This is a genomic window from Ohtaekwangia koreensis, assembly GCF_900167975.1.
Lineage (GTDB): Bacteria > Bacteroidota > Bacteroidia > Cytophagales > Cyclobacteriaceae > Ohtaekwangia > Ohtaekwangia koreensis.
In genome coordinates, this window is the sequence record NZ_FUZU01000003.1 from 57,672 (window position 1) to 288,357 (window position 230,686).

Here is a 230,686-nt window from a genome sequence, read left to right on the forward strand (position 1 = left end):
TTTCAATCCGTAGCAATGAAATGGTCAGAAGTACAAAATGAAGAAGTGAGAAATAACAACACCGATAATGTTCATCATTTCATTGATTATCAGCAAAAGAAACAAGAGGAGTATGCTGCAAAATTCGCCTCTGAACAAGGAGGCAATGTTGCTGATGATGTAGAATTCTAAACGCGCTATACTCCTATAGTTATATCGGGGCTTCCGGGCTATAAACATGTTAACCCTCACAATTTTGAGGACGATGAAAATCGTCCTCTTTTTTTTACTTTACAAAAAGATTCCGTTCGAATCACCTTCTAACTGCCCAGGAAGTAAAAGGACTTGAATACGTTGATATATACTATATAGCCATTATGTCTACAATAGAAGTACCCGTGCAATCAGTCAAAGTCAAAGCCAAATCGAAATTGATTCATTCGTTACAGGCAATCACGCATTCGCTTCCGACCAACCATGACTCAATATCGGACAGCCAATATTTGCTCATCATCAAAATCACGTCAAATAGCCTGCTTTTTTCTGGCAAGCAATTGGAATGTATACCAGCACTAAACAATCCGGAACCTATATATGCTCAGGTCATATTTTCTTGTAGCCTGGAGAAATCTCCTGCGCAACAAAGTATTTTCAGTTATCAATATCACGGGGCTCACCACCGGCATGGCCGCGGTGTCGTTGATTTATTTATATGTATATACCGAACATAGCTTTGATTCTTTTCATTCCAATAGTGAACGTATCTATCGTCTTCCTATCAGCTATGAACAGAACGGCGTGGCCTATAGAGCCGGTGCGGGAAATCATCCAGCACTGGCACCTGCCCTGAAGGCGAACTTTCCGGAAATTGAAACGATCGCACGCCTTTCTTCCTCGACTATATCTGTTCCGGCCACTACGGTTTCATATGAACCTGCCGGAGGATCCGCTATCAACTTTGACGAAACAAAACTCTTCTACGGTGATCCTGAAGTCCTGGATATATTTGACTTTCCATTAGTGGAAGGTGACAAAACCAATTGCCTGAAAGAACCATTCTCTTTGGTGATGACCCGGAAAACGGCTACTAAGTATTTTGGTGCTGCATCAGGCGTTGGAAAGACTGTGCGCTTAAATGGAGTTGCCTATACCGTTACAGGTGTGCTAAAAGATTTGCCTCCCAATACTCATGTAAACTTCGACCTGCTGGCTTCGTATCCGGTGAGAAATTTCGGAGCTGAATTCTGGGCATGGCCGGAGTTTCTTACTTATGTGCGACTTGCTCCCGGCGTTGACCCCCGTACACTGGAGAAGAAATTTAATGCGTTCCTAAAGCCTTACTTCGCGCGGCAAAAGTCCGAATATGGTTATGGAACCGTGATCGATCTTCAGCCCATCACCGAAATTCATTTGAAGTCGAATCTGGAAGATGAAATGGTTGGAAACGGAAGTGAGCGCACGGTATACTTTGTGGGCCTGCTCGGTATTTTTATTCTTGCTATAGCTTGGATTAACTATATAAATCTCTCCACTGCTAAATCTATAGATCGGGCCAAGGAAGTTGGGATGAGAAAAGTTTCAGGCGCTACACGCGGTCAGCTAATACTTCAATTCTTGCTCGATGCAGTCCTGATAAATATAGTTGCTGCGTTGCTCGCTATAGCACTCGTGATGATGTTGCTTCCTGCCTTCGAACAGTTGACCGGCTCTCCTACCGGCAGCATTCTTATTGCTACAAATGAACTGCTCAATCCATCCTTCTGGATTTTGCCTGTGGCTGTCTTGTTGACGGGTGTCATGGTCGTGGGACTTTATCCATCACTGTTACTTTCATCCTTCAGGCCGGTGAGTGTCCTGAAAGGTAAATTCACCAAATCAGCAACAGGGATAATTCTCAGACGAGGTCTAGTAGGATTTCAGTATGCTCTTTCCATTGTACTCATTGCCGGCACGCTAACCATCTCACGGCAGATCGACTTTATGCAACAGCAGGATTTAGGATATCACTCTGAAAAGATGCTCATCGTCAAAGGTCCTTCAAATGTTGACTCTACGCTTGCCGGAAGGTTTATGCATTTCAAAGATCTTCAAAGTAAGTTACCCGCCGTGGTGAAGATGGCGCGCTCCACCAATGTACCCGGTCGCACCTTGCCGTATGTAAACGCCGTTAGGTTGTTTGGACACGGCATGCTTGACAGGGTTTCGGCCTATACCCAGACGGTGGACGACCAGTTTTTTTCAACCTATGAAATTCCGCTTCTGGCCGGTAGGAATTTCACGGAAGACGATAGGTTCTCTTTCCCTAATCTTCCCAATGCCTCGTCTTTAATACCACCTCTCGACCGCACCTTTAGGCCGGAGAAAAATAAAATCATCATCAACGAGTTGCTTGCTAAAAACCTGGGTTTCGAAAATCCAGAGGATGCTATACATCAGCGTGTTCGTTTTTCGCTATGGGATGAATTTACAGGTGAGATCATCGGTGTGGTTAAGAATTACCATCAGACTTCATTAAAGGAGAGCTATGACCCGATCTTGTTCTTCTTTGGGTCCTATGAACAATGGCCCAGCATCTCCTTGCGCATCAGCTCCAATAATCTTCCTGCGACATTAGATAAAATAAAATCCAATTACGCAACAGCCTTCCCCGGCAATCCATTTGACTATTTCTTTCTCGATGATTATTTCAATCAACAGTATGCACCTGAACATCAATTCCAGCAGGTATTCTCAGTCTTAACAACCTTAGCCATCATCATCTCCTGCCTGGGTCTCGTTGGTCTGGGTATCTTTTCAGTTTCACAGCGCATAAAAGAAATCGGCATTCGCAAAGTATTGGGTGCATCGCTATACTCTATACTCTCGCTTTTTACGCGCGACTCCATGAAGCTGGTGGGGATAGCATACGGCCTGGCGCTTCCTTTAGTATGGCTGGGTGTACGATGGTGGCTTGAGACGTTTGCGTTTCACATTGATATGGAGTGGATAATCTTTCTTGCTCCCCCAGTATTACTACTGCTTATTTCTCTTGCTGTAATCACGGCAATAACTTTAAAAACTGCATTAGCCAATCCCGTTGGCTCTCTGCGAAGTGAGTAAAGAAGTATAAACAAATAAATGATTCGAAGTAGTAATACCACCACAGATAGCATGCCTATGACAACTTCATTTATCATTTTAGTGTGATAATTGCCGGCCATTTTGCAGATTTGTGTGCTAAAAAATAACGAAATGAAGAAATTTGAAGAATTGAAAACGCTGGTATCGTCTTTGGAAGAGGATATGGACAAGTTTTACAATAAGCAAAATGGCGCAGCGGGAACACGCTTAAGAAAGGCCATGCAGGACATGAAAAACCTGGCGCAAGAAATTAGAACAGAAGTGCAGGAAACAAAAAACAAAGAAGCTTAGTCGTCACTTCATTTCTGACTTAAAAAATAGAGAGATAAAGATTGATTTATCTCTCTATTTTTTTGTCCTTTTTCACCGGGTATAATCATGTTTTATTGTTTGGGCTTCTTCTTGTTGCAGTGTTTATTTTATAATCCATTCGTAAGCGAAGAAAGTATAGCACAAACTGAGATCTTATCGGCTCCAGGCAACGATACCCTATATATAGTCGGTACCTCCATTTAAGAGTAGCAAAAAAGCCGCCTCAATACTTGAGGCGGCTTCCTTCACGCTTGTTATTTATAGTGACATAGTCAATTTAGATTTTAACATTCAACGCCATGCTAAACATAGTACCGAGTTGACTAAAATGATATCCATCGTATGTCATCCGTGAATATCGCTGATTAAAGGTAATGAGATTTGATTGAACCTTGACGGCAGCAGGATCATTCAAAATTGCATCACCTTCTGCGTTAAGTGAAGCAAATTTCCATTCAGGCAAAACATTGAAAATGTTATTTGCATTGAAGGTTGCAGAAATCACCGGATTGAACTGATAGCTTATACCCAGATCGGTGATCGCTTTAGTTAAAAACTCTATTTGCAGGTTCTTATTCATGCCTGCATTTCTAAACTTAGTTGGCCCAAATACAGTATTTGTCAAGGTGAAATTAAACTTACCAAGGGTATAGTCTGCTCCAAGTATTACCTTGTATTTTGGACGCGATGAAAACATCAATGCTTCCTGTGTAGCATTCAACACGGTTTGCCCTGCCTCAGCAATTATAGCTGGGTTCTTAACACGGCCTTCCCTTTTGTTTTCCAAAGTATAATTACCTGCAAGATTGAACCTCAAGGTGCCGCTTCCAATAACAATGTTCTTATAGCTTGCAACCAGATCAATACCAGACGTGCGTGTATCCACCGAGTTGGCGAAGAAACTAAGCCCTACAATATTATTACTAGTTAGTACCTTATCTAAACTGGCATCCGGATTACCACTAGGCCCTATATCATTGCCCAGTACAATTCTATCCTTTACTTTAATATTATAATAGTCAACAGTAAAATTAAAATTCTCACCGGGCTTTGCTCCTATACCGATTGAAATGTTAGCAGACTTTTCTGCATCAAGCTTAGGAACGCCAATGAGTTTTGCTTGAGGAGATACGTTATTAACAAGACCGGAAACCTGAATTCCCTCTCCAGGCACAAAACCATACTGAGCTTTTTGAACATTTATCTGATGTAAAGATGGAGCCCTGAAGCCCGTTGAGACAGAACCACGAATCGTAATCTTGTCACCCCAAAATTTATAGCGCGTGCTAAGCTTATATACAAAGGCATCGCCGAAATCACTATAATTTTCGTAACGTCCTGTAGCATTGACTAAGAAATTTTCTGTTAAGTCAATACCAAAATCCAGGTAGCCTCCAAAATTGTAGCGATTCGACTTGAAAGAATTCTCTGCGCTGTTACCCGCGAACGAGTCCGCCCCTCCAGCATCATAGGATGCAAGATCACCCTCTATGATTTCAAAATTTTCGGATCTGAATTCCGATCCAAAGGCTACACTTACTTTTTCAGAGATCGATCTTGATATATCAATATTGCCTACATTATGAGAAAAACTGTAACCACCTGCTCTGAAAATGATCGGGCTCTTTTCCCGATATAGTAAATTTCCCTCCGAGTCGGTGAGCCCGGTTGTATTTCTGTTAAGAGAATTAGATATAGTATATAATTGTCTGTTCCCACCGGTCGTGAAACTAACATCAGTCTTCCATCCGTTCTTGTTTGTTTTAAAACCTATAGTGCCATGATAGTCATTCAAGTCACCATCAAATGTAGGAAGGTAGCCCAAGTACTGTTGCCCCGCCGGAGTTAGTAAACCGTAATCAGTAGGCCGCCAGTATGGAGTTCTATAATTGGCGAAGCTGTTTACTTTTTTATAAATATAGGCTGCATTATAGTATAGCTCTGTATGCTCATCAAGATCAATTCCACCATTAACCAGAAATTTGGAAGCCGTAGTTTCAGGTGATCCGTTGATGTTACCGGCATCTGGCTTAATAGCGAGGAAAGCTTTTACTTGATTAATGTCGGCTCCAAAGTCAGACGCTTCACCTTCGGCATCTACTATACCAGGGCGATTTGCAAGACCGGTTTTTGACAGGTCAATTGTATAGTTGATATACCCTTTGTTAGAAAGGGTTGCTCCATTATTCAGACTTACTCCGATCATTTTGCCATCACCTTCTGATGTTATTCCTGTTCTCAATGTAACAGAACCGCCCTCTGTATCATCCTTGAGAATTACATTCATTACACCTGCAATTGCATCCGATCCATATTGAGCAGAGGCGCCATCGCGCAGCACCTCAATTCGCTTAATAGCATCCACGGGTATAGCCGAAATATCGACACCACTTTCTCCACGTCCCGGGGAAGTTTGAGTATATATCAAGGCACTTGAGTTTTTTCGTTTGCCGTTAATGAGAATCAGCGTGCGACTCGGGCCCATATTCCTGATCTCATAGGGATCTAATAGCGAGGTCGCATCATTTACGGGAGTTTGCACCGTATTGAAAGAGGGTACTCTATACTGTAACGCTTTGTCAAATGTCAACTGCCCTGTACTTTCAAGATCTTTAACCGATATATTATCAATGGGGAGAGACGTATCGGTTATTGTGCGTTGGGAAGCACGGCTTCCCACTGAGATAACTACTTCTTCAAGCTGGCTAGTCGCTTCCTCCATTGCAATTGTCATATCACCGGATTCGGGTATAGCAACATCAACGGTCGCAAAACCGATGAATGAAAAAGATAAATGCTTGGCACTTTTGCGCACAGGTATAGAGAATTTGCCATCCGAGTCAGTATATGTTCCGACTGGACTATTTTTGAAAGTAACAGCAACACCGGGTAAAGGAATTCCTGCACTGTCTTTTACAACACCAGATACTAATCGTGAGCTTTGCGCAATACTTAGCTGGCATGATAAAATTAGCAGCATAAAAAAATAAATCGCTGTTAACTTCGTATGCAACTGAAACAATGCTGCTTGTCGTTGTAACCTGACAGCAACAGATATGCACCTTACATGCATAGTAGAAAAAATCATAACTAAAGTTTAAATGATTATTATAAATTATTTTAACGAGCCTGCCGGATAGTATTTGCAATAGCAGGACTTTGGTATATATTCATGTCGCCTTGGACAGGAATCAATTGAAAGACGCTTTAATGAAAGTTTCTCATCTATAGGTATATTTAGATTAAACACCAATTTCCACAGTATTTGACAACGCTGCTATAAACTTAGACAAGAGGTGGTCGCAAGACAATCCTGAATTATACCTATACGGGTATGCGGAAAATACGTAGACTTAACAGAGCATATTTATGATCGGCCAGTCTCTAATAAACAGTCCAATAATTCAACTACTATATATACCAGAAAGACAACACATAAAAAGTCTACAAAATGAGGCTTCTCAGTCTACGACCTGCACAAATAGTCTCATTACAGGCTCACATGTGTGCTGTATTCTCCTTGACCAAATCTATTTTTACAAGGCGTAGTTCTTCCCGAGGGTTAACGGGCAATCGCTGGCGTAGAATTCTACACATTTCTTTTTATTTACCGTGAGACGATGTGTATATAGGTTTGAGCATTTTATAATGGGACTATTTGGCGAACGAATGACTTTTTGTTAAAAACTTTGCTGTGTGCGTGCTTTATATATAATGTGTACTAGTACACACGGTTGTTTTATAGTCACAAACATCAAAGCATCTCATACTATAGCATGTTATTTCGTGGCTTGAAGGTGCCGGAATGAAAATCAAAGCGATGATATATCAATTCCCATTAGCAGCCGGGGGATGTGCAGAGACCCAGATGCCATCCAATAATCACCATTCGCTTCCACGCATTCCAGGTTTGCCTAGTATACTAAAATCTATTCTGTCTGAGTCTGTTTAAAACTTCCAATAAACACCGCCGGTTGATATTGCACACGTTTACAATGCGGGATGTCTTCCGCTTGTCCAAAATATACCCGCCGTGCCGCTCACCACAGATCTCATGCATTCCAGATAATCACCTGTTGTTTAATTGTATTCTAAACACTTTATTATTGGCTCTTGATGCAGGCAATTTGAAAGTATATGTAAACTGTTGCCTTATCAAGGAATCAACCAAACACAACCAAATAAACGCCATGAAAAAAATGCCCCTTTTGATTCTTCAACTACTAATGCTCACGCAAGTATATGCACAACAGCCTGTCCTGCGCGCACCAGATGGTTTTGATGTTACCCGCAATCACACTATACATGGAAAAATTGATTCGATATCGTACCACTCTACAACCGTGAGTGCATCGCGAAAAATGCTGGTCTATACACCACCTGGCTATAGCAAAAAGAAAAAATACCCCGTGCTATATCTGCTGCACGGAATTGGTGGCGATGAAAAAGAGTGGTTAAAGTCCGGAAGCCCACAAATTATTCTTGACAATCTATATGCTGAAAATAAAATAGCGCCCATGATTGTTGTGCTGCCTAATGGACGGGCGATGAAAGATGATCGTGCAGTGGGAAATGTTTTTGATAGTGTGAAAGTGAAAGCGTTTTCAACATTTGAAAAAGACTTGCTGCGCGACTTGATTCCATTGGTGGAAAAAAAATATTCTGTCTTAAAAGATCGGGAACACCGAGCTATCGCAGGCCTGTCCATGGGCGGTGGTCAGTCACTCAATTTTGGCTTAGGTAACCTGGATACGTTTGCCTGGGTCGGTGGTTTTTCTTCTGCACCCAATACGAAGGTTCCGGAAGCACTCTTCCCCGCTCCTGACAAAGCGAAGGCACAATTGAAGCTCCTTTGGATCTCCTGTGGAATCGATGACAACCTTATGCTCTTCAGCCAGCGCACACATGACTATGCGAAGGCTGCCAACATCCCGCACATTTTTTATGTTGAGCCCGGTGGACATGACTTTAAGGTTTGGAAAAACGATCTCTATATGTTTTCGCAATTGCTTTTTAAAACACCCAATCCCAAAGCGTTTGAAAAATATACTGTGTTGGGAACGGCAGCAGCTACCAATGTAAGAGCTGCAAAATATCCGCGTATACTTCCGGGCAGTCGCGTATTGTTTCGACTCAAGGCACCAGACGCAAAGAAGGTGCAGATCGATCTTGGTAAGAAGTATGACCTGGTAAAAGATGCAAATGATTTCTGGGAAGTAACCACAGACTCGATCTCCGAAGGATTTCATTACTACTCTCTACTCATTGATGGTATTGCCGTGGCAGATCCTTCGAGTCAAACATTTTATGGAATGGGTCGAATGGCGAGTGGACTGGAGATGCCTTTCCCGGGAGATGACTACTACGCTGTAAAGGATGTTCCTCACGGTGATGTGCGCACCAGACAATATTATTCCGCGGTGACGGGTTCATGGCGCAGGATGTATATCTATACACCACCGGGATATGATAACGCCAGCGAAAAGTATCCGGTGCTATATATACTTCATGGTGGTGGCGAGGATGAAACAGGTTGGGCAACGCAAGGAAAGACAAATCTAATCCTGGATAATCTTATCGCTGAAAAGAAAGCAAAGCCCATGCTTATTGTCATGATGGATGGGAATCTCGGCACCGGAAGTATAGCTAATTTCGGAGAGCAATCACTGCGAATGTTTGAAGACGAATTAAAGCAAGTCGTTATTCCATTCGTGGAGAAAAGCTATCGCGCGGAAACGGATCAAAAAAAGAGAGCGCTCGCAGGTCTTTCCATGGGGGGATTACAAACCTTATATGCAGGCGCCCGAAACACCAATTTATTTTCATACCTGGGCGTGTTCAGTTCAGGATGGTTTGGCAATCAACCCAACTTGTCTCAACCTCAATATGATTTCATGAAAGGTAACGCCTCCACGATCAATACTGACCTGAAAAGTTTTTGGATCGCGATGGGTGGAAAAGAAGACATCGCTTATAACAACTGCAAAATCATGTGTAGCAAGTTCGATGAGCTCGGTATCAAATATACCTATAGCGAATATCCTGGCGGCCATGCATGGCCTGTATGGAGAAACAATCTGTACAACTTTTCGCAAGTGCTTTTCAAGTAATCGTTTTATTGGATTGATCATGACAAGTTTTACAAAAAGCAATCGACAAACAGATTGCTATACCTATATATAATACACTTTTAAATCATTCACCCAACCCCAATCTTACCATGTTTAACTTCGTAAACAAGCTGACTAAAATTGTCATGCTGGCTACCTTGCTCTTCATCAACACATTTGCCATGGCGCAGGATGGCACTATATATCCGCTCGCAACGCCTGCAGAGCCTAATGCCATTCCACTCGGCACGGGTGGTGTTCAAGGACAACCCGCGCCTGAAACGTGGTTTCGCCAGTGGGGCGACCCGATGGCGCGAAACATTTCCAAGGCAACGCTCACTCCGTTCCTACCTAAACCTGGCAAAGCCAATGGTGCTGCTGTGATCGTTGCGCCTGGTGGTGGCTTCAGATGGTTATCACTGAGTAACGAGGGCTGGGAAGTGGCGCAGGCTCTTGCTGATCAGGGTATAGCTGCGTTTGTGCTCAAGTATCGTCTCTTCCCTACTCCGGAGTCACTTGATGGTTTCAAAGAGTCGATGAACAGAACTTTCGCTTCTGTGACACCCGCTGCCGGTGACAGTAAAAAAGAAACAGCACCTGCCAGACCACCGATGGATTTATCGAACCAACTTCAGGATGCTGAAGCAGCCTATAAGATGATTGTAAGCCGCGCTTCTGAATGGGGCGTTGACACGGCTCGCCTGGGTATGATCGGCTTTTCAGCGGGCGCTGGACTTACGATGCACTGCACGCTCAATTCGAAGTTAATGAAACTACATTTCATCGGTCCTATCTATGGCGGCATGGGTGCCGTGGATGTACCCAAGAATGCTCCTCCGATGTTTAGTGTTATAGCCAGCGATGACTTTCTCTTCCGCGGACAGTTTGGAGTAATTGATTCGTGGTATAAAGCGGGCCGACCTGTAGAGTTTCATCTATACCAGAATGGTGGACATGGCTTCGGACTCGGAAATCCTGACCGAACCAGTAATCACTGGTTTGATGCATTCATTCACTGGCTGAATGTGAACGACTTCCTGGCTGCAAAGCCGAAGAAATAGAAATATAGCGTAACACTTTAGTATCAACTGGTCGGCATGTTAAATGTCGGCCAGTTTTACTTTATAGATGAACCTGCAAGTATATTTCTTAACGAGACTTCGAAAGACTCAACAGGTTTAACGAGATGCTATTTACACAAAGGAATTTCAGCAGTCGAATCCGATGTATAAGACATCTTATAGGAGTGCCTGTGCAAGTGATCAGTATCGAACCGAAGGGCTTTCATCGGTATGCGCTCTATTTCATTGCTGCCTTCTACAATGCGAAGAAATTGATTCGGTTCAATATTTTGAAAAACCTGTTTGTTACCCGGATGCCATTGAATTTCGATTTCGTCAATCATCTTTGCACGACCAATGCCTATTTCTCTTCGAAGTGGAGAAGCTCCGAAGCTTCCACCTGAATTAACATCACGATATATACTACGCTTTATTCCGTCTTCTGTAATGGTAATCTTGATGCGAGCTCCTATAGCACAACGATTTGCTTTTGTACTCGCCAGGTCAAGTACGATCCACCGGTTTCGTTCATCCTGATTCGGGTTGAGGTAAAAAGCATTCTGAAAAGCATCTCCCTTGTAGGCACCGCCCAACTCGATGTATATATCCTGATCACCATCATTGTCTACATCTGCAAATGAAATGGCATGTCCTTTTTGAAGGTGTCCTACTCTTGCCGGCGAAGTAACGTCCACAAATCTTTTTCCGCCTATATTTTTGAAAAGCTTATTCGGAACGATCGATTCGAGTTCAGGATTACCGGTGCCCAAATACATATCGAGATACCCATCGTTGTCTATATCACCAAAGTTTGCCCCCATGGCAAATGCTTTCTTGACCAATCCCATTTCTTGAGAAACATTGGTAAATGTTCCGTCCTGATTGTTTTTATATACTATACCTGCACCTGACCTTCCCGTTGAGATGTTCAAAGCTTCGGCAGCTGAATATGCAGCGATCGGCCTGTCGAATGTAAAGTCTCCAACAAAGATGTCGAGCCAGCCGTCATTGTTATAGTCCCAAAACCATGTCGGAAATGTTCTGCTAACTCCGTCAGCGGCAACACCTGCCTGTTTCGTAACATCTTCAAACATTGGTATATTTGCGGAAGCACCTTTATTCTTCAACAAAAAGCGCTCACCTGACAGTGATGTCACAAATATATCTTTCCAGCCATCGTTGTTATAGTCGCCCGAGGTAACACCCTTCACAAAGCCTGTTACATCAACATGAGACTGCGCAGCTACATTGGTAAAGGTACCGTCCTGATTGCTCAGAAATAACTCGGCAGGATGTGGGCCTGAGATCGCATTCCCTTCCCATGATTCATTGCCGATGAATACATCTAACCAACCATCATTGTTGAAGTCATTCCACGTTGCCGTTTGTGTTGGATGAAGTGACAGGAGGCCACTCATGATCGTAACATCGGTGAACGTGCCATCACCATTATTTTTGAGAAGCGAATTGGGTTGTTTGCCATAGTTGCCGCGAAGCCAGGCTCCTCGTAAAACAAATATATCTTTGAAGCCGTCATTGTTATAGTCCATCTGCATCAGGTTCAAGCCACCGGTTAATTGTTTTAATCTTGTCGCTTCACTTCGATCGGTGAAAGATCCATCGCCGTTATTTTTAAAATAATGCATCTGCTCATCCACGCCCCATGCTGACGTTACTATATCCAGTAATCCATCGTTATCAAAATCATCCATGATACATCCACCGGCCATATTGTTTATATCCAGCGAAAGTGGAGAAGCTATATCTTGAAAAGGTTTTATAAAAACACCCGAGTCAATCTCCGGCATTGAAACTTCGAGACCCGGAACGAGCATCGACTGTGAAACGCATGCAGGATATTCGCCAAGCGTCATATAGGCTATATTGAGAAGCCATCGATACTCCAGGTTCTGAGGATTGTCCTGGAGTAGTTCTTCATACATGCGAGCGGCATTGCGTGAACCATCCGGCAATTGATGAATGCCTCTACCTTGAATGGGTAAGATGCATGTCTCAGGTGAATGGTTCCGGATGCAATTCATTCTTTCTCCACCGCGTAGGTATGCGAGTGCCAAAAGCACTTTCATGCGATCCATCCCCTGAATGTTTTCAGTGATGATCTTTTGCACCTGTGGCTTGAGGATCAGCACAGCCTCATCTTCGCGTCCCAATGCAATCAATGCTCTTGCCTTGCTGTGCGTAAAGAACATGATATCTTGCGCACTACCGGAAGCGTTGATCAAAGAATCATAATACCGGACGTGCGCCTCGGAAGCATAGTAATTATCAAATTGACTATAGTTTGTTTGTAACTGCTTGAGCAGATTCAACATTTCCTTGTGAGAAGCCTCTTCCCTGCTACATGAAATAATCAGGCAGTAGAGAAGTATATATACGATGCCTGTAATTTTCCTCATGGAGTATTTATACTATTCGTACAATTGGTCAACGCTTTTCAGGTGTCCTTCCCGAAGTTGTAACCTTGGAAACATTTCTATTCTTAACGAAAGCTCTGCTCGAAGATGAAAGATATCCACTGCCTATATATAGTTCTTCCTTTCTCTTTTTTCCATTGGCCAGTTCAACGATAGCATATTCATCATCCGGCTTTACTCGCACAACAGACTGAACACCACTTGTTATTTTACCAGGCTTCATATATACTTTAAGGCTATCTCTATTCTGCGTGACCAGGAACAGTTCTCTTCCTTGTTTGGAAATCAACTTTGCTATAGCTTTAGCATCGCCATCGACAAAAAATCCAGACTGTGTGACGGGGACAGCTTTGAAGTTTCCTTTACCATCCCCCTGAAGATAGTTGCCGATGCCAGCGTCATAGTAACCCGATAAGACTTCGGACGCATATGAATTACCGACTGAAAGTATATCCAGATTTCCATCTTCATCCAGATCGGTTATCAACATTCCGAACATGGGTGAGAATTGCGCTTGAGGGGGCAGTGGTTTTATTTCAAAATTATTGTTGCCGTTATTTTGGATATATACCGATGAGAGCATTGTACTTTTCAACACCATCGAATTCTCCAATTTCTCTTTGGAAAGCAGATCCTGTATACCCATGCCGCCATATAGCGAATAGCGAAGTGCAACACCGCGCAGGCCTGGAATCTGGCCGGTAAGCGCCTCCCGCGGATGAACGGGATGTTCCTTGCCCTGGATATACCGGCAAAGAATAGGGTCAACGGAACCGTTGTTATCAAAGTCTTTTGCATATACCGTAACAGGTTCATCATCGGATGCTTTATAGATCGAATTGCGCCCGAGGTTACCGGCTATATAATCTATATCACCATCGTTATCAAAGTCGCCACCGGATATACTATTCCACCACCCTGCTGAATTCTCCAGTGTTAAAGGGGTAAACGATTTTCCTTTTTCATTTATAAAAAACGTAATCGGCATCCACTCTCCCACCAATACCAAATCTGTCCAGTTATCATTATTTACATCAGACCAAATTGCTGAAGTTACCATACCGATGCTGCCAAGCACGGAAGAGAACGTTGATGTTTTGTTTTCAAATTTTCCATTTCCGTTATTGACGAGAATATAGCTCTCGGGTGCTTCCGGATAACGCAGTGGAACAACTCTTCCTCCGACAAAGAGATCAAGATCTCCATCACGATCAAAATCATTTGCTGCTACACAACTTCCGCTGCTGGTAAGTTCTGGCAAAGCGTTGGTGTCATGCACGAATTTTCCTTTGCCGGAATTTCTATAGAACCGATCCTGATAATTTACTTTGTCGCGTTTAAATTCAGAGCTTCCACTAACACAGTATAAATCCAGGTCTCCATCATAATCGGCATCAAAAAGAAGAACGCCCATGTCTTCAGCAACCTTTGCAGGAAGAGAATCTGTTTTAAACGAACCATTTCCTTGCTGCAGAAAAATTTTAGCACACTTGCCAGCGGACCCTCCCAGTATAAAATCATCAAGTCCATCACCATTCACATCACCAACGGTGATGCCGGGTCCACCCTGTGAGTGCTTGTGCGGTAACAAAAACTGGCCTTCCAGAAAATCAACAAATTCTTCTTCATGATGTTTATAGTATATACCAACTGCCTGATGGGATTCTGTTAACACAGTTGCAGAAGGAACACTGTTCTTAGCAGCGGCAACTGCATCGCTCATCTTTACGGTGATGACTTGATTCACTGGAACATTTCGCAAGGTTTGACTCTTCCCTCCCGGCCACATTATTTTGATTGAATCAACTTTACCGGAAGGCACTTTACCAAGACCAACGTGCTCGATATTTTCAACCGTAGATTTGTAACCACGTATAGTCTGGTGTTCGGCATAATGTACCTGTGCATTAGCGTATAGTGATACCGTTGTGCCGTATCCCGCGAGGTTGCCCTTTTCTCCTTGTAGTTTGATTCTTAAAAAATGATGATCACTTTTGGTTTCAGCCGTAATCAGATCATTCCGATATACAAATGCTTCATCGTTGATGTTGTTGGTAACCAGATCGAGATCGCCATCATTATCCAAGTCAGCATACGCAGCACCATTTGAATAGGATGGTTGATCGAGTCCCCATTCTTTAGCTTTATCTGTGAACGTCAGGTCACCATTGTTACGGAAAAGGAAATTAGGCTTTCGCACTCCCGGCAGCTTTTCCACTTCCTGGCGAATGTGCTTCATCCTGTTTCTATCGGTGCTAAACATGGCAAGCTCTTTACCGTATGCTATAAAGTCCTGGTCTGTAACATCCTTGCGATAGCCATTACCTACAAACAAGTCGCGGTAGCCATCATTGTCAAAATCAGCAAACAAGCTGCTCCAGCTCCAGTCGGTAGCATATATACCGGAGAAGTATCCTATATCACTGAATGTATTGTTACCGTTATTGAGCTGTAACACATTTCGGATGTACTGATATTGGTATCCCTTCTCGCGAAAAAGCCGGAAGCGATCATAACCGACTGTTGAGAACATGGTCTTTTGCCGCAGGTTGTCATCCGGCAACATGTCCAACACAACAATATCATTCAATGCATCATTGTTAATGTCTGCTATATCTATTCCCATCCCGTTCTGCTCCTGGTGTTTGAGCATCGAACTTATCGTATTTACAAACTTGCCATCGCCTGTATTGATATATAGATGGTCGTTAGACATGAAATCATTGGCTATATATAGATCAGGATATCCATCGCGGTTGATGTCGTTCACAACGATACCGAGCCCCCAGCCTTCTGCCTGTACGCCAACCTCTGCCGATACATCTTTGAAAACCGGAAGACCGTTAACCACACCGTCATTGCGATAGAATTTATCTACACTTTTACCGGTACCATCATTTCGCAGTCCCATGATCTGGTTTCGGTTATACGACTCGAGTGCGTTGGTTAGCATATACATGTCCAGATCGCCATCCAAATCGTAGTCGAGGAAAGCGGCCTGCGTTGCGTAGCTGGAATCTGCCAGTCCTACTTTTGCAGCGACTTCTTCAAATACGGGAATTCCCGCTTGGTTGACGCCTTTGTTGAGGTATAAAAGATTAGGCACCGGAGGCCTGTTGGTATAGGGTTGAATCGTGGATATATATACATCCAGCAGTCCATCCTGATTGATATCAACCATCGATACTCCTGTGCACCACACCTTGGTTTTTATGGAAGCGCTTTCGCTGATATCGTCAAATTTGAAATTACCTTTGTTCAGATATAGTGCGCTCGACACCATATTGCCCGCAAAGAATATATCGGTTAGCCCATCGTTGTTCACATCGCCAACGCCAACACCTGCACCGTTGTAGATATACTCGAAACTTAACACATTAAAACTGTCTGTTTCGGTTAGTTCGTTTTTGAAAGCTATACCTGTAACAGAGGATGGAAGTAACTGAAATAATGTTTTCTCATCCTGACCATCACAACCCGGCAATAGCCAGCCAAGCATTACTATAGCAAGAACATATTGAATACGAACGACATTGAAAACTCTTATCGTCTTGCATTTTTTTTCTACAGGCATAATAAGTTAGGGTATCAAGTTTGCACGTACTGTAAATATGAAAAGGAGCGAGAAAAATACTCGCTCCTTTACAATGTCTAACGCCTGGTAACAGCTTACCAACCTGGGTTTTGATCGGCCTGCGTCAACACAGCGTTACTGTTTATTTCCTGCTGTGGTATAGGCGCCAATGCATGTTTTTCGGCATAGTATGAGAGCGGTTCTGAAGGCAGTTTACCCAATGCCCGCCAGCGAAGTATATCTCTGTTTCGGATCTGTTCGCCTGCCAGTTCAACTCTTCTTTCATGAATGATTGCCCTGAAGACTTCCGAAGGAGAGTTCACCGGATAGTTGGCTGTTGGGTATGGAGGCATTTCAACACCTTCTCTTGATCTTACTTCGTTCAAGTAATCAATAGCGTCACCATCATTCCCCAATGCATTCTGAACTTCCGCCATGTTCAGCAACACTTCAGCATAACGCATTACTCTCATATTGATACCCGATCGTTGATCTTCGTTATCGGCCTTATAGATTTTTTGATACTTCTTCCAGCCCCAGTTTTCAAGCACTTTGGTTCCGTTCGAGTACTCATCGCCGATAAAATAGAATGTATCATTATACCTGGGGTCGTCCTTTGGATCACCGTCCGCTACCTTTTCATACTCTTCCATCAAAGACGTTGATGGAATGAGATTTCTCCATGCGTTAGGACCGTACTCTTGCCCACGGAACGTTACTTCTGTGCTCGTTCCTTGTCCGGTGGCATCCCAGCTTGATCCTCCGTTAGCCTCTGTAAAAGCAACTTCAAACAGGGACTCGGTATTGAATTCATTTTCTTCTCTGAAGTTCTCTATGTATGGAACATCGGCCCAGTCATTAAAAGCCCCTCCATTGATGATTTCCGCCAGCAATGGTTCGGCCAGGTTGTACTGCCCCCGCTGCATGTACACGCGCGCCAGGAGGTTCTGAGCTGCTTCCTTGTTGGCTCTTCCCACATTACTGTCATTGTACTCTGCTTTCAAAGGAAGGTTCGCTATAGCAGTTTGAAGATCGGAGATGATCAAGTTATATACTTCATCTGCGGTTGCGCGAGGTTTATCTTCACCGATTGCTTTCGCGTACGTTTCCATTAGCGGCACTCCACCCCACACCGTAACCAGGTCGAAATATGCTAATGCTCTCAAAAATTTAGCCTCGCCTACAACGCGCAATTTCAATTCTTCAGTAACATTTTCGGTAGCCTTCGGAGCGTTATCGATTACCTGGTTGGCCTGATGGATGAGTCTATACCATCCACGCCAAACTTGCATGAGCACGCCATTGGAAGCATCATGGGTACCTGTTAATAACTGTCCCCGGTGCGTTTCAAGCTGACCACCACCCGAAGCGACATCGTCACCTCTCATGTCGTGCAAGAAAAAATACTCGCGGCAAAAAAGGTCCAGGCTTTGCAGGCTTGAATAAACTGCATTTACACCGCCTACGATCTGATCGCCATTTTTGTAGAATGACTCAGGCGTGAATTCATTGGGATTAGACTTGTCCAGTATATTGTCGTTACACGACAAGGTGAACGCCAACATCCCTATCAGTGATAATATTAATTTTCTTTTCATTGTAATGCTTAATTAATGATCAAATGAAAACCCGTTAAAACCCTACTTGTAATCCCACTACGATACTTCTTGCCTGCGGAAACTGGCCGTAGTCAATTCCTGTGGTAAGTCCGTTGGTGCTTACATTTCGGTTACCAATCTCAGGGTCATAACCGCTCTTATACTTAGTGATGGTAAGCAAGTTTTGCATGGTGGTATAGATTCTCAGTCTTGTGACAGCACCCGCGGTAAAAGAACCAGGGGACGAAAAGTTATAGCCTAGCGTCAGGTTCTTTATTCTAAAATAGGAACCATCTTCCACGAAACGGTCAGAAGCCCTGGCATTTTGATTGGGATCACCAGATATAGCGCGGGGAACATTCGTGTTAGGGTTCTCAGGAGTCCATCGGTTTAACACCGCTGTTCCGGCATTAAATAATCTGGTCATACCCTCCAGGTCATATTTTACGATGCTATAAATTTCATTTCCGGAAACGCCCTGCAAAAACAGCGAGGCATCAAATCCTTTCCAGTTCGCAGAGAAGTTAACACCATACGAAAAATCAGGAAGAAAGTGCCCGACATTGGTTTTATCTTCAGCATTCAATACGCCATCACCGGTAACATCTTTAAAGCGGATATCGCCCGCTCTGGCATTGGGTTGCATCGGATGTGCTTCTCCTTCCTGAAATATACCATCCACTACATATCCATTGAAATAGCCGATAGGCTCTCCTACTTTTGTGAGCGTCAGGTTATCACCATACCAGTCGCCTTGCGCGATTGTAGTGCCTTCTTCTCCCAGGCTGAGCACCTCATTCTTTATGAACGAGATGTTTCCGGAAGCGCCGAAGGTAAAATCACCGGAGGATTTTTCGTAACCAAGTTCAATTTCATAGCCTTTATTTTCAACCTCACCAACGTTGTCAAACGGGTTTACATCATAGCCAAAGGAAAGCGGAATCGGACGTGAAATAATCATGTCTTTTGTCCGGTTGTTGAAATACTCAACTGACAGCGTCAACTGATTATTGAGAACACCTACATCCAAGCCTATGTTTGTCATATAGGTGGACTCCCAGGTCAGGTCAGTGTTAGCAAGAGCCCGAATGGTATATCCTGTTACAGCAGCACCACCAAATTGATAGATCTGATTGCTGGATATGGTAGAGATCCATGCATAATCTCCGCTGCTGTTATTACCCGTCACTCCATAGCTGGCGCGAAGTTTCAGATCACTCACGATATCATTATTTGCTAAAAACGATTCTTCACTGATACGCCATCCGGCAGATACAGCCGGGAAGTTACCCCATCGGTTAGCAGGACTGAATCGTGATGATCCATCGCGTCTGAAAGAGGCCCCTAGTAAATATTTGCCATTATATTCGTAGTTCACTCTTCCGATATAGGAGATCAATGCCGACTGAGACCTGTCGCCATTGAAACTTAACTTGGACAAGCCTACTGGCTGGGTTATGTCATTCGATATTGGATTTTCACCGGCTCCTGTGACCTGTGAAAAGTTGTTTGTCTGCTGCTCGGCAACAACTGTTGCGTTGATCGAATGCTTTCCAAAAGTTTTATCGAACGTTAACTGATTGGTGAGCAGTACTGATGTAAAGTCCTGTCTGTTCTGATTTAGCAAGGCAGCCGCACGGTTTGAATATCCACCGGTGTTATAGGCAGCCGAGTGACTTCGTTGGGTATACGCAACGTAGTCAACACCCGCTTTGAACCGGTACGTCAGGAAATCAAAAATCTTAACATCAACATAGGCATTACCTAAAAGCTTTAGTCGCTGCTGATTTTGTTTATCCTGTAAAGCAATCCGCACGGGATTTTCCGGATCAGATCCATCTACGCTCTGAGCACCAAAAAATCCACCGAAGTTATCAGGGTTATATACCGGGAAATAAGGAGAGCTTCGGAACATATGCTGAAGTTGTGTTCGGCCGCCGGCCTGTTGCTCTACTTTACGTTCGTCATAAGCTATATAAAAGTTTTGTCCAACGGTTACTCTTTTAGATACGTTGTGGTCTGTATTTAACCGTACATCACCTCGTTGGTAGCCTGTGCCCAACATGATCCCCTCCTGTTCGAAGTATCCCATGGATGCAAACATTTTAGATGCCGCTGAGCCGCCTGATAATTCAACCTTGTGCTGCTGAATGCGGCCTGTTCTAAACATCTCATCCTGCCAGTCAGTATTTGTTTGTCTGAAGGTCTGCGATGTCTGTGAGTTGATGGGCTGATCCAAGCCACCCAATTCAATTCTATCGGGAACGCCAGAGCCAACTACTACATCCGGATCGGTGCCATTGGTTTCGTTCTTATATATATCAGCATTGGTCATTAACTCCGTAGCAAAGTCTATGTATTGATCCGTATTTAACAGATCGAGCTTTCGCCATGCCTGCTCCACTCCGTAATAGCTATCAAAGTTCACGCTTAGCTTTTTATTGTGAGCACCACTTTTTGTAGTGATCAACACCACGCCGTTGGAAGCTCTGGAGCCGTAGATCGCAGCAGCACTTGCATCTTTTAACACATCAACCGACTCGATATCTTTAGGGTTGAAGCTGTTCAGATCTGAAGTCGGAAATCCATCAACTACGAATAAAGGATTGGCGTTATTAATGGTACCAACGCCTCTCACCCTGATGATTGGAGCTTCACCAGGTGCGCCATTGTTAGTCACAGAAACACCGGCGATGCGACCTTGTAAAGCCTGGCCTACGTTTACTACGGGCTGTGCACTTATCTCTTTAGAGGACAGGGATGAAATAGCTCCTGTGAGAGATGCCTTTTTCTGTGTACCATAGCCGACAACGACAACTTCACCCAATTGTTGAACATCTGGTTTCAAAGCGATATTGATGTCCGTTTGATTGCCCACGACAACTTCCTGCGATACAAAACCGATAAAGCTTATCACCAGTACAGCATCAGCATTCGGAACATCCAGAGAAAATCTACCATCGGTGTCAGTCGTTGTTCCCAGGGCTGTTCCTTTTATCAAAATATTTACGCCCGGAATTGGACTTGCGTTATCATCTGTGACGCGGCCCTTCACAACTATATCTATATCAGAATTTGATATTGGACTCGTTGCCTGGTCAGAATATACTTCCAGAACAGGTTCATCAGCGCTGCTGTCTGCCTTCAATGCGCCCATCTCCTTTCGGATAGACTGAGAACCAGAAGTGGACAAGATCGAGTACGTTGACTTGTTAACCTTTATATACTTTAATCCAACAGGAATCAACACAGCGTTCAATGTCTTTTCGACATTGTTGCTGTAAGAAATTTTTCCCACTATCTCTTTGCCGTCTATGACCGCAGACTCATAGACAAAAGAGACCTTAAAGTGAGTTTGGATTTCCGAAAGTACCTCATGCAAAGAGCGCTTTGCCTGGTGCGAATAACCATTTGTTTTTTTCGCGTCTGCATACAAGTTCGCCTGAGCATTCGTCAAATGCGTAAAACTTAAAAGTGCTATGCTAAAACAGCACCATCTTAAGTAACGATTAATAAAGTAGTGTCTCATCATGATTTGGTTTGGGTTGTTAGTGTTCAATAGATATATACTACTAATGATGTTTTGAGTATACCGTGACCAATTGTCCCTGTTTCTCAACTTTGAGATCAAGGGTTTCACCAATTGCATACAATATCTCATCGACCGTGGTGGCCGATATTTCACCGGAGAGTTCTCTGGTTTCAAGTGCGGGATCTGAAAATGTAACATTCAGACCATAGGTGTCTTTCAATAAAATGGATATTTCGCGCAACGGAGTCCGTTCAAAAAATAGTTTGTTTTCGACCCACGAGGTATAGCGTTGTTTGTTGACGCTCTGCGCAGACAATTCTTTATTCTTTACAGTAGCCAGTTCACCCGGCTTTAAAAAGAGTGCTTGGCTAGTATCGGCTCCATCGAGTTCGAGTTTTACTTTCCCTTCCGTAAGCATAACTTCGGATGAGGCATGACGTGTGTTTACATTGAATTTTGTACCTAAGACTTCAACGTTGAGTTGATTAACACCATGCACAACAAACTTCTGATGATTCTTCGTATGGGTTACAGAGAAAAATCCTTCGCCTTCTATCCATACTTCTCTCGCTGTATTTTCGTCCCAGTTCGATGCGTATTGAAGTACAGAGTTGCCGTTAAGTATGACCTTTGATTGATCAGGAAGTGTAATGGTGCGCTGTTCACCAAAGGCCGTCCGGATTTCATGCAGGCGATTTGATGCGCTATACCACCAGAGGGAAATCCCTATAACAAGCAGCACCGTAGCGGCAATTTTATAGAGTAATGGTATATATGAAATAGATTTTTCTCGATCGCGTTCTTTCTTCTGAATCTCGCTCTTAATAGAGAAAAAAATCTGGTTCTCGATATCTTGCAGTTGCTCTTCGGTATGGTCCCTTGTAACAGAAGTATCTTTCTGAGCGTCAGACCAAATTTTATCCAGCAGGGCGATCTCCTCAGGAGTCGCAGTTCCGGATTTATAGCGCTTAATCAGTTCGGCTAATTTTTCGTAATTCATAGGCTGGTCGAGAGAATGGCTCTCGAAGTGAAGACGGCTGCCATGGAGGGTAACCCTAAAACTGATTTGTCAAAATAATTATGAGGCAGAAGCCACAAAGGAAATTTCAAAGGCACTGAGCCTGATGTGGGTGTTGGCTGTTAAAGAACAGCTAGGCAGAAAATAAGGATCTCCGAGAGAAACATAGCTAAGCGAATACGTAGTCTTTTTATAGCCTGAGTGATGTGATATTCTACAGCTTTCGAAGACAACTGTGTTTTCTCGGCAATCTCATCATTTGAATATCTATGAAATTTACTCAATCGAAAAACAGCCTGTGTTTTTTCCGGCATTTTGTCCAACTCATCGTTGATGACGCTCATTCCCTCGTTGAATACAACAACATCTTCCACTGCATTTAGCTCTTCCGAAAAATCTTCCAAGGCTAATTTGTAGTGCTTTTTCCTGCAGGCTACACTATCAAAGTGATCGTAAATTTTATTCCGGATCGCAGTTAATAAGTAGGCCTCTGCATTTTCTACTTGCTTGATGTTTTTTCTATTTAACCACAACTTTACAAACACATCCTGCACAAGCTCCTGAGCGACTGTTTTATCCCGCAAGTGATTATAAGCCACGCTATACAGCTTCCTCCAAAGAGCATGGTAGATCTCTGCAAACCTTTCTTCGGATAGTATTTCGAATGACCTTATCTCCCCCATACAAACCTATAAATGCGGAAGTAGAACAAATTCAGGCGTGTGTTTCACGCCCTTTGACAAGCCCAAGCTGAACGGATTTACGTACTTGTTATTAATCTTCTTCGAGCCGCCGGCACTTGAAATAAGCGTACTTTATACAATTCTATATTATTGCAAGTAAAAAAGCAAGTAACGATTGCACATTCGTTTGTTTTACGACCCAGACAGTTCATTTGTTTACTGCCGTTTATGCATTTACTTTTAGCAAGGCTGCTTTTAAGTGGTGGATGGGTATCTGAAACACAGTTTGATTTAAATCGTAAAATCAGCGATTTCCCAAATTTCACTTTGTTGATATTAAAGTCATACTTCACAAAATCATGTTGGGTCTAAGAATGACCACAAACCTGGTTTGGCGCGGGGCAAGGACGTGATTACGACATTCATGGAAGCTATCATTGTTCCCGCTATATGACTTAACAATATACCTTGAACTCCAGACAATTGTATCTAAGTATATACCGGTTATATATACCAGTTCTGGTAATTGCAACTATTCATTTGCCAACGCAATGGCTACGCGTAGGCTTTTATCTGCAGACATTTCTGACATCGTGTTACCGCTCGGCATTCCACTACCCGGACCACCCCCCATAGGAGGTCCGCCCGGTGGCATGCCACTATTCATGCCTCCCGAAGAAGGTGAAATGCCACCCACCGGTGGAAGCCCTTTTACTGTCAATTGTATTCCTAATGATTTACCTTTCACTGTATGCATAAACGTCTTGAAGGGAAGCGCTAATTCATAAACTAAACTACCCTCAGCAGTCCAGCCAATGACAACATTGATCCCTCGCGAATTCTGCAAGGGTATATCTTCTTCCTGTTTCGCAAAATTGAATCCTTTTACCCGTATAGTGTTGGACTGGCTTATGATTGTCTTTTCCATGGTGACAGTATCACGGCCGCCAGACTCGCGCGTGGGTGGCAAGGAACGGTCAGCACCGACAAAAGGATATAGTAGCGTGACATGTCTTTTTTTGCCTCCTGCTGTATCGAGGGCAACCTGAAATCCAGCCAGGGCAATTTTGGTCTGCGTATTTTGATCGGCAGCAACGATACACATATATAGTCTGTCCCCATCATTGCGAATGGAATAGCTCAGTTTGGTGCCGGCGTGGTAATATTGCATTGGCTGTTGCCATTCTTCCAGCTTGCCGTCAATGGTAATTGGTTTGCCGGCCCACTCACTTTGCCCTACTTTTTTGGACGATGCACAAGCACAGAGTGCTATGCTCCCCAGGACGATTATTCCATTAATTATAGTATGCATATATATGTTATCTGAATTTTTTTCCCAGTCCCGACACGGCCGCTACATTAAAAAAACCAACTACCGGTGAGCCATTACCATCGAGGTTGACCACGTTACTCGATACGTTTGCCAGCGGCGTGGACATAAACAATTCAGAAAGACCGCCATTGCGATCCGTCTGAGTTATAACTTCATTGAGGTAGTTAAAGGATGCTTCGGTGACTGAGTGTATCTCTACATATATTGAGTCTCCCGGGTCTATTGAAGAAACCCGCATCCCGTCTTCATCTTCATCATTGGCATTTATACCGGTGCGCACCGGAGTAATGAAGGTAACGCCGTCAAACTCGCTGCCGGCAGACTGTGCCGCATCATAGGCTATGTTGAGCTCGCTGCTCTTATTAAGTAAACTCCCATTTTTATAGGTTCGTATCCAGTAGGTGTCTCCCTTCCCAGCGATGTCTTTAGCCCAGAACTCGGCTTGATAAAAATCTTCGTCACTCTGTGGACCGCCAAGATCATCCTGCTTTGAGAACGTAATGCTGTCCATGGGAGGAACACGCTCCATCTGGCTGGTTGCTATAAATACTTCACTTTTATAGTATACTGTAAGTGTATAGCGTGTGCCCACACTACCAATGGTCTCATTGGACTGCGGTCTCCAGCGATAGGCACCATCCCGGGAGAGTGTATCCTCCTGAAATATATATACCTGCCCTGCCTCATCGGTGACGGTAACGCTCGCCCCTGATACAGCAGGAGGCAGAGACTTGTTATCGAAATAATCCTGTGTAAGTGTCAGCGAAATAGTCTGGGTTTCCGATTTATTATTTATCCAGGCATCCACATTGAGGATGGCTTCGGTTGTACCGGTGTCCACATCGATAACATCATCGCATGAAATGCAAAGTGCCGTTGTCCCGATGAATAAAAAAAGTATATATATAGTCTGGCGTATCAGCATAATCAGAACTTAAAATTGTAGGATACAGAAGGGACCATGGTGCCAATAATGGAGACTTTGTGAGCTTCTGCCTGTAGCGGCTGGCCTGTGGCCACCCGATCATCCGATTGTGAGAAGTAGGTAGAAAACGCATTCTTGCGCGCATAAATGTTATACACCGAGAACACCCAGTAATCATGGTTCCTGCGTGTTTTACCATTTCTTCGAATCGTTTTTCCCTCCATGCGGAGGGAAAGGTCTAAACGGTGGTAATTACTGATGCGCACATCATTGCGCGCGTTGGTAGAATTATAGGGAATAAGTATACCCTGTGATGTATAGCGTTGGTTGGGATAGGTCGTTGGAGTTCCCGTTGTAAAAACAAAGTCTGCAGTGGCCGACCAGCGCTTGTTGATCTCCAGGATGCCGACCACCTTCAGGTTATGCGTTTGGTCGTAGCGGGCAGGATACCATTTGCCTCGATTGATACCATTTACTTTCAACTCGGAACGACTCAAGGTATAGCTGACCCACCCGCTAAGTCGTCCCGACTTTTTCTGCGCATATACTTCAAGACCGTATGCACGTCCTTGTCCATTTAGCAAATCACCTTCCAGATAACGATTACTCAACAGGTCAGCACCGTTAATATAGTCTACTTCATTTTCGGACGTACGGTAATACGTTTCCACAGAAGCTTCATATTGACTCTTCTCTCCGAGTGTACGAAAGTATCCCAGGGTAAACTGATTGGAAACGGTAGGTTTTAAGTTGTTGGTACTGGGCGTCCACACATTCAAAGGATTTGATGCCGTTGTGTTCGAGATGAAGTGTATATATTGTGAAGTACGGGTATAGCTCGCTTTCACTGAGCTGTTCTCATCGGTTTCATACTTAAAGGATATCCTGGGTTCGGGAGTAGTATAGGAGGCAATAGTCTGACCACTGCCATACTCTTTTTCGCTTACCACTGATCTCCTTTTACCCGGTATAGTATCATTGTATGTATAGGCTGTTCCCGCGCCGAGGTAACGAAAATGAGAGAGACGCAAGCCATACGACACATCCGCCCTAGGAGAGAGTTTAAGCTTGTGGTTGATATAAGCTGCCGATTCAAGGGCATACTTTAACTCCAGGCTATTGTCAACAGTTTCACCATTGGTAACACCCACTGTGCGGGAGGGATTGAAACGAAAGTAGGTTGCTTCCAATCCAAAATTAAGCTCGGATGTCTCACTGATATAGTAACTGAAGTCAGGCTTGAACAGGTAGTTGGAGATGGAAGAATTCCAGTCATATGAATTCGACTCGTCCTGATCAAAGCCAAGCCTATAGTTGTAGTTGCTATATACTCCAGAAAAGTTTGCAAATAGCTTGCTGCTGACAATAGTGTTCAAACGAACGGTAGCCGTCTTATTACCCCAGTTAAAAATGGCGTCGTCCGACAAACTGAAATTATCACGCCCCAGATATCCCGACACATACAAGCGATTTTTCTGATTGAGAGTATAATTGGTTTTGAGCGTTATATCATAAAAATTAAGCCCCAAGTCACCATCCAGAAATGGGCCTGCCAGTACATCAATATAAGATCTGCGTGCCGCTACAATAAAGGAAGACTTATCTTTTACCAAGGGACCTTCTACCGATAGCCTGGAGAAGATCAGACCAACACCTCCATTTACTTCCACTTGTTTACTGTTACCTTCTTTCATCCGCACATCGAGCACGGCACTGGTGCGGCCTCCATAGCTGGCCGGTATAGCACCCTTGTAAAGCTTTACATCTTTAACGGCATCCGGGTTGAAGACTGAAAAGAACCCCAGCATGTGTGATGAATTATATACCGGTGCTTCGTCCAGCAGCACCAGGTTCTGCCCGGTGCTTCCACCCCGAACATTGAAACCGGAAGACCCCTCTCCCGCCTGACTCACTCCGGGAAGAAACTGAAGACTCTTTACAATATCCACTTCGCCCAGCAGGGCAGGCAGCTTCTGAATAGTTTTTATATCGAGCTTATTGGTACTCATCTCAATGCTCTTGATACTCAAAGAGCGCCCTTCGTTTTCACCCAGGATTTCAATCTCTTCCAATTGGGAAGACTGCTCCTGGAGTTCGATGTGAAGTTTCAGGTTTTTATCCAGCAGTATAGTCCGCGTCACCTTGTTATACCCGATAAAGCTATATTCGATTGTATAAGATCCTGCTGGTAGCGTTAGCGAATAAAAACCATAGGCGTTTGTAACGACCCCCTGCCCGGTTTCACGAATAAAAACGTTCACGCCAATAAGCGACTCCCCGTCTGCGGCATCTTTAATGATCCCGTCAATAGTATATTTCGACTGCGTATACCCATATCGTTGCTCCAAAATAATTGCAAGAAAAATTATCCATGCCACCCTGTATATATTCATGCGTTGTTCGTTGATTGATGTTATTCCTTACGTAGTTTCAGCCGGTTTGCTCCTATTATATACCCCGCGGAAACACTGCCGGTAAAGCCACGAATAGCCTTGACTGCTCCTGCCGACTCGAACTCGGATGAATGGATATAGCGGATATGTACCCCGGTGAGAATACGCTTGCCAAGTCTGCAATCTATACCCGTACCGAGCGTAGTTTGAAATGCCATGCGTGCTTCTGCCTTGATTTTATTTTTGATATAGTTCGGATCTATATTAGTACCAAACCTGCCGCCGAAAACAAGAACAGCGATTGGACCGGTACCTAGCAAAATATAGGGACGAGTCTTTCTGCGATGGAAAGCATACCGGAATCCAACCGTAACCGGTAAGATCATACCTCCGCCCGCCTCGATGCGTACGCCATCCATTTCCTGCTTCTGGGGAACTTTGATCCAGCCTATATCTACAAACCAGGCCATCGAGTCATTCATCCAGGAGGTCATGTGTATGTCGAGTACCGAATGTGCATCGCTGATATCCATATAGGTCTTATCTTTTTTGGTGCGCACCCCAGGCAGCAGATAAAACCCGCCTGTCCGAAACTCAATGGACACGCGGCGAGCCCATCGTACGCGCCGTATTGAATCCTCGACTTCCATCCTGCGCACTTCGGCATTATAGAGCGGGTTTTCCCATTTTTTATAGAGAGGTGTTGCCACTGGCTCAATCTCCAGAACCTGGTTTGCCAAAGTCATTATCTCTTTAAGCGATATACCGGTTGCAGCGATCGTGTGGGTGGACACGACCCGCATTGGAAGACGACTGACAAAACTATCGGCCAGGCATTTGCTGGGAACATCATTAATGATATATACCCGGTTACGATCAATGTGAAAGTTGTCATACACCTCACCGAGTATAGTTTGTATAAAGTCAACATTATCGCTGAGTTTCGCCTCATCATGACATGTCCAGGATTCCTTGGCCGGTGAAGGCAAGAGCATAACTACCGGTCGGTTTAGTCCTTTCCAGACAGAGTCTTGCACGGGTAAAGCCTGTAAGCTTCGTGCATCGCTAAACAGCCAGAGGATGAGTGGCGCGTTCGCCACCTGTGCATCGGTATAGGCATGAGACAACCGGTATGTACGACTGACGTCACCTGTGCTCGTCACAAAAAACCGTTGTGCCTCAACCGGCTTGTATATAATCATCAGGATGAATACAAAAGACAAGACAATCCCACTTTCCCGCATAGATTATAAAGTACTAGGACCGAAAATTGCAGAAACGTAAAATGCAATGCGCAAAAAAAAGACTAATAGGAAAACGAAGCTGACTTACGGGATGATTTAATCGACTAGCCGTGCTTTGGAGGAGGCAAAAAAAGACTCAGCGACACATGACAATCCCGAGCTATATAGAATGAAATATATACTTTCATGCCAGGAACAGAAAGACAATATAGTATACATTATAATAACGTCAAGCCGGTACCCAACGCAGTCATAGGTTTAAACTCCGGAGTGATTAATATACTTTTGCTGCCTGTGAAAATTACGGTATCCTGTAGCTTCAGAAATGGGTCTAGCGAAGCCTGCCTTCTACTACCAACCTTTGAAATTGTTCGGTATATGACTCCCCTATAGGTATATAGCGGTTCCTGATATATACCTTGGCGCTACGAAAAGATATGATTTTGCTTACCGATATGATGTAGGAACGGTGTACACGCTGGAAACTCGTCGGGAGCAATTCTTCAAATGCCTTCAGCGTAGTGAGCGTCAGAATGGGGTTTGCTTCATCGGTATAGATCTTGAGATAATCTTTATATCCTTCAATAAAGTAAATAGAGGACAGTGATACTTTGATGGTATTGTGTTCTGATTTTACAAATATGAAACCATCCAAGGCGGGTTCCTTCGGTTTGAGCATTTCAAAGGCCCGATCGCTTGCTTTTAAAAAGCGATTGAAGGGTACAGGTTTGAGAAGATAGTCCAACGCGTTGAGCTCGAATCCCTGTACAGCAAACTGGTCGTAGGCGGTAATAAAAATAAAGGCAGGCGGTTTATCAAAACTTTTCAGGAACTCTATACCTGAGATATCCGGCATATTTACATCCAGGAAGATAAGGTCAACCTTGTCTGAGCGCAACATTTCGATGGCACTGAACGGTTCATGAAATAATCCTTTCAGATGAAGGTATGGTATTTTTTTAATATAGGACTCGACCAGCTCGAGCGCCAACGGTTCATCATCAATAACAATACAGTTAATTTTCATAAGCCCTTCCCTTGTGACTGAGATCAATTTTTAGTTCGACCATATAGTAGTCCTTTGAATCATCAATATCGAGTTCATAGCGGTTACTATAAATCAGATCAAGTCTTCTTTTCGTATTGGCAATGCCGATGCCACAATGCTGGTTTACTGCGGTATATTGTTCAGTGCCGGCCCGCTTCGTATTCACCACGTTGAAGACAAGGGAATGGCCCGTGACCACCAGTGTAATATCAATGGTACTCGGTTTACTATAGGAAATGCCGTGTTTGAATGCGTTCTCTATAAAAGGAATTAAGATCAGTGGTTCTATCCGTGCCCGTTGCAAGTCCCCTTCATAAACAAAGTGTATGGAGATATCCCTTTGATCTGAAATTCTAATCCGGTGCATGGCGATGTAATCCTCGGCATGGCGTATTTCTTTTAGTAAAGGAATTTTTCCGTGATTGGTTTCATACAGCACATGCCTCATGATGTTGGACAATAACATAACGGCAGCCCCGGTCTGATTCGACTTTTTCTCGGCCAGTGAAAAAATGTTATTCAAAGAATTAAACAAAAAATGAGGGTTGATTTGATACTTCAAGAATGACAATTCTGCTACCATCTTCTCTTTCTCAATACCTTCTTCTTTGAGCATTTTCATTTCGGAGCTCCGAACCAGCTCAAAGCTGGTACTAAGTCCAAACAATAAAAGCATTGGAAAAATATAGAAGGGTACTCGAAATATACTTTGCTGTGGTACTAAACTGTCAGGCATTGTCGTGACATTGTAAAACAAGGCATGTAGAATAGCGCTAAAAAGAATACACACCATAATACAAGCTATATAGCAGGTATATTTTCGTTCTGTCAAATATCGGGGCACAAGCAAGTAACTATTAATAAAATAAAATGGAATTGTGCTTATTGCTATTGTTAACCAATATCCCCCCAGGTAATCAGTTAACTCACCTTCTGCAAGACCAAGCAGTGGCCAAGGAAAAATGGCAAAAAGAAAAATAGATGCATGAAACACGTGGCGGTATTTACCAATGGTACGACTCACTGAAGAGATGTTTCGTTGATGGTGCATTTGGATCACCTAAAATCGGAATTACAATTTGAGTTACATGAATTAGTATACCAAATGGCTGAATGCGTCTGCCCAACCCCTGTGCAGAAGAACCAAATTAAACGCGCATTGCAAAAATCACCAGTCATGGAGACTAGACATCCCGCGTGCTATAGCAAACGGAGGCGCAGTAAAAACCTCTCGAATCTTAGTCGATAATACATTACCTGTCATCGGCAATAAGCACCTGATTAGTCGACTATTCAAATAGTTGCAAATAAAAGCCCCTGCGTTAATCGTTTAGTTTATAGTCTATAGGTATGCCAAAAAAAAATCGCTGTAGTAATATATAGCTATATCTGCGGCATTGACTTTAATCTAATCTTAACCACATGAAAAAAGTAAGCAGTGTATTTTTTCTCCTTTTTATCTACCTGACCCTTCATGCGCAGCAGGACTCTTTAAAAATCAAGATCGATTCGCTGTACCAGTATTACGACATGAGTCTGGAAGAACTCAGCCATGTAAAAGCAAGTGGCGTATCAAGTGAGCTGGAGACTTTCATCAATTCCCTCATTACAGTGGCCTCGCAAAAAGCAATTTCAACGCGCGAAAGTCCGAGTGCTATCTCACTAATTTCAGAAGAAGATATAAAAAAGTCAGGTGCCCGTGATCTGATTGATGTGCTACGACTGGTGCCGGGATTTGATTTTGCCTATGATGGATCAAATACCATTGGCATCGGCATTCGAGGTAACTGGGCAAACGAAGGAAAAGTACTCTTGCAGGTTGATGGCGTGCAGATGAACGAAATATTTTCCGGTGCCACACAGTTTGGAAACAATTTCCCTATTGCGAGCATCAGTCGCATTGAGATCATTCGCGGACCTGGGTCTGCTATATATGGAGGTTTTGCCGAGCTTGGTGTGATCAACATCATTACCAAAAATCCGGATGAACTCAACGGCGGCTATATCACCGGAACATTTGGACAGATGCAACACGGCAGCGCCAGGCGGACGCTAAATCTGGGTATAGGCAAGAAAGTAAAAGCATTTGAGTTTTCACTAACCGGTGTTATGGGCGAAGGAAACCGGAGCGACCGCACTGCCTTTGTCAGAGGTGTATCTACTACCATAAGCTCTCGCGAAACCATGGCAAACAATTCAGCAACCAATCCTTTCTTTTGGAATGGCAAGATTGGATATAAAGGATTTTCGCTGCGGTTGATTTATGATAACTATAAAACAGATGTGTTAACCTTAACCGATGAATCCGGTAAACGCTTCCTGTCAAGATATACCAATGCGCTATCTGCTGAAGCAAAGTATACCTGGAAGGCCTCCGATAAACTAAGTTTGACACCGTCATTGTTTCTTACTTGGCAATCGCCAGGGGTTAGCAACCTCTCCGATAGTCTGAACCTGATTCAAGACCGAGGGCATCGCTTTCAGAGTTCCGTCACGGCTGCCTATGACTTCTCCCGGAAGATAAACATGGTGACCGGGGCAACGTATTTTACAGATATAGGCACCAATGATGCCGACTCCATTACCACCATCAGTAACTATGTAAGTTCGATACAGTATCACACCTATGCCCTCTTTAGCCAATTGACCATCAAGCATCGCATTGCCAATATCGTATTAGGTGCACGCTATGAAAACAATTCAGAGTTCGGAGATGCTTTTGTTCCCCGTATAGCCTTTACAAAACGGGTTGATCGTTTTCATTTAAAGCTTTTATATAGTAATTCATTTCGATCGCCCTCGATACAAAATATTGCCAGGGGTGTTGCGAACACCTCCGGTGCTATAGGAAGTATAGGACCGGAACATACCAGGGTAGCAGAAATTGAACTAGGATATCAATTAACAAGAGATATACTGACAACAGCCAATTTCTTCAACACTTCGATAAAAGACCCAATCGTCTATATAAGTGATCTTAACCTCTATACCAACTTTGACAAGTCCGGTAGTCAAGGCGTGGAACTTGAAGCAAGAATGAAGAAACGATGGGGTTCTATTACTGCCAACTATTCTTTTTATACTGTGGCCAACCAAACCAGGTTACAGATATATAGTACACAGCAATATATACAAGGCGATACGTTGCAACCTTCGGGAGGAGATGCAAGTAAATCTACACTCCTTGCCTTCCCAGCACACAAAATCACCCTCACTGCAAACGTGACGCTCTCCAAGTCGCTGTCGATAAGCTCCTCCATCCTCTGGAACAGTAAACGTTACGGCTATGACTTCCAGACTTCGGACCAGGGTACATATGAAATTTATCTAAAGGAAGATGCACCCAAATTAATGAGCAATATATTTCTGACCTGGTCAAGCCCTGTTAAAGGACTTGATCTGGGAGCCGGTGTCTTTAACCTGTTCAATACACGGTATAATTACATGGTACCGGTTGGCTCCCGAACAGCAGCACCGCTGCCTTCCGGTTCACGGGAATATACTATACGGTTATCCTTTTTACTGAAGTCGAAAACACCACAGTCATGAGAAGAACTGTAACGCTAACCATACTGATGCTTCTGGGAATCATCGGCATATCACACAAGTCACATGCGCAGGAAAAAGATTATCGAACGCAGGTTTTGTTTCTTTACAACTTTATCAAATATATCAGTTGGCCTTCACCCGCTAATCAATTTGTCATTGGCGTTGTAGGAGACTCTCCTATCCTTGATGAGCTCCATAAGCTTGCCGGTATCCGAAAGACTCCCGATGGGAAAACAATTATCATAAAGGTTATTGAAAATATGAATGCAGTCTATGACTGTAATATGATATACCTCTCTGACATGCGCAGCAAAGACATTATAAAACTAGTAAGCATCATTCAACTCCAGCCTGCACTAATCGTAGCCGAGCGAGACGGCTTGGCAAAAAAGGGGGCCGAAATTAATTTCTTTATTCAGGATGACGATAAGCTCGGTTTTTCAATCAGCCGGAAAAATATAGAAGGTAAAAAATTGAAGGTGTCGGGTGAACTTCTCCGGCTGGCAGAATTGGCAGATTAATCAAAGTGTCATGTGTCCCTGTAGTTCATGCTCTCGCATACTTGCATAATATATACTGCAAGTATGCGCTTCTTCACCAACTACCTACCTGATTCTATAGGCTATAAAGTCTTTTTGAGCGAATGAATGCCCAACTGAAAAACACCACGATCATGACTATGAAAGGGGTCACCATTGGAAGCCAGTTCATTCCCTTTCGTGGCGGGAGAAACTCCGGTTTAAATTGCGTCCAGTCTTCGTTTTTGGGATTTGAGCTCATGAAGATTTTTGGATAGAAATATAGCCTGGTACGCTCGTGAAAATCTCCAGCATTGTCGAGAAGACGCAAGTAGTCTATTAAGCTGGTCTGTGCAAGATCGTTCAATTGTATTTGCGCATGCATCGTTGGAATAGCTAATGCGATAGCCCTGCTGATTTTATCACGTTGCAATAGTTTTTCCCGCATCGCCTTGCTTTCATTGACTGATTCATCATCACCCATCTGCTGCATGGCGTAATACCAAATCCAAAAATTTTCGTCCGGATTTCCATACTGCTTTAGTTGCGGGTAGTGCGCATAGAATTTATCCATGGTGACCTTCTTCTCCACGTCCCACTTTTTATGATAGCTATCACGCTGTTTGATAATATTGCTGAAAGCCTCTGGAACCGGATAGGCTGAAGCGACAAAGTTGTTGACAACAGCAGGAGCGAGAATCGTAAGGGCTACCCATATGGTAAGCAACGTAAGAATATTAAATCCTGAGCTATGCTTAAACATTGAAAGCCAAAACGAGAGGGCAAACCAAAAAGTGATATATAGTAGGCTCACGATAACAAACGCGCTCAATACCTCAGTCATTGGAAGCCGCAAGACTAAAGTTGCCATCAGAAATAATAGCAAAAGCATGCCATAGACAAAAAGCATTCTTATCAAAAATTTCGAGAGTATATATCGAAGAGCAGATGGGGATTGTACGGCAAGCAGTTTCCATGTTCCCGATTCATTGTCTTCTGAAAACACATTAAACGTGAAGGCTATAATGATCAGTGGAAATAAGTATATAATAACAAAACCAAAATCAAGGTTTCCGGATTGTAGTTGAACCGGATTGGTGAGATCCGTATCATACTTCTGAGCTTCCAGTGTACGAATCGTTACACTTTGTATTCCCGGATTGATGTCTCGTTGTCCAATAGAAACTGCGGCAAGCTTTTCAGGTTTGCTTATCAAGGGAAACCGGAGGTAATATAGTAAAAGTCCCATCTCGTTACTGGCGGCAACGTTGCGTTCGATGTGAGTTCGCTGGTGCTCGGTTACCTTGGCTATAGTTTCCTCTTGTCTGAAAAGAAATTGCCTCCCTATAAATATGGAAATGATTCCTATAGTCAAAAGCAGCATCAATGCAACCACGTTTATGCGCGAGCGCAGGAATTGTTTTATAAGCAATACATACATAGTTAAATCGCTTTTAAAGTTTTTGAGATCCGGTTTATAATACCAACGGCAACAACGCACCAAAGAATGAGTGCTATAAAAGATATCCCTTCGTCCTTTACGGAGGTTATCCATTCTGAAGATGTCGGCTTGAAATCCGGCACTTCCCTCCAATGATCACTGCTAATGGCATGCGGTTTATCATGGGGAGCTTTCTCATTACTGATAAGCTCCATTTGTAATTCGTTCATTTTCTGCGCAAGCAAATACCGGTATTCTTCTGCCTGATTTTGAAATACCTTGTAGGACTCAAAGTCCGTTCCTGATAAAGCCATTGAAACATTATGAATTGCGCTGAATGGATTCAGGATGGCTGTCATTTTCGTGATGCTGTTTTGTTTATCGTATACAGTGAGTAGCTTTCTTAAATGTGCCTGGTATATATTGGCACTTATCTTTTCGCCTTCACGCATAACAAAACCACTATAGTTGAAAGGTAACTTCTCAACAGAGTCTACCTGGTGGACCATGAGCACTGAATCACGAAGATGTTTGTAGTGAGGGTCATTAGGATTATGGCTATCACCTTCTTTGAGGACATCTTCTTCGATTGCCGTTTCAAACTCTATCTTCGAAGGAGCCGGATAAAAATAACTACCAAGTGCCTGCATTGTTCTGGGAAGAATTACAGCCAGTAGCAACCAAAGCGCTAGTAACTTCAATAAAGCACTCTTGGATGTTCCACTGATAGCAGACACCACTATAGTAATAAGACAAATTACGGCAAGAAAAATGACGTAGCTGACTATAGTCACCGTATAGCGAAGGAATAGCTCAACAGTATGTGAGGTTTCAGTATTGATCATAAATATGAGCGTAATGACAAAAGCGGGAACGATGATTAACATGGCTAGTCCCATCAAGCTCAGGGATTTTCCCATTAAGATTTCCCTCCATCTCGCACCTTGTGTAAGCATTACTTTCAGCGTACCGTTTTCGCGATCAGCGGAGACAGCACTGAATCCAAGAAACACGATTGCCAATGGCAGAATGATCTGAAGGAGCATGGCCACGCTGATTTCACCAAATCTTAAAAGCCCGGTGGAGAAGCTCGCTTCCGAAAAATTGATTGTGTTTTGTTTGTGCGCTTCCAGGTATATAGCATTTCCGGTATAGCTTTCCAGTCCAAAGTCAAAAATGCTCAGCGGATATTTTACACGAAAAGCAAATGATCCAAAGTGCGCCATGCGGTGAGGATGCTTGTCTGGATTGTTCTCCCAACTTTCCCTTACAACACGTTGATAGTACTCACGAATGTCATTTTGAACGGTATAGGTTCGCCATCCTGTATAGGCTGCAAAGCATATCAGCACCATGATAACAGTGAAGATTCCATAGGCTGCCTTGGAATGAAACGTGCTGCTCCAGAATTGTGTGGCAATCAGCATGACAATTTTTGACCGCATAGTTTTCAGAATTTATAGGTAGCCGTAAGCATGTAGTTTCTCGGGGCCCCAGGAAACAGTCGTAAGTAGTTTTGTGCGCCTAGCCAATACGTTGTATTGAAAACATTGTTGATGTTCAAGGCCAGTTGCATGTTTGCTTTCAAGGGCGTGTAATAGATAGCCAGGTCCATTATTGTATAGCCAGGAACTTCAAAGGCGCGGGTAAACCACGGTACTTTGCTGCCGCTATATTGTGCACCAATGCCAACACCCAAATCGCGAAGAGCGCGTTGTGGAAAATTATAACGCATCCAGATGTTTGCGCTGTTGACAGGCGTATTCTCCTTGCGCTTGCCATTGAGCTCTGCATTACTGTCCTCAACGATCCGTGCGTCAATGTGACTATAGGAAGCATTGATCTGCAGATCTGGTAAAATATAGCCAGAAAGCTCCCACTCTATTCCACGGCTTCGGTCAGCGCCACGTTGAACAAGCGAGTCGGGATATGCAGGAAGATTTGCGTTGATGAGAATATTTTCCTGGTTAATTTCATATGCTGCTATACTCATCATGATTCTTCCTTCAAAGAATTCACCTTTTGCACCGATCTCTTTGAGATCACTGATCAACGGTTTGAATCTGGCGGCCGACTGCGCAGACCAAAAGAAAGCTCCCGTACTCGGCATTAATGATACGGTGTTCGACTGAGGTTGATATCCTTGTAAGTACGTAGCGTAGACGTTGACCTGTCTGGTGATTTCATAAGTCATTCCGATTCTTGGTATCAAAGCGGAGTTATCGAAAGATGCTTCACCCGGAGCTTTATAGTTTGTAATATCTTCAAACCATTCATTTCTTAAGCTCAGCAGTGCTGACCACTTTCCGATCTTCACCTGTTCCTGGATGTACACAGCATTTGTGCTGGTCATGGCCGATGGAATTGCTGTTCGGGAGTTCATTATGTAGTCATCGACATTACGAATCGTATAGGAAGGATTGCTTAGATTGAAATGGTTAACATTGGGTTTGGGTAATGTTCTTCCCTCTACGGTTATCGTTTGGTAGTTGGCGGCATTGGCAGGAATGAATGCGTTGGCAACGGTTCCATCATTAAGCAAATATCCACGCGCAGCATTTTGTCCACCACCTTTTGTTTTATTCCACTGACTCAGATCATAGCCCGTTAGCAACCTGTGTTTAACGATCCCGGTATTGAAATCAAAATTGAAATACGCTGTAAGATTATCTACGTTCCAGTACTGCTGCCGCTGAACGAACTGCATTGCTGCCAGGTTTGTCACGGGCTGGTTATTGATGTCAACTGCGAACGCATTGGTAGTGCGGTGTTCCTGCAGATCTTCCGTCCACGTCTGTTTCATGTAGGATGCGTTGAACCCAATCTTATCAGAGAACTTATGAGAGACACTGGTCATGATGATCATCTCTTTCGATTTGAAGTAATCATTGGCAGCACCAAGGTTCAGGCTGGTGGATGTACTCTTTAAATTCGTTAAGCCTGCTGTTGCACCAAAGATCGGCTGACCACGATCCAGAGTTCCGGTATTGTTACTATAGATCATCTCTACGTTGATTGCAGTTTTGTCGCTCGGTATATAGCTTATAGAAGGAGATACAAGCAATGCATTATTCTTTACAAGGTCGCGGTACGAACGCCCCTGCTGCAGACCACCGTTGATCCTATAGAGCAAAGTTTTTGACTCATTTAGCGGACCTGTAAAATCTATAGTGGCTCGCATGGTACTAAAGCTGCCCACGCCCATACTGACTTCTCTGCGTTCGGTAGCCAGTGGTTTTTTAGTGACCATATTGATACTGCCCCCCGGATCAACACTTGAAAACGTAACGGACGCTGGCCCCTTCAATACTTCAATGCGTTCAATGTTAGAGGTGATGGGTTGCAAAAAATAATATTGGCGTGTACGCATACCGTTGACGATCTGCCCCTCTTCATTCTGACTTATTCCTCTTACGTTGTATTGATTGTAAAAACTGGATGGCGCCACCCCACTGACGTTCTTCACAGCATCTGCCAATTGAAAAGCTTGCCTGTCGGAGATCAGTTCTTTTGTTATAGTGGAAAGTGATTGTGGGAGTTCTTTATTTTCGATTGCCGATTTTGTCGCAGAGAAAGAATAATTACTTTGGTAATCGCGATCAATTCTTCCGACTACTTCAACGGTCTGAAGCTCCTGTGTATACTCGGTTAGAATAATCGTTCCTAGATCATATTCCTTCAGTTCATGAAACGTATATGACCTGCTATACGGGTCGAAACCAACAGAGCTGATCTCAATATCATATACTCCTATACCCGGCAGCTGAACCTCGAAAGAGCCGTCCTGTGCTGTCGTTACTCCGCTGACATCGTTGCCCTTTCTCATGGCCACGGTGGCCCCCGGCACAACGGCTTGTGATTGGCTGACAACTTTCCCTGTCACAACGAGTTGAGCGAGTACAGTGGAGTTCAGTATTGCAACCAGTATATATAATAACAGTAAAATTCTTTTCATGCTGATGGTGTTAGATTGTTTCCAGATAGAGTTGTTGAAGCTGACTTGCGTTGATATCGCGCGTGGCTAATTCGTGCACCAGCGACCCTTCGCGCATAATGCCTATTCGAGTGCCCACATTAACTGCGTTAAAAATGTCATGGGTGGCCATGAGTATAGATCTACCTTCGGCCACAAACTCCTTACAAAGTATTGTAAACTCGGCAGTAGCTTTTGGGTCCAATCCTGAAGTAGGTTCGTCCATAAAAATGATATCGGCGTTTTTAGAAAGCGCGATAGCGATCCCCACCTTCTGACGCATACCCTTCGAGTACGTTGATAGCCGCATACTTTGCGCTGCCTCCTGCAGCCCGCCCTTGACAAGAAATTGTTTTAGCTCTTGCACAGTATATTTGAAACCCGCAAGCCGACTGAAGAAATCGAGATTTTCGATACCGGAAAGATTTCCATACAACTGCACCACCTCGGGTATATATGCAATCCTCTTATTGGTCTTATCTCTGCTTGATTTTACTTCTTCTCCGTTGATAAGCGCCTCACCCGTTGTGGCATCCATGAAGCCTAAGAAAATATTGATGGTCGTAGTTTTGCCAGCTCCATTCTGACCCAGCAGGCAGTATATTTCTCCTTTGCCTACGGAAAGATTAAGCCCGTTCAACGCTTTTCTTCCATTGAATTCTTTTGTGAGGCTTTTAGCCTGTAACATAGTGTTTTTGTTTTCGTTAGAATAATTTCCCTGATCGCAAATAGAAACTATATATATACCTCATACTCCTGCGCAGCAATGCAGACATGCAAAGCCGGCCGCAGCAGAACTGTTTCTTCTGGGAGGGAATAAAAATTGAACAATGGATGAGTGCCGTAAATGGCAAAAGGCTTAGAAGCCTTGAGTATAGTTATGCAAGCGTTGGAGGAGCCCGGGACGATGATAAAACAGCTTTGTAGCTTTCGAGATTTAGTTTATAAAATTCGAAATACTCTGTGGAAAATCCGCCATGGGCAGATACAACGTAGGATAGTATAGTTTGATCGCCACCAAAGGCAAGATCACACATTTGGCATTTAGTAGAAACAATTAAGTGAGCGTCATGCTCACAGCCTTCCTGTGTGTCGTTGTGATATATTGATCGATGGCAAGGGTCTTTTTCCTGATCGTGTGAATGAGTAATAACAAGCTCATGACGATGTATAAAAGAATGAAGTAATTCAAACTGTAACGAACCAGCTATATAAAGAATTGACAAAAGAAGCATGAGCACCTGAACGTGTTCACGTCTTTCTCTCTTCAAAATTCCTTTGCTCATCATTTTTAATTGCACGCAATATAGATCCCGCTTTTCTTAAATGCAACAACATTGCATTTAAACATTATAGCTTTTGATGGATGGTATGATGAGATAACAAAAGTATAAACCGATGGAGAAACGTAAACAGACCGCGCATTATGACACCACCCCGATCATCCCTAAAATCATCTAAGCGCATTTAACTTCTTAAAGGCAAATGCGGGTGCAAGACGCGATAGTATATATAGTAATCTCACCTTACCTACCCTGATTTCATTTTTGCAGGCGTCCAGTTGCTGAACCATTTCATGCACCGCCTTTTCCGGAGTAATTGCAATACTGGGCGGGTTGCCATTATGCCACGGAGTGGCTACTGCCGGGAACAATACTTCAGTCACCTTAATGTGCCTGTCTTTCAGTTGTTGACGTAATACCTGGGTGAACGCATGCAAGGCTGCTTTCGTAGAATTATAGAACGGATATATCGTGCGCGGTATATATACCAGTCCGGTGGTCACATTTATAATGTGGGCGTGCGTTTGCCTGACTAAAAGCGGATATAGCAATTTGATGAGCACTACGGGCGCCAGGAAATTGGTGGACACTTCCTGGTATAGCTTTTCAACCATCGACTCACCTTGAACAAAATCCTCTTTATGTACAATTGCTGCATTGTTGATGAGCATGTTGAGTGATGGATATTGACGCGTGAGCCAGGCTACCATTTCTTCGCAAGCTATGCGGTCTGCAATATCACATTGATAGGTGATTAACTTTGGGAGTGCCAGCTTCGCCTGCTTTAACTTTTCTGTTGAGCGCGAACAAATGATTACGGTATTGCCACGTTCCAAAAAAACCTTTGCCATTTGCAATCCCAAGCCTGAGCTGCCACCCGTAATTAAAATAGTGTTGTTTTGTTTTGTCATAATTATATAGTCTTATGACTCAAAACTAACCAGGTCCTATACTGTAAAAATTGATATAGGTTAACCCGCCATCTTTTTTCGGATGCGGCTTAACGACTCCGGTTTTATACCCAAATACGAGGCTACGATCTGCCAGGTGAGGCGATGCTCAAGCCCAGGAAACTCTACTAGAAAATTCTTATATCGTGTCTCTGCGTCAAGTAGTAACAAGTCACGCTCACGTTTTTCTTTGACACAAAAACCTTTCTCAAGCATCCGGATCAGAAATAAATCCCAGAACCGGTTGGTATCTTTCAGTCTCAGCCATTCCTGGTAGGGCACTTCGAGCACTTGAGAATCTTCCAGCGCTTGTATAGCGAAATAAGACGGCGTCTGGTGAAGCATGGCCGAGTATGATGCTAGTACATTATACTCCAGAATTACACTCTTGGTAAATTCATTGCCTTTTGCATCGAGATATACATATCGAAATAATCCTTTCAGATTGAACGCCATCTTCTTGGGAATTTGTCCGCTTGCCAGATAATATTCATCACGTTCAACGCTTACTGATCTGGAAATCGCTAATAAATCCGCGGCCTCCGTAGCAGGGATTCCATAGCCGAAGAGAACATCAGTTAGTTGTGCGTTAGTCATAGCCGGTTAACTATTTAATGTTTAAATATATAATTATACCAGCGAGATATCTATAACGCACTATCCTATTTTAAACCAACGGGGAATTGCCTGCTTGCATCGATATCTAAAATAAAATATTCGATTGTTGCCCTTTGATGGATCATCCTACTGAAATGAACGGCAATCTAGGCGAACGACCATCATTCCCCAGAGATACTCACACATTCTTTACCGCTTTAAAATAATTTTTTAGTCGTGATTAAAGTAAATATCCTATAAACTTATCCAAACATTTCTTTCCGATGGTTCATTAATCCAAAAAAGCTGTATCAATAGTCTCAGCTGGGTTGATTACGTTTTTGTATCCCTGCATCCCTTTGTTTTCCTTCGGATGGTCTGCATATTTGGTATGTATATGTAAAACGAGAACCGCAGCATAATTATAATCGCCCGGTGAATAAAAATAGCAGTCAGAATCTATCGAACTTAAGGATCACCTAAATGATACAAAGTGAGTAATAAAATACAAAACGGCGCGCATCCATTTTAGAAAAAATCATCGCAATAACTCAAATCAAAGAACTGTTGATTGATCAAATTAGTCGGTAGTTCAGGTTCTTGAACCGAACGATCACGCACAAAATTTATAGTACCTCCGTTGCTATCAGTGGCAAATGAATCCTAACCTGTAACCATCAATATATATACATGCAGTTCAATATCTTACTTGCTCTGTTTATTGTTTGCTGCTACAATTCAGCTACCGGACAGCAACTTTTCATGCAGCGCTATCCGACCGAGACGCACAAGGCAGCATATCAAAACTGGGATGTAGAACAGGATTTGCAAGGTAATATGTACTTCGCCAACTCGTATGGAGTTTTAATCTTCGATGGTATTTCCTGGGAGCTCCTGAATTTACCTGATAATGCGTATTGCTGGTCGCTTGCCATCGACAAAAAAGGAGTCATATACGTTGGTGCAGAGCACGAATTCGGATATCTTCAAAAAACTCTGGATGGCAAATTCAAGTATGTTTCACTCACGGAATTACTTCCGGAGAAGAAGCGCTCTGACATAAAATCTATAGTAGATATTGGAGTGCAAGGGCAATCCGTTTTTTTTAGTGATCAGTTGCATTGCTACATATACCATGATGGAAGAATTGACATTTTGGACGCACCCAATATATATTTTATCCCATTGGACGATTCGTTGTACTGGGTAGACGCTAAAACATATACTGTATACCTTTATAAGAACGATACCTTATCAAATGTAAATTTAAATCTGGAGGCCAATGATATCGGACCAATGGATAGTTATAAGGAAAAATATTTTCTGATTTTAGATCAGGCAAATCGAGTGTTGTTAATAGATCCTTCGAATGGAAAGAAACAAGTTCTCTCTGAAGGGATTAATACAACCTTGAAAGGTCTCCCTATAACACGGATATGTATGTTGACAGATAACAGACTTGCGCTACTTACAGACCGGGAGATAATGATTATTGACTTGAACGGAAAAATTCTTGGCAGGGTCACTAGCGCGATGCTCGGGGAAAGTAATTTATGGTCTACGATATTTTATGAAGATGCTCGCCATAATTTGTGGTTTTCAACAGACGAATTTATAGGGCTGACTATTACAAGCTCTCCCCTTGCCTACTACGACAAGGCCAACGGTTTTAAGGGCGTTGTATTTGCTTTAGGGGGTCAAGGTGACGAACGATACGTGGGTACAGATATAGGACTATATCATCAAAAGCAAAACGATCAATTCAAGTTAGTACCGGGTACAGATGGCCTCATTTGGAATATTTATACTTTAAAAGATCGGTCTTACCTGGCACATTCAGATGGTGTTTTTGAAGTTGTGCATCAGCAAGCGACCAAATTGACAACGCATTCGTCGGTTTTATCTCTGTGCATTCTGAAACAAAGTCAGGGAAGTATAATCATGGGTACTGCTGACGAGGGTATATGGTTGTTAACAAAAGGCAAAGCTTCCTGGAGGAAGCATAAAATAAACGGCTTCGAAGAAGAGACCCGCTATATACAGGAAGATCGTGCAGGCAACCTATGGATTTCACATGACGGAAAAGGTATCTGGAAACTACGGCTCAATGAGAAGATGGATTCTGTCATTGAAAAAAAGTTCTATACTACATCTTCCGGGCTTCCTTCTAATCTTTATAATAGGGTTTTTAAATTAAGGGATCAAAAAATCATTGCAGGGACAACAGACGGTATATATTGCTATAATGACGCGAACGACATTTTTGAACCCGATAATCGATTCACCAAGGCATTGCATGGAAATACAATCGTCTCACTGGCAGAATCACAGGAGGGACAACTGTACTTACGTGCTTGGGAGTCAATGGATGAAGCGGGGTCGTTTTCAGGAATATTGGTAAGGGCGGCTGACAGTACTTACGCATTGCTACGTACACTATTTGATAAGATTACGTGGATTGATACTGGCGTTCCTTTAACAGCTACTTCAAGCGGAGCCTGGTTTGGTAACAACAACAAAGTCGTTTCCTATAATCCGAATCAACAGACATTCTATCAGGAACCACTTCAGCCGGTAATTAAAAAAGTAATCGCTGCGGACTCTACTATTTGTTTCGATTGTCGCACGGATGGAGCGATGGACATCCCGTATTCAAAAAACAGTTTGATGTTTTACTTCAATGTTATTTTTAATGAAGATGTTGAAAAGAATGAATTTCAATATAAGCTGATTGGTCTTAACAAAGAATGGTCTGCATGGACCGATGCAAACGAAGCACACTTCACGAATTTACCAGAAGGTGACTATACTTTCCAGGTACGCGCCAAAAATGTTTATAACAGTGAAAGCAACATCGCGAGCTATACATTTCGTATAAACCGACCTATTTATAGAACGGTTTGGGCATACATGGTATATTCTCTAGTACTTGCCCTTACCATGTATTGGCTTACTGTTTTGCGAACAAAAAGAGTAAACATGCAAAAAAGAATTCTTGAGCATAAGGTTCATGAAAAGACAAAAGAACTCGTGGCGATGAACGAAGAAATTCTTTTACAAAGTGAAGCCCTTGAGCAGCAAGCCGAAATACTGAAGGCATCGAATTATACTAAAGACAAATTATTCTCTATTATATCCCATGATCTGCGCGGACCAATACGCCAGTTCGGTGAAGTATTTAATATGATCGAACGTGGATATATATCAGCGGAAGAATTTCAATACAAACTTATGCCTGACTTGAAAGAAAGGGCCAATTATGTTTCTACGCTAACAGACAACTTGCTGCAATGGGCAAAAGGACAAATGGGAGGTATTCAGGTAAACAAATCAGAACTCAACGTTGCCGATATAATTCATGAAAATAGTAGCCTACTCAGTCCCCAGGCTCTAAAAAAATCAATTACACTGAAAGCTGAAATCACCGAAGGGCTTCAGAACGTATATGCAGATCAGGATATGATAAAACTTATCGTTCGCAATCTGGTTAGCAATGCCATAAAATTCACTCCCGAATTTGGTGTTGTCGAAGTGAGCACCAAAACAGATCATGATTCTATATTTATATCGGTACAAGACAACGGAACAGGTCTTTCTCCAGAGGACATTAATAAGATTGTTGAGAAGGAATACTTTACTAAATATGGAACCTCCGGAGAGAAAGGATCCGGGCTTGGACTTATGCTTTGTCGCGAGTTCATCGAGAAAAATGGCGGTGTGCTCACTATAGAAAGTCAGCCAGGGATAGGAAGTACGTTCACATTCCATTTGCCGATTTACAAACAGGCGGTTCAAACCACATAACTAAAACTATATTTCCATGCGCTGAAAGCGAATGAAACGCTGACATCGTCACTGATGTATAGTTTAACCACATAAAGTCCTATAAAAATTAACACCTATACTTCTCTGTATCTTGGATCTCCCGGATAACAAATCACTCACCCGCCAAGTATAAAATTATACCCCATTGTAACTGTAACGTCATTGGTATTTGCTTCCGAGGTGCTGCGCCATTGATTAAGCACGTTCAGGTTGAAGGTATGTTTTCGCTGTACTTTATATACGGCATGGCACCTTACATTGAAGACATGATTGTCCCATTCATTAACGCTACGGCTTGCGTTGTAAGAGAGATTAGCTCCCGTTGTGATTCTCTTCTGTAGTATACTTGCACTTATGCTGGCTATAGGACCAACGGTTATAAACTCATCTCGACCAATTGTATTATAAGAAGCATTTAACCCGGCGGAAAAATTTCTCCCAGTGGTCATGCGTGATAGTGTATACATAACTGATGCATTATAAAACTGCGACAGATTTCCATTGCGTACCACACCTCCTTGTTCATCGGCAGTCTCCTGAAAACTGATATCTACACTTATACCTTTCATTTCATCTTCCGACTGCGAAAGCATATAGCTTGCTGACGCACTTGCATTTTGAGAAACTTGCGTATAGTCAAGCGTGTCCAGGTTCTGGAAGTTATCCAGCCTGTTGATGCTTAAAAACTGCGGACGAATACGCATGAAGGTCTGAAAGTTTGAATACGTGAACGCTGAGGTCAGTTTATCAGACGGAGTATAGGATACATTTACCGAACCAATGAACCGTGTCGATGAACCTGACTTGGCGTTGTCGAGGTTATCGCGCTGGAAGCCCATGTTCATCGCCAGTTGCACTTTGCTTTTGAACAACGGCTGGGCTGCATTCACAGTAATATTTTCAAGGTCATTATTAAGATAGTATGTACCCAGCGTTCTATATCCCGGATCGATACGCTCATACCCAACACCCAGTATTGTACTGGTAAATGTATACTGCAGCGATGACTTGAAAGCATGAAAATAACCGGTGGACTCTTTTGAATCGATCGCGCGGCTAAAGAGATTACTCCCCTCCGAATCCGCTGCCCTTACATCTTCTGTTAAAGCACTCGTGGCATATTCAACGGCTATATCCATGTGCTGCCATACACGCGTTCCGGCATTAAAACTGATTACCGTATTGGCCATTGGGTATATCTGCAAACTATCAGGCTTGTTCTGAATTGAATTCACATCATCCCACGCATGAAACGCAATCATACCCAACCGGTAATTATTCTTTTGATACTCTATTTTGCTCCCCCATCCCATGCGCTCATAAGCAGCCGGTGTAATACGGTTGGTTGTATCATATTCAACAGCCTTCTGCAAACGACCATATATACCACTAACCTTTAATCCGCTGTCCTTAGGTTCTACATCAACCCCGGCCCCGGTAAATAAATAGCCATTTACGGTATAGGGAGAATATGTTGCTGCTATATTTCCAATATGTGCTGTTACTGATTTATAGGACGGATGTATACTGAAACGGTTTGGCGGCACCGGGTACGAATAATCACCACCAAAGCTGGTGAGCGTAAACGAAAACGGCAGGTTCACGAGCCCATACAGATTAAGATTCATACTACCATTAACAAAGTATGAAAACGGATCACGGCCGTAGCCCCCATTACCATTATAATATATACCATTGGCCGACAAAGCTCCGTTAAATTTGAAAGGTTTGCCTTTACCAAACTGATCACGCAGATTATCGAGACGTATGGATTGCCCATATGAAAACGACCCTATGGAGAGCGCTAACAGAACTAACAAACAACGGTAAGAGTAGAAAGGATTCATTTTTTCTGAACTTTTATATCCACAAGTATATAGGACTGTAAGCCATCATAATGGAACGACTTGATCTTGATAACGCCCTTACGATTGTCCTGTGTTTTGAATAGTACGATGCGTGGCACTTGCACATCATCAAAAGGCTGAAGTCCTTTAGCCGTTGATGTAATGTTGAGCGCTTGCAAAGGAGCGTCTGTCGTCATCTGATCAAAATCGCTTTCGGAAAACGAAATTCCGCATGCACACTTATCGAGAGAGTTAATGAAATGCGTTATCTGCCCCTGCGGTATCGGATCAAAGGTATATTCTTCCACAGAATCCGGGGAAGTGAATTTATTAAAAGTGAATGTAGCGTTGAGTCCGAAGTATGCTATATCTACATATTTCAACAAAGAATCAGGATCATTTTTGGTGACGACTCTCCGCAAGCTTGTGGAGTAAAAACTACCAATAGAAGCATGCGCTGTGTTGATACCCAGTTTAATATCGGTAAAGGTTCGAAGCCCCGTATTGGGCTTAACTACGATATCTTTGGTGATAGTCATGGTCTCTTTACCGTTGGAAGCTTGCAAAGTAATGCTGTAGGTACCGGCCTTTGAGAAATATATACTGGGTTGCTGTACGGTTGTGTTACTGATCTGCCCACCACTGGATGACCATTGCCATTGCAGACCTCCTACTGTGTTGTTCGCTAGCACAGCGCGTAGCGGAGCCTCGTAGTCATCATCTTCAAAGTCAGGAATGATTTCAAAGTCAGGAGATAATGCAGGACTTACCGATATAGTTTGCACCAGTGAATCAACTGCGGGGCCATTCTCTACAATGAGTATAATCTTATGATCACCCGGTTCAACAAACTGGATATCCGGAGGATTTTCTCCTGTATACTCAGCAGGATTACCTTGTTCAAAAACCCAGCGGAATCCAGTTCCCCCTATGGTCTTATTGGTGATCCGAACTGTTACCGGTGCTATATTGTTTGTTAAAATTTCTACAGAGAAATCAGGCGTTACGCCATTATATACTGTAAGCGATATTGTTTTACTCTGGCGATCATCTTCACTCCATGCTTCAAGGGTAATGGTATGCGCACCCGCTTCAGTAAAGGTAATAATACCAGGGTCGCGCAAGGAAGACGTTGCCGGCTGTCCGCCTTCAAATGTCCAGGAATATTTTTCAGCTCCGGTAGTATTGTTCGCAATGGTAATACGAGCCGGTGTAGTATAACTTTCATTCCCGATGGTATAAGTAAAATCGATCGTAACAGGCACCGTCTCTTCCTGGAAGCATGCATACAAACAAAACACGATCATCGTGATGCATACCTGTACTAACAACCTGCTCCAATCTATACCTATCAAATTCTTCTTCATATAGCACACCATAACATTATCGTTTCACAATAGTATAGTTCCCATTACGCTCGTTGAACCATGCCCGGATCGTTGCCAATGCTTTTGGATAGTCTTTCTCTACCAGGTCTCCGCTCGCACTAACAGCCACCGGGTAATCTTTAATGACAGGTGCGAGTATCTCCATAACACGGTACGCACAATTGATCGGTCGCTCCGATTCTGCGTCCGGTGATGAACAATTATTTTCTTCACCGTATAATTCTTTTACCAGAAAATCAATCGTTGTACGTGAACCTATATATATCAGGTCCGGGTACAACTCATATATAGTATCATCGTTGGAGCCCAGCTTATTGGCTTTGTCCATAACAGTTTGCTCAGAGAGCACATCACCCATCCGCGCCATCGCGACATATGCTGACCACACATCTTGTCTTGACAAAGGAGTTTGCTGATTTTGAAGATGCGTCTTTATAATATTCAACTGATCACGTATGTCGAGTTTACCAATGAGTTTGAATAATTTTCCACTATAGGGTATAGAGCGATTTAACTCTCTGATATCTTCCAATACTGTTTTATCAAAGTCTTCATTGCTGAATCTGAACAACGCATTGGCTACCTGCCCGTTTATACCGGTGTCTTTATCACGCCAGCCTTTCAGGAGTATTTTTACTACTTCTTTCCGTGTCTTTGTCTGCTTACTACTTTGTCCTAAACGACTCACTAAATGATAGGCTTCGGAGCGCACGGCAAGCAATGTATCCTTCAGATAAGGAGACAATACCTGTATATAGCGGTTCTCTCCTATAGCCGGATCAAATGTGAATGGGATTGTAGATTGTTCACTAGCTATAGCAGAGAAATACATTTGCATGTCTTGCTGCGCCGAACTCGTAAATCCACAAAGTACTAATACAACAAGTATACTTCCTTTCAATATTGTAGTCATTTTAATTTCATCAAAACATTACTTTCTTATTGGCCTGCATCCCATTTTATTAAATATTCTCTCCACTCACACATGAAAGCATATATATCTGAAGAAATTACCTCCAGCTTCCCTTCATCATAGCCATAGCTAATAATTGATTTATCCCTATGGAAATCAATAATGGTAGCATCGTATCCAAATTCATATTCTGACAATTCGCCCTTCATGACTTTATCCAGATTGGGCAACACATCGTTGATAATATAATTCGTATCGCAAGAATTAAGCTCGCTTAACCACCAGTATTCATTTTCAAACGAAACAGCAGGTCGATGATTCTTGTCGCTACTTTCAATAGTATATTTAATCATTATAATTATGGATTTAAAGAGGGGAAAAACGAATTTATTTTACCCGTAACATCGTCATAATAGAACTCAATTCTGATCTTACCATCTTTCGAATAGCCAAAATATTGGTTTGATGTATTAGGCACTAGACCACGATTATTTCTAACAGCATGTTCTGCTTCTTCCAAAATTCTTGCTTCATCCCAACTATCGGGAAAGAAAGTCGATTTACCACCATTACCAGTTTTAGCAATCTCTATCCCGTTAGGTCCTTTGGCAAATACTTTTGCTTCGTATACTCCGGCCGTGTTTTTTGGTATTGTGATTTCGATACGCGCGTTGCCTCCTAATTCATCAATGGCACTTTTAGAATGACATCCCGTAAATTTAAAAGTTCCATTCGCCTTAGCGTCAAATTTAATTTTACGAATATGGTCGATTCTACTCTTAAGCGCGAGATTTACATCTATTGTAATTTCTTTAAACGGTTTTTTAAGTATCCTTTCATTTAGAAAGGCGATAAACTTTTCCTTATCCTTAGTGACGGAAATTTTCAGTTTTACTTCAATCTTGTCGAGAACACTTCGAAACTTTGGGCTCGCAGCAATCCAGGTTGCAGTCCCGGTAATCAGTCCGCTTGCTGCTGAATTTTGAATAACAGGTTTCCAGTCCATTTCAGTTATTACATCAGTCATGCCTGGATCTTTTCCTTGTTGCTTTATCTTGGTATATGCTATCCCATATTGTTTACTTGTTTCGGTGGCAAAGCCTGTTACAGCTCCACCCAATGCGGATAATCCAGCCTTAAGTTTTCTGCTCGCATTTGGTGATATAAAAGAAGGCAGGTTAGCCATTGCACAAGATATACCAGCCGATACAACAGCTTCCGTCTTACTAAATTCTTTATAACCTGTAATGGCAGAAAAATCTGCAAAGGCAGGTTTATTTGATTCTGGTATAGCATCATCGAACTGCATGGTTATCCATATAGCGGTATAGTACATGGAAAAGTCAAGACTTGCTCCTGTTAAACATTGCACGACTTGTGCAAGCAATTCATTGTCTTCATCATTCTCTAGTATTGGAATGACAAGTGCAGGATCGTGAATGAGATCCCATTGATACTTATGCAACGCTATACCATCCGGACGAGTGTCCATCAAGTTGTCGGTTGTACCGGTTGCTAATGATGCATAAGTTTTATAGGTGTGTTCAAGTCGGAAGGCTCCGTGTCCTAATTCATGAGCGATTGTTTTTATCAATGACCCGCCCCGCGCCAGATCCATGTAGATGAACCCTGCCGTTTTCTTTCTCGGCATATACCCGAGCTTTGTTTTGCTCTCTGAACCGGATACAAGAAAAAGATAGTATGTATCTTCCTCCAATACTTTCTTCTGCTCATACTCGCTGATGAGCGTTTCCATCTCAGCAGTATAATTGGACAGGAATTCGCTATCGCCATCATCGAGTCCATTATCGTCTACATCGTATGCACTGGCAAACGGTAGATCTGTCTGTACCTGCCACTGCACAACTGCTTTACCATATATAGCGTTTAACTGCGACTGTATTTCTTGTGGCGACACATCCAATGTTGTTGCGTTCACCGGCACGAGCACCAACTTGCGTATCACTTTGCTATAGCTGATCACATTCAGACTTCCGGCTTCCGTTAAGATCTCTTTGCCGTCAGCACCGGTTTTCCGTATATAGGCTGTAACTTCATTCTTATCACCGTTTCCATAGCCGTGCACGCGAACATTTACTTCCTGTGGATTGGTACCGCGCTGGGCCTGTAGAGCTCCCGTTGTAGAACGGAATACAAGATCTTGTGGCAAAGGACTACCCTGCTGAGCCGAATATGCTTTTACCAGGTCGAACGAACCGGTTGCTACAGCTTTCCACGGAATATAGTATAGCTCCTTACCCTTTTGCTTTGCATCATAATTCGACTCATGATACGGTCTATATCGCAAGCGATCGAAACCATATACTGCATTGTCTGCCTGTGCAAAATCGATGGTATACGCTACGCTATCGATAGCATCAGGAGACTTGCCTTCAAACTTTTCCTGAATCTCTTTAAATGTCTTTTCAGCCTCATCTCGTTTCTTTTTGGCTGCTTCTTTTTCTTCAGGAGATGTTGCCGCAGTATAGGCGGCATTGGCTTTATCGTATGCCTGCTTGCTCTCTTTTAGTTGTGTAACATCCTGGCGGATTTCATTGGAAAGCTCCGATGGTAATTCTTCTTTTGCCTCTTTTACAACTTTGTCGGTAAGACTGCTCAATGCAGCAGAGTCCATGGTAATGGTGAGACCTTTCAATCGTGATACCAACCCTTCATAGCCGCGGAATTGATCGAGTGTCTCATCGATATCTTTTATACCATCACCTTTCCCTCCATATTTCGTTACTACCTCTCCTGCTATGAGTTGATAGCCGGTATTTACCTGTATACCACTAAAGGTTACACTCACTTTTGCCTTTCCTAAAAACGGAACTGTCACGTATCCTTTACCGGTATAGGTACCCGTGCCGCTTACTTCCTGTATCTTCACAGGAAAATCACCCGCGCGAAAAATATCACCAACCTTGAGGTTTTGTATCGGCTCTTTATTGGATATATCCGGATCGGGTACAATACTACAGTTGACAAATGTTTCTGAATTTCTCGCCGGTACTTCAACAGTTTTGATTTCACTGAATGTTGGCTGATCAGTATTGCAGAATGCGCCCACGCGATATTCATATACCAGTCCTGGTTGCATATCGTATACCAGCGCCATGGCCTGTTCTGTTTTCTGATCGAACCATGTAGCATCATCTTTACTCTTTTCTCTATAGGTAACAACATAAGATCGGTGATTGCGATCGGCCACCCAGTTAAACTCCAGATTACCAAATGTACCGGGTGTCGCTGCTATACCTGCCGGAGGCGGACACGTATCCTGATAGGTGAACCAGTATATTTCGCTATAACCTTGGTTTCGAAATACATCGACATCTTCTATACCGCTGCGTGCACGCGCGCGTACACGCCAGCCATAGCGTTTACCAACGATCAGCAACGGTTGTGACGGACCATAGAGAAGGGTTGTAGTGCGTGTAGTCGTTTCATATAGCGGAGCTGCCGATTGAAAAACAATTTCCGGTGCCAGTGATGTGTCCCATAACTCAACCAGTTGGAAATCATACTCAGTTTGAAAAGCAGAGTTCGGAGAATTCAGGTGACGCGGTGTCCATTGGAAGATAATGTTCTGCGGTTCTTTATAAGCAATCGCTTCACCTTTACGTGGTACATTTAGTAATGGAGGATCGCTCAAACTTATCCATGCCATGGCACATCCCTTACCACTGGCTACCTGTCCGGAAGACACTTCTATTGCTTCGAAACAGAATTGATAAAATCCTTCGGGGAGGCGGGCCTGCTGCATATACTGTTGCCGCGTGATGCCCGAGAAGTCCATGTTCTCAGGATTAAAATACGGAGCGAGATCTGATAATGAAAGGCGCACCGGCACACCCGCATCCAATGCTATCACCGGTAAATCTGCATACGCCTTCGTCCGCAGTTGTACGGTCTGACTTTCAATGATCATTCGAAGCCGTACATTCAGAATTGGCTTATTCAGATCGCGGTTCGTAAGAATCACTACGAGCTTCTCCCGACCGGAGGCATAGTATTCACTTAACTGAAGTGTATAGGGCGGACGAAGTTGTGTATTTACCTGCACAGGAAATTGCGCCCATGCGGTTTGGCACAACAACAACATGAATATACTTTTGAATAGTATCTTCCGTGTAAAAACACCTGGCATAACGTTAACGATTTTCAGTATATATAGCATGGACATCCAATTCATCGACAGAGAAAATTTACTAATAGATCGTTACGCGAAGTATATAGTTTCCTTTGGCAGTTTCCAGCAGCAGGAAATATACTCCGGAAGCAAGGTTCAGATCATACGGTAACTCATAGCGCGCACTGCCGAGTGCCTGACGATCATCTACAATAACATTGCTTGCCACCGAAATCATCCGCAAGCGAATCGGAGTCTGTTCGCGTAACCCAACGATGGCCGAAAATTTACCATCGGTTGGATTCGGGGAAACGGTAAACTCTTCCAGGAATGGTGACTCATTCTTCGTATCCTCATCGAATGTACCGGCTACAACCACAATTGCCTTGGTGAAATCTTTTTCACAGCCCTGCAAGTAGGCGCGCATATATATATTGTACGTTCCTGTATCGGCGAAGGTGAGTTCGGCTTTGTTGATCAACGAAGCCGTAAATTCAACTTCATCCTCTGAGGCCCACCACGTAACACTGTCGGGTTGAGGATCGCTGATGTTAACGAGTGTAACCAGTTTATCTTTAAAGGCCTGTGTGGTAACGATAAACTCTGCGCCTATAATTACCTCTATGCGTCTGATGGTGATATCATCTTCACCGTGGCAATCATGTGAATCCACTACATGTACAGCATAGGTCCCGTTCGCTGAAAGTGTGACTGCGCTGGTCTGCGCAGTAAAGCCGTTAGGGCCACTCCACTGGTATTGTGCTGCGAGGTCATCAATCGATGCATCGGCTATATATACCTGATCGGTGCATAGCGTGCGGTCTCTACCGAGGTCAACATTTACAGGAGCCGGATCAATCAACTCATATCTTCGATAGTTTATGCAATCATTATCATCGGTGATTTGTACGGTATAGATACCCGCTGACAGTTGCTGTATATCTTCCGTCTCTTCACCATTGCTCCAGCTATACTTGTAAGGGGGTGTTCCGTCAACCACGGTAATATCAATGCTTCCGTTTTCATAGCCAAAACATTGTGGGTTTGTAAGCAAACTATCTACCTGCAGCGGTGAGGGGGAAACAACATTGCCATTGGCTGTAGCAGTACATCCTCTAACATCTTTCACCAGGACAAAGTAACGCCCTTCGATGAGATTTATATTCAATGCTGTCGTTGCACCATCCGACCAGCTATAGGTATAGGGCAATGTACCTCCGGTAGAGGTAACTTCTGCACTGCCATCCGTTCCTGAGCTACAGCTTATCGGTGTAGTCGTAACAGCTGCCGTTAACACATCGGGTTCTACCAATAAAAAGGGATCCGATACTTTAGCAATGTTATTCTTATCGAGAATTCGCACCCTATATATACCTGTCTTCAACTGCGTGGCGATGCTATCCTGTTGTGTAATCGACTGAGGAGTCCCTCCTAGATCTTTGAGCCATTCATACCGGTATGGAAGATCATTCTGATACGGCACACCACCTTTTGCATGTGCCACCAGTTCGCCATCGTCATATCCATGACAACTTACAAAATGCCATTCGGCTATCGCTACAACCAGAGGTGGCGGTTCAATGAGGCGAAATATATCACTCACCACAGCACATCCTTTGCGATGATCGGGATGTGCCAAAGCATATTGGCTATCGTATGCGCGCAGTTGATAATATCCATCTCCAAGACTATCGATGTTCGCCTGATAGCCTTGTCCAAGCGGTGCGTTGTTATAGAGTGAATCGGGCAACAGGTTAACAGGGTCAAACCACTGCACGGTATAGCTTTGATCCGGAAATGGCGTACCGCCCACAAGTATAGTCTCTATATATCCATCTTTATAGTGATAGGCACGTGGATCGGTAGTTTTAGAAAAACCAACGTGCAGCGAGTCAGTCGGCTGATTTACCAACACCGCTTTGGCGCGGGCTGCATCAACACACTGATTGCCATCCATCACTTTAAAACCATATATACCGTAACGAAGAAATTCCAGTGTATGCGTTGTTGCCTCTGCAAATGTTACCAGCACCGAATCCCTAGCACCACCAGGCAAATACTGAAAACGATAATTGCCAACACCACCATCGGCAACGAGATGAATTTTACCGTCACCTCCATCGTGACAATGTACTGCCTCCGGTGTAAGCGTTGATGTAATCGGTCTGGGCCTCATCAACTCAACGTTGCGTGCATGGTTTATTGGATTGTCCGTAAACGTAGGCACCTCTTTAAATTTACCGAGTAGCCTGATCTGATAATTTCTGTCCGAAAAAAGTCTGCGTGGCCAGGTGAAACTGTTATCGGCCTCGAGTGTAACATCAATAAACTGATCGATCGTCACTGAATTGTCTGCTGCATCGGTAACCAGAATCGTGAGACTTTCCGGCTCTCCGATCCCACTTACATGCAAAGGCCTGTTGAAAATTACTTTGAATGATCCGTCTTGTGGTTTATCAAAGCAACGATCGGGATCTGGTGTAACGGACACTATATTCGGAGCAGAAAGCCTTGCCGAAAGTGTGAGCGTTTCGGATTCAGCACCGTTACAATCCACAATGATCTTGAAGAATATATTGTTGTTATGATACTTCCAGAATTCATCGCCGAGAATATCATAACCGGATATATTTAACCGACTTTGTCCTTGAAATTTAGCAGGAAGGTTTGTCCAGTTCACACCATCCAAGCTATATACCCAGTGGTAGAAAGACGCAGGATTTCCGCGAGGCCCCAGTAGCACAACTCGATTACTGGTATCCGAGGGCAATATATAGGAAGTGCTTGGCCCGTACTTCAATGGGAATTTAATCTTCTTGTATACAACCCTAAGGCTACCCGCAGGAGCATCCGGAAAAAGATTGAACGGATACGTAACATCCAGACTATTTGTGAAAGCCGGCAAGTTAAATGTATGTGACGTGTTAAATGCGCGGACGATACGGCCAACAACGGTTTGACCTGAAGTAGTTAATAAAACAGAGCGTACATCAGATTTTAATAAGATAACGGAGTCCTTTCTGTTTACCGCGGTGTTTCTGGACCATGAGTCCAGGTAGCCCGCGAAAACACGATCGCTGCCAGTGGTAAACATGGCATCCAATGCATAGGATGTTCTCCTGCGATTGGTACCGTTGTTTGGCATTGACAAGGTTGTGGTGAGACGATTCGATGCCGGTTGAATATCTACAGTAAGTTCGCTGCTGTTAAATCCTCTGAAAACATTTCGGTATAGTCTGTTCACACATGGGTAATCGGTATTGAGATCCAAAGGCAGGTATATATTTCCTTCATCAATTCTTCTATAGCCACACGAACGGTATCGGGGACTTTGCCTGTGCGCTTTACCAAACGCGATAACACGTCTTACGCGGTTATCACTTCGAAATGAAAATTTACGATAGAATGCCACCGTACCACCGCCACCATGTCCGTTGCTTACAATGGTTTGCGATGTCCCATCTTCAAATTCCAGGATGATATCATAGCGGCTTCCACAGCCTGAACTCAGATCGCCTCCATAGTTTACACCACCGGATACAGTGATCATGTATTCATTCGAAAAATCAGTCTGCGCGGCAGCCTGATAGAAAACTAAAAACAAACAGAATTGTAAAAGTCTTTTCATAGATCCTTACCCAATAGCGTGTACTAATATTTAACCTCCAACCATTTAATCTTGCTCACCTCTCCTTTTCTGGTGACTACCCGTATACCATAGCTATACTCGGTATTTACGGCTAGCTTCTCGTCTACTGTGCGTTTCTCCTCGCGCTTGAGTACACGCCACAGTGTAGCAGGAGATCCCTTTATAGCTTTATAGAGCTGATACTCCTCAACGTTATCCTGCGAATCGCGCCAGAACAATTCGATGTAACGGTTTTGCCGGTCGATGTATACATCAAAAGCATTCACCGTTATATCACCGGGTCTGCGAATAACTTTTATGCTTACCGGTGCTGAAGGTTTTGATTCAAGACCGCTGGAATCGCCTGCCACCAATGTATAGGTATATACAGTACCGCCCGCTACATCGGCATCCTTATACTCACCACTTGTGTGTGCTCCAAATTTTTTAATCTGCTTCCACTCCTTCTGCTCTTCACTCTTCCTGTAGATAACGTGTGATGCCACATCATCATCATGGCAATCAGACCAGCGCAGCAATACTTCATTTCCCGTCAGTTCACATTTTGTAAACAACGGACTGGTTGGAGGAATAATATCCGGTTTAACCGCGGCTACCGGTGTTGAGAAAGCCGATTGATTATAGCGTTGATCCAACGCCGTAACCGTATAGTATACTTTGCGATTGGTGATGCGCATGCTTACGCTATCTGTAAAGGTCGTCCCGATATACACTGTATCGGTGAGCGGTGTGGGTTCCGCTGTCTTTACATATGTACGGAATATCTTATATCCATATATATCTTTCTCGGTATTGGGTGCCCAGGTAATGGTGGCAACACCGAGTGAATCGATTACAGCCCTTATGCCCTGAGGAGCCTGGGGAGGTATACTATCCACGGGCTGCACCAGCACAGACATGGATGTGCGCGACTCTCCGCTTACAGCATCGGCCGTGATGGTAAAGTAGTTTGTTGGGAAAAGTTTCGTATACCGAAGTATACGTTGGGTAGCCGGTATATTTTGTATTACTGGTATATAAGGGCCTTCTTCGGTCGGTGATTGACTGAGTGTAAAGCCGCGAATCAATGCATTGCCGGCTCGTTCGAAAGACCAGCTGAGTTCCAGTTCACCAGCTTCATTGATCACCGACTTGGTGATATGGGGCACATACTCGAGTATCTTTTGACCAACCCCGGATACTTTCGCAGAAGGCGGGCCTATCTCGCTAAACGAAGTTACTCCGCGCACGCGATAGTAATAGGTAACGTTATTCATGCCCAATGCATCTACGTAGTGAATTCTGCCGGAAGGCTTTACCGCATCACTCTCACTCATTTGCATGATGGGGCGCTCACTGATCCTGTAGAAATTCTTGCCGTCCGAGGAACGCTCGATATAGTATGAGTTATAGTAATCTTTAAGTGAGTTATAGTCCCAGCTGATCACTGCAGTTTTGTCACTGAATTGTGCTAATACTTCTGTCGGTTCCGGGAGTGGCTTGTAATCTTTCAAGCCAATGAACACTGCTGCCGAATCAATCACCAATTGGCCCGATGGAACTTTTGATTTTATCCGATAAAGATACTTTTCATTTTCTTTTACATCGGTATCGGTCAGCCCCCAGCCTGCCAGTTGTGCCATGGTAAAATTCTGATCGGCCGCATAGAGTGAGAGTGCAAAACGCTGTTCAAGCTCCTGACCTTTATTGATGGACGATAGTATAGTCTCTTTATCCGTACTGCTTACTTCGAAGCTTTCACCGTACAAGGCCTGTGCTATAATGGCTGCATACTCGTTGCTGTTGGCAGGTACAATCCATGCACTTTGTTCGGCAGGCTTCAGTATACCTATATATTTACGTTCCGGTGTTCTCAGAATAACGCTGTCGCGGATAACGGTATACCGCACTACCTCGAAACCATGTTGGTTGGACAGCTTCCATGCACGCGGCTGATTTACAGCCCAGCGTATGAGGATCTGTTTTTTCTGCGCGCGACCAATAGCTTTTACGAAGTTTGTTCGCTGGCTGTACCCGGTCAGGGCCGTGCAGCAAATAATCAGTAGAGTGATGAATATATAGAGGCGATCTTTTTTCATTTGATCGGATTATTATACATGAATATTGCTGAAGAACCTTGTTTACCATTCGGAAGTATATATTGGAACTTCACAGGATAATTACCGGCACGAATCATCGGATAGCCGCCCATGATAATGGATGCATAACGATTCTGCTGGTCTGTACCCAGGAATGTATTCACCACCTGTGTTTGCAGATCTATGAAATCCTGATGGTATACATCCGGCAGGTTGTATATATAGGGAACTCGTGTTGTAGTAATACCGGTTGGTTCGGAAAGCTCCGCCTGCATCTGGTAGAGCGACATGATGGGCAACGCGCGTGACGGGTAGAATCCGAGTGTTGCTGTATCACGGTGCAATCTGATCTGGCCCGCGATCGGGTACTCCTGGTATAATAACGGATATATATCTTGTCGATAATAAGCATCCTGCGGCAATGCAACGACAACGGACAAAGCCTGACGGCCGCTATATTGTGTACCGATCAGTTCCACTACATCGAACCCTTCATAGGTAGCAACCTGTGGCTGAAGGCTGATAACATCAGAAGATATCTTTCCGATCAAAGGCTGCACGATAGTCATGCTCTTGATCTTGTCGCTATACAATGCATGCTTGCTGGTGTGGAAAGAATATTCGATCAGGCTCTTGCCAAGATCGGTCTGCTGTACTTCAGAGGCCTGGTTTTGACGAATAGTTAGATCGCCGGCATCGTTTTTGATGACCTGCTCGACAGTACCTTGTTGTGCCGATGAAGAATCGCGTGGCGTGGCAACCATACCAATGGTATAGCTGGCGTTAAGATCCAATGCGTCTAGCGTGAAATCGATTCGCTTTTCAGCAGCATTATATACCACCTCCTGTTTCTTCATGGCTTGTCCCGTCTTACCGTTTACGATCTCGTAACGCCATGCATCGGAGAAGAGGTAGGACTGACCGCGTTTCAACTGTATATACCCTTCCTTACTTTCATCGCGATAGTAGTTGCGTTGCTCGGCCACGGGGTAAGCATATTCTATATTGGACAGTGGTATATTATCCGGAGCATCACCCGTGGTAAAGGTGATCTCTTTGAACTCCAGTGCTTTTTTACCTTCTTCATATACCGGTTGCCAGGTGCTGCCTTGCTGTAGTTCGAAGCTAACTTTTACAACAGCCTTAAGCTCTTTGTGTGGCGGCAATGTTTCAGCAGAATAGAATGTAACCAGGTCGCGGTTTTTATTCCATTCCAACCGTCCAGCAATAGCCGTACCGTTGTCGGCCACGGTAAACTCTTCCAGTTTTATGCGGTATGACTTGCTGCCCTGATCATCTTCCACATAGAACGGATGTTCCATGCGCATATTGAAAGCTGCCTGCGGTGCTGCAAAAACATCTACATCTTTTGTCTTATCGATTGGTTTGAGATCCGCGATAACATTTAACGCCAGCGGACTTCCTGAATCATTTACAATTTCACAGTCGCTACCCAGTGCAACCTTCAACCGAAAATTACCGCTCACCAATCCACCGAGTATATCTACCTTCACTGCCAGATATCCTTTAAACATGGTTGGATTTGGCAGTCGTGCCTGCAGGAGAACCGCTGAGCCTCCGCGCAATACAGAGAACTTCTTATTGATTCCGAATATCTTGATCTTCACGCCAACTTCGCCCTGCATATAGGCATAGGCTTGTCCATTCGCATACCATCCTCCTATACCGATCGGTTCTATTTGTCCTGCGCAATGTGCATCTCCATAGTCGCGAAGCATGATATCGAAACCAGCACCCGCCTTGAAGCTGGCATATAGTATAAATGAACGCATCTCACCGGTTTCAACCGAGAAATTTGTTCCGAAGGCAAAACCTCTTCCATCCTCCAGCGCATTGGCATCGCGCATATAGTCGAGCTTGGCCATCTCGATACCTAACATATCAGCAATAATGGTGGGTGGCGGTGGCGAATCGAGCACTTTACTTCCGGCCATGAAATACCCGCCGGTTTTCACACTAAAACTTCCTATACCGAACTGAATGCCCATACGATCCACCGGAGTACCCATATAGATATACCAGCTGTCAGAGTCTATATGCATCACCGACCATCCTGCGCGGTTGTCATTGCCTATACCGCGCAAGAGACCTCCGGCAACATTCACATATACATCGAAGGTGGAGTGAAAACTCTTGTTGGTAAAATCCATCATCATCCCTACATGCGCAGAGATCATTCCGCTTTCGCCCATTTTCTTGGCATCGCCCAGCAAAGCTGCTGCTGCCTGCGAAGGTTCATTTACTTTGAGTGTCTCGAGTGTTTGCGCCAGTAACGGATTATCTTTTACAAACGCATCTTCATACTTGGCGAAGTTGGCTTGCTGTTCGGTAACAAAGCCTTCAATATTTTCAGTACCCGGAATTTTACCTATGAACTTGGCATCTCCGAAGAAACCTATATAGCTGATACCATAGCTCTTGGTAAATCCTATTTCGAAAGACGCTTCACCATCTACAACACTTCGTGTCGCTACGTTGAAGAGGACAGCAGCTTTGATACCGAAATGTATTTTATCATCCGGTATGTAATCCATTACAGTTAAGGATGATCCTGCAACAACACCTTTTGCCTGACGCTTCATGTGATAGTATGCACCACCGCCAAAACCATGTATACGCAACGGACCGACTACTGGTATTCCATCGCCATACGAAACAGAACCTTCTACATACCAGTACCGATATGTAGTGGAACCAAACATAGCTTTGGCTTTTACTTCTACTTTTACGGGAATGAACTTCGCCTGCAACTGACCGGCTATACCATCGCCATAAATAGGATCGTCATCGAGTATACTCAACGCACCTTCAATCTCCAGGCTTCCGCTGATGGTGGCCTTGATCTGAATTGCACTGATGCCTATACCATCGTACTTCCACGACTGCGATCCATCTTCGCGTTTTTCTAATTTACTTTTTACTTCAAGACGTGTAGTGGCTCCGAATTGTCCTGACATCAGATTAAGCTTGAGGTTGAAACCAAGCTTTGCTTTGCCGCCTTGGGCGGTGAGTCCGATGTCGTTGATGGATACAGGGAAGTTTGCAAATTTCAATTCACCCTTGTAGCCGAAATACTCTACCTCTATATAGGGAGTTTCCGTCATGATGTGAAGGGATTTGAATTCTATACCTTTAAATTCGCCCATGGCATCCGAGCCGTCTTCGTTCTTGGACACCTTCATACTCATGCGGCCGTGAAGCATCGCCTCCGGCCTGAACTTGTTATCGGTAAGTTTTAATTGCACGTATGAATTCGGATCGATCTCAACGGTAGCATTGAGTGCAGAGAAACTAAACTTGTTGCGTACGCTTACTTTCAACAAGTATTCATCCGGCATCATAACAGCTTCATAGGCAAATGTATCTTTCTCAGCAATGGGAAGCCCGAGCATACCTTTGAACGATGCACCGGTAAGGTTATTCGCTTCCAGCTTAATTTGCATTTCGTCCACTGATAATTTCCAGCCGGAGGCTGTACCTTTTTCTATCGGCAAAAGATTTTTACCGGTGAAAGATCCGGACAAACCATTGTTATCGATCAACATATCCAGGCCGGTGAAAGAAATTCTCTTATCAGGCTTCGTCTTATCTTCAAAAGCTTCCGGTAATACAATCTCCACACTCTTTGCATATACACCACGCCACAACTCGGTGTGACCTGCTTCAAGGTATTCTGCTTCGTAACCTTCCGGGTATGCAACGGATGGGCTATTGCGCAAATCACTGAAGTCAAGAACTGCTGTCTCAATGCTGAAGCGCATGTCCTTAATCAAAGGCATTTCAAAATCCGGCAGGGTAAATTCTACCAGTATATCATTCCAGTCCGTTACAACCGTTGTGAATGAACCTTTTACACGCTTGTCAGCATTTTCATAACGCTTTCCATTGGGATCTACGGGAATGAGAAGAGTTCGCGGAAACTCTATATCGGCTGCCAGTCCTACTTCCTTGAATCCATTACAATCAAAGCTTAGATACGTTTTAGAATCCGGAGCAGCAGCTTTGGGATTCGTACTGCCCTTGAGAATCAACACACTGGCTCCGCCATTGAAGCGTATCGGTATATCTCCGAGCAGCACAAGTTTTGCATCGCCAACGATCCCTCCCTCATAGGTGAGCTTAATACCTTCCAGTCCGAAATATAGCTCGCGTGGTTCCTGCGGAATATCGAGTTTGGCAAAAGCCGTGAACTCGGCATAACCTGCCTTGAATTTCACTTCGCTAATAGCAATGGTAATGGTCGTGCTGTTGATAACCTTCTTAAAGCCGATGGGAAGTTCATGCAGTTTGTCAGAAGTCAATGAGGTTACAAAGGTTCCTAACTCATTGAGTTTATCGATCGCAGCTTTTGCCTGTTCACGGCTAAAGGCTGCATCGCCATCTTCACCTATATATTGTTTCAGATAAGCTTCTGTTAATTCACTTTCTGAAGAATGAAGAGAAAAATTTCTTTCGGTATACCCCGTACCTACCGGAAAAATCCGGTATTGTTCATTTGATTTCTGTCCCCGACTGGCGGCAACCAAAGTAGAATCTTTTTCAAGACCAAAGGCTTGCTGACCGGAAGCAAACAGCAACAAGACTAAACAAAGTGCCCGTACAGACACAATAAAGTTCTTACAACACATGGAAGTGTAATGTTATTGACTAATAAAGGCGTTGTGAATTATAGCAGCTAGCGATTCAAGAGCAAGGGAGTTGCAATGGAATGATAATGAGGATAGTAGAGTGTAGTCATATGTTGGTCAACGTTTACAGGTTAGGGTATATAAACATACTGGTAAATATATATGAAATAGGCTATAACGTGATGAACGGTAGATCGAAAGACGACAAATATACTAAAACAATCGCCAAATTGACGTTTTATCTACCAACATCTGTGGATGCCCTATACCTCAACTGATCTGCGTAATTTTTTCTATGATTTAATAAAAAAGAATCCAATGGCATTTAAGCAACTTATTATTATGCTCCAAACATATCCTACAATATCAACAATTAAATATAAAGGAGTTTAAACAGCTTATAAGAAAGACTACGGAAGTACATATGGTGAATTACTAGTTCCAAAATCCAAAGTAGTCAACATATATAGCTGGTCATTCTATTCGAACCAAGCCTTATAAAGTTTCTCAACTACTTGTCCGATTACTTCCTGGGGCAGGCTTCCAAATTCAAACAATACTTGAGGCTTACGCGGTATGGAAGTTTTGTTGCTATAAAAACCACTGGTAGGCGTTACCTCAATATCGCAAGACTTAGCGCGCTGTATAATTTCTTTTTCGCTGAGACGTGTATTAATGTGCAGCAGTATATTTAGCCCCGAGGGAGTTTGATTGTACTCAATACAATTTTCCGGTAGTCGTTGTAATGCGCTCATACAAGCGTCATACTTTCTTTTATATACCGTGCGCATTTTTTTTAAGTGTCGCTCCCAAAACCCCTTTTCCATAAACAAGGCCAACGTCCTCCTTGTAAAATAGGGCACTGTGTTGGTAAGGTGCTGATAGGATTCGTACGCAACTCCGAAGTTTTCAGGTAACACCATATAGGCCACCCGTAGTGAAGGCATTAACGCACTGCTGAATGTACCTATATAGATAACGCGGTTGGCTTGATCAAGTCCCTGCAGTGAAGGCATGAGATTGGTTTTATAGCGGAACTCACAATCAAAATCATCTTCAATAATATAGGCATTGTTCTTTTGCGCCCAGTTGAGCAATTGTATGCGGTGGCTTACCGGTATAGCGACTCCGGTTGGATACTGATGCGAAGGGGTAACATATAGCAGGTCGCCTCGCTCCTTTCTGACCTGCAAAAGATCAATACCCTGCTCGGTGACGCGTATAGGCTTGACGTTGTAGCCGAATTCCTGGAACAAGAAACGCGTTCTGGTATAGCCAGGTTCTTCAACGATAATTTTCTTGCAGGTATTGCGCAACACAAATGCGAGCCAGAAGACAAGCGAACTGGCTCCCGATCCGATCAGCAATCGTGCGGGCGTTGCGCGCACGCCCCGGTATTGAAATAAATATTTTATGAGTTGCTCTTTGAGCGGATCATCCTGCTCATACTCCTGGTATTGAAAACTGATTCGATCCAGCGCCCAGTTGCTGCACTTGCGCCACTGCTTTACTGGAAAATGACTCTCATCCACCAGGCGTACAGAAGTGTTGTAAGCTGCAGATCGTTTTTTGCTTTTTGATTCTTTATTCTTGGGTGGCAATGGGTCAGCGGAGGGCAATTGCCAATCCGATCGATCGATCTTCGTTACATATAGTCCTTTCCGAAATACATTGGTAACATATCCTTCCAGCACCAGTTGTTCATATGCTTTTAGCACGGTGTTGTTGGCTATACCCAGCTCTTTGGCCAGTACGCGATAAGAAGGTAATCGCTGGTTGTACGCCAATCGCTTCTGCAGTATTGCAGCTTTGTAGAACTCATAGATCTGTTCATATAAAAGCTTATCCGTGTGATGAATTGTTGGGATCATATCTGCACCCGTCAAAAAGTTAAAATCTGCATCCAGGCATGGGTGCAAAGATACGCTACTTTTGATATATCAAAATCACTGATCAAACACTATAAATGATACTGATATGAATCCAAAAAGAACCAACGTAATTCTGTGTCTGAGCACATTACTCATCTTATACACAACGCTGCCACTATGCGCGCAAATACCCAGGGAGTTCAAAATGATCAACGCCAGCATTAATACCAAAGGTGACCTGGTAATCACGGCATCCAAAACATCCTCGGCAACCGACTTTGATTTTCTTGCGGGCAAATGGACGATGGACAATAAACGCCTGAAGACACGGTTGAACAACTGCACCGAATGGATAGAGTATAAATCGGATGACGAAAATTTTGGTCCTGTACTCAACGGCATTGCTAACATTGATATTTACCGTACAGCGTATAACCAGGTAAATAACAAACCGTACGAAGGTCTCACCTTGCGACTCTTCAATCCACAGACAAAATTATGGAGCTTATATTGGGTAGATAGTAATGTAGGTGTGCTTGATCCCCCCGTGGTAGGTTCCTTTGAAGGAAGCATCGGTACATTTTATTGTAAAGATATATTTCAGGGTCAACCGATTATCGTCATGTTTACGTGGGACAAAACTGATCCCAATAACCCTGTGTGGAGTCAGGCTTTTTCAACCGACAATGGAAAGACCTGGGAAATGAACCTCACCAATACATCACACCGCATAACACCGTGATTTATAATAGGTATATATATCCTGTAACACCAGCTGCCCATCAACTGCATATCAAGACCATGACCATACACCAGGCCACCCCACAAGACATTATACCCCTTGCCCTATTGTTTGATGAATACCGTGTATTCTATCAATACCCCAGCGATATATCCGGCAGCGAGCTATTTCTCGCTAACCGGTTGTCGTGTAGGGACTCCGTTATTTTTGTAGCACGCAGTGCAGACCATACGATGATGGGTTTTGTACAGCTATATCCGCTGTTGTCGTCTGTGCGTATGAAAAAACTTTGGCTATTGAATGACTTGTATGTGCATCCCTCCTTCCGTGGACAAAAAGTTTCTGTAAAGCTGATCGATCGCGCCAAGCAACTTACGCGCGAAACACAGGCAGCAGCACTACTGTTAGAAACAGCCAAATCAAATACCATCGGCAACAAGCTATACCACAGAACGGACTTTGTACTGGATAACGATCATAATTATTATTCATGGAGTCATTGAGCACGCTACGCGTTATGAGAATAATTCTTCTTTCGCTCTTCGTTAGCGTTACGGGAACGGTATATGCCCAACCCGCTATACCCGTTGTTACCTCGTCTTTTCTTCCAGGCATAATTTGTACTGATTCCATTGAGTTTAACGCAGCTTTTTCACTGGACGGCAATTCCTTTTACTTTACGCGCTCGGCTAACAAGCGAACACAGTTATACACAAGCACCAAAACAGGGAATGAATGGTCCACACCAATACCGCTGCCATTCTCCTATACAAACTACTCCGATGCAGATCCCGCCTTCTCACCTACTGGTGAATTGTATTTTATTTCCACCAGACCAACGTATTTAAATGACACCACCAAGGATTATGACATTTGGAAAGTAACACGAACAGATTCCGGACAATGGTCCGAGCCAATCAATGTAAAGGAGCTTAACTCCCCGGAAGACGAATACTATATATCCTTTACGCAAAAAGGTGATGCTTGTTTCTCTTCATCACGCCAAGGCGGATATGGACAGGAAGATATATACTTTAGTGAGCTTATAAACAACACGTTCACAAAACCCTATAACATGGGCAGCACGATCAATACAAAAAATTCAGAGTATGACCCTTTTATAACAGCGAACGGCTCTGCATTGATCTTTACATCGTCAGGCAGATCCGACAGTTTTGGAAAAGCTGACCTATACTGGTCCATACGAACGAAAAATGGATGGCAGAATGTAAAACACTTCAGTAGCGTGATCAACACTCCTGACAGAGATTATTGTCCCTATATCTCACGTGACAATAAATATTTCCTTTATAGCGTTAGCAGAGATATAAAATCTACAAATCTGAACCATCTTCCGGCGGCATTGACACAAGCCGCACATAGTAAGTGACCAGATATTGTCTGTCCATTAACTATACAGCTAATTAAGGATGCATCGATTTATACCTCCGACAGTATAAATACGTATCCTTACAGACGCTAAATTTATCTACACATCCTAATTCTTGGATGTCGTAAACTCCACGTGTACTTGATTCGTTCTTGTTTTAAATAATTTTACTCAGCGATTGTGAATGTTCGAATCCGAGAGAAAATGCCATCTCACTTACAGACAAGTTTGTTGGAGTTAAGGAGAAAGTATATTGATCGGTAGGATTTTAAAGTATGTGATATTAAATTTCGTTAGCGACCTTGGACAAAGGTGATTGTAAAAAGGCTAAGCAAACATGTACACAAATCAAACTCAACATAGACTTTGACGATGGCACAAAACAAAGGCGAACAGAAATTAAACGAACAAGGACCGACACCTTTCGCTCAAACTTATTTTCATGGCACAAAGACTGAGTTAAAAATTGGCGACCAAATTCAAGTTGGCTTCAACTCAAACTACGGACAAAAGAAAAATGCGAAGTATATCTTCCTGACAGCAACATTAGATGCTGCTATCTGGGGCGCTGAACTTTCCTTTGGAGAAGGACGCGAAAGAATATATTTGGTAGAGCCGACCGGAGCAATTGAAGATGATCCTGACTTAACAGATAAAAAATTTCCTGGGAATCCTACCAAATCCTATCGTTCCACCCATCCATTTAAAGTTGTGGGCGAAGTTACCGTTTGGCAAGGACACCCTGTGGAACAAGTTAAAACAATGAAAGAACATCTTGAACAACTCAAAGATCAAGGTATAAATTCACTTAATGACTAGATGTGAAAGTTGAAAGCGAAATGATTTGAGCAAACTTCAAGGAACAAAAAATACCTGTGACCTGCTACGTTATTCGCGTCCTTCTTGTTCCTCGGATTTGATGACGAAGGCTTTTAATTCAATAATCTTACCACCGCGAAATCGCCAGACATCGCAGTAAGAATACTGGACATCTCTGCCTTCTTCATCTTTCATTGTTATCTTGCCGAGTGCTGTCACAAAATCTTCCTCTGCGATTAAGTTCTCGACCATGAACTTCGGAGGTTCTGTGTAGGTCGCTGTCATCCACTGGCGAACAGCTTCCTTCCCGCGTAGGGTCTTGTCACCTACAAATCTCCATATTGTGTCGTCAGTGCAATGCGACAGGAACCCCTCGTTGTCTCCACGCATAATAGCTGTATTTGCCTTTTCCAATATTGCTTTATTACTCTGGGACATATTTTATTTCTTAAAGTTGTGTTCAGATGCAAAACATGTAAGTGATGAAGTTTACTACGCCATAACGATTGCTTTGTATAAAATCATTCCACACTATATTTTACATTTGAAGCTCGTTATAAAAAAACAATTCCAACCTTCGATATATATACTGATATGCCTCAACAGGCGTGATCTATTCGGTTAGCTGGAAACGATAACCGGATAAGTTCTTTTTGATACAATCGTCTATTTCAAAGACGAATAATAAACATATTGATATACACCACTCATGGTATACGAAGTAGTGACTGAAGTATTTCATCCTGCGGTGTTAACCTGATGTTTCTTCTTAAACAGTTTTTCAATTTCAACCCCTGTAAGTACAACAAGTGAGGCGCCAATACAAGCAGCAAGTTCACCCATCGACAAGGGTTGTGTTTTAAAAAGCTCATTTGCGAAAGGCAGGTAAATAACACCAAGCTGAAGAAGAAACGTAAGTAAGACAGCTCCAAGTAAGGGCCTGTTGCTAAATATACCGAGCTTAAATAATAATTGACGATCACTTCGGATTCCCATTACATGACCTAATTGTGACAATGACAAAACAGTGAACACCATCGTTTGCCAATGAGGCATTTTGTTATTCACGGCCCACGCTTCTGTTGCTAAGGTAATGACAGCCATCAAAAATCCGACCCAGGCAATGTGCAATCCGATCCCGCCTGCGAAGAGACTTTCATTGGTTTTCCGAGGCGGACGGGTCATGATATCCGGCTCTGCCTTCTCACTTCCCAAGGCAAGACCGGGTAGCCCATCCGTTACAAGATTGATCCATAGAATATGAATAGGCAACAGCGGGATAGGCAGTCCGACAAGTGGAGCTAGAAACATTGTCCATATCTCTGCGCTGTTACAGGTCATGATATACTTTACAAACTTCCGAATGTTATCATATATATGCCGGCCTTCCTTCACGGCCTTAACGATGGTGGCAAAGTTATCGTCCAGCAAGATCATGTCTGCAGCTTCCTTGCTTACGTCAGTGCCTGCAATCCCCATGGCAACGCCGATATCAGAAGCCTTTAGCGAAGGGGCATCATTCACACCGTCACCGGTCATTGACACAAAGTGTTTCTTTCTTTGAAGTGCCTTTACGATCCGTAACTTTTGCTCCGGCGATACCCTTGCATATACTCGGATTTGTTCCACCTTCTGATCAAACTCCGAATCGTTCATTGCCTGCAATTCCTTCCCGGTAACAACCAGATCTTTTTCAGTAAGGATGCCGATTTGTTTCGCGATTGCCGCTGCCGTGGCCGGATGATCTCCTGTAATCATCACGGTCGTTATGCCGGCAGTTTTACATTCTTTAATTGCAAGCCTGGCTTCTTCCCGTGGCGGGTCAATCATTCCTGTTAACCCCGTAAATGTGAAATCCCTTTCTACGGTTTGGCTATCGAATGGTGCTGGCATTTTATCTGCTACCTTGTAGCCGAATGCAATCACGCGCGTTCCTTCTGCGGACCAGTCGGAGGCTTTTTCGAGAATTCGGGGAACATCATGCTGATCTTCTAATGTAGCGGTCAATGACTCCACTGCACCTTTGCATATAATCAGGTATTTATTGTCGAGTTGATGGACGGTAGTCATCAACTTTCTTTCAGAATCAAATGGAAGCTCTGCTACCCGCGGTAATTTTTCACTTAGCTCGGAAAAGGATTCAGCATCGTGATGCTCGTTGAAATATTCGATCAGTGCAATTTCTGTGGGATCACCTGTGAGTTCCTTGTTCACATTCTTTTTAACATCATGATTCAGTGCTATGCTACACTCGAACACTGATAATTTGCCGAACAGCGTCTCACTATTTTCACTTTCAGATTTGGTTACTTTCATCTTATTCTGTGTGAGCGTTCCGGTTTTGTCTGAGCATATAAACGTTACCGATCCAAGCGTTTCTACTGCTGATAATTTTCTTATCAACGCATTCTTTTTCACAAGCCTTTTTGCTCCGGCCGCAAGGGCAACGGTGATCAGGGCAGGAAGTGCCTCGGGGATCGCTGCTACGGCCAGAGAAATTGACGTTAGCAACATGTTCAATGGATCTTCATCCATGAGATATCCAACCCCAAAGAATAAAACACAGATCAGTATTACCAGATAGGAAAGCTTCTTTCCAAAGTCGGCCATGCGCTTTTGCAAGGGTGTAACTTCTTCGCCTTGCTGAAGCATCTTCGCTATAGCACCAATTTCCGTTGACATGCCTGTGGCAGTGACAACGCCTTTTGCCCTACCATTTGTGACAAGAGTGGTCTTGTAAGACATATTGAGTCGGTCACCCAGCGGGAGATCTTCTTCCTGAATTTGTCTATTCGTTTTTTCAACCGGAACGGATTCACCTGTCAGTGCAGATTCATTCACCCGAAGTCCGTGCGCTTCTACCAACCGAATATCTGCCGGCACTATATTGCCTGCCTCTAATTCCACAAGGTCGCCAGGAACGAGTGCTGCCGAATCAATCGTAACGAGTTTACCATCTCTTCTTACGTGTGCCTTGAGTGCAGAAATTTTCTTGAGCGCTTCCATCGCTTTCTCAGCCTTATTCTCTTGTACAAATCCAACAATTGCGTTGAGAACAACAATGACAACTATAATAATCGTGTCGGTAAGATCTCCTGCAATTCCTGCCACTATTGCTGCTGCCAGCAACACGACAATCATAAAATCTTTGAATTGATTAAGAAATATTTTCCAGGCCGGCTTTCGCTTCTTTTCGAGCAGCTCGTTGGGACCAACTTCAGCCATTTTAGCTTGAGCTGATTCAGTTGTTAAACCATCCATGGACGATCCATATTTCTTAAAAACTTCTTCGGTTTGTAGTTGCCACAAGTTCATACTAGCGAAGATGGCAGTTTCAGATCAAAAATTATAGGGATGTCTGATGGGAATTTAAATTTTCTTTTGGCCGCTTGTATATATGCAAGCCTCTTTGCAAGTCCGTATTGAACTTGATCGGATATACATTAAAGTCAGAGATAATTACTTTAGTTGCTAAAATGTTTAAATACTAATATATTTATACAATGAATAAATCAACAGGCACAGACTCCTTTAAAGCTGCTAGCCGAAAATATTCGGATACCAGTATTCTGATGCACGAAGCTATTTCCCGAAAAGCAGGTCTCTCTGGTACGGATCATAAATATCTTGGCTTACTAATTCAGGAAGGCCCTATGACTGCCGGTGAACTTTCACAGCGGACCGGACTAACCGGAGGAGCTATTACGGGGCTTATGGACAGGCTTGAAAAAAAGAAGTTAGCCAAACGTGAATTTGACAAAGAGGACAGGCGCAAGGTCTTCATCGTTGCCAATGAGGCAAACGCAATGAAATTATTAGCTCCGCTTTTTAAAGAACTACAACAAAAAACTGCCAAACTCCTGAATTCATATTCAGATAAAGAAATCGAAATCATTAAAAAATATATGCTGGACGCTACAGAGGTAATGAACGAAGTGTTAGAAAATCTCAAAAAATAATGGATATGAATACAACGACTCTTCAAGATCTCACAAAGGCAGAAATCTGGTTACTGGTGACTACACTTGTTTACTTTCTTTTAAACGGTGCACAAATTTTCGAAACCGCTGTTGTCGTTCCCAAGTGGTCAGCTTCTCCTCCTGAGTCGTTTGCCCTCATTAGTGGACCCTATGGCATCAACCTTAAAGCGTTCTGGATTATAGTGCACAGTATACATGAAATTACCTTCTTCATTGCCCTATATTTCTGTTGGAAAATTGACCCCGTTAGAAACTGGCTTTTGTTGCTGTTGGGTATCCACTTTGCAGTGAGGGCATGGACGCTGCTATATTTTGCTCCCAACATTATCGAGTTTCAAAAAATTTCAAATGATGGCTCGTCTGCCTATCATGACCTTATCGTTAAAACAACATTGTGGCGAAACTTAAACTATATTCGGGTTGCAATATATATAGGGATCTCTGTTGGACTTGTACCCTTGCTGTACAAGGTTATGAATTTAAAGGCAGGCATTTGAAACCAATAGGTAACGAAAGCTCACACAGTACAATCAAATACATCTCACGCGGTCGTTAATATATACCTTCAAGGCGGCTCCAGGATTTACTCCATTAAATAATCGTGCTTTTGCAAAACATATACATAGCTATCTATATAGGCATATTTGTTACGCTTGAATAAGATGAAAAAATTATAAAATGTTCTCCTACCAAGTGATTGGCCTTTTAAACAAAGTAAAGTTGGTCTTTTGAACAAAGTTGTACCCAATAGTTGACTCTACCTTTGTTTCAACAAAACGCAAATCACTATATGAAAACAGCAACGAAAATCACTAATTACAACGGATGTTTACAACAACATCTTGGCTCAGGATTCAACTCGATGTCAACGGCAGCGCAGGTAATCAATGGGATAAATCTCGAAGGGAAAATTACAATCGTCACTGGCGGTAATACCGGCATTGGATTGGAAACTACAAAGGCGCTTGCAGGAGCAGGAGCGACTGTTATTGTTCCGGCACGCGATGTGGAAAAAGCAAGGAAGAATTTAATGGATGTCCCAAATGTTGAGATTCACGCGATGGATCTTATCGATCCAAAATCAATCGATGCTTTCGCAGAGAAGTTTCTTTCATCAGGGCGACCGTTGCACATCCTTGTTAACAACGCTGGCATTATGTGGGTGCCGTTGCGTAGAGACAGCCGCGGCATTGAATCTCAACTTGCTACCAACTACCTCGGGCAGTTTCAACTAGTAGCGCGTCTGTGTCCAGCTTTGAAAATGGCGAATGGGGCGAGGGTCGTTAACGTCTCTTCTCAAGGTCACCAGTTTGCTCCGTTCAATTTTGACGACCCTAATTTCATTCATCGTAATTACGAAACGTTGCAAGCTTACGGACAATCGAAAACTGCGAGCAACCTGTTTACTGCTGCGCTCGATGCGAGAGCTCAGGAATTCAACGTTCGTGCTTATGCATTACATCCAGGCTCCATCCATGGAACGGAACTCGGCAGGGAAGCATCGCTTGAACTCTTTCTGCAGATGGGCTTTTGCGATGCAAAAGGAAATATTTTACCAGAGGTATTGGCTTCACTAAAAAATATTCAGCAAGGTGCTGCCACTACAATCTGGTGTGCTACCTCACCCCTGCTGAGCAACATCGGTGGCGTATACTGTGAAGACTGTGATGTTGCCGAGCTGGCTAGTGGCTCACACGGGGTAAATGGAGTTATGTTGTATTCACTTGATGAAACCAGTGCAACCCGTCTCTGGAAAATGAGCGAAGACATGACTGAAATTACTTTCAATATCGAATAATCCTCAGTGAACATTATCAAAAAAAAGAATGGAGCTTTCTTTAAACTGAAGCTATATTTCATGTGACGTGGATCAGAAAATCTCGTTGGCCATCCTGCTTTATAAACTCATTGGATGAATCCATTCTATGAACTAAATTTCACACTATACGACATGGAACACATATCGAAATACCTGACGCCTGAGATTAAGCTTTCCTGCTATGATGACAAGTTCTTCAAGTCGGAAGTAGTATTCGATCAGCATATGCTGATCTGGTTTATCTCAGGGGAAACAAAGATTGTACAATCGGAAACAACGTGCACGTTTAAGACCGGTGACATTTTCCTGATTCCCCGTAACAAACCATCTACGATCATCAACTACCCCAAGGACGGACTCCCTCATAAGACTGTGGTGATGTCACTTACTTCAAAGATACTTCACGAGTTTTATTCAAAGGTCAACATCAATGTAAAGGCTATATCTATACCGGGCATCCGAAGTTATAGTGATCATCCCTTGCTGCGAAGTTGCCTGGCATCGCTGATCCCTTACTTTGAAATCGAAGGCGTTTTTCCGGATCATATAGCAATGCTGAAAATTACTGAAGCAATCAGTATCCTTAGGACAATTGATCCGGGTATAGATGGCGTGCTCGCCAATTTTGAAGATCCACATAAAGTTGAACTTGTCAGCTTCATGGAGAAGAACTATATGTTCAATATGCCCCTCGAAAAATTCGGATATCTTACAGGAAGAAGTCTCACCAGTTTCAAACGCGATTTCAAAAAAGCGTTTGACACCACTCCACAAAAGTGGCTGACACAAAAGCGACTGGAACTCGCACACTATGAGTTGGCGGAGAAGAAACGCAAACCTGCAGAGATATGCTATGAAATAGGATTTGAAAATTTATCGCACTTCTCTTACGCTTTCAAAAAACATTTCGGATACGCACCAACGAGTGTTATGTAAACAAGTCACCGCAGGTGTGATATTTAGGCAATTTAGTATAACAGCAGGGAAGTATATCTATAAGTGATCAATAATGGTTACTACAGCAAAGTCCGTATAGCAGTCTGCTATTTTTTATTTTGGCTGTATTGCACTTCCAATGGAATTGGAATTAAATTCTTGGTATCTATAGCACTGGGGGTAAGATAACTCATCTTCAATTTAAAGTCTTCATTCTTATGCAGATATTCAAGGCGCAGCGGATAAAATCCTTTAGACAACGGGAGTATGTAGCTATAGGTTGTCCGGGTGTAATTGCCATCCCATTGTATCAGCAATCGGTTGCCAAGGTATAGTTTGGAATTCTTGTCTGCATCAAGAACAAATATATAGTAACCTTCTTCCTTTGCTTCAAGCAGCCCATCAATAACCAAAGCGTAATTCTTTTTTCTCGGAAGCTTATCAATATCAAAATCGCTGTCAGTTATTCCTGCCCTGGCCGGTTTTATGTTTTTGAGCTCCGGCCATGTATCCCAATCTCCTTCGTAATAAGAATAATTAAAACCACCGGGCTTTACATTTTTTTGTTTTGCTATAGGGCGAAGCGGCGCTTCGATTGTGAAATCCCCGGTTGTGCTTTTATCATGATTGCTTCGCATGCTGAAGCGCTTATAAGTTACTTTAGCAGGAGCGGATATTGTAATTTCAGGCTGCACTTTTTGAGAGGCTATGGTAGGAGCTGTCCCATCCAAGGTATAGCGCACTTTTGTGGTGTCGTCAAAGTACCAAATCTTAATGGGTTTGTCTTTCAAAACAAGTCCGTTCATTGGATGGAATTCTATATTGCTGGTAAGGCCGGCATAGCTAAACTTTAAACCATCGAATGTAGTCTTTAGTCGAACCGAACTATGCGTTTCATCGGGATAAGCCACCAGTTTCCAGCTTAGACTTGCAGGTGCTATTTTCTTCAACACTATATCCATGGTGTCAATCTTCATTTCTTTGAGAGAGACGCCCTCCCGACCGCCGATAAAAAGTGTCGTACTCAAACCTGTTAAAGCAGGCAACTTGCTGGCAGCCATTTTAGGCACATAACACTTGTCCCACCACAGGCTTGGATCAACAGCTATATATGATTTGAATGTGGCTGGCTCCTTCAACATGGCATACATGACAAACATGCCGCCTAGCGAATGACCCCAGAGTGTATTGTCTCCATTAGAAGGATAAGCTTGGTTTACATACGGGATCAACTCTTCCTTGATAAAACCAAGAAAGTTATCTGCGCCACCGGATGTTTTCCAACCTTCCAATCGAGTCGGTGTAAGATCTTTGTTACGGTCAATACCCAGTACGCTCACAATGATAGTTGACGGCATGAACCCCTGCCCTTCTACAAAATTCTGGACTTGCGTGATTAACCCCGTATTCCAGTTGCCGCCATCAAGCACGTACAACACATCATACTTATCGCCGCGTCCTGGCTTATAGTTAGAGGGTATAAATACCTGTATAAGTCGCTTTTGATTTAATATACTCGAATGTATAGAGTCAAGCTTGCCGTGATAAGTCACGTTACGAACAGTATCCTGTGCGTAAGCGAAATTCCCCAGATAACTAATTGTTATTGCCAGCATGAAGACAAAAAAAAGATGTATATCTTTCATGCTTAACGAAAGCTTTTTACGCTCTTTGCAAAGAGCAGCTGCAACGTAATTTTCGAACACAGTAGGTTGTTTTTTCAAAATATAGTATAAAATTATTGGCCGATTAGAAGACCTAAAGTTGAAATGAGATCATTCCTTTATCTCCCATCGGCACTCAGTTGCTCCCGATGGCTAAATTTGTGCCAACGAACAAGGTTGCTGAATTTTACTGTATCCGCCATTCGCTTTGAATAATGATGTCCGGTTCAGCTCACTCCATGTTCGTTATCGATACAAAAACAATCCAGGCACAACGGTTATAATTGTAAGCCTATAGAGCTTGACAAATCTCAAATGCATCTTTGATTAGGAAAATATTGATTGACAAATAATCGACTGCCCGCAATGACCTTGAGCTTACAGACGGCCACGAAAAATAAAATAAAGACGCATGTCATAATTTTCAGTTTGACATTCTTGTTGTTGACGCTGTTCCATGGGCTATATCTTTTGATAAAAATAAAGTATACTAGCTATCCAGAAGAGTCGTACTATTTTGAGGGGGGAACCCCGACAAGCGGACAATTACTCGTCACTGGATTCTCAAACATGGGAGTCATCGTTGAAAGTCTAATCACTTCACTGATCGTTATAATTCTCAACTACTTTATCAGGATAAAAAATAAGGGATTACTTGTTACCTCGTTTAGGTTGACTTCTCTGGTGACCTTAATATACTTTGTATTTAGATTATTATCGGCCAGAAACTACGACCGGGAATACTACGGTATTTTCTTTAAAGAATTAAAACAAGAGATCCTTATTTTAACCTTGCTGTTTTTCATTGGCTATAGCTTCACAATCGCACTGACAAGTAAATTTAAAAAGGAGATTTAAAGTACGATACGTCTTTGTACTAAGCAAATATACTTTAGTTTAAATTGATGCAGATAACGATCAAAACGGTGCTATATTTTTGCACGGAGCTAAAAGTAAATGTAATATCCGTGACAAAGCGCCGTAAAACATTAACGATACGGTCTATACCCTTCTCTACACAGTTTGTTTAAAGTATTTTGAAAGATCATGGATGGCCTCTTCCATGGTGTTGGGTTTCTTCAGATAATCTATAGCCCCCAGTTCTTTGCAAAGGTCGATGTCTTTTTGATCGTGGCTTGTCGAGTATATAATAACAGGAATAGAAGCAAATCTGGGATCTTTTTTTATATTCTTCAGACACGCCTTCCCGTCCATCGCGGGCATATTAATATCCACTACAACATAATCCGGAAGCTGCTCGCATTCTTCAAGGAATTCAAGGGCGGAAACACCATTCATAGCATTCACACATTCTATATGTGGATCGAATGAATGAACGACTTCGCAAAACAGATCAAAGTCATCGATATCATCTTCCGCATAAAGTATTACCATACCTGTGATATATATTAAAATAAAATTATTGCATACGCCTCTATATCACCATCCATCACTGTCAGAGATCACTATGCAACAAATCATGCCTTTGATATATAGCGCGTTAATTTTAAATCTACTGCACTAATCCCAACAACTCACTGTAGAAGTTAATACCCATTTATCATCAATCTGCATACATCACGGGCATTTAAAAATTTCAAAAAAGCTATACCGTAAAAAATAACAACATCAACATTATATATATATACTGGCTATAATTCGGACCTCATTTCAGAAGGCGTTAATTTGAATAAGAATGAATTTAACGGTGCTGGAAAAACCAGATTTAGCACCCTTATGTTAGCTCGCTGGAGAACAAGGACAACAACGCCATATCCCCGTATTTCGCTCGCCTTTGAAGTGAGATGCGCTTAACCCAAAATCAAAAAAGCACACTCACTTCTCAGACGAATTACATTCCGGAAAAACAACATGCAGTATCGCACGGAGTAATCCTGATTTTTTAATGATACCCAAATGGCTTAACCCGACCATATATAGTCAATGCTTTCCGTATCAAGTATTGATACTATACTATATAGTTTAGTATCAATACCGCGTTCCTCATACCGGAATAATCTTTACAACATTAGCAAATGAAAAATCCTCGGAAGTTTTCTCAGGCAAAGAAATGATCAGACCATTTTCATTTCGTTCGAAAGTCAGCGATTGTTTTGACAGCAACCACTCTACCCTCTGAATTTCCTTTCCGAAATGCGCGCTTTGTTTTGCTAAACTTTTAATAACGAGTTTCCCATTTTCAGGCCACCCCATTGACGTTGCGTAAAGGATATCGCCCTTCGTTGTAAAGCGAATGTCTTCAGATGAAAATTGTTTTCCTTTCCCTTCGTTAAAACCTGGCCCACTTAACTGTGCCTCCTCTTGTTGCGCTGGACCTTCACCAAATATTTTCCACGGTCTTGTCGCATATATACTTTCGCCATTCGCTTTTAACCATTTGCCGATTCCCTCCACTACTTTTCTTTCTTTCTCGTCAATCGTACCGTCTCCGCGAACGGGTACATTCAACATCAGATTTCCATTTTTGCTGACTATATCTACCAGAGTCTGAATAACCGTCTTCGCTGTCTTATAGTCACCACGCTCATACAATCCACGATCGTAATGCCAGCCTCCTATACATGTATCAGTTTGCCATGGCAATGGCTGAATATTGTTGGCTTGTCCTCTTTCAATATCCCAGACCATTGCCTTGCGCTGATTTTCATCCAATATTTTTCCATTGACTACAGCACGAAGCTCACCGTGTGCGTTAATGCTTTTATTATATAAATGCGCTGCTATACGCAAACCAACATCACTGACTGGCCAGAAGGGAAGCTGGGAGTCATCGAAGTAAACAACATCCGGATCGTACTTATTGATAAGGTCGATCGTACGGTTGTAAAACTTCTCCATATATGCTTTGCTGGGTTCATAGGCTCCATTGCCCCACTCCCATTGTCTGTGAATAGAACTATCCTCTAAACTATCTACGCTCAAGGGATGGTTTTGTGCATAGAGCTCCTGTGGATCCAATCCGTCCCACCATTTTCCTTTTCCATCTGCTTTGGTAAGTTTCCCATCGTATGGAATGCCGCTATACTGACCCGTTTTATCGGAACGCTGTGCAACTTCATACCAACGCCACGCATGAGAGGCATGAACACTTACACCAAAGGGAAGGTTGTTTGCTTTTGCTGCCTTCGCCCAGCCTTTAATCAGATCCTTCTTTGGTCCTACCTTTGTAGCATTCCAGTCCTTCTGATACTTGCTGTCGTACAAATCCAAATTGTCGTGATGATTTGCCATCGCCATAAAGTACTGCGCCCCGGCATCTTTGTACAAGCGAACTAATTCATCCGGATTCCATTTGTCGGCTTTCCATTCGTTGATCACATCTTTGAATCCGAACTTGGATGGATGACCATATTTCTGAAGATGTATCTTGTATTGCCATGAACCTTCCTGATACATTCCTCGCGCATACCAGTCCCCTGCTTCAGGCTGACATTGAGGCCCCCAATGCGCCCACATGCCGAACTTTGCGTTCTGATACCATTCAGGTGTTTTGTAGTTCTGCAGCGACTCCCAGGTTGGTTTGAAGGGACCTTTTGCAAGTGGTTCATTGATATATTTCTGTTCAAAAATATTATTAGCGAATGCCTGCGATAACCATAATGACGGCAACGTAGCTGCCAATCCTTTGAGTGCTGTTCTGCGTTTCATTTTATGATGTTACTTTGGTTTGCTGCTTTACATTTAACAAGGGGAAGCCTTGTCATTACAATTGAAAAATTTTATCCATCACAATCCACTTCTCTCCATTCTCAGCCCATGGCAATGGCTGCTGAAATCTCCACATTAGGTTCTCCCATTCTCCTACTTTGTCATTGGCTTGATCCATGGCAGTCTTACGTTCGAAGCTGAAGTTATCGTCAGCTTCGATGATCATGAACAGTCGGTTACCGGTACGGTATATTTCCATATTGCTGATACCGGAGTCAGTTATACTCTTCATAATCTCTGGCCATGCGTTTTCTCTTTTGTGCCGGTTCTCATACTCAGCAATCAAGGTTGCATCGTTGATTAGGTCGAGTGCTAAACAATATTTTTTCATTTTAATAAGATTCGTATCACGATCGGATTCAAGAATTCATTACGCTATTTCAACCATTGCTTTTATCACACCCGAGGTCGGATCCAGCCATGCTTTGAATTCATCTTTGACTTGATCAAAAAGCACTCGATGTGTGATGAAGATTGTTGGATCGATCTTGCCTTGCCTGATCAATGAAATCACATACTCAAAATCAGCTCTGGTTGCATTCCTGCTGCTCATGAGTGTCGCTTCTCTTTTATGAAACTCCGGATGGCTGAAAGATATATCTCCCTTCTGCAGGCCGATCAGAATATACCTTGCACCATGTGCCATGTATTGAAACGCATTGTTGATTGCTTTCAGATTTCCGGTGGCGTCCATGACTACAGTTGGCATCTCACCATTGGTGATTGATCTTAACTGCTCTACAACATTGCCGTCCATGGCATTGATGACATGCTCAACCTTCATGGTTTCTTTACAGAACTTTAAACGCGCCTCGTTGGTATCAAGTGCAATTACTTTTCCTCCTCCTGCACGCACAAACTCCATGGTGCCCAATCCAATGGGGCCAGCGCCAACCACTAAAACAAATTCATCTTTAGCGATAGCAGCCCTTCTCACCGCATGTGCCCCGATAGCCAATGGTTCGACCAACGCTAAGACCTCTAAGCTTAAACCTTCACCATGAATTAATGAACTTGATGGTACAGAAAGATATTCCACCATTCCTCCGTCCTGATGAACACCACATACTTTCATATTCACGCATGCATTTTGTTTCCCAGCCCGACAAGCGATACACTTGCCACAAGAGAAATAGGGAATGATTGTGACTGATTCGCCAATAGCAAAACCAGGAGCGTCATCATTTGCAATCAACTCACCTGAAAGCTCATGTCCTAAAATGCGTGGATATTCGAAATAGGGTTGCGTTCCTTCAAATGCATGTAGATCGGTTCCACAGATTCCGACTCTCTTAATTTTTATGATGGCTTGTCCTGACGCTGCCTGCGGCTGCCCTGCAGTCTTATATTCGAACTCACCTGGTTTGTTACAGACTAATGTTTTCATGCTATATATAGTGATCAATCGTAATGGTCGTTGATTATCGCGGTGTGAGAATAAGATTCTCTTCGATCAGGTTTCTATTTTTGAGTTCCTGCCAAAATTGCGCTGGAATGTTCGCGTGAATCATTGCCAGATTGGACTGCACACGTTTTGCATCGGTGGTATTTAAGGCGATACTTTTTACTCCCGGAACGTTGAGTCCAAATTGAACGCATGCTTGCGCAGGTGTTACGCTAAATTCATTGCATACAGCAAAGAAATCTTCTCTCCATTTGAATAATGCATCATTCTCAGGTATACCCCTTTCAATCAAGCGATAGTCGAAGTAATTACTTCCCACAAGAAAGCCTGAATGAAATACTGCTGAGTTAATAACATATATACCTTTGCTTTCCATTTCCGCGACAAAATCCAATAATGCCCGGGGATGTTTTTTTATGGTCATGCTATTGGCAATCATGATCCAATCCAACTCGACATTCTTCGCGATCCGTTCAATGACTTTCCAATCTTTCGAACCCACACCAATGGATTCCACCTTCCCTTGCCTTTTCAAATCATGCAACGCTTGGTATGCATCGAGTACATCCTGGTATAATTCGTCTGCATGGCGCGTATTGCTTGCCTTGGCAATGTATTCATCGGGATCATGTACAGAAACCATTTGAGCATGATATCCATTGAGGAATTCATTGCCTTGCTCGAAACAGTGCATGATCCCTTCATAACTTATTTTCTGAACCGCATCATGCTTCAAGTTTTTCCAAACACCCGGTTCAAAAGTCGGCTCATCCGTTGTAAGCTCCGTGCGAAACCAACCTAACTTGTTACTGATGATGACATTTTCGGGCGGAGCATTTAACTGCTTAAGACATTTTCCGAGCGTCTCAAGCGCCAAGCCTGCACCATATTTTCCGGCAGAATCGAATACTACCTTTCCCTGCGATAAGCGAAGACATTCACTTACAATATTGAGTTTCTCTTCTTCATCGAGGGCCACGAATAAATTGCCTAAACCGCTGGTTCCAAATATTACCGGAGGAAGGCTGATCACTGCTTTACTGGTCCCTTTATCCTCTTGCTTATAATATTCTTTCATCTTGGTTTGCAGTTAAATGGGGTCGACTAAAAGAATTAATCCTGTAACAATTCCGACTTTAAAGCAATATCTTTTGCAAACGAGGTATTCGTATCGCATGCGATTGATATGCTATACAAATTTAGGATCACGCAAATGTTTGCCATTTGCTTAAAAAGACTTTTTTTTGTCTAAATCCGACTTTTTTGAAACATAACTTTATCGCATGGGCAAAAACTTATTAGGCTATAATTTTTCGCTCCTACACATCGACCATGTTAAGCTGAACAGCAAATGGAACTATACCAATGTGATCAGTCCATATTTCAGAATATACTATATCAACGAAGGGGAAGGATTTATCACAAACAAACAAGACAAGATAAAGCTTGAGCCTGGTTACTTCTACATTATTCCAAGTTTTACACTGTGCCATCTGTTTTGCAAGGAGCATCTAAGCCAATATTTCCTTCACTTCTTTGAAGAATCCACCGAAGGCATTTCACTTTTTGAGGATAACAGGAAAGTAATCAAAGTCGCGGCATGTGACACAGATGTTACAAACTTCCAGAGACTACTGGAAATTAACCCCTGCCGAGGTATAAACCGTTCAGACAATCCGAAGGTCTATGAGAAGCATGCCTATTACAAAAGCTATCAAGAACTCAACAAAACAGTTAGTGACGCTGTCCACTTTGAAACGCAGGGTATAGTACTTCAATTAATTTCGCGGTTTCTAAACTCACGCAGCTTTAAAAGCAAGGCGCCAGATCCTATACCTTCAAAGATCTTAGAAGTAATGCGATACATTCAAGTGAACCTGAATGAAAACTTGACCGTCAACTTTCTGGCCAATAAAGCAAACTTGCATCAGGATTATTTCTCAAGGCTATTTTTAAAATATACCGGACAACGACCTTTAAACTATCTTCACGAGAAGCGAATCGAACGTGCTCAGTATTTGATTGCAACTACGGAGCTATCCTATATCGAAATTGCAGAGAATGTCGGGTTTGAAAATTCATCACATTTCTCAAAAATTTTCAAGAAGGTCACCAGTCTTACACCCGGAGAGTATAAGAAACAAAATAGAGTATAACCTGCGCAGCCAAGGTCACACATTTACTTAATATGCATTATCCAGTGCAAGAGGTATAGCCAATCTGCATCGGTCTAATAAACATGATATATATCATGCAATGCCGATCATTTTTATGTTACGTTTATGATTATATCCATGATTCTTGGATCAGAGAACACAAAATAAATCACCCGTAAAAAATTCACCAAGCACGTCTGAAACATGAAATTCTGTAGTTATAGTTACATCCATGCCGGGCAAAGCCCTTCCAGCACAAGTATTAATGATGGCATGTAAATCAAAAAAGAACCATCTCTCCAAATGGGCAAATAGACTATATATCTATTACTCTTAAATTTGAACAGTTGTTGACCCATTGATCCCCTTCACCCTTCCTTTTAAAGAGTTCGTAAAAATTCTATCGCAAAAATCTTCGGGACAGGAAATCATTGAACGCATCTTTATATTTGTCTGCTATAGGAATCGAAGCCTTTTCTATATGTATAGCGCTCCTTTCAATGGTGTTGATCTTGTCGAGGTTAACGATATAGGAACGATGCACACGCATGAACTGGTCGGCAGGCAATTGTTCTTCAAGAGTCTTCAAACTCATCAATGACATAACCGGACGTGTCGCGCCAGCGGTGAAGATTTTTACGTAATCTTTCAAGCCTTCAAAGTATAAAATATCTTTCAGATCAATTTTCACCAATTTATACTCGGAGTTAACAAGAATACTATCTTTTGTTACGGCTGTTGACGGGCTGCTTTTGTTCTCCACCATATCAAACCAGGTTTTGGCTTTCATAGCTGCTTTCAAAAACTCCTGATAATTAAAAGGCTTGAGAAGATAGTCGAGCGCATTTACTTTGAAACCCTCGAGTGCATATTGTTCAAAGGCAGTAGTAAAGATCACTTTTACTTTATCGTTTAACGTTCGCGAAAATTCTATTCCATTGACGTCTGGCATCTGTATATCGAGGAACAAAAGGTCGATTGACTGGTCCTGCATTTGTTGCAACGCTTCTAAAACACCATTACACTTTCCTTTCAATTCCAGAAAGGGTGTTTTGCGAACGTAGCTTTCCAGTATATCAAGCGCGATGGGTTCATCATCTACAATGAGGCATTGAATCATACCTGGATGGTTAAAGTGCAATCGAAATACACATCGTCCTGGTGGATGACAATAGTATGGCTGTCCGGATATAACAAGTTGAGTCGTTTTTTTAGATTATCCAAACCTATACCGGATCCGCTCTGATCATTTTCCCGCTTCGGAAAAAAAGAATTCCGAATATAGAAAACGATTTGCTTCTGCTGCACGATGGCCATGGTCATCGTAATTTCAGATGGCTTGTTCAGGTTAATGCCATGTTTGAAGCTGTTTTCAATTAAGGGTATAAATAGTAACGGTGCCACCATAATGTCGTGTGTACTTTCCGGAAATTTATACTGCACAATTACATTAGGTGTAAGCCGGAGTTTCATCAGGTCAATATAGTTAACCATGAACTCAAGCTCTTTGCGAAGCGGCACATAGCGTTCGTTGCTATCGTACAAATGATAGCGCATGAGCTTACTAAGACGATGCACAGCATCCTGCGCTACCTCCTGGTTTTGAATGATCAAGCCGTAAATTGTATTCAACGTATTAAAAAAGAAATGCGGATTAAGCTGGTTCTTAAGATTCAGCAACTCCGATTTCAAATGTTCTCTTTCGAGTTCTTTGCGCGAATCTTCCGACCTGAACCACTCCCCTGTACTTCGTACTGCCACACTCACCCCTGTTATCATCGCAAAAGATATTATAAACCGTATAATGATTTCGTTTTCCTTCGGAACATGTTCTTGGCGTATCGGAGGCACCACATGTGTTCTTATTTCTTCGAGTAAAAAAATAACAACGGTATACAACACTATATTTATCACTACGAACTGCCATGTCTTTTTTAAGAAGAGAAACCGTGGAATAAAATAAAAATAATTTATATAAAAGATCAGTGCCGATGCCGTTGGAGGAATCCACCCTCTGAAGTATTCTGTAATATTCGCGGGTGCATGGTCCGTAGAAAGTAACGGAAGATTGACAACAATTCCCCACACCAGTATATGTAGCATAAGAGTGAGGTAGCGTTGATTTTTCCGATCCTTTAATTCAAACATGGCGGTAAGGGTATATTTTATAAATCACATCTGCTTTTTTGAAAGACTAAAATTGCAAACTAAAGTTGGCCCCGCCAAAATCCTCTCCCAAGGAAAGAGGATTTTGACCTATAATAGGGATGCGGGATAAATATAGTCTGTCATCTATTCATATCGCAAGGCTACAATCGGGTCCAGTGACGCCGCTTTACGCGCAGGATACCATCCGAAGAAAATCCCAGTGATGGCACATACCGCAAAGGAAATCACCAGCGACTGCGTTGTAACCACTGTTGGCCAATGCATAACGTTTGAAACGAGAAGTGTACTGCCAAGCCCCAGTGCCACACCGATCAATCCGCCGGTGATACTGATGAGAATAGCTTCCACTAAAAACTGTAAAAGTATATCTATACCTCGTCCACCCACCGCCATGCGCAAACCAATTTCACGGGTACGTTCCGTTACTGATACATACATGATGTTCATGATACCGATCCCTCCGATCACTAAAGATATACTTGCAATGGCCACCAGCAATATCGTTAGAATTTCACTTGTGGAACTAAACGTAGAGATCAGCTCTTGCTGCGAGCGCACATTAAAATCGTCTTCATCGGTAGCTCCAAGTTTATGAGACGTGCGCAGGATCGATGCCATTTCAAGCGAAGCCTGCTCTGCTATTTCCTCACTCCTGGCAGATGCTGTTATTGACTGCAAATGTGTTGATGCCTGAATGCGTTTCTGCACGGTAGTATACGGTGCAAGAATAACATCATCCTGATCCTGTCCGAATGTATTCTGCCCTTTCTCTGCCAGTACACCAATTACTTTAAATGGTATTTTATTATACCGGATTGTTTTACCAAGGGGATCTTCACCGTTCTTAAAAAGATTCTCCACAACCGTCTGTCCTATAACAACAACTTTGGAGGCAGATGAGACATCTTTGTCGGTAAATATACTTCCTCTCTTTACCGACAGCTTACGAATATTCAGATACTGCGGATTCACACCATAAATAGATGTAGGCCAGTTGTTCGCTCCGAAAATTACCTGGCCACTGCCATTTACCTGTGGCGATATATCCGTCAGCATTGTATTCTTTTCTTTTAATGCTTTATAGTCTGCAAGTGTTAATGTTTGCGACTGGCTGAAATCTTGCCGCACACCACCCCGTGAATCACTACCCGGTTGCACAAAGAGCATGTTAGAGCCCATCCCGGAGATTTGATTCTTGATGCTCTGCTTGGATCCTTCTCCAATCGCTAGCATCGCGATAACGGAGGCAACACCTATAATTATACCCAGCATGGTAAGAAATGCGCGCAGCCTGTTGCGTTGCAAAGCCTTCCATGCTATCTTAAAAAGATTGATTGCTTTCATATACTATATATACTAATCCTGCATTTTAAATATATCTTCCACGGGCAGCTGCGCCAACGCCTGTGCCGCACTGGCAACTGATTCAACGTGATAATCTTTCACGATGTGACCATCGCGCAAAACAATAGTGCGCTTACTGAATAGTGCTATATCTGGCTCATGCGTTACAAAGGCAATGGTTTTTCCCTGGGAATTCAATTCCTGAAACAACGCCATGATCTCGTACGAGGTTCGCGTATCGAGGTTTCCGGTTGCTTCATCTGCTAATATCAGTACAGGGTTATTTACCAGCGCACGCGCTATAGCAACACGCTGCTGCTGGCCACCGGAAAGTTGATTGGGCGTGTGATGAAGTCGTGATGACAATCCTACCAAACGCAACGCTTCTACTGCACGCGCCCTTCTTTCTTTGGAAGATATTGCTCCGTTATACATCAGCGGAAGCTCTACATTTTCCAGCGCTGTAGTACGTGGCAGTAAATTATAGGACTGAAAAATAAATCCGATCTTTTCGTTTCGTACACGAGCCAGTTCATTCTTTGAAAGATTACGAACCGGTATACCATCAATTTTATAGGAGCCTATGTTGGGTTGATCAAGACATCCCAATACATTCAGCAAGGTTGATTTTCCAGAACCACTCGTCCCCATGATGGTTACAAATTCTCCCTGTGCAACCGAGAAAGATATACCTTTCAACGCACGTACCACTTCTGTTCCCATGATAAACTCGCGCTTGAGATTTTCAATTTCAATAATCTTCTTTTCCATGATTATTTCTTTTTATTTCCGGGAGGCTTCGGCATGAAAGGACTTTCACTTGTAGTTTCATTCTCTGCTGCGGGTTGCGCTGAAACAACATTCATGGAGAGTACAACCTCATCCCCTTCCCTCAATCCTTCCAACACTTGCACTAGTACACCATCACTGGTCCCAATGTGAATTGTACGCTCCTGAATGTTATCTCCCTCTTTCACCCACACTGTTTTCTCTTCGCCTTGTTGATTTTTTATATATACATTGTAACCAGTCTGCACATTCCGTACATGCTTAACTATATTCTGCTGAGGTGCGGCATGGCGTTGCTCTTGGTACGCATTCAACACTTGTGGATCGGGTTTAAAATTTAATGCTTTTGATTCCAGTGTTAGTACATCTTTAATCTCCAGGGTATATATTGAAATACTCGCTGTTAAACCCGGCATCAATTTCCCTTCCTGATTATCGGCTTTAATAATCACTGTATAGGTAATCACATTCGACTCCTCTACTGGCTCCAGGCGCACTTGCGTTATCGTGCCGGAAAATTCATCTTCCGGATATGCATCCACAGTAAACACTACACGCTGCCCCAGCTTTACCTGCCCAATGTCGGCTTCATCGACATCCGCTTCAACCTGCATCTGCTTCAAATCCTGCGCAATGGTAAAGAGGGTCGGTGTGCTATAACTGGCAGCTACAGTTTGTCCTACATCTACTGAACGGGAAACCACTACGCCATCAATGGGTGAATATATACTTGCGTAACTCAGATTCGTTCTTGCTCTGCTGAGATCAGATCGCTTTTGATCCGCTATACCTTTTGCATTATTCAATTTATAGAGTGCCTCTTCGTAGTCCGTATCGCTCACAACGTTACTATCATGAAGTTTGGCGATCCGGTCAAAGCTCTTCTGCTGATAGTCCTGCTCGTTCAATGCTGTATTCAGTGCGGCCGTTGCCTCTGCCACAGTTGCCTTTAATGCAGTCTTATCCAATTCAGCAATCAGTTGTCCCGCTTTCACTGTTGCATTATAATCGACATATATATGATCGATCACACCTGATACCTGTGTTCCAACTTCAACTTGCGTTATCGGTTCCACGGTGCCTGTTGCCGTTATCACCGTGCTGATAGTGCCTGTCTTCACTGCCGTAGTTTCCACCACTATAGATGCATCTTCGGATGAAAACCAGATCTTATAGACCGCTGCTGAGACTATGATGGCACCCCCTATATAGATCAATATCTTTTTAAGTTTCGTATTCATGATTTAGAGTTTAATAGTATTTCCCTGATAAAACTGAAGCAGCTGGTAGTACAGTATAGCGGTATATTTAGCCTGTACATATTTTTGTCGTGCTGACAAATACGTATTCTGACTGATGAGCAGATCGACTGTATTGGCTGAACCAACTTCATACTGCTGCTTTGCCAGATCGTATGCAATTTTAGAGGCTTCTACCTCAGCCGATGTTGCGTCCATTTCGCTTTGTGCAGCCGTTGCACTCTGGTGAGCATTCTCAATTTTCTTATAGAGTTCCTTTCGGGAAGAAGAGACATCCAGTTCTGCAGACTGAATCGCGATACGCGCGTTCTGCACATTGGTGCGTGTTTGAAGATTATTAAATATAGGTATACTTAATGACAGACCGAGCCGCTGATTGAAGTTGCTGTTAAACTGCTCCGAGAAAGTATAACCTTGCGTGTTGGTATACCCGGAAGATAAACCTCCCGTTAAAGATACCGTTGGCTGATAGCTCGCCCGTCCTATTTTATAATCGAGTGTAGCAACGTCCATTTGCAACTTACTCGATTTTATCTCCGGCATAGAAGCAAGCGCCTCCTTGTATACAGTATATTTATCAGGAATCACAATCATCGCTTCATGTTCCTGTGAAGGAAACGTCAACTCAAAAGATTGCTCCGGCTCAAGCTCCAGCAACTGTTTCAGGGTTAACACCTGCTGATCGAAAGAATTTCTGGCTGTCACTAAAGTATATTTGTCACCGGCCAGTTGTGATTTCACATCGGCTAAGTCCTTTCGTGCAATCGAGCCGGCATCATAGAGTGCCTGCGAGCGTTGTGCCTGTGCTTCCGAGGCTTTCAGATTTGTCTCCGCAATAGCAATCCCCTCTTTATAGTATAGTGCCTGAAGGTATGCTTCCGTTACCTGCAGCGATATATCATTCTTCGCCTCTGCCACATAGTATGAATTCTGCGCGACCAATAAATTTTTCTGCCGAATGGTATTATTGATTTTATTTCCGCCATAGAGCGTGACCTGTGCATTGAGGCTTACGCTGGTTGAATGAATGGTTTGTGAAACAAATTCATACGTGATCGGGTCTGTACTCGTACCTTTGGTAAGTGATTGTGACCCGCTTGCACTCAACGAAGGAAAGCGTGAAGCCTTCGACTGCATAACGTTGTTCACAGCAATATCTTCATTGAGTACAGATTGCTTTACGGTAATATTATTCGCTACTGCATACTCAATGCAGCGTGCAAGATCCCAACCCGCTTCGGAAGTCTGTCCATATGCGTTGGTCATCAGAAAGAACGCAATTGCTAAACTATATACTAACCTTTTCATTGTTTTCATGTTCCTGATGTGAAATACGGCAAGGGACAACCATTATTTTCCATGAATAGATGTTCAGGGCAATTGTCTAGAAGATTGCCTCCTTTTTACGGACGAGATTGTTTGCCGGAAGGCATCAAATACAAGTGATCACTGGCAGCAAAAAAATTATTTCTCCCATACGCCGTTTCACAAAAAAAGAATATCCAAGAAATGTATAGTACCTTTCTATACCCCAGAGGAAAAAGTATAGTAACTCAAAACAAAAAGCGTGTGATTCCAAAGAATCACACGCTTTCTCATGTGTGGTAAAGACTTATCGTCTCGGGCCTCGGCCCATTATTTCTTTTCAACAGTTAAAGAGCCTGTCTTTGTCTTTATCAAATATAATCCGGAAGGCAAGGCTGAGAGATCAACCTCAAGCTGGGATGCAGATAGTATCTTGATCACCACCTTATCGTTCACTGCTATACCTTCCGCACTCAACACGTGGATTTGATCGAGAATCAGATTATTATCATTCCTGTGACTGGTAAGGATTACATTACCAACGGTCGAGCAGTCAACCTTTCCATCAAAATCAATTTGCTTCAACCGGTAATAGCTGGTATCGCTGTAATATCCGTTGCTGTTGAAAGTCATTCCACCGGAACTATAAGTAGCCACGTTCGCTATATTTTGAGTTACGTTGACGCCATTTCCAGACTTGTCATACCATGTCGATACGGTGCTTCTCAGAGTCGGATTGCTTCCATCAGAATTTAAACGTTTACTGTCAAGGCATAGCTCCAGGTTTGCAGAGCCGCTACTCACATCACCGAATTCGGTCTGTGAGAGAACTTCTGTTGAGCAGGTTATGACCAGCAGGATAATCATAGAGAAGGAAGAATACGTTTTCATAAGCACGGTGTTAGTTAATGTTGTTACTCTTATTCTTAAGGCGCAACGTGATATGTAACGTGATACAAATTTCGATACTTAATGTGACAAGTTCCCCTATCACCTAAAAATGGACTTTTGTTAAAATCTATTTGGTAAACATTCCAGATACGGGACACTTTCTTACCAAAAAAAGAGCCTTTTGATTTTTGCTATGCAAAGGATCAGGCGTTGAAGCCTCCATCTATAGTCAGAAACGATCCTGTAATATACTTTCCTTCCTGGCTGGCAAGAAAAGACACCAAGCCGGCAATGTCATCTCCCGTACCATATTCAGCAAGCGCCATCCGGCTTAGAAGAAAGTTTGCAAGCTCCGTCCCGGCGGGGTTCATATCGGTATCAACAGGGCCGGGCTGAACCAGGTCAACCGTTATCTTTTTACTTCCCAGATCCCTGGCCAGGCCACGCGTAAAACCTTGCAACGAAGATTTACTCATAGTATACAATGTAGTCTGCGGTCCTACTGCGTTATCACCCATGTTACTGCCAATGGTAATGATGCGTCCGCCTGCCGGCATATACTTCACGGCTGCCTGGGAAGCAACATATACTGCCCTGACATTTACCGCCATGATCTCATCGTAATCTTCCAGCGTATGATCTTCAAATGGTTTACCTATATATATACCGGCATTATTGACCAGTATATCTATTCCACCAAATTCCTTTACCGTTTGCTCTACAGCCTGTGTCACATCGTTTGGAATGGCGCTGTTGGCCTGTATCGCTATAGTCTTACCTCCCGACTTATTTAACGTGGCCGATAAAGCAAGAGCCTTTTCTTTTGAATGATTATACGTAAAGGCTACGTTAGCTCCTTCTTCTACAAATCGCCGTGTAATAGCCGCCCCTATACCACGACTGCCTCCCGTTACTAAAACAGTTTTGTCTGCAAATTTTTTCATTTTATTATCTGTTGTTTTTGACTGATTCAAAAGTAGGTGCATAACATCTATATTTGCAGGTAACCTGTGAATTGTTAGGTACTAACAAAAAAGTAAGAAATGAGAAAGGACACCTCTACGAACGCATTGAATGAAAAACAAATAAGAGACAGTTGCGGAATGGCCTATTCGCTCAACATTATAGGTGGGCGATGGAAGCCTGCTATCCTGTGCCGGCTCTCCTATGGACTGATGCGCTATAGCGAGTTAAAAAAATCCATTGAAGGTATCTCTGAACGTATGCTGGTGGCTCAGCTCAAGGAGCTTGAAAAAGATAAAGTCATTGAACGACTTGTTTATCCTGAGGTACCGCCCAGGGTGGAATACAAGTTGACTGCACTAGGCCTTACCATGAAGCCCATGCTCGCGGCGATGTCCGATTGGGGCAACTTGCACCGTCAGCAAGTGAATGCTGTTGATGAGCAAACTAAAGTAGTATATTAAATATATTATACATCGTGAGACATAGATATACCTTTGGTTTTAACAGGGTATATATTGGGGATCTGTTATTACTGACTCTAATGGAGTCGGCATGTATTGCCGCTACATAATCTTGCTGTTCACAGCATACGCAAGGGCCTCTGCGATCGTGCGTACATTCAAACGTTCGAAAATCTGCCTTCGGTAGTACTTCACCGTATCAGGAGCAACGGATACCTTGTCGGCAATCTCACTAATGGATAGACCTTGGGCATACAAATGCAGGACCTCTATTTCCCTTTTGGTCAGCTTTGGCTTTTCTGATTTATGCCAGCCTTTATCCTTCAAATCAAATTCCCAGATTTCGTCCGAGCCTTGTTTGAAGATACAGATGTTACCCGCGCTTTTGTGATGCGATATAGACACGATACACATTGCCTTCCACATCCTTTTGTCCTTGGTAAGAAGTAAGGGCGTAAGCTTATGATTGATGAGCGTCTTTTTACCATCGGCATTAAGAAGATGAAAATCGTAGGTTATACTATATAGTATTTTCTCTTCCCCTGGTAAATCTTTAAAGAAATCAAATCCAGCTTCGTTTATAATATTTAATAATGCCAAATCATTTTCAGGAACATTCTTGAAATAGAAATCATAGCCGAGCTTCATTACTTCCTCGGGTGAATGTCCGCATAAGAAGATCGGATTTTCAGAAACATACTCGAAAGTCATCGTCTCGTAGTCGATGATATATATGCTCTCGTAGGTTAATCGGGCAAAAGCTTTTACAGCGTCCAGGTAATCATTCTGCTGAAGACGCTCCTGTTCGGAGACCTTCCCGATGTGGTTCTTGGTTAGCAGAGTTGAGGCACTGTTAATTTTCATTTTTAAATGGCTGAGTTCAACAAATCTACACTAAAGTGTAGGCTTTGAAAATCGTTTTGTGCAGACTTTTACCAGTGAAATGTTCTGTAAGTGGAAATATACTCCCCATGACCAAACCAACGATGCTTTATAAGGCGATCAACTGCAGAAATTGCAATATGGCAGTGAGCGGAAATTTTTGTTCTGACTGCGGCCGACCGCGACAGGTTACCCGGATTGACTGGCACTATATTGTGCATGAAATTATGCATGTACTACATTTCGAGAAGGGTATCCTACATACCATAAGAGAACTGCTGCTTAAACCCGGAACAAGCATTCAAACCTTTATCACCACTGACAGAAGCAGGCTTGTCAAACCGGTGTTGTTTATCGTAGTAACCTCATTGATATATACCACCATCGATCATCTATTCCATATTGAACAAGGATACGTTAATTATACCGCCATAAACCATTCTGCAGTCAGCGTAATTTTTGCCTGGGTTCAGAGTCATTACGGTTATGCAAATATCATCCAGGGTATATTCATTGCCTTCTGGCTAAAACTCGCCTATCGAAGGCATGGCTATAATTTCTTTGAAATCTTAATTCTGTTATGCTTCGTGATGGGGATGGGAATGTTGATTCTTTCTGTTTTTGCCTTGATTGAAGGACTAACCGGAATACGTACCATGGGTATATCTGTGGTTGTGGGGCTGTGCTATAGCTGCTGGGCCATTGGGAATTTCCTGGATAAACGCAGCGTGATAAGTTACTTTAAGGTAGTCACGTTTTACTTGCTGGGGATGCTTACGTGCATCATTTCCATGGTCATGGTAGGAGTTCTGATCGATCTTATAAAACGTTGACGTGACAAACTATTGCAAGCGGAAGTAAAGTTGTTACCGGTAGTATATACCTTCGACAGAAAGTACAAATCGAATATATACTTCAACGGCGAACGGATGAGGTTCCTTCCAACGCTGTCTCTCCAGTGGCTGACAACAAAAAAGCTCCACTGAACGTGAAGCTTTTTTCATTTGTATTTTAGCGTGAGTTAATGTCGTTGCCCTAAGCATCTGGTATCTCAGGCTCTACCAGCTTGGCGAGCTTTTCCAGCGATTCCTGCCAGCCCAGATAGCACATCTCTGCAGGTATTGCCACCGGAATTCCTTCCTGTACAATTTTTATTTCTGTGCCCACAATAGTCTTGCGGAGTGAAACCGAAGTGGTCATTTCTCCTGGCAGATTGGGATCATCAAATGTATCGGTATACTTTAAAAACTCATTCGGTTTTATGTCCAGGTAAGTGCCACCGAAAGAATGACCATTCCCTGTTGAAAAGTTTTCGAATGACATCTTGAACGTACCGCCCTTCTCTGCACTCATGTGGTGGACTGTACAAGTAAATCCGTATGGAGGCAACCATGAAGCAATCGCTGAAGCATGTGTAAATGCGCGGAATACTTTTTCAGGTGATGCTTTAAGTACTCGATGTAGTGAAACACTGTTAGACATAAGACTATATATTTTCGCTTTCCTACTCGTGAGGCTTTTCGGATGCGCCCGTTTTTTCAAGTGGTTGCTGCTCCACTAACAATATTGCGTTGACATCAACACAACAAAGGTGAAGAGAAGATTTAATTCACGCGCAGGCCAAATACGTCAGTTTCAAAGGCTGATTGCGACTTTGAATTTCGTTTACTTGAAAAACTTCACCGGCCTTTCTTTAAAATCACGTGTGTTGCACGATTGCCGTACGAAGTCTGCGTGACCGAAAAACCCAGGGCCGGCAAGTCAATTCCCGCGAATAGGTGTTCACCCGACCCAAGCATCACCGGGGCGAAAGCAAGATGCATTTCATCTATATACCCGGCTTGCAAGTATTGACGAATCGTTGAGGTACCACCACCGATACGTATATCTTTTCCATTAGCAGCTTTCGCAGCTCTCTCCAGCGCAGATTGAATACCGCCGGTAACAAAGTGAAATACCGTTCCCCCCTTCATGCTTATAGATTCTCTTGCATGATTGGTCAAAATAAAAACCGGAACATGATAGGGAGGACTATCACCCCACCACCCTTTCCATTCATTATCTTGCCATGGTCCGCGAATCGGCCCGAACATATTTCGTCCCATGATCCATGCTCCGATGTTTTCAAATGACCTGTCAGCAAAGTCATTATCAGCTCCCTCTGTTCCATCCTCTTTGCCCATCATTTTCTGAAACATCCTGGTAGGAAATATCCACTCGTGAAGCTCCTCACCTTTCTTGCCGAGCGGGTTCTCAATACTTTGATCAGGTCCGGCTCCATAGCCATCCAGTGAAACTGAAAATGCTGCTACTTTGAGTTTACTCATTATTGAAGCTTAATTAAAGTTTTGAATATTTAGCTACAAATTCGTGAATCGACTTTGCTCATCAAAATACAAATCAAAACTATAAATTCCGTTTCGGAAGTTAACTCCTATTTATCACATATAAATATTAATATGCTCAGAGCTGCATTAGAATCCATCTATTTGATCTAACATACAATGAATCATTATCACCTGCGTCTCTTTAACATTCTTTGTGCCAGTGCGGCAATATCTCTTGTTAGTTGTGTCGGGGAATGACAGTCGCAGTTACTCAGACCAATCACATAAATATCTTCATCCGGGATATATACCCCCATGGTTTTAAATCCGAATATACTTCCACCGTGCTCCCTAACAGGTGTGCCATTTGTTTCTCTGATGTGCCAACCGTACCCATAGGTAAACTCTTCTCCACTGTTTAATCTGTATTTGGAAAATGTCTTTTTTGTACTCTCCACACCAAGCAGTTGATTTTTGGTTAACGCGTTCTGCCATTTCAACATGTCTCCGGCGGTAGACATTAACGAGCCCGATGAAAAGGGAACGCTAAAATTAATGACGGTTTTATTTACATAGCCGTATTCCTTCTTATGGTATCCATAAGCCCTTCTGTTGATTACCCTCCTATCGGTGGCGTAGTATGATTGCGTCATTCCGATTTTTTCGAAGATATAGTTCCTGATAAAGCTCTCGTAGGTATCACCCGAAACCAGCTCGATGATGTAGCCCAGAAGAATATATCCGGAGTTGTTATATTCAAACTTGGCGCCAGGAGCAAAATCAACCGGTTCATTCTTAAAGAAGTCTACCATCATTTTGGGAGTCATCTCCTGTTGAGAAATACTTGAAAGGGATTTCATCTTTGTAAAATCTTTGATTCCCGAAGTATGGGTCAACAACTGATGAATGGTGATTTTATCTCCGGACGGATAATCGGGTATATATTTGAGCACGGGATCACTCACTTTCAATTTACCTTGCTCCTCGAGCATTAATATAGCAACAGCCGTGAACTGCTTGGTCATCGACCCCAATTGAAAAACATGATCCGGTGTTAAATCAACATCTAGTTCCAGGTTCGCTTTACCAAACGCTTTCTGATAAACAGCTTTCCCATGCTGGGCTACCATAAATACACCCCCAGGGCCGTCCCTCTCGTTGAACTCTGTCAAAACTAAACTATCAATCCTGGCCTCGAGACTTTGCGCAAAAACTATATTGAAAATTGAAACGATACTGGTTGTCAGAAATACCAGCACGCAGATTCGGTGTACCTTAATGTTCATTATTTAGAGAGATGTTTCGTGTGATGTATACTTGTTTACCCGTGAGACACGCACCGAAAACTGAATGTTGCAGTCATTACAGATTTTTACGTTTTCTAAAGCAAAGTATATGGGGAGGTACTGCTATACGAAATATAGAATTGTTCAAAGGACGCTAGGTCCATCCTTTTCGCCGAAGTCTCTTTGATTGGATTATATACTATCAATCTCTATTATAGTCATCCTATGATTGCGCGTCCTTCCTTTAGGCGATGTGTTAAGGCAAATTTAAAAAGGCTAAAAAATGAACTTAGCAGGTTCTTGTAGAAACCAATCCGAAGTGTCTTTTGAAAAATAAGTACTGATCGAAGTGTAATGCTATTCAACTTTACAATTTCAATCTCATAGTTTCCGCGCAGCGATGATTTTATAACAGTCAGAATTTTATTTTTATATACTTCAAAATCACCATTATTTGACAAAATGAAATTCATATCAAATAAAAAAAATTCAGTATCATCGCCTCTCACTTCAACAGAAAAGACAAAGTTTGGATCATCGTCTTTGGCTCATCACCGGATATAGCGGCATGACTGACGTTGTTGTGACGTATAACTATTTTACTTGTTGATCAATCACACAACACCGTCACCGGATATTTTTTTAGCTGGAATGCTTTTGCGTGCCCGTCTAAATCACGGAAAATGGAGTCAATTTTCTCAAAGGTACTGGCGTACCCAAACATCTTACTTTGCTTAAGTCCTTCAACAATTTTGAGTGATCCCACGTTTTCAAATTTATTGTTGAACTTCTCGAAGTCTTTATGATTAATGGCTAACTGAAATAGTCCAAAAAAGTAATTTCCCGCTTCGTACTTCCATACTCGCTCGATACCGGGTTGACGCTCCTTTATCAGCTCACTAGCGTATGCGCTATCGATCTGTCCGCCAAGAATGTGTTTTTCCATTAAATCCTCAACAGTCGGTTTTTTATCTGAGTTAAAGGTAGTCGCCACTAATATATAGTCGCATTGTCCGCGTTGCTGTTGTATGGAGATACAAATGGCAGCCGCATATTTTCCACTGGCAAGCTGGAAGGTCAGTGCCTGGTCCGGGCTAAGATATAAATTGTCTGTTTCTATCATAGGCGCTGTCTGCGTAAATTATTTTTACTCCATCCGTGGCCATTGTCTAAGCGGGTTACATACAACACGACCTATACACCGGAGGAATGTCCACATGTTAAACGAAGATAAATATTTTTAGTCATCTGCAATCCTCGCCAGTTAATATATGGCATTTACGATTTAGTGTTTTATATACTTCTGCATCCAGCTCCAAGACTGCCATGATAAATTTACTTCTTTGTAGAGTTAAACGTTTGATCACAAAAAAACAGAATATATATTCTTACTAGCCATCATTCTGAACGCAGCCACCGGATCGGACTTGCCAGTGCTGCCCGCAGTGCCTGAACGCCGATCGTAAGCACAGCCAGGGAAAGTGCAGCAAGGCCCGTGAAGAGAAATATCAGCCATGAGAGTTCAATTTTATAGGCAAACTCTGACAGCCATTCATCCATAGCGTACCAGGCAAGCGGCGAGGCGATCACAATGGCTAGTAGTACAAGAATAGCAAAGTCACGGCACAGCAGCCGTATTATACTCATAACAGATGCACCGAGCACTTTGCGGATGCCAACTTCCTTGGTCCTGTTTGCTGTGGTGAGCGAGGCAAGCCCAAATAATCCCAGGCACGCAAGAAAAATACAGACGTTACCCGCTGCACCGATGATACTGGCCCAACGTTCTTCAGTCCTATAGAATGCATCAAATTTCTGATCCAGGAAACTATATCGGAACGGTAGATCTGGTGCTGTTTTCTTCCACGCCGACTCCACCAACTTGAGGCCGTCAGGATGACCGGGCTTTAGTTTGACAAAGAATGAAGAGGGCTTAAACTTCGCAGGTTGTACAAACCATTGAGAACGCACCTTGCGCTTGAGGTCTTCATAGTGAAAGTCGCGTACAACGCCGATGATCGTATGGGGAGGGCTATCTTTTCTGAAGCTTGGCACCTGCATGCCCAGCGCCTTTTCAGGAGTAGTGTTCAGGGCACCGACAAGCGTTTCGTTGACAATGACGGCATGGACCGTATCGGAGAAGAGCAGGGCGTTGAAATTGCGTCCGGCAACAAGGTCAATGCCCATCGCCTCCAGGAAGTTTGCATCTACCGGGTACTCAATAACAGTTTCCGGTCTGCCATTGAGATCACATCTTCCACCCATTTGTCCTTCATCCGCCCCCAGGCCGATCGAAGAAGCTGCGATGGCACTGACGGCCGTCTGAGCTTGGAGTAGCTGGCTGAAGCGCTTATAATCGGCCCCTTGAGCGGCAACCATGACTACCTGTTCTTTTTCAAAGCCAAGGTCCTTCGTGTGCATGAAAGAGAGCTGTTGCAGGATCACCACCGTGGCAATGATGAGACCTACCGACAACACAAACTGAAAGGTTACCAGGGACCGGGTGAAGAAGTTTGAGCCGGCCAGCCGGATCTTATTTTTTAAGATCTCAACCGGCTTAAGTGCCGAGAGTATCAGCGCCGGATAACTTCCTGCGAGCACACCGGTGACCATGATGGTTGCCACCAGCAGAGCGATCATTTCGGGGTACTGCTCAAAGGAAAGCGTAAGCGATCGCCCTGAAACTTCATTAAAAAATGGCAACAGCACCTGAGCAATGCCCAGCCCCAGTAAGGCCGAACATAACGTAAGCAGCATGGACTCGGAAAGGAACTGAAAAATCAGTTGCTTTCTGCGGCCTCCTGAAATTTTGCGCGCCCCTACCTCTTTGGACCTCCTGACAGAACACCCAATGGAGAGGATAATGAAGTTAATACAGGCAATGGCCAGCACCCCACCTGAAATACTGATCAGTATCCATATATTTTTCGGATCAGAAGCTCCCGAATCGATGGTGGTATTGGTATGAACATCGGCCAGGGGCTGTAACCCATAGCCGCTGGGTATTGCTCCTTTTCCATCCCAGAGTTGTTGTTTCTTTAAATCAGCCGCTTCACCAGGAAAGTAGACTTTGCGAAATGCAGCCAGTCGCCCGGGATCATCCATCAGGGTGCTGCCGGGACGAAGCAGTACATATACCGAAATACCGATGGTCATCGTCCAACTGCTGGCACTTTCCCGGCCCCACGGCGTGCTCAGAACCCGATCAAAACTTCCCAGCATATCAAACCGAATAGTTGAATTGGCGGGCAGGTCTTCGACCACTCCTGTTATGACGAAAGGTTTATACTCTTCATTTTCCCGTATCTCTATTTGCCGGCCAACCACGTCCGTGGTTCCAAAAAACTGCAGGGCTTTCGAGCGCGTGAGCACGATACTGGCAGGATCGTTCAGAGCCTTGGAAGCATCTCCCGCCAGGAGCGGAAATGTAAAAACGGTAAGGATCTGCCGGTCGGCAAAAGTGAGTTTTGCCGATTGCAATTTACCTTCCACCCGAACCAGTGACTCACCAGGCTCTTGGATGCGAACAAAATTATCAACGTCAGGCAGGTCACTCTTCATGGCCGGACCGATCGGGGTAGCAGATGCCGTAGCACTCCCTTGGCGCCCGGTAAATTTCCACCATTCGTATACCCGATAAATATGGTCCCCCTTTGTATGAAAACGATCATAGCTAAACTCGTGAACGGCATATAGGAGGAACAAACTAAAACAGGCAAGTCCCAAGGAAAGTCCCAGAACGTTAATGAAGGTCAACATTTTTTGTCGTTCGAGATTTCGAAGGGCAACTTTGATGTAGTGCAAAATCATACGCCGTGTTTTAAGCTGTTCACGATCCCCTTATACAATAAGGTTGCCATATAAAAAAATAGCAATAAGGCCACTAATTCATCGATATATCTTTTACGGTAAGATCGCATGCGAACAGGTATGTTCGCTGGCAGACGGTTTTTACAGAGCAGTAAATCTTGCCGAAGTGCGATCAAGATATATACCGGCTTGATAAGTTTTTTAAAAGACACGCAAGTCATCTTTCATAAGCGCGGTTTCAGACAACAACTGGCCGGTGCGACTATATATACTGTATTTTGAGACGTTTGCATCGCTTCAATGTGAAGACAACACTTTGCCTTTATCTTCTCTTCCCGCAGCGTTGTTTTGACTACTATTTTGTCATTACTCTCTTCTCTTTTTGCCATGAAGGGTTCACTATACTTGCCGGACGAACCAGCTTAGGTTATTCCTCAAGAAGTTGCATAGAGTATTAGATCAATCAGTTCTTCAAGAAAGCATTGCCCATGCAGTCCGATGCAAAGAGCGAATATAGAAGGGTCCGATTAGAGATGTTAAAGCACACAATCAGAAAAGTCATGAAATTATTATCGTTTATCAGAAAAAGAAGTATAGCAGGTGTGATCACCGTGGTATCACTGCTGCTCATTATCAATGCGGGGTTGATTTATTATAAACAAGACCATCATCGTACGCAACACCGCTATTATACAAAAATCAGATCTGATCGGCACTCAGGTTGGTCTGCTGGTATACGAGCTGTTGCATAACCTTGAAATGGGGATAAGAGGATACGGTGTTACCAAAGACACAAACTTACTTAGTCCCGCCCTGGATGCGATAAATGTGGCTGATGACAGATTCGGCGAGATCAAAATGGCATTGGATAGTCAGCAATATGATCCAACGCAGCTTGAGGATTTACGCAAAGTATATAAAGAATACATGGACTATGTGTTGGAGATGAAAAGAGTAGCTGACCTGGACAGCATGCAGAGATTCAAGGAAATGATGAAAGAAGACAGGGGTTTACAGGTATTTATGAAATGGATAGAAAAAGGAGTTCCCATCATCGAATATGAAAAAGCGCTAAAGGCCCAAGCAAACATTGAGTACCAATCCGCTGTGAACAATAACCTATACCTGCAAGTATTTATCCTACTCATAGGCTTACCTACACTTGGTTATATAATCTACAAGGTCCAAAGCGATGACCGGCAACGACTCTCGTTGCTTGTAAAACTGGAAGAGAATAACCGAAGGTATATCTTTAATCCAGGCACTGAGGTTGCAGTTACCGACCCTGAACACGTAATCGGAAATTCTATTGTAAATCTTCAGCAGGCAAGTGAGTTTATTGAAAATATCTCGGAAGGTAAATATACTGCTCAGTGGACCGGACTCTGTGAGGCTAACCAGGAACTTAATAAAACCAGTCTTGCCGGACGACTCACCAACATGCGCGCGCAGTTAGAACAGATGAAGCGTGAGGAAGAGCGCAGGCTGGACCAATGAAGGGCTCACGAATTTTTCTGAGATCGTGCGTAATCATCAAAGTAATTTGACAGAATTAACAACCAAGGTAATTCAGTTTCTTACACAATATCTCGGCGCCCAACAAGGAGGTCTGTTTGTCTTGCGAGAAGACGAAACCGGTCCATACCTAGAACTCACCGCCTGCTATGCATTCGACCGAAAGAAATTCGTAGAGCGCAGAATAGATATAGGTGTAGGACTTATCGGCCAGACATACCTGGAAGGAGAAACGACCTTGCTCACAAAATTACCGCAAGGATATACCTATATAACATCCGGTATGGGACAAGCAACACCTGCCTGTCTGGCAATTGTTCCTATGAAGTACAACAGTAAAATAGAAGCGATCATTGAAATAGCAGGCCTTGAAAAATTTGAAGATTATCAGATCTCGTTTCTGGAGAAAGCCGGTGAGTTCGTAGCATCTGCCCTGCAAGGTGTACGTACTACAGAAAAAATGCAGGAATTACTCTTGGTCTCTCAACGACAGACAGAAGAGATGCGTGCCACCGAAGAAGAACTGCGTCAGAACCTGGAAGAGTTGCAGGCGACACAGGAAGCAATGGTTCGTAAGCAGGAAGAAATGAATCGCATGCATGACCATGGAAACCGAACGAACTAAAAGTTACCAAAGCGATACATTGCTATAACTCAAAACATCGTATTCGAAAGCTTGCGGATTTCTCTGCAAGCTTTTTGTTTTTGAGATGGAATAGCTCCAGAGCAAATCCATCGTGTAACCAAGTATATATTTTATTGAGGGATCCTTTTAAGTAATACGTCTTGAGCCGTTGCCCACCACGCATTAAACCATTGACATCTGGAATGGAGTATTTCCACCACGGAAGTGAGGATTACTTTCTATACAATTTCAAATATACTCTGCGGAGATTGGGAGGTACTATATTAGAGTTTATCGCGTATAAACGAGTATGGAACTTACAATAATTCTGGTAATCGTACCGTCCATTGGTGCATTTGTCTGGATGGGATATAATGGCAGCAAAAAAAGTAAAACAATACGACCAATAATTCTAATCGGTAGTATATATAGTCTCCCACCAGCGATCCCGCTAAAATATTTGTTGCATATGTTTCCCAGGTTTACAGAACGACTCTCGGCAAATATAGCACACCGCTATCAGATATTTTGCAATGACCACATATCGTTATTGTCATTGAATTCCATCTCTAAAAGTTTTTTGTATTTCCGGATATTGTCTCTGTGAACAGACGCGTTAGACAAGTTCACCTCACCACCGATTTTAATGGTAATAAACAGACTTTTGAATTTTCAAATCAGGGTATTACGTAAACAATAAGTCTATACTAAGAAAGTATATAGTGTTTGATAGCATAAGCTTGTCATTAATGACTCTCTTAGCGGGCGACCAGGGGTATGACAGTCAGGCATACCACCCAAATTATATCTATTAGAAATATTCGTTGTCACGACTTCTATAAATACTTTGACTTAATGCACGTTAGTACATTACTATATCATTAACTTAACAAACCGTTATTAACAGAAATAGCACCCTGCGGCACCCAAATCGACACTATAGACAGGCCCTATGTATTCATAAAGACAATCGATTTGATCTATAGCCGTTAACTATGGACTTTAGTTGCGTGAAAACAAATTTGTAACTAATCATTTATCTATCCTTATGGACAATAACACTCCTACACAGCAAAAGTCACTAAATGTCAATGACAGCGAAGTGAAGTGCCCCTTTCATGGTGGAGCGCTCAAGCAAACTGCCGGAGGTGGAACGCGTAACCGCGACTGGTGGCCAAATGCGTTAAAGCTGAACGTCCTTCGTCAACAGTCTTCATTGTCGAACCCCATGGGTGAAGACTTTAACTATGCCGAGGAATTCAAGTCGTTGGACCTGAAGGCTGTTAAGAAAGACATTTTTGAGCTTATGACCACCTCACAGGACTGGTGGCCTGCGGACTACGGGCACTACGGACCATTCTTTATCCGCATGGCCTGGCATAGCGCGGGTACCTACCGCGTGGGCGATGGTCGTGGTGGTGCAGGAGCTGGCCAGCAACGTTTCGCTCCTCTTAACAGCTGGCCTGACAATGCCAACCTTGACAAGGCCCGCTTGCTGCTGTGGCCCATCAAACAGAAGTATGGACGTAAAATCTCGTGGGCAGATCTGATGATTCTTGCTGGCAACTGCGCCCTGGAATCAATGGGATTCAAAACCTTCGGCTTCGCCGGTGGTCGTGAGGATGTATGGGAGCCGCAGGAGGATGTGTATTGGGGATCAGAAACCAAGTGGCTTGGTGATGGCCGCTATACAAAAGACCGTGACCTGGAAGCACCGCTCGGCGCTGTACAGATGGGACTCATCTACGTGAACCCGGAAGGCCCTAATGGCAATCCAGACCCCGTAGCATCCGCACGCGACATTCGTGAGACCTTTGGCCGCATGGCTATGAACGATGAAGAGACTGTGGCCCTTATTGCCGGTGGTCACTCCTTCGGAAAGACACACGGTGCTGCTGACCCGGGCAAGTATGTAACTGCAGAGCCCGCTGCTGCTGGCATTGAAGAGCAAAGCCTGGGCTGGAAGAATTCCTTTGGCAACGGCCACGGCGTGCACACCATTACCAGCGGCTTAGAAGGCGCATGGACTACTACACCTACAAAGTGGAGCAACAACTTCTTTGAAAACCTGTTCGGCTTTGAATGGGAGCTTACCAAGAGTCCGGCTGGTGCACACCAGTGGAAACCGAAGAACGGTGCAGGTGCCGGCACAGTACCTGATGCGCACGAAAAAACCAAGCGCCACGCTCCCACGATGCTCACCACGGATCTGGCCCTGCGTATGGACCCGATCTATGAAAAGATCTCGCGTAACTTCTTAGAGAACCCTGATAAATTTGCTGATGCCTTTGCACGCGCCTGGTACAAGCTTACCCACCGCGACATGGGGCCGCGTGCACGTTATCTTGGCACCGAAGTACCACAGGAAGAACTAATCTGGCAAGATCCTCTTCCTGCAGTAAATCACAAGTTGATTGATGAAAAGGACGTTACTGATTTGAAGGCACGCATCCTGGCTACCGGCCTGTCGGTGTCAGAATTAGTATCAACAGCCTGGGCGTCTGCTTCGACATTCCGCGGTTCTGATAAGCGCGGTGGCGCCAATGGCGCACGCGTACGCCTCGCACCTCAGAATGGCTGGGAAGTCAACAATCCGCCTCAGCTTGCTAAAGTGCTGTCGGCCTTAGAAACTATCCGGAAAGAATTTAACGCAGCTCAAACCGGTGGTAAGAAAGTATCCATTGCCGATCTGATTGTACTGGCTGGCTGTGCCGGAGTGGAGAAAGCTGCTAAAGCTGCTGGTCATGATGTGAAGGTTCCCTTTACGCCAGGCCGCGTTGATGCAACACAAGAGCAAACCGATGTACACTCCTTCGAGGTTATGGAACATGCTGCCGATGGCTTCCGCAACTACGTGAAGTCTCACCATGTGGTGGCCGCCGAAGCGTTGCTCATTGACAAGGCACAATTGCTTACCCTGACAGCTCCCGAAATGACTGTGCTGGTAGGTGGTATGCGTGTACTCAATACGAACTTTGATAAATCCAAGCACGGAGTGTTTACGAAAACGCCAGAGGTACTCACCAATGACTTTTTTGTTAACCTCCTCGACTTCGGCATCACTTGGAACGCCATCAACGATGAGCAAAAGGTATTCGAGGCTCGTGATCGTAAAACAGGCGCTGTAAAATGGACTGGTACCCGTGTAGACCTCATCTTTGGGTCTAACTCTGAACTACGCGCCCTGGCAGAAGTATATGGCGTATCTGATTCGAAAGATAAGTTTGTCAAAGACTTCATCAACGCCTGGAACAAAGTAATGAACCTGGATCGCTTTGATATAGCAGACTAACTATTCGGTATAAGTAGTTTGTTCTAAAGGAGGTTCGCTATTTAGCGGGCCTCCTTTTTTTATTAGCTCATACAATGATGCTATAAGACTGGACTTACACTATATCGGTTAATTTATTGTGCTACTAGGTGGATGAAAACTTGATATTCTTCGGGCACATACAGAGACTAACATATACTATATATGCTTAGTCCTGAGCCAATCTCATAATACTAAACTTGCATCTTCAGGAAAAAATGCTCAGCAGATTTAGGTTACATCTGCTGAGCTTAAGTAAGCAACCGAAGGACGCCTATAGAATCAAATCATCAACAACCTTGGTATACTTGATATATAAGTTCTCCGGAGCAGGTTAAACAATAGTTGGTTTCGCACCGAGTTGTTTCAACAGGCGCGCATGTCCAGCCAGTGCGTTAAAGAAAGTTCTGGAGCTCTTGTAAGGCAATCCAAATTCATGTGCAGTTGATTTCACGATGGAAGCGATCTTATTGTAATGCACATGACAAACGTTGGGAAACAGGTGATGCTCTATCTGAAAGTTAAGACCTCCAACATACCAAGAGAACCATTTGCTCTTATTTCCAAAATTTGTAGTGGTCATTAACTGATGTACAGCCCAATTGTTCTCTAGTGTTCTTGTCTCATCAGGCAATGGGAACTCTGTACCTTCAATCACATGTGCCGGCTGAAATATAATCGCCAGGATAAAGCCCGCTATATAGTGCATGGCTACAAGGCCGATTAAAATTTGCCACCACAACAGAGGAGTCACAAGGAGCGGCAGGACAAAAGCGTAACCGATGTAAAAAAGTTTCGTTCCCAACAATATCGACCATTCCTTAGCAACACTCGCTTTCTGCGCCTTCACCATTCCATTGCGCTGATATTTATAAAGGCGTGAAAAATCTTTATAGAAGAGCCACACGATTGTCATCAGACCGTATAGAAACCACGCGTAAATAAACTGGTATTTATGCATCTTTTTCCAATCCGAATGTGGCGTTAAACGCAGTGCTCCGCGAGGGCTTATATCTTCATCTTCTTCATGAACATTGGTATACGAATGATGTAAAACGTTGTGCTGCACTTTCCAGTTGAATGCATTCGCTCCTACCAGATTCAAGGAATATCCTATAAAATTATTAACGTGTGTATTCTTCGTATAGGCACCGTGATTGGCGTCATGCATCACTGACAATCCAATACCCGCCAGGCCAAGGGCCATTAGTACAACCATCGACATCAAACCGATCACACTGGTAACTGTGCCGGTAAGGATCAATGAATAGGGTACGAAATAAAGAAGAAACATAAAGATGGTTTTAATTACCATCTGCCCGTTTCCGTGACGTGCAATGTTGTTGGTGTTAAAATACTCGTTGACTCGTTTGTTGAGGGTCGAAACAAAGTCGTGATTGGTTTTTGCAAATTTTATTCTTTCCATTATTAGTACAACCATTATATGAGTGAGTACGTTCCTTTTCCGATTAATATAAATGACTTCCACTAACGCTGAATGGATGCACGATATATAGCAGCAGTTCATGAAGTGAAACCAGCGAAAATAGTTCGCTCCTATTCCGGAAAATCATTCGGTGCAGCACAGCGTCTCCAATACTCCATGATTGCACTGATGGTCTTCTCTAGTTCAGCCATCGAATTCTGTTTTACGAAAAAACCTTGCACGGACTGGCTATACGCTTCGATAACAGATTTTTGATTTAACGCTGTGGAAAAAAACAGATACGGTATACATTTATTGTTCAGTTTTGAATCGGTTTTAAGTTTCTCGCGCAAAGCAAAACCGTTTAGCTTTGGCATGTTAATGTCAGAGAGAATTAGAAAAGGTAACTCATTGGTGGCGTTTATATGATCCAATGCATCCTGGCCATCAAAAAAGAAAAGAATCTTATTCTGATAATTTAGCTTCTGAAATATTTCCGTGAGAAACTCCTGATCATCGGCATCATCCTCGATGACGATAACCGGGCCGTTTTTATTTACAATAAGTTCTTTTTGCACATCCTTCATTATTGAGCTTGTTAAGAGTTTGGCGGTATCGGTTCTTGCCTTGTGCGGCGCTAGTATTTTATAACCTGTAACTTGATGGGGTAACTTTAAGTGGTGCTTCCTAAACATATCGATCGGTTATCATCGACCAGGGAGATTTTAGAAGCATACTTACGTTTTCGTCAGCTTAATCTAAAGCTATTGGCCAGAATGGAACGGATGTCAAAATGGGTAGCAAGAGCACATGGCCACCCGGAATGTAAAGTGATTCGTAAAGGCCTGTGAATATAGCCCTTTTGATCGACTATCCCTAATACCTCCAAGACCATCTGGTTGCAAGGAATGGAGCTCACATCCACTGACACACTTTTTGACTTACCTTGGCATTCCAAATCCTTAAAGCTCCATTGAACCAATTTGTTGATCAACTTTTCCTTGTCCTCATCAACGGTGGAATCGTACTGGGCGTCTTTGTAATCATCTTAGTTAACAGCAAAGGTGGACGTAAAACCAGGGCTAATATGTTCCTCTCCATCCTGATCGCTGCACTAACGTTCAGCGTCTTTCATTTGCGTTATGCAGGTGAAGTGATCACGCATTTCTCGTTTAAGGCGTATACGCTTGGAGACCCGACTTTTTTGCTCATAGGTCCCCTCCTGTGGTTCTATGTCATTGAACTTTCAGGTGGACGGGTCAAGTTTAGTGCCGCTACGCTGGTGCACTTCATTCCATTTTTTATCATTGTTTTTTGTTCCCTTTCCTTTAGATCTTTTTTAAAGGATACGCTGATCACGCGCTTGTTGGATAGTCATCCCAGGCTACCGTTTACAATTTTCTGGATGGTGATGGTAGTCCAATTTTCTGCCTATCAATTGCTGATCCATCGGAAATGGCGAGAGTATCAACAACTGATCAGACAAGAGGTTTCCAATACCGAAGACATCAATATATCGTGGGTTCGTTTCTTCACCGGAGTCTTTCTAATCATTAACCTGTCCTTTTTTCTAAGCTTGTTTGCCGTCATTCATCTTCACGTTATAAATCTGGTATGGAAATCGGTCGGTGTTATTTTATCATTGTCGATTTTTGCTCTCGGATACAAGGGAATCTTGCAGAAGGAAATATTATTTCCTGACATCCCTGTCACACTCGCATCGGCCGAGCCGTCAGCGCCAAGAGAATCGGAACCTAAACCCGACAGTGCACTGATTGAAAAGCTTCAACAGTATATGAAGAATGAAAAACCATTTCTGGATCCTGAACTTTCATTAAGCACACTGGCAAAAGCAATGGGACTCAATAGGAATCAATTGTCTCAGTTAATCAACAACGGTCTTGGAGAAAACTTCTACGATTTCATTAACAAATACCGTGTTGAAGAAGTAAAGCGATTGATGGTCGATCCTCAAAAACAGAACTATAATTTGCTTGGTATGGCGCTTGAAGCAGGATTTAAGTCCAAGTCAACATTCAATCTTATCTTCAAACGCTTTACCGGTCTTACTCCCACGGAGTACCGGAAAAATATTCAATCATAAAAAGTTATGGACATGAAGACATCTTTTGCACCACATCTTACAATCCGTGTCTTACGGCCCGCGATTGATTTTTATCAAAGTGCATTCTCGGCAGTCTTGCTCCGTAAATGGGATAATCCTGACGGCACAATTCACGTAGCCGAAATGGAGATCGATGGTGCGATCTTTCATCTTCATGAGGAAGTTACCCCTAAAAAACAATTGAGCCCGGAAGCGCTTAACGCTACTACTCTTCTGATCGGTTTGTTCACACCTGATCCCGACAAGTTATTCCGTGATGCTGTTTCTGCTGGCGCGCACGTAGTGAACGCTATGGAGGATTATGACTATGGATATAGGCAAGGCACCATAACGGATCCGTTTGGTCACCAGTGGCTGATTCAGAAAAAAATCTAGCCCATAAGTATCCGCCTGGACGTCCAACAGGATCCTATAAGCGCAGTCTGATAAGCGATTACCGAATGTTGCTAAAAAAACATTATGGACCACCAGCAAAGCAAGCCACTCATTGAGTTAAGCCAGGTCACCAAGTCCTACCCGGTTGCATCGGGAAGCTTCAGTGCCTTGAAAAACATCACGCTAAAAATTGATAGCCGACAATTGATCTCCATCACAGGAAAATCAGGAAGTGGTAAGTCGACACTGTTGAATCTTATCACCGGTATAGACAGACCAACGGAGGGAAGCGTCATCATTAATGGAGTTCGTGTGGACAAGCTTTCTGAATTCGAACTTGCTTCGTGGCGGGGAAAAAACGTAGGCGTAGTTTTTCAGTTCTTTCAACTACTGCCAACACTTACCATTCTGGAAAATGTAATGCTCCCGATGGACTTCTGTAATACCTACCCAAAGAAGGATCGAAGAGAACGCGCTTTGGCTTTGCTTCAAATGGTTGGCATTGGTGAGCAGGCTGAAAAATTTCCTTCCACGCTTTCCGGAGGACAACAACAACGTGTGGCCATTGCAAGAGCTCTTGCCAATGATCCTCCTTTGATTGTAGCTGACGAACCCACAGGAAATCTGGATTCACAAACCGCCACTGCCATCTTTGAATTATTTGCAAAACTTGCAACCTCTGGCAAAACGGTTGTCGTAGTAACACATGAGCGTGAATTCTCTTCCTACTTCGAAAGCACCATCAACATTGCAGATGGAGTGATTGTAAAAGCTGCAGCAGTTCAAGTATAAACCTTCCATAAAATGAAACCAAGATATAGGAAGGTCATTCGTGACCTTACTTCAAGCTATTCAAAAAATCTCATGCTCGCCCTGGCAATAGCAGTGGGGGTCTTTGGGATTGGTTCTATACTGGGTGCTTACAAAGTCATCAATCGCGAGATGGCCGTAAATTATCTAAGTACTGAACCTGCTTCGGCCACAATTGAATTTGAAGGAAGAATTTCGAATGGACTACTGGACAGTATCAGATCTTTTCCGGGAATAAAAAAGGCTGAGAGGCGCGCCACAATCACAGCGCGTATGAAAGTCGATGAACGCTGGTATCCAATTCTTCTTTTTGTCATCGATGATTTTTCGAAGATGGAGATTAGTAAATTTTTACCCGTCTCAGGATCACAAAATCCGGATCACCAGAGCATGCTTGTCGAGCGGTCCGCGCTTCCCGTGATGCATGCCCAGGAAGGAGATCAAATAACAATCCGAACTCCGCATGGTCAAGCACAGCGGGTAAAAATCGTTGGACAAGTACATGATCCCGGATTAGCACCCGCCTGGCAAGAACAAGCCGGATATGCCTATATATCACTGGAGGCATTGCATCGACTTGGTGAAAAACAAAACTTCGATTTACTCAGACTTCAGGTAAGCGACAATGAATATTCAGCAAGTGAGATTACCAAAAAAGCAGAGCTGGTTGCAGACCTGCTTAAGACAAAAGGAATAACGGTTCATGAAATTCAGGTTCCCCCTCCAGGAAAGCATCCACACCAAAGCCAGATGAATGCCGTGCTTACAATCTTTACCGTGTTCTGCTTCATGATCCTGATGCTTGGATCTATACTCGTAGCAACCTCCATGGCAACGCTGATGGTAAAACAAATCAGACAGATCGGTGTTATGAAAACCATTGGCGGAAACTCTTATCAGATCGCAAGCCTATATTTCCTGATGCTCCTGGTAATTTGTGTCATTGCATTAACGGTAAGTATACCGCTGAGCAGACTTGCAGCATATGGTTTTTACACCCAGATCGCTGTACTTCTCAATCTTGAAATTACGGACACATCTATACCCTGGTCTGTTCCGCTCATCCAAATATTATCCGGTATTACTGTCCCCATGATTGCTGCAGCTTTTCCATTGGTTCGCGGCAGCCGCATATCCGTGCGTGCAGCACTTGACAACTATGGCGTTTCAGCTACGTCCAATACTGCTTCGTTCCTGTCAAGACTTCCAATCATAAACGCATTCAATGATACCTTCAGGCTTGCGTTAAGAAATGCATTTCGTCAACGCGCTCGTCTCGCCCTTACCCTTGGACTGCTGGCCGCGGGTGGCGCCATGTTTATGACAGCGTTGAATGTTTCAGAAGCATGGGATAAAAACCTCAAACGTATTTACGTGCAACGACTATATGATCAGGAAATAAAACTAAATGACCGCATCAATCAAGATAGTATTCTTGGTCGCATCAAATCATTAGAAGGAGTCACTACGGTTGAAGGATGGGACTATTCATCAACTTCTGTTGTGAAAGAAAGTAAATATGAAGTGACCAGGACTTATCCTGACAAAGGTCACGGCAGTTTTTCAATTCTCGCTTTACCGGTGAATACAAAACTTCTAAATCCCACCATCACGGAAGGACGCTGGCTTTACGCTGAAGGCACCAATGAAGTCGTGTTGAATCAACTCGCGCGAACATCGGAAATGAAAATCGGCGATCAGATATATCTTTCACTCGAGGATAAACCTACCACATGGAAAATCATCGGCTTTACCGAGGATGTCGGATCATCCGCAGCGGCCTATATTTCGATTCGATCATTTGAAAAATTGAATGGATCTGTCAATCACATTAAAATGATTCGCATTGGCTATGCTGATCGATCAAAGGACTACGCCTGGAATAAGAATCGAGAAGTCGATCGCGTCCTGGAAGAATTAAACGTAAGAGTAAGTTCAAGTACTCCGGTTTGGCTTTTGCATAATGCTGTGGCTGCACATATGAAGGTATTGGTAAACTCTCTGCTGGCCATGGCAATTCTTATGGCGGTAGTAGGTACACTCGGATTAACCTCTACAATCAGTATGAACGTGCTGGAAAGAACAAGAGAAATCGGAGTCATGCGCGCGATCGGGGCAACACCAAAAAAAATCAGAAGCCTCATCATTTTGGAAGGCCTCACCATAGGCATCCTCAGCATTGTACTCGCATTCATTATCTCCCTTGGACTCTCCTACTTCATGGGCGAATTCATTGGACGCATTTCGTTTCGCACTCCGCTTACACTGACGATATCAATAGTTGCAATAGTCATCTGGATAATGATCGTCACCATAGGTTCATACCTGGCTTCTATTCTTCCGGCAAAAAGAGCAAACGTCATCACCACCCGGGAAGCATTGTCCTATGAATAACAAAGCATCACGGCTTGTTATTCATGCTGGCCGGTATATACCTACTTTGCAGGATTATAAAAGGAAGCGTAACTTTGTGATGATACCAAATGGTATCTTTTATGCACAAGGCAACAGTCACCAGGCTTTCCATTCTTCAAAAAGCATTTGAACTTATCTATACCAAGGGCTATCAAACTACTCTACCCGGTCTATCCGAATGAGATAAAAGTTGCAGATGTAAAAAATGTTATATATACTCCATACCAAGGATTTATGGGACCTTGCTGTCACTACCAGGTAAATAAAGAGAGATTCATTTTACTGGAAGAGAAAATAACAGATGTAAATCCCGACGAAGTAACCGATTTTAAAAGTGTTTCTATTGACTCAAAAGACGGAGAAACCGAATTGACAATTCAGTATGTTAAACAGTAGTGTTGTTTTTGAAAGACATTATTCCCTGAATTGGCTTATAAGATATATGAATCAAGATTGGGACAAAGTAACAACTGATACATAGGACTATTAACAAAGATGAAAACAACCTATACAAGCGCTAGACATCGCTGAAAACTGTTAAAGAAGTTTATTACTTTCGGTTGCCTGATCCGGATTTACTATACAAATGAAATAATGCTAAATCAATTCAGATATTTTTCTTTATGAATTTTATAAGAAAAGGTAAACTGATAATTCGAATACACTAACTTGGTTACATGAAAAGACATTTTTTGAAGAGCCTGATCTTGGTTTTGGCTATATGCTCCTGTAACGAAGAAAAGGAAGAAACGAGTATCACGTTTATCAAAGGCGATAATCCCGTTTGGGAAGGTGAATTCACAGCGGCTGATCCTGATGTAGTCCGGGATGGTGATACACTCAGAATGTACTACTCAAGTCTGGTCATAGACGGCAATGAGAAATTGATCATCGCTGGTGCTAAATCCGTTGATGGGAAGCAGTGGATTCCATCGGATAACAACCAATCAGGAAAAGAGAGCATTGCGCTTGACGCAAATCCTGGTAACTGGAATAATCATATAGAAGCCAATTCAGTGATAGTACGAGATAATAAAGTGTGGATGTATTATTGCGGCTACAAAGAAGAAGCGGAAGTGTCGGGTACAATTGTAGCAAAGGGCCAAATCGGTCTGGCTACCTCTGAGGATAAGATTAATTTTACGCCTTCTTCATCCGACCCAATACTCGAAATTGGTGACGAAAACACAAAAGATGCAAACGCTTTGTTTTCTCCTACTATATTGAAAGAGGGTAATACCTATTACATGTTATATGTCGGTTATTGCATCGAAAATTGTTCACCCGCCTTTATAGGTATTCTTGGTGCGACATCTACAGATGGGCTTAACTGGACAAAGCTCTCCAATCCTGTATTGGCTGGAACGGATAAAAACCTCCCGTGGGCTGAAGTCATCAAAGAACCTGATTTAGTAAAGGGGCCTGACGGATTATACTATCTTTTCATTTCGGGCGATCATAGCATCGGTGTTGCCAGAAGTGAAAATATACTTGGGCCATATGAAGTTTATCCTGACCCCATTATTCAACCAACGTTGGATTGGGAAGGCACAGATGTTATTGCTCCTTCTGTAATAATTGAAAACAACAAAGTTCGCATTTGGTATATGGGCGTAACGATCACAGATGATGGAGCAGACTTCGCTATTGGGTATGCCGAATCTGATTTTCCGATGAACTGGTAAAAATTCTGATCATGCAGTATCGAGTAAGTCATCTTCAACTACTTGCTTCGCTATTTCAAAATCGATCACGAGGCAGCTGCTTCCAAATGTACCGGTCTTTATATTTATACCACAAACCTGATGTTTGCGGTACCTGCTTATATTTTTTGTCCTTCCGATTTGATTTGTATAAAGTCTTCATATTTGGTAAAATACTCTAGTCCTAAAACCAATAGCATCGAGCTTATAATATATACTTTCTGCATTATGACTGACAAACCCGTATACCCTAAACCAAAAAAGAAAAAGAAACAGTAATAACTCAATAAGCAAATAATACAGCAGAATTTAAGTAAATGAAGTTTTGACATCAGGATAAATACAGTAATAATAAATAAACCAGTCAATGTTAAAATGATTGATATAGTCCCTAAGTCGTGCAAAGGTGTTGCGATCAAGAAAATAAATATTATGTTGGTAGCACCTATATATTTTAAGGTATTAGCACATAGTCTTGACGGGATCTTTTTTGACATATTGATAAAAAAAAATCCATAACCAACCGAGTGGAATGCCATTCCAATAAGTGCCCAAATCCAGCCAGAGTTTTCTGAACCATTTATCGCTTTTGTTGCAAACAAATTGCTTAGGTAATTCTTTGACCAGTCAAACCCTATAGAATTTTTGTCAAGCAATGAGCCGCCTGGATAGGCCAACGTTGCTATTACTATTAATATCGCTGAAGTAACCAAGCATATCGAAACGGAATACTTCTTAATCATCTGTTTAATATTCTGGTCAAAAATTAGTTATGGATAGTTGTGGCAAAGTCGTTTTCAATGACCGCTTGTTAGCGGCTCGTTGTTCTTTTTTCGTCACTTACATATTCCAAAATATCACCTGGTTGGCAGTCTAAGGCTTTGCAAATTGCATCTAAGGTGCTGAAGCGGATTGCCCTTGCCTTCCCTGTCTTTAAGATAGAAAGATTAGATAATGTTAAATCAACTCTTTGAGAAAGCTCATTCAAAGAAATTTTACGTTTTGCCATCATCACATCTAAGTTTACAATGATCGGCATAGCTAAACAGTTAAGTCGTTTTCGTTTTGGATCTCAACTCCCTTTTTAAAAATAGTCGCAATAACATAGATTACAGCTGCCATCAAGATAAATGCCTGACTGTCTCCCCAAAACTGGTTTAGGTTGTCAACAGTATAACCACGGTGTTGTAAATTTTCTGCTGTTTGTCGGGCTATATAAGTTAATATACCTATAGAAAAAGTGCAGTAAGATATTTTTGTTATCTCTCCTGAAACGATGCTGTTGAATGGTTTTGATAAATCTAGTTTGTGCATAAGCATGACAACTATATAAAATAAGTATGCTTTCAAAAGTGCGGCGACCAGGATAAAACTATACATTCCGAAGAAAGCCCATTTACTACGACTATACATTTCACTTAAGTCCAACTTCTGATACAGGTTCTTGACAAATTCAGGTTTGTAAATACTAAATACAAAATTGACTATCAAACCACCGGCTTCTATGCACAAGCCAACGAAAATGACCCACGCAACAATATATAAGCCTTTAAAGAGGAAGTTGTTTCTTTTGGACATAATTCTTAAAACTTTAAGTTATGCCAAAAGTAATAAAAAATTACTGATAAACAATAAAAATATATTCTAATTAAATAAATATGTTTTCATATTAATCACAACGATATATTGCGATTTGGGATTCGTGTCGCTTGATTTCACTTTTCTTTGATTGATCGGAATGAGGATATTGATTCTCCCTGTTCAATGGCTTTGTTGGTATATAACCCTAAAAGTATACTATACTACATCTTCAGGTATATTTTGTCTTGCCCAGTAGACTGGAGGGTCGGTATTGCTTAGTCTGTCCAAAAATAGTGCTGCCTGTCAGAAGTAATACAAGGCTTAAAAAAAAGAAATCGTATGATCATCCTGTTTGTAATTATTAGTTTTAAAAACTTTTTTCTCAATGTTTGGTTGTTAGTCGTTTTACAATGACCGCCAACAATTGGCTAACCGCATGTCGCATATATTGCGATATATATGAATGTCGTTTATATATTCCTTTTGTCCGTCATGACTTTGCAATGCTAGTGGCCAATCAGTTGAGCCACCCAATATCCACGAAATCTGAAGCATCTCAAAATTGTACCATTAATTTCTCAAGCGGTATTATCGATTTATAACGTATACCTCACTTAAATAAAGGATACGCAATGAATTGTACATATATAGCACACAATACATCCTCTACTATGATATATTACGAATACACTATTTGCAAGTATATACCTTGAAATAGTGAGAATTTTGAGGATATGGTGAACCGAACAGGATCACTTCGAACCAAAAAAGCCTGAAATATTTATAATTTCAGGCTTTTTGATGCTATGTAGATTCGAACCTTTTTGTAAGGGATTTATTAAAAATTCAAAGACTGGGATAACTCTAATCCTCCTCCTTTGAACATTTATAGCAACTAATTTTTAAAATGTGTGCCCCTTATCCATAGTCCGCTTGCGAACGTTTTTGTTCAATTCCATAACTTGCTTACTTGACAAAAGGCTGATTACGTTCTTGATTCCACATCATGGTCTGTGGCATTGGGATTGCAATGTTGATTGCTCCGTCAACTATTTGCTGGTGGACAATAGATTTAGTAGTCTTAAACCTATGATGAATGTTATATAACTATTTCACCATTGCTCTCCGCAACCTTCTGAAGAATAAGACGCACACAGTTATCAATGTGGCAGGCCTTTCTTTGAGTATTGCCAGCGTGTTTTTAATTACCCTTTATATTAGAGGCGAGCTCAGCTACGACAAATTTCATGACAAAGCTGAAAACCTTTACAGGATTTCATGGGAAGACAATAACCCACAAACGCGCACGCCACATCCATTGGCACAAGCGCTCGTGCAAGATTTTCCAGAAGTCGAAAGTGCAGTAAGTCTTAGCCCGCTATGGGCATCAGGGCTCACGCGTGAAACGCACTCTTTTAGAAATCCTGAAAAAGACGCGCGCTATGACGAGAAGAATATATTATCGGTAGATAGTACCTTTTTTAAAGTCTTCAGTTTCCCGCTGGTGAAAGGTGACCCTGAAAACGCTTTGAAGAAAGTCAATGGATTACTCATTTCTGAATCGATGGCTAAAAAGTACTTCGGTGAAAGCGATCCTATCGGGAAACATTTGAGCGTTGACGGTGATCAATATCTTGTCGAAATAGTTGGCGTGTTCAAAGATGTGCCGGTTTATTCTCACTTTCATTTTGACTTTCTCGTTTCATACGTACGCGAAAAATTCTTAGACCCTGGATCTGAATATTATATGTGGAAAGACTTCGGACACTTTAATTACATAAGACTTAAACCAGGTACGGATGCGAAACAGCTGGAAAGTAAAATTATGGAATGGTCCAGAAAGTATATTAATTGGAGTGACCACGATTTAAAGTCCCTTGCCAGACAACATTATGGATTCAAACTGCAGCCCGTTACCGATATTCACCTCAAGTCTAGATTGCGTTGGGAATTAGAACCTAATGGAAATATTGACTATATCTATATTCTTACAGCCGCAGGACTTCTCATCCTTATCATTGCTTGCATCAATTTTATAAACCTCACTACGGCAAAGTCAGCGGAGCGCGCAAAAGAGATTGGCGTACGTAAAACAATGGGAGCACTCCGCTCTCAACTATCATTGCAATTTTTAACTGAATCAGTCGTTGTATCGATGATCGCTATCGTGTTATCGATAGTTATCGTTCAAATCTCTCTACCATTTTTCAATGACGCTACTGGCCTGTCATTTCAAATACAGTATAGCCAATATCTTTTTATTTTTATTGCTTTTGGCATTTTTATCGGTGTGTTGTCCGGAATATACCCGGCACTTTATCTGACGTCAGTCAAACCTCATTTGATTTTGAAGGGGAAGTTCATTCTCACCAACACTGGAGCAAGATTGAGAAGGGGACTTATTATTTTTCAGTTCTCGATGTCGATGATATTGATCTCTTCCACGATCATCATTTTCAATCAGCTTAATTTTTTAAAGAATAAAAACCTTGGCTTTGACAAAGACGAGGTCATTATTGTTCCTAATAAGCATGATGATGGTATGAAGGGGTTTGACGTACTCAGGAATGAGTTGCTGAAGATGGAAGGTGTAACGTCAGTCTCAGCAAGTTCGAATATACCGGGCCGCCAATTTAATCAACATTCAATTGCATTGGCTAAGAAACCCCAGGATCACATTAGTTCTTCGGAGGTATATATTGATTATGATTTTTTTCAAGCATTAGGAATCAAACTTAAAGATGGCAGGTTTTTTCTTCGTGAAAATCCGGCTGATTTAGCAAGTACTTTTATCATCAATGAAACAGCTGCAAAACAATTGAATGCGAATGGCTCTGTGGTAGGTCAAGAAATTATTTGGGATCGTGATGAATATCTCATTCGCGGAACTGTGGTGGGCGTTATAAAAGATTTCCATTTCCAATCGTTACATGAGCCTATTCGACCATTGTTATTTGCACTCTCAACAGAACAATTTAATCACATTCTGATTAAAATTAATACGAAGAATTTCGACCAAAAAATTGCTGCGATAGAAAAGGCTTATAAAATAGCAGAGCCTTACTTCGGATTCGAATTTACATTTTTGGAAGACAACCTGAATCAACAATATATCGCTGAACAGAGAACAGGACTTATTGTTGGTGGCTTTTCAATTACTGCCATATTGATTGCCTGTTTCGGCTTATTCGGAATGTCAATACTCACTTTTCATCAGCGAATAAAGGAATTAAGTGTAAGAAAAGTATTGGGAGCAACCTCCATGAATTTATTTGTGATGCTGGTAGAAAATTTCACAAAGTTGATTTTAGTATCGGTTTTAGTATCTATACCCATTGTCTGGTGGGGTATGGATGCATGGCTTGACAACTTCGATTATAAGATCAATATCAACCCTGTGACCTTTATCATCTCCGGGCTGGTATTGATTTTGGTATCGTGGATTACACTAAGTTATTTTGGTGTCAAGGCCTCTAGATTGAATCCTGCTGACACATTAAAAAATGAATAGTAATTTATCAAGTTAGCTTCTTGTGTGCAATTTAAAATCTAGATCGGTGTCTATGATGAGATGCCAGTAGTCATAAAATATAGTCTAACTCCATACGCCGAAACTTTAGAAAAAGTGATACCTGCATTAAGAGATTGGGGCGCTAATCATGGAAAACAAATTTTGGGTAAATAGAGGTTATAAGTAGACTTTTGAATTTGTAGGAAGCAACAAATTAGTCGAGTAACGTTGAAGTATATAGGCAGAGGCACCTCGATAAGAGGGCCGACTACGCCTGCATATGCTTGCCCGGAGTTGATACCGAATACACCTGTTGCGACAGCACGAAATTGTTACACCTATTCCGATCAACATTGCCAGAAAAATCCACAGCATAAGGTAACAATCTAAAAATCGTAATTTAGATTGGCTCATAATGTATAGTCTTAATGGTTTAGAATGCAGACGAAAGCTCAGATTCGTATTTTAAATGGGTATAGGTAATAAAATCCTGGATACGCTTCGAATCTGGATATAGTAGATGTGCCTTCTTTAAAACGCGGAATGCTTCATAATAATTTTCTTGGTTGATGAAGTCAACAGCAACGTTGTAATAATGAAGTGCAGCTAATTCATGTAAAGAAATAGACTTAAAAACGATATCCTTATTAAAAGGCGCAGATAAGGACTCTTGTTTAGTTACCTCCTCCGCTTCGTTTTCGAGATACGATGCAACTCTTTCCTCCACTTTTTCGAAATCATTTACAAAGCCATGCGCAGGGTCCGTTGCTTCAAATAAAATACAATCTCCACTGTCTAAAGTGACTGTCAGAAATATATGATACCTAGTCTCGTATATGTTTGGCCTATATCCAAGTTGGGATAAAAGACAAGCATATAGTGCAGTTCCGGAGACACAGTTATATTCTCTATTGCTGAAAATATTACTAAAGGTCTCTGAGTGCTTATAGTGTTTCAGATATTTTTTGTGGACATCGTAAAAAACGTAGCGCAGGAATTTCGATTCGTCCTTGAATTTGCTGCGCTTGGTTTGAAGCTTCTGTGCATACGCAAACAATTCATTTCTGACATTTGTATATCTAACTGAGTCTATCCTCGGATCATATGCCAACAAAAATATAAGTGGATTACAATCATTGTTGCTGCTATTCTGAAAGGCTTCCTTCTCAAGGTTAGAATCGAACAAAAGACAATAGCTTAAGCCGGGTATATTCTGACCTACCAGCGAGTGACTTTTGAATAAAAGCAAACTAATGACTAGTAAACTTCCTTTCATATTTTTCGCATGCCTGCCGGCGGCTATAAAGAGTTAAAGTCCAATTCTTATTCTTATTCATTTAGGAACAATCCCATTTCCTCCGTTTTCATGTAGTCATTTGTTTTATAGATAAGATCGCCTTCAGTATTGGTGATCACAAAAAAAGGAAGTCCAACCTTTAACTCTGGAAAACGCGAGTCTACGCTATACGCTTTAAACTCTGGCGTGGTGTCATAAATCTTTAGTAGCACGGCATTCTCAAGGGAAGCAATTAATAGTTCATTCTCGTGTGTCATCTTTTCAAAGGCTTTACAATTCGTGCACCAGTTAGCGTAAAAATCAATGAATACATTTTTACCGGTCTTCTTCGCTTCGGCATACGCAACTTCTTTATCAAGATACCAAGTGAGCTTGCCTTTCTTTTCTGTTCGTGTGGTAACGACCTGTGTCGACATAGCGTCCGGTGCAGAAGGAGTCGAAGGTATTGGCATGAACCCGCGCGTGAGTATCAATGCACCAATAACAGAAGATAATATAAGCAACGATCTTTTTATACGCTCATCCACCAAGCGTTCTGATGATTGAAAATAGTAAGAGGATATAACAACAATGAGCGAACCTATACCGATGAGGCCGATCGCTTCATCAGAAAAATTGTAGATCAACAGAGCTTTTTCAATATAGGTCCATCCGAAATATACAATGACAATGCCCAGTATATATTGAACATACATCATCCATCTACCCGATTTAGGAAGGCTCACGCCGAATACGCCAATGAGTAAAAATGGAATGCCTAGGCCTAAGCCAAATGAAAGCATTTTGAAAGCGGATGCAGAAGCACTTAAAAAAGAAAATTCACCGCCCATATTACTGGCAAGTCCAATCAGAATACTCACTACTACCGGGCCGACACAAGACGATGCTAAAAGTCCCGCGCCCATTCCTAAAAGAAATGTTCCAAACACCCCATTGTTCTTTGTATCAGTCTGCCCGCCAAACAAGGAGATATGAATAAACCCTGCCGCAGATATACCCATAATTATAATCGTTATACCAATGATAAGATTTGTTATGGGTAAGCGCATTACCTGATTGAATGCACCACCACTAAAGGAGGCCACCACACCGAATATCAAATACATTACAGCAAGACCAATGAAATAACTCAAGGGGTGAACAAAGTGTGACGAGCCAGCTCCGCGTGCTTTAATAACATTTGCCGTGATTGGATATAGCGGATATACACAGGGCAATAAACTCGCCAGCAATCCTCCCAGAAACAAAAAGAAGTAAGAAGTGATGGAGATATTATCAGCAGCAAGTTTGCCTTCAATCCATGAATTCATTTCAGCAATGCCAACCTGGGCAAAAGCCCAAGCTGGTATGCATGTCAACATCACAATGAAAATTAGCAGGAGTATCTTCTTCGAAGCCATCTATATCTTATGCTTTAATCAGAGAAAATGCATACAGAATTTCGCGGCCAATCTGATGAACACGTTCCGCATACTTGGCGGCTTCCTGAGGTGTACCATCAAAATCTTTTGGATCATCATACGGCGTGGCTATACGTACAGTGGCTCCTGATACAACCGGGCAATTCTGGTCTGCTTGTGAGCAAGTCATCACGGCACCAAATCCACTCTTCGGATTTCCTTCGCCATCGTATTTTTTGGAGAAAGCTTTTATAGCAACGGCTTCATCAGAAAAGCGTACTTCATATACCGGGTTTGTGCCTTCGGTGGTTCTCTTGATTTTGAAACCGGCATCTTCCATTGCTTTTACTGCACGAGGATTAAATGCGGTTGCTTCCGTACCACCGGAGTAGGCAACTACATTCGGTATACCGTAGTAAGTCGCTGCGGTCTGCGCCCAAATTTGCGAAATATGACTTCTACGCGAGTTATGGGTGCATATAAAAATCAATTCTGCCTTCTCCCCAGCCTTTACTTTGCTTTCAACAAAGAGCGCAAGCTTCTTTAAGGCCTTCTTTCGTTCTTCAGGGATTTGATCAAACTCTTTACTATAAGCATTGATGTTTTTCGATACAGGTGCATAGAAAGCAACTTTCATTTCAGGTGTAAATGACATGAGTATGGCAGTTAAAATTGATAGAAAAATGATTCGTCTCATATTGGTTTAAGTTTGATATATATACTTTTTATTGAATGGCAAGTTCAAGTTCCTTGGCGGCCAGGTGCCGTTCCGCTTCAAGCGCTGCCATACAGCCCGTCCCAGCAGCGGTGATCGCTTGTCTGAAATTTTTATCCTGCACGTCTCCACAGGCGAAGATTCCTTCCAGGTTGGTCTTCGTAGAACCTGGTGTTGTCATGATATAGCCTTGTTCGTCCATATCTATATACCCTTTAAAAATATCCGAGTTTGGTTTATGGCCGATGGCTACGAAAAAACCTTCAACAGCGATGTCTTGTGTAAGGCCTGTGATTGTGTCTTTTATGCGTACACCGGTTACCTCTGCATCGCCCAGAATCTCTTCGGTATCTGCATTATAGTATATTTCGATGTTGGCTGTCTTCTTAACGCGTTCTTGCATGATCTTGGAAGCACGCAGTTGATTTTTACGTACGATCATATGAACCTTCGTGGTTAATTTTGATAGGTATAAAGCTTCTTCACACGCTGTGTCACCTCCACCAACAATAGCCACTTCTCTGCCTCTATAGAAGAAACCATCACAAACAGCACAAGCTGAAACACCACCACCGTTTAATCGCTTCTCCGAAGGTATACCAAGCCATTTGGCCGAAGCACCCGTGGATATAATTATACTTTCAGCTATAACTCGTTTTTCTTCATCTATGGTAACTATATAGGGGTAGATTGAAAAATCAACTGCTGTAGCTATACCCATCCGGATATCGGTTCCGAATCGGGTTGCCTGTTTCTTTAAATCTTCCATCAGATGCGGTCCCATTATACCATCGGGATAACCGGGAAAATTTTCAACGTCATTTGTTGTCATCAGCTGGCCACCGGGTTCTGGTCCGGTATACATCACCGGTTTCAGATTGGCCCGCGCAGCATAAATTGCAGCTGTATAGCCAGCAGGCCCCGAGCCTATAATTAGTGTTTTAATCGTCTCCATTTTTTGTGAGCAAAGTTTTTTTTGAATGGCTGAAGTTGATCTATAGGTTAACTGCAACATCCCGGAGCGCAGCAACTTTCAGGCTTCTCGCCGAAAACGGTTATGCTGAAAATGCCCGTGTGGCCATTTGTAAATTCATGAATCTCTTCAACTGTTAAATACTCTTTCAGAATCTCTTCCGGAAGCGTGATGCGTTTTTCCTTTTGCACTATAAGGTTCGTAAAGCCAGCCTGTTCAATAATTGACAAGTATTCTTGTTTCTGAATGGCCCCCGCTACACATCCTGCATACATCTCTGCGCTTTTCTTTAAGCCTTCAGGAAGTTCTCCTACCAGCACAATGTCAGAGACACTGAAGTGTCCACCTTTCTTCAGTACCCGGAAGGTCTCAGCGAAAGCTTGCTTCTTATTGGGCACTAGATTTAAGACGCAATTACTAACAACAACGTCTGCTATATTTCCTGCCAGTGGCATGTTTTCAATATCTCCCTGCCGAAACTCCACGTTGGTATAGCCTAGCTTATTGGCATTGACCTTTGCCTTTTCAATCATCTTGTCAGTGAAATCTATACCTATAACTTTTCCTTTTTCTCCGGTAAGTGATCTTGCCACAAAGCAATCATTACCAGCACCCGATCCTAAATCAACCACAGTATCGCCTTCTTTTATCAGAGCAAATTCCGTAGGTAAACCACAACCAAGTCCTAAGTCTGCATCCGGATTGTATCCTTTTAAATTGGTATAGTCGTCCGCCATTACTTTATAGTCAACTGTTGAGCAGCTACTGGTTGCACCACAGCAACTTGCAGCATTACTGTCTTTGTCTTGTTCAGCAATCTTGCTGTACTTTTCTCTTACTATTGTCTTGAGTTGTTCGGATGTCTCTTTTGAATTCATATAGTTAAGATTAGATAGTGTATTATTGTAATATTACGTTACGATCAAGCATAAAAAATGACTAGCAACAGTCACTTTTCTTCACGTGCCTTGTGAATATATTCAAGAACATGTCTCTGGCTTCCTCCCATGCCGCATCATCAATGCAGTAGTTAATTTTTGGGCCTTCGACCTCTCCCTTGATGATACCTATTTGTTTAAGTTCTTTCAAATGCTGTGTAATGGTTGACTGAGACAATGGAAGTACATCTACCAAGTCATTACAAATACACGTTTTATTATCCAGTATATACTCTAAAATTGCTACTCGCGCCGGATGGTCGAAAGCCTTCGCGAATTGAGCGATCTTGTTTTGGCGTTTTTTGAAAAGTTCTGATTTTGTTATTCCCATGCTACCGTAATAACGCAATATTACGTTACTTTGTTACAAAGTACAGCAACCATGCCCAAAGAAATTTTTGATTTGTCCGAAATAGCTCGTTTTAAGCAGAAATTCAATTATGAACTCAAACCAATAAAAGACATGTTACTCCACCGACGGAAGAAATGTCTACAGATCAATGGATGGATTTCGTGGAGCAAACCCGGCAAAGTATCTTGAATAATCCTGATCAGTAACAATAACCCATCACACATCCGGACAACTTTGTCCACCAGCGGGCAAACTCATTCTCTAACAAAAAGTTAATTATCATAGGATCAATGAGTTTGGGTTGGCATTTGTCTTGCCTGTGCAACACAAACCCCTTCGTATGCTATTGAAAACCTTCGCGCGTAGTTTGAAGAAAAACAAATTCTTTTCTTCTCTCAATGTTCTTGGACTCTCACTCGGTATGGCTGTATTTCTGCTTGCCGCTCTATACGTAAAATTCGAAACGAGCTATGAAGATTTCAATAAAGATGCAGCTTCCATTTATCGCGTGAACCTGGATGTATATGTGAATAATGAAAAGGTACTGTCGAGTGCAGAAAATTATCCTGCAGCGGGCCCTGCCCTTGCTGCCCTACCCGAGGTAACAGCCTATACACGCTTGTATAATCTTGGCTATAAAAACAATGTGATCATCACCAATGAAGAAGCTAAGCCTGACGCCATTGCCTTCAAACATCGCAGCTTTCTGTATGCCGATTCATCTTTTCTTTCGATGATGGGATATACACTTGTTGCGGGCGATATCAACACGGCACTTGCTGCACCTAACTCTGCCGTCATCACTAAACACTATGCCACACTATATTTCGGCACCGAAGATCCCATCGGCAAAACGCTACGCATGCGTGATGATGATAACAACAATGAACTTGTGCATGTAACCGGTATAGTAGATAAAGTACCTGCCAATACACATTTGAAGTTTGATATACTTTTCTCCTATAAGACATTATTCTCCAGGCAAGCCAACAACCAACCTGACTACGGTATAAATAGATTTGACAGAAGCTGGCTCCGAAGTGATATGTATACCTTCATCCGGTTGATGCCGGGCACGGATGTTAAAGCATTGGAGGCAAAGCTGCCGGGCCTGGTACGTAGCCACACGGCAGGCATGAAGCCAAATAACGAGCGGGATGTTTTATCGCTTCAACCTCTAAAAGGCATTCACCTCACCTCCCACTTGGCCGAAGAAGCAGAAACCAACGGAGACGAACGTATCGTATACTTCATCGGTATTATCGGACTCTTTGTTCTTGCTATAGCCTTGATCAACTATATAAATCTGACCACAGCCCAGGTGATGGAACGTGCCCGTGAAGTGGGTGTACGCAAAGTGATGGGCGCCATGAAGTATCAGCTCATTACTCAGTTTTTAGCGGAAGCCGCCTGTATTAACATGTTCAGTATACTCGTTGCCTATGCAGTTGTCGGTATAGCACTTCCCTTCTTCAATACTATATCCGGGCTGTCCCTTCATGTGTCATACCTGTTGCAGCCGTGGTTTCTAACCTTGCTTGCTATACTTTGGATTGCCGGCACATTGCTCTCCGGATTTTATCCGGCTCTTGTGCTCACTTCTTTCAAGCCTGTGGCTGTTGTAAAAGGAAAGCTCAGGCACAGTGCCGGTGGTATAGTGCTTCGTAAATCACTTGTTGTATTTCAATTCATGGCATCGGTTTCACTTATCGCCAGCACCTTAATTGTTTTCAACCAACTGGAGTATATGTTGAAAGGTGACATCGGGATGAATATAGATCATGTATTAGTAGTGGAACGTCCGAGTATCGGGCCTGGTCAGCCCGGGTTCAATGCAACCGTGAATACTTTTCGCAATGAGTTGAAAAGCAATGCTGTCGTTGAATCCTTTACAATGTCATCCACCGTACCTGGCAAGCAGCGCGAATACAAGACCGTTGTTAAACTATATGGCGCTTCCGATGATCAGCTGTTCACGGTTCGCATGAACAGTATGGATTTTTCTTTTCTGGAAGTATATAACATGAAGCTGCTGGCAGGACGCATGTTTTCGGAAGACTTCGTGCAGGATCCTGATACTTCAGTAGTAATCACAGAATCTACCGCCAGATTATTAGGCTTCAAAAAACCGGAAGATGCAGTAGGCCAAACGCTCACCATTCCCGACTGGTATAGTCCTGTCATTGTCGGAGTCGTAAATGATTACCACCAGGTATCATTGAAAAGTCCGCTAGAGCCCACAGTCTTCTTTTGCGATCGGTATGATGGTGAGTTCTATTCCATGCGTGTCAACTCAAAAGATATAGCCGGCACGGTTAACCAGGTAAAAGCTGCCTGGGAAAAATCATTCCCCGGCAACCCGTTCGAGTATTTTTTCCTGGACGATTACTTTAACAGGCAGTATAAAAATGAGCGTCAGTTCGGCATGCTCTTCACAACGTTCTCTGCACTGGCGCTGGTGATTGGTTGTCTCGGCCTGCTGGGACTCTCAGCGTATACTGCGGCACAACGCACCAAGGAGATTGGAATCCGAAAAGTGCTGGGCTCAAGCGAAGCCGGGATCTTTACCCTGCTATCGGCAGAGTATATCCGGTTGATCAGCGTGTCGATTGCTCTGGCCGTACCGCTGGTATATATACTGATGAATCGCTGGATTCAAAGCTTCCCCTACCGTACTTCGATTACTGCCGGTGTATTTATTGTAGCTGGCGTCACCGTGTTACTGATCGCGCTCTTTGTAGTGAGCTTTCAAACATGGAAGGCGGCCCGCGAAAACCCGGTTGTCTCCCTAAGAAGTGAATGATCCTATAGCAGAACATGACTATAGTTAACATGGCTTTCCATATTAACTATAGTCAGTTTTTGTTAACCTCGCGGTGGCGTACCGAAATATACTCGATACTATATCTCCGGAATCTATTTCAATCGGTAATGCCCGATCGCATATCTTCCGAAGGTATCTCCATCTTTATTCAGCGGTCCGTAGAACATGGCCAGGCCTACATCGCTTGTCGCGAACTCACCATCCACCACTTGCTCTTCAAAGCCCGCTCCATTCAAGTGTAATGCATAGTCTACAGCTTTACTCCCGCTCACATACGCCACCACTAGATAGTATTCCTGGTCAGGAGCGTCCGAAGGGATCGTAAGCGATTCAAAACCTGATGTATTTTCAGATATATCATAGATCTCATATTCTTCCACCATGTCGTCTTCAATCACGACATTATAAGCTATAAAGAAGTCAAGGTTATAATCATCAACATCTTCATCATCCATTTGCCAGGTCAGGTCTATCTGTAAATCATCCGTAGGGGCAACATCATTATCTTCGATCTCCAGGATAAATGTATTCTTTGTTTCATCATCGCTGATGGCGACATTGTTTCCAATCGCCTTTAATGTCAAGGTGATCGTCTCGGTCTCTTCAATGATTTTTTCATCGATGATCTCTATCTTAATAGTTGCATACTCTGCACCTTTATCTATAGTCAGAGGCGAAGGCGTAACGATTTTATAATCGCCGTTCAGCGCTGCCTCTGTCTCAAGATCAAAGTATAGAGAAGTAGATGCCGAAAGAGCTTCCGGCAATAGTATTTTAATTTCCTGTACACCTGCATCTTCCGATACAGACACCGAACTGGTTTCAAATCCGGCTGTGCCGGTTTCTTCATCCTCATCACTGCACGCTGTTGCGAAAACCATACTCACCAACACCGTGCCCGTTAGCATCTTTTTTACAAGCTTCATCTTACTATATATTTTAGGTTAAAACTTTCCGTATGGTGGAAAGACAGTTAACCGCTATAGCGCCACTATTGCTGTAATTTGGATATTGCCGGAATATCTGCACGATCAAGTAAATACGAGACAACCATGGCTGGATTCGCTATGAAAATCACGAGTAAAATATAGCCCTTACCAGAAAGAATTATACGAAATATATTTACGGGTACAGGATGCTACTTTTTGGGAAGTAACGACAAGAGAAGCTCAGGTTCATCAGTAGTTATAAAATCAACTTTGTGCTGAAGCATTTCGTTCATTGTGGTTGTATCATTTACGGTCCAAACATTCAGCGTTAATTTCTTTTGCTTTGCCTCCGTGATCCAATCCGGATTTTTTTGCAGTACGCTGAAATGATAATCCAGTCCATAAAAATTATCGTTGGAAAGTTCTGCTGGTGTCTTGTCTCCCTTTAAGTACGAAACCTTTGCATACGGGGCCAGCCTTAGAACTTCCTTACACACATCGTAGTCAAAGCTTATATAGTCAACCCATCCTTGTGCGTGCAGGCGCTGTACCAAGGCCACCACCCTACGGCTAAGCGCAATAGAACTTGCCTTACCCAACTCGGAAGCTTTTATCTCCAAAATAAGTTTAGTCTTATTTTGTTGTACACCCGCTTTCAGGAAATTTTCCAAGGTAGGCATGAGCTCTCCATTGGAAAGCCTAATACCCTTCAACGAATCATATTTTGTTTTGGCAATGGATATACCCTGGATAGATGCATCATGATTAATTACCAGAACAGAGTCTGCCGACATGTGTACGTCAAATTCACTGCCCTCGCATCCCAAGGCTATAGATTGTTTTAAAGCAGCAATCGAATTCTGACTCGCCCCGGTATTTTTCCAAGCACCACGGTGTGCTATTACTTTATTATGAATGAACTCATCACGCACAATATGAAAAGTATCGGTCAATGGTCCCTGAGAAGTTGACGCGGTTAGCACAACCTCAAAAAACATCTGACTGGATTTAAGCTTTTCCGGTTTGATTAAAAGCTGATGATCTTTGCCGATCTTAAAAGCATCCTTATAGTCACCCTGAATGGCGACAGACTTTAGCAAAGCCTGAGCATCACCTTTTATCCGGATATAGCCTATAGCTTTCGTTTGTGTTGAAAATGTATAGTTCGTTAGGTACAGTGCAGCATCGGAATTTTGAGCAACACAATAATGCACCGAGAGCAATAGTGTAAGGACAGAGATTAGCACAGCTTTATTCATGACCAAAAATAAAGTTGAACGGTATCTGTTCCATATTATTTTTTGGTTAAGCATTTATTTCACGATGTAAACCCAGGCAAAATCGATGCTGAACGGCACACTTTGCCGTCCGGTTTCCCACGTTACAAAGTATATATACCTGCTAGTCCTTAAACAGAGGGATACTGAGAATTACCCAGGGCCGCGTGTGCTGGAAGTGTTATCCAGGAAACAGCATCTTCCATGTTACTAAAATAGGCATAGGGTATATCTTGCTTTGCCATCTCCATCATGCTTTCAGCGGAGATCTTCACTAACAGATCGTCTGCTGTAACAAAGCTTACGTGCGAGTGGCCGGCAGCAATAGCCATTGTCCGCCACTCGTCTGCAAGCCATTGCTTGTCTTCCGTCATAAGCATACCCTGGCTTGTGAGATCATACACGATCCTTCCGGTGTTAAACTTCTTCATGGCGTTGATGGCTACCATCATGCACGCTCTGAATTCGTCTGACGTAGGCGTTAACTTCCATGAGGCTATCAGGATGTGATGGACTTCGTCATACCAGATCGTCTTGCAATCATTGTCGTAATACTTGATCATAAGGGTTTATTTAGTTATGCTAATTAGATTTTCTAAAACCGATAGTGCGGTATATTTATATTGTTGTGCTCACGCAAAAAGCAAAAACTTACTCGCTATAGACTCACCGTGCATCGTGTAATGATTTCATCAGGTCACCGCTATAGTTCAATACCATACCAGTCGACACTAAAACTTTATAGGATTAACTAGCCTATAGCGCATAGTTTTCGCTCATTAAAACTGCATCTAATTCATATAAAATATAGTACCGATTTGTATCAAAAAGGTTAACAAAACACATTCTCACAACCACACAAAACAGTTTTAGCCTCAAAGCTATTTTAGTGGACAACATGTCCACCATAATTTTTGCGTTGATCCGAATCCTAGCAATATATAAATGCAGTTATTTCTGCTGATATGTGTAAGGGTTTCTACCTACATTTTTTATTTCGGAAGCTGCTTTGGAGTGAAAGCATGTGCGTAACTTTCTAGCATTAGCATACCTTAACTACGGGATAAGAAAAACCTGAATTAACATGACTGACAAAAACCGAATACAACCTAAAGAGTACAGCAATGAAAATGCTTTATAGTCTGATAGCCATCTGCATGTGTTCTTCCTTTTGCATGGGACAATCTTCAAACCGACAACTTGCAACCCCTGATTTTAAAATTCCCTTTGGACCTGAACTTGTCATTATTGACGGTAAGCCTACGCTCTACTATGAGCTATACATCACAAATCGCTCTACCGATTCGTTGTTGCTGCAAAAGCTTACCGTACTCGATGCTTCCGGGTCTTCAGAGTTTATTTCCTGGAGTGAAAAAGAACTGCGGAGCCGGCACAGCATCGTGAAACAATCCCACCAATCCAAGCGGTCGATCCTGGCCCCGGGATCTTCCGCTATAGTATACATTGAGTTCGCATTCAAGCAAACGCCCGCGATACAAATAATACATCAACTCGATTATCAACTTCTAAAGAATGCAGGAACCGAAGCGGGCTCAGCGCGCAGCGCCATCACGAAAGTAGCATCAACGCCTCCCTTGGTATTAGGCGCTCCCGTTGCATCCGGTACATGGGTAGCTATATATGAACCCTCCTGGGAACGCGGACATCGCAGGGTTATTTATACCGTTGGCGGAAAGGACTATATCCCCGGGCGTTTTGCGATTGATTTCATCCGCCTGGATGCTACAGGACATTATGTAAAAGGTGACAGCGATAGTATCCGAAACTGGTATGGATATAGCAACGATGTTTTAGCAGTCGCTGATGGTGTGGTAGCCTCATCGCTGGGTACATTTCAGGAGAGCCTCACCGTATCAGCGCATCCAAAATTTCCAGCCGAAAAGGCAACCGGTAACTATATATCCCTTGACATTGGTAACAATCACATTGTGTTTTACGAACACCTCAAACCAGGCAGCATCAAAGTAAAAGCAGGGCAAAAGGTAAAGAAGGGTGAGGTCATTGCTTCCCTTGGATTTACAGGGCAAACTACCGGACCACATCTTCATTTTCATGTAGCAAACCAAAACGCTCCACTCGGAGCAGAAGGCCTGCCCTATGCATTTGAAAACTTTATTCTTCGGGGGCGTTATACCGATATAGGGAAACTAGGTTCTGAGCCATGGATACCTTTACCGAATACAGATCAGGCAAATAAAAAAAGTGAACGGCCTGCTCCGAACACAGTGATCGTATTTAAGCCCTGATATATATAGTAGTCTGCCGGTATATTACCAGTGCCTATTTCCCTATATGTATTCTATATAGTCCTGCACCATGCCGGTTGATTTCAGGAGCAAATTCATTTGAAAATTTACCAAGCACCTTTCCGGACCACAAATCAGTAATTGTACAGGATGAATTTATACCCAACGTTTTTAAGTCTACCGGTATCTTCGCGATAGCTCCAGGAGCATCCCCGGAAGGATCTTGTGTGAAGACTAAAAACTGAACGGTAGCACCCGCATTTTGTGTAGCCGCAGCGTTGTCTATTCCTACCAGTGCCTTAAAGCGTGTGAACCCTTCAGGAATATCATACGCAACTATGGAGTTTGAATGAACACCAATTCCGGATGTATATTTTACTTTGTTCACGATAAGATCACTTCCGGAAACAGCCTTGTTTACCTTCGGTTTTTCCCAACCTGAAGTCGCGCTGGTCCAGGTCAGATCTGTAAGGGAAAGCTCTTTCTTATCACTATATAAAACTGGTTTGATCCAATCAGCGTGGTCCCAATCGCTATTGTCTTTTCCGTTTAATACAACCAGGTATAGCTTCCTTGCTCCGGTTATATCAATGTCTATCGCTTGACCTTGGCCTGGTGTATCACGGCTTATAATTTCACTCTTCCATATAGCTCTTTCTTCCACCGCCATCACTTGATCTGCCTTGTTAAATACAGCAAGGTATTTATCTCCGGTACCTTTGTCATCGGCTATCCAGGCTGCTTTATCGGGTTCATTAAAGAGTGGCTTGTTGTTGGTACTTTCCTTCAGGACTTTCAGAACATTTTTATTGGTTAGCAAAGAAAGGGTGAAGGGATCATTCTCCGGTAGGTTGCCACCAAACATCAGCGGAGACTTGAATATAGACCACAACGTCATCAAGGTATATTGCTCATCACGCGTAAAGTTTGTCATGCGCGGATCACCTCGTTCTGCACGAACACCAAGTTTACCAAGCGGAAGCATATCGCCGTCAGGCCATGCTCCTTCTTTACGCCATGCGTTCCAACGATCGAAAACTTCGAAGTGCTCTTTTAGCTGATCCCAGCTGTCCCAGAAATCACCAACGGTACGCCACATGTTTGCATGCTGCTGTACATGGCTTGCATGCGCTACCGGAGTTTCCCCGGGAGATGTACTAAGTATAATTTTCCGGCCCGTACGATCTATAGCTTTACGAATCATCTCCACCTCGCCTTCAAAATATATAGGCGAAGAAAGATCATCAACCTTTATGAAGTCAACACCCCAGGAAGCATAAAGCTCTACAATAGAATTATAGTATTCCTGTGAACCTTCCTTACCGGGAATGATCGTGTACATATCCTTCAGCCATTTGCATTGATCCTCGGGAGAATATATATCACGGGCAGTAACCTGTGTACCTTTGATTGGCAGGTTATTCTTAACCGCCACAACCGGTATACCACGCATGATATGTATACCAAACTTCAATCCTTTGCTGTGGCAATAGTCTGCTAATGGCTTGAATCCTTTTCCGTCTGCAGCAGAAGGAAATCTGTTTACAGCGGGAAGAAATCTTCCATACTCATCAATATTATACTGTGGGTCGGTCTCATTATACCCGTGCGCTTTATCATTGGAAACGAACCAACGGATATCGACAATAATATACTCCCATCCAAAGGACTTGAGATTCCGCGCCATGTAGTCTGCATTCGCTTTTACCTCCGGCTCTGTTACAGTCGGCCCGAAACAATCCCAACTGTTCCAGCCCATCGGTGGCGTAGATGCCCAGCTATGAAAGTCTTTTTGTTTCGCAGAGGGATGTTGTGATTGTCCCTGGAGTTTGGCGAAACTACAGAGGAGTAGAAGTATAACTAAAAAATGCTTCATCGACCTGGTTGTATAGCGGCGTTAATGTTTTTATTGCAGCAACAACGCCCGCAATGAAATATTGGGAGGCATTATTACAAGCGCCAATATAAAGTGTATTATTTACATTTCTAAACCAGGCAGTGAAAAATCTTTAGGCTTAATACCTCTTCATAATAACTTTTGTTGTTTCAGGAAACCATCACTTCTCGGTTGCGTTACCATCATCGGCCAATGTAGGATTGCCTTTCCGGGGCGTATCCAGGATTGATACAAGAATAGAAACCGCGAGGATAAACGCTATAATGAGCAGCGAAATATATACTGGAATTTTGAATATATCGGCAAGCGCCATTTTACTACCTACAAATATGAGAATAACGGCAAGACCATACTTTAAATGTTTGAAATACTTATCTATACCCGCCAAGGCGAAATACAGTGATCGCAAGCCAAGTATAGCAAAGACGTTGGAAGTATACACGATGAATGGATCTTCTGAAATGGACAGTATAGCGGGTATTGAATCCACGGCAAAGATCAAGTCAGTGCCTTCAATAACGATCAACACCAGGAACAGCGGTGTAGCCCAAAGCGCGCCATTATTCCGCACAAAGAATTTATCGCCCTGAAAGCTATTGGTAATCGGGATAACTTTTTTAACCAGCCGTACAAACACATTTCTTTCAGGATCTATTTTGGAATCAGAAGAAAACATGCGTATCCCGGTAAAAATCAAAAAGCCTCCAAAGATATAGATCAGCCAATGAAATTTATGGATCAATTCTATACCGGTAAAGATAAAAATTGCCCGCATCACCAGAGCCCCAAGAATTCCCAGGAATAATACTTTGTGCTGATGAGCAGCAGGCACCTGGAAATACGAGAAGATCATAATGATCACAAATATATTATCGATGCTCAGCGACTTTTCGATCAGGTAGCCAGTAAGGAATTGCAGAGCGAGGTCTGAATCAAAATAATAGTATATAAAAACATTGAACAGCAATGCGAGCACAATCCATACCCCCGTCCAAACCAGTGCTTCTTTTACGGACACCTCGTGACTCTTCCGGTGAAATATACCGAGATCAAGCGCGAGCATTCCCAGGACAAAGGCATTGAAACTAATCCACAAAATTGCTGTATCACTCATAAAGTAAGATTAAAGGTCAGATTTTTCATCCAGGTTATAACAAAGAAGAACGTGTATAGTTTTCAAATGTGGCCGCAAGCATATTACTATGCTCGTTGAAAAGATAGTTATTTACAATCAAACTTTAACGGACTTTGCTGCATCAACCCCAAATGTAGATCGCGCCCAATGCCTGAGCTCATTGGTATCGTTCTTTGAAAGTACCTTTATGCTCTTTTTGTACTCCTTTAAAAACAAATTTCTACTAAAGCTAAATTTTGTAAGAATCAATTTACAATACTCGAGCATACTGGTCTTAAACTTCATCGTCTATGGATTACCTTCTGCTTAAACACGTTGCCACTTTAAATTAGTTTCTAAAATCGTATTAGAATCCTCTAATGCCTTCATTAGAATAACTTAATCTAGCGCCTTTGATTTGTATACTATAGTTACACATAAAGTTATACATAAAAAAGAAGGCCTGACTCGTGTATACAAGTCAGACTTCTTTGTAAAACCTATGTGATACGCTATACGTCAACGCACCAGGATTATCTTGATTCGATGGGCGATTTGGTGAATCTTCCCCATGCTATAAATGCCGCTATGCATGCAGCTGCTATATTTAAACCGATGGCCGATGCCTCACCTCTTGCAATATGAAAAACTGAAGCGCATAGCATGAGTACAATACTGCCTATAGCAGCCCAGGGTGTGAGCCTTGGTTTAATACGAAGGAGTGACGGCAAGATCAACCCTAACGCTGCTGCTAAATCCACTATGCCGAGAAGCCGAACAAACCACGCAGGAACTTGTCCCATCCATGGCATCATCACCGAAATTTTAGCAATAGGTTGAAATTTCATGATGACACCCATCATGAACAATGCTGCTAATAATACCTGCGCGGTCCAAAGTATAATGTGGACTGCTTGCGAAGACTGTTGTTTACCGGTCATGTTTATATATTTTATTTATGGCGCTAAAGTACCTATACTTGCTTTCGGTTGGATAGCGCTTCCACTTTGGATAGCGCTATCCAAGGCGATAGTAACGCAGCACCACAACACTATATATAAAACACTATGCTATCAAAAGGAGGATGTCCAAAAAACGCTCTTTCTATCCGAGATGCTCTGGAAGCCCTGGAAGGCAGATGGAAACTACTCATATTGTTTTCACTATCGACTGGCAACAAACGCTTTAAGCAAATATCAAAAGAAGTCCCCGGGATTACCGATAAAACGCTATCCAAAGAATTAAAGAACCTGGAAGGCAATAAACTGATCACCCGAAATGTATATGATACTTTTCCTCCCACGGTAGAATATTCGATTACAGCACACGGCAAGTCTCTTGAAAAGGTTATGGATGAACTACATTACTGGGGGCTGGCACATCGAAAAAAAATTATGGGCAAGTGATCGGTTATCGTGTAGCGAAGCGTCATGAACATCGCTATAATGTCACATAGCGTCCTTAAAAAAAACAGCCTGTCGTTACAGGCTGTTTTTTTGTGATCCGGTTTAATAACGGCCAATACAAAAGACACAACCACTCTCCTTGCCGGTTTTGTTCTATTTTAAAAATCTCCGGGCCCATAGTCTTGCTAAAAAAAACTATGACTGGGAGTATCGCTTTTTTATTGTCGCTGACTTTTTATACAACCCTGTACGGCAATACTTTTACAAGACCACAGGATGCAACAGGTGTGGCGTTGTATAAACAAAACTGTGTTCGTTGCCACGGTGCCAATGGCAGGAAGGGGTTTCTGGGAGCAAAGGATTTGAGCAAGAGTATACTTGCTGATTCTGAAATCATTCAAAAAATCCGAAATGGAAAGGGATTCATGCCATCCTTTAAAAAGAAACTTTCCGTTGGCGAAATCGAAGCTATTGTTGTATTTGTAAAAGGCCTACGGACAAACTGATCTAGATATTTATAACTTCATATTTACATTTATGTCTTATTCCAGTGAAAGATCCATACCCATTATTCCTATGATTACACCCTCCAATATTCTCCTGGTGATTACTGCTACCACTACTGCGCTCATTGCCGGGCTTTTCTTTGCGTGGTCATGCTCGGTAACCATTGGACTTGCACGCGTGACGGATATAGTATACATCACAGCCATGCAGTCTATGAACAGGGCTATACTGAATCCTGTATTTCTATCATGCTTCCTGGGCACCGCCATACTTTTACCGCTCAGCACATATATACACTATTCACCTGCTACCCTATCCCGTTTTTGGTTTCTGCTTGCAGCTTCAGTAGTTTATATCATTGGTGTACTGGGTGTAACGATGGCCGGTAATGTTCCCTTAAATGAATCACTCGATGCCTTTGCATTATCATCCGCTTCTGCTTCTGAAATGAGTTTACAGCGAGCAGCTTTTGAAGGCAAATGGAATTTTCTCAACACCATCCGCACCATTGCCTCTACCCTTTCCATTATACTGGTTATTATAGCGTGCCTGGCTCCTGCCCGACCGGAGTCGCAGTTATAGGCCTGCCGGTTTTGTTCTATTTATACTTTGCGTGCCGTGCTAGTTTCGCTTCAAATAATTTATACTATATGAAGATACTCATTGTAGGATCAACGGGAAGTATTGGTCTTCAGCTTGTAGAACAAGCACTCGAAGCACGGCATACCGTAACGGCCTTTGTGCGAAATCCGCAGAAGCTCACCATCAAACATCCGAACTTGATTACAGCACAAGGCGATGTGATGGATCCCGGTTCACTCCTAAAAGCGATGCCTGGTCATGAGGCAGTCTTGTGTGCATTGGGTGCCGGCAGAAAAGGGACGATACGATCGGCTGGTACAAAGCATGTTATCGAGGCGATGGAAACTACAGGTATAAAACGCTTTGTATGCGAAACATCACTCGGGGTTGGCGACAGCCGTGGCAATCTTAACTTCTTCTGGAAATACATTATGTTCGGAATGCTTTTACGCGAGGCGTATGCCGATCATCAATTACAAGAGCAATACATTATGCAAAGTACATTGGACTGGACAATCGTTCGGCCCGCAGCGTTCACAGATGGTCCGCGCACAGGTATATACCGGCATGGCTTTCCTGGCGATGATAAAACGATCACAGCTAAAATTTCGCGCGCAGATGTCGCCGATTTTATGTTGAAACAATTAAACGACACTACATACTATAGGAAGACACCGGGCTTATCCTACTGATGCAGTATATTGGATGTTTGGAATAAACCTGCCAACTTTGCTGAACCTTGCACGCATGAATTCGTTTCTACGGCAAGGTTCAGCACATGAAGTACAACCAAATACAACCCCCGGGCTACCTCAAAGGTTACGTTCAGCATTTCTGGACGCTGGAGAGTTCGTGTGATGATGTTGTACCCAAAACATTTGGGCCGGTTGCTGACGGTTGCCCTGGATTTATATTCCGCGAATCCGAAAGCGGAGCTTTTTACGATGCCGATAAAGGATCGTTACCTGCGCTATTTCTATACGGGCAAACTATAAAGCCGCGGGAGATCAATTCAAAGGGAGCTTTCAAAACGATTGGCGCTTCGTTCTATCCCAATGCGCTGAAATCGATCTTCGGTTTCAATGCCGATGAACTTACCGATGGTTGTATTGACCTAAATGCAATGGCTGAAGAGCAAGGCGTTTACCTGGTGGAGAATCTTTTAAACACACCTTCCACGCAGCGCCAGATTGAAATACTATCCTCTTACTTTTTTGTTCAGATTCAGAAGAACAAAGTGTCCACGGATAAAGTGATGCAGTATATCATTTCGGAAATCATTGCATCCAAAGGAAATATAGCCCTAAAGACACTACAGGAAAAAACACAATTATCAGAAAGAAGTTTTGAGCGCAGGTTTAAACAATGCGTTGGTATCACGCCTAAACTATTTTCCCGCATTTGCCGCTTCCAGGCATCTATGCATCAACTGCGCACCAATCAATACTTAAAGCTCTCTGACATTGCTTTTGAAAACGGGTACGCAGACCAATCGCATTTTATAAGAGCCTTTCAGGAGTTTGCCGGTTACTCCCCAAACCAGTTTCAAAAGCAGTGCAATGAAGTAGTGGCAAACTTCCCCATCATTAAATAACGGGATGAAATATATCTCCCTAGTATTGTAACAATTCCTTTCCGGTGCTGACTAATCTGTATATATACATCTATGCATGTTGCAGTTTGAAAGGTACAGCAAGTCCTATAGCGGCCGTCTTGTTTTAAAGATTGACAGGCTAACCCTGGAGCCCGGTATTTACTGGATCAAAGGCGTGAACGGATCTGGCAAGAGTACATTTCTAAAAACGATCGCTGGCCTTCTTCCCATTGAGGGTGATATACTTTTGAATGATACACTTCACCTCAAAGAACAACCGGTTGCCTTTCGAAGGATTGTAAACTTTGCGGAAGCTGAACCTATATTTCCGGGATTCTTAACGGGAATGGAAATGATCCGTTTGTTTGCATCTGCCAAAGGCGCACCCCTTAACACCACTTCCCATTATATAGAGAGCATGAGTATGGCGCACTATATCAACGAACCGCTGGTGACCTATTCGAGCGGCATGTTGAAGAAGCTTTCACTGGTGCTTGCATTCATAGGTGAGCCCACTTTGATTCTACTGGATGAACCCTTGATCACCATGGACACTGCTTCGCTGGCTATATTGTATACCTGGATCACTGAAAAGCACGCCAATGGAAAAACAAGTTTTCTGTTGTCATCACATCAGGAGCTGAGTGTAAACACTTCTATCACTCTAAAAGAAATATTGATTGCAGATCAGACGTTAACATTTGCCGGATGATCCGCTCTCCGCTCACAAATATATTGCTAAAGATTTTTGTCAATGGATTTTATCGTGTTCATGCAGGCTTTCTTACACTGCTTTTCGGCACTGTAATCTGTTATTGTTTTTTTATAATTCCATTAAACCAAACGCATCTTTCTCCACAAGACCGTATTCTTGAAAACCTGATCTTTACTCTTACGTTGCTTAGCTCTCCACTCGTAATGGCTTTGGTTTTCCTCATCTGGTTATTCTACACGTTTAAAAGCTGGCAATATATAGCACGACAGCTGCGCGCAGAGAGTCACCAATTTTTATTTTACAGTGTTACCGCATTTTCGAAAGCGAGGCAATTTCAAAGCTGGTTCGTTATACAACTCGTCATCTTATTGCCTGCTATAGGGTACGCATTAATGACCATTACAGTCGGGCTTATCTTTGAATATTATTGGGTACCGGTTATTGCTGTTATATATCTGATCGCATTGGCATTGCTAAGTGCGTGGATCTACGTTCGTCTTACCAACGAGTTACCCAAGGAAGTTAAAGGTCACACGCTCTTGCTTCGATTTACAGGATCCTGGAAGAAGCCATTCTTTAGTTTATTCTTCTACCATATTGCGGACCGGCTGAAGATCATGTATAGCGTGACCAAAACATTATCGCTGTTAATGCTCGTTTGCCTGTCGTACTTTTTTAACGATGTTACCGGACTGCGTTCAGCGGCCATAATCATGCTGATAGTCAGTATGACGCACGTAATGCTGGTATACCAAAGCCAGGTTTTTGAAGATACTTTTTTAAGTTTTGCCCGTAACTTTGCCTATAGCCGGATCAGGCTATATATAAATTTTATAATCCTGTATAGTCTGCTATTACTACCGGAAGGCATAATACTGTTGACGTACTTCCCTCCTTTTGTTGCCGCAGGATTATTCCTGTTCACCTTAAGTATACTCGTCTTATGCCGGTGCCTTTTATATAGACCCGGGATAACGCTGCGTGATTACCTGTGGTGGATTACGATCCTGTTCACCGGATATTTTATACTGGTGTTGTTCAATCAATGGTCGTGGCTGGGATTTTTTAACCTGCTGATTTCTTACTTTGTCTTCCATAGAAATTATTATGAGACAGGAAATAGTATGCTGTGATTGCAAACCGTAATGTTACATCTTGAACTTATAATCGTCCAGGGTGATCCAGCTAAACCGATAGGATACACCGAGTTCAAGCATAACTCCCGAAGCTGGCTTCAAATCAAAAAAGACAGGACGAATGGCAGCATGGAAATTCAAGTAATGACTACCCATGGCAGGATTGCCATAGTAAGTATAAAGATTGTCCTTCCCGACTTGTAATGAGTAATGTAATACTATACCGGGGCTGAATCCTTTTGCCATAATATAGTCTTTATCCTTATTATTCACTTTGCTGGAAATATTTTGCATCGCATAACATAGTTCGACTTGTGCCAGCCATTCGCTACGTTCCTTTTTGTGCAGGGACTTGTTGATGCCAGCGCCCAATAGAAGTGTTGGCGAAGATTTATCAAGTTCGCGGGTTGTGTTTATCGGATACGGTTTTTTATGTGAATTGCCGTACAGGTTCATCACCAACCCGGCACCAATTCCGTTCTCACCTACATACATTAAATCAACTTTGAAACCACCGCCTGTTTTTAGATATTCCTGGGCGTTGCCTGCAAAACTATTAACAACTGCACCTAAAAGTATATCCATACGTCTTCCTGATTTATGTATATACTCAAAGTCATCTACCGTTAACTTCTCCGTATGCGTATAGCGGGATAGCCGCTGCCGCTGCATGGTATATTTCGGAAATTGGATCTTTACAAAATAGATAGAGCTTTGCGCCTGGCCATTTACGATGCGTGGATAAAAATCGGGTAGTGGCTGTTGGTTTTTGATACTATCGATAATAACCGGGTCGTTTATACCATTCACTTCTTCGAGTGTGGCTACGCCTTCCTCGGAAATGCTATAAATGAATTCGAGGGGGACGTCTTCGAGGCGTTGGCGTTGTTCCGGAGTAAAATCGATCTTATAATATAAAAGCGCTAAATTATTCAGACCTCCCCGAGGCCCTGCAGCCGTATTTACACTGTCCGCATCCTGTGCTCTAAGGGAAACATGCAAACCTATTATGGCAAGCGTACAAAACAATAACTTCGTCATTCTTAATATACTTAAAATACATCCGGAGAAAGGGGCTGCGAAGATATACAAAAAACATTTTTCAATGCCGTGTGCGTTGAAATATAGTGAAGCTGCGTGAGGGATGGAGGCATTTGTATGAGCTCGATGTGGCTTGTGCGTTGGACAGCGAGTGCCGACAGCCCGACCCTGAGGTACGAAGGGGCACGCCCTCGTTAAAAAAAATCCGGTCCTAAATAAAAAAGCAAATAAATACTGACCGATAATGGAATTCCATGCAACCTATTACTCCGGGAGGCGTCCATTCTGTAGTTGTAAGTATTTAAGTAACTCAAAATCAATTTCAATATGAAGACATTAACATTATTTTTAATGTGTTGCGTTTTATCTGTCTCCACGGTATGGTCGCAAACTCCGGAATATTCTTTCAAAGAGAATTATGATCTCGCAGGCCAGGCTCAACTGAAAATATCATCAGCGGATGGCAACATTGATGTGGTTGCCGGGAACGGTAAAACTGCAGAGGTGCTATATATAGTGCGCAAGCATAACAAGTTGCTTAAGATTGATCGCAAAGAACTTGAAAAAGAATTAACGGTTACGGTAGTGCATACCGGCAACAGCCTGGAAATCGCTATAAAATACCCTAAAGAATTTAGCTTTAATTCGAAAGACCGCATGCGGGTTGACTTTGTGATCTCGGTGCCAAAAGAAACTTCGTGTGACCTTCATACTTCGGATGGAAATATATCGCTTGCGGGCCTGACTTCGAACCAGCAGTGTAAAACCAGTGACGGGAACCTGAACATCACTGCCGTGATGGGCAATGTAGTTGGAAAAACTTCGGATGGAAATATCGAGGCACGTGAAATTACAGGCACAGTAGATGTGCGCACCAGTGACGGAAATATAGTATTGGAAAATATTCAGGGTGATGCACAGTCTGTAACCAGTGATGGAAATATAGCGCTGACAAAAGTGAATGGTGATATTTCGGTGAGTACTTCGGATGGCGACATTTCTTTCCGCGAGCTTAGTGGTTCGCTGAAGGCTTCATCTTCGGATGGAAATATTCGTGGAAGTATAGTGGGCTTAAAGAAGTCGCTGATCGTGCGCACCAGTGATGGGAATATAGATGTTACCATTCCAAATAAACTTGGTCTTGACCTGGATATTAAAGGTGAATCTTTAAATGTTCCGCTTGCTAATTTCTCGGGTACATCGGATGAGAAGTTTATTCATGGCAAAATGAACGGTGGCGGAATTGTGGTTAATCTTTCTTCGGAGGGTAATGTTTCGTTGGCTTATCAGTAGAGAACTCTTGCCCGCAGTTCACAGATTTACGCAGATAATGCATTGGAGTGTGCTTTTATGCGGGAGTGAATGGATATATAGTGTTGCAAAATTCTGGAATAAAATAATCGGAGATATAATTTTCAAAGAGTACCTTTTAGGGGTGCTCTTTTTTTGTTGCTCAATAGCGCATCTTCTGCTGGTCTTATCTCGTTGTCATTGTTATTTTTACAGCTTATGCGACAACTTGCGGCTATACTTTTTGCAGACATGACGGGTTATACGGCTTTGATGCAAGAGAACGAGCAACTGGCACGTGCCAAACGAAAACGCCTCAAAGATGTTCTGGATGTAGTAATCGAGAAACATCATGGCAAAACGATTCAATATTACGGTGACGGCTCCCTGAGTATTTTTAACAGTGCGATCGACAGTGTGATGTGCGCCATTGAAATTCAGCATGAACTTCAACGCGAGATCACTGTTGACTTGCGCATTGGTATTCATATTGGAGACGTCATTATTGAAGACGAAGCAATCTACGGTGATGGTGTCAACCTGGCCTCCAGGATTGAGTCGCTCGCTGTATCCGGGAGTGTGTTGATCTCTGAAAAAGTTTTTGACGAGATCAGAAATCAAAGTCACATACAGTCGCGGGAGCTTGGCTACTTCGAGATGAAAAATGTAAAGACACCTGTTCGTGTGTTTGCCATAACCAATAGCGGTATCGTTGTACCGGACCGTGCCGAGCTGCAGGGCAAAACAAAACAGCCGGTAAACAGACTGGCGGTGTTGCCCTTTGTGAACATGAGTGCTGATACTGAGAATGAATATTTCAGCGATGGCATTACCGAAGAGTTGCTGAACGCCCTTACCAAAATTGACGGATTACAAGTTACCTCGCGCACTTCTGCCTTTGCCTTTAAAGGTAAAAATATTGATATACGGGATATAGCCATCCAGCTGAACGTTGACAAAGTACTGGAAGGCAGCGTACGCAGAGCGGGTAATCGCGTGCGTATCACTGCTCAGCTTATCAATGCTGCCGATGGTTATCACCTCTGGAGTGAAAATTATGATCGTCAGCTTACTGATATATTTGAAGTGCAGGATGAGATCAGCAACATCATTGCCAATAAGCTACGCGAAAACCTGACGGCCTCGCAAACATCGCATCACGTAAAGTCGCCTCCCGCACAGAATGTAGATGCTTATACCTTTTATCTCAAAGGACTACATTATTGGAACCGCGTAACGCCTGCCGATATGCGTAAGGCGATTGAATGCTTCGAGCAGGCTATAGCACTCGAACCGGATTATGCACTTGCCTATGCTATGACTGCTTCTGCGTATAGCCACCTCGGTGCAGCCGGACAGATGTTGCCGGATACTGCGTTTGAAATTGTTCACCGCTATGCTGACAAAGCGTTAGCGCTGGATCCTTCCATAGCAGAGGGACATATAGCGAAAGGCGGGGCGTATTTATTTTATAACTGGAAATGGAAGGAGGCATATGAAGCGCTGCAGAAAGCAGTTGCACTAAATCCCGGTGCTACCACGGCTTATAATTTACTGTCGCTATACTATGTAACCGTGGGGCAAAAGGACCAGGCGCTTGCCGTAATGGAGAAGGCTGTAAAACTGGATCCATTGTCACCGATGATTAATCAAGCCCTGGGTAATATATATGTATACCTGGAACGCTATGATGATGCGATCCGTCAGGCGGATAAATTACTGGAGATCGATCCGCAGATGCGGGCAAGTCTCGAGCTGAAGGCCTGGAGCCTGGGTATGAAAAATGAATGGGAACGTGCGCTCACACTTTTTGAAGAGATCCACCGGTTAACGAACCATCCTCTGAAAGGACTTATGGGCGTTGGATATGCTAACGCTATGCTCGGGCGATCTGCTATAGCATTAGAATGCATTCGTAAGATCGAACAGCGACAGGCAGAAAACCCTGAACTGGTATTGGATGCTGATCTGGTGGGAATCTGGTATGCGCTGGGTGATTACGACAAAGTCTTTTATCACATCATGCGTTGTGTTGAAAAACGTGTGGCTCCTGTCAGTTTATTCCTGGAGTATCCTGTCTTTGCAGGGTTGCGTAAAGATCCGAGGTTCCGTGACCTCAAAGAGAAGATGGATATAAAGATGTGATTTACGATATATATCAGGACGTTTTTTTCAGACCATCCTGATATATATAAAAAGCTATCGCATGCCAACCCAATGCGGGTATATCTTTTTCTGTTCGCTGGCCGCTTCCAGCTTCATTACCTGTTCGGCTGTCAAATTCCATCCTACGGCCTCGAGATTTTGGAGGAGCTGCTGCTCGTTGCGTGCACCGATCACCACATTGGAAACCGTTGGCCTTTGCAGCAACCAGTTTATAGCAACCTGTGGAATGGTCTTGCCGGTCTCAGAAGCCACTTCTTCCAGAGCATTGATCACGGTATATAAATAGTCATCGGATACTTCCGGGCCGCCCGCTGCACCTCCTGATTTAATGCGACCTTCCTGCAACGGTTGCCCTGGACGAATCTTTCCCGTTAATCTCCCCCAGCCTAGCGCGCTCCACACCATCAGGCCTATATTCTGATCTTTTGCCAGCGGCATAAGCTCCCATTCGTACTCGCGACCAATGAGCGAATAGTATCCCTGATATATAGCATAGCGGGCCAGGCCATACTTCTCGGAAGTAGCCAGCGATTTCATTACCTGCCAGGCTGCAAAGTTTGAGCAACCTATATATCTGATTTTTCCACTGGCAATCAGATTGTCAAGGGCAGCAAGGGTTTCTTCTACCGGTGTGAACGGGTCAAAGGCATGCATAAAGTATACATCTATATAATCGGTGCCGAGTCTTTTAAGACTCTCCTCACACGCCTTGATCAAGTGGTAGCGCGATGAACCTTTAGCATTGGTATCCTCGCTCATCGCAAAACTTGCCTTGGTTGAAATCAACGCCTTATCGCGTCTGCCTTTAAGAGCTGCTCCTAGAATTTCTTCGGAAGCCCCCAATGAATATACATTGGCAGTGTCAAAGAAGTTTACACCACGTTCAAGACAAATGTCTATGAGACGCGATGCTTCATCAACGTTGGTCTCACCCCACTTCTTGAAAAAATCATTCGTCCCGCCAAATGTACCCGTGCCTAAACTCAATACAGGGATTCTTAATCCTGAGTTTCCTAATTGTCTGTATTCCATATTTACTTTTTTGTAGTTTGTTTTAGTATTGCCTGACTTCATCGCCAAGCTTCCTGCCTACAAAAGTGGAAGGGACAAAACTTATTTTTCAGGATATACTACGGATAGGCTGGTACTTTTTACAGGGAGAGATAAAAGTATTGTTGTGTTTCAAACCGATCACCAGTCAGAGTATAATAGCAGCTGTTACTGCTTACCATGCCTTGACCTGAACTCCACCGGAGTGAGCCCGGTTTGATTTTTATAGTAACGGGAAAAGTATGATGGGTCGTCATAACCGAGACGATACGCTATTTCACTTATACTCTCCGATGAATGCTTCAGGATCATGGTAGCTTGCTTGATCAGGTGATCTTTCACGAGCTGCCCTGCAGATTTACCGGTCAACGTTTTTATAGTATCATTTAAATGATTCTGCGAGATTCCCAACTCATCGGCATAGTCTGCGATCTTTTTGAGTTTGATGACCTTGCCTTCATTCAGCGTTTCAAAGTCACGTATATATAGCGTTGTAAACGCCTTCAGCAGTCGTATAGCGGCATGACTTGTATCCGTGACCGCAAATGTATCGGTGCCGTATTGAGCATATGCTTTATTGAGAATTACCTGCAGGTGACCCCGGAGTATATCATCGGAGTATTCGCTTCGCTGGTTGTGTTCTGCTTGCATAAGCTGAAACATCGTCTGGTAGTATTGCGCTTGCTCGTCTGTTAACTGGAACACGGCATTCCCATCGATTTGAAAGAATGGCAACTGGCTTAAAAAATGTTTACGCTCTCTTCCAAGATTAAAGTAGTCGTCAGAAAAAGAACAAAAATAACCGAGCTGTTCTTCTGCTTCCGCTTGCCATGCACTCACCATACTGGGCCCGAGAAAGCAAAGCATATTCTTCCTGATATAATGCTCCTGTAACCCGAATGTGTGAACACCCTCTCCTTCTGTAACCAGGAAAATCATATAGAAATCAAGACGATGTGCCTGGATTGACCCTTTACAATTACACCTGAAATGAATATCGAAATATTGCGTTCCGGCAGCAAGATCCGTTGAAGAAAGTTTTGGTACTGTATCAAAATATACTTTACCAAATGAATTGCTTTTGTATAGTGGTATATTCTGGTCTTTGATCATCGGGGTAAATTATAAATCTTTCCTACAGATTTTTAACTAACCCGTTTAAACGAAAGAAAATTCCCGCATACATTTTTAATGACAATTCATTGTCGCGCAGCACTCACCTTCCATACAACATTGCTCACGTCATCGGTTACTAACAACGAGCCATCGTCGGTTACGATAACGCATACCGGACGGCCATGCACTTTTTCCTTATCCAGTTCTGCTATAAAGCCGGTGAGGAAATCTTCTTCTTTACCCGCAGGTTTACCTTGCGCGTTAAAAGGAATAAAAATTACTTTATACCCTGATAGTACAGACCGGTTCCATGAACCATGCTGTGCTATAAATGCACCGTGATGATATTTTTCCGGGAAAGACGTTTTATCATAAAATGCTAAACCCAGTGAAGCGGTGTGAGAGCCTACGTCAACATCGGGCTTGATATATTTCTCTGCGATTCCAGGTTTCGGATCTTTTACCCGATCATCAATACGCCCATGGTATATCCAGGGCCATCCGTAAAATCCGTTCTCTTTTACGCTGGTGAGGTAATCGGGTACCAGGTTGTCACCTAATCCATCACGCTCGTTTACAACCGTCCACAGTACATTCGAGCCTGGAGCCCAATCCATACCAACCGGATTACGCAGTCCACTGGCATATACTCGAAAGCCCGAACCATCGGGACTCATCTCCAGGATGTCTGCACGCAAAAATTCTTCCTTGATTCCTTTATCGGCAATATTACTTCCCGAGCCAACGGCTATATATATCTTGGTGCCATCTTTACTGGCTATAATATTTCGTGTCCAATGCTGATTTACTTTTCCGGCAGGAAGATCAACGATCTTCTCTCCCTTTCCTTCAATCGACAATTGTCCTGCTTTATACGGATAACGCCACACCGCATCAGTATTGGCCACGTAAAACCAATCTCCCAATACAAGCATGCCGAGTGGCTGATTTAATTTTTTCAGAAATATTTGTCTTACCTCCGGTATACCATCACCGTTGGCATCACGCAGTATAGTGATACGGTCAGCGCTGTTTTTTAAATTATTGGATTTGGAAGCTCCGATAATCCAGCCACCAATTTTCTTCAACAACGGGTAATTGGAATTACTTTCTGCTACCAGTATATCTCCGTTAGACGTTGTATATAGCCACCGCGGATTTTCAAATTTATCAGCAAAACGGGTAACTGTAAAACCGGATGGAGCTTTTGGAGTCTGCCCTTCCTTCCAACCGATCACATTACTAAAGTTCATAGAAGATTTAGTAGCATGCGGTGGAGGAAGGCTATCAGACTGACTATTATTCGTCTGCTGCTTTGTTTGTGAAAAGCTTTCGTGTACAAAGAAGGCCACGAATAATATACACAGGATCGATTTCATCTTTGTTATACTTACTTTTTAAAGAGTGTAGCACCAAATGCTATAACAATTACAAAAGCTATAATGAAGATGAAAAATAACACCTTGGCAATGGATGCAGCACCTGCCGCGATTCCACCAAATCCAAATATTGCTGCTATAATGGCAATAATAAAAAAGATAGCTGCCCAGCGTAACATAGTTTTAAATTTTAAGTGATTAAATAATTCTCGTTCAAACTATTTTCATAGTCTCCATGAACACTTTAAAATGTTATGCCACCCGTACAAAAACACGATTCAGCAAACAGGACGAACGGTTTGAGTAAATGAGCAAATTACTCTACAGCAAAAGCAGGAAGCGCTTACTATATACTTCGCGCTATAATTTTACCTTCAGGATCACTTCGATAGAATGAACAGGTATAATCATAACGGATTGCTACTGCTTCTCAACCAGATATTTCCAATAGCGAGTAGGTACATGCCGGATATGAAGCTTGCGGTTATTACGTGATTTTATATTGACGTGATGGAAATATTCTTTCCAAAGCGCTTGATACGCGACCTCCTCCTCATGGCACATCGAAGCCGGAAGAAATTCATGCTCCGCTTCTTGCATTAGCTCCATAAAGATCTCTTGTAGAGTAAAAGCGTCTTTATTATAGTGAATACCATAATCGCGTTTCTTGTCATAGATGATCCAATGCTGGTCGGCATAGCGTTCTTTAAAGTGACTTGCTATTAAAGGAATTACGTTGTAATCTGGCTCGATCGATGCATAGTATAGATCATCCGCTGTTCGCTGGAATCTGACAAACGCTTCCATGCGATGCTTCTCATGATAAACCTTACGAGCCGTTTGCTGAACCGTTAATACGGCCTTGTGCCCATAATCTTTTTCCACGTTGTGATCACTATCAAAAATATGCCGGATATATACCATGAGTGTATCCTCTATGGTGGAAAGCTCCGAAAGGAAAGCGGTATATAATTCAGTCCGCTTGATCGCAGACACTTTTCGTTTTATCCCGTTCCAAACACGTTCTGCTTTTTGGTGATCCGAGATGATGTTCAGTGGCTCGCCTTGCAGTATAGGCTGATACAATTCTTTTCGCACAATCGTGATTACTTCGAGTTTGCGTTCATATACTTCAAAGACGGCAGTAAGCAGTCCTTCAAAGCTTCCGTCATATACCAGATGCATCATGCAAACATGGAAAGCTGTGGTGACAACGTACTGGCATACTTACTCTGATGCAATATCTGCTGACGTAAAACGGTCTCATTTACATCGCGCGGTATATATTCTGTACTTTTACAAACCACAAAATGCTTTGCACGATTAAAGGCAATTCCCATAAGACGAAGTTCGTTCCATCCTAATTTTCTAAAACGCCTCGCCTGTACAATTTTTTGCGCAGAGCCAACACCAATACCCGGAATGCGGAGAATCATTTCATATTCAGCTTTATTTATATCTACCGGAAACTGGTGCAGATTACGGAGTGCCCAACTTAATTTAGGATCAATGTCAAGATCGAGTTGAGGATGTGATGGATCAACTAATTCGTTTACAGCAAAGCTATAGAAGCGCAAGAGCCAATCGGCCTGGTATAAACGATTCTCGCGAATGATGGGCACAGGCGTGCCGAGTTGTGGCAATCTATTGTCGTTGCTGATTGGAACATAACCGGAATAATATACTCTGCGAAGTTTATATTTTTTATAGAGCGCACTCGCTATCGACATTACCTGCAGATCATTTTCGGGGCTTGCACCAATAACCATCTGTGTGCTTTGTCCTGCCGGAGCAAATGCCGGTGTACTTCGAATGATCTTCTTCTCTTCGGCAAATGCGGTGATGCGTTCACTCAAAAACGACATCGGCTTAATGATATCGTGTTTATTTTTTTCGGGCGCTAATGCCTTCAAACTATTTTCAGAAGGGAGCTCAATGTTTACACTCAGGCGATCTGCATACAACGCCGCTTGCTGTACCAGTTCTTCACTGCAGCCCGGAATTGTTTTCAGATGTATATATCCGTTGAACGCATGAACTGTGCGGAGCTCCTTCGCGACACGCACGAGTCGCTCCATGGTATAGTCCGGATTTTTAAATATACCGGAGCTAAGAAAAAGTCCTTCAATATAATTTCTCCTATAAAAATTAATGGTCAGTTCAACAACCTCCTTCACAGTAAAGCCAACGCGCTGCACGTCATTACTCTTTCGAGAGACGCAATACGCACAATCATATATACAGTAATTAGTAAGCAGAATTTTCAGAAGCGATACACATCGTCCGTCTTCGGTATAGCTATGACAGATGCCTGTCTGTGTTGTACTTCCCAGTCCTTTAGTTTTATTACTACGCGTGCTTCCGCTGGAGGCGCACGATACATCGTACTTTGCAGCATCCGAGAGGATCTGCAACTTCTCTTGTATTCTTTCCCACATGAATCAATCGGTCTTTTAACAAAACTAATATTTTTAGTTAATTGATTTTTAACAACTAATTATTTTAGATAAAAAAATTCAAGAAATTTTATAACTAATTTTGAAGAAAGATTTGCGGAAATGCATTCTTGCTTTATTTTTGCACCCTCATTTAGCGCAGATGGCGCTGAAATCTGAAAGCCTCCTTAGCTCAGCTGGTAGAGCAACTGACTTGTAATCAGTAGGTCGTTGGTTCGATTCCGACAGGGGGCTCCAAAAAAGCGGTTTTTCAACCGCTTTTTTATTTTAAATCCATTCGTAAAGTGAAGGACCAAAAAAAGCCATTGTTCAATCACAAGGGCTTTCTTTTTAGATGGACTTTTTTATAGGCTTCTTTTGATATTTATCACATTAACTGTTCATTTCGCTTTTTCATCATTCCGAAGATAAAATTGAACAGTGCTTCAATCGTTACGATTAAAATGCCAAGCACCGGTATAAGTACAGTTACGATCAGCCGAAGGATCTTATCCTTCATTGATAATCGCCTCGTATATACTATAATTAAAATGCTCGCAATGAACGCTAACACATAAAGGGTGGCAATGGTTCTGATTTGATTCTCTGTTATAAACATATTATATAAACTTAAATTATGTCGCGCTATTTCCTGTGCACTTAAATGTCGAAATGGTAACACATCCAATGCTACCTGTTACGCAACTTGTGCTCGTTCCTAAATATCGGCAACCATTAGCAGAAATCCCACTTGAGCCGGAACGTACCGAAGCCTCATGATCTACAGACTCTTCAGCAGTAAAGCCCCATCCAACAGTATATCCATAGTAACTATCTGCCTTTGCCTTAATGCTACCACGGTTCACTTTGTAGTCAGAATTTATTCTAACTTCGTTCAATAAATTGGATGCCAAAATGATAGCTAAATGCTGTGTTGGGTTTAATCCTTGGCTCACATCTACATCTTGGCCATCTAAAGTTAATGATACAAGATTTTTATTAGCATCAGCAAGTAAGTCAATAGCACCAACATTTTCTATCGTGGCTGCAACCTGGTAAGTTTTATTTCTGTGCTTTATCACAGTTACACTGGTCTTGTCAAGATTTATACTATGACCGTTGATCGTTGTACTGCCGGCAGAAACTGAAAAGTGAAATGTGTTGCCTTTAGATAAGCCTCCATTTTCCAGGCTAGTTATACCAAGAACGGCACTCAATTCAGAAACATTTGATTTGCTGGTGGTGAAAGAAAGTTCATCAGAATTAAAGTCATTCGATTTCGTTTCTTCTTCGCTACAGTTTAATAATCCAAACAACATACATAACAGGATGAGTAAGGGTGTTTTCTTCATAACTTTTAATATATACTATATTTATCCTACTCTATTCAGGCTTTTCGGATCCACCTTTACGCCAAAGTAGTATATATTATAAATATCGAACAAGCTTAACTGTGAGATAGTTAAAAGAAAAAATATAGGTATGTATTCAAGTTACCAGGGTACTTAAATATATACCTATATATTAGTTAGAAAAATTAAATGTAGCAACACATTATCATTACCCACGTGTACTACCTCTGTCTCTCTGATAGATGAGAAGCACTTTGTTCAGCATGCGTGAGCCAAACAAGTGTCGGCCAAGGTGAGTAACGTCTCATCCGCTTCGATTCCGACAGGGGGAACTCAAAAATTTCATCTGATGCCAGTTCACAAATTGATATTGAAGTGGAATTAAAATAAAAAAGGAAGTCACCACTGATGACTTCCTTTTTTTATTCGTCAGGTATATCTACAACCCTGTTTATAATTTATTTCGCTTTCAATAAGACTCTTACAAGCACAAGAAGAGTTTGTAGTAAGTGTTTTATATATCCTTCTGATAAAAGCGATTATAACGCTTTGTATTGCTTAATGGAGACAAACTCTCACCAAGCTTCATCACACTCACTAAATTGTTTTAAGAAGCTTTAATTGATCCTTCAACTGCTTGAGGTGTTCTGTTGCTTCTTTGATCTTATCGTTGAATTCGATGCGAACACTTTCTGCGTTTTGTGATCGTGAGAAGAATTCAAGATTATTTTTCCAAAGTGAAATGTCGTTTTCAACTTTGGAGATCTTTTTACGAATAGCCTGCTCCTTCTGGTAAATCTTACGATCGGCCATCGGATCATTCTTCAGATCACTCAACTGATTTTCAAGCAACAGTTTGCTCTTATCATTTTCAGTGAAGCCCTCAATGTGACTAACGAATTTATCAACTGCTTCATGATAGCGGTTTCGAATTGCGTTGATATCTTTTCGTGGCACAAAGCCTATCGCATTAAATTTATCCTGCAATTCTTTTAGCACCTCAGCCGTGGCAGTACCGGCTGCAGCATGGCTCTCTAAGATCGTGCAGATATCTTCCTTCAGCTTGAGATTCTCAGCTTGTTCATTTTCAACTTTGCCGTGTTGTGTTCTTCTTTGTTCAAAGAAGTGATCGCATGCATCTTTGAATTCTTTGAAAACTTTCTCGCGGAATTTTTCAGGCACGGGTCCTATGTCCTTCCACTTCTGTTGCAGCACTTTTAATTCATTGGAAGTTTTCTCCCAATCATTACTCTCCTTGAGGAGATGTGCTTTTTCTACCAGTTCATTTTTCAATTGCAAATTCTTCTCGCGCTCTTCATCGAGTTTTTTGAAGAATGTATTTTTATTATTGAAGAACGTTTTAAATGCGCCCCAGAATTTCTTGTTGACTTCTTTTGCTTTTGCACGTGGCAGTCCTCCTATAATTTCCCAACGTTTTTGAACATCAAGAATTTCTTTCGTCTTCTGATTCCACTCTTTAATGCGATCAGAGTTAAACGTGGCAAACTCCTGCACATCATCACTAAGCTTTGCTTTCAGGTCAAGATTGCCATGGAGTTCTTGCTGTAACTTTTGAAGGTATTGATCACGCTTTGCATATATAGCATCGGATGCTGCCTTGAAGCGTTGCCATACATTCTCCTTATCATCTTTGGGTACAGGGCCAATGTGCTTGAACTCATGGTGAAGTTCATTCAATTCACGTATAGCATCTTTGATGATCTCTACGTCCGCGAGCTTTTCAGCACGAACACAAAGTTCTATTTTCGCCTCGAGGTTTCTTCTGCGATCGAGTTCCTTTAATTCGAAATATATACTTTGATTGTCATAGAAACGATCTACCAGTGCATGGTAGTTGGCCCACAATGTTTTTGCCTGTGTACCAGGAACAGGACCGATCGACTTCCATTCTTTTTGTAGTTCTTTGAATAATTCGAACTGCGCGTCCGAGTTCTGCGAGTCTGCCAGTACACGAATCTTCTCTAGCAGCTCCTGCTTTCTGCGAAGGTTATCATTCTTCTTTTCTTCAAGCTGACGAATGTGACTCGTCTTTCTATCGCGAATGAGTTTTATATTGGCGTCAAAGATAACATCAGACTCATCTCCTTTATACTCGAAGTCTTCTTCTATACCTCCGGATGCTATAAACTTCAGCAATGCTTCTGCTTTTTCTTTCTCGCGTATATCATCATACAACGGCTTTACTTCGCGAAGTATACTATCAACACGTTTAAAGTTATCGTCTTTGGCAAGATCCTTAATGACGTTGGCAAGTTCATGCTTGGAGAAGTGACTATAGTCTACATGTTCTTCTTCCAGGTGCTCATCCGTTGAGTCATGATGATCTGCTAAATCTATTTCGGAGTGTAATGTATTGCCCAGGTTCTCAGCTAACCCGGCTTCCTGTACATTTTCCTCTCTGTTATCTCTTTCCATTTCCATGGTCAATAAACGTTCTTTAATACGCGCGTAGCGTAAATTTAATTAAAAATGCCTAATTCATGCGCGGATCGACCGGGTAGTTGGAATATATCGAAAAACGACCTCCCATACTGTCCAAAGCTTTTTTCCACATCATGGAAGGTTCCGTGTCAAAAAGTAACTCGTCCGTAGCATAATCACATACGATCCAGGAGTCTTCTTCGAGCTCGGCATTTAACTGCCCTGGCCCCCAACCACTATATCCAAGATAGAATCGTATATCCTTTGATTGAATTACGGTTATATCAATTTGTGATATCAGAGTTTCAAAGTCACCTCCCCAATATACTTCATTCCAAATTTTAACAGCACCTTCCAGCGAAGTATTCCGGTGAAGAAAATGTAATGTATCCTGTTGTACAGGACCTCCAACATAAACGATGTCTTCGAGCTTTTTGATATCTTCCATCACTTCGCTCACTTTCAGTATCGATGGCTTGTTTATAACAAAGCCAAATGATCCTTCTTCGTTATGTTCACACAACAATACTACGGTGCGCTCAAAATTTGGGTCCGGAAGAAAGGGCTCTGAAATTAACAGCCTTCCCTTCTCAGGTTTTAACTGATTTTTATATCTGAAAAACTCCATTCGTTAATCTCTTGCTTGAATAATAATTCATCAAATGATATATGAATAAAATACTTCGCCCTCATCTGTGCAAATTTTATTTCCCTTCAACGCTGTGTTTACAGGAAGCGTCTCTTAAAACGATTGCTTTTCAGACCAAAAAGTTTTTACTACCCACGAGGTTTCTTTCGCGTCTTTAAAATCTAATTTTGAGAGAAGAAAGCAAAGTATCATGTTTACACACTGATTAATATCAGTGACTTCAATGTTGTGTTTTTATAAACTTACGAACTTCAAAATTTAGAATGAATGCTTACTATCTCTGATTTACGAAAAGAATATTCAAAGGCATCGCTAGACATAACAAGTGTACAGAGTGATCCGGTTAAACAATTTGAGAAATGGTTTAACGAGGCAGTACAAGCGCAGGTGCCCGAGCCCAACGCTATGAACCTGGCTACGATAAATGCATCTGGAGCACCCTCCAGCAGAATCGTGTTACTGAAGGGTATAGAGAACAGTAAGCTTGTGTTTTATACCAACTATCAAAGTTCGAAAGGAAAGGATCTTGAAAAAACACCAGCCTGTGCGTTGACATTTTTCTGGCCCGAGTTAGAGCGCCAGGTAAGGATAGAAGGGATTGCAGATCGCGTTGATCCGGAACGATCCGAGAAATATTTTCAAAGCCGTCCGAGAGGATCACAAATTGGAGCATGGTCATCACCTCAAAGTGCAGTGATTAAAGATCGTGCTCTTCTTGAAGATCGGGTAAAGCAAATTGAAAAGAAATTTGAAGGCAATGAAATACTTCCTAAACCTCACCAATGGGGAGGCTATGAAGTGGATCCGATATTAATTGAATTCTGGCAAGGCCGCCCAAGCCGACTACACGACCGAATACAATTCACAAAAGTGGATGGCTCCTGGAAGATATATAGGTTAGCTCCTTAATTCACGGAGCTAATCTCATGTATATACCTTTGATCAGTATTATACCAGATCGAAAAGATTATCTACTCCCAGATATCGTCTGGTAGTATAGCCTTCACCGTGCTTCACTCCTAGCGCATGACCAAATTCCAGCGCACGTGATTCCACCATTTTTAAAAATGCAGGACTCGATATATAGGTCTCCGGCTCTTCACTGTTGGGATCAAAGAACTGAGTTTTAAAGGCTTTGATTGCTTCAATTTTTGTATCCCAATATCCGGATATATCTACTATGAAGTCGGGTTCGATAAGCTGGCTTTGAATATAATGATATACCACTTTAGGGCGCCATGCATCTTGCTTTTTGCCTTGCTCATCGGTTGTTTCAATCTTCACTAACCCGGAGAGAAAGCAGGCGTCATAGGCAAGTGATGCTCCTTTACCATGGTCTACATGACGATCATATATAGCATTGCATAACACCACATCAGGCTTGAACTTACGAATGACCTGAATAACTTTTAACTGATGATCAGAATCATTCCGAAAAAAACCATCTTTCAGTCCCAGGTTTTCACGGACCTTAACCCCTAAAATTTTAGCAGCATTAGCAGCTTCAACGGCACGGGTCTCAGGTGTTCCGCGCGTTCCTAATTCGCCTCGTGTAAAATCGACCAATCCAACTTTATGTCCGAGTGATACATGCTTTGCAATCGTACCTCCACAGCCAAGTTCTGCATCATCAGGATGTGCGGATAGTACAAGTATATCTAGTTTCATGAACGATCTGGTGGTTTATAAAAAACAATGATTGCAGAATGAACCTACACTCTGCAATCATCTCTATATTCTCTCTGATAAAAGTAATCAGACTGTTTGTAATTCTTTTGCTACCAGGAACTTCTCTGCATCGAGTGCTCCCATACAACCTGTGCCTGCCGCAGTAATCGCCTGGCGGTATATCTTATCGGCTGCGTCACCTACTGCAAACACGCCTTCTATATTTGTCTTCGTTGAACCGGCCTGAACTTTAATATAGCCGGTCTCGTCCATTTCAATATAATCTTTGAAGATGTCGGTGTTCGGCTTATGTCCGATGGCAAGGAAGAAGCCTTGCAAGGTGATTACTTTCTTCTCACCGGTTTTATTATTTACTAGACGTACTCCGGTAACACCACTATCGTCACCTAGAATCTCTTCCGTTTCTGTATTCCAATGCACTTCGATGTTCGGCGTGTTCACTACACGATTCTGCATGATCTTCGAAGCACGCATCTCATCGCGTCTCACGATGAGGTGAACCTTTGTACAAAGCTTGGACAAGTAAGTTGCTTCTTCGGCAGCTGAATCACCAGCACCTACTACTGCTACTTCCTTACCACGATAAAAATAACCATCGCATACAGCACATGCCGAAACGCCTCTATTGTAAAACTTCTCTTCCGAAGGAAGTCCTAGATATTTTGCCGTTGCACCTGTAGCAATGATTATCGATTCAGCAATCACCTCATCTTTCTCATCGATCGTTACCTTGTGTGGATAGCCTGAAAAATCAACCGCCGTAACCAGGCCGTAGTTGATCTTGGTACCAAACCGCTCTGCCTGTTTCTGAAGATCCATCATCATCTGAGGACCATTTATTCCTTCCGGGTAGCCTGGAAAATTCTCAACATCATTGGTAGTGGTAAGCTGACCTCCTGGTTGGCCTCCGGTATAAAGTACAGGTTTTAACCCTGCACGTGCCGCGTAAATTGCTGCTGTATATCCAGCTGGGCCAGAGCCGATGATGAGGACTTTCACTTCTTCTTTTGTCATAAAAACATATTTGGTAGGATAACAAAATAAAAGGTCTCGGAATTCGAGACCCTTAAAATATTTCAGAAAAATTGATTTTTAACCGAGGTAAGGCTTTAAAGCTTTACTTCTTGATGTGTGGCGAAGACGTCTGATGGCCTTTTCCTTGATCTGGCGAACACGCTCGCGTGTCAGATTGAACTTCTCTCCAATCTCTTCCAGGGTCATAGAATGCTCTCCATTCAGACCAAAATAAAGCGTGATTACATCTGCCTCACGTTGCGTTAACGTTGAAAGCGCACGCTGTACTTCTCTTCTCAGCGAGTCGTTCATCAGACCGGAGTCTGGTGTTTCTTCACTGTCGTTCTCCAACACATCCAACAAACTGTTTTCTTCGCCTTGAACAAATGGAGCATCCATGGAAACATGGCGGCCCGAAATTTTCATGGTGTCAACAACTTCTGCAGTAGTTACATCCAGCACTTCAGCGAGTTCTTCCGGGGAAGGTTCGCGTTCATACTTTTGTTCAAGTTCAGAAAACGTCTTGGAGATTTTGTTTAATGATCCTACCCTGTTCAAAGGCAAACGAACAATACGGGATTGCTCTGCCAATGCCTGTAGGATTGACTGACGAATCCACCATACGGCATAGGAGATAAATTTGAAACCACGAGTCTCATCGAAACGTTGAGCAGCTTTGATCAAACCTAAATTACCTTCATTGATAAGATCACCCAATGAAAGTCCCTGATTCTGATATTGCTTGGCTACAGATACAACGAAACGCAAGTTTGCTTTTGTGAGCTTCTCTAATGCTATTTGATCACCTTCTTTTATACGCTTCGCCAACTCAACTTCTTCATCTGGCGTAAGGAGGTCAACCTTACCAATCTCCTGGAGATATTTATCCAACGACTGGCTTTCTCGGTTAGTAATTTGTTTACTGATCTTAAGCTGTCTCATGTTTACTAATCTTTGCTCTGTTTTACGTTCGTTTGGTTAACAATATACTGTTAAAAGTTAGTTCCTGTCAATGAATGGGTGTACGATTATTCCGCTGCTGTAGTTTCCTTCTTTGGAGGTCTTGGCAGCAATACTTTTCTGGATAGACGGAATTTACCCGTTTTCTTATCTACCTCGATCAGTTTTACTTTTATCTCTTCACCAACTTCGAGCACACCTTCCATCGTTTCGAGGCGTTCCCATTTAATTTCAGAGATGTGCAGCAAGCCATCTTTACCTGGCATGAATTCTACGAACGCTCCGAATGGCATAATGGATTTAACTTTTCCATCATATACTTCTCCAACTTCAGGAACGGCCACGATGCCTCTGATGCGTCTTAAGGCTGCATCCATTACTTCTTTGGTATTCGCGAAGACGTTTACTACACCTTTATTGTTAACTTCTTCAATAACGACTGTTGCACCCGTTGTGTTTTGGATATCCTGAACAACTTTACCTCCAGGGCCGATTATCGCTCCAATCATCTCTTTCTCAATGATCACAGTTTCAGCACGTGGTGTATGTGGTTTCAGATCAGCGCGAGGAACAGCGATGGTTTTCTTCATTTCATTAAGAATATGAAGTCTACCTTCCCTTGCTTGTAACAACGCTTCTTTCAATACTTCATACGTAAGTCCATCAACCTTAAGGTCCATCTGGCAAGCCGTTATACCTTGCTCAGTTCCCGTAACTTTGAAGTCCATATCACCAAGATGATCTTCATCTCCGAGGATATCGGAAAGAATTGCATACTTGCCTGTTTCACTATCCGAGATCATACCCATTGCTATACCAGACACAAGTCCTTTAACAGGTAAACCAGCATCCATCAACGCAAGCGAACCAGCGCAAACTGTTGCCATGGATGACGAACCATTTGATTCCAGAATATCGGATACAATACGGATGGTATAGGGATTCTTTTCATCAGGAGGAAGCACTTGCTTCAATGCTCTGAAGGCCAGGTTACCGTGACCAACTTCGCGTCTTCCAGGACCTCTGTTTGGCTTCACTTCACCGGTTGAAAAACCAGGGAAGTTATAATGCAGGATGAACTTGCTTGATCCGGAGATCATCGCTCCATCGATCATCTGCTCATCAAGCTTGGTACCGAGCGTTACCGTTGTGAGTGACTGTGTTTCACCTCTGGTGAAAATCGCTGAACCATGGGTTGAAGGAAGGTAATCAACTTCAGACCATATCGTTCTGATTTCCCGTGTTTTACGGCCATCAAGACGAACATTTTCATTAAGCGAAAGATTACGTGCTGCCTTCTTTACAATCTCTTTGTAATAACGTTTTACAAGCGACTTGTTAACCGTTGTGTCTTCTGGTAATGACTCCAGATATTCATCCAGCGGTTTTGAAAGTGCTTCAGATCTAAGCTTTTTATTTTTGATCAATTGAGCCGCAGCAGCATAAACCTGATCATAGAATTTTGACCATAGTTCAACGCGAAGAGTCTCATCGTTATCTTCGTGATTATATACTCGCTTTTCTTTACGGCCGACAGCGTCTGCAAATTCAATTTGTACTTTACATTGCTCAATGATTGCTTCATGAGCGATCTTCAATGCTTCCAGCATTTCTTCTTCACTCACTTCTTTCATTTCACCTTCCACCATCAAAATATTTTCAATGGAAGCTGCTACGATAAGATCGATATCAGCACGATTCTTATCAGCCATAGAAGGGTTGATAACGAATTTACCATCCACGCGTGCTACGCGTACTTCAGAGATTGGTCCCTGGAAAGGTATATCAGAAATTGATAAAGCAGCTGATGCTGCGAACGCTGCTAAAGCATCCGGCAGAGCTCCTTCATCACCAGAGATCAGGTAAATCATCACCTGCGTATCTGCATGGTAGTCATTGGGAAAAAGAGGACGGATCGCGCGGTCAACCAGGCGGCTGATCAACACTTCATAATCCGATAATTTACTTTCACGTTTCAAAAATCCACCGGGCACTTTACCGGTAGAGGCAAATTTTTCCTGGTAGTCAACAGACAATGGAAGGAAGTCTGTTCCTTCTTTAGCATCCTGAGCAGACACTACCGTAGCAAGCAACATGGTGTTGCCCATTCTCAATACAACAGAACCATCTGCCTGGCGGGCAAGCTTTCCGGTTTCTATAATTATCTCGCGGCCATCGGGCAGCTTACAAGATTTAGTAATAACAGTCGGTTTCATAAAATAGATAGTTGGAGGCATACCCACACAGGTTTACCTCAATTTTTAAAAATGCAAAAAGGGAACCTTTGTACGGGTTCCCTTCGGGGAATGTAGAATTCTTATTTTCTAAGCTCGAGATCCGCCAGAATTGCTCTGTAGCGTTCGATGTTTGTGTTCTGGAGGTAGTTTAGCAGCTTTTTACGCTTACCTACCAATTTCATCAAGCCTTGTTGTGTCGAAAAGTCTTTCTTATTTTCTTTCAGGTGTTCGGTCAAATGGTTGATCCGATGTGTGAACAGGGCAATCTGTGACTCAGGCGAACCTGTTTCTTCTTTCTTTTTGCCGAAGCCATGCTTGGTAAACAGACCTTGTTTGATTTCAGTAGCTAAATACATCTAAAAAATATTTTATATCTTTATTTCAGGGGGCAAAGGTAAGCCATAATGGCCGAATTTTCCAAAAAGTAGGCAAACTTTTGATATTTAAACCGGTTGCGATTGATTGCCTTTTCGTTTTTTGATAAACCAAAGCTTTACTTTATCCACTACAACACTGTAAAAATCAGCTTCAAACAATCTGGCATCAATGCGAGCCTGACGCAGGAAGAACAAGCCCGTAATAAACAATAGGGCATCCGCCATCCAAACACCAGCCACAATACTGAGGCTTCCTTGCTTGGCGAGCTTCTCCCCTTGCATCGTTAATACATAGTATACTATAAAGAATAGGATAGATACCAGAAACGGAACACCCAGTCCTCCGCGCTTTATGATGGCGCCCAAAGGTGCACCGATCAGGAACATAGCAATACAGGCAAAAGAGCTCGCAAAGATTTTATGCCATTGAATCTCGAAAATGCGCAGCTCGGTGGTATAATTATCTATACTTCCATTTGCGTTTTGCACCTGGCTCTTCACTTGCCGGGCCATGTTTGCTGCACCCTGCAATACCTCGGAGGTGGGTTCACTCTTAAATACACTATCAACTTTAGCCTGAAATGCAGAATCAGACATCGGGATTTTCTTTTTGGGTGGAGCGGCGATTACCACATTTTTAGCGTCAGCTTTTTTTGGAAGACTTTTACCGGCCGGCTTTCGTACTGGCTTACGCTTCACATTTTGTAACGCGAATTTTTTATCATCCCGTCTTCTCTCAGGCGGGCGCTTCAAAGAGGCTGCTACTTCTTCCTTACTTTTAACAGCAGCTTTATTCTCTACTTTGCTTTTAACAGCAGGTTTACTTTCAACTTTCGGTTTTGCCGTATCTTTCGCTTCGACTTTCTCTACGGTTGGAGGAACCGGCTTTGCATCGTGCGGCATCATTTTATCCCGATAGGGAAGACTATTAATAGAATCACGATAAAGCTTATGCGCATATACCTCGGGAGGCATAATGGTGGTGTCTTTTCGAAAGTAGTAATTGAAGTAACTCGGCCTGTATAAATAATGATTCAGTCGCTGACTGAGAATCTCTTTTCTTACCGAGTCTATATCTCCATTCAATTGACCGAGGTTACGCATGATCCGATTGCTCTGAAACCATTTCTTATCCGTGCGGTCCATTTGAAATGAAGACAGGTCGAACACAACCTGGGTCTTTGCAAATTTACTACGACTCAATGTTTCAGAGTTCCGGTTCTTCTTCTGCCCTATTACTTCGCGCTCATTGCTGGCACCTTCGGTGTAATTAAAACCATTGAACAACTCGAACTTCAAGTAGCGCTCGTTCAGTATTGTCTGCATTCTTCCTGAATCTGCAATGGTCACTTCCTTGTTGCCATCGTTCTTACGGTGATCGTATACAATTACATCCTTCAATGTAATGCCATCGGGAAACTTCTTATTTACTTTTATACTGATGTCATTGATGCCGTTGTAAAAACTTCCTTCGCGCAGATCAAGTGCGGGCTTCTTTTGTTTGATGTCGTATAGCAGACTATATGCTTCGAGTGCAGACTTGGGCACAAGATCGTTGTTGGCGTAGAACGCGACAGCTGTTAATACCAATACAAAAAAGAATATAGGTCTTAGTACGCGTACCAGTGAAACGCCAGATGCCTTGATAGCAGTGAGTTCGAAATGTTCTCCTAAATTTCCAAACGCGATCAGGGATGATAACAAAACTGCCAGTGGCATCGCGGTGGGTACGGTGAACACTGCAAAATGAAAAAAAAGTTGCCCGAGCGTCCAATAGTCCAACCCCTTCCCTATAATGTCATCGAAATATTTTAACATGTTTACGTTAAGCAAGATGAAGACAACGACCAGGAAGGTAATGAGGAACGGACCTATGATGGCATCTAAGACTAGTTTGTCTATTTTTTTCATACGGAGCATAAGCTCAAAAATAAAGCCAATGCGAACGATTCAAAACTGAAATGAAATAATACGTTGGAAAATATACTTGTGAAGTGAGAGCTTAACTACCCTCCCACCGTTTTACGAAGTGCTTCAATCAATCCACCCCAAAGATCCTGCAACTCTTTATGGTCATCAAAGTCTGAGTAATCCATAACTTTCAAATATACAGATTGGGTAAGCTCGTTGAACTCAAGCCTGAGTTCAAAGTATGAAGGATCTTTAGAGTCCTCTTCATTCTCCGGAAGAAATTCAAAACGAGCGAAGTGATTGGTACGATGTGCAGACTGCTTTGCTTTATGCTCTTCGTTATCCCAGAAGAAAGTAAAGGACTTGTCTTCATTGTTGATTCGAACATCTTCGGCAAACCACTCAGCAAGACCACTGGCTGTCTGTATATATGGATACAACATCTTTATAGAAGCATGGATCTCATAATCTGCGGTGAATAATTTTTTCTTTGACATGCTCAGTGTTGCCATGAGTTGTGCGTGCTTGGGGATTGAATATAGAGCATTTTTAGGATTATGACAAAATAAAAAAACGTGGCAACTTTTCGATATATTAAAAAGCTCCACGTGCCCGATAAAAATAGTTGAAGAGTCGTCAGACTTTCAAACGAGCTTTCTTGATAAAGCAAAAGACACAAAGACCAATTTGAATTAAAGCAGTAGACAGTAGTGCTAAAAGTACTCCCATAGGTCAGAGGTTTATTTCTTGACCAAATGTAAACGGCAAATTCAAAAAGCTTTATTTTGAAAGGTTTATCGGCTGCTCGTTACGGCCAATTGATCAAATAACCTTTCAATGGATTTAGCGAAAGAAATACTTAAAGAACATACAAGAAGACAAGCTGTTAAAATAGCTGATTATGTGGGAGATAATAACATTCGCTTTAAAGCTTTGGTTGATACGTATTTAAAGGGCCCCTACCGCATTACACAAAGGGGCGCCTGGCCGTTGAGCCTGTGTATCGAGCGGCATCCGGATCTTATTAAACCTCATCTGAAAAAGATACTTCGCTTCCTTCATCAACCCGGAATTCATGATGCCGTGAAGCGCAACACCATGCGGCTGCTCCAGTTTATAGAGATCCCTAAATCGCTTCATGGCGAAGTCGCCTCGCTCTGCTTTCAATATCTGGAACAAAAAAATGAGCCTGTTGCTGTGAAAGCTTTTTCAATGACAGTACTGAGCAACATCATCAAAAATGAACCGGATCTAAAAAAAGAATTAAAAATCATACTTGAAGATCAACTGCCCTATGCTTCGCCAGGGTTTACCGTTCGGGCCAAGAAAGTATTAAAGGAGATAGCATAAAGTTCGGATACTTTATACCGAAGAGACACTTACTAACTACCTGTCAACAATGGATAACCTCTCCTTGCAAGAACACGTCTGTAAAAGTTGTGATCATAAATTTGTCGGACTGTATTGTAATCTCTGTGGAGAGAAAGTGATTGAACCTAAAGACCGGAAGTTCAAATCATTTTTAGGGAATGTACTTGTAGCGACCACGTTTATCGACAACAAATTTCTCAAGTCGATGTGGTCAACTATATCAAAACCAGGATTTCTTTCCCGTGAATATGTCGATGGCCGCAGAGTAATGTATATGCGCCCGCTTCAGATGTTCTTCATCCTGAACCTGATCTATTTTCTTTTCCCGGTATTGCAGATGTTTAACTCTTCGCTCTATACGCAATTGAATGTATTGCCCCATAGCAAGCTCGCGCGCAAGGTCGTTGCCGAACAATTGAAGCAAGAAGGAATGACTCTTTCGGGATTCGAGTTGATGTATAATGATAAAACTACCGGCCTGGCCAAGCTTCTGATTGTAATTTTCGTAGTACTCGCCTCACTCCCCTTAAGCCTGATCTTCCGCAAGAAGAATCGTTACTTTACAGATCATGTGGCCTTCTCTGTTGAACTCACGAGTTTCAATCTGGCTGTAAATGCTATCGGGTTAACGCTGGTCTTCGCCTTGATCAGCAAGATTTTTCGTGTTGGTCATTCCGGTTATGGAGTATATTTGAACGACCTCACCCTTACCATCATCTTTGTATCTACGAACCTATACTTTATATTTTACGCTGCGCGAACATTTTACCAGCAGCGTGGCAAGCGACTGATCTTAAAAGCCTTTGCCGGTATATTAGGATTATTTCTTGCGCTCGAAGTATATAGATTCCTGCTGTTTTTTATTACCATCTGGACCATGTAGCCCGCACGTTGTAATGAAATGTATTCGGTGATGGATTACAGATTGCCTTAGCCGATAACACTTGAAGACAGCTTCAGAATCAACTCGTCTACCTGACTGTGCTCACTTTGTGGCGTTAACTGGCGATAATGTTTTAGCGCCTGTATGGCTTGCGGAAATTCCTTATTCATGGCCAACGTAAGGCCTAGATTAAAATGACTGTTAGGGAACGTTGGTTCGATTTCAATCGACACTTCATAATGCACTTTTGCCAATGCAAAGTTACCGACCTCTGCATATAGGTTGGCGAGATTATAATGCGCTTCAAAATGCCGCGGCTCTTCTTTGAGACACTTGGTAAAAAAATCAATAGCCTTGGTGTTCTGCGCTTCCTTGAACTCGAGGATTCCAAGATTGCAATATGCATCTGCAACAGAATCGTGTTCTTCGATGGCTTTGAGATAACGACTTTTCGCGGCAGTTTTATCGCCTTGATCGTCCAGCATGAGCGCCTCTTCAAATACGGTAAGCTGGTTGAGCCTTACAACCTTTCCACCCGTGAAAAGATTGAGCTGTCCAGGTTTTTCCAATTCTCTCCTCTTACCTTGCTGCTGCTTTTTATGGCGCGCAGGTTGCGGCCCGAATTTCTCGGGAACAGGATTGACTTTGAATTGGATTATTTTTGCCACGGAGCAAAGTTAAGCGTTATCTGTTAAATAATAGCTAACTACACAAAACGCAGCTTATTGTGTTAAAACCCTTTTTTTAAGGGAAGGTCAAAACGTAATTTCTATCCGAGCCTTTAACTCGCTTTTCGCTTTGCAGTCTTGGCAGGCTTTTCCTTTTCAGCTTTGACTTTCTTAGCAGTTTCACCTTTAGCTTTTTCCATTGGCTTCTTGGCAGCATCGATGCTGGCTTTGAGGGCCGTCATGATATCAACAACCTTCGGAGCTTCTTCGGTACGCATCACGATTTCTTTACCGGCTATTTTTGCATCGATGATATCTTTCAAAGCTTCATAATAGTGGTCCTTCATCTCGATGTTCGAGAACTTCGTTGTCATGGAATCTACCAGTGTCTTTGCGAGCTTCAACTGTTCCTTCTCAGGTTTTACATCGATTAGCTGAGGTACTTCACGCATGCTCCGAACTTCATTCGGATAACGAAGACGATACATTACCATCCCTCCTTCGTGTGGCGAGAGCAATACGGGAGTTTCGCGGTCGCGTAGTACAACTTTTCCTACTGCTATTCTGCCTGTCTCTTTTAAAGTATGACTTAACAGTCCGTATGTTTTAGCAGCAACATCACCATCGGGACCGATATAATAAGGAGCTTCATATAGTGTAGGATGTACCTCCGATGAATCAACAAAACCTTCGATCTCAATTACTTTTTCACTCTTGAGTTTTACCTTATCGAGATCTTCCTGATCGATGATTACATATTGACCTGGTTCATATTGAAATCCTTTTGTGATATCTTCTGTGCGAAGGGTCTGACCCGTTACTTTATCTTTCTTTTCATAACTCACTGGATTATGGCCCTCTTTGGTAAGAAGATTGAAACTGATGGTTTGACCAGAATCAATGGCATTGTAAATTCTGACAGGGATTGTTACCAGTGAAAATTGGATGTGTCCTTTCCAGATAGCACGCATAATCTACTTAGTTTAAAAAATGAAATGAACGATACTAAAGTACTGACAATGAATTATATTATCAAAATATAAAGTCGTCTTTTTTCAAATCTTATTCTAAAAATTTCCATGCCACGATAAAGAGAATGCTTTTAATTCTTTAAAAGTCGTTCCAGGATCTCGGACTTCTTTTCCCTGCTCAGCGGCAACTTCTTGTTGCCAACGATCACTTCATTACCATCTATAGATGAGATCGCTTTGATGGAAGCTATATAGGATTTGTGAATTCGTATAAAGGAAGGAGCCGGAAGAATCTCCTCTATATTTTTCATCCGCAGCAGCGTCATGAATTGTTTGGCAGCGGTGTGAATCACAATATAGTTTTCCATCCCTTCTACATAAAGCACGTCATCAAAGTGGATCTTCTCGTACCGGTAGTCGCACTTCACAAAGAAGAAATCCTCCCGTATGGCTGGCTCTTGTTTTTCAGTCGTCCTTGTCTTCAACTCAAAAAAGTCACGGGCCTTATTTACAGCTTTCAGGAATCGATCAAAAGGAAAAGGCTTGACCAAATAATCAAGTACATCGAGCTCGTATCCCTGCAAAGCAAAATTTGGATACGCGGTCGTCATGATTACCATCGGTGGTTCTTTGATGGACTTCAGAAAATCTATACCGGTGATCTTTGGCATCTGTATATCGAGAAACATGAGATCGACCGGGGCACTCGACAAAACCTTATTTGCTTCCAACGCATTTTCACACGCAGCCTTTACTTCCAGGAAGTCAATGTCCTGTATGTAGTTGAGCAATCCCTCGCGTGCGAGCGGCTCGTCTTCAACTACGATGGTCCGTATTTTCCTCATGCTATTTTCAAAGATAACGTAACAGAATATGTACCAGGCTTCTCTTCTATAGCAAGCTGGTATTGATCGGGATATAGTAACTCCAGTCTTCGCTTTACATTCTTGAGGCCAATCCCCCCTACTGTGTTTCGTGGCAGGTTCTCGTGTGTATTAAAGAATGTCACAACGAGCTGGCTATCGGTGCGCAACAGTTTCACCCGAATGGTATTTGCGAAATCCGGATAATTCGAAACGTACTTAAAAGCATTCTCCAGAAAAGGAATCAACATAAAGGGTGCAATCAGAAATCCACTCATCATCCCTTCACTTGAATACTCCACGTGAACCCTATCGCCTTTCCTGATTTTCTCCAGCGCGATATAATTCTGGATATACTCCAGTTCTTTCTCGACTGGTATTTTTTCATCCGAGCAATCGTACAACTGAAAGCGAAGCAGGTCGCTTAGCTTAATCAAAGTTTCGGATGCTTTATCCGGATCTTTCTTGATCAGGAAGTAAACGCTGTTGATAGCATTAAACAGAAAATGTGGGTTGACCTGTGCTTTCAGATATTGCAACTCGGTTTCCAGGCGTTGCCGTTCGGATAGTATTTTATCCCGGATAAGTTTAGCGCCCCCCAGCATACACACCATGGAAAACGTACTCATAAAACCATAGACGAATGCTTGCCCAAAATTAAACTTATACATTTCCGGAACTCCTGTCATATTCAGGTATAGCCCGGTGGCAAGCATTCCAGAAAATATAATCAGTGCCAGCGCTGTTGATAAAAAGAACAAAGCATAACGCTGCTTATTAAGAAACTTCGGCAATAGGAAATATACGATTGTATAAAAGGCAGACGCATTAAAGACTGTATACAATACGGTATTGATAAACACCAGATTGAAGGGATATACCCGCTGGTAAAAAGAAAGCCAGAAAACAAAATAGATAACCCAGAACAGTATATGATGAACCTTATACCGAAGGAAGGCTTGTCCAAAATTAGTTTTCAGTCTCATGATGATTGAAAGTAAGCAAGATCTTATTAATCCAGAATATTTCATTGACCAACCGTATGAACGCATTGACAAATTGTGTTAACCATTCCGAAATGGCTTTTATATCGGTCTTGAATCCACTTCGACACGATGGTCAATCGAAAAATGCAGTTAGTCAATAATAATTTCAGGAGCCGCACAGGCTTCGTTGTTTTGATCCATCAATCAAACACAACAAATTATGAAACACATTTTCTCTCTGCCAACCATCGGATTATTGATTGCCCTGCTCGCTGCCAATAGCATTGTATCACATGGGCAACAACTTTTTACTGTGGAAGTAAAAGGTAAGGGTAAACCGATGATCCTCATTCACGGCCTGACGTGCAGTGGTGATGTATGGAAAGAAACCGTAGCACATTACCAGGATAAATATGAATGTCATATTCTGACGCTGGCTGGTTTTGGCGGCAACGCTCCTGCCGTGAAAGATAAATTTCTGTCGGCTGTGAAAGATGATGTGATCAGCTACGCAAAAACTAAAAAGTTAAAGAAGCCGGTTATCGTAGGACATAGCATGGGAGCTTTCCTAGCATTATGGGCTGCCGCTTCTGCTCCGGATCAATTTGAAAAAGTAATCGCAGTAGATGGTGTAGCGTTCATGCCTGCCTTACAAATGCCGGGTGCTACTGTTGAAAGTGCTAAGCCCATGGCTGATAACACGTATAAGATGATGAGCAACCAGACGCATGAACAATTCGATGCGAATACCAGAATGTATTTAGGCTCTATGATCACCAGCCAGCAACATATAGATGAAGTCATGGCGATTGCACAAAAAGCGGATGTTAAAACACAAGCACAGGTTATGTATGAATTGATGTCCACGGACCTTCGTGAAACTGTTTCATCGATTGGTTGCCCGGTACTTTTAATGGGCGCCTGGATTGCCTATAAAAACTATGGCGTCACGCATGAATCTGCCGTAGCCATGTATACAGCACAAATGACAAACGTTAAAAAAGCTTCCGTTGAAATAAACGATACGGCCAAGCACTTTATCTTCTACGATGACCCAGCCTGGTTCTTTCAAAAGGCAGATGCCTTTCTGAACTAATATATAGTGTATTGAGTCGCAATAGTATATATACCCAACATCCTCCAGATAAAGTACCTGGAGGATGTTTGCTTAGTAACCCGTTGTGACTTTCGCCTTCAGGTCGTGCAGAATATTGTAAAGCCCGAAGTATGTTCGATTGATATAGATTGCCTCGCCTACACCACGCGCTTTTTTAGACTCGCGTAGCTCTTTCATGTTGGCAAGGCTTTCGCCGAAAGAAAACAATTCGTTGAAGTAATCGTCATTCGAGAAATCGAAAACCTCCGAACGGAAAGGTCTTCCCAGAAGTTCTACCAACTTTGTAAATATTCCCAGGAAGAACTCTTTTTCCTTGGCAGTATCCGAAGGATATATAAACCGTAACTGCTCGAATACGAAATCGCGTTTCTTCTTGTCCGTTAATACATCGGCATCCAGCAGGCGGAAGTATATATTATAGAAATCATCCGGAATAACTTTCACGCAGCCGAAGTCGATAATACCAAGTTTGTAATCATTGGTGATTATAAAATTGCCGGGATGCGGATCTGCATGCACGGCGCGAAGCTGGTGCATCTGGAAATGATAAAAATCCCACATTGCCTGTCCTATCTTATCTGCGGCCCCTGCGGGCAACTCTTTGCCTATCACCTCTCCCAGCATCTTTCCTTCAAGCCAATCCATCGTCAGGATTTTCGCTGACGAATGCTCGGGATAGTAATGCGGGAACACTATATTTTTAACATTCTTGCTCCGCTGCGAAAGGTCTATCGAGCGCTTGAGCTCAAGCGTATAATCTGTCTCCTCGAGCATACGCACTTCAACCTCTTTAATGAACTCGTCATATTCCACCGGGTTGAGATTGAACATCGAGAGCGCTATAGGCTTGACCATCGCCAGATCTGATTTAACACTATCGCCCACACCTGGATACTGGATTTTCACAGCCAGCTTTTTTCCTTTCAACGTTGCCTGGTGGACTTGTCCCATAGAGGCAGCGTTGACAGCTTTACGCGTAAAAGTTTCAAACATCTGCTCCGGACTTTTTCCAAAGTGATTCAGAAAGGTTTTCACTACGAGCGGATAAGACAGTGGCGGAGCGCTATACTGTGCCATGGCAAATTTTTGCTGATACGCTGTCGGCAAAAGATTTTTATCCATGCTCAACATCTGCGCTACTTTCAGCGCGCCACCTTTCAATTCACTTAATGAATTATATATATCATTCGCATTATCAGCATGCAACTGATCTTTGGTGACGTCCGGGTTCATCAGTTTCTTACCATAATGCTTCAGGTAATTTGTTCCGATCTTTGCTCCCGTAGTAATAAACTTAGTTGCCCGCTGAACCTTCGTCACCGGAATACGCTCAAATTCTTTCATGATCTAGCAGAGGAAGTTAAGGTCTGTGAATGATGCGTGTGAGGGACGTGGTGTGATCTATCTTTTATTCTGATATAGAAATTTTCCGAAGTCTATCGCTGCATCTACCGCGCCTTTGCCAATCAGGTCAAAGGCCAGGTTAACGGATTTCTCAACAGCAGCATCTGTCTTTTCAAAACCAGCGCTGTCGTCTTCTTTCCAGAACGTTAAAATGAAACCCATGTGCAGCCAGAAAAGTTGTGGATATCGTTTATCCAGAAACGGACGTGTTGCCACCTCTCCTTTTCCTTTACCTTGATTGAGGATGTTCTCAAAGAATGCTTCGAAAGATTCCCTGAAACCTTTGAGATATCCGGGGGTGAGCTCTAGTCTCTTATGGTGACCAAGCTGCAGCAAAACGTAACTTCTGTTCGAACGAAGTTCTTCCAACAACGCGAAATAGAACATGAGAACTTTTTCGCGACTGGAGAATTCATTGAACGTATTATCGCTTTGAAGACGGTTGATGGTCTTATCTATAAATCCTTTCCAGATGCTTCGTTCCAGTGCATCGAAAGATCCAAAGAAAGTATAAAACTCCTCTTCCTTCATACCGTTGTCCAGGCAGAATTTAAAGATGGATGCCGGTTGCTTTCCTTCTGTGAGAAGGTAGTTAATATAGGCTGACTTTATTCTATCATCCGAAGCCTTGCTCTCAGATTTTCGAGTGCTCTTTTTCGTAGTTTCCATTAATACTTTAAACAGGATTTACATCGAAAGGGTTTACAAGAAAGCGATGATTCTTTCGTTATATTTCCCGTCATGAAAGTGTTTTTAATTTTTTCTCTGCTGACAGCAACCACCGTACTCTTTGCGCAGCAAAAAAAACTTCGCCCGGAAGAGCTTTTTGAACAAGGCCAGGAAGCTCATGATAATGGCGAATATGCAAAGGCGCTTACTCTTTTGAATCAATGCCTGACAGACAAACCAGGTTTTACCGAAGCCTATTTTGTGCGTGCCTCCACGCGTGAACAACTGAAAGACCTGGAAGGTGCGCTGACCGACTATAGTATATATCTGGAACAAAAACCGGATAGTCCGGAAGCTCTGTTCAGCCGTGGGTTGATTCGCTATCAACTAAAAAAATACGACCAGGCCTACGAAGATTTTACGCGATACCTCAACGTTCCTCCCGGAGAAACACAAACCATATACTTTAACCGATCGCCCAATACAACCGGAGGCAATCAGATCATGACAGCACAAAGTGCTACGCGTCCGCTAATCTATAATTACCTGGGCGTTATCGATCAAAAACGAAACAACCTGCAGAAGTCTGTTGCCTGGCTCGACTCCGCCATCCGGCTTGCTCCAAAGGAAGCAGACTTTTATGTGAACCGAGGTTTGTCAAAGCAAAGCCTGAAAGATTCAACGGCTGCCCTAGACGACTTCCGGAAAGCGTTGTCAATAAATCCGGAACATACTGCAGCCTTGCATAATGTAGCGGTCCTCAAGCGATTGAGGGGAGAGAAAAAAGGACCAGAGGATCCTTTGGAACAGGCTATTGAAAGTGATTCGAGTATGCTCGCTCCTTACCTTGAGCGCGCTTTCCAGCGTATGGAAGGTGGCTACCTGAAAGGTGCTCTCGATGACTATAACAAAGCATTGGAAATTGAAACACGTGACCCTGAGATCTGGCTGAGTCGCGGCATTGTTAAAGAAAGACTGAAAGATTATCCCGGGGCGTTCTCTGACTATACGAAGGCAATTGACCTGAAAGAGAGTTATGTTAAAGCCTGGATCAACCGCGCCAACGTTTTGCTAAAACAGGAACGCTATGCAGATGCCATCGAGGATTATACTGTCGCACTGATCTATATACCTGACTCCGCTCCTGCATACTATAATCGCGCGATCGCTAAATATAGGATGGACAAGTTAACCGAAGCCTGTGAAGATCTTAAAAAAGCGGAGGTCCTCGGAATGAAACCTGATTCAAAGCTGAAAGAAAAAATCTGTACTGTTAAATAAAAATCGCTTCGTATTTCTATAAACGCTCTTCAGACTATATCATTTATCGGTTACAAAAGACAGGTCGGGTCGCAAGCGTACAAAGACTGGTTCGCGATACATTCTGTCGGGAGTAAACTTTGAATAACTTATTTCTGCTATTACCACCGGCTCAAACCACGTGGTAATGTTAGCATCAACAAACTTACCGATGGCCGTAGTGCGTTTTATGGTTGCAGCCTTCTTGAGTTCCTTCACGATTTCCTTGGTCATGGCTTCATCAAAGCCGGTGCCTACCTTACCACGATATTGCAACTCCTCGCCTACACGCTCTGCCATCTGCAATGCCCCAAAGGTTACAGCACGTTCTCCCTTTCCCTTGGTATACCCTATAATAATAACTTCAGCCGTTTGACGGATCTTTATCTTCAACCAGCAATCGCTGCGCCTGGCAGGAAAGTATTTACTGGTTTTCTGTTTGGCCATAATACCTTCAAGTTGATGGACTCTGGCGGCTTCAAACAATGCGGCCCCATCATTCACAAACTCACTTACACGATATGGAGTATCCGGACGCACTGCATCTTTCAACCATTCCTTTCTTTTCAGCAAGGGTTCATTTACCAACGATCGTCCATCCAGGTATAGGCAATCGAATATATAGCAGTATACCGGGTTGCTCTTGGTGAGCTTTTGAATATTGGTTTCACCACTGCTCATCATCCGGTTGATGACGCGTTTGAAAACAGGTTTACCTTCTGCATCAAGACAAACTATTTCAGCATCGAATAAACCGTTGGTGGCGCGAAAAGCTTTATTACCTTCAAGCAGTTCCGGAAATTGCTTGGTGATGTCATTATGATTCCGTGTACGCATGGACACCTGCCCATCTTCCAATACAATCAAAGCGCGGATCCCATCCCACTTCATCTCAAATATATAGTCATCACCTGTTGGCGGCTTATCTATAGCTTCGGAAAGCATCGGCTCCACCACTTGCTTCAGGTAATTGAGTTGTGGCTCATCAACGCGCTCGAGCAACCACTCCTTCTCTTTCATCTTGTGAATTCTATATTCTCCGTTTACCTCTTTACTGCTTAGCCGGAAGTAAAACCCATCTTTCTTGTCTTTGGTGATCTGATATTTACCCGTAGCATAAATCCACATTTCCCCTGCACCGTATTGTCCTTTGGGAATTCTGCCATCGAAGGTGAGGTATTCCATCGGGTGATCTTCCGTTTGTACAGCAAGTCTCTTTACTCCCGGATACGGAGGAAGTCCTTTCGGGACAGCCCATGATTTCAATACACCATCTTGTTCCAGCCGCAGATCGTAATGAAGACGCGATGCGTGATGCCGGTGTACTACAAAACTGTTGCCTGCAGTTTCTGCTTTTATACCAACAGGCTCTGGTGTTTTTTTAAAATCTCTTTTCTTAGAATATGTTTCTAATTGCTCCGGTGATTTATGTTTTTTGGATGGCGGCAATTTTTTAGCTGCAGTTTTACTTTTCTTTCGATGCGTGTGAAGTTCAACGGCATACGCATCAAAGCCTTCCCATGCATCGCCATCACTTGATAGTTTATCCAACGCGGTGTTGATGTTGAACTTTCGCGGATTGTCCAACTGCTCGAGTTCATCCCACGTAAGTGGCATGGATACGGGAGCTCCTACTCTGCCACGCAAGCTATAGGGTGATACTATACTTTGCCCGGAACGAATGCGATAGATGTCGATCAGCACACGACCTTTACGTGCATCTTTTTTTATTTGAAGTGTTACACTATCCGGTCTTTCCTCTACAAAAGGTTTCGCTATATCTTCTGCCGCTTCAAACACGGTATGGAAATCCCATTTGGGTTCTATCGGACAACAGATATGAATTCCTTTACCTCCTGTTGTTTTCACGAACGGAGTATATCCGAAGGATTCAATGTGCTCTTTTAATTCGAGGGCAATCGGAATGAGCTTTGTAAATATATATCCTTCCGGTGGATCAAGATCAAAGACCATATAATCCGGGCTATCAAAATTCGGTTTGCGACCATGAAGCTGGTGTAATTCCAAAGACGCAAGGTTTGCAAGCCACACCAGGGATGCAGGCTCTGTTGCAATGATATAGTCTTTCTTCTCTTTACCAAGTGTTACAAATTCAAGCCAGTCGGGTGCCCAATCGGGTCTGTTCTTCTGGTAAAAGCTTTCACCATGTATACCATCGGGAAAACGAATCAATGTGAGTGCCCGCCCTTTTATATGCTGCAGAATGGTTGGCGCCACCGACAGGTAATATTGAATTACTTCTGCCTTGACTATATTGTCTTCGGGGAAGAGTGCTTTTTCAAGGTTAGATAATTCAACCTTGCGTTTTCCTACCTGGGCCCATTGTGAGTTTTTCTTTGCCATCAGGCAGTAGTTATACTCCTGAATTTGAATACACCTCCGATGATCAAAGCAAAGCACAGTCCGCTAATGCTGCTCACCACCACATTGCCTAAATTATAGTCTGACGAATATATAGCAAACCGAATGACCACCACTAATGCTGTTATTACTACGATAACAAGCCAATATATGATTGAAGGCTTGGTGATATTATTTCCCGGCTGAGGTTTGCGCATATATATGTATGCGGCCACGCAGAACAACCCCACGAATGTGCTGATGTGCTGGAGAACATAGAAGAGTGGATATTGCACTCCGTCAAACGGAATAGCGGTGCCTTTATAGAACCACAGGTTCCGCGCGAAGAATCCGCCATTGTGCGTGAAGGCATCCCAGAAAATATGAGAGGCAGTGCCTGCTATAGCGGAAATGAGAAATACAACAGGACGTGATTTGAGGAACGATATAAAATCAAAAGATAATGTATCCTGAAATCTTTGCTGCAACGTCAACGGTAAGTTGGTAATCAGATTTTGCTTTACCACCAAATGAAACAATGCCGATAACAACAGTACAACGGGTATATCAAAATAAAATATACCTTTCAGTGTATGGCTGTGTTCACTTTCTACACTGAGCTTAAAGAAGTATTCAAAGTCGGGCGCCATACTCCCTGCCACCAGCGCAGTTGCAGATACCATTCTTGATCGCAAGAATGGAAGTACAATGGCTGGATGGGCTGGTGTAAAAGGCATCGCTTGCTCCGTTGTTCGTTATAGATTGCTAATCGTTCATTGCCGAATTGTTATTCCTCTTTATCAACATCGGCTTTTAATTTATTGCTGAGGAAGATCATTCCTACTATAAAAGTAATGCCGGCTACTATAATCGGATACCATAATCCGGCTAACGGATCACCGGCCGGGTTTGATTCTGTTTTACTGAATTCAAACAGACTGGTTGCCAGCAATGGAGTTAGTCCTCCGAAAATTCCATTGCCTATATGGTACGGTAGCGACATGGAAGTATAGCGTATGCGGGTTGGGAATAACTCTACCAAAAATGCCGCGATAGGTCCATATACCATGGTGACTAGTACAAGTTGTACGAGGATCAAACCGATCATGGCATAGTATGGCTCACCATTTAGCTTGATCTCCTTTTTGCTATCAACGGTAGTCTTGCCTTGTTGTTTTTTGGTGGTAGTAGTAGTTTCGATTACGTTGCTTCCGTCATCAAAAACAAGCGTGGTCATTTTTATAGAAACAGAATCTTGTGATGATGAAATTCGTGTAGAGGTAGTAATGTTTTTCTCGGAAGGAATTTCTGTCTTATAAGAAACATCCGTTAACAAATACATTTGCCTATATATAGGCCGGTATAATACGACAGCCAGTAACATACCGATCATCATGATAACTTTACGGCCTATCCTGTCGGAGAGCCAGCCGAAGTATATAAAGAGCGGTGTCCCCATCAGTAAAGCGATCGCGATAATATTCCTTGTCTGAACGAATTCAACGTTACACGTTTTCTCCAGGAATGTCATCGCATAGAATTGTCCGGTATACCAGATAACACCTTGCCCTGCAGCAGCACCAAACAAAGCGATGAGCACAAGCCGTAGGTTGGCTTTATTTCCAAAGCTTTCCTTGATGGGATTCTTCGATACTTTTCCTTCTGCTTTAAGCTTGGCAAACAGTGGCGATTCATTCATACGCAGTCGAATGAATATTGAAACGCCTACGAGTATAGATGAAAGTATAAATGGTATACGCCAGCCCCAATCATTGAACTCTGCTATATCCATCGACTCGCGAACGCCCAGGATAACACCTATCGAAACGAAAAGTCCTAACGTAGCGGTAGTCTGTATAAAGCTGGTATAAAATCCACGCTTGGATGCCGGAGCGTGCTCGGCAACATAGGTTGCTGCACCGCCATACTCCCCTCCCAGGGCAAGGCCTTGAAGTAAACGAAGTACAAGTACTAATATAGGGGCCAGTATACCGATGGTTTCATACCCCGGAACAAGACCGATAGCAAATGTAGAGCCTCCCATCAGGATGAGTGTTACCAGAAAGGTATATTTCCTTCCAACGAGGTCCCCTAATCTGCCGAATACTATAGCGCCAAACGGCCTGACTATAAACCCGGCTGCAAAAGTTGCCAGTGTGGAGAGGAACGCTGCCGTTGGATTTCCCTTCGGGAAAAACTGTTCCGATAATATAGTGGCGAGACTTCCAAAAATATAGAAGTCGTACCATTCGATGAGTGTACCAACGGATGAGGCGGAGATAACGAACCAAAGCGTCTTCTTTTGCTCTTTGGTAATAGCGGTTTCTGGCATGGTGAGGTTGTTTCTACTTCCTAGAAAGATAAGTAGAAATTGAAAGTCTGCAATTGTATATAATTAAAAAAGGGAAGCTACTTTCGGTAGCTTCCCTTTTTAAGTTATAGATCACATGATCTTTTAGTCTTCTACACCTAAAGCTTTCAGCCTTTTGGTAACACGCTCGTTGTTTTTATCGTCAGCGATATAGTAGTATAGCAAGCTAAGTTTATTCAACAACTCGATCTCGGCATCTTTAGAAGGTATCTTCATTTTTTCAGCCTTCTCCAGGTATGGAATAGCAACTTCACTTTGCTTTACACGCTTCTGAACAAGCTCTTGTTTTTTCTTTGCGTTAGCAGCAGATATACCCAGTGCGTTGACTGCCTGTGTAGTCTTGTCGATTTCAACCAGGTAGTAGTTTGAAAGATTGAACTGTGCATCGAAATAGTCTGGTTGAATTTTAAGAGCCGCTTCGAAATTTGCTTTAGCATCTTCCATCTTGCCAAGTTCTGTGTTCAATACACCTAACAGGTAAAGGCTTTGCGCATCATTCGGATTTGCCTTAACACTTGCCTGAAGATTTTGTGCAGCCAGATCATATTTCTTCAGCTGAATCAAAGAGTTCAACTCCACTGCTTTCATATCCTTATGATTAGGAATGATTTTCAATACCTGCTGAGCACTTGCAAGCGCAGCTTCGAAGTTCTGATCTTCGTATGCAAGCAACGCTGGCATCGTCAACGCCTGTGTTCTTCTTCCACCAAGCTCGGCATACTTCGCCAGATACGTCATCGTCTTTTGTCTCTCATCTGAATTATAGGCAGCATATCCTGCATATTCATAGAAGGTAGTATCGGGCTTACTTGCCTTGAAGGCTATACCTTTTTCAAATTGCTTCAATGCTTCTTTAAAGTTCTCAGCGTTAAAAGCTTTATCACCTTTTACCAGGTAAGAGTTGCTGATGCTGGTGATCGCCTGATCATACAGGATCATTCCTCCGTTATTATCCTGTACAAAGTATGTTGCTGATTTTCCGTTGCTCAGCTCTTCAGCTTTTTTCAAAGAAGCAGCGGCTACTGCGCCCAGGTCCTCCGTTGCGTTGTAGCTTGAAGTAGTATCCAATGCGCCATAGATCACACCTCTGTAGAACCATGTTTTTCCATCGTTCATTGTTTTTTCGTAGGTGGTGGCCGCATCTATAATTGATTTAGCTTCATCCAGTTTACCTGACTTCAGAGCTGTTAAAGCCTTGTTGATATTCGGCTTCGCTTCTTTCTGTGCCAGCACGATTCCTGGTATGATAAGAAGTAATAAAACGGTTATCTTTTTCATTGTTATAATTTATTGTGGGTTATTGTTTTCATCAGTATCGTTCGAATCGATATCGCTTGCATCATCATCCGGTAAATCAATAGCGTCCGGTATAATAGTATTGCTACCATCTTCTGTGCTTGCTATGATGGATGCCGTATCACTGGAATCGCTCTTTACTTCCACAATCTGCTGAATCTTCTCCACAGATGATATACGGTCATCCTCGTTCAGTTTGATAAGACGTACACCTTGTGTTGCACGACCCATAACACGTAATTCGCTTACTTTAATGCGAATTGTAATGCCCGAACGGTTAATGATCATCAATTCATCCTCATCAACCACTTCCTTGATGGCAACAAGTTTGCCAGTTTTGTCTGTGATGTTGATCGTCTTCACTCCTATACCTCCGCGCTTCGTAATTCTATAGTCATCCGTAAGCGAGCGTTTACCATAACCATGTTCTGATACTACAAGCAAGTTCGCATCTTCACGTGTTATGCAAACCATGCCTATAACTTTATCGGTATCAGAATCCAGGGATACACCTCTTACACCGGAAGCGTTACGTCCCATCGGGCGAACATCCGATTCGTGGAAATGTACCGCCTTGCCTTCGCTCTTGGCGATGATGATGTGATTGTTTCCATTGGTAAGGGACGCATTCAACAGACGATCTCCATCATGTATAGTGATCGCGTTGATACCACCCTGGCGAGGACGTGAGTATTCTTCAAGTGATGTTTTCTTGATCGTACCTTTCTCGGTACAAAGAATCACATAGTTGTTATTGATATACTGTTCGTCTGCAAGGTTCTTAACATTAATGATGGCGCGTACAACATCGCCTGGTTCAATGTTAATCAGATTCTGCACGGCTCTTCCTTTCGATATCTTATTACCTTCCGGAATTTCATATACTCTCTTCCAATATACTTTACCCTGATCGGTAAAGATCAACAGGTAATTATGTGCCTGCGCGATGAACAAGTGTTCTGTGAAGTCATCGTCTTTCGTAGTAACGCCTTTCGATCCTACACCACCTCTTGCCTGCGTTCTATATTCTGAAAGTGAAGTACGCTTCACATATCCCTGATTGGAAATGGTGATCACCATGTCTTCATTCGGAATCATGTCTTCTACCGTGAAGTCGTCATCGTTATGAACAACCGTTGTTCTGCGGTCATCACCATAACGCTCTCTGATCTCGAGTAACTCAGTTTTTATAAGCTGCATACGCACGCCTTCGTCTCCCAGAATAGTTTTCAGGCGATCGATGAGTTCTTTTACTTCATTATACTCTTGCTGAATTTTATCACGCTCCAGACCGGTAAGTCGCTGCAGACGCATATCCAGAATTGCTTTCGCCTGGATTTCAGATAATCCAAAGCGACCCATCAATCCTTCCTTCGCAGTTTCAGGATCTTTGGAAGCACGAATCAAATTGATTACTTCATCAAGGTGATCCAGCGCTATCAGGTATCCTTCAAGAATGTGTGCTCTTCGTTCCGCTTCGGCCAGTTCAAACTTTGTTCTCCGTACGATAACATCGTGACGATGCTCAACGAAGTATTTGATCATATCCTTCAGGTTCAGTGTCATGGGCCTGCCTTTTACCAGCGCCACGTTGTTCACACCGAATGAGGATTGAAGTTGTGTATACTTATATAAATTGTTTAAGACTATATTCGCGATTGCATCCTTCTTAAGGTCGTATACTATACGGTATCCTTCGCGATCCGATTCGTCACGTATATCAGATATACCTTCGATCTTCTTGTCATTTACAAGAGCAGCAGTCTTCTCGATCATCTGCGCTTTGTTCACCATGTACGGAATCTCCGTGACGATGATCTGATCTTTACCCGTTGAGGAAGTAACGATCTCTGCCTTCGAACGCATGATGATTCTGCCACGGCCGGTAAGGAAAGCTTCCTGTACTCCGGAGTAACCATAGATCAATGCACCAGTCGGGAAATCGGGTGCTGTCACGAACTTCATCAGTTCCTGTATAGTAATCTCGTTGTTATCTATATATGCCACTACACCATCAATGACTTCGCGCAGGTTATGCGGTGCCATGTTGGTAGCCATCCCTACTGCTATACCGGAAGAACCGTTCACCAGCAAGTTTGGAATCTTGGCCGGTAATACCGTTGGTTCTGTTAACGAGTCGTCAAAGTTAGGTTGGAAGTCAACGGTATCTTTGTTGATATCCGCGAGCATCTCTTCTGCAATTCTGCGAAGGCGTGCTTCCGTATAACGCATCGCTGCCGGAGAATCACCATCAATCGAACCGAAGTTTCCTTGTCCATCTACCAACGTATACCGCAGAGACCAGTTCTGCGCCATACGCACCATCGTATCATACACCGAAGCATCTCCGTGTGGGTGATACTTACCCAATACCTCCCCTACAATTCTTGCTGATTTTTTATAGGGCTTGTTGTAGTTCACTCCCAAATCCAACATTCCGTACAGCACTCTGCGGTGTACGGGTTTTAATCCATCGCGTACATCCGGAAGCGCGCGCGAAATGATTACCGACATCGAATAATCGATGTATGCACCGCGCATTTCATCTTCAATATTGATCGGGATTATACTCTGCCTTTGAGGGGTCAGACCACCTGTTTCTTCTGCCATCTAAAATCGTTTGTTTTGGGCTTAATTAAGCGTTTTTTAAAGCCTCGCAAGATAGTAAAAGTTACCACTTTACGACTCAAAAAAACCGGTTAATATTGACTTTTTTCCACGAGTGTTTCGCGTGCTGTACAGATGTATACCATTATTATTTTCAACCCAACAAAAAGGCAGTCAGTATTGATGTACCGGATGAAGTCCGGAGATAGAAATATAGCCTGAAGATGAAGCTGAACTCGCTCGAAAAGAAATACGAAATCCTGAAGATTTATAAGGCTATAAATCAAAGATGTAACAAGGTTGAGCTTTAGTATGGATTAAGCTTGTTCTTGTTCTTTCCCTTGTACTTGATAAGGTTCGGATAATTTTCTCCGTAGTGTGGATTTTGTTTTTTATAGATCGGATGTACACGGCTTCGGTATTCGCGATTGCCATGCGCGTGATTCATTTGTGCTTTACAAGTCTTTAAAAAACATCTGCGAAGTTCCGGGAAGCGATAGGTTGCCCCGATGTTTAAATAAAATGCGTTCATCCGGTGATTTATACTCGGCCCGGTTTCAGGCATGCTGATCTTGTATCCTTTAAATTCATAGGACGGTCTGACGAACAATTTGAAATACTCAGACATCTCCCGTTCTACTGCAGCGCCAAGATTGAAATAGATTCCTTTCTTAATAACACTGTTGTCGAATTTATTGCCGAGTTTATACCCTCCTATATTTGCATCCACTACGAGCAGGTAATCATTATACCGGTAAACAGCCGCCCCGATCATCAGAAAATATTTCTTCATGAAGAAACTGGATACATCCGGAGAGAAGCTGCTGATCTTGTCGCTATAGCTGGTGGCGTTAAATGATCCGAGACGAGTATACTCGTAAGAGTACCCTGCTCCGATTCTGTAACGGTTAAATTCAATGTGAATAGTTGCCTTCAGCGGAATGTTGAAAGCTTTGCTTTTGAAGCCGAGCTTGGTTGTATCGGAGCTGGCGAGAAATGCACCGGGCTGCACAGTGTTACCGGAAGACTGAACACGATTTATCCAATTGGAATATCCTGTGGCTACACTTGCCGGACGGAATAACTTCGGCATGGAATCAGGATTCTGGATAACACCGAAACCATCCAGGTTATGTTTGAATGTAGTGCTTCCATAGCCTGTGCTTAAACCAAACGTGACTTTGCTTAATATCCTCCGAAATGTACCTATACCCTGGCGCTTAACATAAAAGTGCTCCAGCGGAATAGTAGCATCCTTCTCATTCTCATATTGAGCGAGCACATCCGATGCTGAAATCAGCACGAGTAAGAGCAGGGCGGTTATCGCAGCGTAACGCTTCAAAAAAATGGGTTTAAGCTCCTAAAGTTAAAAAATGTAAGCCATTCATAATCTGGCTTTTGGGTTTTAAAGGTAAGGCAAATTCGGCAATCATCCTAAATGTTCTGAGCATGGAATGGGTTGATCTGCCTATTTGGAGGAACCAGTTAACAACAAGCAGGTTTATTGGCGGAAGTATAGGTATCAACTGTATACTGGATCGATCTATATATTTTGATACTGAATACTTCAGAGGAGATGTCATATTAATAATATCGGTAAGGCGCGCTCGTGTTTTCTAACGATGAAAAGGTATGAAAAAGTGTTTGTCCTTTCTGTACCTGATATGTAAAATTATGTGTGGTCGCGTGGGCACTGTCTGCTTTGAGGCTGAGAGTCACTTCGTTCGCTCCTTCTTTCAAGGGTATACGCGAATAAAAAATACTATGCGGAAGTGTTTGCCAGTTACGCGTATCGGCTTTCTCGGTCATCGCGTTCACCAACCCAAGCACAGCACCAAGACCTTCATCTTCTTTGCGTAAACTTTGCTCTGTTACTTTTTTCAATGCAGCGCGAAGAAGACCCTTGCTGAACTCCTGAACCATACGCTTCTTCAAACTATAGAATGCAATTTTATTTATATCCTCCGCCAGTTCAAGCGGATAACTTTCGCCATTCAGTTTCAAGTCACCTTCTGCATAGTAAGCTGGTCGTTCAAGGTATCGCGGAAATGCCACGCGAAATACCTGGAGCCTGGTAAGATCTGAACGCTTCTTATTGTCGTCTTCATCCAGCTCGAAAGGAAATACAAGACCGAGTTCCGGATTGCTGAACACAACACCGTTGTTCGTACCCGGATCGATTGCAAAATTTATACTCCACTCACTTTTTACCGGTGTGAGTCCATTGTGCCAAAAGAAAACAAGTTCTGCTTCAGGCGCTGTTGGTTTATAGTCAGGGATGCAAAACTTCTCTTTATACTCTTCAGCTTCTTTTGTAAAGCCTGTCCATGAAGCTGTGTTAATAAGATCGAACTTCAATTGCTGAGGAACTTCCATTCCAAACATTTTGGCATAATCATTCTCATAAATCTCCAGTGCATTCCGGTAGGCTATAAATGCATTGTTATAGTCTTTGTCTGATTGATATATAATTCCCATCAAAGTATGGATGAAAGCATCGCGCTGGTATTTCTCTGGAGAAGTATACTTGTCACTTAACTGGTTGAGACGAATGTTAAGGCGTCTGCATTCCACAAGGGCCTCTTCATGCTTATTCATCTTTAGATAATTAAGCGCCTTGAAATATAGCAGCATCAGATGTTCGTGATCTTCGCCATGATAAATGGTAACGGTTGGATTGGTAAAATAGGAAACAGCTTCGTTGAGATAATTGATGTGATAGTCTTCTCCAAAAAGAAAAGCCTTCTCAAAGTATTCGTTGCTCTCTTCGTATTGGCCGAGTATAGAGAGTAGCAAACCATTATTCACCATGTAGATAAAACGCGACTTGCCTTGCTCCTGCTTATCGTTTTTCTTTAAGGTTGCCAGTGCTTGTTGTAAATCTCCGCGCTCGAATTCATAATTGAAATCGAAGTTCTTTTGATAGTATGTAGCACAGGCAGCTGTAAGAACAGTAAAACTGGCGAACAGTATAACTCGAATAAAGACCTTAGGAGTCGTTACTTGAAGAGGGTTTCCGTTTTGTTTATGATTGTTCATGATTCGTCTTTAAGACAATATGATCCAATCAATTCTTCACAAATTTTTTGATTTCATTCTGACCATACCAGATGCGTCTGCTGGTTTCAATATCTGTCAGAAACAAAGTAGTAATATAATTAACGACACGCTTCTTGTTATAGGTGTCCGTCTCTGAAGTCATTTCACCAAACAACATGAGGTCCGCTCCTATCTCTTTTCCAAATTGCTTGGCTGTAGCTGATGAGGCAAAGTCTTGTTGCTCGGTTCGCTCAGTACGAAGCTTGTCTCTAAACTCTCCGGACTCAATAATTTCAGCTATAGCTGAATTATGAATCACTATTTCAAACTTCTTAACATAGTTATCAGCATCAATATGTTCAGAGGTTTTATTGGAGATTGAACCAACAACGATCACGGGTTTACGACCGAGTTGTTTAGCGTAATTCTTAAATGCCTCCGAGTCAAAAAGATCGTAAATCATTTTATCGGCAACAGTACGAGAATCTGTATCATTCCAGCGCCCGCTAAGATCTATTTGCTGTGATGGATCAACGCGCGTTACCGTGCGCGAGCAGCCACTAAACGTTATTATTATTACTAAAAGTATTAGGAGAAATTTCTGCATAGCAGTCAGTTTTAGAGCAAACTTCAAAAATCTTGCCGAAGATACGCAGAAAGCCTACAGGATGTTACGAAAGAAGCCGGTAACCTTCTGAAAGGTAAATATTATGAGAGTATAGCTTTCAGGTTACTGATCGTTGCCTTGGGATCCGCTGCGCTAAAAACAAAATTACCGGCAACCAGTACATCAGCACCTGCATCAAGTAAGGCTTTGGCATTTTGCTGATTCACGCCCCCGTCTATTTCAATCAGGGCATTTGATTTTGATTCAACGATCATTTTTTTGAGCGCTGCTACTTTGCGATAGGTATTCTCAATAAACTTCTGCGCGCCAAATCCCGGGTTCACCGACATGAGGCATACCAGGTCTATATCTGCAATAACATTTTCAAGTTCAGTTATGGAAGTATGCGGATTGATAGCGACACCAGCCTTGCAACCCAGTGCATGTATCTGTTGTATATTCCGATGTAAGTGTGGGCAAGCCTCTACGTGTACAGATATAATTTCGGCTCCTGCTTTATGAAAAGCTTCCACATAACGCTCGGGCTGTACGATCATCAAGTGAACATCCAACGGCTTGCGCGCATGACGTTTTACCGCTTCTACTACTGGCAACCCCATGGATATATTCGGTACAAATACTCCATCCATAATATCAACGTGAATCAGATCTGCCTGACTTTCATTGAGCATGGTAATTTCGCGTTGCAGATTAGCAAAATCAGAAGCGAGTATAGAGGGAGCAACGATGGGTCTTGTCATAAGATAAATGAATTAGCGTGAAGCTGCTATCGCCTGATCAATATCGGTAACTATATCTGCTATATCTTCCAGTCCTACAGCAATGCGGATAAGTCCGGAAGTTATACCTACTGCAGCGCGTTCTTCTTCGCTGAGTTTTGAATGCGTGGTAGATGCAGGATGTATAGCAATCGTTCTGGTATCACCGAGGTTGGGAGTATGTGAAATCATCTGCAATGAATTCAAGAATCTCCGCCCCTGCTCTACGCCTCCTTTGATCTCGAATGTTACGATACCACCGCCCAGTTTCATTTGCTTTTTAGCAAGTGCATATTGTGGATGAGATGGCAGGAAAGGATACTTCACCTTTTTCACATCAGGATGTTTCTCGAGATGTTCTGCGAGAGTCAATGCATTTTGACAATGACGATCCATCCGCACGGCTAAAGTCTCCAGGCTCTTCGATAAGATCCACGCATTGAACGGTGACATGGATGGACCGGTATGTCGTGTAAAGAAGCGGATGTCTTTTATCAGTTCTTTCGTTCCTAATATAGCACCACCAATAACGCGGCCTTGTCCGTCCATAAATTTGGTGGCCGAATGCGTGATAATATGTGCTCCCCATTTTGCAGGTTGCTGCAGGTATGGTGTAGCGAAACAATTATCAACGTTCAGTATCAGATTGTGTTTTGCTGCCAGTTTCCCAAGCCACTCCAGGTCGATGAGATCGAGTGCCGGGTTGGAAGGAGTTTCAACGAAAATCATCCTGGTGTTGGGCTGAATTTTCTTCTCCCATGTTTCCGGTTCGTTTACATCGGCATAGCTATGCGAAATACCAAACTTCGGAAATATTATATTGAGGATCTGATGGGTTGAACCAAATACCGAACGACATGCGAGTACATGATCACCAGACTTCAGCAACGCGGCCATGCTGCTATACATCGCTGCCATACCGGAAGCTGTTCCTATACCATCCTCCGTTCCTTCAAGCTTGCAAAGTTTTTCTATAAACTCGTTTGTATTCGGATTGGAGTAGCGGCTATATATATTTCCAGGAATCTCATCGGCAAACATCGCGCGTGCCTGTTCAGCATCATCAAATACAAAACTTGATGTGAGGTATAACGGAACGGAATGCTCGCGAAATGGTGTACGCTGATGTTGCGTACGGATAGCGTCTGTATCGAAATTTCTTTTCTCTTCCATGTATAAAAATGAATCTGAGTCTGTGATAATTAAAATTGGCGGATGTAGACTGAGGTTTATTTGATTACCTCAACGCTATAAGTGACTTTAGCGTTTTTCTCCAGGGTTTTGGCTACGGAACAATATTTCTCAACAGACAAGCTCACTGCTTTTTCTGCTTTATCGGTATCAATATCTCCATAGAGTTTAAAATGTGCATGCACTTCAGTATACAGTGACGGAGTCACATCTTTTTCACGTTCGCCTGTTACGGTGATCTTAATATCTTTCAGATCCTGGCGTTGTTTTTTCAGAATGCTCACTACATCTATAGCACTGCAGCCACCCATTGCCGCCAATAGCATTTGCATCGGGCGCATTCCTAAATTTGATCCTCCTGATTCAGGAGATGAATCCATCTGCACCGCGTTCCCTGCATCGTTGCGTGCTTCCATGTGGAAGGCATCATTCAAACGGTTTAATTCAATCTTTATCATACTGCTTTTTCTCTTTCTTCCGACCACATATAGCCTGCTGCTATCATTCCCAGTAAGCTAACAAGCGTTGCTGGTATAAGACTTGGCCATGGTGTTTCAAAGGCCTCAAAGATAATCCAAGTTATCATACCCAACACCATCGAAAGTAATGCTCCTTTACTATTGGCGCGCTTCCAATACAATCCCAGCGTTAATGGAACAAAAAGTGAAACGAGACTGAGTATAGAAGACTCCCCTACCAATTCATAGATATTAGACCGAAAACAGGCCATAATAGTTGCCATTACAGCAAATAAAATCACACATATTTTGGTTAGCACAAGAAACTGACGGTCGGTATACCGATGCTTTGTTAAAGGCTTGATCAGGTTTTCTGAAAAGATGGCTGCTGGTGCAAGTATAGCCGAACTCGTTGTACTCATGATCGCTGACAAGAGTGATCCGAAGAACAGTATCTGAACTGGCATTGATGCATGCTGCAATACCATGTTGGGCAATGTGAGTTGTGTGTCACCGGCAACCTGGTCCGGGTATAGATGCTTCGTACATAAGCTGATGTATAGCGGAAGCATAGCGATGGTGAGGTATAGCAACGCTGCAATGTGGCAAGACCAGATTGCTGTTTTGGCGGAACCGGAAGACATCGCCCGTTGAAAGACATCCTGTGAAGGTAATGAGCCGAGCCCGAGTACAGCCCATGCAGCTATATAGGCAGCAATTTCCTTCAGATCAAATGTGGGCAGAAAGCGGAGATCTTCCTTTGGCACTTCACGAAGCACGGCTGATACACCTCCGGCTTTTTCGGATAATATATAGGCCAGTACAACCATCCCTAAAATGATAATTATACTCTGGAAAAAATCGGTGATGGATATAGCCCACATGCCCCCGGCATAAGTATATAACGTTACAATCACTGAACTGATCACAACACCTTGCCACAAGGGTATATCTACAACCACATTCAGGATAAGCCCCATAGCGACCAGCTGTGCCGCTATATACCCGAGGTATGGTAAGGCCAGAAAAAGACTGGCGGTTAGTTCGGTTGTTTTATTATACCTGACTTTAAAGAAATCGCCCAGAGTAAGCAGGTTCATCTTATAGAGCCTGCGGGCATAGATCAATCCAAAAAGAAAAAGGCATAACGATGCTCCGAAGGGATCTTCAATCACTGCATATAATCCACCTTCCAGAAATTGTGAGGATGCGCCAAAAACTGTTTCGGAACCAAACCAGGTTGCAAAGAGTGCTGCTGAACTTAATACGATTGGCAAGCTTCTGCCTGCAAGCATAAAATCTCCGGTAGTCTTAACTCGGCGTGCAGCCCAGAAACCTATTACTACCGTAAGGATCAGGTATACAATGATTGAGAGTAGTAACAATTTCTTTTTTACAATTAGACCTGCTAAAAGTAAAAAACGAAATGATTATTTCATTGCATCCGTAGCTATAACTATTTCTTTTTCTTGAGCTGAAATGTTCGCGTTACGTTGAACCCAAGATGAATGTCACCATCAAAGAAATCTCCTTTTGTCTCGGTGATGAACGTGCGCTCTGTCAGGCTTGATGTATTGGTAAGTACAAGTTGAAAAACGTGACCACCGGTTTCTATATCAACGCCAAAGCCTACGGAGTTATAACGCTTGCTTCCCTCATCGAACAAGTCATTATCCGGAGCATCGAGGCGGTAATAGTATTCACTTGTAAGTGCAACGCTGCGCGTAATTTTAATCCTTCCGCCAACACCTATAGCGAGCTGATCATTTTTTTCCTTTGACTGATCAACAGCATTTTTATGAATATAGGTTGGCATGATCTGGAGCGACAGATTGGATGTGAATTTTCGTGCAATCAAAAACTGTCCGGTATAGGCCAACCGGTCTACAGTTTTAAAACCATCGGGCTCATTATCTCTCTTGGGGGAAATGCTATAGGCGGTACCGCCCAACACTGTTACCGTTACAGGAAAGTTCTTCTCTCCTGTACTTTGCCTCAGAAGTTTATACTTCAAGTAACCATCCATGATCTTATCAGCAGAGTTACGGCCGATACTTACAGAAAGATTATCCGTTATACCATAGTCAAGGCCGAGACGAACGTAGGCTTGATCGAGACCATACATTTCATAAAGACCATCATTTACTCTTCCGAAGCGGTGAGCAAAGATGAACTCCAGCGTTCCAGCATTTTTAGTCTCCACACTATGTCCGTTTACAAGGCGTGTGCCCTTAAACGTTGCAATGGTATAGCCCGTGTCCTTGTTTTCTTTTTCAAGTTCTTTCAACAGATCATTATCCTGAGCAAAGGAAACTACAGGAAGGAAGAGGAGCGCTATAATTTTTTTCATATGTGGGCCTTAAAGTGGTCTGTAATTAAAATCTACTGTCACCTCTACTTGCTGAGCGATGTTCTGCCATACAATTTGTGGTACTTTGATATTATAGTCCTTGAGCTTTACAACAAATCTTGATTTGAGATATAGCTGGTTGTTCCTTACCTCGGCGGTCCCTGGAAACTCCACTTCTTTGGTAACGCCATGTATGGTTAACTTACCCACAGCTTTTACTTTTTGTATACCTGAAGATGAGGGATCGAATCCTATAATCTTTCCCTGAAAAGAAGACTTGGGATACTTTTCAGATTCCATATACTTCTCATTGAAGTGTACCTGCATAAGTTTTTTGTCGAATTGAAAATCACTTACATTCAACAGATACGCTATATCTCCCTGGTGAACATCGAAGATGCTGGTGACTTTATCATTCTTTGCTGCAATGTCTTCAATCACACCATCCGAGAAAAAAGATATACTGGCCCTTTCGATAAAGAAACGTTGTTGCCCTATTCCAACGTTACATCCTACTATTAAAGAGAGTATTAATATTAAAATCAGCCTCATGAAGCAAAACAACTAAAATTTATTGAGGTTATACATAAATCTACAAGTAACTTCTGTTATGCTTTTTATATTTCTACTATAGCAGAAGAAATATAGGTGTTAATTTTCTAATGATTTTAAATTGAAACTTTGCATTCTACTTGTGTGAATCATCCGATTGCATTTTCTGAAACCATAATTTCCCTGGTGTCAGCCATTGATAAGGTATATGTACTAATTATTCGGAGCTCCTTGCTCGATCCAGCAATAGATAGCTTCCCGCTCGGCTTGTGTTATACTTCCGGTACGTGGCATTTTACCAGGATCTGTTAGCGGGAGCGTTATTCTGCGCTGTACTTCCTGCCCGCTCTCTTGTAAATTGCCAAGCACCGTCCAATCAGGAAGACCAGAACTACTGTTGTGACATCCTGCACACTTAGCAAGAATAATAGGTGCAACATCATTCGTATAGCTCACCGTTGTATTACTATCACACTCGACTATAAAAGGTGAGCCGAGATTATGATCAACGCAGGATGTGATCACAATGACCGTAAACGAAATAATAAAAGAAGGCAGAGTAAAACGTCTAATCATATCAAAAGATAAGAAATTTTTCAGAAAGGAGTTTCTCTGTATGCAATATCACACGTAACGGATTGCGTGACATGAAGAATCCTGATGATATATAGAGCAAAGAGATATAGCTCTGGGTTGGTTTAAAAATGAAAATCCCCCGAAGTCCTAGACCCCGGGGGATGATCACTGTCTATAGTTGGCTTTAATCTTGAGTCAAAGATATAGCGGTAGTAAAAAAGTACCATCCCTGAATCGATCACTTGAAAATAATTCAGATGAATGGAATTATTTACAGATGGATGACCTGCCGACTTATTTGTGAAAGGTTATAAAATGAAAATCCCCCGAAGTTCTCGACTAAGGGGGATTGTCATGTCTATAGTTGGCTTTAATCTGTTTCAAAGGTAAAATTTTTTTTTATTGAATCAACCGATTGCGTCAGAAATTTTCAGAAATCTTTGAAGTTACAGGTTACCTTTTACGGATGGAGTCATTTTTCGCGGAATCCGCCTTCATATAGGTGCCCTTAATTCGCTCGGGTAGCTGCGATTTTGAACCTGGAAAAGTTGTTTTACGGCTGATGTCGTAACTCGCATAGCCTATAAATATGATGAATGCTATCACGAACAGACCAAATATGTTCTTCCCTTTTGTCATTGAAAACCTGCTCAGATATACTCCAACACCTTATCCGCCAACTCTACATTATCAGAAAGAAGTTCATAGAACTGGTCTTTATTAAACTTCAAAATAACAGAATCTGTTTTTGCTATGATCAAATTTGTATTCAGGTAATTCTGGAAGCCTACCATCTCCCCTATAAATTGACCCTGATCAAATTTAGAAACAAATTCACCTCGATGGTAAAAATCGACTGTGCCTGTGTTGAGTACATAGAAGTAATTGTTTGAACGCTCGTCCAGGACAAGCGATTCATCTTTCTTCATCCGAAGCTCTTCACTTAAGTCAGCCATATAGGTTAACGTGAGGCCTGCTACATCTTCAAATATATTTATCTTTTGAAAGAACAATACCTTTTCAAATCGCATCATACGCTTTGAATGTATAATCAGCATGTCAAGTTCATACTTTATATCCGCTCCCAGGCGTTTGGAGTTCTGCTCGTATTCTACGGGATTGATTTTATGAAGTGCCCATGCGGATACTTCACGAATCAGCAGATCAGGATTAAATAACTGTGCGATCAAATCGAGCTTGAAGTCTTCTATCTTCTGAATGCCAATCTGAAAGAGTACACATGCCTTCGTCCAACGGTTAGACTGGGTAAAATCGCGGTTGATAATGAACTTCAAAACGAGGCGCGAATCAAGTTTAACCCGCGGAAAGAAATATTCAAGCCGGCTGATTCTCTCTGCATCGGATACGTCATCCAATATAGGTATAACACGCTGCTTCAATTGTTCCGACAAGAATACATCCAGAAGCTCAATAGCGTAGGTAACACCTTCTGCCGTACCGCTATCAATGTTTTCCTTTACCAACTGAATGGACCGCGTATCATACAACATTGTCAACAATGTATAGATGTGCTCAATATCATTTTGAATTTCATGACGAAGCGCAGTCTTGATCTGTTCGCTAAAGCCATCATCTCCTATCTCATGTATAGCGCTCAGGTTCCAGCTGATATCTGCTATATCTGATTCGATAACATATTTAATTCGGGTGATCTGAGATATACCTGCTTTGAAACCACATTCTCCCAATGACAAGAGCACTTGCGATACGATTACCTTATTGGGATAATCCATTTTATTCCAAAGAATTTCGCGTGCACGTTGTCCTCCTATACGGCCAATTACCTGCACGATACGCAGCATCATCTGTGTACTCTGCCCACTGCGATAGAAAGCAGTATCCAGGGCTGGCAGCGTAGTAGCACCAATCTGTACCAATGCATTCATCGCCTGGTTGCTATATACCGGACTGCCCAGGTTTTCGATGATGGTATTAATAATTTCCGGATTATGTTTCTTGATAGATGTTTTAATCGCGGTGTTCCGTACCTGAGGTTCACTGTCAATCAGCAGTTCCATAAGAAATGAAGTACACTCTTCTTTCGAAGTATGCAGCAACAATTCTGCGGCATAGTGACGGTCATTCGGATTTGTTGACCGTGTAAGCTTTTGAATACGCGTTTTGGTTATGTCGCCACCATTCTGAATGATCAGTTCAAGGTCACTTTTACTCAAAACATTTTTCTCCGAGCCATCTACTTTTGTGCCGTCCATGCGGATAACATACTTATCGGAAACAGATAGTCCCTTCAGCTCATTCATCCGCTCCTGCCCATAATAACGAATGGATTCATCCTCGTTCTTCATGAGGTTGTTAACCCACACCGGTACTTGAGCAGCGTTGATCTTCTCTAATAATTTATAGGAGAACACCGCCTTCGATGCATTCGGTATATTTAATAAACCCTCCAGACGATTCGTTACCTGGGCGAAACCTTTTTCAAGTTTCTCCTGCTGTATATCCGTACCTTCCAACTTCAACCGGATCTTGTTCCGATATCCATTATACATATTATTGACCACAAAGAAATATGCGCCTGCAAGCAGCAGAAGAAATATAGCGACATGTATAACTTTGAAGAAAGGTAAAAAGGCAAGACCAAAGATCAGCAGACCGGCTACAAAGCGAGCACTCTCATTCATCAATCCTTCCACTTTTGACTGAATGTTAAACCGCAGGCGATTATCGAGTGGAATGAAAAATAATTTAAAGACAGGGTTCTCCAATGAATCACGAAGCGTCCAGTTGAACAATCGCGTTAGCGCTACGAATAAAAAGAAGTATAGGAAACCCGTTGCTCCAAGTACTTTCTCGTATCCAAATATACCTCCCGTCAGCAGTGAGCCGATGGCAAACAAAATGATTACCAAAGGAAGAACGAAAAGAGAAATACGCAGACCATAATTACTGATGATACGCTGGTTGATGAACGTCTGCATAATGAGACTGATGCCGTATACAGCTCCTGTAAAAAATGAGTTGAAGTTGGTAAGCTCACGTTCCTTCGGATATTGAATTTGCACCAATTGCTGAAAAGCATACTGGCTAAACATAAACATCACCATGGAGATGAGCAGGAAAACGGAGAGTGCTCGTATATAGGGTTCCTTCAATAACTTGTTAAGGCGTGTTTCTCTTCGTACCGTTACACCAAATTCACGCGGATCATTTTTAGAAAGTGAGAATGATGATGAGATGAAGAACAATAAAATAGATACTATAGCTATACTGATCGCACATACCAGTAAGTAATTCGATGTATCGTGAATGACCTTGGATGTAAACGGAATTATAATGAGCGTAGCCAATATAGCTGCGATCAACTGCCCGGTGTCAATCCATCCTATAATTCTTTTGGATTGACGGAAATTAAAGAGTCGTCCAAAAATCCCCCAGTAGCTTAGCAGAAGTATAGCAGAGATTGGGCCAGTCATGCAATACAAGGCAAACACAAAGTAGTTATGCCAGGCAGGGTCTCCGAAGTTGAGGAGCCAGTAAGCGCCTAATGTAAAAATCAATATTAGCACAACGCTTGCCAGCGCGAGCGTTGTAAAACGAATCCAGTTCTGAAAAAATGAAAATACAAAAGTAGTAACGATACCCAGTGCACCTGCTGCGAGAAAAGCCTTGTTCAAGTACGAGCCCATCCTGTTCAAAAACAGGGAGTCGGCTGTTACCTGGTAGGTTGCAATAAAAATACCCATGAAGAACCCTGTACAAAGCATCACGATGATCTGCTTTTGTTCCTCACTCTTTATGCGGAGTACATTTGCTAAACGACTTGCCATAGGTAGTGGCCAAAGATAAAAAAATCCGGCCCCGATACATGATCAGAGCCGGATTTCTGTAATGGTTTCTCTGGAAATTATTTTTTAACTGCAGTCGTGTCTGTTTTCACGCCTGTAGCTTCTTGAGTATACTCCGTATTCAATCCAGCGATTACATCTTTTGTTATATCAAGTGCTTCGCCTGCGAAGAGAACATCACTGGTAGGATCGTACTTCAATACAACTTGTAAACCTTTTTCGGTTCCGTATTTTTTAAGATACGCAGTAACACGCTGGTATAGTTCGCGGTTCAATTTTGCTTCCTCTTCCATCAACTGCTGACCGAGGTTCTGTTGATAGAGTTGAAGGTTCTGTTGTTTTTTTCTAAGGTCTTCTTCAGTAGCCTGCGCCTGGCCAAGCGTCATGCTGTTTACATTACGCTGATAAGCAGTGATCTCGTTTTGAAGCCCCATAGCTCTGTTACGATACTCCTGTTCAATCTTTTTTGATTTGTCTTCGAGTTGAACTTTTTGATTTTTCAGGTAGTCGTAGTATTTCAACACTGTATCAGAATTGATATAGGCTACTTTAAGATCACCTGGTTCAACAGCAGCTTCCGAAGATGTTGCCGGTTTAGTAGATGAGAAATGTAAATAAAACAATACACCAACTGCTACCAGCAGCACGATGTTTAAAATCAACGAAAGATTCTTCATTCTTTAAGGTTCAGAGTTCAGGGCGCAAATATGTACAGAAAATTTGGAGGCAGAATACGGGAACGCGAGATTTTACGTAAATCTTTTCATGTTCTGCCTGCTGGCAAATCAACCAGCTTCCTGATCCTCAGTCTGGAAGGAATAAAGTGTGGGGTCTAACTTCAGTGTATCTTCATTGAAGTCTTTAATGAATTTTTCGATGACCTTATCCGTGATATGCTCCACGTGCAGGCCTACATCGAGGCTTACACCAAATTCCGCATTGTCATCGAGGTCAACATGTTCCTTAACTTTTACAGTTTCATCTTCCTCAAGTTCCATGATGACTTCGGCCATGAAAAGGCCAATCTCCTCTTCGAGTGGATCGAGGTTTTCGAGGTTTCCGTTCTCGTCCTCCTCATAGGTAATCTTTTTGTATTCCGGAAAATGCTTGGCAGCGCGATGCTCTGCAATTTCGTAAAGCTCACTCTCGTGCTGGAGACGGAGTGTATAAATAACGGTGTCGTAAATTACATCTTTACCTTCAAACTTGCCGACAAAATAGAAGTGAGCATATTCATCTGAATTTTCATCCTCGTCATCAAACAAGTAATTTCTTCCCAAGGCAGCCATTCTTGCCTGGTAGTCTTCAATAACCTTCAAATCGAAACCTAAATTCTCTACTGATGCCATAACTCGACCAATCGTTCTTTAATTTAAAAATAAATGCCCGAAAATTCACAATTATAAAGTAAGAAAATGCTCCTCTCATCAATTTATTTTTGACGGACGAACATTGACACTTTACTTAAACCATTCCGCATACATCGGATAGTTACGGGCAGTCCGTTGAATGACTGCTTTCATCTCTTCACCAATCTCTTTAATGCGTTTTGCCGGCATACCAGCATAAATGCTGCCCGGTTCAACAATAGTACCAGCAAGTACCACGGCTCCTGCGGCTATCACCGAATTCTCTCCGACAATAGCATCATCCATAACAATCGCCCCCATACCGATCAAAACGTTGTCTTTAATAGTACATCCATGTACGATGGCGTTGTGAGCGATCGATACGTTATCTCCTATTGTCGTTTTCGCTTTTTGATAGGTGCAGTGTATCACGGCACCATCCTGTATGTTGGTATTGTTGCCAATGGTAATAGAGTGAACATCTCCGCGCACTACGGCATTAAACCACACCGTGCAGTTATCGCCCATCACAACCTCTCCTACCACCGTTGCATTATCTGCCAGAAAACAATTGTTCCCAAACTTCGGCTCATGTCCGCGTACTGCCTTTATCAAAGCCATAAATTAAGTATTAAGCTGGGACGAAATCTACAATCGTAAATTGAAAATCGTAAATCCACTGACAAGATGTCACCATAAAACACTAAAAGTATTACTTTTGCGACTTAATCTGAGTACGATGGAGAAACTGATAGGAGATCTGGATGTATTGAGTCCTCAAGATACAGAAGCAACCGAGGCAATACATCTTTTAAAAGACGAAAACAGAGGTAACAAGCGCAAGCTATATATAGAGAGTTATGGATGTCAGATGAATTATGCTGACAGTGAGATCGTAGCATCGATTCTACAAAAAGAGGGATTTGATACCACCTCTGATATAGCCGCTGCCGATGTTGTTTTTTTGAACACATGCTCGATCCGTGAAAAAGCGGAGCAGACCGTACGCTATCGCCTTACCCATATTAATGGCCTGAAGAAACATAAACCGGAGTTATTAGTGGGCGTGCTAGGCTGTATGGCAGAGCGTTTAAAAGCGAAATTCCTGGAGGAAGAAAAGATAGTAGACCTCGTTGCCGGGCCAGATGCATACCGCGACCTTCCGTCATTGATCAGCCAGGTAGACGAAGGTCAGAAGGCAGTGAACACATTCTTGTCGCGCGAAGAAACGTATGCTGATATAAGTCCGGTACGGCTAAATTCAAATGGTGTTACAGCGTTCATCTCAATCATGAGAGGCTGCGATAACATGTGCTCGTTTTGTGTTGTACCATTTACACGCGGACGTGAGCGTAGCCGTGATCCACATTCTATAGTAGCTGAGGCGCAAGACTTGTTTGCAAAAGGTTTCCGTGAAGTAACACTACTTGGTCAGAATGTAGATTCATACAAATGGAGTCCGGAAGAAAACAGCAAAGCATGGATTGAAAAGAACGGCATAAACAACGTTGTAAACTTTGCTAACCTGCTTGAGCTGGTCGCCAAAGTACATCCCGATCTCAGGGTACGATTTTCTACTTCTCATCCGAAGGATATAACGGATGAAGTATTATATACCATGGCCAAGTACGAGAACATCTGCAAAAACATTCACTTGCCTATGCAAAGCGGGAGTTCTCGTATTCTTGATTTGATGAATCGTGGATATACACGCGAATGGTATCTGGAAAAAGCGATGAGTATCCGCAGAATTCTCGGTGATGATTGTGGTATATCTTCTGATATGATTACCGGCTTTTGCACCGAGACGGAAGAAGATCAACAGGATACTTTGAGTCTCATGAATATTGTGAAGTATGACTTCGCCTATATGTTCTATTATTCTGAACGTCCGGGAACATTGGCTACCAAGAAGTATACCGATGATATCCCGCTGGATGTAAAAAAGAAAAGACTGGAGGAAGTTGTAATCAGACAACGCGAGCACTCTCTAATACGAAATCTGCTTGACGTTGGTAAAGTACACAAGGTATTGATTGAAGGATTTTCCAAAAGATCAGACAATGATCTGCAGGGACGCACTTCTGCTAACAAAGTGGTTGTCTTTCCGAAAGGCACACATAAAAAAGGTGAGTATGTTCATGTATTGGTCGAAGAATGTACTGGGGGAACACTGATAGGAAAAGTCGTGAACAGCTAATTATCCGTAGCAGTTCAACAACTAGTCCTGGTGTTTCTTCTCACTGTTAAAAAGAAGACCACAACGTTTTAACGGATAATGATCCATGGCAATTTCAGATTTAGAAATACAAAATGTAAAACAACGCTTTGGTATAATCGGTAACTCTCCGTTGCTGAACAATGCTGTAAGTGTAGCAATACAAGTATCACCGACCGATATGTCGGTATTGATTACAGGTGAAAGTGGAAGTGGTAAAGAATCCTTTTCCAAAATTATACATCACCTCAGCCCCCGCAAGCATGGGCAGTTCATTGCCATCAACTGCGGATCTATACCGGAAGGAACCATTGACTCCGAATTATTCGGTCACGAAAAAGGATCTTTCACGGGAGCACACGAAGCTCGTAAAGGATACTTTGAGGTAACGAATGGAGGCACAATCTTCCTGGATGAAATTGGCGAGATGCCCCTTGGTACACAAGCACGATTACTCCGCGTACTTGAAAATGGTGAGTTCATTAAAGTAGGATCTTCCAAAGTTCAAAAAACAGATGTGCGTGTAGTGGCGGCTACCAACGTAAACCTGATGCGCAACGTTGAAGAAGGAAAGTTCAGAGAAGATCTATACTATCGCCTTAGCACGGTGCCGATTTACGTTCCGCCTTTGCGTGAAAGAGGAAGAGATATAGAACTTCTATTCAGAAAATTCGCAACAGACTTTGCTGAGAAATATAGGGTGAAGCCTATTTCTCTAACAGATGATGCAAAAGAAATTCTGATAAAATATCGGTTTCCTGGAAACATCCGCCAGCTTAAAAATCTGGTGGAGCAGATCTCAGTTTTGTCAACGGATAACAAAGAGATCAATGCCGAGACATTTCAACGCTATCTTCCAAAGGAAAATAGTCTTCCTGCTATATATAAGAATTCGCTATCGGAGAAAGATGGAGTATCTGAGCGCGACATCTTATACAAGGTGTTGTTCGACATGAAGAAAGATTTTAACGATTTGAAAAAACTGGTGCTGGATACATTTACAAATCCATCGAAGGCTGCACAGATCGTAAAGGAACATCCCGGTCTCTTTGAAGGTATTCATCAGGAAGGAAACAACGGCTCTTCTTCAGAAGCAGTGGTGCTGAATTTGCCACCTGCCAACATGGAAGACAACGAGCATGTAGAAGATGTTCATGACATTACACATGAAACGGAAGACGATTCTCTTTCGATCGAGAAAAAAGAAAAAGAGTTGATCGTGAGAGCGCTCCGAAAAAATAATAACAAACGTAAATATGCGGCACGCGATTTGGGCATTTCTGAAAGGACTTTGTATAGAAAAATAAAACAGTACGATCTTGAAGAATAAACGTATGGGCATGCGCATGCCTCTCTCCTACATTCACCCGGCATCCTTACTACTTTCGATTATATGTTTGACTGGCACGTTACTGCTCGAGTCATGTGGTGTATATTCCTTTACAGGAACCAGCACGCAGGCCAAGACTATATCTATAAACGAGTTCTATAATAATGCAGATCTTGGGGCTGCTAATATGAGCCAGACATTTACCAATGATCTGAAAACATATCTCATTCAAAACTCTGACCTGACCGTAATTCAGGAAGAAGGTGAATTACAGATGGATGGCGAGATCACTGATTTCAGGCTCACTCCTATCTCACCGGTGTCTACAGGGAATGAAACGCAGATTAACAATGCCTCATCCACGCGCCTGACGATCACGGTAAAAGTAACGTATGTCAACACACTTGATGAAACGATGAGTTTTAAAGATAAATCATTCTCTTTCTATAAGGATTTCACCAACGACCAGAACTTCGCTGACATAGAAGAACGACTGACTAAAGAGATTTTCGACAGGATTATCAATGACATCTTCAATGCTTCCGTTGCCAATTGGTAAAATTTAGTATTTTTACCTTTAGGCATGACATCTGTGGAAAAAGATCTATTCATAAAAGTTTTAAATCGTTACTCTGATAGCTCCGTTGAAGAGGCTAAGGAAGTGCTTTCCCTGAAGGAGAGTTTCCCCTATAGCCAATTGCTCCACGCACTGTCGGCTCGCTTGGCTAAAGACCATGGTTTTAGTTCGCATCAATCTGAACTTCAGATCGCTGCAGTATATGCTGCCGATCGCGGAGTACTGAAAGAAGTGATGACAGAAGAAACCATACAGCTTCAGTATCCCGAGAAAACATCGATTGTCTCTGACGATCATACTGTTGTGGTTTCTCCATCTTTTACGGTTGCATCACGCACCACAGGAGAATCAAATCTCGCGGAAGAAGTAATGCACGACCTGGAGAGACTTCATCAACTCAGACATAATTTTGAAATGTTGTTTGATGACCATCAACCTACTGCTCAGAGTAATGTCGTTGAAGCTGTTGAAAAAGAAGAAGAGCCTGAAGTAGAAGAGGTTCAAAAAGACACTGCGAAATCGAAAAAGGAACGCATCAAGGAACTCGCGAAAGCTACGCTGGCGAAGTCTGAACCTGAGGAGACTAAATCGAAAAAGGAACGCATTATAGAATTGGCAAAGGCCTCACAGGAAAAGGGAGATGATACTCCTGAAACTGAGCCCGAACCAAAAACCAAGGGTAGAAAAAAAAAGAGCGAAAACTCCGGTGAAGAGTTAATTGAAGAAATTGCCAACAAGGAAGAGCTTAGCCCTGAGGGAGATAAGCAAAAAGAGCAACTTGAGATCATTGAGCAGTTCATTAAGATTCAACCCTCGATCACTCAAACCAAAGAGAAACCTTTTACACCTCCTTCCGGAGATTTGTCTACAATAAAAACTGGCGAATTTGGTGACAACATAGTTTCTGAAACGCTGGTCGAAATTTTAGTAAAACAAGGAAAAAAAGACAAGGCTATAGAAGTTCTGAAAAAGCTTATTTGGAAGTTTCCACAAAAAAAGGCTTACTTTGCGGCTCAAATTGAAGATCTAAGAAAATAAATATGTACGCATTAGTTATCGGTTTAATCATCCTTTTCTCAGTACTGTTAGTATTGGTTGTTCTGGCGCAAAATTCTAAAGGTGGTGGCTTAACCAGCCAATTCGGTGGTTCTGCAGCCAGTAACATTATCGGTGTAAAGAAGACTGGTGATCTTTTGGAAAAACTCACCTGGAGCTTTATCATCGGTATTATGATACTTTGCCTGTCTACCAATTTTATCACAGCAGACAGAGGCGGTTCATCAAATTCAATTCTTGACAGAGCTGGTGAACAAGCTCCTGCTCAACAAGCACCAGCACTCGATCTGCCGGCTGACAACGCTCCTACTGATACAACGAAATAGGAATTATACTCTTGGAAATATATAACGGGCTGCCTCTGGTGGCCCGTTTTTATTTTAATGCATCCGGTCTCCCCGCACATCCAGGTTCTTTACGATCTCGGCCTCCTGTTCCAGCAACTCGTTCCAGCGGTTCATCACTACATCTTCCGGCATATACTCTTTGGCCAGTTGAAGAAATTTCTTGTAGTGACCAGCTTCTGAAATCATCAGCTCGTGATAAAACTCTGCAAGTTCAGGATCGGGTATATTCTTCCAGAGTATCTTGAATCGTTCACAACTCCGGGCTTCGATCAACGCATTCATTAACAACCGCTCCATAAGTTGTTGCTCGCGCGAACCTCCGCGTTGAATCACCTGGTTTAGTTTATCAACATACTCATCCTTTCGTTGCTTGCCCAGGCTCCATCCACGTTTTCGTAGTTCAGCAACAACCCGCTCAAAGTGACTCCATTCTTCCGCCACAATGGGCATCAGCTCTTCTACAAGCTTGTCCTTTTCAGGATACTGAACGATAATCGATATACCCGATGAAGCAGCCTTCTGTTCGCAGTAAGCGTGATCAACAAGAATCTCTTGGATATGTGTTTCAGCGATATCGATCCAGCGCGGATCTGTAGGTAGTTCGAGTCCGAGTGTGAATTTATCTTTTGCTTCCATGGATTACAGTTGAAAGATTAAATAGAAAAGCACTACGTCAACGCTTTAATTATTGTGCCCGGTATACTTCTGAATCCCTAAGCTACTGACTAATCGTAAAATGACCAATCGAAACCAAAGTCGATTACGTTACGCTGCCCGGGATAATGTGGTGTAGGTAAATATCCCTCTTTCGTGATGGCTTGCATCAGGTTATTATACTTTAAAAATATCCTTCCGCGTTTGATCCTGGCGTTCAGGAAAATATCAATCAGAGGAAACTGAAGAGATGTAAAAGTTTGCTGTACATAGAATTGCTGTGTAGGGACATCGTACCCCATGGCATGATAGGATGATTTCCAATGAACATCAACACCCATGTGTATATCAAAATTGCCATTGAAGAAAATGTTCTCGTATGAAAGCTGACCGTTTAAAAACAAGTCAGGCACCTGAATTGCATCTTCGGCATTTTGCAGTACACGAGTATATATAGCCTTTCCTTTCATGTGAATATGCCTGGCAAGAACCAATGACAAATTCACTTCGGGTGCGATGAAAACTTGTCCGGCGGATGTTTGTACCGGCAATACGGTTTGATCCAAACCAAAGTCTCCTTCTTTAAAAAATATATAGTTACCCAGACGCGTAAAGGTTAAACCAGGTGAGACTGAAAGCGTACTCGAATTGTAATGAATATACCCATTTACCTGCGTAACGTTAACATCGCTGAATCCCGTAGGATATGTGAAGGATGGATACCAAACATCATGGCTACCACGGTATGCCTGCTGAATGAACGAAGGAGCATACTGTGCTTGTTTGATTGTAGCTTCAAACCATCGGCTTTTTATACTTCCTTCAATACGATAGTTACCGGTTTGCATAACTTCTACCCAGCCGCTTACTTCTCCTATTGAATCGAGGCGTAGCGACATACGTCCACCAAGGTAACTTTCTGTGCCCTTCATCTTTATGCCAAGTGAATCCTCGGCAGCGTTGATATAGCTATAGGTCATGTTATAATTGCGAAGAGCATAGTAGCCATTATAGAACAACTTCAGAAGATTTCCTTTGATCCCGACTTCATTCCTTACGTATTTGAACTTCACACCATCATCCACATGCGTGCTGTCAAATTCTGTGTGATCGAAATAATCGTCAGGTTCTGAAGCTGGTGTATCACGAAATGCATTGCTCTGGCGGTAGCGATCAAACACATGGTATACCTGTAATGCTTTTCCGATTTCATACTGATGGAAGAGGTGCAAATTCATACGCAACTCTCTGCTGAGCGCTTCTGTAAGCGATGGCTGCGCATTGGTAAAAAAGTAATCGGCATATCGAAAGTCGGTGGTGTTACGTAATACACCTCCATACTCATCGGCCTGCATACTGTTTCTCCGGAAGTTGAAGAACAGCCGATACGTACTGTCTTTCGACTGATAGGCAGTATATATATCATAATAATTGGAGAGCACATTTCGATCTCCTTTACCAGCACGCTGAATCTGCTTATCAATAAACAACCCTCGGTAGTTAAAGCCTACATTCCAGAGTGGAGTAACGTTACGGCTATATGCGGCACGCGTTATTGATCTTCCCTTTCCTCCCAGCGTCACCCGCATGTTTGTATAGGGGGATCTCGTATTGTAATACTTTACATCCTCAGCATCCCAGATAGGATCATACTGATGAAAGCCAGCGCTCACACCAATGACATCCGGAACCTGGTAATAAATCGGATTCATCGCTGTGCCGATGTTGCCAAGATCCTGGTACATATTTTCCCGCTGCTGAATATAGGTATAGCGATGAAAATTCCGTGGTGTTGTGTCTATAAAGTGATAGGTCTGTCGATTCAGAAAAACATCCTTCTCAAAGTAATAGCGAGAAGTCTTGGGGCCGTAAACTTGTTTGGTGGTATCATCGATAATCCGCGATCCTCTTCGGGGCGCATCATCCTGCGCACGGGCAGTCAGACCGATTGCTAAAAGACCTATGAAAAGTATAACTTTTGTAAAACGCACGCGCAAAAATAGACTTTTAAATGATTTGAGATGTTTTCTGCTCATTCAGGACTGCATTTAAAATCATCGCATCAAAATCCTGTCCACTTTTTAAAAATTTCACTTCTATCGGAATATAAAATAACGGAAGCGTCTTTATTTCGCTTGCTAATTTCTTATCAGCCAGCTTCACCATATCTTTTTCAGTAGTGATAAAGCTTACGGAGGAATCCTCGTTCGCTATAGCCTTCAGGCGTTTAACATCATCGGGGGTATATTGATGATGGTCTGCAAAATCAAGGTGCCTGACGATGGTATAGGCCGATGCTATAAATTTTTTGAAAGGCTCTGCGTTGGCAATCCCGGTAATCAGTACAACACGGGCTTGGAGTTGACGTGCTGGATCACCAAAGGCGACCGTATCACCATAGTGGATGGTTGAGAAGAAAACAGGTTTGGAAGCATACGCTCTCACAGACTGTTCAATGTTCATGCGTTCATCATCCGATATTTCCGATGGACATTTTGTAATAACAATAGCATGAGCCCTCGCAGCGTTGCTCCGAGATTCACGCAGGCGACCTGCCGGTAAAAGATGATCGGTATAGAAGGGACGATTGTAATCGGATAACAATACATTAAAGGATGCCTTTACACGTCTGTGCTGATAAGCATCATCCAGCAAAATCACATCTGTATCTTCATGCTCTTGCAGAATATTAGGAATGGCAAAAGCGCGATCCTCTCCTACCGACACGATCACTTTATCTTTAAACTTCTTGTAAAACTGAATCGGTTCGTCACCTATTGTTGAGGCATCATCCTGATCAGATGCAATTCGAAATCCCTTGGTCTCTCTTCCATAGCCGCGGCTTAGCGTTGCAATTTTATACTCATCCCTCAACAGGCGGATCAGGTGCTCGATCATAGGCGTCTTTCCTGTGCCTCCTACAGTGAGGTTACCAACATTAATGACCGGTATATCAAATTCAGCCGATGGTTTGAGACCGCGATCATATAGCATGTTCCGCAGCCCCGTAATAACATTATACAGGACAGCAAAAGGAAACAACAGAATGCGAAGTAGTGCCATGAATATTCAAATCAAAAATAAGATGTTCACTTTATCAGGAGCCATTAACTTTGAAGCATAACTTCACCCCAACAATAAACACATGGCTGTAAAGATAAAAGATGTAACCGATTACCTCGAATCCATTGCTCCAAGAAGCTACCAGGAATCATACGATAATGCAGGACTTATTACGGGTGATCCAACGTGGGTGGTACAAGGTATATTGGTTACACTGGACTGTATCGAGTCCGTTGTGGATGAAGCTATAGCAAAGCGCTGCAACCTTATTGTAGCACACCACCCGATTGTGTTTCGCGGTTTGAAAAAGCTAAACGGCAACGGTTATGTAGAGCGCACAGTGATCAAAGCCATAAAAAATGATATTGCGATCTACGCCATTCATACCAACCTTGATAATGTACACACCGGTGTGAACCGGAAGATCTGTGAAAAGATAGGTTTGAAGAATCTGCGAATCTTATCTCCTAAAAAAGAAACGCTAACCAAACTGGTCACTTTTATTCCAACTGAAAATGCAGAAAATGTACTGGCAGCCCTTCATCACGCAGGTGCCGGTGAGATCGGTAACTATAAAAACTGCAGCTTTCGTTTGAATGGAACTGGTACTTTTATGCCAACCGACAAAGCTAATCCTCATATTGGAGAAGCTAACAAGCAGGAATATGTTGAGGAAGTTAGAGCCGAAGTGATTTTTCCTTCATATTTAGAAGCGAAAATTTTAAAAGCACTTCGACAATCGCATCCTTACGAAGAAGTTGCATATTATTTAACACCCTTATTGAATGAGAATCAAGAGGTTGGGTCAGGAATGATAGGTGAGCTTGAAACTCCGATTGAACCATTAGCCTTTCTTACAGGTTTAAAGTCTAGTATGGATTTACAAGTGATCCGTCACACAAAAATATCAGGAGGCCAAATTAAAAAAGTGGCCGTTTGCGGGGGCTCAGGCAGTTTTATGCTTCCTCACGCATTGCAATCCGGAGCCGACATTCTTGTTACGGCTGACTTTAAATACCATGAATTTTTCGATGCCGATAACCGCATAATAATTGCAGATATTGGTCATTATGAAAGCGAAGTATTCACCAAAGAACTTTTACAGGATGTTTTAATGAAAAAATTTTCTACTTTTGCGATCATTTTTTCAGAAACTGCCACGAATCCAATTAGCTACCTATAACGAATGGAAAATCAATCAATCGCCCAAAAGCTCGAAGCACTCGTAAAACTCCAGTCCATTGACACCGAATTAGACGAACTGAAAAAACTCCGAGGCGACTTGCCCGATGAAGTTCAGGATCTGGAAGATGAAATCGAAGGCTACAAGACACGTCTCACCCGCCACGAAGCAGAGCTGAAGGAGATCGAAGAAGGAAACAAGAAGTACAAAGAGAATATCAAGGAAGCTGAAAAGCTCATCAAGAAATACAGCGAACAACAGAAAAACGTTAGGAACAACCGGGAATTTGATGCCATCACAAAAGAAGTAGAACTTCAGGAACTCGAAATCCAGATCTGTGAGAAAAAAATAAAAGAAGGTAAAGATAGCATCACGCAGAAAAAAGATGAGATCGAAAAAACCACTACGCTGATCAAAGAACGTGGAGATCATCTTGACAACAAGAAAAAAGAATTGAACGATATCATGGCAGAGAGCCATGAAGAAGAAAAGAAACTTCTTACCGAACGCGAAAAAGCTACCAAGAAAATCGAAGAAAAACTTTTGAAGTACTACGAAAGACTCAGAGGAAGTTTGTCCAATGGCCTGGCCGTTGTACGAGTAGTACGCGGTGCTGCTGAAGGTTGTAACATCGTGATCCCTCCTCAAAAGATTGCTGAGATCCGTGAGAAAAAGAAAATTGTGATCGATGAACATTCCGGTCGTATCTTAGCAGACGTAGATATGGATTCCCTCGATGAAGGAGACAAACCTAAAGCCGCTAAAACTGCTGTTACCATTGTACCAAATCGCAGAAAGAAAGTTGAATAACATTGTATTTTGTTTACACAAAAAGGCAGGCCTTGCAGCTTGCCTTTTTTTATGTGCTGTTTTAACGACATCTGTTAAAGCGCAGGAATGGAAGTTTGATGCGACCACACAACGCGCGTACGACCTTGTTCTGAATCTTCAGACCGAAGAAGCACACGCATTAATACCAACACCCGAAACTCCGCAGGAGCACTATATAGTTGCCTTAGCGGAAGCCCTTGAGTTGATGATCACAGAGGATGTTGAAAAATTCTCTGACTATGAAGACCGGTTTGAAAAGAGACAAGAGCGCAAAAGTAAACTCTCCTCTCCGGAAGATCTTTTCCTTCAGGCGGAGATTGGATTACAATGGTCTTTCATTTATTTGAAGTATGGTCATGAGTTTGATGCGGCACTGAATCTGCGACAAGCCTATCAAACAACACAGGAGATAAAAAAACGATTTCCAACGTTTAACGCTATTAAAAAAACTTCAGGACTACTGGATATAATCATTGGCTCCGTGCCGGAAAAATATGATTGGGTTCTGGGCTTGCTCAACATGGAAGGCTCCACTGAACTCGGATTGAAAGAGCTCTCATCCATACAGGATACGGATCATGCACTGGCATTTGAGTCCAGTTTGCTCTATGCGTTAACACAGGGATTTGTATTGGAGCAAACCAGTTTGGCACTAACAGAGATCAAGAAAGATATAGCAGCAAATCCAACAAACAAGCTCGCACTTTTCCTCGGAGCATCGCTGGCTATAAAAAACTCACAGAGTGAAGAAGCCTTGCGCTTTATTAATAAACTAAGCGAACAATCGCAGGGACTTCCCCTATACTATGCCGATTACCTGAGAGGTGAAATATACCTTCACAAAGGCGAATATCTGAATGCGACCTCCGCATATCGTGCATTTATTGGCAACTATAAAGGCGTTAACTATATGAAGGACGCCAACTATAAAATTGGTCTTTGTTATTGGCTCAATGGAAACAGCAGTGATGCTAAAGTAATTTTTAAGCAGGCAAAAACGATTGGCAAAGAATCCGCGGAAGCGGATAAATATGCAGCCCGAAGCATGGCTGAAAATGAACTGCCACACATCAAGCTCACCAAAGCACGTTACTCTACAGATGGTGGCTACTATGATGAAGCTAAAAAAGTACTGGCGTCTATTACAACGCAGGAGCTACCCACAAAACGCGACCAAGTTGAATTTGCTTATAGAAAGGCACGTGTTGCGCATAAGACAAACGATTTATCAACGGCCAAGGAATTTTACCTGCAGACCATCAAGATCAATGGAGAAGAGCCCTGGTACTTTGCTCCCAACGCAAGCCTACAACTTGGATATATAGCACTGGCTGAGAAAAATACAACGCAGGCGCGAGACTACTTCAAGCGGGCACTCAGTTATAAAAAGCACGAGTATAAGAATAGTATTGACAGCAAAGCGAAATCTGCTTTAGCTCAGCTCAACGAAAGTAAATGAGTACGATCATTATAGCGCTCAACCGAAAACATAGTGCCTGTATAGTTCAATAAGTATAGGCATAGATTTTCGTGCTCAAACATATCCATACTCTTCAACGGATAATTGAGCAAGTGACACATCAAAATCCGGATGGCACGGCCGTGCATACAAATCAGAATCGTTTCCTCATCGGTATGGCTCATGATGTGATCCACCGCAGGCTTCATTCGTACAATCACATCTTCCGGGCTCTCCCCTCCTTCAATCTTCAGAGATATATTGCCCAACTGCCATTGCTTCAATACATAGTGATAATATTCGTCTTCCGATGGAGTAACTTTATGCCCCTCCTTTGTTCCCCAGCTGATCTCGTTCAATCCGGCAAGCTGTTCATGCGGCAGTCCTAATTCCAGAAAGCCTTTAACGGATTGATGGGTACGTTTCAATGCTGAAGTATATACTTTCTGAAACGGCACGTCCTTATACATTTCAAAGAAAGCCTGCGCTTGCTCTCTGCCGCGATCATTCAAATCGGTATCAACACCACTTCCCTGGACAATATTCTGCAGATTATATTCCGTCTGCCCGTGACGGATGAGGTAGATTTTTTTACTGGTCAATTTTGCATTATTTTGGGCGCAAGTATAGCTAATCGCAGGCAGTTATTCGTTATTCCGGGAAAGTAATCCGCTCCGCGGATGGAACATGATGAAGAGGCGTTGAATGGCAGCAGATTACTATTTATTATGAATGCAAAAGGAACATGGGAATTTTTAAGAATGTAACGGTTGAGGAATTGAATAAGTGGGGACCTAACACCATGGCCGAAAATATAGGGATTGAATTTACGGCCGTAGGCGAAGATTACCTCGAAGCAAAAATGCCGGTAGATCATCGAACTCATCAGCCAATGGGATTGTTACACGGTGGCGCTTCTGTGGCCCTTGCCGAAACGATGGGAAGTGTGGCTGCGATGTGCTGTGTAGATATAACAAAACAGTACTGTGTAGGGTTAGAGATAAATGCTAATCATATTAAAAGCGTACGTGATGGCTATGTGAAAGGCGTTACAAAACCGATACACATCGGAAAGAAAACACAGGTATGGGAAATACGGATTTCCAGTGAAGCGGGCGAACTTGTGTGCATCAGCAGAATTACAATGGCCGTCATAGACAAAAAGAATTAAGAAACAGAATACACGTCAGAATGAATAAAGTTGCTTCAGTTTCCACATCTATACTTCATGAAACTGAATACGTAGCGCGGCTCATTAATTACGCAGTTGAAAATCAATATTCAGTTGCCGTGTGGCGGCTTCCCAATGATCCGGTAAGACATCTTATTATTTCCCGCAAGCCGCAGCACTTAAAACGGGATGCAGCACTCGAAGAACTTGAACAAGGCTTCATCTTCGCTCCATTCGACCGAAACAATGATACGATATATCTCCCTGCAGACTATAAATTTTCTTTCGCCGATGGCGCTTTGAAACCCGCGGAAGACCCGGTAGAGGCAACCTCCTATACCTGGTTTGAAGAACAGTTCACAAATACTATAGCTCCCCACGATGCTGTAAAATATCACCGTATCGAGCAGAGTACACACCATACCGTTATACCCTATATTGATTTAGTAAAAAAGAGTGTTCATGAAATTGAAAAAGGAACTTTTGAGAAAGTTGTTCCTTCGAGATCCAAAGTAATCGATCTGCCGCTTGAATTTGATATAGTATATTCTTTTCAGAATCTATGCAATGCATATCCCAATGCGTTGATCTCTTTTGTAAGCTCACCACAAACCGGTAGCTGGCTTGGCGCTACACCGGAAGTACTGGTGAGCGTTGAAGACAAAACCATTTTTCGTACCGTTGCCCTGGCCGGCACGCAGCCGTACAACGCAGGTATAGATCTGAAATCAGTAGCGTGGACGCAAAAAGAAATTGAAGAGCAGGCGCTTGTTGAACGATACGTGATCAGTTGTTTTAAGAAGATCAGAGTTCGCGAGTATGACGAGTACGGTCCCAAGACGGTTGTGGCTGGTAACCTCATGCACCTCAAGTCAGACTTTACAGTAGACATGAAAGCCATCAACTTTCCGCAACTTGGCTCAGTGATGCTGCAGCTGCTTCATCCCACATCAGCAGTATGCGGTATGCCTTTAGAACCCGCGCTTGACTTTCTCTACGAACATGAAGGCTATAACCGACAGTTTTATGCTGGCTTTCTCGGGCCAGTAAATGTAGCCAACAACATCAACATCTTTGTTAACCTCCGTTGCATGCAATTACTCGACAGTAAAGCTATACTATATGCAGGGGCTGGTGTAACCGTTGATTCATCACCGGAGAAAGAATGGAATGAAACCGAGATCAAGTTCAACACATTGTTAAACGTTATCCGAAAAGCATAGGCAGGGTGTATATATACATTAGCTATTCAGCGGTATCTGTTATACCTTCATCGAACTTATGAACTCGTCCATTAAAGATGCTTCACACCCGTCTATAGTATATTATGATGGTGATTATCCTTCGCGGAATCAAACTGAATATCCGGAAAATTTTGATGAGGTCGTCACATACCAAGGTATAGCAGACGATGTTGATAAGTATATTCAGCTAACCGCGCAATACGGCAAAAAAGTACTGGAGCTTTGCTGTGGCACCGGCCGGATTTCAATTCCTTTGATAAACCAGGATTGTGTTGTTACAGCTGTGGATGCTTCGGCTGCTATATTAAAACAATTCCGAAGAAAGGTTGGCAGCATTCCATTTCCTAAAAGCGAAAACCTTTCTATTGTAAAGCAAGATGTAACACAGTTATCGCTTGACACGCGTGACTTTGATGTAGTAATCTGCGGCTTCAACAGCTTACTCTGTATAGCGGATTTCAATTTACAACTTCAGACTTTACGGAATGCTGCAGATCACTTAAGACCACATGGTCTGCTTGCCCTCGATATATGGAATCCGCTAGCTGTAAATTTATATGGTGACATTAAACCCGAACCATTCTTTACCCGCAAGAATCCTCACAACGGCAACACCTATACGCGTTTTGCAGCAACCGGACCGATGACTATAAACCAGGTACAATCCGTATACGGCTGGTATGATGAATTCAAAAAAGACGGTACGGTTACACGACAATCCTATCATATGGAGTGGCGTCTTATTTTTCGTTATGAAATACAATTGATGTTAGAGAGGGCAGGCTTTACACTGAAAGCGATCTACGGCGGAAATCACAACGAGCCACTGACTTCAGATAGCCTGAAAATGTTTATTGAAGCCGAGAAAGTTTAGTAAGAATTTTATCATAGAAGAAAGCCCGTTCCAACATCATTACCCTTGGAGATTTGTATTCGAATATAACCTTTACTATATTAAAGTATACAACCCCATTAAAGTATACAACCCCACGCCTCCAAACCTACTATCCGATGGAAAAAGTTATTTATTCATCCGAATTAAAGGAACAATTACAACTGGTAGCAAAAGCTACACAGGAATTAACCAAAGAAGACAGTTGTAAATCTCTGGAACAATTCCTGGCAGAGATCAGCTTCATTCAATATCTTCTTGATGAACTCAAGGAAAAAAGTCCTGCCGCGAATGATCAAAGATAGCTGAGCCACCATTGTTCACGGTGATTGATCTTATAGGTATCGTACCATTTACAAAGTGGATATAGTGCGAGCACCACAGCAATCCACACCAGGTATACTGTACCAAGACTAAAGCCATATCCCTTCAAAGCCGGTGAATCGGTAACCCAGGTATTGAACACCATGTCCGACAAAGTATATCCCGTAAGGATGGCAGCTATAACAGCCAGTATATGGATCACGTACAAGTGAAGAATATAATAGAACATGGGTACGCGGCCTAGTGAAACAAGTGCCTGTGTCAACTTTCCTTTATACCTCTCGGATATTGCCAGGAAAATCAACGCTGGTCCGAGCGTTATCAAAACATATAGTAAAGAGGGTGGATATTTGGTGACGTTGATGAATGAAAGAAACGTAAACAGAGGATCCTTCTGAACCGACCATGCATGCGGATCGCCATATATATTTAAAAGTCTGAGCAATACGAAGAGAACAACAGCCCCACCTCCGATGGAAAGAAGTATTCTCTTTCTCGTTGAAGCATCATACGTGGGTTGATACAACGAGCCAAAGCAATAGCCGAGTAGCATCACACCAATCCACGGTATAATCGGGTAGCCGACAAATACAAATGTGAACGGGAATCGAAATCCCCCTTGCTCATGCAAGAGCGACCAGCCCATGGCATCGGCTCCTTGTCCGGCTACATGAATCGGGTCGAGTATATTATGACCTGCAACTAAAAGTACTCCCAGCACCAGAATGGCTTTAAAAGGCAAATGAATAAAAAGTGCAAGTGAAATCATGCCGATTGCAAGCGCCCATATCACCGTGAGTGCAATCAATGAAAAATGAATATTGAAAAACCAGGCGAAGTTTAATACAGTAAATTCCAGTACGATCAGCCAGACGCCACGCTTCAAAAGAAATGCCGACAGTTCTTTTTTCCCTTTACGACTTCCTACCATAAAGGCAGATGTACCGGCGAGGAATACAAATACAGGAGCACAGAAGTGAGTGATCCACCGCGTCATAAATATAGCAGCCGTTGTTTTATTCAGGTCTGCCGGATTGAAAAGGAAAGCATCCGCATGAAAATAATCACGCACATGATCGAGTGCCATAATCACCATCACAAGGCCACGCAACAAATCGATCGATTCGATGCGGTTGGATGATTTAAGTGTGGTGCTAAAAGGATGAGGGGTTGTAAGGGTTACTGTGCTCATGGGGCGCGAAACTACGGATAAATGATAATGAGTTTAAAGCGGCGGTGGAAATATAAATTTTACCAGTTCAAACGTAATCAGCAAGGAACAGGTTGACACTTTCCTTGAAGGATATACATGAATAATTTTCATCCAAACCGAAATTCTTTTCATTATCTATTTTCGATTGGGAATCAATTCTTTATAGAGACATAAGCGGACAGAATATATACAATCGTTGAAAAATATCTCCAATCTTAACGTCCAGGTATACACCAACCGATGCCGAACAAATCATTCCCACAGGCATAAAATTTACACCTGGATAATCCGTTACTTCCAAAAACAATTATAAAAGTATATGAGATTCATATCCACAAAAGTGCATGGCGTTCTGGACTATCTCGTGGGGGCAGCACTGATTGGAATTCCCTGGCTGCTTGGCTTCACGATCGATAGCCCTGAGACTTGGGTACCGGTTGCATTGGGCGGTAGCACTTTATTCTACAGCCTGCTTACGAACTATGAACCAGGTCTTATAAAATTACTACCGATGCCTGTTCACCTAATTATTGATTTTTTATCCGGTGTTCTGTTGGCGGCATCACCCTGGCTTTTCGAATTTGCCGATCATCTTTACATTCCGCACGTTGCCTTTGGCGCTTCTGAAATTATAATCACACTGCTAACGCGAACTGTGCCCGGTAAGAAGTCTTCAGCCAATCAAAAGGTAAAAGAAGGGGACGATAGCACCTTGCGTAAAAGTCCATGGGTGACAAAGGAGCAAAGGGGTCCTTGGGTGACACCAGCCAAGTAACGTCAAGATTATAGTATAGAAGCTTGTTACCCGTGAGGGCGACAAGCTTTTTTTATACTATTGGTCGTCATTAGTATACATTTAGCGAATAAAGAGTTAACATATACTTAATTCAATCGATTGTAAGAAATTGACGAAATATTTTATGCGGTTATCAAACCATTGCTGGTTTATAAACTACCATGAATAGTTATATTTACTAACATGGTAAAGATAGCCGTACTTGATGATCACGCCCTGTTCAGAATTGGCTTAATGACTCTTCTCAAAGAAGAGCCACGTTTTGAAATAACAGGCGAATACAAAAGCTTCAATGCTATAAAACCATATGTCTCAACACTTGATGCACACCTGGTGCTTGTAGACATCTCTCTTAATAAACAAGCAGGCTTCGATGTCGCCAGCTATATCAAAGTACATAATCCCAACATCCGGATAATTATACTTACCCTGTTAAAAGAAGAGTGCCACATCATGAATGCTATGGAAGCTGACATTGACGGCTATATCCATAAAGACTCGGAACCTGAAGAAATCCTTTCGGGGATAAACAGAGTGTTAGAAGGGGAGAAATTCTATTCACTCGAAATATCCAATCTGCTGATCACAAACCTTCATAAAAGAAATTTCAGAGGACTCCCCTTCCTTACCACGAAGGAAAAACAAATTATCAGGTATCTGATGGAGGGAAATTCAAGTAAAGAAATAGCGGCCATGCTTGATGTGAGTCCGCGTACCATCGATACGCACCGCGCGAATATACTTGGCAAGTTCAACCTGAAGAATACAACCGAACTGGTGACAAAAATAGCCGAGCAAAAAATCCGGATCTCCTGATTCAATCCCTCACCCATCCTCTCTTACTACTTATCGATTCATGCGAACGTGACATTGCTTGTGCGCAGTATTCGTTACAACGCAGCATAAAACTATACTATATTAAAAAATTACATAGCGTTTCGGTTTAACACCAAGTATATAGTATATTTCCGCTAACGTTGTAAAAAATCGCATTACAATTTTTTCTGCGCATTACCTACAAACCGATCCGTAAATTCTTCAGCTTATTGCTAGGTAATATTGCCGATGCATCCGGTATATCTCTCATCTTATCTTACTCATGGGATTGCTTTACCAAATCAAAAACATCAAATATAGCAAGCTATCGTTTGAAAAGTGATCCCGGGCGAGTTCGCTATGTGTAGCAAAGGTGGAAGGGTTGAATTCAGGTTCCGCGAACAGACGTCTCATTCATTGACCTAATTAAACCTATAAATATATATGAGAAGAATACCACCACATCCTAAGATTTAAAGTGTTGTACGCTTCTTCAGCAATCGTCTGAAGATAGCCCGGATACGAATTGCTTTATAGTACCGACTCCTGTTGGTTAACAGTCGTGAACGCACACCGCGTTCATACACTCGTGTATTGTCTTTTTGATAAGGTGAAAACGCTATATATAACGAGTCACCTCCGTATTCATCAACACTAAATAATGAACATGAAAACAGTTCTACCATTACTACTAGTCATTGTATGTATTTTACCAACCCTGGCCCAGGAATCTAAAATAACAGGCAAAGTATCGTCCACTGTCGATGGTGCTCCCTTACCCGGTGTGAGTGTTATCCTGAAAGGTGATGCCGGCAAGGGTACACTTACCGATGCACAAGGTATATATACCATCACCGCGACACCGAATGATATATTGGTGTTCTCTTTCATCGGCTTCAAAACGAAAGAAGTTAAAATAGGATCGGAAACAACCATCGATGCTCCTCTGGAGGAGACCTTAAATGAGTTGAGTGAAATAGTTGTTACCGGCACACGAAGCGTGGGGCGCACGGTGCTTGAAACACCTGTGCCTGTAGACGTGATTCCAATCCAGGATATTATGGGAGAGCTTCCGCAAATAGACCTCGCGCAAATGCTCGCTATACTTGCTCCAAGTTTCAATGCAGTGCGGTCGCAAGGCGGTGATCTTGATTCTCACGTTGATCCGGCTCAGCTCAGAAACCTGGCGCCTAACCAGACACTCGTACTGGTGAATGGTAAACGAAGACATACTTCTTCCCTTCTCATTATTACAACTGCCGTTGGAAGTCCTTCTACCTCTGTGGATCTGATGACTATACCAGCCTCTGCTATAGAAAAGGTGGAGATCCTTCGCGATGGTGCAGCAGCACAGTATGGCTCCGATGCAGTCGCGGGTGTAATCAATATAGTATTGAAAAAAGGTACTGATAAACTTACCGGAAGCTTTACCGGTGGCGGATACCTGAACTCCGGAGGCGATGCCGGTAGTCTGACTGACAAGGGTAATCCGGATGGGTATAATTATCAGTTGACGGCAAACTATGGATTCTCCCTCGGTGCGAAAGGATTCATTAATCTTTCCGGGGAGCTCACACAACGGAGGCCAACACTACGTCCTTTTGTAAACGACTGGGAAGTATATGACGCCACCTATCTGAATAATGAACGAACGGATAAATATGGCAATCCCGTCATTACAAATCCTGAGCTCATTGCTGCCTTGGGAAGCGGTAATGAAGCACTGGCCTCTTCTGTAAAAACATCTGAAGGATTGATGGCTGCACGTGGCCTGGAGCCTGAAGACTTCGCAGTATATGCTGGTATGCCGGCTATAACATTGGGAAGTACATTCTATAACGCGGAGTACGCATTAAGCCCCACCACTACCTTATATGCCTTCGGAGGTATATCTTATAAATTCCTGGAAGGATATTCGTGTTATTTCAGAAGGCCCGCACAAACCGATCGCTTTAATTATTTACTATATCCCAATGGATTCAGACCACAGATGACTTCCAACACCGCGGATTACTCTTCTACGATCGGACTTCGAAGTAAAGCAGGGCTGTTCAATATGGACTTCAGCAATACGTTCGGTAGAAATAAAATGCGCATCGGTATGGTGAATACTTTCAATGCGTCACTCGGTTCTAATTCACCGGTGGAAATGAATCTGGGTACACACCAGTTCTCGCAAAACACTACAAACCTTGACTTCTCACGTAACTTCAAAGATATAGCGCATGGACTAAATATAGCCTTCGGTGCTGAAATGCGCGTGGAAAATTACAAGATCCTGAAGGGACAGGAAGAAAGTTATACCACGGGAGATGCCGGTACATTAACGATCACACAAGATGGACTTTTAGTGGGTCCCGATGGAAAACCCCTGGAAGATGGCAGCAGCACTCCTATTGTTGATGCGAATGGAAATCCGGTAGCAGTACAACGTGGAGACCAGGTCATCATAAAATCACTGGCATCCAATTGCCAATGCTTTGCAGGATTCGGTCCTAAAAATGAACGCGATGAGTATAGAACGAACGTTGCTGCGTATATAGATGCTGAGCTTGAGCTTTCTGAAGCTCTACTTATAGCAGGCGCAGCGCGTGTTGAAAATTACTCTGACTTCGGAGGAGTCGTTACCGGTAAATTTGCAGCGCGATATTCTATACTTAAGAATCTTTCGCTTCGCGGATCGATTTCCAGCGGATATAGGGCACCCTCTTTACAGGAACTAAACTATACACATACCGCTACCGTATTCCTCCCGGATCAGAATGGCGTACCACAGCCCGTTGACTATACTACCTATCCTACCAACAGTACAGCGGCACGGGTACTGGGCATCAAAGAGCTTTCCCAAGAACGCTCCAAGAGTATAGGAACAGGCCTCACCTATCAACCTATCATTGGCTTTGAGATCACCGTTGATGCCTATCAGATCGATGTAAAGGACCGGATTTTCAGAACGAACAGCTTCAATGCTGCTGAGGTTGGCAATAACTACGATGAAGTAATCGGAGCACAGGGCGAAGCGCAGTTCTTTGTGAATGGAGGTAATGTACGATCAAAAGGTATAGAGCTCGTGGGTAATTATACTACAAGCCTTACCGGCAATTCTCAGATCAACATAAACCTGGCGGCTATATTTAGCAAGAACGAACTTATCGATACCAAGGTGGTCGATCTGAATGTTGAGAACCTGACAGACGAACAACTTGTTGAGAAGTATTTGAACCGATCTGTTATAGGTCAGTTTGAGACGGGTACACCCCGCACAAAACTGATCGGTTCTGCAAATTACCGCTTCGGAAAGTTCTCTTCTATGTTCCGCGGTACCTACTATGGAAGTGTTACTGAACTTTCAACCGTTTCCGATGCCAGCGGAGTATATTATGATCAAACTTTTTCGGGACAGACTATATTTGATATGAGCATCAGCTACGACCTTACCATGAACCTAAAACTGTCTGTTGGCGGCAACAATATATTTGACAAGTACCCAGACATCATGCGAGAGGAGAACAGAGGTTTCTACCTGTACTCCAACAGCCAGCAAGGTTCCAATGGCGCATATTACTACGGACGGATTTTATTCAACTTCTAACCTGTAACAGCTGATGAAAAATTTACTTCTTACAACGACCCGGATGATGTTTATACTTATACCGGCTCTTCTATACTTAACCGCATGTGAGCAAGATAATGTTGAACCTGAGCTAAACACCGCTCCGGGAGGTGGCACACTTTCGGTATACAAGGCCTATACTCTTAACGCTGTACAGGGAAATATAGAGGGACGTATTGTATTCTGGAAAGACAATGCTAAAAATACACTGGTGCAGGTTTCGCTGTATAATACTACCAGCGATAAGTTTTATCCTTCCGGGATCTATAGCGGGAAAGCGGAAGATGCTTTGCTGACCGAGCTGCAGCCCCTATACTCTGTCAACGGCAGCACCGGTGAATTTGGAACTTCTAAATTCTATGTCATTACCAGCAAAACATTTTTTGATGAGCTTGAAGAGTACGATGCACACGTGAAGATCTTTCTGGAGTCGAGCGTGATTGCTGCAGGTGATATAGGAGAAAATGCTACCCCGGTAGCGGCCAGTGAATAGAAAACCAACTCAACAATATATTCCACCAAACAAACCAGTAACATGACAACACCGGGTATTAGTAGAAGAACATGGCTGAGACAGAGCGCTGTCACTGCAGGCGGCATTGTAACCAGTCTTGCATTGCCGGGCACCATCGAGGCGAAACCTGCCTTTGGGATGAAGCCCTATAAAGGACAATATCATCTGCTCGAACAATATCATATTGCTCCTTCGGATATGGAAAACCTGAAGGCGCGCTTGCTGGCAAATGAAAATCCGTGGGGACCTTCAAAGAAAGCAGTCGCGGCCATTGCAGAAAGTGCCAGTAAAGGCAACCGGTATGTATATAAAAGCTGCCTGAAGATGATCGAGATCCTGGCGCAAAAAGAAGGTGTTGCTCCGGAGAATATACTCCTGGCACCGGGATCAACCGATGTACTTGAGAAAGTAGCATTCGCGCTTTGTATGAAAGGCGGCAATGTAATTTCAGCAGATCCTTCCTATATGTCGCTGGTAAATACAGCCACGTCTATTGGTGCTACCTGGAAAAATGTACCGCTTCGCGCGGACTATGCGCACGACCTAACTGCCATGGCCGGCGTTGTCGATGCTGATACCAAACTGATATATATCTGTAACCCAAACAACCCTACCGGTACATTAACGCCTATTGAAGAGATCAAGACCTTCAGCAGAAAGGTGGCTTCCAAAGCTCCTATATTTATCGATGAAGCTTACCTCGAGCTATTGGATGAACCCGACAAGCAGACTGCCGTTGGCCTGATCAAGGAAGGACATGATGTGATCATCAGCAGAACTTTCTCGAAGATCCACGGTATGGCCGGATTACGGATCGGGTATATGGTGGCAAAACCGGAACGTGTTAAAATGATTCAGGACTTGGTGCGTACTGAAATGGGCATCAGCATTACCTCACTCGAAGGTGCGCTCGCCAGTATGAACGATATAGAGTTTCAAAACTATACACGCACCAATAACAAAAAGAACCGCGAGTACGTTTTTGCCGAGCTTACAAAAGCAAAAATGAATCCTATACCTTCCTATACCAGTTTCATTCTCTTCCCGATACAAATACCGGTAAAGGATATGATGGCAAAGATGCTTGAAAAAGGCGTAGGTATACGGGGATACGATATACACGGCAAGCCGTACGGCCGCGTTAGTATGGGCACCATGGATGAGCTCAAACTCTTTGTGAAGACTTTGAATGAAATTGTGAGTTGATAGCAATCATTCTACACGGTATATAGCCGTTCTGAAAGAGGCACACCGCACCGGCATGAGTATATATACTCATGCCGGCCGCGAGGGTGTTGAAGAAAGATCTTCCTGCATCAATCACCAACAATTCACCGATACTAATTATGAGTTCTGCCACCACAAAAACCATATCATTATTATTGCTTATTGTTATTGGCTATCTCTTTCGTAAAAAGATAAAGAATAAAGATCAGCGCGAAGGAATCAAGACCTTGATCCTGAGCCTGGCGCTGCCCGCGACTATATTTATAGCCTTACTGCAGATCGATTTCAAATCTGATCTCATCATCATTCCAATCTTGTCGTTAGGATTCAATATCGTTATGCATTTGCTGGTTGATAAGCTGCCCTTGCGTTCCGTCTTTCACATTCCGTTAAATCAGTATCGCACGCTCATCATGCTGATCCCTTCGTTGGCACCGGGGCTGTCATGCTTTCCATTCATCATGGAATATAGCGGACAAGGCCCGCTGGCAATGGCAGCATTGGCTGATGTTGGTAATAAGATCTTCGTGCTCATCATCTCCTATACCATTGCCATGAAATGGTATTTTGAAGTCAACAAAGAGAGTGCGCCCAACCAGAATAACAAAGTAAAAGATCTGCTGCTATCCTTGCTGAATGAGCCGGTAAACCTGGTCATTCTTACAGCGGTTGTAATGCTGTCGCTGGGACTTTCGTATGCTACTTTCCCTGAGTTTATACGCCTGAGTATAGATCGACTGAGCCTGATGATGACTCCATTGGTATTATTATTCATCGGACTCTCCATGCGGCTCACGTGGGACCAGGTGCGCACTATATTTTCATTTCTTTTCTTCAGGTCTGGTATAGCATTCCTGATCAGTGCATTGTTATTATACTTTTTCCCGGTAACAGATATACCTACCATCCTGCTCATGGTTGTTTTCCCACAAAGCGCCTGTAGCTTCTGGCCGTATGCGCATATGGCAGCCGTTGGACAGATGGAAAGTAAATCTTCAGACAAGCCTATATCGAGAACATTCGACCTGGACTTTGCTATGAATGTACTGGCGTGTTCGATGCCATTCTCCGTTATCCTTATCCTGATCATTTACGCCTCCGGAAGTTTCTTCGCGGTTACCTCGAATATATTTATATGTTCAGGAGTGTTGCTGACGATGGCCGTGCTGGTAGTGGTATTCTCTTCACGCATGATCGCTGTCTACAAAACAAAGGCAATGGAGATCGCTCCCAGCGTAGAGAATGGAGAGAAGGCTGCAGGATAAAATCTATCTATACAGGGATGTGTTTCTTCACAGAGTACATCCTTATATATAGCTTTCAGAACAGGATCAAATAAATGAACAACAATACCAACAAGAGCGCGACCCATTGCAAAGCCTTGCTCGATCGCGTAAATTCATATTGACAGATCGGGCAAATTTTACTTCGGGAGCTAACTTGCATCGCACAGGATGGGCATTCCTTCGTTTTCATATAGCATCTAAATGGAATGTAAATCTAGCGATAAATTCCGTTTCCTTTTTCCCGCTGACGTCTCCCTTGCTGTGTACTTCATCAACAAAACCCAGGACCACCTAATATATTTCATCCGGTATGCTGAACCGATAAATTTTTAACCTTAGGTTTGAGCAGAGTTTTGTTTCAGCATGAAAGATTTCAAAAAATACTACATCATCCCGGCATCACCGGAGTTTGTATACCTGGCATTGACCAACCCAACTACGATTCAGCTATGGTCAGGCGAACCTGCTGAAATGTCTACAGAGCCCGGATCAGAATTTTCGCTTTGGGATGGAAACATTGTGGGGAAGAACATTTCGTTTGAACACGAAAAGAAAATTGTGCAGCAATGGTATTTCGGTGATCAGGTGGAAGAATCAATCGTCACGATAAAACTGCATCCGGCTACGGAAGGCACTTCTGTTGAGCTGAGACATACAAATATACCCGACCAGGATTATGAAGATATTGTAGAGGGCTGGAACACCATGTATTTTGGCGCCTTACAAGAATTCTACGAAGAAGAATAAATCAATCCGTTTCAGCACTGGATATAGTATCGGCTAGCAGGCCTATACCCTTTTAGGGGTATAGCATGATTTTGCATTCGTGAAGTGATTATATTGGTATATCGATCACGGAATACAATGACGCTCCCTGCTATATCGCTGCTTGAAAAACAAGCGCCCTCAGCACCACTGAATGCCTTTGTTGAAGAATACCGCTACCGGAAAATCTCCTTGCATGATAGCCATACCATCATCAAAGAGATGCCTTGTCGTGCGGCAAACTCACTTGATTTTTTTATAGGCGGAAGCTATAAAACTTTTCTGTGTTCTTCAGGGCAGCTCATTCCATTTGCGCGTTGTACCATTCGCGGCCCACGCACGTATCGCAAATATAGGATCGAGATCAATGAAGACTTTGCCTGTTTCAGTATCCGCTTCAAGCCCACAGGTATATATCAGTTACTGGGTATACCCATGAGTGAATTTTGTGATCAGTCCGTAGACGCTTCCCTTGTGATGCCTGCCTTGTTCAATGACATAACCGAACAGCTTATGGAATGCAAAGATTTTGATAGCTGCAAAAATATGATTGAGCCCTTTCTGATTAATCAGTTATCACTTCGATCAGCAGATTCCGCTTCAGAAAAACTCGCCACGTTGATCAAAGACGTGGCATCTGCCAGTCGTATCACATCCCTATATAAAGACATTCCGCTATCAGGCCGCCACCTCGAACGCAATTTCAGGAAGGAAGTTGGCGTATCCCCTAAGACCTATAGTAATCTTCTGCGCTTCGAAAAAGTAATGCAGGCACGCAAACAACGTCCCTCCGAGAAATGGTCTGTCATTGCCTACGAGTTCAATTACTTTGATCAGATGCATCTTGTAAAAGACTTCAAGAAATTTCTCAACATCACTCCCACTGCGTTTCGTCCTGGTGATTTTGCTTTTTGATATGCCATTCGTTGTGTCTGAATGTATATATTTGGTGAATGAGTGATACACGAGAAGTCTGGTTACGCGGACCCATTCCTGAAATCCCTGCATTGCTGCAGCCAGTGGCACATGCGATGCTACAGGCCACCGAAGAAATAAGAAAAGCAACTGCTGATTTTGATACCAATAAGCTATGGATCAAGCCCTATAGCCAGGCTTCTGTTGGTTTTCATCTTCAGCATTTATCGGGTGTACTCGACAGGCTCTTTACCTATGCACGTGGTGAAGCACTTTCTGAACAACAACTGAGGGCGTTGCAACTGGAAGGAGATTCATCACAAATCTATACCGCACAAGATCTTGTACGGGCGTTTGAGCTACAAGTGCAATATGCATTGCAGCAGTTACGTGAAACCGATGAGCGAACATTGCTTGAACCTCGCGGTGTCGGCCGGCAACAAATTCCTTCGAATGTATTAGGACTTCTCTTTCATGCCGCTGAACACACACAACGGCATGTCGGCCAATTGTTAGTTACCATTAAAGTGGTGAAAGAGAATAAAGTATAAATGTGAATGCACCTCGCGCTATGCCCGCTCGATGGTATCTATATAGAGCGCTTCTACTTTTGTTCGGGCCCACGGTGTTTTACGAAGAAACGTAAGGCTTGATTTTATACTCGGATTTTCATTGAAGCAACGAATAGTAATGCGATCACCGAGTTCCTCCCATCCATAATGATCTACTAAATATTGGACGATCATTTCCAAAGTCTTACCGTGCAGCGGATTGTTAGGCTGTTTTTCCATCTTCGTCAGAATTATTGAGTGATCTCCTGTACTCTGCCGATCTGACCATCCTCGAGGCGCACCTTAATACCGCGGTGATGTACAGGAGCGCTGGTAAGTATATCTTTTACTATACCTTCCGTTAAGGTTCCGGTCCGTTGATCTTTCTTCAAAACAATCTTAACCTGAATTCCTTTTTTAATATTGGCTCGTACTGTACCGTTCATTGTATATCGTAAACTATACCCGCAAAGGTAATGAACAGAAGCGTTTGAAAAAGTAAATTGGCGTTTGAAAAAAGATATCAGCTCTCCGTAATAACCGTGATGCCGGCAGCCTCATATGTACCCTTCGCATCTCTTTTAAGTTTCAGAAATACCTTGGCATCCGGATTACTTTCCATAAACTGACTATCTTGCTGCTTCCAAGTATATTGTGCTTCATGAAAGCCTTTTGCATGCACTGTGTCGCCAACAGAAATATCTACAATTGCTGTGCGGTCAATTTCAAATAACATTGTACTGCTTCCGATCTCGTATACCATGAATCCTGAAAGTTAAATTCAGGTTTACCAGTTAAAATATTATACCCGGTTAAAACAGCCATATATAGTTATAGCAGTACCTGTTTTCTTCTCAAAATGTGACCTGTAAAACCGTTTCATCGTGTATAAAGTAGGATTGCATTGAATGAATACATTTTACACCCAAAATCTTCACTTTAGGCATATATCATACATCATACCAAATCGAATTATATTCTGATTTAAGGATATTTAAAGCTTCTTTAACCTTAAAACGTGATTTTTAAGGACCGAAATCAGAATAATATTCCGTAACAACATTTAAACAGTAATAGAATTTGGTCCGGGGGCGCTTCTTCTCTCATCAGTTTTGCTCCGCCTGATCAGCGGAGAAGATTATCCTGATGATGCTGCCGGATGGCTTTCCTTACGCGAAGCAAGGGAACCATCGCTTTGCATGAGAAGCGGAGAAACGATTCTTCACCTTTGTATCGTCAATTAACAACGACATCATTTAACAACAACAATATGAACTCAAAATTCTCTGCCTTAGTTTTCGCTTTTATCATCATGTCTGCTACTGCATTTGCTGATGCTCCTGCATCACTAACGGTTATCTCTACCTCTACTTCTAGCGTTTACAAAATCTATTACAAAACTAAAGAAGTTGGTAAAGTAAAAGTATCTATCATCAACAGCGCAAATCAACTGGTTTTCTCTG

The 230,686-nt window shown here is 42.7% G+C and carries 192 protein-coding genes and 1 tRNA gene (2 of these 193 only partly in view); 71 read left to right on the forward strand and 122 right to left on the reverse strand.

Annotated elements, in window-relative coordinates:
* The 3 genes from B5Y40_RS19485 to B5Y40_RS19495 all read left to right on the forward strand — a co-directional run.
* A protein-coding gene (locus B5Y40_RS19485; RefSeq protein WP_079688531.1) for a DUF6620 family protein crosses the window boundary here: on the forward strand, positions 1-171 show its end. It extends 408 nt beyond the left edge of the window; the window shows 171 of its 579 coding nt (coding positions 409-579); the start codon falls outside the window, past its left edge; the stop codon is at positions 169-171.
* A 402-nt stretch (positions 172-573) separates the two neighbouring features.
* A complete protein-coding gene (locus B5Y40_RS19490) occupies positions 574-3,078 on the forward strand; it encodes an ABC transporter permease (RefSeq protein ID WP_079688532.1) in 2,505 nt (834 codons plus the stop codon).
* Between the two features lie 132 nt (positions 3,079-3,210).
* On the forward strand, positions 3,211-3,390 hold the full coding sequence (locus B5Y40_RS19495) for a histone H1 (protein WP_079688533.1): 180 nt from the start codon (positions 3,211-3,213) through the stop codon (positions 3,388-3,390).
* 298 nt (positions 3,391-3,688) lie between these two features.
* Here B5Y40_RS19495 and B5Y40_RS19500 read toward each other — a convergent pair whose 3' ends face one another.
* Positions 3,689-6,391, reverse strand: a complete 2,703-nt coding sequence (locus B5Y40_RS19500; protein ID WP_079688534.1) for a TonB-dependent receptor — start codon at positions 6,389-6,391, stop codon at positions 3,689-3,691.
* A 1,210-nt stretch (positions 6,392-7,601) separates the two neighbouring features.
* Between B5Y40_RS19500 and B5Y40_RS19505 the strand changes: the two genes are divergently transcribed.
* Both B5Y40_RS19505 and B5Y40_RS19510 read left to right on the forward strand, forming a co-directional pair.
* On the forward strand, positions 7,602-9,521 hold the full coding sequence (locus tag B5Y40_RS19505; RefSeq protein ID WP_079689266.1) for an alpha/beta hydrolase-fold protein: 1,920 nt from the start codon (positions 7,602-7,604) through the stop codon (positions 9,519-9,521).
* Positions 9,522-9,667: 146 nt separating this feature from the next.
* A complete protein-coding gene (locus B5Y40_RS19510) occupies positions 9,668-10,582 on the forward strand; it encodes an alpha/beta hydrolase (protein ID WP_245840720.1) in 915 nt (304 codons plus the stop codon).
* A 128-nt stretch (positions 10,583-10,710) separates the two neighbouring features.
* On the opposite strand, the gene B5Y40_RS19515 is transcribed toward B5Y40_RS19510, so the two are convergent.
* The 12 genes from B5Y40_RS19515 to B5Y40_RS19570 form a co-directional block, all read right to left on the reverse strand.
* Positions 10,711-12,999, reverse strand: coding sequence for a CRTAC1 family protein (locus tag B5Y40_RS19515; protein WP_079688536.1), 2,289 nt, complete (start codon positions 12,997-12,999; stop codon positions 10,711-10,713).
* Between the two features lie 28 nt (positions 13,000-13,027).
* Positions 13,028-16,591, reverse strand: coding sequence for a VCBS repeat-containing protein (locus tag B5Y40_RS19520; protein WP_079688537.1), 3,564 nt, complete (start codon positions 16,589-16,591; stop codon positions 13,028-13,030).
* A gap of 95 nt (positions 16,592-16,686) precedes the next feature.
* Entirely contained in the window at positions 16,687-18,189 is a 1,503-nt protein-coding gene (locus B5Y40_RS19525) for a RagB/SusD family nutrient uptake outer membrane protein (protein ID WP_079688538.1), read from the reverse strand.
* 34 nt (positions 18,190-18,223) lie between these two features.
* Positions 18,224-21,721 carry a SusC/RagA family TonB-linked outer membrane protein gene (locus B5Y40_RS19530; protein WP_159453747.1) on the reverse strand — a complete coding sequence of 1,166 codons (3,498 nt, stop codon included), beginning with the start codon at positions 21,719-21,721 and terminating at the stop codon, positions 18,224-18,226.
* A 40-nt stretch (positions 21,722-21,761) separates the two neighbouring features.
* The gene (locus B5Y40_RS19535) at positions 21,762-22,721 is read right to left on the reverse strand and encodes a FecR family protein (protein WP_079688540.1); all 960 of its coding nucleotides are present in this window, start codon (positions 22,719-22,721) and stop codon (positions 21,762-21,764) included.
* Positions 22,722-22,861: 140 nt separating this feature from the next.
* The gene (locus tag B5Y40_RS19540; RefSeq protein WP_079688541.1) at positions 22,862-23,422 is read right to left on the reverse strand and encodes an RNA polymerase sigma-70 factor; all 561 of its coding nucleotides are present in this window, start codon (positions 23,420-23,422) and stop codon (positions 22,862-22,864) included.
* A gap of 532 nt (positions 23,423-23,954) precedes the next feature.
* Positions 23,955-24,734 (reverse strand): hypothetical protein, encoded by a 780-nt coding sequence (locus tag B5Y40_RS19545; protein ID WP_079688542.1) that lies wholly within the window; start codon positions 24,732-24,734, stop codon positions 23,955-23,957.
* A 7-nt stretch (positions 24,735-24,741) separates the two neighbouring features.
* Complete coding sequence (locus B5Y40_RS19550) at positions 24,742-25,680, reverse strand: DUF4249 domain-containing protein (RefSeq protein ID WP_079688543.1); 939 nt, start codon at positions 25,678-25,680, stop codon at positions 24,742-24,744.
* A 2-nt stretch (positions 25,681-25,682) separates the two neighbouring features.
* Positions 25,683-28,073 (reverse strand): TonB-dependent receptor, encoded by a 2,391-nt coding sequence (locus tag B5Y40_RS19555; protein ID WP_079688544.1) that lies wholly within the window; start codon positions 28,071-28,073, stop codon positions 25,683-25,685.
* 20 nt (positions 28,074-28,093) lie between these two features.
* A complete protein-coding gene (locus B5Y40_RS19560) occupies positions 28,094-29,317 on the reverse strand; it encodes a hypothetical protein (protein ID WP_079688545.1) in 1,224 nt (407 codons plus the stop codon).
* A gap of 331 nt (positions 29,318-29,648) precedes the next feature.
* Positions 29,649-30,344 (reverse strand): LytR/AlgR family response regulator transcription factor, encoded by a 696-nt coding sequence (locus B5Y40_RS19565; RefSeq protein WP_079688546.1) that lies wholly within the window; start codon positions 30,342-30,344, stop codon positions 29,649-29,651.
* Positions 30,334-31,101 carry a sensor histidine kinase gene (locus B5Y40_RS19570; protein ID WP_159453748.1) on the reverse strand — a complete coding sequence of 256 codons (768 nt, stop codon included), beginning with the start codon at positions 31,099-31,101 and terminating at the stop codon, positions 30,334-30,336. The genes B5Y40_RS19565 and B5Y40_RS19570 overlap by 11 nt, the downstream gene beginning before the upstream one ends.
* A gap of 686 nt (positions 31,102-31,787) precedes the next feature.
* On the opposite strand from B5Y40_RS19570, the gene B5Y40_RS19575 reads away from it, so the two are divergent.
* Together B5Y40_RS19575 and B5Y40_RS19580 are read left to right on the forward strand one after the other, a co-directional pair.
* The gene (locus B5Y40_RS19575; protein WP_079688548.1) at positions 31,788-33,914 is read left to right on the forward strand and encodes a TonB-dependent receptor plug domain-containing protein; all 2,127 of its coding nucleotides are present in this window, start codon (positions 31,788-31,790) and stop codon (positions 33,912-33,914) included.
* Positions 33,911-34,435: a YfiR family protein gene (locus B5Y40_RS19580; RefSeq protein WP_079688549.1), complete on the forward strand. Its 525-nt coding sequence runs from the start codon at positions 33,911-33,913 to the stop codon at positions 34,433-34,435. The genes B5Y40_RS19575 and B5Y40_RS19580 overlap by 4 nt, the downstream gene beginning before the upstream one ends.
* Before the next feature lie 94 nt (positions 34,436-34,529).
* On the opposite strand, the gene B5Y40_RS19585 is transcribed toward B5Y40_RS19580, so the two are convergent.
* From B5Y40_RS19585 to B5Y40_RS19615, 7 genes are all read right to left on the reverse strand, one after another.
* Positions 34,530-35,873, reverse strand: a complete 1,344-nt coding sequence (locus B5Y40_RS19585) for a DUF3526 domain-containing protein (protein WP_079688550.1) — start codon at positions 35,871-35,873, stop codon at positions 34,530-34,532.
* A 2-nt stretch (positions 35,874-35,875) separates the two neighbouring features.
* Positions 35,876-37,318: an ABC transporter permease gene (locus B5Y40_RS19590; RefSeq protein WP_079688551.1), complete on the reverse strand. Its 1,443-nt coding sequence runs from the start codon at positions 37,316-37,318 to the stop codon at positions 35,876-35,878.
* A 5-nt stretch (positions 37,319-37,323) separates the two neighbouring features.
* Complete coding sequence (locus B5Y40_RS19595) at positions 37,324-39,828, reverse strand: TonB-dependent receptor (RefSeq protein WP_079688552.1); 2,505 nt, start codon at positions 39,826-39,828, stop codon at positions 37,324-37,326.
* A gap of 10 nt (positions 39,829-39,838) precedes the next feature.
* Positions 39,839-40,534 (reverse strand): ABC transporter ATP-binding protein, encoded by a 696-nt coding sequence (locus B5Y40_RS19600; RefSeq protein WP_079688553.1) that lies wholly within the window; start codon positions 40,532-40,534, stop codon positions 39,839-39,841.
* 190 nt (positions 40,535-40,724) lie between these two features.
* Positions 40,725-41,135 (reverse strand): hypothetical protein, encoded by a 411-nt coding sequence (locus B5Y40_RS19605; protein WP_079688554.1) that lies wholly within the window; start codon positions 41,133-41,135, stop codon positions 40,725-40,727.
* Positions 41,136-41,299: 164 nt separating this feature from the next.
* On the reverse strand, positions 41,300-42,040 hold the full coding sequence (locus B5Y40_RS19610; protein ID WP_079688555.1) for an SDR family oxidoreductase: 741 nt from the start codon (positions 42,038-42,040) through the stop codon (positions 41,300-41,302).
* 60 nt (positions 42,041-42,100) lie between these two features.
* Entirely contained in the window at positions 42,101-42,676 is a 576-nt protein-coding gene (locus B5Y40_RS19615; RefSeq protein ID WP_079688556.1) for a Crp/Fnr family transcriptional regulator, read from the reverse strand.
* Positions 42,677-43,366: 690 nt separating this feature from the next.
* Here B5Y40_RS19615 and B5Y40_RS19620 point away from each other — a divergent pair.
* Positions 43,367-46,480 carry a sensor histidine kinase gene (locus tag B5Y40_RS19620; RefSeq protein ID WP_079688557.1) on the forward strand — a complete coding sequence of 1,038 codons (3,114 nt, stop codon included), beginning with the start codon at positions 43,367-43,369 and terminating at the stop codon, positions 46,478-46,480.
* Between the two features lie 137 nt (positions 46,481-46,617).
* Here B5Y40_RS19620 and B5Y40_RS19625 read toward each other — a convergent pair whose 3' ends face one another.
* From B5Y40_RS19625 to pdxR, 9 genes are all read right to left on the reverse strand, one after another.
* Entirely contained in the window at positions 46,618-48,348 is a 1,731-nt protein-coding gene (locus tag B5Y40_RS19625; RefSeq protein ID WP_079688558.1) for a hypothetical protein, read from the reverse strand.
* On the reverse strand, positions 48,345-49,715 hold the full coding sequence (locus B5Y40_RS19630) for a hypothetical protein (RefSeq protein WP_079688559.1): 1,371 nt from the start codon (positions 49,713-49,715) through the stop codon (positions 48,345-48,347). Before B5Y40_RS19630 ends, B5Y40_RS19625 begins: the two co-directional genes overlap by 4 nt.
* Positions 49,716-49,731: 16 nt before the next feature.
* Positions 49,732-50,649 carry a hypothetical protein gene (locus B5Y40_RS19635; RefSeq protein WP_079688560.1) on the reverse strand — a complete coding sequence of 306 codons (918 nt, stop codon included), beginning with the start codon at positions 50,647-50,649 and terminating at the stop codon, positions 49,732-49,734.
* Positions 50,650-50,675: 26 nt separating this feature from the next.
* On the reverse strand, positions 50,676-51,002 hold the full coding sequence (locus tag B5Y40_RS19640) for a hypothetical protein (protein WP_079688561.1): 327 nt from the start codon (positions 51,000-51,002) through the stop codon (positions 50,676-50,678).
* A gap of 5 nt (positions 51,003-51,007) precedes the next feature.
* The gene (locus B5Y40_RS19645) at positions 51,008-54,844 is read right to left on the reverse strand and encodes an EndoU domain-containing protein (protein ID WP_079688562.1); all 3,837 of its coding nucleotides are present in this window, start codon (positions 54,842-54,844) and stop codon (positions 51,008-51,010) included.
* A gap of 16 nt (positions 54,845-54,860) precedes the next feature.
* Positions 54,861-58,409 (reverse strand): SprB repeat-containing protein, encoded by a 3,549-nt coding sequence (locus B5Y40_RS19650; RefSeq protein WP_079688563.1) that lies wholly within the window; start codon positions 58,407-58,409, stop codon positions 54,861-54,863.
* Positions 58,410-58,432: 23 nt separating this feature from the next.
* The gene (locus B5Y40_RS19655) at positions 58,433-60,508 is read right to left on the reverse strand and encodes a fibronectin type III domain-containing protein (RefSeq protein ID WP_079688564.1); all 2,076 of its coding nucleotides are present in this window, start codon (positions 60,506-60,508) and stop codon (positions 58,433-58,435) included.
* Positions 60,505-65,157, reverse strand: a complete 4,653-nt coding sequence (locus B5Y40_RS19660; protein ID WP_143785843.1) for a hypothetical protein — start codon at positions 65,155-65,157, stop codon at positions 60,505-60,507. The genes B5Y40_RS19655 and B5Y40_RS19660 overlap by 4 nt, the downstream gene beginning before the upstream one ends.
* Positions 65,158-65,636: 479 nt before the next feature.
* Positions 65,637-67,028 (reverse strand): MocR-like pyridoxine biosynthesis transcription factor PdxR, encoded by a 1,392-nt coding sequence (gene pdxR / locus B5Y40_RS19665; protein ID WP_143785844.1) that lies wholly within the window; start codon positions 67,026-67,028, stop codon positions 65,637-65,639.
* A 106-nt stretch (positions 67,029-67,134) separates the two neighbouring features.
* On the opposite strand from pdxR, the gene B5Y40_RS19670 reads away from it, so the two are divergent.
* The 4 genes from B5Y40_RS19670 (at position 67,135) to arr (ending at position 69,979) form a co-directional block, all read left to right on the forward strand.
* Complete coding sequence (locus B5Y40_RS19670) at positions 67,135-67,770, forward strand: hypothetical protein (protein ID WP_221408964.1); 636 nt, start codon at positions 67,135-67,137, stop codon at positions 67,768-67,770.
* A 59-nt stretch (positions 67,771-67,829) separates the two neighbouring features.
* Positions 67,830-68,273 (forward strand): GNAT family N-acetyltransferase, encoded by a 444-nt coding sequence (locus B5Y40_RS19675; RefSeq protein WP_079688567.1) that lies wholly within the window; start codon positions 67,830-67,832, stop codon positions 68,271-68,273.
* Positions 68,261-69,160, forward strand: coding sequence for a TolB-like translocation protein (locus B5Y40_RS19680; RefSeq protein ID WP_079688568.1), 900 nt, complete (start codon positions 68,261-68,263; stop codon positions 69,158-69,160). The genes B5Y40_RS19675 and B5Y40_RS19680 overlap by 13 nt, the downstream gene beginning before the upstream one ends.
* A gap of 372 nt (positions 69,161-69,532) precedes the next feature.
* Positions 69,533-69,979, forward strand: a complete 447-nt coding sequence (gene arr, locus B5Y40_RS19685) for an NAD(+)--rifampin ADP-ribosyltransferase (RefSeq protein ID WP_079688569.1) — start codon at positions 69,533-69,535, stop codon at positions 69,977-69,979.
* A gap of 69 nt (positions 69,980-70,048) precedes the next feature.
* On the opposite strand, the gene B5Y40_RS19690 is transcribed toward arr, so the two are convergent.
* Both B5Y40_RS19690 and B5Y40_RS19695 read right to left on the reverse strand, forming a co-directional pair.
* Positions 70,049-70,417: a nuclear transport factor 2 family protein gene (locus B5Y40_RS19690; protein WP_079688570.1), complete on the reverse strand. Its 369-nt coding sequence runs from the start codon at positions 70,415-70,417 to the stop codon at positions 70,049-70,051.
* Positions 70,418-70,717: 300 nt separating this feature from the next.
* Complete coding sequence (locus B5Y40_RS19695; protein WP_079688571.1) at positions 70,718-73,294, reverse strand: cation-translocating P-type ATPase; 2,577 nt, start codon at positions 73,292-73,294, stop codon at positions 70,718-70,720.
* 188 nt (positions 73,295-73,482) lie between these two features.
* Between B5Y40_RS19695 and B5Y40_RS19700 the strand changes: the two genes are divergently transcribed.
* The 4 genes from B5Y40_RS19700 to B5Y40_RS19715 all read left to right on the forward strand — a co-directional run bounded on the left by B5Y40_RS19700 (position 73,483) and on the right by B5Y40_RS19715 (position 76,714).
* The gene (locus B5Y40_RS19700) at positions 73,483-73,938 is read left to right on the forward strand and encodes a MarR family winged helix-turn-helix transcriptional regulator (RefSeq protein ID WP_079688572.1); all 456 of its coding nucleotides are present in this window, start codon (positions 73,483-73,485) and stop codon (positions 73,936-73,938) included.
* A gap of 5 nt (positions 73,939-73,943) precedes the next feature.
* On the forward strand, positions 73,944-74,456 hold the full coding sequence (locus B5Y40_RS19705; RefSeq protein ID WP_079689268.1) for a transposase: 513 nt from the start codon (positions 73,944-73,946) through the stop codon (positions 74,454-74,456).
* Positions 74,457-74,749: 293 nt separating this feature from the next.
* Positions 74,750-75,757 (forward strand): SDR family NAD(P)-dependent oxidoreductase, encoded by a 1,008-nt coding sequence (locus tag B5Y40_RS19710; RefSeq protein WP_079688573.1) that lies wholly within the window; start codon positions 74,750-74,752, stop codon positions 75,755-75,757.
* A gap of 153 nt (positions 75,758-75,910) precedes the next feature.
* Complete coding sequence (locus tag B5Y40_RS19715) at positions 75,911-76,714, forward strand: AraC family transcriptional regulator (protein WP_079689269.1); 804 nt, start codon at positions 75,911-75,913, stop codon at positions 76,712-76,714.
* 107 nt (positions 76,715-76,821) lie between these two features.
* On the opposite strand, the gene B5Y40_RS19720 is transcribed toward B5Y40_RS19715, so the two are convergent.
* From B5Y40_RS19720 to B5Y40_RS19750, 6 genes are all read right to left on the reverse strand, one after another.
* The gene (locus tag B5Y40_RS19720; RefSeq protein ID WP_159453750.1) at positions 76,822-78,420 is read right to left on the reverse strand and encodes an alpha/beta hydrolase-fold protein; all 1,599 of its coding nucleotides are present in this window, start codon (positions 78,418-78,420) and stop codon (positions 76,822-76,824) included.
* Positions 78,421-79,392: 972 nt separating this feature from the next.
* Positions 79,393-79,773 (reverse strand): response regulator, encoded by a 381-nt coding sequence (locus tag B5Y40_RS19730; RefSeq protein ID WP_079688576.1) that lies wholly within the window; start codon positions 79,771-79,773, stop codon positions 79,393-79,395.
* A 609-nt stretch (positions 79,774-80,382) separates the two neighbouring features.
* Complete coding sequence (locus B5Y40_RS19735) at positions 80,383-82,047, reverse strand: alpha-L-fucosidase (RefSeq protein ID WP_079688577.1); 1,665 nt, start codon at positions 82,045-82,047, stop codon at positions 80,383-80,385.
* A 55-nt stretch (positions 82,048-82,102) separates the two neighbouring features.
* Positions 82,103-82,438, reverse strand: a complete 336-nt coding sequence (locus B5Y40_RS19740) for an L-rhamnose mutarotase (RefSeq protein WP_079688578.1) — start codon at positions 82,436-82,438, stop codon at positions 82,103-82,105.
* Between the two features lie 39 nt (positions 82,439-82,477).
* Positions 82,478-83,494, reverse strand: coding sequence for a zinc-binding alcohol dehydrogenase family protein (locus tag B5Y40_RS19745; protein ID WP_079688579.1), 1,017 nt, complete (start codon positions 83,492-83,494; stop codon positions 82,478-82,480).
* 34 nt (positions 83,495-83,528) lie between these two features.
* Positions 83,529-84,590 (reverse strand): aldo/keto reductase, encoded by a 1,062-nt coding sequence (locus B5Y40_RS19750; protein ID WP_079688580.1) that lies wholly within the window; start codon positions 84,588-84,590, stop codon positions 83,529-83,531.
* 205 nt (positions 84,591-84,795) lie between these two features.
* On the opposite strand from B5Y40_RS19750, the gene B5Y40_RS19755 reads away from it, so the two are divergent.
* Positions 84,796-85,668 carry a helix-turn-helix domain-containing protein gene (locus B5Y40_RS19755; protein WP_079688581.1) on the forward strand — a complete coding sequence of 291 codons (873 nt, stop codon included), beginning with the start codon at positions 84,796-84,798 and terminating at the stop codon, positions 85,666-85,668.
* A 400-nt stretch (positions 85,669-86,068) separates the two neighbouring features.
* Here the strand turns inward: B5Y40_RS19755 and B5Y40_RS19760 are convergent, their stop codons facing one another.
* The 8 genes from B5Y40_RS19760 to B5Y40_RS19795 all read right to left on the reverse strand — a co-directional run bounded on the left by B5Y40_RS19760 (position 86,069) and on the right by B5Y40_RS19795 (position 94,369).
* Positions 86,069-86,788, reverse strand: coding sequence for a LytR/AlgR family response regulator transcription factor (locus B5Y40_RS19760; RefSeq protein ID WP_079688582.1), 720 nt, complete (start codon positions 86,786-86,788; stop codon positions 86,069-86,071).
* Positions 86,785-87,816, reverse strand: a complete 1,032-nt coding sequence (locus B5Y40_RS19765) for a sensor histidine kinase (protein WP_079688583.1) — start codon at positions 87,814-87,816, stop codon at positions 86,785-86,787. The genes B5Y40_RS19760 and B5Y40_RS19765 overlap by 4 nt, the downstream gene beginning before the upstream one ends.
* Positions 87,817-87,960: 144 nt before the next feature.
* Positions 87,961-89,181 (reverse strand): ABC transporter permease, encoded by a 1,221-nt coding sequence (locus B5Y40_RS19770; protein WP_079688584.1) that lies wholly within the window; start codon positions 89,179-89,181, stop codon positions 87,961-87,963.
* A gap of 12 nt (positions 89,182-89,193) precedes the next feature.
* Positions 89,194-89,952, reverse strand: a complete 759-nt coding sequence (locus B5Y40_RS19775; protein ID WP_079688585.1) for an ABC transporter ATP-binding protein — start codon at positions 89,950-89,952, stop codon at positions 89,194-89,196.
* A gap of 2 nt (positions 89,953-89,954) precedes the next feature.
* The gene (locus B5Y40_RS19780; RefSeq protein ID WP_079688586.1) at positions 89,955-91,211 is read right to left on the reverse strand and encodes an efflux RND transporter periplasmic adaptor subunit; all 1,257 of its coding nucleotides are present in this window, start codon (positions 91,209-91,211) and stop codon (positions 89,955-89,957) included.
* Between the two features lie 3 nt (positions 91,212-91,214).
* A complete protein-coding gene (locus B5Y40_RS19785; protein ID WP_079688587.1) occupies positions 91,215-92,546 on the reverse strand; it encodes a TolC family protein in 1,332 nt (443 codons plus the stop codon).
* Positions 92,547-92,864: 318 nt separating this feature from the next.
* Positions 92,865-93,425 carry a T9SS type A sorting domain-containing protein gene (locus tag B5Y40_RS19790; RefSeq protein ID WP_143785846.1) on the reverse strand — a complete coding sequence of 187 codons (561 nt, stop codon included), beginning with the start codon at positions 93,423-93,425 and terminating at the stop codon, positions 92,865-92,867.
* A 203-nt stretch (positions 93,426-93,628) separates the two neighbouring features.
* On the reverse strand, positions 93,629-94,369 hold the full coding sequence (locus B5Y40_RS19795) for an SDR family NAD(P)-dependent oxidoreductase (protein ID WP_079688589.1): 741 nt from the start codon (positions 94,367-94,369) through the stop codon (positions 93,629-93,631).
* A 99-nt stretch (positions 94,370-94,468) separates the two neighbouring features.
* Here B5Y40_RS19795 and B5Y40_RS19800 point away from each other — a divergent pair, with 99 nt between their 5' ends.
* Entirely contained in the window at positions 94,469-94,852 is a 384-nt protein-coding gene (locus B5Y40_RS19800; RefSeq protein WP_079688590.1) for a winged helix-turn-helix transcriptional regulator, read from the forward strand.
* A gap of 102 nt (positions 94,853-94,954) precedes the next feature.
* Here the strand turns inward: B5Y40_RS19800 and B5Y40_RS19805 are convergent, their stop codons facing one another.
* Positions 94,955-95,716 carry a response regulator transcription factor gene (locus B5Y40_RS19805; RefSeq protein ID WP_079688591.1) on the reverse strand — a complete coding sequence of 254 codons (762 nt, stop codon included), beginning with the start codon at positions 95,714-95,716 and terminating at the stop codon, positions 94,955-94,957.
* 44 nt (positions 95,717-95,760) lie between these two features.
* Between B5Y40_RS19805 and B5Y40_RS19810 the strand changes: the two genes are divergently transcribed.
* A complete protein-coding gene (locus B5Y40_RS19810) occupies positions 95,761-96,567 on the forward strand; it encodes a DUF3667 domain-containing protein (RefSeq protein WP_221408966.1) in 807 nt (268 codons plus the stop codon).
* 202 nt (positions 96,568-96,769) lie between these two features.
* Here B5Y40_RS19810 and B5Y40_RS19815 read toward each other — a convergent pair whose 3' ends face one another.
* From B5Y40_RS19815 to B5Y40_RS29695, 7 genes are all read right to left on the reverse strand, one after another.
* Entirely contained in the window at positions 96,770-97,216 is a 447-nt protein-coding gene (locus B5Y40_RS19815) for an SRPBCC family protein (protein WP_079688592.1), read from the reverse strand.
* Between the two features lie 197 nt (positions 97,217-97,413).
* Positions 97,414-98,061 carry a dihydrofolate reductase family protein gene (locus B5Y40_RS19820; RefSeq protein WP_079688593.1) on the reverse strand — a complete coding sequence of 216 codons (648 nt, stop codon included), beginning with the start codon at positions 98,059-98,061 and terminating at the stop codon, positions 97,414-97,416.
* A gap of 188 nt (positions 98,062-98,249) precedes the next feature.
* Entirely contained in the window at positions 98,250-99,347 is a 1,098-nt protein-coding gene (locus B5Y40_RS19825) for a serine hydrolase domain-containing protein (protein ID WP_079688594.1), read from the reverse strand.
* 218 nt (positions 99,348-99,565) lie between these two features.
* On the reverse strand, positions 99,566-99,820 hold the full coding sequence (locus B5Y40_RS19830; protein ID WP_143785847.1) for a hypothetical protein: 255 nt from the start codon (positions 99,818-99,820) through the stop codon (positions 99,566-99,568).
* Between the two features lie 137 nt (positions 99,821-99,957).
* On the reverse strand, positions 99,958-100,470 hold the full coding sequence (locus B5Y40_RS19835) for a hypothetical protein (protein WP_079688596.1): 513 nt from the start codon (positions 100,468-100,470) through the stop codon (positions 99,958-99,960).
* A 275-nt stretch (positions 100,471-100,745) separates the two neighbouring features.
* Positions 100,746-103,157 (reverse strand): ABC transporter permease, encoded by a 2,412-nt coding sequence (locus tag B5Y40_RS19840; RefSeq protein ID WP_079688597.1) that lies wholly within the window; start codon positions 103,155-103,157, stop codon positions 100,746-100,748.
* A gap of 224 nt (positions 103,158-103,381) precedes the next feature.
* On the reverse strand, positions 103,382-103,546 hold the full coding sequence (locus B5Y40_RS29695) for a hypothetical protein (RefSeq protein ID WP_159453751.1): 165 nt from the start codon (positions 103,544-103,546) through the stop codon (positions 103,382-103,384).
* A gap of 171 nt (positions 103,547-103,717) precedes the next feature.
* On the opposite strand from B5Y40_RS29695, the gene B5Y40_RS19845 reads away from it, so the two are divergent.
* The 4 genes from B5Y40_RS19845 (at position 103,718) to katG (ending at position 108,589) form a co-directional block, all read left to right on the forward strand.
* A complete protein-coding gene (locus B5Y40_RS19845; RefSeq protein WP_079688598.1) occupies positions 103,718-103,909 on the forward strand; it encodes a hypothetical protein in 192 nt (63 codons plus the stop codon).
* A gap of 7 nt (positions 103,910-103,916) precedes the next feature.
* Positions 103,917-104,654, forward strand: coding sequence for a hypothetical protein (locus B5Y40_RS19850; RefSeq protein WP_079688599.1), 738 nt, complete (start codon positions 103,917-103,919; stop codon positions 104,652-104,654).
* A complete protein-coding gene (locus B5Y40_RS19855) occupies positions 104,626-105,297 on the forward strand; it encodes a GAF domain-containing protein (RefSeq protein WP_079688600.1) in 672 nt (223 codons plus the stop codon). The genes B5Y40_RS19850 and B5Y40_RS19855 overlap by 29 nt, the downstream gene beginning before the upstream one ends.
* Before the next feature lie 1,048 nt (positions 105,298-106,345).
* Positions 106,346-108,589 (forward strand): catalase/peroxidase HPI, encoded by a 2,244-nt coding sequence (gene katG / locus B5Y40_RS19860; protein WP_079688601.1) that lies wholly within the window; start codon positions 106,346-106,348, stop codon positions 108,587-108,589.
* Between the two features lie 352 nt (positions 108,590-108,941).
* On the opposite strand, the gene B5Y40_RS19865 is transcribed toward katG, so the two are convergent.
* Positions 108,942-110,033, reverse strand: a complete 1,092-nt coding sequence (locus B5Y40_RS19865; protein ID WP_079689271.1) for a fatty acid desaturase family protein — start codon at positions 110,031-110,033, stop codon at positions 108,942-108,944.
* 131 nt (positions 110,034-110,164) lie between these two features.
* The gene (locus B5Y40_RS19870) at positions 110,165-110,620 is read right to left on the reverse strand and encodes a response regulator (protein WP_079688602.1); all 456 of its coding nucleotides are present in this window, start codon (positions 110,618-110,620) and stop codon (positions 110,165-110,167) included.
* 359 nt (positions 110,621-110,979) lie between these two features.
* On the opposite strand from B5Y40_RS19870, the gene B5Y40_RS19875 reads away from it, so the two are divergent.
* The 7 genes from B5Y40_RS19875 to B5Y40_RS19905 all read left to right on the forward strand — a co-directional run bounded on the left by B5Y40_RS19875 (position 110,980) and on the right by B5Y40_RS19905 (position 117,443).
* On the forward strand, positions 110,980-112,137 hold the full coding sequence (locus tag B5Y40_RS19875; protein WP_079688603.1) for a helix-turn-helix domain-containing protein: 1,158 nt from the start codon (positions 110,980-110,982) through the stop codon (positions 112,135-112,137).
* Positions 112,138-112,149: 12 nt separating this feature from the next.
* Positions 112,150-112,533: a VOC family protein gene (locus B5Y40_RS19880; protein WP_221408967.1), complete on the forward strand. Its 384-nt coding sequence runs from the start codon at positions 112,150-112,152 to the stop codon at positions 112,531-112,533.
* A gap of 84 nt (positions 112,534-112,617) precedes the next feature.
* Positions 112,618-113,325 (forward strand): ABC transporter ATP-binding protein, encoded by a 708-nt coding sequence (locus B5Y40_RS19885; RefSeq protein WP_079688605.1) that lies wholly within the window; start codon positions 112,618-112,620, stop codon positions 113,323-113,325.
* 12 nt (positions 113,326-113,337) lie between these two features.
* Positions 113,338-115,737 carry an ABC transporter permease gene (locus B5Y40_RS19890; RefSeq protein WP_079688606.1) on the forward strand — a complete coding sequence of 800 codons (2,400 nt, stop codon included), beginning with the start codon at positions 113,338-113,340 and terminating at the stop codon, positions 115,735-115,737.
* 147 nt (positions 115,738-115,884) lie between these two features.
* On the forward strand, positions 115,885-116,154 hold the full coding sequence (locus B5Y40_RS29790; protein WP_079688607.1) for a hypothetical protein: 270 nt from the start codon (positions 115,885-115,887) through the stop codon (positions 116,152-116,154).
* Positions 116,141-116,239, forward strand: a complete 99-nt coding sequence (locus tag B5Y40_RS19900; protein ID WP_079688608.1) for a DUF4272 domain-containing protein — start codon at positions 116,141-116,143, stop codon at positions 116,237-116,239. Before B5Y40_RS29790 ends, B5Y40_RS19900 begins: the two co-directional genes overlap by 14 nt.
* Positions 116,240-116,435: 196 nt before the next feature.
* Positions 116,436-117,443 carry a glycoside hydrolase family protein gene (locus B5Y40_RS19905; protein WP_079688609.1) on the forward strand — a complete coding sequence of 336 codons (1,008 nt, stop codon included), beginning with the start codon at positions 116,436-116,438 and terminating at the stop codon, positions 117,441-117,443.
* A 137-nt stretch (positions 117,444-117,580) separates the two neighbouring features.
* Here the strand turns inward: B5Y40_RS19905 and B5Y40_RS19910 are convergent, their stop codons facing one another.
* The 3 genes from B5Y40_RS19910 to B5Y40_RS19920 form a co-directional block, all read right to left on the reverse strand.
* Complete coding sequence (locus B5Y40_RS19910; RefSeq protein ID WP_245840665.1) at positions 117,581-118,204, reverse strand: hypothetical protein; 624 nt, start codon at positions 118,202-118,204, stop codon at positions 117,581-117,583.
* A gap of 68 nt (positions 118,205-118,272) precedes the next feature.
* Positions 118,273-118,500 (reverse strand): helix-turn-helix domain-containing protein, encoded by a 228-nt coding sequence (locus tag B5Y40_RS19915; protein WP_079688610.1) that lies wholly within the window; start codon positions 118,498-118,500, stop codon positions 118,273-118,275.
* A gap of 2 nt (positions 118,501-118,502) precedes the next feature.
* Entirely contained in the window at positions 118,503-119,039 is a 537-nt protein-coding gene (locus B5Y40_RS19920; protein ID WP_079688611.1) for a DUF2975 domain-containing protein, read from the reverse strand.
* Between the two features lie 1,099 nt (positions 119,040-120,138).
* Here B5Y40_RS19920 and B5Y40_RS19925 point away from each other — a divergent pair.
* Together B5Y40_RS19925 and B5Y40_RS19930 are read left to right on the forward strand one after the other, a co-directional pair.
* A complete protein-coding gene (locus tag B5Y40_RS19925; RefSeq protein WP_079688612.1) occupies positions 120,139-122,553 on the forward strand; it encodes an ABC transporter permease in 2,415 nt (804 codons plus the stop codon).
* Between the two features lie 60 nt (positions 122,554-122,613).
* On the forward strand, positions 122,614-122,727 hold the full coding sequence (locus B5Y40_RS19930; RefSeq protein ID WP_079688613.1) for a winged helix-turn-helix transcriptional regulator: 114 nt from the start codon (positions 122,614-122,616) through the stop codon (positions 122,725-122,727).
* 259 nt (positions 122,728-122,986) lie between these two features.
* Here the strand turns inward: B5Y40_RS19930 and B5Y40_RS19935 are convergent, their stop codons facing one another.
* From B5Y40_RS19935 to B5Y40_RS19960, 6 genes are all read right to left on the reverse strand, one after another.
* Positions 122,987-123,829, reverse strand: a complete 843-nt coding sequence (locus B5Y40_RS19935; protein WP_079688614.1) for a hypothetical protein — start codon at positions 123,827-123,829, stop codon at positions 122,987-122,989.
* Positions 123,830-123,882: 53 nt separating this feature from the next.
* Positions 123,883-125,250, reverse strand: coding sequence for a protein-disulfide reductase DsbD family protein (locus tag B5Y40_RS19940; RefSeq protein ID WP_079688615.1), 1,368 nt, complete (start codon positions 125,248-125,250; stop codon positions 123,883-123,885).
* A 7-nt stretch (positions 125,251-125,257) separates the two neighbouring features.
* Positions 125,258-125,947 (reverse strand): arsenate reductase/protein-tyrosine-phosphatase family protein, encoded by a 690-nt coding sequence (locus tag B5Y40_RS19945; protein WP_143785850.1) that lies wholly within the window; start codon positions 125,945-125,947, stop codon positions 125,258-125,260.
* 28 nt (positions 125,948-125,975) lie between these two features.
* Entirely contained in the window at positions 125,976-126,920 is a 945-nt protein-coding gene (gene trxB, locus B5Y40_RS19950; protein ID WP_245840668.1) for a thioredoxin-disulfide reductase, read from the reverse strand.
* Positions 126,921-126,967: 47 nt separating this feature from the next.
* Positions 126,968-127,816, reverse strand: coding sequence for an arsenite methyltransferase (locus B5Y40_RS19955; protein WP_079688617.1), 849 nt, complete (start codon positions 127,814-127,816; stop codon positions 126,968-126,970).
* Positions 127,817-127,877: 61 nt separating this feature from the next.
* Positions 127,878-128,207, reverse strand: a complete 330-nt coding sequence (locus B5Y40_RS19960; protein ID WP_079688618.1) for an ArsR/SmtB family transcription factor — start codon at positions 128,205-128,207, stop codon at positions 127,878-127,880.
* Positions 128,208-128,568: 361 nt separating this feature from the next.
* Here B5Y40_RS19960 and B5Y40_RS19965 point away from each other — a divergent pair, with 361 nt between their 5' ends.
* Positions 128,569-131,031 carry an ABC transporter permease gene (locus tag B5Y40_RS19965; protein WP_079688619.1) on the forward strand — a complete coding sequence of 821 codons (2,463 nt, stop codon included), beginning with the start codon at positions 128,569-128,571 and terminating at the stop codon, positions 131,029-131,031.
* 113 nt (positions 131,032-131,144) lie between these two features.
* Here B5Y40_RS19965 and B5Y40_RS19970 read toward each other — a convergent pair whose 3' ends face one another.
* From B5Y40_RS19970 to B5Y40_RS19980, 3 genes are all read right to left on the reverse strand, one after another.
* Complete coding sequence (locus tag B5Y40_RS19970) at positions 131,145-131,978, reverse strand: Calx-beta domain-containing protein (protein WP_079688620.1); 834 nt, start codon at positions 131,976-131,978, stop codon at positions 131,145-131,147.
* Positions 131,979-132,190: 212 nt separating this feature from the next.
* Positions 132,191-133,240 (reverse strand): glycerophosphodiester phosphodiesterase, encoded by a 1,050-nt coding sequence (locus tag B5Y40_RS19975; protein WP_079688621.1) that lies wholly within the window; start codon positions 133,238-133,240, stop codon positions 132,191-132,193.
* Positions 133,241-133,389: 149 nt separating this feature from the next.
* Positions 133,390-133,821 carry a hypothetical protein gene (locus B5Y40_RS19980; RefSeq protein WP_079688622.1) on the reverse strand — a complete coding sequence of 144 codons (432 nt, stop codon included), beginning with the start codon at positions 133,819-133,821 and terminating at the stop codon, positions 133,390-133,392.
* 561 nt (positions 133,822-134,382) lie between these two features.
* On the opposite strand from B5Y40_RS19980, the gene B5Y40_RS19985 reads away from it, so the two are divergent.
* Positions 134,383-135,525, forward strand: coding sequence for a M23 family metallopeptidase (locus tag B5Y40_RS19985; protein ID WP_079688623.1), 1,143 nt, complete (start codon positions 134,383-134,385; stop codon positions 135,523-135,525).
* A gap of 34 nt (positions 135,526-135,559) precedes the next feature.
* On the opposite strand, the gene B5Y40_RS19990 is transcribed toward B5Y40_RS19985, so the two are convergent.
* The 3 genes from B5Y40_RS19990 to B5Y40_RS20005 all read right to left on the reverse strand — a co-directional run bounded on the left by B5Y40_RS19990 (position 135,560) and on the right by B5Y40_RS20005 (position 139,477).
* The gene (locus tag B5Y40_RS19990; protein ID WP_079688624.1) at positions 135,560-137,401 is read right to left on the reverse strand and encodes an NPCBM/NEW2 domain-containing protein; all 1,842 of its coding nucleotides are present in this window, start codon (positions 137,399-137,401) and stop codon (positions 135,560-135,562) included.
* A 181-nt stretch (positions 137,402-137,582) separates the two neighbouring features.
* The gene (locus B5Y40_RS19995) at positions 137,583-138,536 is read right to left on the reverse strand and encodes a TerC family protein (RefSeq protein WP_079688625.1); all 954 of its coding nucleotides are present in this window, start codon (positions 138,534-138,536) and stop codon (positions 137,583-137,585) included.
* 533 nt (positions 138,537-139,069) lie between these two features.
* Entirely contained in the window at positions 139,070-139,477 is a 408-nt protein-coding gene (locus B5Y40_RS20005) for a DoxX family protein (RefSeq protein WP_079688627.1), read from the reverse strand.
* A 126-nt stretch (positions 139,478-139,603) separates the two neighbouring features.
* Between B5Y40_RS20005 and B5Y40_RS20010 the strand changes: the two genes are divergently transcribed.
* From B5Y40_RS20010 to B5Y40_RS20040, 7 genes are all read left to right on the forward strand, one after another.
* The gene (locus B5Y40_RS20010) at positions 139,604-139,942 is read left to right on the forward strand and encodes a winged helix-turn-helix transcriptional regulator (RefSeq protein ID WP_079688628.1); all 339 of its coding nucleotides are present in this window, start codon (positions 139,604-139,606) and stop codon (positions 139,940-139,942) included.
* Between the two features lie 197 nt (positions 139,943-140,139).
* Positions 140,140-140,448, forward strand: coding sequence for a c-type cytochrome (locus B5Y40_RS20015; RefSeq protein WP_079688629.1), 309 nt, complete (start codon positions 140,140-140,142; stop codon positions 140,446-140,448).
* Positions 140,449-140,518: 70 nt separating this feature from the next.
* Complete coding sequence (locus B5Y40_RS20020; RefSeq protein ID WP_079689274.1) at positions 140,519-141,031, forward strand: anthrone oxygenase family protein; 513 nt, start codon at positions 140,519-140,521, stop codon at positions 141,029-141,031.
* 68 nt (positions 141,032-141,099) lie between these two features.
* Positions 141,100-141,723 carry an NAD(P)-dependent oxidoreductase gene (locus B5Y40_RS20025; RefSeq protein ID WP_079688630.1) on the forward strand — a complete coding sequence of 208 codons (624 nt, stop codon included), beginning with the start codon at positions 141,100-141,102 and terminating at the stop codon, positions 141,721-141,723.
* Positions 141,724-141,809: 86 nt separating this feature from the next.
* Positions 141,810-142,625: a helix-turn-helix domain-containing protein gene (locus B5Y40_RS20030; protein ID WP_079688631.1), complete on the forward strand. Its 816-nt coding sequence runs from the start codon at positions 141,810-141,812 to the stop codon at positions 142,623-142,625.
* Positions 142,626-142,701: 76 nt separating this feature from the next.
* Positions 142,702-143,337, forward strand: a complete 636-nt coding sequence (locus B5Y40_RS20035; protein WP_079688632.1) for an ABC transporter ATP-binding protein — start codon at positions 142,702-142,704, stop codon at positions 143,335-143,337.
* Positions 143,334-144,473 (forward strand): hypothetical protein, encoded by a 1,140-nt coding sequence (locus B5Y40_RS20040; protein WP_079688633.1) that lies wholly within the window; start codon positions 143,334-143,336, stop codon positions 144,471-144,473. The genes B5Y40_RS20035 and B5Y40_RS20040 overlap by 4 nt, the downstream gene beginning before the upstream one ends.
* A gap of 15 nt (positions 144,474-144,488) precedes the next feature.
* On the opposite strand, the gene B5Y40_RS20045 is transcribed toward B5Y40_RS20040, so the two are convergent.
* A complete protein-coding gene (locus tag B5Y40_RS20045; protein WP_079688634.1) occupies positions 144,489-145,517 on the reverse strand; it encodes a hypothetical protein in 1,029 nt (342 codons plus the stop codon).
* Positions 145,518-145,844: 327 nt separating this feature from the next.
* On the opposite strand from B5Y40_RS20045, the gene B5Y40_RS20050 reads away from it, so the two are divergent.
* On the forward strand, positions 145,845-146,810 hold the full coding sequence (locus B5Y40_RS20050; RefSeq protein WP_079688635.1) for a DUF4097 family beta strand repeat-containing protein: 966 nt from the start codon (positions 145,845-145,847) through the stop codon (positions 146,808-146,810).
* Between the two features lie 216 nt (positions 146,811-147,026).
* On the forward strand, positions 147,027-148,952 hold the full coding sequence (locus B5Y40_RS20055; RefSeq protein WP_079688636.1) for an adenylate/guanylate cyclase domain-containing protein: 1,926 nt from the start codon (positions 147,027-147,029) through the stop codon (positions 148,950-148,952).
* 54 nt (positions 148,953-149,006) lie between these two features.
* Here the strand turns inward: B5Y40_RS20055 and B5Y40_RS20060 are convergent, their stop codons facing one another.
* From B5Y40_RS20060 to B5Y40_RS20085, 6 genes are all read right to left on the reverse strand, one after another.
* Positions 149,007-150,005, reverse strand: coding sequence for an aldo/keto reductase (locus B5Y40_RS20060; RefSeq protein WP_079689275.1), 999 nt, complete (start codon positions 150,003-150,005; stop codon positions 149,007-149,009).
* Positions 150,006-150,191: 186 nt separating this feature from the next.
* The gene (locus B5Y40_RS20065) at positions 150,192-151,136 is read right to left on the reverse strand and encodes an AraC family transcriptional regulator (protein WP_079688637.1); all 945 of its coding nucleotides are present in this window, start codon (positions 151,134-151,136) and stop codon (positions 150,192-150,194) included.
* 86 nt (positions 151,137-151,222) lie between these two features.
* Positions 151,223-152,518 carry a PQQ-dependent sugar dehydrogenase gene (locus tag B5Y40_RS20070; protein WP_079688638.1) on the reverse strand — a complete coding sequence of 432 codons (1,296 nt, stop codon included), beginning with the start codon at positions 152,516-152,518 and terminating at the stop codon, positions 151,223-151,225.
* 11 nt (positions 152,519-152,529) lie between these two features.
* The gene (locus B5Y40_RS20075; RefSeq protein ID WP_079688639.1) at positions 152,530-152,697 is read right to left on the reverse strand and encodes a DUF1328 family protein; all 168 of its coding nucleotides are present in this window, start codon (positions 152,695-152,697) and stop codon (positions 152,530-152,532) included.
* Positions 152,698-152,938: 241 nt separating this feature from the next.
* A complete protein-coding gene (locus tag B5Y40_RS20080) occupies positions 152,939-153,706 on the reverse strand; it encodes a TIGR03915 family putative DNA repair protein (protein ID WP_079688640.1) in 768 nt (255 codons plus the stop codon).
* Positions 153,703-154,956: a putative DNA modification/repair radical SAM protein gene (locus B5Y40_RS20085; RefSeq protein ID WP_079688641.1), complete on the reverse strand. Its 1,254-nt coding sequence runs from the start codon at positions 154,954-154,956 to the stop codon at positions 153,703-153,705. Before B5Y40_RS20085 ends, B5Y40_RS20080 begins: the two co-directional genes overlap by 4 nt.
* A gap of 179 nt (positions 154,957-155,135) precedes the next feature.
* Between B5Y40_RS20085 and B5Y40_RS20090 the strand changes: the two genes are divergently transcribed.
* Positions 155,136-155,211, forward strand: a tRNA-Thr gene (locus tag B5Y40_RS20090).
* 130 nt (positions 155,212-155,341) lie between these two features.
* Here the strand turns inward: B5Y40_RS20090 and B5Y40_RS20095 are convergent.
* The 4 genes from B5Y40_RS20095 to B5Y40_RS20110 form a co-directional block, all read right to left on the reverse strand.
* The gene (locus tag B5Y40_RS20095; protein WP_079688642.1) at positions 155,342-155,572 is read right to left on the reverse strand and encodes a hypothetical protein; all 231 of its coding nucleotides are present in this window, start codon (positions 155,570-155,572) and stop codon (positions 155,342-155,344) included.
* Positions 155,573-155,588: 16 nt separating this feature from the next.
* A complete protein-coding gene (locus B5Y40_RS20100; RefSeq protein WP_143785851.1) occupies positions 155,589-156,305 on the reverse strand; it encodes a hypothetical protein in 717 nt (238 codons plus the stop codon).
* A 597-nt stretch (positions 156,306-156,902) separates the two neighbouring features.
* The gene (locus B5Y40_RS20105; protein WP_079688644.1) at positions 156,903-158,747 is read right to left on the reverse strand and encodes a DUF349 domain-containing protein; all 1,845 of its coding nucleotides are present in this window, start codon (positions 158,745-158,747) and stop codon (positions 156,903-156,905) included.
* A 52-nt stretch (positions 158,748-158,799) separates the two neighbouring features.
* On the reverse strand, positions 158,800-159,375 hold the full coding sequence (locus tag B5Y40_RS20110) for a YqgE/AlgH family protein (protein ID WP_079688645.1): 576 nt from the start codon (positions 159,373-159,375) through the stop codon (positions 158,800-158,802).
* Positions 159,376-159,663: 288 nt separating this feature from the next.
* Here B5Y40_RS20110 and pdxH point away from each other — a divergent pair, with 288 nt between their 5' ends.
* Complete coding sequence (gene pdxH, locus B5Y40_RS20115; RefSeq protein WP_079688646.1) at positions 159,664-160,305, forward strand: pyridoxamine 5'-phosphate oxidase; 642 nt, start codon at positions 159,664-159,666, stop codon at positions 160,303-160,305.
* 39 nt (positions 160,306-160,344) lie between these two features.
* Here the strand turns inward: pdxH and bshB1 are convergent, their stop codons facing one another.
* From bshB1 to B5Y40_RS20150, 7 genes are all read right to left on the reverse strand, one after another.
* Positions 160,345-161,064 carry a bacillithiol biosynthesis deacetylase BshB1 gene (bshB1, locus tag B5Y40_RS20120; RefSeq protein ID WP_079688647.1) on the reverse strand — a complete coding sequence of 240 codons (720 nt, stop codon included), beginning with the start codon at positions 161,062-161,064 and terminating at the stop codon, positions 160,345-160,347.
* Between the two features lie 87 nt (positions 161,065-161,151).
* Positions 161,152-162,099 carry a thioredoxin-disulfide reductase gene (gene trxB, locus B5Y40_RS20125; RefSeq protein ID WP_079688648.1) on the reverse strand — a complete coding sequence of 316 codons (948 nt, stop codon included), beginning with the start codon at positions 162,097-162,099 and terminating at the stop codon, positions 161,152-161,154.
* Between the two features lie 78 nt (positions 162,100-162,177).
* Positions 162,178-163,041 carry a sigma-70 family RNA polymerase sigma factor gene (locus B5Y40_RS20130; protein ID WP_073130761.1) on the reverse strand — a complete coding sequence of 288 codons (864 nt, stop codon included), beginning with the start codon at positions 163,039-163,041 and terminating at the stop codon, positions 162,178-162,180.
* 86 nt (positions 163,042-163,127) lie between these two features.
* Complete coding sequence (pnp, locus tag B5Y40_RS20135; protein ID WP_079689276.1) at positions 163,128-165,275, reverse strand: polyribonucleotide nucleotidyltransferase; 2,148 nt, start codon at positions 165,273-165,275, stop codon at positions 163,128-163,130.
* Positions 165,276-165,376: 101 nt separating this feature from the next.
* Positions 165,377-165,652: a 30S ribosomal protein S15 gene (rpsO, locus tag B5Y40_RS20140; protein ID WP_079688649.1), complete on the reverse strand. Its 276-nt coding sequence runs from the start codon at positions 165,650-165,652 to the stop codon at positions 165,377-165,379.
* Between the two features lie 87 nt (positions 165,653-165,739).
* Complete coding sequence (locus tag B5Y40_RS20145) at positions 165,740-167,584, reverse strand: LptF/LptG family permease (RefSeq protein WP_159453754.1); 1,845 nt, start codon at positions 167,582-167,584, stop codon at positions 165,740-165,742.
* A gap of 95 nt (positions 167,585-167,679) precedes the next feature.
* Positions 167,680-168,096: an START-like domain-containing protein gene (locus B5Y40_RS20150; protein ID WP_245840671.1), complete on the reverse strand. Its 417-nt coding sequence runs from the start codon at positions 168,094-168,096 to the stop codon at positions 167,680-167,682.
* A 325-nt stretch (positions 168,097-168,421) separates the two neighbouring features.
* Here B5Y40_RS20150 and B5Y40_RS20155 point away from each other — a divergent pair, with 325 nt between their 5' ends.
* Together B5Y40_RS20155 and B5Y40_RS20160 are read left to right on the forward strand one after the other, a co-directional pair.
* Positions 168,422-168,934 (forward strand): hypothetical protein, encoded by a 513-nt coding sequence (locus B5Y40_RS20155; protein ID WP_079688651.1) that lies wholly within the window; start codon positions 168,422-168,424, stop codon positions 168,932-168,934.
* A 49-nt stretch (positions 168,935-168,983) separates the two neighbouring features.
* Entirely contained in the window at positions 168,984-169,838 is an 855-nt protein-coding gene (locus B5Y40_RS20160) for a DUF3667 domain-containing protein (RefSeq protein ID WP_079688652.1), read from the forward strand.
* Positions 169,839-169,885: 47 nt separating this feature from the next.
* Here B5Y40_RS20160 and B5Y40_RS20165 read toward each other — a convergent pair whose 3' ends face one another.
* From B5Y40_RS20165 to B5Y40_RS20180, 4 genes are all read right to left on the reverse strand, one after another.
* On the reverse strand, positions 169,886-170,506 hold the full coding sequence (locus B5Y40_RS20165) for a tetratricopeptide repeat protein (RefSeq protein ID WP_079688653.1): 621 nt from the start codon (positions 170,504-170,506) through the stop codon (positions 169,886-169,888).
* A gap of 113 nt (positions 170,507-170,619) precedes the next feature.
* Positions 170,620-171,477, reverse strand: coding sequence for a non-homologous end joining protein Ku (gene ku / locus B5Y40_RS20170; protein ID WP_079688654.1), 858 nt, complete (start codon positions 171,475-171,477; stop codon positions 170,620-170,622).
* A 131-nt stretch (positions 171,478-171,608) separates the two neighbouring features.
* On the reverse strand, positions 171,609-172,322 hold the full coding sequence (locus tag B5Y40_RS20175) for a LytR/AlgR family response regulator transcription factor (protein WP_079688655.1): 714 nt from the start codon (positions 172,320-172,322) through the stop codon (positions 171,609-171,611).
* Positions 172,319-173,326, reverse strand: coding sequence for a sensor histidine kinase (locus B5Y40_RS20180; RefSeq protein ID WP_159453755.1), 1,008 nt, complete (start codon positions 173,324-173,326; stop codon positions 172,319-172,321). Before B5Y40_RS20180 ends, B5Y40_RS20175 begins: the two co-directional genes overlap by 4 nt.
* A 220-nt stretch (positions 173,327-173,546) precedes the next feature.
* Between B5Y40_RS20180 and B5Y40_RS20185 the strand changes: the two genes are divergently transcribed.
* Complete coding sequence (locus B5Y40_RS20185) at positions 173,547-174,422, forward strand: alpha/beta fold hydrolase (RefSeq protein ID WP_079688657.1); 876 nt, start codon at positions 173,547-173,549, stop codon at positions 174,420-174,422.
* A 72-nt stretch (positions 174,423-174,494) separates the two neighbouring features.
* On the opposite strand, the gene B5Y40_RS20190 is transcribed toward B5Y40_RS20185, so the two are convergent.
* Positions 174,495-175,787: an ABC1 kinase family protein gene (locus B5Y40_RS20190; RefSeq protein WP_079688658.1), complete on the reverse strand. Its 1,293-nt coding sequence runs from the start codon at positions 175,785-175,787 to the stop codon at positions 174,495-174,497.
* Positions 175,788-175,844: 57 nt separating this feature from the next.
* A complete protein-coding gene (locus B5Y40_RS20195; RefSeq protein ID WP_159453756.1) occupies positions 175,845-176,516 on the reverse strand; it encodes a TetR/AcrR family transcriptional regulator in 672 nt (223 codons plus the stop codon).
* Positions 176,517-176,588: 72 nt separating this feature from the next.
* Between B5Y40_RS20195 and B5Y40_RS20200 the strand changes: the two genes are divergently transcribed.
* A complete protein-coding gene (locus B5Y40_RS20200) occupies positions 176,589-177,797 on the forward strand; it encodes a tetratricopeptide repeat protein (RefSeq protein WP_079688659.1) in 1,209 nt (402 codons plus the stop codon).
* A 39-nt stretch (positions 177,798-177,836) separates the two neighbouring features.
* Here the strand turns inward: B5Y40_RS20200 and ligD are convergent, their stop codons facing one another.
* From ligD to B5Y40_RS20300, 19 genes are all read right to left on the reverse strand, one after another.
* Positions 177,837-180,179, reverse strand: coding sequence for a non-homologous end-joining DNA ligase (gene ligD / locus B5Y40_RS20205; protein ID WP_079688660.1), 2,343 nt, complete (start codon positions 180,177-180,179; stop codon positions 177,837-177,839).
* Complete coding sequence (locus tag B5Y40_RS20210) at positions 180,179-180,913, reverse strand: DUF4184 family protein (protein ID WP_079688661.1); 735 nt, start codon at positions 180,911-180,913, stop codon at positions 180,179-180,181. The genes ligD and B5Y40_RS20210 overlap by 1 nt, the downstream gene beginning before the upstream one ends.
* Positions 180,914-180,963: 50 nt before the next feature.
* Complete coding sequence (locus B5Y40_RS20215; protein ID WP_079688662.1) at positions 180,964-182,508, reverse strand: MFS transporter; 1,545 nt, start codon at positions 182,506-182,508, stop codon at positions 180,964-180,966.
* A gap of 123 nt (positions 182,509-182,631) precedes the next feature.
* Positions 182,632-183,825 (reverse strand): tetratricopeptide repeat protein, encoded by a 1,194-nt coding sequence (locus B5Y40_RS20220; RefSeq protein ID WP_079688663.1) that lies wholly within the window; start codon positions 183,823-183,825, stop codon positions 182,632-182,634.
* Positions 183,826-183,834: 9 nt separating this feature from the next.
* Positions 183,835-186,453 carry a DNA gyrase subunit A gene (gyrA, locus tag B5Y40_RS20225; RefSeq protein WP_079688664.1) on the reverse strand — a complete coding sequence of 873 codons (2,619 nt, stop codon included), beginning with the start codon at positions 186,451-186,453 and terminating at the stop codon, positions 183,835-183,837.
* A 304-nt stretch (positions 186,454-186,757) separates the two neighbouring features.
* Positions 186,758-187,792 (reverse strand): hypothetical protein, encoded by a 1,035-nt coding sequence (locus B5Y40_RS20230; protein WP_079688665.1) that lies wholly within the window; start codon positions 187,790-187,792, stop codon positions 186,758-186,760.
* A 242-nt stretch (positions 187,793-188,034) separates the two neighbouring features.
* On the reverse strand, positions 188,035-189,489 hold the full coding sequence (locus B5Y40_RS20235; RefSeq protein ID WP_143785852.1) for a COG3014 family protein: 1,455 nt from the start codon (positions 189,487-189,489) through the stop codon (positions 188,035-188,037).
* A gap of 28 nt (positions 189,490-189,517) precedes the next feature.
* Positions 189,518-190,096, reverse strand: a complete 579-nt coding sequence (locus B5Y40_RS20240; RefSeq protein ID WP_079688666.1) for a penicillin-binding protein activator LpoB — start codon at positions 190,094-190,096, stop codon at positions 189,518-189,520.
* Positions 190,097-190,197: 101 nt separating this feature from the next.
* Positions 190,198-190,857 carry a ribulose-phosphate 3-epimerase gene (rpe, locus tag B5Y40_RS20245; protein WP_079688667.1) on the reverse strand — a complete coding sequence of 220 codons (660 nt, stop codon included), beginning with the start codon at positions 190,855-190,857 and terminating at the stop codon, positions 190,198-190,200.
* Between the two features lie 12 nt (positions 190,858-190,869).
* Entirely contained in the window at positions 190,870-192,048 is a 1,179-nt protein-coding gene (locus B5Y40_RS20250; protein WP_079688668.1) for an O-succinylhomoserine sulfhydrylase, read from the reverse strand.
* A 56-nt stretch (positions 192,049-192,104) separates the two neighbouring features.
* On the reverse strand, positions 192,105-192,524 hold the full coding sequence (locus B5Y40_RS20255; RefSeq protein ID WP_245840676.1) for an OsmC family protein: 420 nt from the start codon (positions 192,522-192,524) through the stop codon (positions 192,105-192,107).
* Positions 192,521-193,909 carry a high affinity choline transporter 1 gene (locus B5Y40_RS20260; protein WP_079688669.1) on the reverse strand — a complete coding sequence of 463 codons (1,389 nt, stop codon included), beginning with the start codon at positions 193,907-193,909 and terminating at the stop codon, positions 192,521-192,523. The genes B5Y40_RS20255 and B5Y40_RS20260 overlap by 4 nt, the downstream gene beginning before the upstream one ends.
* Before the next feature lie 71 nt (positions 193,910-193,980).
* Positions 193,981-194,874: a DUF5777 family beta-barrel protein gene (locus tag B5Y40_RS20265; RefSeq protein ID WP_079688670.1), complete on the reverse strand. Its 894-nt coding sequence runs from the start codon at positions 194,872-194,874 to the stop codon at positions 193,981-193,983.
* A 9-nt stretch (positions 194,875-194,883) separates the two neighbouring features.
* Positions 194,884-195,426 (reverse strand): YceI family protein, encoded by a 543-nt coding sequence (locus B5Y40_RS20270; RefSeq protein ID WP_079688671.1) that lies wholly within the window; start codon positions 195,424-195,426, stop codon positions 194,884-194,886.
* A gap of 213 nt (positions 195,427-195,639) precedes the next feature.
* Positions 195,640-196,002 carry a hypothetical protein gene (locus B5Y40_RS20275; protein WP_079688672.1) on the reverse strand — a complete coding sequence of 121 codons (363 nt, stop codon included), beginning with the start codon at positions 196,000-196,002 and terminating at the stop codon, positions 195,640-195,642.
* A gap of 650 nt (positions 196,003-196,652) precedes the next feature.
* Positions 196,653-199,811: a cyclic nucleotide-binding domain-containing protein gene (locus B5Y40_RS20285; protein WP_079688674.1), complete on the reverse strand. Its 3,159-nt coding sequence runs from the start codon at positions 199,809-199,811 to the stop codon at positions 196,653-196,655.
* Between the two features lie 77 nt (positions 199,812-199,888).
* Positions 199,889-200,506 carry an OmpH/Skp family outer membrane protein gene (locus B5Y40_RS20290; RefSeq protein WP_079688675.1) on the reverse strand — a complete coding sequence of 206 codons (618 nt, stop codon included), beginning with the start codon at positions 200,504-200,506 and terminating at the stop codon, positions 199,889-199,891.
* Between the two features lie 108 nt (positions 200,507-200,614).
* Positions 200,615-201,178 carry a hypothetical protein gene (locus B5Y40_RS20295; RefSeq protein ID WP_079688676.1) on the reverse strand — a complete coding sequence of 188 codons (564 nt, stop codon included), beginning with the start codon at positions 201,176-201,178 and terminating at the stop codon, positions 200,615-200,617.
* Positions 201,179-201,289: 111 nt separating this feature from the next.
* The gene (locus tag B5Y40_RS20300; protein WP_079688677.1) at positions 201,290-201,799 is read right to left on the reverse strand and encodes a gamma carbonic anhydrase family protein; all 510 of its coding nucleotides are present in this window, start codon (positions 201,797-201,799) and stop codon (positions 201,290-201,292) included.
* Between the two features lie 118 nt (positions 201,800-201,917).
* On the opposite strand from B5Y40_RS20300, the gene miaB reads away from it, so the two are divergent.
* The 5 genes from miaB to secG all read left to right on the forward strand — a co-directional run bounded on the left by miaB (position 201,918) and on the right by secG (position 206,685).
* Positions 201,918-203,378 carry a tRNA (N6-isopentenyl adenosine(37)-C2)-methylthiotransferase MiaB gene (gene miaB, locus B5Y40_RS20305; protein WP_079688678.1) on the forward strand — a complete coding sequence of 487 codons (1,461 nt, stop codon included), beginning with the start codon at positions 201,918-201,920 and terminating at the stop codon, positions 203,376-203,378.
* 85 nt (positions 203,379-203,463) lie between these two features.
* Positions 203,464-204,726, forward strand: coding sequence for a sigma-54 interaction domain-containing protein (locus B5Y40_RS20310; protein WP_079688679.1), 1,263 nt, complete (start codon positions 203,464-203,466; stop codon positions 204,724-204,726).
* Entirely contained in the window at positions 204,716-205,285 is a 570-nt protein-coding gene (gene lptE / locus B5Y40_RS20315; protein ID WP_245840679.1) for an LPS assembly lipoprotein LptE, read from the forward strand. The genes B5Y40_RS20310 and lptE overlap by 11 nt, the downstream gene beginning before the upstream one ends.
* A gap of 24 nt (positions 205,286-205,309) precedes the next feature.
* Positions 205,310-206,341 carry a hypothetical protein gene (locus tag B5Y40_RS20320; protein WP_079688680.1) on the forward strand — a complete coding sequence of 344 codons (1,032 nt, stop codon included), beginning with the start codon at positions 205,310-205,312 and terminating at the stop codon, positions 206,339-206,341.
* Between the two features lie 2 nt (positions 206,342-206,343).
* Positions 206,344-206,685 carry a preprotein translocase subunit SecG gene (gene secG / locus B5Y40_RS20325; RefSeq protein WP_079688681.1) on the forward strand — a complete coding sequence of 114 codons (342 nt, stop codon included), beginning with the start codon at positions 206,344-206,346 and terminating at the stop codon, positions 206,683-206,685.
* A 54-nt stretch (positions 206,686-206,739) separates the two neighbouring features.
* Here secG and miaE read toward each other — a convergent pair whose 3' ends face one another.
* From miaE to lpxK, 3 genes are all read right to left on the reverse strand, one after another.
* Positions 206,740-207,342: a MiaE family protein gene (gene miaE / locus B5Y40_RS20330; RefSeq protein WP_079688682.1), complete on the reverse strand. Its 603-nt coding sequence runs from the start codon at positions 207,340-207,342 to the stop codon at positions 206,740-206,742.
* Between the two features lie 89 nt (positions 207,343-207,431).
* Complete coding sequence (locus B5Y40_RS20335; RefSeq protein ID WP_079688683.1) at positions 207,432-209,396, reverse strand: putative porin; 1,965 nt, start codon at positions 209,394-209,396, stop codon at positions 207,432-207,434.
* Positions 209,368-210,423, reverse strand: a complete 1,056-nt coding sequence (gene lpxK, locus B5Y40_RS20340; protein ID WP_079688684.1) for a tetraacyldisaccharide 4'-kinase — start codon at positions 210,421-210,423, stop codon at positions 209,368-209,370. The genes B5Y40_RS20335 and lpxK overlap by 29 nt, the downstream gene beginning before the upstream one ends.
* An 82-nt stretch (positions 210,424-210,505) precedes the next feature.
* On the opposite strand from lpxK, the gene B5Y40_RS20345 reads away from it, so the two are divergent.
* From B5Y40_RS20345 to B5Y40_RS20355, 3 genes are read left to right on the forward strand one after another with little or no spacing between them, the layout of a single operon-like run.
* Positions 210,506-211,606, forward strand: coding sequence for a Nif3-like dinuclear metal center hexameric protein (locus B5Y40_RS20345; RefSeq protein ID WP_079688685.1), 1,101 nt, complete (start codon positions 210,506-210,508; stop codon positions 211,604-211,606).
* A gap of 3 nt (positions 211,607-211,609) precedes the next feature.
* On the forward strand, positions 211,610-212,416 hold the full coding sequence (locus B5Y40_RS20350; protein ID WP_079688686.1) for a zinc ribbon domain-containing protein: 807 nt from the start codon (positions 211,610-211,612) through the stop codon (positions 212,414-212,416).
* A complete protein-coding gene (locus B5Y40_RS20355) occupies positions 212,409-213,896 on the forward strand; it encodes a tetratricopeptide repeat protein (RefSeq protein WP_079688687.1) in 1,488 nt (495 codons plus the stop codon). Before B5Y40_RS20350 ends, B5Y40_RS20355 begins: the two co-directional genes overlap by 8 nt.
* Here the strand turns inward: B5Y40_RS20355 and B5Y40_RS20360 are convergent.
* Positions 213,875-214,498: a histidine phosphatase family protein gene (locus tag B5Y40_RS20360; protein WP_079688688.1), complete on the reverse strand. Its 624-nt coding sequence runs from the start codon at positions 214,496-214,498 to the stop codon at positions 213,875-213,877. The genes B5Y40_RS20355 and B5Y40_RS20360 overlap by 22 nt on opposite strands.
* A 143-nt stretch (positions 214,499-214,641) precedes the next feature.
* Between B5Y40_RS20360 and B5Y40_RS20365 the strand changes: the two genes are divergently transcribed.
* The 4 genes from B5Y40_RS20365 (at position 214,642) to B5Y40_RS20380 (ending at position 217,508) form a co-directional block, all read left to right on the forward strand.
* The gene (locus tag B5Y40_RS20365) at positions 214,642-215,067 is read left to right on the forward strand and encodes a hotdog fold thioesterase (protein ID WP_079688689.1); all 426 of its coding nucleotides are present in this window, start codon (positions 214,642-214,644) and stop codon (positions 215,065-215,067) included.
* Positions 215,068-215,087: 20 nt separating this feature from the next.
* Positions 215,088-216,290 carry a chorismate-binding protein gene (locus B5Y40_RS20370; protein WP_079688690.1) on the forward strand — a complete coding sequence of 401 codons (1,203 nt, stop codon included), beginning with the start codon at positions 215,088-215,090 and terminating at the stop codon, positions 216,288-216,290.
* A gap of 58 nt (positions 216,291-216,348) precedes the next feature.
* Positions 216,349-217,185, forward strand: coding sequence for a class I SAM-dependent methyltransferase (locus B5Y40_RS20375; RefSeq protein ID WP_079688691.1), 837 nt, complete (start codon positions 216,349-216,351; stop codon positions 217,183-217,185).
* A 137-nt stretch (positions 217,186-217,322) separates the two neighbouring features.
* On the forward strand, positions 217,323-217,508 hold the full coding sequence (locus tag B5Y40_RS20380) for a hypothetical protein (protein ID WP_079688692.1): 186 nt from the start codon (positions 217,323-217,325) through the stop codon (positions 217,506-217,508).
* Here the strand turns inward: B5Y40_RS20380 and B5Y40_RS20385 are convergent.
* Complete coding sequence (locus tag B5Y40_RS20385; RefSeq protein WP_079688693.1) at positions 217,499-218,719, reverse strand: acetyltransferase domain-containing protein; 1,221 nt, start codon at positions 218,717-218,719, stop codon at positions 217,499-217,501. The genes B5Y40_RS20380 and B5Y40_RS20385 overlap by 10 nt on opposite strands.
* Positions 218,720-219,059: 340 nt before the next feature.
* On the opposite strand from B5Y40_RS20385, the gene B5Y40_RS20390 reads away from it, so the two are divergent.
* The 6 genes from B5Y40_RS20390 to B5Y40_RS20415 all read left to right on the forward strand — a co-directional run bounded on the left by B5Y40_RS20390 (position 219,060) and on the right by B5Y40_RS20415 (position 226,971).
* Positions 219,060-219,515 (forward strand): SPW repeat domain-containing protein, encoded by a 456-nt coding sequence (locus B5Y40_RS20390; protein WP_185145740.1) that lies wholly within the window; start codon positions 219,060-219,062, stop codon positions 219,513-219,515.
* 204 nt (positions 219,516-219,719) lie between these two features.
* The gene (locus tag B5Y40_RS20395; protein ID WP_079688694.1) at positions 219,720-220,352 is read left to right on the forward strand and encodes a response regulator transcription factor; all 633 of its coding nucleotides are present in this window, start codon (positions 219,720-219,722) and stop codon (positions 220,350-220,352) included.
* Positions 220,353-221,019: 667 nt separating this feature from the next.
* Complete coding sequence (locus B5Y40_RS20400; protein ID WP_245840681.1) at positions 221,020-223,944, forward strand: TonB-dependent receptor; 2,925 nt, start codon at positions 221,020-221,022, stop codon at positions 223,942-223,944.
* A gap of 13 nt (positions 223,945-223,957) precedes the next feature.
* Positions 223,958-224,458: a hypothetical protein gene (locus tag B5Y40_RS20405; RefSeq protein ID WP_143785854.1), complete on the forward strand. Its 501-nt coding sequence runs from the start codon at positions 223,958-223,960 to the stop codon at positions 224,456-224,458.
* Between the two features lie 42 nt (positions 224,459-224,500).
* Positions 224,501-225,685, forward strand: coding sequence for a pyridoxal phosphate-dependent aminotransferase (locus B5Y40_RS20410; RefSeq protein WP_079688697.1), 1,185 nt, complete (start codon positions 224,501-224,503; stop codon positions 225,683-225,685).
* Positions 225,686-225,756: 71 nt separating this feature from the next.
* Positions 225,757-226,971, forward strand: coding sequence for an AEC family transporter (locus tag B5Y40_RS20415; RefSeq protein ID WP_143785855.1), 1,215 nt, complete (start codon positions 225,757-225,759; stop codon positions 226,969-226,971).
* A gap of 55 nt (positions 226,972-227,026) precedes the next feature.
* Here B5Y40_RS20415 and B5Y40_RS29430 read toward each other — a convergent pair whose 3' ends face one another.
* Positions 227,027-227,182 (reverse strand): zinc ribbon domain-containing protein, encoded by a 156-nt coding sequence (locus B5Y40_RS29430; RefSeq protein WP_143785856.1) that lies wholly within the window; start codon positions 227,180-227,182, stop codon positions 227,027-227,029.
* 173 nt (positions 227,183-227,355) lie between these two features.
* On the opposite strand from B5Y40_RS29430, the gene B5Y40_RS20420 reads away from it, so the two are divergent.
* The 3 genes from B5Y40_RS20420 (at position 227,356) to B5Y40_RS20430 (ending at position 229,223) form a co-directional block, all read left to right on the forward strand.
* Positions 227,356-227,739, forward strand: coding sequence for an SRPBCC domain-containing protein (locus B5Y40_RS20420; RefSeq protein ID WP_079688698.1), 384 nt, complete (start codon positions 227,356-227,358; stop codon positions 227,737-227,739).
* A gap of 117 nt (positions 227,740-227,856) precedes the next feature.
* Entirely contained in the window at positions 227,857-228,672 is an 816-nt protein-coding gene (locus B5Y40_RS20425; RefSeq protein ID WP_079688699.1) for a helix-turn-helix domain-containing protein, read from the forward strand.
* 38 nt (positions 228,673-228,710) lie between these two features.
* A complete protein-coding gene (locus B5Y40_RS20430) occupies positions 228,711-229,223 on the forward strand; it encodes a DinB family protein (RefSeq protein WP_079688700.1) in 513 nt (170 codons plus the stop codon).
* Positions 229,224-229,241: 18 nt separating this feature from the next.
* Here the strand turns inward: B5Y40_RS20430 and B5Y40_RS20435 are convergent, their stop codons facing one another.
* From B5Y40_RS20435 to B5Y40_RS20445, 3 genes are all read right to left on the reverse strand, one after another.
* The gene (locus tag B5Y40_RS20435) at positions 229,242-229,463 is read right to left on the reverse strand and encodes a VF530 family protein (protein WP_079688701.1); all 222 of its coding nucleotides are present in this window, start codon (positions 229,461-229,463) and stop codon (positions 229,242-229,244) included.
* Between the two features lie 11 nt (positions 229,464-229,474).
* A complete protein-coding gene (locus tag B5Y40_RS20440; protein WP_079688702.1) occupies positions 229,475-229,669 on the reverse strand; it encodes a YwbE family protein in 195 nt (64 codons plus the stop codon).
* A 77-nt stretch (positions 229,670-229,746) separates the two neighbouring features.
* Positions 229,747-229,986, reverse strand: coding sequence for a hypothetical protein (locus tag B5Y40_RS20445; RefSeq protein ID WP_079688703.1), 240 nt, complete (start codon positions 229,984-229,986; stop codon positions 229,747-229,749).
* Between the two features lie 507 nt (positions 229,987-230,493).
* Here B5Y40_RS20445 and B5Y40_RS20450 point away from each other — a divergent pair.
* A protein-coding gene (locus tag B5Y40_RS20450) for a hypothetical protein (protein ID WP_079688704.1) crosses the window boundary here: on the forward strand, positions 230,494-230,686 show its 5' end (the start). It continues 386 nt past the right edge of the window; only the first 193 of its 579 coding nucleotides appear in the window; it begins with the start codon at positions 230,494-230,496; its stop codon lies off the right edge, out of view.

Coding starts and splice junctions, on each gene's coding strand:
- B5Y40_RS19490 (WP_079688532.1), top strand. CDS start 574: ATGCTCAGGTCATATTTTCTTGTAGCCTGGAGAAATCTCCTGCGCAAC.
- B5Y40_RS19495 (WP_079688533.1), top strand. CDS start 3,211: ATGAAGAAATTTGAAGAATTGAAAACGCTGGTATCGTCTTTGGAAGAG.
- B5Y40_RS19500 (WP_079688534.1), bottom strand. CDS start 6,391: ATGCTGCTAATTTTATCATGCCAGCTAAGTATTGCGCAAAGCTCACGA.
- B5Y40_RS19505 (WP_079689266.1), top strand. CDS start 7,602: ATGAAAAAAATGCCCCTTTTGATTCTTCAACTACTAATGCTCACGCAA.
- B5Y40_RS19510 (WP_245840720.1), top strand. CDS start 9,668: ATGCTGGCTACCTTGCTCTTCATCAACACATTTGCCATGGCGCAGGAT.
- B5Y40_RS19515 (WP_079688536.1), bottom strand. CDS start 12,999: ATGAGGAAAATTACAGGCATCGTATATATACTTCTCTACTGCCTGATT.
- B5Y40_RS19520 (WP_079688537.1), bottom strand. CDS start 16,591: ATGCCTGTAGAAAAAAAATGCAAGACGATAAGAGTTTTCAATGTCGTT.
- B5Y40_RS19525 (WP_079688538.1), bottom strand. CDS start 18,189: ATGAAAAGAAAATTAATATTATCACTGATAGGGATGTTGGCGTTCACC.
- B5Y40_RS19530 (WP_159453747.1), bottom strand. CDS start 21,721: ATGATGAGACACTACTTTATTAATCGTTACTTAAGATGGTGCTGTTTT.
- B5Y40_RS19535 (WP_079688540.1), bottom strand. CDS start 22,721: ATGAATTACGAAAAATTAGCCGAACTGATTAAGCGCTATAAATCCGGA.
- B5Y40_RS19540 (WP_079688541.1), bottom strand. CDS start 23,422: ATGGGGGAGATAAGGTCATTCGAAATACTATCCGAAGAAAGGTTTGCA.
- B5Y40_RS19545 (WP_079688542.1), bottom strand. CDS start 24,734: ATGCATACTATAATTAATGGAATAATCGTCCTGGGGAGCATAGCACTC.
- B5Y40_RS19550 (WP_079688543.1), bottom strand. CDS start 25,680: ATGCTGATACGCCAGACTATATATATACTTTTTTTATTCATCGGGACA.
- B5Y40_RS19555 (WP_079688544.1), bottom strand. CDS start 28,073: ATGAATATATACAGGGTGGCATGGATAATTTTTCTTGCAATTATTTTG.
- B5Y40_RS19560 (WP_079688545.1), bottom strand. CDS start 29,317: ATGCGGGAAAGTGGGATTGTCTTGTCTTTTGTATTCATCCTGATGATT.
- B5Y40_RS19565 (WP_079688546.1), bottom strand. CDS start 30,344: ATGAAAATTAACTGTATTGTTATTGATGATGAACCGTTGGCGCTCGAG.
- B5Y40_RS19570 (WP_159453748.1), bottom strand. CDS start 31,101: ATGCCTGACAGTTTAGTACCACAGCAAAGTATATTTCGAGTACCCTTC.
- B5Y40_RS19575 (WP_079688548.1), top strand. CDS start 31,788: ATGAAAAAAGTAAGCAGTGTATTTTTTCTCCTTTTTATCTACCTGACC.
- B5Y40_RS19580 (WP_079688549.1), top strand. CDS start 33,911: ATGAGAAGAACTGTAACGCTAACCATACTGATGCTTCTGGGAATCATC.
- B5Y40_RS19585 (WP_079688550.1), bottom strand. CDS start 35,873: ATGTATGTATTGCTTATAAAACAATTCCTGCGCTCGCGCATAAACGTG.
- B5Y40_RS19590 (WP_079688551.1), bottom strand. CDS start 37,318: ATGCGGTCAAAAATTGTCATGCTGATTGCCACACAATTCTGGAGCAGC.
- B5Y40_RS19595 (WP_079688552.1), bottom strand. CDS start 39,828: ATGAAAAGAATTTTACTGTTATTATATATACTGGTTGCAATACTGAAC.
- B5Y40_RS19600 (WP_079688553.1), bottom strand. CDS start 40,534: ATGTTACAGGCTAAAAGCCTCACAAAAGAATTCAATGGAAGAAAAGCG.
- B5Y40_RS19605 (WP_079688554.1), bottom strand. CDS start 41,135: ATGATGAGCAAAGGAATTTTGAAGAGAGAAAGACGTGAACACGTTCAG.
- B5Y40_RS19610 (WP_079688555.1), bottom strand. CDS start 42,040: ATGACAAAACAAAACAACACTATTTTAATTACGGGTGGCAGCTCAGGC.
- B5Y40_RS19615 (WP_079688556.1), bottom strand. CDS start 42,676: ATGACTAACGCACAACTAACTGATGTTCTCTTCGGCTATGGAATCCCT.
- B5Y40_RS19620 (WP_079688557.1), top strand. CDS start 43,367: ATGCAGTTCAATATCTTACTTGCTCTGTTTATTGTTTGCTGCTACAAT.
- B5Y40_RS19625 (WP_079688558.1), bottom strand. CDS start 48,348: ATGAATCCTTTCTACTCTTACCGTTGTTTGTTAGTTCTGTTAGCGCTC.
- B5Y40_RS19630 (WP_079688559.1), bottom strand. CDS start 49,715: ATGAAGAAGAATTTGATAGGTATAGATTGGAGCAGGTTGTTAGTACAG.
- B5Y40_RS19635 (WP_079688560.1), bottom strand. CDS start 50,649: ATGACTACAATATTGAAAGGAAGTATACTTGTTGTATTAGTACTTTGT.
- B5Y40_RS19640 (WP_079688561.1), bottom strand. CDS start 51,002: ATGATTAAATATACTATTGAAAGTAGCGACAAGAATCATCGACCTGCT.
- B5Y40_RS19645 (WP_079688562.1), bottom strand. CDS start 54,844: ATGAATTGGATGTCCATGCTATATATACTGAAAATCGTTAACGTTATG.
- B5Y40_RS19650 (WP_079688563.1), bottom strand. CDS start 58,409: ATGAAAAGACTTTTACAATTCTGTTTGTTTTTAGTTTTCTATCAGGCT.
- B5Y40_RS19655 (WP_079688564.1), bottom strand. CDS start 60,508: ATGAAAAAAGATCGCCTCTATATATTCATCACTCTACTGATTATTTGC.
- B5Y40_RS19660 (WP_143785843.1), bottom strand. CDS start 65,157: ATGTGTTGTAAGAACTTTATTGTGTCTGTACGGGCACTTTGTTTAGTC.
- pdxR (WP_143785844.1), bottom strand. CDS start 67,028: ATGATCCCAACAATTCATCACACGGATAAGCTTTTATATGAACAGATC.
- B5Y40_RS19670 (WP_221408964.1), top strand. CDS start 67,135: ATGAATCCAAAAAGAACCAACGTAATTCTGTGTCTGAGCACATTACTC.
- B5Y40_RS19675 (WP_079688567.1), top strand. CDS start 67,830: ATGACCATACACCAGGCCACCCCACAAGACATTATACCCCTTGCCCTA.
- B5Y40_RS19680 (WP_079688568.1), top strand. CDS start 68,261: ATGGAGTCATTGAGCACGCTACGCGTTATGAGAATAATTCTTCTTTCG.
- arr (WP_079688569.1), top strand. CDS start 69,533: ATGGCACAAAACAAAGGCGAACAGAAATTAAACGAACAAGGACCGACA.
- B5Y40_RS19690 (WP_079688570.1), bottom strand. CDS start 70,417: ATGTCCCAGAGTAATAAAGCAATATTGGAAAAGGCAAATACAGCTATT.
- B5Y40_RS19695 (WP_079688571.1), bottom strand. CDS start 73,294: ATGAACTTGTGGCAACTACAAACCGAAGAAGTTTTTAAGAAATATGGA.
- B5Y40_RS19700 (WP_079688572.1), top strand. CDS start 73,483: ATGAATAAATCAACAGGCACAGACTCCTTTAAAGCTGCTAGCCGAAAA.
- B5Y40_RS19705 (WP_079689268.1), top strand. CDS start 73,944: ATGAATACAACGACTCTTCAAGATCTCACAAAGGCAGAAATCTGGTTA.
- B5Y40_RS19710 (WP_079688573.1), top strand. CDS start 74,750: ATGAAAACAGCAACGAAAATCACTAATTACAACGGATGTTTACAACAA.
- B5Y40_RS19715 (WP_079689269.1), top strand. CDS start 75,911: ATGGAACACATATCGAAATACCTGACGCCTGAGATTAAGCTTTCCTGC.
- B5Y40_RS19730 (WP_079688576.1), bottom strand. CDS start 79,773: ATGGTAATACTTTATGCGGAAGATGATATCGATGACTTTGATCTGTTT.
- B5Y40_RS19735 (WP_079688577.1), bottom strand. CDS start 82,047: ATGAAACGCAGAACAGCACTCAAAGGATTGGCAGCTACGTTGCCGTCA.
- B5Y40_RS19740 (WP_079688578.1), bottom strand. CDS start 82,438: ATGAAAAAATATTGTTTAGCACTCGACCTAATCAACGATGCAACCTTG.
- B5Y40_RS19745 (WP_079688579.1), bottom strand. CDS start 83,494: ATGAAAACATTAGTCTGTAACAAACCAGGTGAGTTCGAATATAAGACT.
- B5Y40_RS19750 (WP_079688580.1), bottom strand. CDS start 84,590: ATGAAAGAATATTATAAGCAAGAGGATAAAGGGACCAGTAAAGCAGTG.
- B5Y40_RS19755 (WP_079688581.1), top strand. CDS start 84,796: ATGGGCAAAAACTTATTAGGCTATAATTTTTCGCTCCTACACATCGAC.
- B5Y40_RS19760 (WP_079688582.1), bottom strand. CDS start 86,788: ATGATTCAATGCCTCATTGTAGATGATGAACCCATCGCGCTTGATATA.
- B5Y40_RS19765 (WP_079688583.1), bottom strand. CDS start 87,816: ATGTTTGAATTAAAGGATCGGAAAAATCAACGCTACCTCACTCTTATG.
- B5Y40_RS19770 (WP_079688584.1), bottom strand. CDS start 89,181: ATGAAAGCAATCAATCTTTTTAAGATAGCATGGAAGGCTTTGCAACGC.
- B5Y40_RS19775 (WP_079688585.1), bottom strand. CDS start 89,952: ATGGAAAAGAAGATTATTGAAATTGAAAATCTCAAGCGCGAGTTTATC.
- B5Y40_RS19780 (WP_079688586.1), bottom strand. CDS start 91,211: ATGAATACGAAACTTAAAAAGATATTGATCTATATAGGGGGTGCCATC.
- B5Y40_RS19785 (WP_079688587.1), bottom strand. CDS start 92,546: ATGAAAACAATGAAAAGGTTAGTATATAGTTTAGCAATTGCGTTCTTT.
- B5Y40_RS19790 (WP_143785846.1), bottom strand. CDS start 93,425: ATGAAAACGTATTCTTCCTTCTCTATGATTATCCTGCTGGTCATAACC.
- B5Y40_RS19795 (WP_079688589.1), bottom strand. CDS start 94,369: ATGAAAAAATTTGCAGACAAAACTGTTTTAGTAACGGGAGGCAGTCGT.
- B5Y40_RS19800 (WP_079688590.1), top strand. CDS start 94,469: ATGAGAAAGGACACCTCTACGAACGCATTGAATGAAAAACAAATAAGA.
- B5Y40_RS19805 (WP_079688591.1), bottom strand. CDS start 95,716: ATGAAAATTAACAGTGCCTCAACTCTGCTAACCAAGAACCACATCGGG.
- B5Y40_RS19815 (WP_079688592.1), bottom strand. CDS start 97,216: ATGTCTAACAGTGTTTCACTACATCGAGTACTTAAAGCATCACCTGAA.
- B5Y40_RS19820 (WP_079688593.1), bottom strand. CDS start 98,061: ATGAGTAAACTCAAAGTAGCAGCATTTTCAGTTTCACTGGATGGCTAT.
- B5Y40_RS19825 (WP_079688594.1), bottom strand. CDS start 99,347: ATGAACATTAAGGTACACCGAATCTGCGTGCTGGTATTTCTGACAACC.
- B5Y40_RS19830 (WP_143785847.1), bottom strand. CDS start 99,820: ATGAATTTCATTTTGTCAAATAATGGTGATTTTGAAGTATATAAAAAT.
- B5Y40_RS19835 (WP_079688596.1), bottom strand. CDS start 100,470: ATGATAGAAACAGACAATTTATATCTTAGCCCGGACCAGGCACTGACC.
- B5Y40_RS19840 (WP_079688597.1), bottom strand. CDS start 103,157: ATGATTTTGCACTACATCAAAGTTGCCCTTCGAAATCTCGAACGACAA.
- B5Y40_RS29695 (WP_159453751.1), bottom strand. CDS start 103,546: ATGGCAAAAAGAGAAGAGAGTAATGACAAAATAGTAGTCAAAACAACG.
- B5Y40_RS19845 (WP_079688598.1), top strand. CDS start 103,718: ATGAAATTATTATCGTTTATCAGAAAAAGAAGTATAGCAGGTGTGATC.
- B5Y40_RS19850 (WP_079688599.1), top strand. CDS start 103,917: ATGGGGATAAGAGGATACGGTGTTACCAAAGACACAAACTTACTTAGT.
- katG (WP_079688601.1), top strand. CDS start 106,346: ATGGACAATAACACTCCTACACAGCAAAAGTCACTAAATGTCAATGAC.
- B5Y40_RS19865 (WP_079689271.1), bottom strand. CDS start 110,033: ATGGAAAGAATAAAATTTGCAAAAACCAATCACGACTTTGTTTCGACC.
- B5Y40_RS19870 (WP_079688602.1), bottom strand. CDS start 110,620: ATGAAGGATGTGCAAAAAGAACTTATTGTAAATAAAAACGGCCCGGTT.
- B5Y40_RS19880 (WP_221408967.1), top strand. CDS start 112,150: ATGAAGACATCTTTTGCACCACATCTTACAATCCGTGTCTTACGGCCC.
- B5Y40_RS19885 (WP_079688605.1), top strand. CDS start 112,618: ATGGACCACCAGCAAAGCAAGCCACTCATTGAGTTAAGCCAGGTCACC.
- B5Y40_RS19890 (WP_079688606.1), top strand. CDS start 113,338: ATGAAACCAAGATATAGGAAGGTCATTCGTGACCTTACTTCAAGCTAT.
- B5Y40_RS19900 (WP_079688608.1), top strand. CDS start 116,141: ATGTTAAACAGTAGTGTTGTTTTTGAAAGACATTATTCCCTGAATTGG.
- B5Y40_RS19905 (WP_079688609.1), top strand. CDS start 116,436: ATGAAAAGACATTTTTTGAAGAGCCTGATCTTGGTTTTGGCTATATGC.
- B5Y40_RS19910 (WP_245840665.1), bottom strand. CDS start 118,204: ATGATTAAGAAGTATTCCGTTTCGATATGCTTGGTTACTTCAGCGATA.
- B5Y40_RS19915 (WP_079688610.1), bottom strand. CDS start 118,500: ATGCCGATCATTGTAAACTTAGATGTGATGATGGCAAAACGTAAAATT.
- B5Y40_RS19920 (WP_079688611.1), bottom strand. CDS start 119,039: ATGTCCAAAAGAAACAACTTCCTCTTTAAAGGCTTATATATTGTTGCG.
- B5Y40_RS19925 (WP_079688612.1), top strand. CDS start 120,139: ATGTTATATAACTATTTCACCATTGCTCTCCGCAACCTTCTGAAGAAT.
- B5Y40_RS19930 (WP_079688613.1), top strand. CDS start 122,614: ATGCCAGTAGTCATAAAATATAGTCTAACTCCATACGCCGAAACTTTA.
- B5Y40_RS19935 (WP_079688614.1), bottom strand. CDS start 123,829: ATGAAAGGAAGTTTACTAGTCATTAGTTTGCTTTTATTCAAAAGTCAC.
- B5Y40_RS19940 (WP_079688615.1), bottom strand. CDS start 125,250: ATGGCTTCGAAGAAGATACTCCTGCTAATTTTCATTGTGATGTTGACA.
- B5Y40_RS19945 (WP_143785850.1), bottom strand. CDS start 125,947: ATGAGACGAATCATTTTTCTATCAATTTTAACTGCCATACTCATGTCA.
- trxB (WP_245840668.1), bottom strand. CDS start 126,920: ATGGAGACGATTAAAACACTAATTATAGGCTCGGGGCCTGCTGGCTAT.
- B5Y40_RS19955 (WP_079688617.1), bottom strand. CDS start 127,816: ATGAATTCAAAAGAGACATCCGAACAACTCAAGACAATAGTAAGAGAA.
- B5Y40_RS19960 (WP_079688618.1), bottom strand. CDS start 128,207: ATGGGAATAACAAAATCAGAACTTTTCAAAAAACGCCAAAACAAGATC.
- B5Y40_RS19965 (WP_079688619.1), top strand. CDS start 128,569: ATGCTATTGAAAACCTTCGCGCGTAGTTTGAAGAAAAACAAATTCTTT.
- B5Y40_RS19970 (WP_079688620.1), bottom strand. CDS start 131,978: ATGAAGCTTGTAAAAAAGATGCTAACGGGCACGGTGTTGGTGAGTATG.
- B5Y40_RS19975 (WP_079688621.1), bottom strand. CDS start 133,240: ATGAATAAAGCTGTGCTAATCTCTGTCCTTACACTATTGCTCTCGGTG.
- B5Y40_RS19980 (WP_079688622.1), bottom strand. CDS start 133,821: ATGATCAAGTATTACGACAATGATTGCAAGACGATCTGGTATGACGAA.
- B5Y40_RS19985 (WP_079688623.1), top strand. CDS start 134,383: ATGAAAATGCTTTATAGTCTGATAGCCATCTGCATGTGTTCTTCCTTT.
- B5Y40_RS19990 (WP_079688624.1), bottom strand. CDS start 137,401: ATGAAGCATTTTTTAGTTATACTTCTACTCCTCTGTAGTTTCGCCAAA.
- B5Y40_RS19995 (WP_079688625.1), bottom strand. CDS start 138,536: ATGAGTGATACAGCAATTTTGTGGATTAGTTTCAATGCCTTTGTCCTG.
- B5Y40_RS20005 (WP_079688627.1), bottom strand. CDS start 139,477: ATGACCGGTAAACAACAGTCTTCGCAAGCAGTCCACATTATACTTTGG.
- B5Y40_RS20010 (WP_079688628.1), top strand. CDS start 139,604: ATGCTATCAAAAGGAGGATGTCCAAAAAACGCTCTTTCTATCCGAGAT.
- B5Y40_RS20015 (WP_079688629.1), top strand. CDS start 140,140: ATGACTGGGAGTATCGCTTTTTTATTGTCGCTGACTTTTTATACAACC.
- B5Y40_RS20020 (WP_079689274.1), top strand. CDS start 140,519: ATGATTACACCCTCCAATATTCTCCTGGTGATTACTGCTACCACTACT.
- B5Y40_RS20025 (WP_079688630.1), top strand. CDS start 141,100: ATGAAGATACTCATTGTAGGATCAACGGGAAGTATTGGTCTTCAGCTT.
- B5Y40_RS20030 (WP_079688631.1), top strand. CDS start 141,810: ATGAAGTACAACCAAATACAACCCCCGGGCTACCTCAAAGGTTACGTT.
- B5Y40_RS20035 (WP_079688632.1), top strand. CDS start 142,702: ATGTTGCAGTTTGAAAGGTACAGCAAGTCCTATAGCGGCCGTCTTGTT.
- B5Y40_RS20040 (WP_079688633.1), top strand. CDS start 143,334: ATGATCCGCTCTCCGCTCACAAATATATTGCTAAAGATTTTTGTCAAT.
- B5Y40_RS20045 (WP_079688634.1), bottom strand. CDS start 145,517: ATGACGAAGTTATTGTTTTGTACGCTTGCCATAATAGGTTTGCATGTT.
- B5Y40_RS20050 (WP_079688635.1), top strand. CDS start 145,845: ATGAAGACATTAACATTATTTTTAATGTGTTGCGTTTTATCTGTCTCC.
- B5Y40_RS20055 (WP_079688636.1), top strand. CDS start 147,027: ATGCGACAACTTGCGGCTATACTTTTTGCAGACATGACGGGTTATACG.
- B5Y40_RS20060 (WP_079689275.1), bottom strand. CDS start 150,005: ATGGAATACAGACAATTAGGAAACTCAGGATTAAGAATCCCTGTATTG.
- B5Y40_RS20065 (WP_079688637.1), bottom strand. CDS start 151,136: ATGATCAAAGACCAGAATATACCACTATACAAAAGCAATTCATTTGGT.
- B5Y40_RS20070 (WP_079688638.1), bottom strand. CDS start 152,518: ATGAAATCGATCCTGTGTATATTATTCGTGGCCTTCTTTGTACACGAA.
- B5Y40_RS20075 (WP_079688639.1), bottom strand. CDS start 152,697: ATGTTACGCTGGGCAGCTATCTTTTTTATTATTGCCATTATAGCAGCA.
- B5Y40_RS20080 (WP_079688640.1), bottom strand. CDS start 153,706: ATGATGCATCTGGTATATGACGGAAGCTTTGAAGGACTGCTTACTGCC.
- B5Y40_RS20085 (WP_079688641.1), bottom strand. CDS start 154,956: ATGTGGGAAAGAATACAAGAGAAGTTGCAGATCCTCTCGGATGCTGCA.
- B5Y40_RS20095 (WP_079688642.1), bottom strand. CDS start 155,572: ATGTTTATAACAGAGAATCAAATCAGAACCATTGCCACCCTTTATGTG.
- B5Y40_RS20100 (WP_143785851.1), bottom strand. CDS start 156,305: ATGAAGAAAACACCCTTACTCATCCTGTTATGTATGTTGTTTGGATTA.
- B5Y40_RS20105 (WP_079688644.1), bottom strand. CDS start 158,747: ATGGAAATGGAAAGAGATAACAGAGAGGAAAATGTACAGGAAGCCGGG.
- B5Y40_RS20110 (WP_079688645.1), bottom strand. CDS start 159,375: ATGGAGTTTTTCAGATATAAAAATCAGTTAAAACCTGAGAAGGGAAGG.
- pdxH (WP_079688646.1), top strand. CDS start 159,664: ATGCTTACTATCTCTGATTTACGAAAAGAATATTCAAAGGCATCGCTA.
- bshB1 (WP_079688647.1), bottom strand. CDS start 161,064: ATGAAACTAGATATACTTGTACTATCCGCACATCCTGATGATGCAGAA.
- trxB (WP_079688648.1), bottom strand. CDS start 162,099: ATGACAAAAGAAGAAGTGAAAGTCCTCATCATCGGCTCTGGCCCAGCT.
- B5Y40_RS20130 (WP_073130761.1), bottom strand. CDS start 163,041: ATGAGACAGCTTAAGATCAGTAAACAAATTACTAACCGAGAAAGCCAG.
- pnp (WP_079689276.1), bottom strand. CDS start 165,275: ATGAAACCGACTGTTATTACTAAATCTTGTAAGCTGCCCGATGGCCGC.
- rpsO (WP_079688649.1), bottom strand. CDS start 165,652: ATGTATTTAGCTACTGAAATCAAACAAGGTCTGTTTACCAAGCATGGC.
- B5Y40_RS20145 (WP_159453754.1), bottom strand. CDS start 167,584: ATGAAAAAAATAGACAAACTAGTCTTAGATGCCATCATAGGTCCGTTC.
- B5Y40_RS20150 (WP_245840671.1), bottom strand. CDS start 168,096: ATGGCAACACTGAGCATGTCAAAGAAAAAATTATTCACCGCAGATTAT.
- B5Y40_RS20155 (WP_079688651.1), top strand. CDS start 168,422: ATGGATTTAGCGAAAGAAATACTTAAAGAACATACAAGAAGACAAGCT.
- B5Y40_RS20160 (WP_079688652.1), top strand. CDS start 168,984: ATGGATAACCTCTCCTTGCAAGAACACGTCTGTAAAAGTTGTGATCAT.
- ku (WP_079688654.1), bottom strand. CDS start 171,477: ATGCGTGCTATCTGGAAAGGACACATCCAATTTTCACTGGTAACAATC.
- B5Y40_RS20175 (WP_079688655.1), bottom strand. CDS start 172,322: ATGAGGAAAATACGGACCATCGTAGTTGAAGACGAGCCGCTCGCACGC.
- B5Y40_RS20180 (WP_159453755.1), bottom strand. CDS start 173,326: ATGAGACTGAAAACTAATTTTGGACAAGCCTTCCTTCGGTATAAGGTT.
- B5Y40_RS20185 (WP_079688657.1), top strand. CDS start 173,547: ATGAAACACATTTTCTCTCTGCCAACCATCGGATTATTGATTGCCCTG.
- B5Y40_RS20190 (WP_079688658.1), bottom strand. CDS start 175,787: ATGAAAGAATTTGAGCGTATTCCGGTGACGAAGGTTCAGCGGGCAACT.
- B5Y40_RS20195 (WP_159453756.1), bottom strand. CDS start 176,516: ATGGAAACTACGAAAAAGAGCACTCGAAAATCTGAGAGCAAGGCTTCG.
- B5Y40_RS20200 (WP_079688659.1), top strand. CDS start 176,589: ATGAAAGTGTTTTTAATTTTTTCTCTGCTGACAGCAACCACCGTACTC.
- ligD (WP_079688660.1), bottom strand. CDS start 180,179: ATGGCAAAGAAAAACTCACAATGGGCCCAGGTAGGAAAACGCAAGGTT.
- B5Y40_RS20210 (WP_079688661.1), bottom strand. CDS start 180,913: ATGCCTTTTACACCAGCCCATCCAGCCATTGTACTTCCATTCTTGCGA.
- B5Y40_RS20215 (WP_079688662.1), bottom strand. CDS start 182,508: ATGCCAGAAACCGCTATTACCAAAGAGCAAAAGAAGACGCTTTGGTTC.
- B5Y40_RS20220 (WP_079688663.1), bottom strand. CDS start 183,825: ATGAAAAAGATAACCGTTTTATTACTTCTTATCATACCAGGAATCGTG.
- gyrA (WP_079688664.1), bottom strand. CDS start 186,453: ATGGCAGAAGAAACAGGTGGTCTGACCCCTCAAAGGCAGAGTATAATC.
- B5Y40_RS20235 (WP_143785852.1), bottom strand. CDS start 189,489: ATGAACAATCATAAACAAAACGGAAACCCTCTTCAAGTAACGACTCCT.
- B5Y40_RS20240 (WP_079688666.1), bottom strand. CDS start 190,096: ATGCAGAAATTTCTCCTAATACTTTTAGTAATAATAATAACGTTTAGT.
- rpe (WP_079688667.1), bottom strand. CDS start 190,857: ATGACAAGACCCATCGTTGCTCCCTCTATACTCGCTTCTGATTTTGCT.
- B5Y40_RS20250 (WP_079688668.1), bottom strand. CDS start 192,048: ATGGAAGAGAAAAGAAATTTCGATACAGACGCTATCCGTACGCAACAT.
- B5Y40_RS20255 (WP_245840676.1), bottom strand. CDS start 192,524: ATGATAAAGATTGAATTAAACCGTTTGAATGATGCCTTCCACATGGAA.
- B5Y40_RS20265 (WP_079688670.1), bottom strand. CDS start 194,874: ATGAAAAAAATTATAGCGCTCCTCTTCCTTCCTGTAGTTTCCTTTGCT.
- B5Y40_RS20270 (WP_079688671.1), bottom strand. CDS start 195,426: ATGAGGCTGATTTTAATATTAATACTCTCTTTAATAGTAGGATGTAAC.
- B5Y40_RS20275 (WP_079688672.1), bottom strand. CDS start 196,002: ATGATTAGACGTTTTACTCTGCCTTCTTTTATTATTTCGTTTACGGTC.
- B5Y40_RS20285 (WP_079688674.1), bottom strand. CDS start 199,811: ATGGCAAGTCGTTTAGCAAATGTACTCCGCATAAAGAGTGAGGAACAA.
- B5Y40_RS20290 (WP_079688675.1), bottom strand. CDS start 200,506: ATGAAGAATCTTTCGTTGATTTTAAACATCGTGCTGCTGGTAGCAGTT.
- B5Y40_RS20295 (WP_079688676.1), bottom strand. CDS start 201,178: ATGGCATCAGTAGAGAATTTAGGTTTCGATTTGAAGGTTATTGAAGAC.
- B5Y40_RS20300 (WP_079688677.1), bottom strand. CDS start 201,799: ATGGCTTTGATAAAGGCAGTACGCGGACATGAGCCGAAGTTTGGGAAC.
- miaB (WP_079688678.1), top strand. CDS start 201,918: ATGGAGAAACTGATAGGAGATCTGGATGTATTGAGTCCTCAAGATACA.
- B5Y40_RS20310 (WP_079688679.1), top strand. CDS start 203,464: ATGGCAATTTCAGATTTAGAAATACAAAATGTAAAACAACGCTTTGGT.
- B5Y40_RS20320 (WP_079688680.1), top strand. CDS start 205,310: ATGACATCTGTGGAAAAAGATCTATTCATAAAAGTTTTAAATCGTTAC.
- secG (WP_079688681.1), top strand. CDS start 206,344: ATGTACGCATTAGTTATCGGTTTAATCATCCTTTTCTCAGTACTGTTA.
- miaE (WP_079688682.1), bottom strand. CDS start 207,342: ATGGAAGCAAAAGATAAATTCACACTCGGACTCGAACTACCTACAGAT.
- B5Y40_RS20335 (WP_079688683.1), bottom strand. CDS start 209,396: ATGAGCAGAAAACATCTCAAATCATTTAAAAGTCTATTTTTGCGCGTG.
- lpxK (WP_079688684.1), bottom strand. CDS start 210,423: ATGGCACTACTTCGCATTCTGTTGTTTCCTTTTGCTGTCCTGTATAAT.
- B5Y40_RS20345 (WP_079688685.1), top strand. CDS start 210,506: ATGGCTGTAAAGATAAAAGATGTAACCGATTACCTCGAATCCATTGCT.
- B5Y40_RS20350 (WP_079688686.1), top strand. CDS start 211,610: ATGGAAAATCAATCAATCGCCCAAAAGCTCGAAGCACTCGTAAAACTC.
- B5Y40_RS20365 (WP_079688689.1), top strand. CDS start 214,642: ATGGGAATTTTTAAGAATGTAACGGTTGAGGAATTGAATAAGTGGGGA.
- B5Y40_RS20370 (WP_079688690.1), top strand. CDS start 215,088: ATGAATAAAGTTGCTTCAGTTTCCACATCTATACTTCATGAAACTGAA.
- B5Y40_RS20375 (WP_079688691.1), top strand. CDS start 216,349: ATGAACTCGTCCATTAAAGATGCTTCACACCCGTCTATAGTATATTAT.
- B5Y40_RS20380 (WP_079688692.1), top strand. CDS start 217,323: ATGGAAAAAGTTATTTATTCATCCGAATTAAAGGAACAATTACAACTG.
- B5Y40_RS20385 (WP_079688693.1), bottom strand. CDS start 218,719: ATGAGCACAGTAACCCTTACAACCCCTCATCCTTTTAGCACCACACTT.
- B5Y40_RS20390 (WP_185145740.1), top strand. CDS start 219,060: ATGAGATTCATATCCACAAAAGTGCATGGCGTTCTGGACTATCTCGTG.
- B5Y40_RS20395 (WP_079688694.1), top strand. CDS start 219,720: ATGGTAAAGATAGCCGTACTTGATGATCACGCCCTGTTCAGAATTGGC.
- B5Y40_RS20400 (WP_245840681.1), top strand. CDS start 221,020: ATGAAAACAGTTCTACCATTACTACTAGTCATTGTATGTATTTTACCA.
- B5Y40_RS20405 (WP_143785854.1), top strand. CDS start 223,958: ATGAAAAATTTACTTCTTACAACGACCCGGATGATGTTTATACTTATA.
- B5Y40_RS20410 (WP_079688697.1), top strand. CDS start 224,501: ATGACAACACCGGGTATTAGTAGAAGAACATGGCTGAGACAGAGCGCT.
- B5Y40_RS20415 (WP_143785855.1), top strand. CDS start 225,757: ATGCCGGCCGCGAGGGTGTTGAAGAAAGATCTTCCTGCATCAATCACC.
- B5Y40_RS29430 (WP_143785856.1), bottom strand. CDS start 227,182: ATGAAAACGAAGGAATGCCCATCCTGTGCGATGCAAGTTAGCTCCCGA.
- B5Y40_RS20420 (WP_079688698.1), top strand. CDS start 227,356: ATGAAAGATTTCAAAAAATACTACATCATCCCGGCATCACCGGAGTTT.
- B5Y40_RS20425 (WP_079688699.1), top strand. CDS start 227,857: ATGACGCTCCCTGCTATATCGCTGCTTGAAAAACAAGCGCCCTCAGCA.
- B5Y40_RS20430 (WP_079688700.1), top strand. CDS start 228,711: ATGAGTGATACACGAGAAGTCTGGTTACGCGGACCCATTCCTGAAATC.
- B5Y40_RS20435 (WP_079688701.1), bottom strand. CDS start 229,463: ATGGAAAAACAGCCTAACAATCCGCTGCACGGTAAGACTTTGGAAATG.
- B5Y40_RS20440 (WP_079688702.1), bottom strand. CDS start 229,669: ATGAACGGTACAGTACGAGCCAATATTAAAAAAGGAATTCAGGTTAAG.
- B5Y40_RS20445 (WP_079688703.1), bottom strand. CDS start 229,986: ATGGTATACGAGATCGGAAGCAGTACAATGTTATTTGAAATTGACCGC.